At 60.8% G+C, this 230,686-nt stretch carries 166 protein-coding genes, 3 tRNA genes, 1 other RNA gene and 3 pseudogenes (2 of these 173 cut by a window edge); 50 read left to right on the top strand and 123 right to left on the bottom strand.

What is annotated here, in order from left to right; all coding sequences use genetic code 11:
• From BMOU_RS07905 to BMOU_RS07895, 3 genes are all read right to left on the bottom strand, one after another.
• Positions 1 to 929: the start of an ATP-dependent DNA helicase RecG gene (locus tag BMOU_RS07905; protein ID WP_459538840.1), read on the bottom strand. It extends 1,690 nt beyond the left edge of the window; 929 of the gene's 2,619 nt are visible here — the first part of the coding sequence; it begins with the start codon at positions 927 to 929; the stop codon falls past the left edge of the window.
• A gap of 128 nt (positions 930 to 1,057) precedes the next feature.
• The gene (rpmB, locus tag BMOU_RS07900) at positions 1,058 to 1,252 is read right to left on the bottom strand and encodes a 50S ribosomal protein L28 (protein WP_034876497.1); all 195 of its coding nucleotides are present in this window, start codon (positions 1,250 to 1,252) and stop codon (positions 1,058 to 1,060) included.
• A 145-nt stretch (positions 1,253 to 1,397) separates the two neighbouring features.
• On the bottom strand, positions 1,398 to 3,344 hold the full coding sequence (locus tag BMOU_RS07895) for a tetratricopeptide repeat protein (protein ID WP_034876495.1): 1,947 nt from the start codon (positions 3,342 to 3,344) through the stop codon (positions 1,398 to 1,400).
• 286 nt (positions 3,345 to 3,630) lie between these two features.
• On the opposite strand from BMOU_RS07895, the gene BMOU_RS07890 reads away from it, so the two are divergent.
• The 3 genes from BMOU_RS07890 (at position 3,631) to BMOU_RS07880 (ending at position 7,340) form a co-directional block, all read left to right on the top strand.
• On the top strand, positions 3,631 to 4,923 hold the full coding sequence (locus tag BMOU_RS07890) for an MFS transporter (RefSeq protein WP_034876493.1): 1,293 nt from the start codon (positions 3,631 to 3,633) through the stop codon (positions 4,921 to 4,923).
• Positions 4,924 to 5,063: 140 nt separating this feature from the next.
• A complete protein-coding gene (locus tag BMOU_RS07885) occupies positions 5,064 to 5,855 on the top strand; it encodes a DUF4037 domain-containing protein (RefSeq protein WP_034876491.1) in 792 nt (263 codons plus the stop codon).
• Between the two features lie 42 nt (positions 5,856 to 5,897).
• Positions 5,898 to 7,340, top strand: a complete 1,443-nt coding sequence (locus BMOU_RS07880; RefSeq protein ID WP_034876489.1) for an esterase/lipase family protein — start codon at positions 5,898 to 5,900, stop codon at positions 7,338 to 7,340.
• Positions 7,341 to 7,393: 53 nt separating this feature from the next.
• Here the strand turns inward: BMOU_RS07880 and BMOU_RS07875 are convergent, their stop codons facing one another.
• Complete coding sequence (locus tag BMOU_RS07875; RefSeq protein WP_034876487.1) at positions 7,394 to 8,119, bottom strand: FadR/GntR family transcriptional regulator; 726 nt, start codon at positions 8,117 to 8,119, stop codon at positions 7,394 to 7,396.
• Positions 8,120 to 8,395: 276 nt separating this feature from the next.
• On the opposite strand from BMOU_RS07875, the gene BMOU_RS07870 reads away from it, so the two are divergent.
• From BMOU_RS07870 to gnd, 3 genes are all read left to right on the top strand, one after another.
• Complete coding sequence (locus BMOU_RS07870) at positions 8,396 to 8,950, top strand: gluconokinase (RefSeq protein WP_034876485.1); 555 nt, start codon at positions 8,396 to 8,398, stop codon at positions 8,948 to 8,950.
• A gap of 69 nt (positions 8,951 to 9,019) precedes the next feature.
• Positions 9,020 to 10,348 (top strand): GntP family permease, encoded by a 1,329-nt coding sequence (locus BMOU_RS07865; RefSeq protein WP_034876483.1) that lies wholly within the window; start codon positions 9,020 to 9,022, stop codon positions 10,346 to 10,348.
• A gap of 172 nt (positions 10,349 to 10,520) precedes the next feature.
• Entirely contained in the window at positions 10,521 to 11,414 is an 894-nt protein-coding gene (gnd, locus tag BMOU_RS07860; protein ID WP_034876481.1) for a phosphogluconate dehydrogenase (NAD(+)-dependent, decarboxylating), read from the top strand.
• Positions 11,415 to 11,488: 74 nt separating this feature from the next.
• On the opposite strand, the gene BMOU_RS07855 is transcribed toward gnd, so the two are convergent.
• The 3 genes from BMOU_RS07855 to BMOU_RS07845 form a co-directional block, all read right to left on the bottom strand.
• A complete protein-coding gene (locus tag BMOU_RS07855) occupies positions 11,489 to 12,679 on the bottom strand; it encodes a pyridoxal phosphate-dependent aminotransferase (protein ID WP_034876479.1) in 1,191 nt (396 codons plus the stop codon).
• 102 nt (positions 12,680 to 12,781) lie between these two features.
• Complete coding sequence (locus BMOU_RS07850) at positions 12,782 to 13,435, bottom strand: TetR/AcrR family transcriptional regulator (RefSeq protein WP_034876477.1); 654 nt, start codon at positions 13,433 to 13,435, stop codon at positions 12,782 to 12,784.
• A 134-nt stretch (positions 13,436 to 13,569) separates the two neighbouring features.
• A complete protein-coding gene (locus tag BMOU_RS07845) occupies positions 13,570 to 14,775 on the bottom strand; it encodes a DUF2974 domain-containing protein (protein ID WP_034876475.1) in 1,206 nt (401 codons plus the stop codon).
• A gap of 258 nt (positions 14,776 to 15,033) precedes the next feature.
• On the opposite strand from BMOU_RS07845, the gene BMOU_RS07840 reads away from it, so the two are divergent.
• The gene (locus tag BMOU_RS07840) at positions 15,034 to 15,768 is read left to right on the top strand and encodes a putative ABC transporter permease (RefSeq protein WP_034876472.1); all 735 of its coding nucleotides are present in this window, start codon (positions 15,034 to 15,036) and stop codon (positions 15,766 to 15,768) included.
• Here BMOU_RS07840 and BMOU_RS07835 read toward each other — a convergent pair.
• The gene (locus BMOU_RS07835; protein WP_034876470.1) at positions 15,765 to 17,021 is read right to left on the bottom strand and encodes an Mbeg1-like protein; all 1,257 of its coding nucleotides are present in this window, start codon (positions 17,019 to 17,021) and stop codon (positions 15,765 to 15,767) included. The two genes, BMOU_RS07840 and BMOU_RS07835, sit on opposite strands and share 4 nt — an antisense overlap.
• 54 nt (positions 17,022 to 17,075) lie before the next feature.
• Here BMOU_RS07835 and BMOU_RS07830 point away from each other — a divergent pair, with 54 nt between their 5' ends.
• Complete coding sequence (locus tag BMOU_RS07830; RefSeq protein WP_034876468.1) at positions 17,076 to 17,861, top strand: mechanosensitive ion channel family protein; 786 nt, start codon at positions 17,076 to 17,078, stop codon at positions 17,859 to 17,861.
• A gap of 21 nt (positions 17,862 to 17,882) precedes the next feature.
• Here BMOU_RS07830 and BMOU_RS07825 read toward each other — a convergent pair whose 3' ends face one another.
• The 14 genes and pseudogenes from BMOU_RS07825 to BMOU_RS07765 form a co-directional block, all read right to left on the bottom strand.
• Entirely contained in the window at positions 17,883 to 19,001 is a 1,119-nt protein-coding gene (locus BMOU_RS07825) for a CPBP family intramembrane glutamic endopeptidase (protein ID WP_034877432.1), read from the bottom strand.
• Positions 19,002 to 19,136: 135 nt separating this feature from the next.
• Entirely contained in the window at positions 19,137 to 20,273 is a 1,137-nt protein-coding gene (locus BMOU_RS07820; RefSeq protein WP_034876465.1) for a D-alanine--D-alanine ligase family protein, read from the bottom strand.
• A 68-nt stretch (positions 20,274 to 20,341) separates the two neighbouring features.
• A complete protein-coding gene (locus BMOU_RS07815) occupies positions 20,342 to 21,340 on the bottom strand; it encodes an NAD(P)H-dependent glycerol-3-phosphate dehydrogenase (protein ID WP_034876463.1) in 999 nt (332 codons plus the stop codon).
• Between the two features lie 113 nt (positions 21,341 to 21,453).
• Positions 21,454 to 22,335 carry a lysophospholipid acyltransferase family protein gene (locus tag BMOU_RS07810; protein WP_034877430.1) on the bottom strand — a complete coding sequence of 294 codons (882 nt, stop codon included), beginning with the start codon at positions 22,333 to 22,335 and terminating at the stop codon, positions 21,454 to 21,456.
• A gap of 36 nt (positions 22,336 to 22,371) precedes the next feature.
• Positions 22,372 to 22,953 (bottom strand): HTH domain-containing protein, encoded by a 582-nt coding sequence (locus BMOU_RS07805; protein ID WP_235143752.1) that lies wholly within the window; start codon positions 22,951 to 22,953, stop codon positions 22,372 to 22,374.
• A gap of 487 nt (positions 22,954 to 23,440) precedes the next feature.
• Complete coding sequence (locus BMOU_RS07800; protein WP_235143751.1) at positions 23,441 to 24,439, bottom strand: Cna B-type domain-containing protein; 999 nt, start codon at positions 24,437 to 24,439, stop codon at positions 23,441 to 23,443.
• Positions 24,439 to 25,428, bottom strand: coding sequence for a class C sortase (locus BMOU_RS07795; RefSeq protein WP_171002082.1), 990 nt, complete (start codon positions 25,426 to 25,428; stop codon positions 24,439 to 24,441). The genes BMOU_RS07800 and BMOU_RS07795 overlap by 1 nt, the downstream gene beginning before the upstream one ends.
• 104 nt (positions 25,429 to 25,532) lie before the next feature.
• A complete protein-coding gene (locus BMOU_RS07790; RefSeq protein ID WP_034876461.1) occupies positions 25,533 to 27,020 on the bottom strand; it encodes an isopeptide-forming domain-containing fimbrial protein in 1,488 nt (495 codons plus the stop codon).
• Between the two features lie 166 nt (positions 27,021 to 27,186).
• Entirely contained in the window at positions 27,187 to 27,429 is a 243-nt protein-coding gene (locus BMOU_RS11240) for an LPXTG cell wall anchor domain-containing protein (protein ID WP_152535091.1), read from the bottom strand.
• A 49-nt stretch (positions 27,430 to 27,478) separates the two neighbouring features.
• A pseudogene (locus tag BMOU_RS11835) lies at positions 27,479 to 27,841 on the bottom strand (hypothetical protein); the annotation flags it as partial.
• A 1,312-nt stretch (positions 27,842 to 29,153) separates the two neighbouring features.
• Complete coding sequence (locus tag BMOU_RS07780) at positions 29,154 to 30,818, bottom strand: hypothetical protein (protein WP_034876458.1); 1,665 nt, start codon at positions 30,816 to 30,818, stop codon at positions 29,154 to 29,156.
• A gap of 1,013 nt (positions 30,819 to 31,831) precedes the next feature.
• Positions 31,832 to 33,157, bottom strand: coding sequence for a UDP-N-acetylglucosamine 1-carboxyvinyltransferase (gene murA, locus BMOU_RS07775; RefSeq protein ID WP_034876456.1), 1,326 nt, complete (start codon positions 33,155 to 33,157; stop codon positions 31,832 to 31,834).
• Between the two features lie 127 nt (positions 33,158 to 33,284).
• On the bottom strand, positions 33,285 to 34,397 hold the full coding sequence (locus BMOU_RS07770; protein WP_034876454.1) for a beta/alpha barrel domain-containing protein: 1,113 nt from the start codon (positions 34,395 to 34,397) through the stop codon (positions 33,285 to 33,287).
• A 155-nt stretch (positions 34,398 to 34,552) separates the two neighbouring features.
• Positions 34,553 to 35,809 carry a sensor histidine kinase gene (locus BMOU_RS07765; protein WP_081738527.1) on the bottom strand — a complete coding sequence of 419 codons (1,257 nt, stop codon included), beginning with the start codon at positions 35,807 to 35,809 and terminating at the stop codon, positions 34,553 to 34,555.
• Between the two features lie 154 nt (positions 35,810 to 35,963).
• Between BMOU_RS07765 and BMOU_RS07760 the strand changes: the two genes are divergently transcribed.
• Positions 35,964 to 36,905 carry a response regulator gene (locus BMOU_RS07760; protein WP_034877422.1) on the top strand — a complete coding sequence of 314 codons (942 nt, stop codon included), beginning with the start codon at positions 35,964 to 35,966 and terminating at the stop codon, positions 36,903 to 36,905.
• Between the two features lie 109 nt (positions 36,906 to 37,014).
• Here the strand turns inward: BMOU_RS07760 and leuD are convergent, their stop codons facing one another.
• Together leuD and leuC are read right to left on the bottom strand one after the other, a co-directional pair.
• Positions 37,015 to 37,704: a 3-isopropylmalate dehydratase small subunit gene (gene leuD / locus BMOU_RS07755; protein ID WP_034876450.1), complete on the bottom strand. Its 690-nt coding sequence runs from the start codon at positions 37,702 to 37,704 to the stop codon at positions 37,015 to 37,017.
• A 15-nt stretch (positions 37,705 to 37,719) separates the two neighbouring features.
• A complete protein-coding gene (gene leuC / locus BMOU_RS07750) occupies positions 37,720 to 39,123 on the bottom strand; it encodes a 3-isopropylmalate dehydratase large subunit (RefSeq protein ID WP_034876448.1) in 1,404 nt (467 codons plus the stop codon).
• 310 nt (positions 39,124 to 39,433) lie between these two features.
• Between leuC and BMOU_RS07745 the strand changes: the two genes are divergently transcribed.
• The gene (locus BMOU_RS07745; RefSeq protein ID WP_235143773.1) at positions 39,434 to 40,228 is read left to right on the top strand and encodes an IclR family transcriptional regulator; all 795 of its coding nucleotides are present in this window, start codon (positions 39,434 to 39,436) and stop codon (positions 40,226 to 40,228) included.
• Between the two features lie 33 nt (positions 40,229 to 40,261).
• Here BMOU_RS07745 and BMOU_RS07740 read toward each other — a convergent pair whose 3' ends face one another.
• The 4 genes from BMOU_RS07740 to gltX all read right to left on the bottom strand — a co-directional run bounded on the left by BMOU_RS07740 (position 40,262) and on the right by gltX (position 43,941).
• A complete protein-coding gene (locus BMOU_RS07740; protein WP_034876444.1) occupies positions 40,262 to 41,851 on the bottom strand; it encodes a metallophosphoesterase in 1,590 nt (529 codons plus the stop codon).
• Between the two features lie 115 nt (positions 41,852 to 41,966).
• Positions 41,967 to 42,041, bottom strand: a tRNA-Gln gene (locus BMOU_RS07735).
• Positions 42,042 to 42,080: 39 nt separating this feature from the next.
• A tRNA-Glu gene (locus BMOU_RS07730) sits at positions 42,081 to 42,153 on the bottom strand.
• Between the two features lie 267 nt (positions 42,154 to 42,420).
• On the bottom strand, positions 42,421 to 43,941 hold the full coding sequence (gltX, locus tag BMOU_RS07725; protein WP_034876442.1) for a glutamate--tRNA ligase: 1,521 nt from the start codon (positions 43,939 to 43,941) through the stop codon (positions 42,421 to 42,423).
• 200 nt (positions 43,942 to 44,141) lie between these two features.
• Here gltX and BMOU_RS07720 point away from each other — a divergent pair, with 200 nt between their 5' ends.
• Positions 44,142 to 45,170 (top strand): DUF805 domain-containing protein, encoded by a 1,029-nt coding sequence (locus BMOU_RS07720; RefSeq protein ID WP_034876440.1) that lies wholly within the window; start codon positions 44,142 to 44,144, stop codon positions 45,168 to 45,170.
• A gap of 164 nt (positions 45,171 to 45,334) precedes the next feature.
• On the opposite strand, the gene BMOU_RS07715 is transcribed toward BMOU_RS07720, so the two are convergent.
• Both BMOU_RS07715 and BMOU_RS07710 read right to left on the bottom strand, forming a co-directional pair.
• Positions 45,335 to 46,351 carry a hypothetical protein gene (locus BMOU_RS07715; protein WP_034876438.1) on the bottom strand — a complete coding sequence of 339 codons (1,017 nt, stop codon included), beginning with the start codon at positions 46,349 to 46,351 and terminating at the stop codon, positions 45,335 to 45,337.
• Between the two features lie 108 nt (positions 46,352 to 46,459).
• Positions 46,460 to 47,119 carry a histidine phosphatase family protein gene (locus tag BMOU_RS07710; protein WP_034876437.1) on the bottom strand — a complete coding sequence of 220 codons (660 nt, stop codon included), beginning with the start codon at positions 47,117 to 47,119 and terminating at the stop codon, positions 46,460 to 46,462.
• Between the two features lie 346 nt (positions 47,120 to 47,465).
• On the opposite strand from BMOU_RS07710, the gene BMOU_RS07705 reads away from it, so the two are divergent.
• The gene (locus BMOU_RS07705) at positions 47,466 to 48,890 is read left to right on the top strand and encodes an MFS transporter (RefSeq protein ID WP_034876435.1); all 1,425 of its coding nucleotides are present in this window, start codon (positions 47,466 to 47,468) and stop codon (positions 48,888 to 48,890) included.
• A gap of 4 nt (positions 48,891 to 48,894) precedes the next feature.
• Here the strand turns inward: BMOU_RS07705 and BMOU_RS07700 are convergent, their stop codons facing one another.
• The gene (locus tag BMOU_RS07700) at positions 48,895 to 49,431 is read right to left on the bottom strand and encodes a GtrA family protein (RefSeq protein WP_034876433.1); all 537 of its coding nucleotides are present in this window, start codon (positions 49,429 to 49,431) and stop codon (positions 48,895 to 48,897) included.
• A 143-nt stretch (positions 49,432 to 49,574) separates the two neighbouring features.
• On the opposite strand from BMOU_RS07700, the gene BMOU_RS07695 reads away from it, so the two are divergent.
• A complete protein-coding gene (locus BMOU_RS07695) occupies positions 49,575 to 49,922 on the top strand; it encodes a phenylpyruvate tautomerase MIF-related protein (protein WP_034876431.1) in 348 nt (115 codons plus the stop codon).
• A gap of 7 nt (positions 49,923 to 49,929) precedes the next feature.
• Here the strand turns inward: BMOU_RS07695 and BMOU_RS07690 are convergent, their stop codons facing one another.
• From BMOU_RS07690 to ptsP, 10 genes are all read right to left on the bottom strand, one after another.
• The gene (locus tag BMOU_RS07690; RefSeq protein ID WP_081738526.1) at positions 49,930 to 50,811 is read right to left on the bottom strand and encodes a class C sortase; all 882 of its coding nucleotides are present in this window, start codon (positions 50,809 to 50,811) and stop codon (positions 49,930 to 49,932) included.
• A gap of 164 nt (positions 50,812 to 50,975) precedes the next feature.
• Complete coding sequence (locus tag BMOU_RS07685; RefSeq protein ID WP_034876427.1) at positions 50,976 to 52,589, bottom strand: SpaH/EbpB family LPXTG-anchored major pilin; 1,614 nt, start codon at positions 52,587 to 52,589, stop codon at positions 50,976 to 50,978.
• A gap of 126 nt (positions 52,590 to 52,715) precedes the next feature.
• Positions 52,716 to 54,980, bottom strand: coding sequence for a prealbumin-like fold domain-containing protein (locus BMOU_RS07680; RefSeq protein WP_034876425.1), 2,265 nt, complete (start codon positions 54,978 to 54,980; stop codon positions 52,716 to 52,718).
• Between the two features lie 901 nt (positions 54,981 to 55,881).
• Complete coding sequence (locus tag BMOU_RS07675) at positions 55,882 to 56,826, bottom strand: class C sortase (protein ID WP_051428945.1); 945 nt, start codon at positions 56,824 to 56,826, stop codon at positions 55,882 to 55,884.
• A 14-nt stretch (positions 56,827 to 56,840) separates the two neighbouring features.
• On the bottom strand, positions 56,841 to 58,631 hold the full coding sequence (locus BMOU_RS07670; protein WP_034876422.1) for an isopeptide-forming domain-containing fimbrial protein: 1,791 nt from the start codon (positions 58,629 to 58,631) through the stop codon (positions 56,841 to 56,843).
• 141 nt (positions 58,632 to 58,772) lie between these two features.
• A complete protein-coding gene (locus BMOU_RS07665) occupies positions 58,773 to 63,551 on the bottom strand; it encodes a prealbumin-like fold domain-containing protein (protein WP_137648268.1) in 4,779 nt (1,592 codons plus the stop codon).
• Positions 63,552 to 64,020: 469 nt separating this feature from the next.
• On the bottom strand, positions 64,021 to 65,538 hold the full coding sequence (locus tag BMOU_RS07660; RefSeq protein WP_034876417.1) for a formate--tetrahydrofolate ligase: 1,518 nt from the start codon (positions 65,536 to 65,538) through the stop codon (positions 64,021 to 64,023).
• An 89-nt stretch (positions 65,539 to 65,627) separates the two neighbouring features.
• Positions 65,628 to 67,232 (bottom strand): C69 family dipeptidase, encoded by a 1,605-nt coding sequence (locus BMOU_RS07655; protein WP_034877418.1) that lies wholly within the window; start codon positions 67,230 to 67,232, stop codon positions 65,628 to 65,630.
• 53 nt (positions 67,233 to 67,285) lie between these two features.
• Positions 67,286 to 67,843: a YbhB/YbcL family Raf kinase inhibitor-like protein gene (locus tag BMOU_RS07650; protein ID WP_034876415.1), complete on the bottom strand. Its 558-nt coding sequence runs from the start codon at positions 67,841 to 67,843 to the stop codon at positions 67,286 to 67,288.
• A 235-nt stretch (positions 67,844 to 68,078) separates the two neighbouring features.
• On the bottom strand, positions 68,079 to 69,728 hold the full coding sequence (ptsP, locus tag BMOU_RS07645; RefSeq protein WP_034876412.1) for a phosphoenolpyruvate--protein phosphotransferase: 1,650 nt from the start codon (positions 69,726 to 69,728) through the stop codon (positions 68,079 to 68,081).
• Positions 69,729 to 70,012: 284 nt separating this feature from the next.
• On the opposite strand from ptsP, the gene BMOU_RS07640 reads away from it, so the two are divergent.
• Both BMOU_RS07640 and BMOU_RS07635 read left to right on the top strand, forming a co-directional pair.
• Positions 70,013 to 70,273, top strand: coding sequence for an HPr family phosphocarrier protein (locus BMOU_RS07640; protein ID WP_034876409.1), 261 nt, complete (start codon positions 70,013 to 70,015; stop codon positions 70,271 to 70,273).
• Between the two features lie 143 nt (positions 70,274 to 70,416).
• Positions 70,417 to 71,439 (top strand): LacI family DNA-binding transcriptional regulator, encoded by a 1,023-nt coding sequence (locus tag BMOU_RS07635; protein WP_034876407.1) that lies wholly within the window; start codon positions 70,417 to 70,419, stop codon positions 71,437 to 71,439.
• 35 nt (positions 71,440 to 71,474) lie between these two features.
• Here BMOU_RS07635 and BMOU_RS07630 read toward each other — a convergent pair whose 3' ends face one another.
• The 5 genes from BMOU_RS07630 to ffs form a co-directional block, all read right to left on the bottom strand.
• On the bottom strand, positions 71,475 to 72,626 hold the full coding sequence (locus tag BMOU_RS07630) for a DNA polymerase III subunit delta' (RefSeq protein ID WP_034876405.1): 1,152 nt from the start codon (positions 72,624 to 72,626) through the stop codon (positions 71,475 to 71,477).
• Positions 72,623 to 73,351 carry a dTMP kinase gene (tmk, locus tag BMOU_RS07625; RefSeq protein WP_034877416.1) on the bottom strand — a complete coding sequence of 243 codons (729 nt, stop codon included), beginning with the start codon at positions 73,349 to 73,351 and terminating at the stop codon, positions 72,623 to 72,625. Before tmk ends, BMOU_RS07630 begins: the two co-directional genes overlap by 4 nt.
• 58 nt (positions 73,352 to 73,409) lie before the next feature.
• Positions 73,410 to 76,409 carry a type I DNA topoisomerase gene (gene topA / locus BMOU_RS07620; protein ID WP_034876403.1) on the bottom strand — a complete coding sequence of 1,000 codons (3,000 nt, stop codon included), beginning with the start codon at positions 76,407 to 76,409 and terminating at the stop codon, positions 73,410 to 73,412.
• 99 nt (positions 76,410 to 76,508) lie between these two features.
• A complete protein-coding gene (locus tag BMOU_RS07615) occupies positions 76,509 to 77,594 on the bottom strand; it encodes a phosphatase PAP2 family protein (RefSeq protein ID WP_171002083.1) in 1,086 nt (361 codons plus the stop codon).
• 50 nt (positions 77,595 to 77,644) lie between these two features.
• Positions 77,645 to 77,735: signal recognition particle sRNA small type (gene ffs / locus BMOU_RS11045), an RNA gene on the bottom strand.
• 159 nt (positions 77,736 to 77,894) lie between these two features.
• Between ffs and glf the strand changes: the two genes are divergently transcribed.
• On the top strand, positions 77,895 to 79,073 hold the full coding sequence (glf, locus tag BMOU_RS07610) for a UDP-galactopyranose mutase (protein WP_034876396.1): 1,179 nt from the start codon (positions 77,895 to 77,897) through the stop codon (positions 79,071 to 79,073).
• A gap of 170 nt (positions 79,074 to 79,243) precedes the next feature.
• Here the strand turns inward: glf and BMOU_RS07605 are convergent, their stop codons facing one another.
• Positions 79,244 to 80,386, bottom strand: a complete 1,143-nt coding sequence (locus BMOU_RS07605; protein ID WP_034876393.1) for an inositol-3-phosphate synthase — start codon at positions 80,384 to 80,386, stop codon at positions 79,244 to 79,246.
• A 232-nt stretch (positions 80,387 to 80,618) separates the two neighbouring features.
• Here BMOU_RS07605 and BMOU_RS07600 point away from each other — a divergent pair, with 232 nt between their 5' ends.
• On the top strand, positions 80,619 to 82,877 hold the full coding sequence (locus tag BMOU_RS07600) for a transglycosylase domain-containing protein (RefSeq protein ID WP_034876390.1): 2,259 nt from the start codon (positions 80,619 to 80,621) through the stop codon (positions 82,875 to 82,877).
• Positions 82,878 to 82,982: 105 nt separating this feature from the next.
• On the opposite strand, the gene BMOU_RS07595 is transcribed toward BMOU_RS07600, so the two are convergent.
• The 7 genes and pseudogenes from BMOU_RS07595 to BMOU_RS07565 form a co-directional block, all read right to left on the bottom strand.
• Entirely contained in the window at positions 82,983 to 84,059 is a 1,077-nt protein-coding gene (locus BMOU_RS07595; RefSeq protein ID WP_034876388.1) for a glycoside hydrolase family 43 protein, read from the bottom strand.
• Between the two features lie 147 nt (positions 84,060 to 84,206).
• Positions 84,207 to 85,160 carry a carbohydrate ABC transporter permease gene (locus BMOU_RS07590; RefSeq protein ID WP_034876386.1) on the bottom strand — a complete coding sequence of 318 codons (954 nt, stop codon included), beginning with the start codon at positions 85,158 to 85,160 and terminating at the stop codon, positions 84,207 to 84,209.
• A gap of 27 nt (positions 85,161 to 85,187) precedes the next feature.
• Positions 85,188 to 86,171: an ABC transporter permease gene (locus BMOU_RS07585; protein ID WP_034876384.1), complete on the bottom strand. Its 984-nt coding sequence runs from the start codon at positions 86,169 to 86,171 to the stop codon at positions 85,188 to 85,190.
• 156 nt (positions 86,172 to 86,327) lie between these two features.
• On the bottom strand, positions 86,328 to 87,923 hold the full coding sequence (locus BMOU_RS07580) for a type 2 periplasmic-binding domain-containing protein (RefSeq protein WP_034876382.1): 1,596 nt from the start codon (positions 87,921 to 87,923) through the stop codon (positions 86,328 to 86,330).
• A gap of 275 nt (positions 87,924 to 88,198) precedes the next feature.
• Entirely contained in the window at positions 88,199 to 89,212 is a 1,014-nt protein-coding gene (locus BMOU_RS07575) for a glycoside hydrolase family 43 protein (RefSeq protein WP_034876380.1), read from the bottom strand.
• Positions 89,213 to 89,396: 184 nt separating this feature from the next.
• Positions 89,397 to 90,470 carry a LacI family DNA-binding transcriptional regulator gene (locus tag BMOU_RS07570; protein ID WP_034876378.1) on the bottom strand — a complete coding sequence of 358 codons (1,074 nt, stop codon included), beginning with the start codon at positions 90,468 to 90,470 and terminating at the stop codon, positions 89,397 to 89,399.
• A 94-nt stretch (positions 90,471 to 90,564) separates the two neighbouring features.
• Positions 90,565 to 92,680 (bottom strand): annotated as a pseudogene (locus BMOU_RS07565) (family 43 glycosylhydrolase).
• A 35-nt stretch (positions 92,681 to 92,715) separates the two neighbouring features.
• Here BMOU_RS07565 and BMOU_RS07560 point away from each other — a divergent pair.
• Entirely contained in the window at positions 92,716 to 94,341 is a 1,626-nt protein-coding gene (locus BMOU_RS07560) for a glycoside hydrolase family 43 protein (protein ID WP_034876376.1), read from the top strand.
• Between the two features lie 123 nt (positions 94,342 to 94,464).
• Here the strand turns inward: BMOU_RS07560 and leuA are convergent, their stop codons facing one another.
• Positions 94,465 to 96,375: a 2-isopropylmalate synthase gene (gene leuA / locus BMOU_RS07555; RefSeq protein WP_034876373.1), complete on the bottom strand. Its 1,911-nt coding sequence runs from the start codon at positions 96,373 to 96,375 to the stop codon at positions 94,465 to 94,467.
• A gap of 187 nt (positions 96,376 to 96,562) precedes the next feature.
• On the opposite strand from leuA, the gene BMOU_RS07550 reads away from it, so the two are divergent.
• The gene (locus BMOU_RS07550) at positions 96,563 to 98,077 is read left to right on the top strand and encodes a metallophosphoesterase family protein (protein WP_034876370.1); all 1,515 of its coding nucleotides are present in this window, start codon (positions 96,563 to 96,565) and stop codon (positions 98,075 to 98,077) included.
• Between the two features lie 102 nt (positions 98,078 to 98,179).
• Here the strand turns inward: BMOU_RS07550 and BMOU_RS07545 are convergent, their stop codons facing one another.
• Positions 98,180 to 98,800 (bottom strand): DUF5701 family protein, encoded by a 621-nt coding sequence (locus BMOU_RS07545; protein ID WP_034876367.1) that lies wholly within the window; start codon positions 98,798 to 98,800, stop codon positions 98,180 to 98,182.
• A gap of 197 nt (positions 98,801 to 98,997) precedes the next feature.
• Between BMOU_RS07545 and asd the strand changes: the two genes are divergently transcribed.
• On the top strand, positions 98,998 to 100,092 hold the full coding sequence (gene asd, locus BMOU_RS07540; RefSeq protein WP_034876365.1) for an aspartate-semialdehyde dehydrogenase: 1,095 nt from the start codon (positions 98,998 to 99,000) through the stop codon (positions 100,090 to 100,092).
• A gap of 399 nt (positions 100,093 to 100,491) precedes the next feature.
• Here asd and BMOU_RS07535 read toward each other — a convergent pair whose 3' ends face one another.
• From BMOU_RS07535 to dnaX, 4 genes are all read right to left on the bottom strand, one after another.
• The gene (locus BMOU_RS07535) at positions 100,492 to 101,055 is read right to left on the bottom strand and encodes an ACT domain-containing protein (protein WP_034876362.1); all 564 of its coding nucleotides are present in this window, start codon (positions 101,053 to 101,055) and stop codon (positions 100,492 to 100,494) included.
• A gap of 33 nt (positions 101,056 to 101,088) precedes the next feature.
• Positions 101,089 to 101,850, bottom strand: coding sequence for an aspartate kinase (locus BMOU_RS07530; protein ID WP_034876359.1), 762 nt, complete (start codon positions 101,848 to 101,850; stop codon positions 101,089 to 101,091).
• Between the two features lie 174 nt (positions 101,851 to 102,024).
• Positions 102,025 to 102,627: a recombination mediator RecR gene (gene recR / locus BMOU_RS07525; RefSeq protein ID WP_034876356.1), complete on the bottom strand. Its 603-nt coding sequence runs from the start codon at positions 102,625 to 102,627 to the stop codon at positions 102,025 to 102,027.
• 30 nt (positions 102,628 to 102,657) lie between these two features.
• Complete coding sequence (gene dnaX, locus BMOU_RS07520; protein WP_034876354.1) at positions 102,658 to 105,216, bottom strand: DNA polymerase III subunit gamma/tau; 2,559 nt, start codon at positions 105,214 to 105,216, stop codon at positions 102,658 to 102,660.
• A 182-nt stretch (positions 105,217 to 105,398) separates the two neighbouring features.
• Here dnaX and BMOU_RS07515 point away from each other — a divergent pair, with 182 nt between their 5' ends.
• The 4 genes from BMOU_RS07515 to BMOU_RS07500 all read left to right on the top strand — a co-directional run bounded on the left by BMOU_RS07515 (position 105,399) and on the right by BMOU_RS07500 (position 110,572).
• Positions 105,399 to 107,726, top strand: a complete 2,328-nt coding sequence (locus tag BMOU_RS07515; RefSeq protein WP_235143749.1) for an alpha-galactosidase — start codon at positions 105,399 to 105,401, stop codon at positions 107,724 to 107,726.
• A 126-nt stretch (positions 107,727 to 107,852) separates the two neighbouring features.
• Complete coding sequence (locus BMOU_RS07510) at positions 107,853 to 108,761, top strand: AraC family transcriptional regulator (RefSeq protein WP_051428944.1); 909 nt, start codon at positions 107,853 to 107,855, stop codon at positions 108,759 to 108,761.
• A gap of 171 nt (positions 108,762 to 108,932) precedes the next feature.
• Positions 108,933 to 109,532: a TetR/AcrR family transcriptional regulator gene (locus BMOU_RS07505; RefSeq protein ID WP_034876352.1), complete on the top strand. Its 600-nt coding sequence runs from the start codon at positions 108,933 to 108,935 to the stop codon at positions 109,530 to 109,532.
• 38 nt (positions 109,533 to 109,570) lie between these two features.
• Entirely contained in the window at positions 109,571 to 110,572 is a 1,002-nt protein-coding gene (locus tag BMOU_RS07500; protein ID WP_034876350.1) for a DUF5692 family protein, read from the top strand.
• Positions 110,573 to 110,667: 95 nt separating this feature from the next.
• Here BMOU_RS07500 and BMOU_RS07495 read toward each other — a convergent pair whose 3' ends face one another.
• The 5 genes from BMOU_RS07495 to BMOU_RS07475 all read right to left on the bottom strand — a co-directional run bounded on the left by BMOU_RS07495 (position 110,668) and on the right by BMOU_RS07475 (position 120,106).
• A complete protein-coding gene (locus tag BMOU_RS07495) occupies positions 110,668 to 111,996 on the bottom strand; it encodes an MFS transporter (protein ID WP_051428943.1) in 1,329 nt (442 codons plus the stop codon).
• A 102-nt stretch (positions 111,997 to 112,098) separates the two neighbouring features.
• Positions 112,099 to 112,551, bottom strand: a complete 453-nt coding sequence (locus tag BMOU_RS07490) for a hypothetical protein (protein WP_034876348.1) — start codon at positions 112,549 to 112,551, stop codon at positions 112,099 to 112,101.
• A gap of 27 nt (positions 112,552 to 112,578) precedes the next feature.
• Positions 112,579 to 115,617 carry a beta-glucosidase gene (locus BMOU_RS07485; RefSeq protein WP_200864832.1) on the bottom strand — a complete coding sequence of 1,013 codons (3,039 nt, stop codon included), beginning with the start codon at positions 115,615 to 115,617 and terminating at the stop codon, positions 112,579 to 112,581.
• A gap of 105 nt (positions 115,618 to 115,722) precedes the next feature.
• Entirely contained in the window at positions 115,723 to 117,450 is a 1,728-nt protein-coding gene (locus BMOU_RS07480; RefSeq protein WP_034876343.1) for an MFS transporter, read from the bottom strand.
• A 52-nt stretch (positions 117,451 to 117,502) separates the two neighbouring features.
• Positions 117,503 to 120,106 (bottom strand): family 78 glycoside hydrolase catalytic domain, encoded by a 2,604-nt coding sequence (locus tag BMOU_RS07475; RefSeq protein ID WP_034876341.1) that lies wholly within the window; start codon positions 120,104 to 120,106, stop codon positions 117,503 to 117,505.
• Between the two features lie 256 nt (positions 120,107 to 120,362).
• On the opposite strand from BMOU_RS07475, the gene BMOU_RS07470 reads away from it, so the two are divergent.
• Both BMOU_RS07470 and BMOU_RS07465 read left to right on the top strand, forming a co-directional pair.
• Positions 120,363 to 121,079 (top strand): LytR/AlgR family response regulator transcription factor, encoded by a 717-nt coding sequence (locus BMOU_RS07470; RefSeq protein WP_034877408.1) that lies wholly within the window; start codon positions 120,363 to 120,365, stop codon positions 121,077 to 121,079.
• Positions 121,069 to 122,367 carry an ATP-binding protein gene (locus BMOU_RS07465; protein WP_051428942.1) on the top strand — a complete coding sequence of 433 codons (1,299 nt, stop codon included), beginning with the start codon at positions 121,069 to 121,071 and terminating at the stop codon, positions 122,365 to 122,367. The genes BMOU_RS07470 and BMOU_RS07465 overlap by 11 nt, the downstream gene beginning before the upstream one ends.
• On the opposite strand, the gene BMOU_RS07460 is transcribed toward BMOU_RS07465, so the two are convergent.
• The 17 genes from BMOU_RS07460 to BMOU_RS07380 all read right to left on the bottom strand — a co-directional run bounded on the left by BMOU_RS07460 (position 122,361) and on the right by BMOU_RS07380 (position 144,678).
• Positions 122,361 to 124,826, bottom strand: a complete 2,466-nt coding sequence (locus BMOU_RS07460) for a glycoside hydrolase family 2 TIM barrel-domain containing protein (RefSeq protein WP_034876336.1) — start codon at positions 124,824 to 124,826, stop codon at positions 122,361 to 122,363. The genes BMOU_RS07465 and BMOU_RS07460 overlap by 7 nt on opposite strands.
• Positions 124,827 to 124,947: 121 nt before the next feature.
• Positions 124,948 to 125,406: a hypothetical protein gene (locus tag BMOU_RS07455; protein WP_034876334.1), complete on the bottom strand. Its 459-nt coding sequence runs from the start codon at positions 125,404 to 125,406 to the stop codon at positions 124,948 to 124,950.
• A gap of 11 nt (positions 125,407 to 125,417) precedes the next feature.
• Positions 125,418 to 128,555, bottom strand: a complete 3,138-nt coding sequence (locus BMOU_RS07450; RefSeq protein WP_034876331.1) for a glycoside hydrolase family 3 C-terminal domain-containing protein — start codon at positions 128,553 to 128,555, stop codon at positions 125,418 to 125,420.
• A gap of 165 nt (positions 128,556 to 128,720) precedes the next feature.
• On the bottom strand, positions 128,721 to 130,019 hold the full coding sequence (locus tag BMOU_RS07445) for an ATP-binding protein (protein ID WP_034876329.1): 1,299 nt from the start codon (positions 130,017 to 130,019) through the stop codon (positions 128,721 to 128,723).
• A gap of 38 nt (positions 130,020 to 130,057) precedes the next feature.
• Positions 130,058 to 130,774: a LytR/AlgR family response regulator transcription factor gene (locus BMOU_RS07440; RefSeq protein ID WP_034876327.1), complete on the bottom strand. Its 717-nt coding sequence runs from the start codon at positions 130,772 to 130,774 to the stop codon at positions 130,058 to 130,060.
• Positions 130,775 to 130,965: 191 nt separating this feature from the next.
• Complete coding sequence (locus tag BMOU_RS07435; protein ID WP_235143748.1) at positions 130,966 to 134,142, bottom strand: glycoside hydrolase family 3 N-terminal domain-containing protein; 3,177 nt, start codon at positions 134,140 to 134,142, stop codon at positions 130,966 to 130,968.
• Between the two features lie 117 nt (positions 134,143 to 134,259).
• Positions 134,260 to 135,483 (bottom strand): diacylglycerol/lipid kinase family protein, encoded by a 1,224-nt coding sequence (locus tag BMOU_RS07430; RefSeq protein ID WP_034877406.1) that lies wholly within the window; start codon positions 135,481 to 135,483, stop codon positions 134,260 to 134,262.
• Between the two features lie 116 nt (positions 135,484 to 135,599).
• Positions 135,600 to 136,025 (bottom strand): Rv3654c family TadE-like protein, encoded by a 426-nt coding sequence (locus BMOU_RS07425; RefSeq protein ID WP_081738522.1) that lies wholly within the window; start codon positions 136,023 to 136,025, stop codon positions 135,600 to 135,602.
• Between the two features lie 35 nt (positions 136,026 to 136,060).
• On the bottom strand, positions 136,061 to 136,420 hold the full coding sequence (locus BMOU_RS07420; RefSeq protein ID WP_034876324.1) for a TadE family type IV pilus minor pilin: 360 nt from the start codon (positions 136,418 to 136,420) through the stop codon (positions 136,061 to 136,063).
• Between the two features lie 6 nt (positions 136,421 to 136,426).
• The gene (locus BMOU_RS07415; RefSeq protein ID WP_371851385.1) at positions 136,427 to 136,672 is read right to left on the bottom strand and encodes a DUF4244 domain-containing protein; all 246 of its coding nucleotides are present in this window, start codon (positions 136,670 to 136,672) and stop codon (positions 136,427 to 136,429) included.
• Positions 136,673 to 136,865: 193 nt separating this feature from the next.
• Positions 136,866 to 137,381 (bottom strand): type II secretion system F family protein, encoded by a 516-nt coding sequence (locus tag BMOU_RS07410; protein ID WP_034876320.1) that lies wholly within the window; start codon positions 137,379 to 137,381, stop codon positions 136,866 to 136,868.
• Between the two features lie 50 nt (positions 137,382 to 137,431).
• On the bottom strand, positions 137,432 to 138,166 hold the full coding sequence (locus BMOU_RS07405) for a hypothetical protein (protein WP_034876319.1): 735 nt from the start codon (positions 138,164 to 138,166) through the stop codon (positions 137,432 to 137,434).
• Positions 138,167 to 138,227: 61 nt separating this feature from the next.
• Positions 138,228 to 139,217: a CpaF family protein gene (locus BMOU_RS07400; RefSeq protein ID WP_034877402.1), complete on the bottom strand. Its 990-nt coding sequence runs from the start codon at positions 139,215 to 139,217 to the stop codon at positions 138,228 to 138,230.
• A gap of 5 nt (positions 139,218 to 139,222) precedes the next feature.
• Entirely contained in the window at positions 139,223 to 140,188 is a 966-nt protein-coding gene (locus BMOU_RS07395; protein WP_235143747.1) for an AAA family ATPase, read from the bottom strand.
• A gap of 258 nt (positions 140,189 to 140,446) precedes the next feature.
• Positions 140,447 to 141,709 carry an MFS transporter gene (locus BMOU_RS07390; protein ID WP_034876315.1) on the bottom strand — a complete coding sequence of 421 codons (1,263 nt, stop codon included), beginning with the start codon at positions 141,707 to 141,709 and terminating at the stop codon, positions 140,447 to 140,449.
• Complete coding sequence (locus BMOU_RS07385) at positions 141,706 to 143,868, bottom strand: glycoside hydrolase family 3 protein (RefSeq protein ID WP_034876313.1); 2,163 nt, start codon at positions 143,866 to 143,868, stop codon at positions 141,706 to 141,708. Before BMOU_RS07385 ends, BMOU_RS07390 begins: the two co-directional genes overlap by 4 nt.
• Before the next feature lie 144 nt (positions 143,869 to 144,012).
• Positions 144,013 to 144,678, bottom strand: a complete 666-nt coding sequence (locus tag BMOU_RS07380; RefSeq protein WP_051428940.1) for a TetR/AcrR family transcriptional regulator — start codon at positions 144,676 to 144,678, stop codon at positions 144,013 to 144,015.
• A 631-nt stretch (positions 144,679 to 145,309) separates the two neighbouring features.
• On the opposite strand from BMOU_RS07380, the gene BMOU_RS07375 reads away from it, so the two are divergent.
• The 4 genes from BMOU_RS07375 to upp all read left to right on the top strand — a co-directional run bounded on the left by BMOU_RS07375 (position 145,310) and on the right by upp (position 150,348).
• Positions 145,310 to 147,544 carry an RNA degradosome polyphosphate kinase gene (locus BMOU_RS07375; RefSeq protein ID WP_034876311.1) on the top strand — a complete coding sequence of 745 codons (2,235 nt, stop codon included), beginning with the start codon at positions 145,310 to 145,312 and terminating at the stop codon, positions 147,542 to 147,544.
• Between the two features lie 106 nt (positions 147,545 to 147,650).
• Positions 147,651 to 148,748 (top strand): NUDIX hydrolase, encoded by a 1,098-nt coding sequence (locus BMOU_RS07370; RefSeq protein ID WP_034876309.1) that lies wholly within the window; start codon positions 147,651 to 147,653, stop codon positions 148,746 to 148,748.
• A 1-nt stretch (position 148,749) separates the two neighbouring features.
• Complete coding sequence (locus BMOU_RS07365) at positions 148,750 to 149,466, top strand: hypothetical protein (RefSeq protein ID WP_034876307.1); 717 nt, start codon at positions 148,750 to 148,752, stop codon at positions 149,464 to 149,466.
• Positions 149,467 to 149,706: 240 nt separating this feature from the next.
• Entirely contained in the window at positions 149,707 to 150,348 is a 642-nt protein-coding gene (gene upp, locus BMOU_RS07360) for a uracil phosphoribosyltransferase (RefSeq protein ID WP_034876305.1), read from the top strand.
• Between the two features lie 55 nt (positions 150,349 to 150,403).
• Here upp and BMOU_RS07355 read toward each other — a convergent pair whose 3' ends face one another.
• On the bottom strand, positions 150,404 to 151,468 hold the full coding sequence (locus tag BMOU_RS07355) for a glycerophosphodiester phosphodiesterase family protein (RefSeq protein ID WP_034876303.1): 1,065 nt from the start codon (positions 151,466 to 151,468) through the stop codon (positions 150,404 to 150,406).
• On the opposite strand from BMOU_RS07355, the gene BMOU_RS11405 reads away from it, so the two are divergent.
• The gene (locus BMOU_RS11405) at positions 151,449 to 151,877 is read left to right on the top strand and encodes a PIN domain-containing protein (protein ID WP_200864831.1); all 429 of its coding nucleotides are present in this window, start codon (positions 151,449 to 151,451) and stop codon (positions 151,875 to 151,877) included. The genes BMOU_RS07355 and BMOU_RS11405 overlap by 20 nt on opposite strands.
• 167 nt (positions 151,878 to 152,044) lie before the next feature.
• On the opposite strand, the gene BMOU_RS07345 is transcribed toward BMOU_RS11405, so the two are convergent.
• The 8 genes from BMOU_RS07345 to BMOU_RS07310 all read right to left on the bottom strand — a co-directional run bounded on the left by BMOU_RS07345 (position 152,045) and on the right by BMOU_RS07310 (position 162,160).
• Complete coding sequence (locus BMOU_RS07345; RefSeq protein ID WP_034876301.1) at positions 152,045 to 153,877, bottom strand: ABC1 kinase family protein; 1,833 nt, start codon at positions 153,875 to 153,877, stop codon at positions 152,045 to 152,047.
• 69 nt (positions 153,878 to 153,946) lie between these two features.
• Positions 153,947 to 154,183: a phasin family protein gene (locus BMOU_RS07340; RefSeq protein ID WP_034876299.1), complete on the bottom strand. Its 237-nt coding sequence runs from the start codon at positions 154,181 to 154,183 to the stop codon at positions 153,947 to 153,949.
• 104 nt (positions 154,184 to 154,287) lie between these two features.
• Entirely contained in the window at positions 154,288 to 155,046 is a 759-nt protein-coding gene (locus tag BMOU_RS07335; protein WP_034876297.1) for a type 1 glutamine amidotransferase, read from the bottom strand.
• A gap of 18 nt (positions 155,047 to 155,064) precedes the next feature.
• The gene (locus BMOU_RS07330; RefSeq protein ID WP_034876295.1) at positions 155,065 to 156,558 is read right to left on the bottom strand and encodes a Mur ligase family protein; all 1,494 of its coding nucleotides are present in this window, start codon (positions 156,556 to 156,558) and stop codon (positions 155,065 to 155,067) included.
• A gap of 1 nt (position 156,559) precedes the next feature.
• Positions 156,560 to 158,005: a replicative DNA helicase gene (dnaB, locus tag BMOU_RS07325; RefSeq protein ID WP_034876292.1), complete on the bottom strand. Its 1,446-nt coding sequence runs from the start codon at positions 158,003 to 158,005 to the stop codon at positions 156,560 to 156,562.
• 499 nt (positions 158,006 to 158,504) lie between these two features.
• Positions 158,505 to 160,331, bottom strand: coding sequence for a nucleotidyltransferase domain-containing protein (locus tag BMOU_RS07320; protein WP_034876290.1), 1,827 nt, complete (start codon positions 160,329 to 160,331; stop codon positions 158,505 to 158,507).
• A gap of 193 nt (positions 160,332 to 160,524) precedes the next feature.
• Positions 160,525 to 160,863 carry a P-II family nitrogen regulator gene (locus BMOU_RS07315; protein ID WP_003828096.1) on the bottom strand — a complete coding sequence of 113 codons (339 nt, stop codon included), beginning with the start codon at positions 160,861 to 160,863 and terminating at the stop codon, positions 160,525 to 160,527.
• 1 nt (position 160,864) lies between these two features.
• Complete coding sequence (locus tag BMOU_RS07310; RefSeq protein WP_034876286.1) at positions 160,865 to 162,160, bottom strand: ammonium transporter; 1,296 nt, start codon at positions 162,158 to 162,160, stop codon at positions 160,865 to 160,867.
• Positions 162,161 to 162,617: 457 nt separating this feature from the next.
• Between BMOU_RS07310 and BMOU_RS11615 the strand changes: the two are divergent.
• Together BMOU_RS11615 and BMOU_RS11610 are read left to right on the top strand one after the other, a co-directional pair.
• A pseudogene (locus BMOU_RS11615) lies at positions 162,618 to 163,385 on the top strand (cation:proton antiporter); the annotation flags it as partial.
• 103 nt (positions 163,386 to 163,488) lie between these two features.
• Positions 163,489 to 163,776: a cation:proton antiporter domain-containing protein gene (locus BMOU_RS11610; RefSeq protein ID WP_235143746.1), complete on the top strand. Its 288-nt coding sequence runs from the start codon at positions 163,489 to 163,491 to the stop codon at positions 163,774 to 163,776.
• Positions 163,777 to 163,864: 88 nt separating this feature from the next.
• Here the strand turns inward: BMOU_RS11610 and ftsY are convergent, their stop codons facing one another.
• The gene (gene ftsY / locus BMOU_RS07300; protein ID WP_034876284.1) at positions 163,865 to 165,052 is read right to left on the bottom strand and encodes a signal recognition particle-docking protein FtsY; all 1,188 of its coding nucleotides are present in this window, start codon (positions 165,050 to 165,052) and stop codon (positions 163,865 to 163,867) included.
• 111 nt (positions 165,053 to 165,163) lie between these two features.
• On the opposite strand from ftsY, the gene BMOU_RS07295 reads away from it, so the two are divergent.
• Positions 165,164 to 165,937 (top strand): TetR/AcrR family transcriptional regulator, encoded by a 774-nt coding sequence (locus tag BMOU_RS07295; protein WP_034876282.1) that lies wholly within the window; start codon positions 165,164 to 165,166, stop codon positions 165,935 to 165,937.
• Between the two features lie 192 nt (positions 165,938 to 166,129).
• On the top strand, positions 166,130 to 167,161 hold the full coding sequence (locus BMOU_RS07290; protein WP_034876280.1) for a glycosyltransferase family 2 protein: 1,032 nt from the start codon (positions 166,130 to 166,132) through the stop codon (positions 167,159 to 167,161).
• 32 nt (positions 167,162 to 167,193) lie between these two features.
• On the opposite strand, the gene BMOU_RS07285 is transcribed toward BMOU_RS07290, so the two are convergent.
• Positions 167,194 to 168,801, bottom strand: coding sequence for a C69 family dipeptidase (locus BMOU_RS07285; RefSeq protein WP_034876278.1), 1,608 nt, complete (start codon positions 168,799 to 168,801; stop codon positions 167,194 to 167,196).
• Positions 168,802 to 168,914: 113 nt separating this feature from the next.
• Here BMOU_RS07285 and BMOU_RS07280 point away from each other — a divergent pair.
• Together BMOU_RS07280 and BMOU_RS07275 are read left to right on the top strand one after the other, a co-directional pair.
• Positions 168,915 to 168,987, top strand: a tRNA-Lys gene (locus BMOU_RS07280).
• A 361-nt stretch (positions 168,988 to 169,348) separates the two neighbouring features.
• Complete coding sequence (locus BMOU_RS07275) at positions 169,349 to 169,585, top strand: glutaredoxin family protein (protein WP_034876276.1); 237 nt, start codon at positions 169,349 to 169,351, stop codon at positions 169,583 to 169,585.
• Between the two features lie 238 nt (positions 169,586 to 169,823).
• Here BMOU_RS07275 and BMOU_RS07270 read toward each other — a convergent pair whose 3' ends face one another.
• From BMOU_RS07270 to BMOU_RS07260, 3 genes are all read right to left on the bottom strand, one after another.
• Complete coding sequence (locus BMOU_RS07270) at positions 169,824 to 171,089, bottom strand: putative ABC transporter permease (protein ID WP_051428937.1); 1,266 nt, start codon at positions 171,087 to 171,089, stop codon at positions 169,824 to 169,826.
• A gap of 225 nt (positions 171,090 to 171,314) precedes the next feature.
• On the bottom strand, positions 171,315 to 171,992 hold the full coding sequence (locus BMOU_RS07265; protein ID WP_034876271.1) for a hypothetical protein: 678 nt from the start codon (positions 171,990 to 171,992) through the stop codon (positions 171,315 to 171,317).
• 47 nt (positions 171,993 to 172,039) lie between these two features.
• Complete coding sequence (locus tag BMOU_RS07260; protein ID WP_034876269.1) at positions 172,040 to 173,599, bottom strand: hypothetical protein; 1,560 nt, start codon at positions 173,597 to 173,599, stop codon at positions 172,040 to 172,042.
• 317 nt (positions 173,600 to 173,916) lie between these two features.
• Here BMOU_RS07260 and BMOU_RS07255 point away from each other — a divergent pair, with 317 nt between their 5' ends.
• The 3 genes from BMOU_RS07255 to BMOU_RS07245 are packed head-to-tail and all read left to right on the top strand — an operon-like array spanning position 173,917 to position 179,488.
• Positions 173,917 to 176,577 carry a YhgE/Pip domain-containing protein gene (locus BMOU_RS07255; protein WP_034876267.1) on the top strand — a complete coding sequence of 887 codons (2,661 nt, stop codon included), beginning with the start codon at positions 173,917 to 173,919 and terminating at the stop codon, positions 176,575 to 176,577.
• Positions 176,574 to 178,811, top strand: a complete 2,238-nt coding sequence (locus tag BMOU_RS07250; RefSeq protein ID WP_034876264.1) for a YhgE/Pip domain-containing protein — start codon at positions 176,574 to 176,576, stop codon at positions 178,809 to 178,811. Before BMOU_RS07255 ends, BMOU_RS07250 begins: the two co-directional genes overlap by 4 nt.
• Entirely contained in the window at positions 178,811 to 179,488 is a 678-nt protein-coding gene (locus BMOU_RS07245; protein ID WP_034876262.1) for a TetR/AcrR family transcriptional regulator, read from the top strand. Before BMOU_RS07250 ends, BMOU_RS07245 begins: the two co-directional genes overlap by 1 nt.
• A 21-nt stretch (positions 179,489 to 179,509) precedes the next feature.
• Here the strand turns inward: BMOU_RS07245 and BMOU_RS07240 are convergent, their stop codons facing one another.
• From BMOU_RS07240 to BMOU_RS07195, 10 genes are all read right to left on the bottom strand, one after another.
• Positions 179,510 to 180,067 carry an FMN-binding protein gene (locus BMOU_RS07240; RefSeq protein ID WP_034876260.1) on the bottom strand — a complete coding sequence of 186 codons (558 nt, stop codon included), beginning with the start codon at positions 180,065 to 180,067 and terminating at the stop codon, positions 179,510 to 179,512.
• Positions 180,068 to 180,166: 99 nt separating this feature from the next.
• Positions 180,167 to 180,979 (bottom strand): ABC transporter ATP-binding protein, encoded by an 813-nt coding sequence (locus BMOU_RS07235; protein WP_034876258.1) that lies wholly within the window; start codon positions 180,977 to 180,979, stop codon positions 180,167 to 180,169.
• Positions 180,980 to 180,981: 2 nt separating this feature from the next.
• A complete protein-coding gene (locus BMOU_RS07230; RefSeq protein ID WP_034877396.1) occupies positions 180,982 to 182,229 on the bottom strand; it encodes an ABC transporter permease in 1,248 nt (415 codons plus the stop codon).
• A 19-nt stretch (positions 182,230 to 182,248) separates the two neighbouring features.
• A complete protein-coding gene (locus BMOU_RS07225; RefSeq protein ID WP_034876257.1) occupies positions 182,249 to 183,589 on the bottom strand; it encodes an ABC transporter permease in 1,341 nt (446 codons plus the stop codon).
• Positions 183,590 to 183,610: 21 nt separating this feature from the next.
• Positions 183,611 to 184,882 carry a DUF2318 domain-containing protein gene (locus BMOU_RS07220; RefSeq protein WP_034876255.1) on the bottom strand — a complete coding sequence of 424 codons (1,272 nt, stop codon included), beginning with the start codon at positions 184,880 to 184,882 and terminating at the stop codon, positions 183,611 to 183,613.
• Positions 184,883 to 184,966: 84 nt separating this feature from the next.
• Entirely contained in the window at positions 184,967 to 185,629 is a 663-nt protein-coding gene (locus BMOU_RS07215) for an iron transporter (RefSeq protein ID WP_034876252.1), read from the bottom strand.
• Positions 185,630 to 185,659: 30 nt separating this feature from the next.
• A complete protein-coding gene (locus tag BMOU_RS07210) occupies positions 185,660 to 187,405 on the bottom strand; it encodes an FTR1 family iron permease (protein WP_034876250.1) in 1,746 nt (581 codons plus the stop codon).
• Positions 187,406 to 187,735: 330 nt separating this feature from the next.
• Entirely contained in the window at positions 187,736 to 189,052 is a 1,317-nt protein-coding gene (locus BMOU_RS07205; protein WP_034876248.1) for an MFS transporter, read from the bottom strand.
• 118 nt (positions 189,053 to 189,170) lie between these two features.
• A complete protein-coding gene (locus tag BMOU_RS07200; RefSeq protein WP_235143745.1) occupies positions 189,171 to 191,834 on the bottom strand; it encodes an alpha-L-rhamnosidase in 2,664 nt (887 codons plus the stop codon).
• Positions 191,835 to 191,903: 69 nt separating this feature from the next.
• Positions 191,904 to 193,214 (bottom strand): MFS transporter, encoded by a 1,311-nt coding sequence (locus tag BMOU_RS07195; RefSeq protein WP_034876244.1) that lies wholly within the window; start codon positions 193,212 to 193,214, stop codon positions 191,904 to 191,906.
• Between the two features lie 216 nt (positions 193,215 to 193,430).
• On the opposite strand from BMOU_RS07195, the gene BMOU_RS07190 reads away from it, so the two are divergent.
• On the top strand, positions 193,431 to 194,474 hold the full coding sequence (locus tag BMOU_RS07190) for a LacI family DNA-binding transcriptional regulator (RefSeq protein ID WP_034876243.1): 1,044 nt from the start codon (positions 193,431 to 193,433) through the stop codon (positions 194,472 to 194,474).
• A 3-nt stretch (positions 194,475 to 194,477) separates the two neighbouring features.
• Here the strand turns inward: BMOU_RS07190 and BMOU_RS07185 are convergent, their stop codons facing one another.
• Positions 194,478 to 195,884 carry an MFS transporter gene (locus BMOU_RS07185; RefSeq protein WP_034876241.1) on the bottom strand — a complete coding sequence of 469 codons (1,407 nt, stop codon included), beginning with the start codon at positions 195,882 to 195,884 and terminating at the stop codon, positions 194,478 to 194,480.
• Positions 195,885 to 196,032: 148 nt separating this feature from the next.
• Here BMOU_RS07185 and BMOU_RS07180 point away from each other — a divergent pair, with 148 nt between their 5' ends.
• Positions 196,033 to 197,004 carry an FAD:protein FMN transferase gene (locus BMOU_RS07180; RefSeq protein ID WP_034877394.1) on the top strand — a complete coding sequence of 324 codons (972 nt, stop codon included), beginning with the start codon at positions 196,033 to 196,035 and terminating at the stop codon, positions 197,002 to 197,004.
• Positions 197,005 to 197,190: 186 nt separating this feature from the next.
• On the top strand, positions 197,191 to 198,330 hold the full coding sequence (locus BMOU_RS07175) for an ATP-binding protein (RefSeq protein WP_034876239.1): 1,140 nt from the start codon (positions 197,191 to 197,193) through the stop codon (positions 198,328 to 198,330).
• Between the two features lie 45 nt (positions 198,331 to 198,375).
• On the opposite strand, the gene BMOU_RS07170 is transcribed toward BMOU_RS07175, so the two are convergent.
• From BMOU_RS07170 to BMOU_RS07155, 4 genes are all read right to left on the bottom strand, one after another.
• Positions 198,376 to 200,205 (bottom strand): ABC transporter ATP-binding protein, encoded by a 1,830-nt coding sequence (locus BMOU_RS07170; RefSeq protein WP_371851386.1) that lies wholly within the window; start codon positions 200,203 to 200,205, stop codon positions 198,376 to 198,378.
• Positions 200,206 to 200,218: 13 nt separating this feature from the next.
• Positions 200,219 to 201,976, bottom strand: a complete 1,758-nt coding sequence (locus tag BMOU_RS07165; RefSeq protein WP_034876236.1) for an ABC transporter ATP-binding protein — start codon at positions 201,974 to 201,976, stop codon at positions 200,219 to 200,221.
• A gap of 138 nt (positions 201,977 to 202,114) precedes the next feature.
• Positions 202,115 to 202,612, bottom strand: a complete 498-nt coding sequence (locus BMOU_RS07160; RefSeq protein WP_034876234.1) for a MarR family winged helix-turn-helix transcriptional regulator — start codon at positions 202,610 to 202,612, stop codon at positions 202,115 to 202,117.
• 166 nt (positions 202,613 to 202,778) lie between these two features.
• Positions 202,779 to 203,759: an aldo/keto reductase gene (locus BMOU_RS07155; RefSeq protein WP_371851379.1), complete on the bottom strand. Its 981-nt coding sequence runs from the start codon at positions 203,757 to 203,759 to the stop codon at positions 202,779 to 202,781.
• Positions 203,760 to 204,154: 395 nt separating this feature from the next.
• Between BMOU_RS07155 and thiS the strand changes: the two genes are divergently transcribed.
• The 3 genes from thiS to BMOU_RS07140 are packed head-to-tail and all read left to right on the top strand — an operon-like array spanning position 204,155 to position 206,038.
• Positions 204,155 to 204,349: a sulfur carrier protein ThiS gene (gene thiS / locus BMOU_RS07150; RefSeq protein ID WP_034876232.1), complete on the top strand. Its 195-nt coding sequence runs from the start codon at positions 204,155 to 204,157 to the stop codon at positions 204,347 to 204,349.
• 30 nt (positions 204,350 to 204,379) lie between these two features.
• Positions 204,380 to 205,093, top strand: a complete 714-nt coding sequence (thiF, locus tag BMOU_RS07145; RefSeq protein ID WP_034876230.1) for a sulfur carrier protein ThiS adenylyltransferase ThiF — start codon at positions 204,380 to 204,382, stop codon at positions 205,091 to 205,093.
• 30 nt (positions 205,094 to 205,123) lie between these two features.
• Positions 205,124 to 206,038, top strand: a complete 915-nt coding sequence (locus BMOU_RS07140) for a thiazole synthase (protein WP_081738518.1) — start codon at positions 205,124 to 205,126, stop codon at positions 206,036 to 206,038.
• A gap of 15 nt (positions 206,039 to 206,053) precedes the next feature.
• Here the strand turns inward: BMOU_RS07140 and BMOU_RS07135 are convergent, their stop codons facing one another.
• The 6 genes from BMOU_RS07135 to BMOU_RS07110 form a co-directional block, all read right to left on the bottom strand.
• Positions 206,054 to 207,556: an amino acid permease gene (locus BMOU_RS07135; RefSeq protein ID WP_171002091.1), complete on the bottom strand. Its 1,503-nt coding sequence runs from the start codon at positions 207,554 to 207,556 to the stop codon at positions 206,054 to 206,056.
• Positions 207,557 to 207,800: 244 nt separating this feature from the next.
• Positions 207,801 to 208,376, bottom strand: a complete 576-nt coding sequence (locus BMOU_RS07130) for a hypothetical protein (RefSeq protein WP_034877389.1) — start codon at positions 208,374 to 208,376, stop codon at positions 207,801 to 207,803.
• Positions 208,377 to 208,699: 323 nt separating this feature from the next.
• Complete coding sequence (locus BMOU_RS07125; protein ID WP_034876227.1) at positions 208,700 to 210,253, bottom strand: isopeptide-forming domain-containing fimbrial protein; 1,554 nt, start codon at positions 210,251 to 210,253, stop codon at positions 208,700 to 208,702.
• Positions 210,254 to 210,400: 147 nt separating this feature from the next.
• The gene (locus BMOU_RS10730; RefSeq protein WP_235143742.1) at positions 210,401 to 213,937 is read right to left on the bottom strand and encodes a DUF7604 domain-containing protein; all 3,537 of its coding nucleotides are present in this window, start codon (positions 213,935 to 213,937) and stop codon (positions 210,401 to 210,403) included.
• A 310-nt stretch (positions 213,938 to 214,247) separates the two neighbouring features.
• On the bottom strand, positions 214,248 to 215,255 hold the full coding sequence (locus tag BMOU_RS07115; RefSeq protein WP_051428935.1) for a class C sortase: 1,008 nt from the start codon (positions 215,253 to 215,255) through the stop codon (positions 214,248 to 214,250).
• A 106-nt stretch (positions 215,256 to 215,361) separates the two neighbouring features.
• Positions 215,362 to 215,847 carry an HTH domain-containing protein gene (locus tag BMOU_RS07110; RefSeq protein ID WP_034876223.1) on the bottom strand — a complete coding sequence of 162 codons (486 nt, stop codon included), beginning with the start codon at positions 215,845 to 215,847 and terminating at the stop codon, positions 215,362 to 215,364.
• 459 nt (positions 215,848 to 216,306) lie between these two features.
• Here BMOU_RS07110 and BMOU_RS07105 point away from each other — a divergent pair, with 459 nt between their 5' ends.
• Positions 216,307 to 217,755, top strand: coding sequence for a cation:proton antiporter (locus BMOU_RS07105; RefSeq protein WP_034876220.1), 1,449 nt, complete (start codon positions 216,307 to 216,309; stop codon positions 217,753 to 217,755).
• A gap of 95 nt (positions 217,756 to 217,850) precedes the next feature.
• Here BMOU_RS07105 and BMOU_RS07100 read toward each other — a convergent pair whose 3' ends face one another.
• Positions 217,851 to 220,829 (bottom strand): ABC transporter permease, encoded by a 2,979-nt coding sequence (locus tag BMOU_RS07100; RefSeq protein ID WP_034876218.1) that lies wholly within the window; start codon positions 220,827 to 220,829, stop codon positions 217,851 to 217,853.
• A gap of 223 nt (positions 220,830 to 221,052) precedes the next feature.
• On the opposite strand from BMOU_RS07100, the gene BMOU_RS07095 reads away from it, so the two are divergent.
• Entirely contained in the window at positions 221,053 to 222,555 is a 1,503-nt protein-coding gene (locus tag BMOU_RS07095) for an amino acid permease (protein WP_034876215.1), read from the top strand.
• Positions 222,556 to 222,698: 143 nt separating this feature from the next.
• Here the strand turns inward: BMOU_RS07095 and BMOU_RS07090 are convergent, their stop codons facing one another.
• Positions 222,699 to 224,891, bottom strand: a complete 2,193-nt coding sequence (locus BMOU_RS07090) for an alpha-galactosidase (protein ID WP_034876214.1) — start codon at positions 224,889 to 224,891, stop codon at positions 222,699 to 222,701.
• 190 nt (positions 224,892 to 225,081) lie between these two features.
• On the opposite strand from BMOU_RS07090, the gene BMOU_RS07085 reads away from it, so the two are divergent.
• Both BMOU_RS07085 and BMOU_RS07080 read left to right on the top strand, forming a co-directional pair.
• On the top strand, positions 225,082 to 225,807 hold the full coding sequence (locus BMOU_RS07085) for a hypothetical protein (RefSeq protein ID WP_034876212.1): 726 nt from the start codon (positions 225,082 to 225,084) through the stop codon (positions 225,805 to 225,807).
• An 86-nt stretch (positions 225,808 to 225,893) separates the two neighbouring features.
• A complete protein-coding gene (locus tag BMOU_RS07080; protein WP_034876209.1) occupies positions 225,894 to 226,517 on the top strand; it encodes a DUF624 domain-containing protein in 624 nt (207 codons plus the stop codon).
• Here BMOU_RS07080 and BMOU_RS07075 read toward each other — a convergent pair.
• The 4 genes from BMOU_RS07075 to BMOU_RS07060 all read right to left on the bottom strand — a co-directional run.
• Positions 226,504 to 227,520, bottom strand: coding sequence for a family 43 glycosylhydrolase (locus BMOU_RS07075; RefSeq protein WP_034876207.1), 1,017 nt, complete (start codon positions 227,518 to 227,520; stop codon positions 226,504 to 226,506). The two genes, BMOU_RS07080 and BMOU_RS07075, sit on opposite strands and share 14 nt — an antisense overlap.
• A gap of 113 nt (positions 227,521 to 227,633) precedes the next feature.
• Entirely contained in the window at positions 227,634 to 228,467 is an 834-nt protein-coding gene (locus BMOU_RS07070; RefSeq protein WP_034877385.1) for a carbohydrate ABC transporter permease, read from the bottom strand.
• A 44-nt stretch (positions 228,468 to 228,511) separates the two neighbouring features.
• A complete protein-coding gene (locus BMOU_RS07065) occupies positions 228,512 to 229,462 on the bottom strand; it encodes a carbohydrate ABC transporter permease (RefSeq protein WP_081738516.1) in 951 nt (316 codons plus the stop codon).
• Positions 229,463 to 229,578: 116 nt separating this feature from the next.
• Positions 229,579 to 230,686 carry the 3' portion of an ABC transporter substrate-binding protein gene (locus BMOU_RS07060; RefSeq protein ID WP_034876205.1) on the bottom strand. Its footprint extends 140 nt past the window's final position, so the window shows 1,108 of its 1,248 coding nt (coding positions 141-1,248); its start codon lies beyond the right edge, outside the window; it ends in the stop codon at positions 229,579 to 229,581.

Raw genomic sequence — 230,686 nt, 5'->3', positions numbered from 1 at the left:
AGCGTGTGCAACGCGGCGGCGAAATCCTTGGTGTTCACCGGATCGTGCATCGCCATGAACGCCTCCGCACGATGCATCAGGCCCTCGGCCGTGCGCAGATGTTCCGGAACGATGTCGGGAACGGCTGCAGCAAGCGCCTCCGCCTGCATGGCGCGGTCGACGTTCGGTAGGCCGAATTCCCCGGTTTGGCTGGAATCCACTGCGGTGGGCTGTTGTGCGGCCATGTACTCGTCGCCACGTAATGCGTCCATGTATTTCAGGATCGATTCGTGAATATGTTCGCTGGAGATGCGCGAATTTGCATGATATACCGGTCTCGGGCGGCAGACGCGGGTCAGTGCCTCCCGCACCGTCTCCGCGTCGAATCTGAGATTGGATGGCAACGGATCGCGCGTGGAGCCGCTGCCGAAGCCGTCATCCCATTCCCCGGATTCCGCCGATGGCTGCATATCTGATTGCATACCGAATTGCATATCCGCCGGATTGACGGTGAGCATGTCGGGATGGGTGAACTGCAGGCGATCGTTGTAGACGCTCGGCTCCCCGGCAATTACCAGCAGCGCACCCTGATGCAGCCGGCGCTGTACCCAGTCGACATAGGATTTGCGATACGAGAAGAACACCAGCGAGGCGAGCGAGCCGGCAACGCGGCGGGATCGGGCGAATTGCGCGTCGTCCACGGTGGCGATCAGGCGGAATCCACGGCGGGCCATCGGGAACACCCGCACTTCGCGTACGGACGCCGCGAATGCCATCTTCTCCCCGATTTTTGCCTCATGCAGGGCTCGCAGCGGCACCGGTTCGGTCACACGGAACGGATAATAGGTCAGCGCATCGCCTACCGACACCACGCCCAATGACTTCAACGCACCGACGCGACGGCGGTTCGTCTCAATCGAAGCAATCGGGGTTTCCAGTGTGGTGCTCATAACACTTCATTGTGTCACATACCCCATATTCGTCCCGAATCATGTAATCCTGCCGCGAGGGCGGACGGGCAAAGCAAAACCCCGGTGACCGTTGGGCCTACCGGGGTTTCAAGCTGTTATTTCGCGATTCACGCTTCTGCACGCTGAACCTTGCCAGCCTTCAAGCACTTGACGCAAACGCGAACGCGAACGTTCTCGCCGTCGATGGTGGTGCGAACCGGCTGCAGGTTCGGGCGGAAGGTGCGCTTGGTGCGAATATGTGAGTGCGAAACGGTGTAACCGGTCTGCGGTCCCTTGCCGCACACTGCGCAACGAGCTGCCATAATGGACTCCCTATGATTACTATTGACTTGCAAGTCTGCGCGTTCGACGCCCGCAACTGAATACGTGGCAGAACACACAACTTCTCAACTATACAACCAGCCCCGGCCAATCGCAAACCTCGCCAATGCGGACCGGCGACGCGACCTACGATTCCATCACGCCCATACGCAGACTGGCCGAAACGGCACCCATCACATCGCCTCCGATACGCGACCCCAACATCCAGACGGCATCCTGGGCAAACAAGGGGAACCCCGCATCGGTCAGTTCGATGGCCGCGCGGACCAACACGTCCAAGGCCTTATCGCTTGGTGCCACCGGCACGCCGCCGGCGCGCAACGTGGAGCAGGCATCGCCATACGACATTTCCGCGGAGGCCAATCCCATCTGCTGGCTCAGCTCATACGCCTCGTCGCGGGCGGCGCTACGGAATGGAGTACCGCCATTGACCACCATCGCATAGCAGGCGAGCGCCTCCGGCAGGCGTCCGATCTGCCATAGTGCGTATCCGAGCCGGTAGTAGAGCACTTCGCAATCCACAGGCGGCACGGCCAGCTTGAGCGCTTCGATGAGTACATCCACGGCCTTGCCGTATTCGTCGTTCTTGGCGTACACCTGCGAAAGCTCCTCGCGGAACCTCACGCAGGTCGGGCCGAGTTCGACGCATTTGAGCCCCTCGCTTTCGGCACGTTCCTTGCTGCCGTTGTCTTTGGCGAGCGTGCCGAGATTCTGGTGCACGTCCACCACCGCGTCCGGCAATTTCCAGTAGCGCGTATGCTCATCGCCTTCCAGCAGCGACACCAGAAGACGGCCGGATGGACGGCTGCAATACAGTGGGATTTCACCGTTCGCGCCGACCTTCGCCTCGCCGGTCTCGCCCAGCTGGGCCAGCACGACCTCAAGCTGCAGCTCCGCGACCATCGGGGAGTCCTCGTTCTCCTCGACGATCGCGTTCACGTCGTCGGTGGAGACCGGCGACTCGTCGTGCATGACGTCCAGCTCACAGGCGCGGTCGGCGCGCAGGAACCCGCGCAACGCTTCCGGAAGCTCGCGCTGATCCTGCCATTCCGGCACGCGCTTTTCCAGGAACACGGCCGGCATGGTCAGCGGTTCGATCGGCGTAAGCCCTCGATTCGCATCGAAATGACCGCGGTAGCGCACCGGCTTGAGCAGGTTGAGCAGGGCCAGCGGATCGACATCCAGCGGTTCCGCGTCGCATTGGCCGTTCTTCATGGCGGGAAGCGTGCCCATCATGAACGGTACGCGGTCGAATCCCATGGAGATCACGGGCGTGCCGTCCACGTCGCCGAGGCAACCGGTCAGATCGACCTGTGTGATGCGTACCCCCGACGAGAACGCGGCCCATGCCAGCAGACCGGCCAACCGTACGGCATAGGCGGAGGCGAAACCGTCCGCATACTGGCGTTCGACCGGCATGATCGCGGGCCTCGGAACGCTGAAGCGCACCACCATCACGCCGGTACGGGAGTCCTCGTCGAAACGGTAGCCCATGCGGAACGGCAGCGAAAGTCTCTCGCACACGTTGGCGAAGCGGGTGCTGATGTCCCAGTCGCCGCCACGCACGCCTTCGGTGCCGCGCATGGTGCGGAACTGGTTTTCGCCAGTCTGCAGCTCGTCGATGACGCCGGCCCTTCGCGACACATCGCGCAGAAACTCCTGCGATTTGCGCAGGTAGAAGCCCTCATCGATGCTGTCCACGGACATACCGCCCTGCACCGCCGCATGGGCTTCGTCATCGGCGTAGTCGATGCGGTTGAGGGCCGATTCGACCGCTTGCAGCAGGTCGCGTTGCTCCTGGTTCAGCTCGCCGGCGTCGAAGCGGAGCCAGAACCGTTTCGTGGTGCCCAGCCGAATGGCCTCGAGATCGGATTCCGCCGCGATGTCACGGATCCCCGCCGCGCCCGCCTCGACGAGCAGGCCGGCCGCGAACCGTTCGAAGGGACCGGCTTGCGCGGAATTCGTGGAGCCCCGCCAAATGATCATGTCGACGGCGTCCGGCAGCGGCTGGTTCACCAACGACTGCAGCATATCCTCATTCACATCCAAAACGTTCGGAACATCCGCGCCCATGTTCAGGCTCCTTGCAATCCGGCGGTCACAAGGCGATCGTCGCCGCATAACCGCAATCCGCATCGATTCCACCCGCCACCCGCCGAACGCATCGGCATGAAAACGGGTCCTGCACACATACTATCCGATGAAACGACCCTTTCGCCGATAATCTTCCACAGCGGCACCCCGTCATCGGCATGTACGTTCATCCGTTGTTCATCTCGCGCAGGCGGCGGCCGCTTCCGTCGGCCCTAAGATGAATAGGACACCATGGAACTGACATTCAGCCGAAAAGAGTCAGCGTATGACGCACAACACCACTGCCGACACCACCTCGGAACCGCCGGAGGCGAACGCGAAGATGACCACCCGCGAAAAGCAGTGGATCGTCTACGACGTCGGCAATTCCGCATTCGTCCTGCTTTCCACGGCCGTGGTGCCGATCTACGCGAATTCGTTGCTCAAGGCGGCGGGCGAGACGAACATCGTGTCGACATGGGGGTATGCGCAGACCATCGCATCGCTGGTCATCGCCGTGCTCATGCCGCTGCTCGGTTCCATCGCCGACGTCCAGGGGATGAAGATCAGGTTCTTCACCGGATTCTTCCTCACCGGCGTGGTCATGTGCTGCGCGATGGCGCTGCCGCTCGGCTGGCTCGCATTCCTCATCGTATGCGTGCTGGCCACCATCGGTCTCAACGGTTCGCTCACCTTCTACGACTCCATGCTGGTCGACACCACCACCAACGAGCGCATGGACCGTGTCTCCTCGCACGGCTACGCCTGGGGGTACATCGGCTCCACCGTGCCGTTCATCGTGTGCATCGCGCTCATCTTCGGCGGGCCGGGCCTGTTCGGCTGGACCACCGTGGCCTGCACCCGTGCCTCGTTCGTGATCACCGCCGCCTGGTGGGCGGCGTTCACCATTCCGCTGCTTGCCAGCTACAGGCAGGTACACTACCGCGCCACCGCCGACCGGGCCGGCGAGGCGATCCGCCACACCTTCTCCGAACTGGCCTCCACATTCCGCGCGATCCGCAGGAACAAGCCGCTGTGGATGTTCATGATCGCATTCTTCTTCTACATCGATGCCGTCAACACGGTGATCTCCATGAGCACCTCATACGGCACACAGCTCGGCATCGACTCCACGCAGTTGGTCATCGCACTGCTCGTCACGCAGTTCGTCGCTTTCCCGAGCGCCATCGTCTATGGCAGGCTGGCCGACCGCTTCGGCGCGAAAACCATGATCACCGCTGCCGTGATCGCCTACATGTGCATTGTGTTCTTCGCATCGTTCTTCCTGCGTTCCGCCACGGAATTCTGGATTCTCGCGATTCTCGTCGGCATGTTCCAAGGCGGCATCCAAGCCCTCTCCCGCTCGTATTACGGCAAGATCATCCCCAAACGGCATGCCAACGAGTACTACGGCTTCTACGATATCTTCGGCAAGACGGCCTCGATCATCGGCACCTTCCTGGTGGCCACCACCACGTCGGTCACCGGCAACGCCTCGCTCGGCGTGCTCTCCATCGCGATTCTGCTGGTCGTGGCCCTCGTGTTCCTGTTCCTGCAGAAGGATCCGACCCGCGCATAGCCGAGCCATCATGGGCCGCCGCATGCCGCCGCACATGGAACGGAAGGCCGCGCTCCCCGTTCCGTGTGCTAGGATGTCAAACGTTTGCAGCGATGGCGCGACGAGGCGTCACTCAATGAAGAGGCATAGAGAGGTAAACGATGTCATCCGTAGAGGAACTGTTCGAGGCAATGCATGATTGGCCCGAGGTCGAAGCGATCGCGTTGGGCGGTTCGCGTGCGACCGGCAACGCCGACGAGAGGTCGGATTACGACGTCTACCTGTATGTGACCGCGCCCGTGCCGACGAAGCGCCGCGAAAAGCTGTTGTCCGGCTACTGCAGCCATGCGGAGATCGACAATGGCTTCTGGGAGAACGAAGACGACTGCACGCTGAACGACGGCACCGACGTCGACATCCTGTACCGCGACCTCGATTCCTTCACGAACAGCGTCGCCGACGTGGTCGAACGCTTCCACGCCAGCAACGGCTATACGACATGCCTGTGGCACAACATGATCACCAGTATGAACGTCTTCGACAGAAACGGCCGGTTCTCGGCGGCCCAGAGGCGTTTCACCGTCCCGTTCCCGGAGCCGCTGCGGCGCAATATCATCGAACGCAATATGCGGCTGCTGCACGGCAATTTGCCATCATATGACGCACAGATCCGCAAGGCCGCGAGCCGTGGCGACGAAGTCGCCGTGAATCACCGTGTGGCCGCGTTCATGGAATCCTATTTCGATGTGATCTTCGCGTTGAACCGGCTCACGCACCCCGGCGAGAAACATCTTGAAAAGCTCGCCTCCCGCAATTGCGAAATCCTGCCGAAGGATTTCGAGGCCAATCTGGGCACGCTGTTCGGCGCCATGTTCACCGACGTCGACCTGCTCGGCGGCACGCTGCAGGCGATCGTCGACGACCTGCAACGGACCGTCGACACGAATCTGTAGAGCCGTACGCCCACGGCCAACGCCCTGCCGTAATCTGGATGCATGCAACGCAACACAACGACGGAGACACTGTGGCTGGCCATCGACATAGTCGTCGCCGCAGCGGTCGCGAACAGCGTGTTTCCGCTGGCGAGCGCCCATCTCGATGGCGCCGTGCTGGCGGTCGACATTGCGGGCGCGATCGCCGCGGCCGCTGCGGTGATTGCGATTCCCGGCAATCCGATGCATCCGAAAACGTTGCGGGCGCGCAACCTGAAAACCTGTTACCGCGGAACGGCGGCGTTGAAGGCGTTCTGGTGGTCGGCCGCGTTCTCGGTCGTCGCGCAGGCCGCACTTGCCTTTCGCCTGATCCCTTCGGATTGGGGACTGTGGCTCGGCGGTGCGATCGCCTGTTTTCTGGTGGAGAGCCTGCTGTTCTGGCGCGGCATGATCGCCGTTTACGTCAGTTCCGTGCAGCTCGGTCTTAGGATCCGCACCATCGGTCTGATCTGCGGCTGGATTCCGGTCGTCAATCTGGTCGCGCTCGTCAAGATCATTCGCACCACCGACGCGGAGGTCACGTTCGAGGAGGCGAAGGAACGGCTTGACGCCGATCGCAAGGCCGACCGGATCTGCGCCACGAAATACCCGATTCTGCTGGTGCACGGCGTGTTCTTCCGCGATTCGAACGTGCTCAATTACTGGGGGCGCATTCCCGACGAACTGCAGAGGAACGGCGCGACCATCCATTACGGCAACCATCAGTCGGCGGCGTCCGTGCGCGACAGTGCGCATGAGCTGACCGAACGCATTCGGCGCATCGTGGAGGAGACCGGTTGCGGCAAGGTGCATGTGATCGCGCATTCCAAGGGCGGAATCGATATGCGTTACGCGATTGCCTGCTGTGGGGCCGCACCTTTCGTCGCCTCGTTGACCACCATCAACACGCCGCATCGCGGCTGCGGTTTCGCCGACTATCTGTTGTCGAACATTCCCGAGGCCGTTCAGCATCAGGTGGAGGCCGCCTATAATGCCGCTGCCGTACGGCTTGGCGACACCCAACCGGATTTCATGGCCGCCGTGCGCGATCTCACGCAGGCCAGCTGTGCAAGGCTCAACGCCGAAATGCAGTCCGATTCCGCGATTCCGCCGCAGCGGTTCGACGCACAGGCCACTCGGCGGCCCATGGCGGAACCGCTGAACAACGGTCGGTTCGCGGGCATAGTGTGCCGTAGCGTCGGCTCGCGCCTGAAGCGGGCGACCACCGGCAAGTTTCCGTTGAATTTCACCTACCCGCTGGTCAAATGGTTCGACGGCCCGAACGACGGTTTGGTGGCCCAGCCTTCGTTCCCTTGGGGCGAGAGCTTCACATGGATTGAGCCGCAAGGCAATCGCGGCATCTCGCACGCCGACATGATCGACCTGAACCGCGAGAACATTCCCGGATTCGACGTGCGCGAGTTCTATGTGCAACTCGTCGCCGAGCTCAAACAACGGGGACTATAAGCCCATGACGAGGCGCCCCGCATGCGTACGGGCATGCCCGTGTTCGCGCGTTCCTAGAAGAATTTGAGCGCGCGGGCCACTTCATCGACGATGTCGAGCATGGCCGTGCGGGCACGCTCCGGTTCGCCTTTGGCGATGGCGTCGGCCACGGCGTCATGGGCGTCGAGCGCCGCCGGCTTCGGCTTCATCGGGTATTTGCCCAGTTCCACTCGTCCGCGCAGCACGGTGGCGATGGTGTCGGCGAGCGCCGCGAACAGTTCATTGCCGCTTTCGCGCAGAATCAGGCTGTGGAATTCCACATCCAGATCATGGAATCGCGCCAGCCCGTCCTCGCCCTCGTCATTGGCTTCCGCGACCTGTCGCATCTGCGCCGCGTAGACGGGGAATTTCGCCTTGACGTCGATTGGCGCAAGGCGTGCCGCCGAGGCGGCCGCGGCCGGTTCCACGGCCAGTCGCAGCTCGGTAAGCGAGTACAGCTGCTGCTCACGTTGCGTGGAGTGCAGTCTCCATTCGATGACCTGACGATTGAGCGCCTGCCACTCGTCGAACGGGCGCGCCACGAGACCGACGCGCCTGCGCACCCAGACGGCGCTGAGGGACTCGAGCGTCTTCGCGACTTCACGCGCCACGGTTCGGGAGATGCCGAAGCGGCTCTGCATGTCTTCCAACGTCAGACTGTCGCCGGCCGGCCACACGCCGTCGAGCATTTCGATGGCCAATGTTCGGCTTACCGAATCCTGCATCAGTTCGCCGCCTGCGTTTTCGACGATTTCAGCCATGTTCCCTCTCCTCCGCCTCCGACTTGTTCCGGCATGCATGCACGGGCATGCCGGAACGTCATGCATCATGGCGAAAACCGTGTACTTGCGCGGTTTGCTCCGCAGACCTTCCTTCGCATGATTTCCGCCATTTGTACTACCCGAATCATACCAAGTCACACGATTTTATAATTTCGTAGTACTTTTGATTTGACAAATACTACTTTTAAGATTTAAAGTATGCTCAATGCTGATGCGAAGCGGCAACGGCAGGCAAACACTTGAAGGAGAGCGACAATGAGCATTCACGTAGTGGTGATGGGCGTTGCCGGCTGCGGCAAATCCACCGTCGCGGAGGCGATTCACGAACGGCTCGGCTATGCGTACGCCGAGGGCGACGACTTCCACCCACAGGCCAATATCGATAAGATGTCCGCCGGCATTCCCCTGACCGACGAGGATCGCTGGCCCTGGCTGCAGGTCATCAACAAGTGGATGGTGGCACGCGAGGCGCTCGGCGAGAACACCGTGGTCTCCAGCTCCGCGCTGAAGCGCAGCTACCGCGAAGTACTGGCCGAAAACGTACCGACCTTCTTCATCCACCTCAACGGCACGCAGGAACTCATCCAGCAACGCCTGACCGAACGCAAGGGGCACTTCATGCCACCGGCGCTTCTACCGAGCCAGTTCGCCATCCTCGAACCGCTCTCCCCCGACGAGAACGGTGTGGAGGTCTCCATCGAAGGCAGCGTGGACGACATGGTGGAACGGGCGCTCGACGCCCTGAATGAGTACGTGCGATCCATCACCGCACGATCCGTCACCGCACAGCCCCGGCAGCAGGCCGCCTAGGCTCCGCGACAATCCCCGTACCAATCCCGTCTTTTCCAAGCAACGCAGCATGTGAATCGAGGAGGATTCATGAATCTCATAGCCGCGGCGATCATCGGCATCGCCATCATCGTCCTACTGATCGCGGTATGCAAGGTGCATCCGTTCCTTTCGCTCCTGGCCGGCTCGTTCGCCATGGCCGTATGCGCGGGGGTGGAGTACGACAAGGCGTTCGACAGCTTCACGTCCGGCGTCGGCTCGACGATCTCCAACGTGGGCCTGCTCATCGCATTCGGCTCGATCATCGGCACGATCCTGTTCAAATCGGGCGGCGCGGACACCATCGTCGACACCATCATGGATAAGACGCCACTGCGGCGCCTGCCGTGGGCCATGGCGCTGATCGCGTTCATCGTCGGCATCCCGATGTTCTTTGAAGTCGGCGTGGTCATTCTGATTCCGGTGGTGCTCTTCGCCGCCCGCCGTGCCAAGACCCCGGTGATTCTGCTGGGCATTCCGGCACTTGCCGGCCTGTCCACCCTGCACGCCTTCGTGCCGCCGCACCCCGGTCCACTCACCGCCATCGGCGCGCTGAACGCGAATCTCGGCATCACGCTGGCGCTTGGCTTGCTCGTGGCCATCCCGACCGTGATCATCGCCGGCCCGCTGTTCGGCAAGCTCGCCACCAGGTGGGTGCCGATCGCCGCCCCCGAGAACAAAGCCGAGGCCGAAGCTCCGAAATCCGCGGAAAACCGCCCGTCCTTCGCCGCGGCCATCACCGTGATCCTGCTGCCGGTCGTGCTCATGCTCGCCGCCAGCGTGGTCGATCTGACCGGCCAGAGCGAAACCGTGTGGGGCCGTGCGCTGGCATTCCTCGGCACGCCGCTTGTCGCACTGCTGATCACCACCATCTTTGCGATGGTCGTACTCGGCTACATGCAGAAATTCACCCGCGATGCGGTCAACGGCATGGTCGGGCAGTCGTTCAGTTCGGTCGCCGGCATCATCCTGATCGTCGCCGCAGGCGGTGGCTTCAAGCAGACCCTGGTCGATTCCGGCATCGGCGACGTGATCGCCAACTCGATCACCGAATCCGCCATGAACCCGCTGATCGCAGGCTGGTTGGTGGCCGTGCTCATCCGTCTCGCCACCGGTTCGGCGACCGTCGCCACCGTCACCGCATCCGGCATCATGGTGCCGCTCGCCACCGGCATGAGCCCGACGCATCTCGCACTGCTCGTGCTTGCCATCGGCGCCGGATCCGTATTCTTCTCGCACCTCAACGACGCCGGCTTCTGGCTGGTCAAGGAATATTTCGGCATGACCGTCGGCCAGACGCTGAAGACCTGGTCGCTGATGGAGACCGTGCTATCGGTCGTCGGACTTGGCGGAGTGATGGCGCTCTCGCTGATCCTATGACAATACTTGCCGTCCGTCCCGTCTTCCGCAGCCTTCTTTTCCTGCGTTGCGGAAGGCCAGGGAAGGCGAGGCGGGCGGCAACCTTCCATACATCACCTGCACGCCACCGACCGGATCCATATTTCACAACCCATACCCAAACCCCTATCCCAACAGTAGAAAGAAGAACATCATGCAGCTCGGAATGATTGGTCTCGGCCGAATGGGCGGCAATATGGCGAAGCGCATCGCCGAGGCAGGCATCGAAGTCGTCGGCTACGACCGTTCGCCCGCATCAGACCGCACCGTCGACAGCCTGGAAGCATTGGTCCGCGCGCTCGACGCTCCGCGCATCGTATGGGTCATGGTGCCGGCCGGCGAGGCGACCGACGTCACCGTGAACGCTTTGGCCGAGCTGCTTGAACCCGGCGATATGGTCATCGACGGCGGCAACTCGCGCTACACCGATGACGCCCGCCATGCGGCGCAGCTCGAAGGCAAGGGCATTCGATTCATGGACTGCGGCGTCTCCGGCGGCGTGTGGGGCATCGACCGTGGATACGCATTGATGGCAGGCGGCAGCAAGGAGGATTTCGCAACGACACGCCCGGTTTTCGAGGCGCTGAAGCCCGAAGGCGATTCCGGCCTGGTGCTGGCCGGACCGGTCGGCGGCGGACATTTCGCCAAAATGGTGCACAACGGCATCGAATACGGCATGATGCAGGCGTTCGGCGAGGGCTTCGCCACCATGGTGAGGTCCGAGCTGGTTGAGGACCCCGCGGCCGTGATGTCTTCCTGGCGCGACGGATCGGTGGTGCAATCGTGGCTGTTGGACCTGCTGGCGATCGCCTTCAGAACCGACCCGACGCTTGAATCCATGCCGCCGGTCGCCAATGAATCCGGTGAGGCGAAGTGGATGATCGAGGCGGCCCTCGAGCTGGGCGTGCCCACACCGGCGACCGCGGCCGCACTGTATTCCCGCCAGACCTCGCGCGGCGGCGCGGACGACATTCTGCGTGTGGTGTCCACCATGCGCGCCCAGTTCGGCGGCCATGTCACCAAGGTCGACGAAATCGCCACCCACTGAGCGGTGACATGCCGAAACACAACGGATAATGAATGAATGAATGCCCCCTCGTCAGAGGGGGGCATTCGCATCCGTCAACGGCCGTACACCTCGTGCACGAACCTCTCGAGCGCGGCGATGGAACGCTCCACCTTCTCTGTATCGATGCAGTAAGCCATACGGAAGTAGCCCGGCACGCCGAAACTATCGGACGGCACGAGAATCAGGTCGTAGTCCTTGGCCTTCATGCAGAAGGCGTTCGCATCATCCTCCAACGCCTTCGGGAAGATGTAGAACGTGCCGCCGGGGCGCACCACTTCGAAGCCGAGACGGGTGAGCGCATCGTACAGCAGGTTCATGTTCGTTTCATACACGGAAAGATCGCTGGTCTCATCGACCACCTTGGCCACACCCAGCTGGATGCTGGAGCTCGGGCAGTTATGCCCCGTTCCACGGCTGACCTGGCCGCACATCGGCACGATCAGCTCGGCATCGGTGGCGCGCGGGTTCACCGCCACATAGCCGATGCGTTCGCCCGGCAGGCTCAGCGACTTGGAATACGAATAGCACGAGAGCGTATTGTCGTAGAACCTGCTCGGATACGGCTGGCTGCCGCCATCGAATACGATTTCGCGATACGGCTCATCGGAGATCAGGAAGATGTCGTGGCCATACTCGGCCTGCTTCGCGCGCAGGAACTCGGCCAGGCGCGTCAACGTCTCGGCGCGGTACACGGCTCCCGACGGATTGTTCGGCGTATTGATGAGCACCGCGGCCACGGTCGGGTTCATCGCGGCCTCGAATGCCTCGAAATTGATCTGGAAGTTTTCCGTATCGGCCGGCACCACGGTCAGATGTGCGCCGGTGCCGTCCACGTACGGCTGGTATTCCGGGAAATACGGCGCGAAGGTGATCACCTCATCGCCCGGCTTGGTCACTACGCGCAGCGCATGCGCCAATGCGCCCGCCGCACCCGTGGTCGGGAAGATGTGATCGGCGGTATAGTCCATGCCGAAGCGACGGTTCAGGCTCTCGGCGATCGCCTCACGCACCGACGGAATGCCCAACGACGGCGAATAGCCGTGCAACGCCACCGGTTCGGCGGTGGCGTACAGGTCGGTCATCGCGTCGGTGAAGCGCTGCGGGCACGGCACGCTCGGATTGCCCAGCGAATAGTCGAGCACGTTCTCGTAGCCGATTTCGGCGCCACGTGCGGTCGCATACTCGCTGAGTTCGCGGATCACGGATTTTCCGCCGAGCATGGCCTTGTAGGCTTCGTTGATCATGGGCAACCTCCCTGTTGAGCTTTCTCGTAAACGAACGTAGACGTTTCTTTCGTTTCTACCACCGAAAGCCGCAACGGAACGTTACGGTGTCACCTGACAGAATCATTGCCGGGCACTCTGGCCCGGCACGAACCCGCTGCTGAAGACCCTGCGCCAATAGTCGAGCATGTTCGACCGGGACATCGACATGAACATGCCCGCTGCGAGCACGGCGAGGTCCTCGTTGAACACGGTGTCGATCGGCAGCTGCTCATGCAGTTGCGGCCAGCGTTGCAACACCGCGAGCATGCCACCCACGGTGAAGTCGAGCATCAGATCGGTTTTGAGATCCAGATGGTCGGCGTCAAGTCCGAGCACGCTGATCATGGTCAGTCGCCCGAAATCACGCAGCGATTCGATGAGTTCCGGCGAACTGTGCGGACCGGCGAGCAGGGCCAGTCGGTCCAGACGCTGCCGTTGATCGGGATCGCGCAGCAATGCGGTGATGTGCTTGCGCCATTCGTCATCGGGATTGAAGTTCACGCCCGGGCGACTGGGCATCGGCGTGTTCTCCACCGCGTGCAGGATGGCGGAATCGGCCAGTTCCGGCAGTCCGGAGAAGTGATAGTAGAAGGAATTGCGATTCACGTCCGCGGTGCGCACGATGTCGGTGACGGTGATCTTGTGGTAATTGCGTTCGGACAGCAGTTCCCAGAACGCGTTTTCGAGACGTTCCTTGGCCGGCAGTATTTCGGAATCCCGACGTGGACGTGGCATGATTCCCCCCAAAAAACTATCTAATTAGTCACGATGTCTATGCCTATTCTTTATTGTACAGACTGTCTACAACACTTCTCCGATGCGTGTCGCATTTTCCCAGCCCCCATCCGAAGGAGAGGGCATCCGTACCGCTACTTGCGCTGCACCTTGGGGTTGCGTGCCAGCGCGGCCTGCAGCAGAATCATCAGCGCCTGATTGACATTGCGCCTATCCTCTCCGCTGAGCCCCACATACGTTCCGAGCATTTCGGGAATCACCTTCGGTCCGGCCGCCATCATGCCGGAGATGTTGTCGGCCCCGGAGGCCGCCAGCACCGAGAACAGCGCGTCCACGGCATGCCTGCGCTGCTCTTCGGACAGACCCGAAAGCCAATCATTAAGCGATTTGTTGAATGTCACGGAACTGTTCGCCACATCCTCGACCTTCGTGAACTCACCGCCATGCATCTGCCATGAGAACGCGAAATGCTGCATGATGCCGTCCACATCGGATTTCACCACCACGCAACGTTCCGGCGTTTCAAGCACCATGCCCACCACCGAGGAGTCCGGCACGATCTTGGTGATCCGCTCATGCACACTCGCATACTCGAAGCTGCGCACCACCTCTTCGGGGAAACCGGGCCCGTCCAGCGAATAGATGCGCACGATGCGATCCTTCACCTCGTCCTGCGCGTTCATGGCGGCGTATACGGCAAGATTGCCGCCTTTGGAATGGCCCGTCAGCATGATCGGCCCCTGCCACAGCTGCGCCACCTTGCCCAGATAATCCGCCGCGGAGACCTGTGCCGGCACCGGGTACTGGAAGGCCATGTTGAAGTCCTCCTTCCACCCGACCAGCGAATCGTCGGTGCCGCGGAACGCCACGACCAACGTACCGTTCGGCAGTCGGTAGGTCACCGCCGCGAACTGCGTCTGCTCACCGCCATCGAACTGTTCGCAGAACGCGCTCATCTCCACATCCGCAAACCGCGGGTTGGCCGCCACCGCACGGTAGAAGTCATGCGTGACCTGCGGATCGACCAGCCCCACGCTTTCGACATCGTGGTCCGGCACGGCACGCTCGTGATGCAGCTCATCATCGGCATGCGCAATGGTCACCCCATGGAACGGCGCACGCCACAATGCCTTGAGCGATGAGATCGGCCTGCGGATCGAGAACGCCTGCAACCGGCTGGCGAACGTGCTGTATCTCGCATACAATTCGTCAAGCGTCGGCACGCATTCGGGCACGTCGTCATACGAGAGCTGCGCCAGCACGAGCGCGTCGGCCGCGCGAAACGGCAGCGTGTCGAAGCCGCGCGTTTCGGTACGTGCATAGTCGATGATGTTGCCCATTCCCGCTCCTTTCCGACATCCGAGGCATTACGAAATCAGGCCGGCCATTGCGATTAGGGATCTTTGCGATGGCCGCCCCGGTGGCTGCGCTTCCTTCATTATGCGTCGGTTTTCCCTCCGCCATCCGAAATTCAGCATTTTCCCAGCGACCTTCCGCACAAAACCGGACCACCGCTCGCCCACCGCATAGTTTTTCATCTTTCGGCGAGACGGCCGCCCCGTCCGACCAAACCGACGCGAAAGGTATAACCTGCGAATATGCGATTTGCGATTGAAAAGATTTTCCTGTGGTGGCTGTTCTACAGCATGGTCGGCTGGGTATGGGAGACCGGCCTGAACCTGGTCCTGCGCAGGAAATGGGTCGACCGGGGCATTCTGAACGGCCCGCTCTGCCCGATATACGGTTTCGGGGCGGCCTCGGTGATCTTCCTGCTGCATGACGTCGACAATCCGATCGCACTGTTCCTCAGTTCCGGCATGCTGGCCTGCACGCTGGAGTACTTCTCATCGTGGGCCGTCGAGAAGCTGTTCCATATGAGACTGTGGGACTACACCGGCAAGCCGTTCAACATCAACGGACGCATCTACCTGAACGGATTCCTGGCCTTCGGCATCGGCGCGGCCGTGGTCAAGGAATATGTGCAGCCGTGGGTTTCCGACGTACTTGATTCCTGGCAGCCGCTCACCTTGGATATTCTGACGATCATATTCACGCTTGTGCTCGTGACCGACGTCTCGTTCACGTTGGCCGGCCTGTTGAGCTTCGACAACCGCATCACCCGTCTGCAACGCGAGCTTGAAGAATATGAGGCCCGCGGTCGCGAACGGTTCGACGAGAGGTTCGCCGCCACCGAGGCGCACGCGCGTGAGGTGCTGAGCTGGCAGCAGCAGCGTCTGATCCAGGCGTTCCCGACCATGACGTCCGTGCGGGACTCCCGTATCGTACGGCACCTGCGCGAAGCCATGTCCCGCCATGATTCCCGCAAACGCTAACGTGGATCAAGGGCTTTGGCGGCGCTGGCCGGAACGGCTTTGAGTACGTCGAGAATGAACGTACGGGTTTCCCGGTCCGTGCTCTTGGCCGCGGCGAGGATCTTCGGCAGTGAATCCGTCCAATTCGCGGTCAGATCGGCGATGTTCGCATACCCGGTCGATGCGAAGATCTCATAGATCTGGTTGATCGCCCGCTCGCGCTGTTCCTGCCCTACCGTTTCCAGCCACGCGTCGATGGTCCTCTTCATGACCTGCGCGACGCCCGACAGCCCGTTTGCCCGTTCGAACGCGCCGCCGGTCACCCGCCAACTCGAGCCAAGATGCTGCATGATGCCGATGGCGTCGGCCTTCACCACGGTGTAGCGCGCGGATGTCTGCAACAGCATGCCCACAATCGACGATTCCGGTACCGTCTTATCGATTCGTCGGCCGATGGCTCGGTAGGCCTGACCGTCCACCATGGCCTGCGGCAGTCCGGGACCATCATGCGAATAGACCTTTCGTATTCTGCCGTTACGGCCTTCCACCGCACCGCCCAGCGCCGGCATCAGCCCCAGATTCCGGGCACGTTCGCAGGATCGTGCGATATCGTGCTGCGCGACCAGCATGGCCGCATACGTGGCCATATTGCCGCCTTTGGAATGCCCTCCGATCATGATGCCGGGAGCCGGGGAGGCGGAGAGGAAACCGGAGGAACGATCCATGACCGAATCCACATATCGGTATGCGGATTCCTGTGACGGTACCGGGCAACGCACCGCCATGTTGAAATCCTCCTTCCATCCGACAAGCGTGCCGTCCGTGCCTCGGAAGGCGACGTACAGCAACCCCGCCGCATCGGTCGGCGAATCGGCGGAATCGTCGCGGTCCTGCGCAGCCGCGACATGAGGGCAATCGCCCAGATCGAACGTCATTGCGGCGAACTGCTGTTCCCTGCGCTCATCGAGACGTTCGGCATACTCGCCGACGCGCAATCCGCGGAAGCGGGGCGATTCGCATACGGCCCGCAGCAATGAGAGCCGATAATCATTCATATCGTTGGAATTCGAAGCGAACATAACCGGATAGCCCTCGGCCCGCAGCAGCCGCGCAATCGGCACGGTCGCCACCGACTTGGCCGTCTCGAACGTAGGCACTAGGCCGGAAAGACGCATGTATGACAGTTCGGACAGCACCAGCGAATCGACATTGCTGAATGCCAGCTCGTCGAATGTGCGGAACTCCGAGCGCACATAATCCACAACATTGCCCATACCCCAACTCTAGCCCGTGTCCGCGCTTATGCCGGCTGAGTTAGACTAAGCCACATGGATCCGCTTGAAATCATTTGGAAATGGCTGCAAAACAACTACGGAAGACTGATATATCTCGCCATCGTCGCGCTTATAGCCTTCTTCTTCGACAAGGCGCTCACACGCGTGGTACGCAGGATTCTCGACCGTTCGCAGGTGCCGAACGCCTCGATCTTCGTGAATATCCTGCGCGTGGTCGTATGGGTGCTGGCGGCGGCGACCGTACTGCAACCGGTATTCGGCGTGAATCCGACCACCCTGTTCACCGCGCTCGGCATTGGAGGTCTCGCCGTCTCCCTAGGCCTGAAAGACACGATCGCCAATGTAATCGGCGGCTTCGGCCTGATGCTCGGCCGCGTGATCCAGCCCGGCGACTACGTGAGCGTCGCCGGCACGAAGGGCATCGTCAAAGACATCAACTGGCGCCAGACCGTTGTCAAGGAGCGCAACGGCAACGAAATGGTGATTCCGAATTCGATTCTGAACACCGCCTCGCTCGAAAAGCTCGACCCGTCCAACGAATGCTTGGTGCAGGTGCCGTTCACCGCGAAAGCCGGCACCGATATCAGTCGGATGGAGCAGGATATCGTCGCCGCCGTCACGAAGGAGACGGAAGGTCTTGCGAACACGCGGTATGCCCCGAAGGTGAAACTCACCGGATTCTCGCCGTATGGCATCGAAGGCACGGTCTACGCCTTTGCGAAAAGCGATCTGCTGCTGTCGACCATGGCCGATGCCGTGGCCCGGGCCATCGCCAACGCCGAGTATCTGGAGCATCGCGCCGTCGCCACCGACGCATAGCGGCGCATACCGCCACTTCAACTACAGCATTGAAGAGATGAGCGTTATGGCGGTCAACGCCACCGTCAGTATGATGAACACAATCGTGCCCGGATTGCCCAGCGCCGTATTGACCCGAACGCCACGCGGCAGTTCCTCCGGCGCGGTATGGAATTCCAGATACTTGGCTTCGCGTGCCAGCAGCACGATGCCGGCGATGATCAGCCCCAGCATGGCCATGCCGTACAGCGCTACGATGAGCACCCCGCCGGACATCTGCGCGTCGGCGCCGACGTTACCCGAGGACATCGCGCTCAGCGTCTTCGTGTCCACGAGCGAAAGCACCAGCGGCGAGATCACACCACCCATGAAATTGAACAGCATATGCATGGCCACGCTGTAGCGCAGCCGACTCGTGCGTGTGTACACATATCCGAGCATCAGGCCAAGTACGAACGCATAAAGCGCTTGATACAGATTCATGTGGAACAGTGCGAACGCGAGCGCCGAGAACACAATCGCGGTCTTCTCGCCGTACTTGCGCAGCCGGCTGATGAGCTGCTTGCGGAACAGCCATTCCTCGAAGATCGGTGCGGCGATCACCAGGAAGATCACATTCCAGATGTCGACCTGCGACACGAGATCGGTGATGCTGTTGCTTGACCTTCCGCCAGACAACAGCGTCGCGAGTATGTTGCTGACGATATTGGCCGCATAGATGAGCGGCAGCATCATGATGAACAGCTTGAAGAAACGCCCCGGTCCAAGCGTGAATTCACGCGTCGGCAACGCCGGCACATTGCGCATGAGCAGCCAGGCCAACGGCATTGCGATGCAATACAGCGGCAGGCTGGAAGACAGATAGACGGCCCAGTGCGGCATGCTGCCGGCATGTCGCAGTACGGTGCTGCTCAGAAGCGTCGAGACGATGATCGCGAGCGCCTCCCATGCGACGATTGTCACGCACAGGCCCCAGCTGATCAGCGAGAAGCTGCGCCTGGCACTCTCAAGCCACATATGGTAATTCCGGGGCGGTACCGGCTGCGGATACTGCGGCTGCACCGGTTGAGGCTGCTGATACTGCTGCGGCTGTTGATACTGCGGATACTGCGGCTGCTGGGACTGCTGCGGTGGGTATTGCGGTTGCTGCGGAAAGGTCATGGTCATCCTCGGCTTCATGGAAAAATAAAAATGCACCAACGCTTCAGGACTTTAATACAAAATCCTGAACATCGACACCGATCCCATCAGATTCCTCCTTTGACGGTAAACCCGCCCGCCCGGTCTCGAAGTCGACTATTCCAGAACGCCTTCGATGAGGGTGGTGATCAGGTCGGTGTAGTTCACGCCGGTGGCGTCCCATGCCTTGGGGTACATCGAGATGGGTGTGAAGCCAGGCATGGTATTGATCTCGTTGACCATCACCCTGCCGTCGGCCGTCACGAACGTGTCCACACGGCTCAGGCCCGCGCCGTCGACCGCCTTGAACGCCTTCTTCGCAGTCTCGCGTACCAGTTCGAGCGTCTCCTGGGGCAGGGCCGCGGGCACTTCCACATGGCTCGCCTCGGCGTCCATGTATTTGCTGTCGAAATCGTAGAACTGGTCGTCGCCCTCGGCGCGCTTGTCAAGCACGATCTCACCCGGCCAGCTGGCGCGCGGCTCGTCGCCGGCTTTCGGGCACAGCACCGCGCATTCGATCTCTCGTGCGTCGATGCCCTGCTCGACCAGCACACGCCAATCATGGTGGGACGCCTCGAACACGGCCGCGGCCAGCTCGGCGGCATCGCCTTCGTGCTCCACCTTGGTCACGCCGAAGCTGGAGCCGGCACGGGACGGCTTGACGAACAGCGGATACCGCAACCCCGCATCCCGTACCGCGGCCAGCATCGTTTCGCCGTTTGCGGCGAATGCGGAAGCGGCATCGTAATCGCGCGCATCCAACGTGATGCCGGGAGCGACCGGAATGCCTGCAGCGGCCAGCAGCACCTTCGTATAGTGCTTATCCATGCAGGCGGCGGAAGCGAACACACCGCAACCCACGTACGGCACGTTCATCATTTCGAACAGGCCCTGAATGGTGCCGTCCTCGCCGTACGGCCCGTGCAGCACCGGCAGCACCGCGTCCACATGGCCCAGGGAGGTCAGCGTGCCGTCGGCCTCGCGCGCGAAGAAGCCATCCCGGCCAAGCGCTACATCGAGCACCACGTCTTTGGCGGAATCGGTCTTCCTGACGGTGGGCATGCCTTCGCTCATATTCCAGCCGCGCGGATCCTCGCCGCCGACGATCCACTGGCCGGTTTTGGTGATGCCGATCGGAAGCGCCTCGAACTTCTCCGCATCCAGCGCACGCAACACACCCGCGGTGGAGATGCATGAAATCGAATGCTCGTCGGCCTTGCCGCCATACATCACCACTATGCGCTTGTTAGCCATGTTCCGCCCTTTGCATCAGCCTTTGCATTTACCACACCAGCATACTATTCGCCGCTTACTCCATTCCTCTACTCTTCGCTGATGCCTTCATCGAAGAGTTCGGAGAGCATCTGGGCGCAGGAGATGCCGTCGGAGAGCACGTGGCTCATGGCGGTGGCAAGCGGGGTGGCCACGCCGTACTGCTTGCCGAGGGCCACCACCGCGTCGGTGGTCGGCACGCCTTCGGCCACGCCGTTGCTCACCTTGGTCGCCTCCTCAACGCTCAATCCCTTGCCCAGATTGGAGCCGAACGTGTAGTTGCGGCTCAGTGGGGAGCCGCAGGTGGCGATCATGTCGCCCACGCCCGCGAGTCCGGCGAAGGTCTTCGGGTCGGCGCCGGCCGCGGCGCCCAGGGCAGTCAGCTCGGCCAGGCCGCGGGTCTCGATCATGGCGGCGGTGTTCTCGCCATAGCCGGCGCCGCGGGCCATGCCCACGGCCAGCGCCACCACATTCTTCAGTGATCCGCACATTTCCAAGCCGATTACGTCACGCGTCACAAATGCGCGGAAATAGTCGGTGGAGCAGGCGGCGGCGATTTTGCGGGCGTTGTCGAGGTCGGCGCAGGCCACTACGGTGGCGGCCGGCTCGCGGTCGGCGATCTGCCTGCTCAGATTCGGTCCGGAGATGGCCGCGAAGCGCTCCGCCGGCAGATCCAGGGTTTCGGTGACGACTTCGTCCATGCGCTTGCCCGTGGAACGTTCGATGCCCTTCATCAGCGATGCCACGAGCGCCGTCTGGGGAATAAGATCCTTGAATTCCTGCAATGCCACGCGGGCGAACTGCGCCGCGATGGCCACGATCACGATGTCGGCGTCGCGTACGGCTTCGGCGCGGTCGCCGGTCGCGGTCATGTTGGCGGGCAGTACCTCCACGCTGGGCAGGCGCACGCCGTTATGATGATGGTCGCGGATATCCTCCACGATTTCCGGCTCGATGGCCCACATGGTCACATCGTTGCCCGCGTCGGCCAGCACCTGGCCGAAGGTCGTTCCCCAAGCACCTGCGCCCAGTACCGTCACGTTCGTCATTGTTTCGCTCCTTGGATCGCTCCCGCGGATTACCGCCTTCAACGTTGCTTTCCCTATGCTACAGCCGGCTCGGTATGGGATCCGTCGTTTGCGCCGGCAAGGGTGAGCCCCGCTTACTCCTTCACGCGGCTCATGGTGCGGTAATCCCAGTAGCCGTCGGGCGCTTGTTCGCCGCGGATCTCGGCCATGATCTCGGTCATGCGCACACGGATGCGTCGGGTCAGCTCATCGGCAAGATCCTCCGGCGCGCTTTCGCCCCACTCGGAGGAACCGGCCAGCAAATCGGCGTAATCCAACGCCGTGTCATAGCACATCACCACGTTCTTGCGCGGCCACGGCCAGAAGTGGTTGATGCTTGCCGCACCCCACGTCACCGCGCAGAACAGCGGTATTTGGTAACCCAGCCTGCGCGAAGCCTCCAATGCGATCACGCCCACGCCGTTCTTCATGCTCATCGGCCATTTTTGCGGGTCGCGCGTCACGGTGCCCTCCGGCCACACGGTCAGGGGCCGCCCGGAAGTCAGAATTTCGATCGACGTCTCTTCAATGGCCTTCGCCTTGCCCGAGCGTCTCTGCACGGGCTGCATGCCGACCAGCTGGAACCATTTGCCGATCAACGGCCAGGTCGCCATTTCGGCCTTCGCCATGTAACGCGGGCGGCGCCCCTGATGGAACAGTCCGACCATCGGCACGAACACGTCGTACATGGTCACATGCGTCGCCGCGGTGATGAACGGTCCGGTTTCGGGCACATGCTCAAGCCCCCACGCGCGTACCTTGCTGTGATTGCGAAGCACCACGTCGCAGCCGGTCAGCAACCGGTGCGTGGCCTTGGGGTTCTGTGCTTCGATTTCCGCCGTATTGGCCGTTCGCGGTCCGGTCGGAAAGTCACGGGTTGGATCGACCAGATGATGCGCAGCTGCCAGTTTCGCCACCTGCGCGTCGCTTAAGGGCTTTACCGCCGACCTCGGTGAGGGTTTTCCTTGAGATGCCATACCCATCATTGTAGGCGGAGGCACCCGACCGCCCCGTCAATCCTTCCAGTCGGCCGTCAACGCGGTGTCATCGACGCCCAGCATGCCGGTCACATCGGCAGCGCCGCCCAGTTGTTCGATGCGACGTTGCAGCTCGGCCACCTTCTCCTGCAATGCGGCGATCTGCTGCACCTGCTGGTAGATGATCAGGTCGCGCACGTCGAATATTTCACGGCAGGACTTGCTGGTGCTGATTGCCGCGAACGCCGCATTGGCGATGTTGTAGCTGTCGAGCACGGACTTCGCGTCGATACACCCGTTTCGTTCGGACGAGGTGGCATCGGCACTGTTTTCGCCACCGTCGTTGGCATCGATCCGTGCGGCTTCATCGACAATGTATTTGGTGGTCTTCCAACGCGCGACGCAACGTTCGATGCGCTTGGCCCCGATGAGGGACGGGTCGAGCCCCGCATCACGGAAGATCTTGCGAGCCGACTCGCCTTTAAGGTAACGACGTACGCATTCGATCTTGAACTGGTCGGAATAGGTAATGCGCGTAGCGCTCACTTCTTTTACGGCCGGAAGGGACCGTAGGTACGCGGCCTCTTTGAGCGTAAACAATCCTTGACTGCCTGCCATAATAACCCCCTTGAAAACTGCCTAGGGTTATTTTTACGCCACAAAGCGTATCAAAACCGTACCTCATCGGGGATTTTGGACAGCCATTTTCCCCCGAAATCCCCTTCGATGCCGCACATTTCACCCTTTAACACCCGCAGAAATCCCTTAAAATAGGGGAAACGGGGGCGCTGTATCCCAAATGGCATCGTCCCCCGATTTCGGGGAAAAAATTTTTTAGTATTTTTAAGAGATGCGCCTAAATATGTTTTGGAATACGTGTCTCCACCAAACAGACATCACATGCACGCCGATTCCAAAGAGCCCCCTAGCCGCACCCGTTCACATCATCTTTCGCCCGTCTGGAACAGGATCCCTCGCATGCGGCGGTGACCGGCCATCGTAAGAAGGCGCCCGATCCGGATATACGGAAACCGGCCCGTCCCCCGCAAGACATGCAGGGAACGGGCCGGTTTCGCAATGGTCCGGATGGCGTAACAGCCGTACGTCAGGCCCGGTCGCGGCGTGCGCGCACTACGGCGAGCACCAGGAACGCCACCAATGCCACGGCGACCATGACCGCCGCCACGACCGTCACGTTCAAGCCGGTGCGCGCCTGCTCGGTCGCGGTGTTCGTAATCGTGACATCGGTCGAGTCACGCTCGACGGCCACCGCGTACCCCTTCGGCACGCTCTTCTCCCTGACGAGCCAGTCATGCGAGGCGTCCAGGCCGCCCCAGGAGTGCTTCCAATTGTTCCCCGCGTCCAACGTCGCGGTATCGTACACCTCGCCATCGCGGATCAGCTGCACCTTGATGGATTCGGGACGCGCCTGCTGCGTATCGCCCTTCCACACCTTGGTGACGTTCACCCGTGTGGTCCGCGGGCTCTCCGGCGTCGCCTCGCACGAGCTCTTGGAATACGCCTGCACATCCGACACGAGCGTGCCGTTCTCGTTGGCGGGCACGGACACCAGGCTCGCGGAGGAGCCGCAGGTCTTCTCGGCGTCCGTGAAACGGTCGTAGACCACCAGGTACAGGCCCTTGTCCACGCCGGAGAACGAGGCGCCCAGCCCGTAGATGGTGCCGGTCCGCGTCGGTTCGATGCCCTCGGCGCGCACGTACGCGTCCAGCGTGTTGGCGGCCGTCTGGAACTGTTCGGCGGTGGCCTTGCCGTCCTTCAGGTCGTCCATGAGGCCGTCCCAGCCGCGCGAGTCGGTGCCGAAACCGGCGTCGGCGTACTCGTCGCGCAGCGTGAACACGCCGCCGTCCCAGTCGGCCACACGGTACAGGCTCACGCCGTCACCCTCGAGCGACTCGCCCTGGTATTCGTATTTCAGTTCGATGGTGCCGGTCCCGCCGGCCTGCTCTGTCTCGTCCGCGTGCGCCACGACGGCGCCCGCACCCAGCGCGACCGCAAGGGCGCAGGACGCGGCGCACACGAACGCCACGATCATCGCGACCGCATGAAAGACGCCGTGCGCACGGCCGTTATCATGATTGTTCATTATCGCCATTCCTTTGCATGTCGGCGTTGGTTGTCGTTCAACAGGCCCGCGATGCCGGCCACGTCGTCCCATGGCTCCCCCAACGGCAATGTCAGCCGCATCGCCCTCTTCTCCGCGAGGTAGCGTCTCGTGGCCACGGTCAGCCATGCGAAGATGGCCGTGAGCGCGAGCAGTGTCGTCGTGATGATGATCGCGCTCATCAGCCGGATGCGCGCGTCATAGTCGGTTGTGTCGGCGGTATCCGGGTTCGCGATGCGGTGCCCGCGCACCAGCAGCCGGTGCGTGTTCACGCCGTACGGCGTGCAGGTCACCAAGGTCGCGTAGTCCCTGCCCGACTCGATGTTCAGTTTTGACAGGTCCTTCGGCAGGACCACGCTGATCTGGTCCACCTGGTACGTGTAGGTCCGGCCGAGCACATGGAAGGCGAACGTGTCGCCCTTCTTCAGCTTGTCCAGGCCGGTGAACAGCTTGGCGCTCGGCAGTCCGGTATGCCCGGACACCACCGCGTGCGTGGAGTCGCCGCCCACTGGCAGCGAACTGCCCGCGATGTGGCCGGTCGCGATCTGCAGGATGCCCTCGTCCGTGCCGTGATAGATCGGCAGGCGTACCTTGATGCTGGGGATGGTCACGTACCCCATCACCCCGGTGCCGGTGATGTCGAGCACGCTGTTGTAGTACTGCTTCTCGGCATCGGTCATGACCCACCGGTCGTTCTCGTTTTCGGTTTTGTTCAGCAAGGCCCGCTGCGACAGCTGCGCATTGTATTGCGCGGCCTGCGCGAGCATGACCTTGCGTTCCTGTTTGGAATAGTCCTTGGTCTGCGCGATATAGGCCGCGACGGCCCGCGACTGGTGCAACTGGTTCCACCAGTTCGCGACCGTGGGGTACGAGAGCAGGCAGACGCCAAGCGCCAGCACGACCGCGAAGAACGCGGACACGATCCGCGAACCCAGACTCGCCTTGGCTTTCCGTACCTTATGCCGTCCCATTACCTACCGCCGCCTCGAGCGAACGAGGCGAGCCGAGGAATCCCCCGTCAGGGGTCCGGTCCCTCGACCCACCTCATCCCAATCGCTGGGGATCACCTGCTATTTCAGCGGGCGTTCCTCTTCCTGAGCGCGAAGTACACGCCGGCCGCGATCACCAGGGCGGCACCGGCCACGTACAGCACGATGGTGCCCATGCCACCGGTCTCCGGCAGGGTGGAACCCGGCTTGTTGACGACGTTGGAGGTCAGGGAGCCGGCCGCCTTGTCAGCGGCCATGGTGAACTCGGCGGAACCGGACTTCTTATCACCGGACAGGCTGGTCAGCACGCTGGTGCGGCCCGTGCCGTCCCATTCGATCGAATGCTCGGCGTTCACGGTGAAGGTGATGTCGTCGATCTTGTTATAGCCGTCCGGATTCTTGGTCTCAGACAGGACGTAGTCGCCGTCATCCAGACCATTGAAGGTGAAGGTGGTGCCTTCATCGTTCTTCACGACGGCCACGGTCTTGGTGGAGCCGTCGGCAAACTTCTTGCTCAGGGTGAACTCGGCGCCCTTCAGCGGCTGGTTCTTGTCGTCGACCTTGTTGATGACGGTCTTGTAGGTGAACACGATGACGTTGTCCCACGGGGTCTCACCGGTCGGACCGGTTTCGCCGCCCTGCTCAGCGTTCGGATTGTTGGAATACTGCAGCTTGGCCTTGTTCACGTTGCCCTGCTCGCCGATCTTGGCGCTCTCGTTCAGCGTGGAGGTGTACTCGACGCTGATCTTGGAACCGGCCTTGACGGCATCGATGGTCTTGAGGTCAGCGAACTTCACCTCGAAGGTGCAGCCGTCGGTCAGGCCTTCGGTCACGACCGTATAGCCGCTGTCGATCACGGTACCGTCGACAGACACCTTGACGGAGTCCTTGTTGAAGGTCAGACCCTTCTCCTCGACATCATGGAAGGCGAAGTAGTAGGTCTTGTAGCTGTCGTAGTTGGAGGCCACGGTACCTTCGAGCTTGAACGGGACGGCATCGCCCATGTCGTAGTCGGCGGAATCCTGCCAGTCGGAAGTATCACCGGTGGTGTCGTTGGTGTCCTTGATCTTCTTCTCGAAGGACGGGACGCCGGACTTCGGGGTGGCGGTGACGTCCTGGTCCACGACCTTCACGATGTAGGTGGTGTACGAATCAAGCTTCGTGCCATCTGTCGGCTCCTGGTCCTTGACCAGGTAGTAGCCGGCCGGAACGGGTGCCGCGGTGCCGCCGGCGACGGTCGTGAACGCGTCGCCGGTAAGGTCCGCGTAACCCTTCAGGGCGTCGGCCTTCGCCTGGTCCGTGCCCGTGACGGCGGAGACTGCAGTCAGAGTGGCATCATCGACGGCCGTCCCGGCGGTGCCGGTGCCGTTCTTGCCCCACTTGACGTCGGTCAGCTTGTCGCCGGACGGGGTGCCGGTGAAGATCTGATAGATCTCATAGGTGTGTCCGGTGCCGTTGACCGTCAGATTATAGGTGGTTTCATCCGCGAACGCAGTGCCTGCGCCCATGAAACCGGCGACTGCCATGGCGACGGTGGCGAGCACCGCAACCAGAGCGTTGATTGCCTTCTTCATAATTAATCCCTTATCTACTTGGATAAACTTTGTCTTTCCGAATGGCCGCAGGGGCTGGCTCGCCCCGCGGCCGAAACCTTGATGCGAATTCGTTGATGCCTGGAGGTCCGCATGCCTTCAGGCGGGCTCTGTCAGGGTGTGCCCTTCCACAGCCTTACTAGTCGCTTCACTTTTGGGAAACCTTGCTACGTTTGGCGTTCTTGAGGGATTCGGCCAGCCCGAAGCTCGCCACCATCACTGTCAGCAGACCGCCGCCAATGAACCACCCGTCGCCCGTTCCGCCGGTTGATGGCAGCTCGACCGCAGTGGATTTTTTTGTTGGTGAAGTAGTCGTTATAGATACCAGTGATTTCGTATGTTGACTCGAAATCCTTAGGCTTCTTGACCGGCCATTTCGAGGTATCGTCATCCACTATCATGAAGTAGTACGGCTGATCGGTCTTCTCATAGCCTGAATGCGCCTCCACTTCAACCAACTTGTAGGCAACATTGCTGTTTATGCTTGCCGTATTCCCGGAGCAGGAATCTTCACTGCCTTCGCTTTGGCTTGCCTTAGCGGAAATGAGTAGCATTCCGTCTTTGTCCGTTTCCAGATATTGGTTTTCCCCATCGTCAGTCGTCGGACAAGCCGATTCATAATCGCCCTGACCATTATTGGCTTCCGGATTCCATGCATAGAGCGCGAACTTCACTCCGGAGAGCGTAATGCTGTAATCCTTCTCATCGACCTTATGGAAGCGCAACAGATTGTGTGTGGCACCTGCGCTAGTGTCATTAACGGCAACCTTTACGGAGGTCCCGGAGGACGAAACGCCTTCCATGGAAGCCTTGTTGGCAATGGTGTTTCCATTATGATTACCGAGTTTGCCGGCATAACGGTAGTTGTAGGTTACGACCAGCGGCGTTGCATCAGGAAGGGTGAACGTCAGTGTGTTCGTACGCTGCGTATCGCCGGAGTGTTCGTATTGATATGAATACTCTTCAAGCGGCACTTCCTCACCGATGCACTGGGAGTCCTTGCATGCGGTACCGTCATCGTTCTTCTTGTTCTTGTCGTACCGGTACACCTTCACGTCACGCAGGGAAACGGATAAATTGTTATCCGAATTATGCGTGTACGTCATGGTGTCTACCAAGGTGACCGTTTCCGACGACGGGTCCAAATCCTTCCCATACGGATTGACAACAACGGCGTATGGAATCACATTGCTCTCAATCTGTCCGTATGACTTACGGACGGCGTTCCAATCGTCATTCTTGGTGATGGTCTGAGTCTGGGTCGCGTCGGTACCCTTCTTGCTGCTTCCATCGTTCAGATTGACCGTGTTCTTGAACACCTGAGCATTCTTCCAGCTCTTGGTCAGATCCAACTTGGTTGAATCAAAACCGGCACGAACGGTCAGGCTGAAGGACAGGTTACCTTTGTTATACACGTACGTGTTCAAAGCTTTCAGCACTTCTTTAGACACTACGATGGAAAGCTGATTCCCATTACGCGAAACCTTGAAACTCAACGGAATGTCAGAATAGTAGATACCATTTTCCCAGAAATTGGGGTTCCATTGATACGTGGTGGTACTCGTCTGACCATCGTCAGGTATCGAAAGCGGAAATGCATCACCGATAGGCTGGTCATACAGATTTTTCATTTGCAGCAGCAATCCCGCATTATCGGTATTCGCGCCGTTGAGCAGACTGACATTCTCAGGCAACGTTTCCGTAATGGTCAGATCACTGGTGTAGTCATTCACAGAAGAGAAGTTCGCCTGCTGGACCTTGATGTTCCATTCCATATATGGGTCGTTGCAGACAGTATCCCCGATGTCGGTTGTCGTTTGCTGACCTGCCTGGCACTTCAGTTCATGGTAGGCATGTTCGGTACTGCTCTTGGAAGAGTCCAGGGCATCGGTCTTGGTGATGGACCAGTTTGGCTGCTTCGGAGTGTACGTTACTTGCGCAGTCTTCGTGGGGGAATCGTTAACCTGACCCTTGTTGTCATAATAATACTGGTTGCTAGTGCCGGTGACGATACCCGTGGTTTGGTAACTGAATACAATGCTCTTTTCAAGCTTTTCAGCCGATGTGACCGTAAAGCCGGTCACATACTCGCCGTCTGCCACCTTACCATTCTGGTCAGTGTTTTTTTTCAGTGATGGAACTCGTGGTGAATGTAATAGTCGGCGACTGCAAACCAGCCTTCGAAAATGCATCCTCGATGGCCTTCTTGACGGCAGTCTGCTGTTCAGCAGTCATATACTGCGTGAAATACTCCTTACTAGAGAACGTGTCGGTATACGTCCAGTTCGCAGGGATGGATGTCATCCCGGTGGGAGGAGCAATTGTTACGGTCCAGCTGTTATTCGTCCGGTTAGTGGATCCTTCCGCCAAAGTCGATGCATTACCTGCCTTAGTAACAGGATCGTAGGAAACGCTGATATCGCCGGAGTTCTTGTTCGTTTTTCCGTTGGTGGTGTTCGGGGGGACCAAGGTGGCCTTGTTCTTGACAGTCAGACTCCCCGTAGGGACAGTCGTGAAATAGGTAATGGTATAGGACTGCGCGCTTCCCTCGGGGAAGGTGTAAGGGAAACCTGTAATCTTCGTACTGCTACCCGTACCATCATTGGTAAGTGTGATGTCCTGGATGGTGACACCACCGGTTGGGATATCTTTAAGCGTCCAACCATCAAGCGAACCGGCAGTACTCACTTTCACCGTCCACTTGATACGACCATCAGCCTGCAATTCCCCGCTCTTTGAGGGATTGGGAGTCCTGTCCCAGGTGACCGTCTGCTCGGGTTCTTGATGAAGCTTGTTTCCTTCTTTGTCGGTCGTATCGACGGACGCCTTATTCTTACCTGTTGTATAACCGTCTGTAAGGCTGGGCGCCTTGCCCGTGTATGTCACCGTATACGTATCGCCCGCACCGAGCGCCGGGCAACTGATAGTGAAGGATGTCGCTCCGTCAACAGGAGCAGAACCGCATTGGGCCGTCACGTCGTTATTGTTCTTGTCGGTCACCTTGAAACCGTTGGCGGCCACGAAAGCGTTGCCGGTCATGGTATCGGTAATCGTCACCTTGTCGTCAGGATTCGTGCCCTTCTCGCTGCCAACCACAATCTTCCACTGCACGGTGCCATCGGTGTTGTTGGAAGAGACGACGCTCTTATTGGCCCACAAATCACCGGACTGGTTAAGATGAATGGTGATCTCGCTATCATCACCAAACTTCCAGCTGGAACCATCGCCATTCGTAAGACCCTGCACCGTGGAATTGAACTTCATGAAGCCATTGGTAATTGGAGCGCTCGCATTATTCTTAACGGTGTCATCGTTAAACGTCAGGGTAATGAGGCCACTCTTAGTAATGGTGTAGGTACCCATGGAAGTTCCATTGTTATCAATGGAGCCGCTAATGGTGTCACTACCTTCAGAGAAACCACTGATCTCAATGTCGCTGGGAACTTGGTACGTCAGAGGATTCTGCTTGGAAAGCGTTCCCGCGGGAAGTTCAAAACCCAACGCAAACTGCAACTGCAGGTTCTCGTCGCTCGGATCAAGTTTATCCGTAGCCGTCACTTCTTTCCAGTCTTCGTCATTGCCGGAACGTTGGGACAACTTTGCAGACGTCACGTACTGATACAAGGTTCCGCTAGCGGTTGCAGTATCCGCCCATGCAATCTGACGGGACGCCACACCGCTGACAATCACCATGGCGAGAAGGGTGGCGACGGCGACGAAGGCGGCTACCAACTTGCGCCAAGCCGCGCTACGCAAGGTCATGTTCGAATTGCCCTTCATGAAAGCCCCTATACACCTAAAGTCCTCTGAATCTTGGTCTGTCTTTCGACTTTAGTTAGGAATCGAGGTGTTCCCTCCCCCCTCAGCAATTCTTGTAGGCCCCGCCAAGATGGGAGTCCATTGAAATCACACCGAAAAAAATATCCCCCGTCGCAAGGGTATGGCCTGTCTGGGAATCCGATGGATGAACGCCCTTCACACGCATGACCGTGGCAACTCCGCCACTGCAGCAATGTTTAGAATAACACCCTATTTCATGGATTGCAATGAAAATCACCGGTGTTTTCAGAGAAATGGAAATGAGCCCCGACTGTCGATGATCCCATTCCACCAAGCGGCGAGCCGGTCCAAGCGGAGTGAAAAGCGAACACGGGTATATGTGCGCTCTTGGGTGCCCTATATGGAAAGCGGCATGTCAGAGATCACAGGTATAAGGTCGGTTCCCGCCAATGGGAGCTTCGCGGTCCGATTATCGCAAGGTCGGCATTGCTCCAAGTCGGCTCTTCATTAACGTGAGCCGCAGCGAGGCGTGACAATAGCGATTGCCCCGACATTCGTCGGACTATGCCGCGCACGATCCAGCGGAAAGGGATGATTCTTTAATCGTGCGCGATGGACCCGCGTCACCACGGAATCCAGCATGACCACCAGATCTTGGAAATGGCCATTTTCCAACGATTCAGATTCCTCAGATCCTCAATCGGCAGTCATGGAAGGCGCCGGTGAAAACACAATCCGTCCAAAAACACCAGAATCGAAATCGTGCACGCCAAAACGCAAATACGACCCGCTGCCGCAACCACTCCAATCCCGTATGCAGGTGACGGGTTCCGACATCGCGCCGCGGACCGTCACAAAAGCCCATCGGGCCCAAAACAAGGCGAGCATGCCACATCCAGCATGACCACAAAGACGGCACCCCCAAGGGAAAAAGATACCAAAAAAGGCCGGCGTCCCAAGGAAACCGGCCTTTGCGTAATCTTTGAAGAAGGAATCTACGGAACCAACGCAGGTTAGTCGAAATCGGCGCCCAGGGCTTCCAGCTTGCCGCGGAAGTCGGCGTAGCCACGGTCAATCAGCGAGATGCCCTGCACGTTGGAGGGGCCCTGAGCGGCCAGTGCCGCAATCAGATGGCTGAAGCCGCCACGCAGATCCGGCACGTCGATGTCACGGCCGGTCAGCGGGGTCGGTCCGAAAATCACCGCGGAATGCTTGTAGTTGCGCTGCTGGAAACGGCACGGCAGGGAGCCGAGGCATTCACGGTACAGCTGAATCGTGGCACCCATCTGCACAAGCGGTTTGGTGAAGCCGAAACGATTCTCATACACGGTCTCGTGCACGATACTCAGGCCTTTCGCCTGGGTGAGCGCCACGACCAGCGGCTGCTGCCAGTCGGTCATGAAGCCCGGGTGCACGTCGGTCTCGATGGCGACCGGCTTCAGATCCCCACCCGGGTGCCAGAATCGGATGCCCCTGTCGGTAATGTCGAACTCGCCGCCAATCTTACGGAACACGTTCAGGAACGTCATCATCTCCGGCTGGGTGGCACCCTTGACAAAAATGTCGCCATGCGTGGCCAGCGCGGCCGACGCCCAGGAGGCGGCCTCGATGCGGTCGGTCAGTGCGGTATGCGTATAGCCCTTGAGCTCCTTGACGCCTTCGATGCGGAAGGTGCGGTCGACGTCAACGGAAATGATGGCGCCCATCTTCTGCAGTACGCACACCAGATCCATGATCTCAGGTTCGGTGGCGGCACCGGAAAGTTCAGTCTTGCCTTCGGCGAGCACGGCGGCGAGCAGGGTCTGTTCGGTCGCGCCCACGGACGGGTACGGCAGGTGAATCTTCGCACCATGCAGACCATCCGGAGCGGTGATGTGAATGCCGTCCTTATGCTCCTTGTCCACGTTCGCGCCCAGCTTGCGCAGGGTCTCCAGATGGAAGTCGATCGGGCGGCCGCCGATGTTGCATCCGCCGAGCGCCGGAATGAACGCCTCGCCCAAACGGTGCAGCAGCGGGCCGGAGAACAGGATCGGAATGCGGGAGGACCCGGAAAGGGTGTCCACGTCGGCCACGTCGGCGAGCTGCACGTTGGTGGCATCGATGGTCACGATGCCCTTGGCGCCGTCCACGTCCACATCCACACCATGCAGGCGCAGCAGGTCGGAAACCACATGCACGTCGCGGATTTCCGGCACGTTCTTCAATACGGACTTGCCCGGGGCGAGCAGTGCGGCCACCATGGCCTTGCTCACGAAGTTCTTCGCGCCGCGCACCTTGATGGTGCCATTCAGCGGCTTGCCACCTTCGACGTGCAGAATGTCGTCCTTGTTCTCAGACACGTTCTACCTCTTTCGTTTCCCTTGATCTCCAAACTTGAAACACACTATCCCTCAGTTTGCCATATAGGTTGTAGCAAGGTCGTGAAATCACGCGTTCGGCGCAGGGTCTCCCCGTTTTGTTCGGTTTTCAGATGGTGCTTTTGATGTCCCGTGCCAGATTCGCGTTCCACATGGCACCGGTCGCGCTCATTACGGCATTCGCGCCGGTCTCACGGTATGCCCGGTAGTCTTCAGGGCGGATCACACCGCCCACGCCCACGATGGCGAAGTCGAGACCCAGCTTCTCGCGGATCGCGTTCAGACGGCCCACCATGTCGAGACCGGCTCCGCGGATGGCGTTGCCGCACACGCCGGAACGGTCGCGGCCGGCTCCCGGCAGCGCCTGATCGCCATTGGCATCGACCAATTTCGCGGAAATCGTGTTGATGGTGGAGAAGCCCTGCACGGTACCGTGCGCGGCGGTCTCCTTCACCATGATCTCCAGATCGGCGTCATTCGGAATGTAGGCGAGTTTGACGATCAGCGGTCGGTCGCCGATCTCGTTCTTCACGGCCTCCGTAATGCGTCCGACCAGATGCGGGTCGTGGCACAGCAGGCGATTATGTCCTTCGTTCGGGCAGCTCGTGTTCATCTCCATCAATCCCGCGCCGGTCTCGCAGACGAGACGTGCGGTGGTGACGTGATCGGCGATGTAGCCGTCCTGATCCATGCCGTCCACACGCGAACCTTGGAAGCTCGGCACCAGCAGCTGGCCGTCGCCGGCGGCTTCGATCGCTTTCCTCATATCCGGCTGCCATTCATCCGGATCGCGTGAGGGAACGCCGAAACTGTTGGATATCGAAATCGGCAGTTCATAACGGGTGTCGGCAAGCACGCCCTCGTCAAGCTCGGCACTGCCGGGAATCAGCGATCCGTCGGCATTCCTCGGATGCACGGCGAGCACGTTCGGAAAGGCGTTGCAGCTCCACGCACGCGAGCGCACGGTTTTGTAGACGGCCAGGTCGAAGCCCATGCGGAAGGCGGCGGTCGTGAACTTCTCATTGAGCAGCGGGCCGGCGGGAATGCCGAACGGCAGGTTCACACGGAAGCCGAGGAAGTCCTCGCCCCCGGCGGGTTGCGCGGCGGGTGCGGAGTCCTCGGCATTCCTCAACGCCTCGGCGAACGCGCCGAACGGGCCCTGCAGATAGTTGTCTTCATACGTACGATTGACATCGTAAAACGGCGCGAATCCCTGGCTCATATCTCTCCCCGAATGCTCTCATTGCGCTGCAGAATCGTAAGTCCCACCTTACCGCGCGGGACGGCCCGCACCAGGTCGGGTCTCATTCGCACGCCATTGCGCTGACCTTTCGCCAATCACCCCTTCGCGGCCGGTTCCCGTCGGCGGGGGCGGAATCAGCCTTCCTTGGGAATGGAGATGACGATCCTGGTACCTTTGCCGGGCTGGCTCGATACGGACAGCGTGCCATGCGACATCAGCCGCAGCCGTTCGCGGACGTTTGCAAGGCCCACATGGCTGCGACCGTCACCCTCGGGTTTGCCGGCATCGCCCATCGCCTCGGAGGTGTCGCCGGCGAGCCGGCGCAGCGCCTCCCCATTCATGCCGACGCCGTTATCCGCCACTTCGATGCGCACCGTATCCTGCATTTGCCTTGTGGACAACGTAACCGTGCCGCCATCCGGCTTGCTGCCGATGCCATACTTGATCGCGTTCTCTATGATCGGCTGCACGGTCAGCGCCGGCAGACGGAAATCCACGGTGCGGATGTCGTACGCCACGGCGAGCTTGTCGCCGAAACGCATCCGTTCCAGTGATATGTATCGTTTGACATGCTGCAGTTCCGCCGAGAATGGTATCGGTTCGGTGCGTGCCACTGCGTTTGTGTTGTCGCGCATGTATGCCGAGAAGATGCCGAGCGCCTCTTTGGCCTTATTTACGTCCGTATCGCACATCGCCTGGATGGTGGCGAGCACATTGCACACGAAGTGGGGGTTGATCTGACTGACCATGATCTGCACGCGCGCGGTATGCTGCAGGGCCTTCAACTCCTTGTCGTTCGCGAATAGCTGCCCGAAATGGCCGCGTGACTTGTGCCAGGAGATGCATAGTCCCAGAATCGCGGCGACGACCAGATCGCAGGCGTTTGGCACGAGTGCACGATTCCGCTCGAACACCATTACCGCTATAAGAATGCCGAGGCCGATGGTATGTGCGATCAGATTGTCGGCCGGACGGCTGTCGAACAGCGAGCCGACGCCCAACAGCGCTATGCACGTCATGACGGCGATTGTGCCGGGTTCGACGATGAAATCGTAGTAGGCGGCCAACGCCACCAACGTAACGGAGAACACGGCCGTCTGCATGTAGGAACGGTAGAGCGTGTGTTTCGGGTCGAGCGGGCGTAGGTTCATCACCAGAATCACGACGACGACCATGAAGGCCACGATGAACGGCCATACGTTGATCCACGCACACCCCAGCATGATGAGGCGGCCCGCACACATCATCACGATGAACGGCAGGCAGAATTTGCAGCAGCGCCGAACCATGTCAAGGTTGTCTTGCGCGAGACGCCGGCTGTAACGGGGGTAGTCGGCATTGGGGTAGCCGAGCGTATACCAGTGCGTTATCATACGACGAACGACATTCATGCATCTGCTCCAAGCTCGTTGCGGGAGACTTCCGGCCACCTCCCCATGAAAGTATGGCGCAATCCCCCGTCATTGGGGATGCCGACGAAGCTGCGTTACGCATGTTCCGAGGATGTTTCGGGCCCATCACCCTTCCGTACGTTAGAGTGTGAGCATGTATGTGATTGCGGCGGACGACGAGTCCCTGATTCTCGGCAGCATGGTGAAACTGCTGCAAGCGGTGTTTCCCGACGCCCAGATCAGGGGATTCGGCACCGCCAAGGAGGTCGAATCGTTCGTGCGCAGGGCGGCCGCCTCTTCCGCGAACATCGCCTATGCGTTTCTCGACCTGCGATTGCGCGGCGAGAACGGCCTGCAACTTGCGAAGGCGATCAAAGACCTGAGCCCGCATACGAAAATCGTGTTCTCAACGGCTTACGCCAACTATTCCTTCGGATTGCGGGGCGACGGCGACACCGGCTTCATCATGAAACCGGCCACGGAAGACGATGTACGCAATTGCGTGGCCACGCTCGATGACGTGCTGCGCCGCGAACCGTCCTACCGCAGTGAGTTTCCGACCGATGCGTCGAATGGCAGGCGTGAACAGCTGATGATTCGCACGTTCGGCGATTTCGAGGTGTTCCATCACGGACGGCCGATGTCATGGGATTCCCGGAATGCCAAGGATTTGCTGGCATTGCTGATTCACGCGCGATCCAAACCGCTTACCAATGCGCAGATTGCGGACGCACTGTGGCCGATTGATGGCCGTTCCACGGCTGCCCGCGATGCGGACGCCATTCGAACGGACCGGCAATCAGGTTGCGTAAGCCGCCCGAAGCACGCGTTCGCGTCGTCACTGCGGGTTCGTGGACTCGTCAAGTCGCTGCGGCACACATTGCGGACGGTACACCCACAGGCCGGTGGGCTGATCCGGCATTCGCGCAACGCCACCAGTTTTTCGATGGAGCCGATTGATGGCTTGGCCGTACATTGCGACCTGTTCGACATGATGCATGGCAGCGCCTATGCCGTCAACACCTACTACGGCGAATATCTGCCCTCGTATCCGTGGGCCAGTTTCCCCACCGCCGATCTCGATCCGGACCGATAGTCATGCGGCTTTGCCGGAAACGAACCGATACTTGCGACCGCGCTCGACTCCGCCTCGCGCAGACAGGGTCCTGCCGGCAGTGCGGCGCACTGCCGGCAGGCCATCACGGCTAGATGATGCCGCGATCAGCCAACGGCCCCTGCCAATCGGGGTATTCGCCTTCGCGGGCGGATTCGATGGTCTGTTCCGGCTCACGCCTGACCGGTAGGGTCTTCGGCTTGAACGGGAACTTCTCGGCACGCATCTTCTCGTAGGCGAGAATGTCATCCTCGTGCTGCAGCGTCAGATCGATATCGTCATAGCCGTTCATCAGGCGCCAACGGGTGTAATCGTTCACCTCGAACGGCAGGGTCACATCGCCGCAGGTCACGGTACGGTCCTCCAGGCTCACGGTCATATCGCGCCCCGGCTCCTCATCGAGCAGCTTCCACAGCAGCTCGACGGATTCCTGCGGCATGATCGCGGCGAGCACGCCGTTCTTGGCGGTGTTGCCGTAGAAGATGTCGGCGAAACGGGATGAGATGACCACGCGGAAACCATAGTCGTGCAGCGCCCACACGGCATGTTCGCGGGAGGAGCCGATACCGAAATCAGGACCGGCGACCAGAATCTTGCCCTGCTTGTATTCCGGCTGGTTGAGCACGAATTCCGGGTCGCGGCGCCATGCATAGAAGAGCGCGTCGTCGAAACCGGTCTTCTTGACGCGCTTGAGGAATACGGCCGGAATGATCTGGTCGGTGTCGACGTTGGAGCGACGCAGCGGCACGGCCACGCCGGTGAGGGTGGTGAGTTTTTCCATATCTAAAGTCCTTGTCTACAGGTCGGCCGGGGAACAGATGGTGCCGCGAATCGCAGTGGCGGCGGCCACGGCCGGCGACGCCAGATGCGTGCGCGAGCCCTTGCCCTGGCGGCCTTCGAAGTTGCGGTTCGACGTGGAGATGGAACGCTCGCGGGCCACCATCTTGTCCGGGTTCATGCCCAGGCACATGGAGCAGCCGGCGTTACGCCATTCGGCACCGAAGTCCTTGAAAATCTTGTCAAGCCCTTCCTTCTCCGCCTGCAGACGCACACGGGAGGAGGCCGGCACCACAAGCACGCGATGGATGTTCTCGGCCTTGTGATGCCCCTTCATGATGGCGGCGGCCACGCGTAGATCCTCAAGGCGGCCGTTGGTGCAGGAACCGATGAACACGGTGTCGACGGCAATGTCTTTGATCGGCATGCCCGGCTTCAATCCCATGTATTCGATGGCGCGTTCGGCGGCGATGCGTTCGGTCTCGTCGTTGAAGGATTCCGGTTCCGGCACATTGCCGGAGATCCTGATGCCCTGGCCCGGATTGGTGCCCCACGTCACGTATGGCTCGAGGTCCTCGGCCTTGATCGTCACCTCCTTGTCGAACACGGCGTCGTCATCGGTCTTGAGCGTCTTCCAATATTCGACCGCCCTGTCCCACATCTCACCTTCCGGCGCATGCGGACGGCCCTTCAGATATTCGAACGTCACCTCGTCCGGCGCAATCATGCCTGCACGGGCACCCGCCTCGATAGACATGTTGCAGATCGTCATGCGGGCATCCATCGACAGCTTTCTGATCGCCTCGCCGCGGTATTCGATGACATGGCCCTGGCCGCCGCCGGTGCCGATCTTCGCGATGATCGCAAGAATGATGTCTTTGGCCGTGACACCCGCCGGCAGTTCGCCTTCGATATTGACGGCCATGGTCTTGAACGGCTTCAGGCTCAGCGTCTGCGTGGCCATGACGTGTTCGACCTCTGAGGTGCCGATGCCGAGCGCCATCGCACCGAACGCGCCATGCGTGGAGGTGTGCGAGTCGCCGCAGACGATGGTCATGCCCGGCTGCGTAAGGCCCAGCACCGGGGCGAAGGCATGCACCACGCCTTGATCCGCGTCGCCGAGCGGGCACAGGCGAACGCCGAATTCCTTGCAGTTCTTCTCCAGCGTGCTCAACTGCAGCGCGGAGGTCTCGTCCGGATTCGGGCGATCGATGTCGACCGTAGGCGTGTTGTGGTCCTCCGTGGCGATGAGCTGGTCGATATGACGCGGCTTACGGCCAGCCAGACGTAGACCTTCGAACGCCTGCGGACTGGTGACTTCGTGCATGAGCATCAGATCGATGTACAGCAGATCGGGAGCCCCATCGCTACCTTTGCGTACCAGATGATCGGCCCAGACTTTCTCGGCCAATGTCGTTCCCATACGGGACCTCCTCGAATTTTTCCTCATGATTTTCCGCGCGGTTATTGCCTTCACGCGCTGTTCGTGCTATAAGCCTATGGTTTCGAGTTGGGTTGTAGCCGCAGTATGCCGGTATATGAGATACCTGCCGGATAATCCGCTATCGCCCTGCGCGCAATCCGCACCATTGCAACGATTCTTCACTTGTCTGATTACTAACTGAGGATTAAAATATACCGCTTTACCTCAGCACGACATCACGTACGTTTTGCATTTCAATATGTGAGATGGCATAATCCGACTTATGACTTCTTCGAACACGCGCACCACCATGCCCGAATCGCAGCTGGATGACGCTGCGACCACGGCGGAGACCTCCTATCAGACCACTGCGGAAAGCAATGAAATCCATTCCGGCGTGGGCGTGCTCGACAAGACAGTGAAGATCCTCGATGCACTTGAGTCCGGTCCGGCCACGCTCGGCCAGCTTGTCGCGGCCACCGGTCTGGCCCGCCCGACCGCACACCGTCTTGCGATTGCGCTGGAACGCCATCGTTTCGTACTGCGCGACCAGCATGGCCGTTTTGTATTGGGATCACGATTCGCCGAGTTGGCCGCAGCCGCCGGTGAGGATCGACTGCTGACCGCCGCCGGACCGATTCTGCAGACCCTGCTGGACCGCACCGGCGAATCGGCGCAGATTTACCGCCGTCAGGGCGACCAGCGTGTGTGCATCGCGGCCGTGGAGCGCGCCTCCGGTCTGCGCGATTCGATTCCGGTCGGCGCCATGCTGTCGATGGAGGCCGGTTCCGCCGCGCAGATCCTGCTGGCCTGGGAGGACTCCGAGCGTCTGCATCAGGGATTGCGCCATGCCAAGTTCACCGCGGCCAAGCTGTCCGCCGTGCGTAAGCGTGGCTGGGCCGAATCCGTCAATGAACGCGATGAGGGTGTATGCTCCATCTCCGCGCCGATCCGCAATGCTTCCGGCCAGGTGATCGCCGCCATCTCCATTTCCGGCCCCAACGGGCGGATGGGCGCCAATCCGGGTCGTCGTTACGCGCCGCTGGTCATGGCCGCCGGCAAATACCTCACCGAAGCTCTGATCAAGGCCTCCGCCGGCCGGTGAACCGTACCGATCAATCCGCCCGAAAGCCAGCGGTCATTTCTTGAACCGCGAGATGAGCTTGCTCCACCATGTGGGGCGATGCAGCAGATCCATACCTTCGCTGTCGGGCTTGGATTCGCTCGTCATACCGTATGCATAGGCCTTGCCCGCGCTCGGCTTGCCTACCAGTTCGCCATACTCGAGCAGCTGCGTGCGCGGCTCATACGGGTGGCGAATGTCGAATTCGAACAGTCGTGCGGCGCGCTTTTCCGGCACCGGACCGTATGAGCCGAATCCGCTGGTCGGCGAAGCGATCATCATCAGGCCGTGGGCCGTTTCGGTCGTGGTCCTGTTCCCGTTCTCACGTTTGTTCTCGTTCTCATGCTCGGTCACGGAACCGGTCTCGGCCCCGGTTACGGATTCGCCTGTGGTTCGGGCGTAGGTTTGGATATCGGGAATCGCAACCGTGCCGACAAAGGCATTGCGATGGTCGTGGCCTGCGGAAATCGCAAAATAACCGCCGTCGCGCAGCACCGCATATTCACCGCTGTCGGCGTCGGGGCAGCTGATGCCCTCCCCCAAGTAACTGCCGGGCTGTGTCTTGTTCTCATCCAACACATAGTGGTTGCCGGCGAAGGTACGGTAACCCTCAATCGCACGCGCCGCATTGGCCACAACCGGCTTGAGCAGGTCATAATACTGAGGAATCGCAAAATGCTGGAATACCATGCACGGCAACGTTTCCCGCGGAAGCGACACCTCCCGTGGCATTGCGGTTCCCTGGGGCTCCGCGGCCAGCGTATGAGGCACATCGGCAAGGAACCGCAACGCGGCCGCGGATGGGCTTCCGTAGCCGCCCGAACGTGCGTAGTCACCCGAATCGACCAGTACCAGCCCCAGTACATTGCGTGTGCGATTGACATTCATCACGGGCAAGGCAAAAGTGCCCGGCTCGCACCCATACACACGTTGCCCCGGCAGGATCCCCGCACCCGCACCGGAACCGGCGGCCGCATCATCCCCCTGACGAGCCGAGCCGTAAGTCGGACGGCCCGATGTGCTGCCCGCAGGCGAAGACTGGTCATTCCCACCGGCGCCAGCCCCGGCGGAAGCAGGGTTAAGGCAGCCGGGAAACTCCTGGCATATCCGCTCGAGTTCGGCATTATCCAAACCACACTGAAAATCGTGATTCCCGAAAGTCACAGCCCACGGAATGCCACGTTCGGCAAGTGGATGCACCAACTGTTCGACAGTGGAACGGACCAGCGTATGCGTCTGCTCCACAGCCTCCTCGTATCGCTTGGAGGAGACCTGTGCGGCGGCGCCCTGCGCTTTGTTCCAGCGGCGTTTGCGCATGGTCTGCGAGTACGCGGAATCATAGCCGGCGATTTGGTTGCCGGTGAAGATGACGACGTCGGGCCGCGTGGCATCGAGCGACGCTTCAATCAGTTTGATGGTGTCTGCGCTGACTTTCGGACCATCCTGGATATCGGCGAACTGCAGCACACGGAACTTGCCGGACTGATGGAACTGCAGACGGCCGAGGCGCGCCGATATGGATAGCGGACGACCATCCCCCTCTTCCGCAGGTTGGATGCGCGGACGCGTGGACGCGGCTTTGGCGGCGTGCTGCAATTCAGTCATAATCCCTAGGGTAGTGCAATTATGCGCGCAATTGAACGCACAAAACGGCACTGACGAATTCCAAACGTCATCATGGGTTGAAAAACAAAAAACCCTCGCATCTGCGAGGGCTCATTGGCTGGGATGCCTGGACTCGAACCAAGAATGGCTGAACCAGAATCAGCTGTGTTGCCAATTACACCACATCCCAATTTGGCTGGCGTGGCAACTTCGAGAAGTTGTCCGTCGTACCCCCCGACCGGATTTGAACCGGTGTTGGCGCCGTGAGAGGGCGTAGTCCTAGACCGCTAGACGACGGGGGCTTGAGTTATCGCTGTGATTCTCGGCTAGGCCGCGAACCGCAACGAGTGATTAATATACGCGAGTTAGTGGGTGAGTGCAAGTCACGGCGTGTCGCGCCATTTTGCAAGGATTCCGATATCCTCGGCCAACCCCTGGCATCCAGCCGATCCGTACCCCCTCACCCATCGGAGCATTGCCGCGCACGATGGTCGGCGGATACGCGCCTTGATAGCCAAGCCCCTTTGCGCCCCATCCATCGGAGGGAGCACAAAGGAGCCGGCCGGGGCTCACAGATGCTCGCGCAAGCCCTGGAGGCGGGCAAGGCTGATTTCCCTGCCGACGATCTCCATGGACTCGAACAGCGGCGGGGACACGCGGCGGCCGGACATGGCCACGCGCACCGGGCCGAACGCCAGGCGCGGCTTGTAACCACCGTCCTCCACGAGCGCCTTGTTAAGGGTCTCATGCAGGAAGTCGGTCTTCCAATCGTCATCGGCAACGGCGGACAGCGCGGCGATGGCCGCATCGAGCACCGCCGGGGCGGAATCCTTGAGCTGCTTGCGGGCATCGGCATCCGGCTCGATGTAGCCTTCGATGGACAGCAGGGAGCCGACCATGCCGGCCACCTCGCCGAGCAGCCGCACGCGCGGCTGCACCAGTTCCGCGGAGGCGGAAAGGATCTCACGTTCGCGGTCGGTCAACGCGTCCCAGGAATCGGCGGATACGACGCCGTCACGATGCAGGTACGGTACGGCACGGTTCAGGAAGTCCTGCGGTTCAAGCATACGGATGTGCTCGGCGTTGATGGAGATGGCCTTGTCGATGTCGAAACGGGCCGGATTGGCCTTGACGTCACGCACGTCGAACTTCTCGATCATCTCGTCCATGGAGAACACGTCACGGTCCGGGGCGATGGACCAACCCAACAGCGCCAGATAGTTCAGCAGGCCCTCACGGATGAAGCCGTTGTCGCGGTGCAGGAACAGGTTGGATTCCGGATCGCGCTTGGAAAGCTTCTTGTTGCCCTGTCCCATCACATATGGCATGTGACCGAACAGCGGCATCTCCTTGGCGATGCCCAGCTCCATCAGGTAACGGTACAGCACGATCTGACGCGGGGTGGAGCTCAGCAGATCCTCGCCGCGCAGCACCACGTTGATGTTCATCATGGCATCGTCGACCGGATTGGTCAGCGTATACAGCGGATCGCCGTTCGGACGCACGATCACGTAATCCGGTACGGAACCGGCCTTGAATTCGATGCGGCCGCGGATCAGATCGTCGAAGGCGACATCATCGTCAGGCATGCGGATACGCAGAGCCGGCTTACGGCCCTCCGCACGGAAAGCGGCCTTCTGCTCTTCGGTGAGATCGCGGTCGTAACCGTCGTAGCCGAAGGCCTTCGGGCGGCCGGCAGCCACGTTACGGGCCTCAATCTCTTCCGGGGTGGAGAAGGATTCATAGGCATAGCCGGCCTCGAACAGCTTGGCCGCCACGTCCTTGTAGATCTGGGTGCGCTCGGACTGACGGTACGGACCGTCGGGGCCACCCACGTTGATGCCTTCATCCCAGTCGATGCCCAGCCAATTCAGGGCTTCGATGATCTGGTTGTAGCTCTCCTCGGAGTCGCGCTGGGCATCCGTATCTTCAATGCGGAACACGAACGTGCCCTTGGTGTGACGGGCCTCGGCCCAGTTGAACAGTGCGGTACGGACCATGCCGACGTGCGGGATGCCGGTCGGGGACGGGCAGAAACGCACACGGACATGCTCGGGAAGTTCCGGTTTGGTGTTTTCAGCTTCAGTCATAGGCTCCATTGTGCCGCGTTAACCGGACGTGTGCACGAGGGCGGAAATCGTCTTTTCCCTTGCCGCGCTTCAGCCCCCTAGCCATCCGGCCCTCACGAAAAATAAGCGGAGGAATGAAAAATCAGTAGCACGCTACCGGTAGCATAGCTAACTAGACCCTATGCTCCGTGTTGTTTATTTATCTCTAGAAAGGGTAAACAATGACGGAACCCAACCAGTACGGCCCACAGGTCCCGCCGCAGTATGGACAGTCCATGCCGCAGCAGAATCAGTATGGCCAGTCCGGGCAAAGCCAGCAAGGCAATGCCTACGGCTCCTACCAGCAGCCCCAGCCAGGAGCCCCACAGTACGGCTCACCGCAGTATGGCGCGCCGCAAGGCCAGCCGGCTCCGCAAGGCTCGAATTTCTTTGCGCTGACCGCTCCGCTCGACCAGCCGGCCTATAACTGCACCATCGGCGAATCCTTCATTCGCTTCTGGAAGAAGTATGCCGTGTTCAAGGGCCGCGCCTCCCGCGGCGAATTCTGGTGGTGGGTGCTGTGCAATGTCATCATCGTATTCGCCATCGCCTTGGTGTTCGGCGTGCTCGGCATGATCGCCGGACAGTCCGCAAGCTTCGTCACACTCCGCATCTCGAGGGTCATCACGGGCCTCTGGTCTCTGGCGACGCTCGTTCCGAACCTCGCCCTGAGCGTGCGCCGAATGCACGACACCAATAGGTCGGGCTGGCCGATCGCCGTCTGCTATGGCGTCATGCTGGTCGGCTATGTCCTGACGTTCGTAGGCGCCACGATGACCGGCATCGGCACCATCGATGCGCTGTACGGCAGAAACACCACTACCGCGGCCACGGGTGCCATCCTGACGATTATCGGCTGTCTTGTGCTTCTCGCGGGATGCATCGTCTATATCGTGTTCATGGCGCGACGCAGCGATCCGGCCGGCGCGCGCTTCGACAATCCGTCCGGCGCGGGCTATGCCCCGGCGGCTCCGGCCATGCAGGACCCGTACGCGAGCTACGCGGCCCCAGCGCCCGGCATGAACGTTCCGGCCAGCCCGTCCTCACAGGCCAGCCCGACCCCGCAGTCCGACCCGTCCGCCTCGAACGCTCCGGCCACTCCGTTCACTCCGACGGTTCCCTCCATCCCGGATGTCCCGCTGCCCGCCGCACCGTCCGACCAGTCTGAGACCGGCCAGAACCCGTACGGCAACAACCCCAGCCAGCAGTAAGGCTGGATTGGCGGTCGGCACCGTGACCGGCACACAACGAGAGTCCCGGCATGCAATGCAATGTGCATGCCGGGACTTCGCTTTGCCGGCGCAACTCGCCGTCTCGTCACGGCAAGTCCGCTCCCCGCTCATTCCCGGATTTCAACGGGGAGCGGGAATCCGGCTCACAGATCGATCTGGGGCTTGTCCGGATCGTCTTTGACGTGCTTGAACTTTTCGGCGAGCGCCTCCTTGCTTTTGCGCTCATCCTCTTCCTTGGCCTTTCTTTTGGCCTCTTCCGGATCCCACAGAATCTCACGGCGGTGGTATGCCCACTCCTGGGCGGCCAGCATACCGACGAACTGCGCGGTGACGCCGAGCGTGCCCAGGCTGTTGCCGATGGCCGAAGCCGCGCCGGAATCATCGATCATATGCGCGGTCCTACGCAGGGAAAGCAGTTCCAGCAGCTGTGGGTGCGTCATGAAAATACGCGGAACGGAGAACTGCTCACGCAACTCGTTGACATACAGCAACACCGGCAGCACGCGAATGGCCTGGTCGTTCACGTCGTCGAAGTCCTCGCACATGATGTTCATCAGCTTGTCACAGATCACCAACGCCGAGGCGAACCGTACGGCGACCTCATCGGCGTTCGTGCTTGTCGACAGGCATGCTTCGGCGGCGGCGACCGCGTCGAAATCACTGCCGTTCGCGGCATCGTCGGAGGCCATGGCACCGGAGCCCCGCGCCTTCTTCGCGACTTCGGCGGCCACGGTGCCCAGCACCTCCTCCATCGCGGTCCTGGCCTTGTCTCCCAGCACGATGTTCAGATAATCGGCCGCCTTGAACACCAGATGAATGTCACCGGTCGCGGAATACTCGGACATGCAATCGTAGGCGTCATTGGCTTCAAGCAACGCGTTGACCACCCACAGCGGGCAGCCGGGAATCACCTCCATGCCGTCGTATACGGCTTCGGCGGCGGCCATGGTCACCTTGCTGGAATTGCGCAGCATGGCGCGGGCCATGAGCATCGAGAAGCGTACCTGCAGCCCTTCCGCATAGTCGGCGTCGTTCTCCAGCTGTTGGGCGTTTTGCAGCGGCCATAGCGAAATCAGCGAAACCCCGACCTTCGCCGCGTCCATGACAACCGGCAACGCGGAGACGCGGGCCACCAACGAATCGTCAATTTCAAAAGTCATATTGCTCCTTTGCAGTCCCGACTTTCGTCAAGCCAATCATCACATGAAAGCCCGTCTCGAACAAGCTCCCGCGAGCCCCTCTTTGCAGACCCTCTTCCATTGTGCCATCTACTGCACACCGGCGGCGGGGTCGACATACGTGATCGACATCACTTTGCGGGTGGCGCAGTCGTAGGTGATCGACGTGATCGAGGCGAGCGCGGTGTGGCGCAGCAGCATATTGTGTTCCGGATGGCCGGTTTCCAGCATGTGCCGGTAGCTCCAGATCGGCGATTCGTGGCTGACGACCACGATCTGCTCGCCGGGATGTTCGGACACCTTTTCCAGCGCGAAATCCTGCACGCGCTGTGCGATGGATCGGTAGCTCTCGCCCCAGCTCGGCCTCCACAGATTGCGCACGAGTCTGAGATTGCCGTTCCTCCACAGCGCGCCCTCGCCGTAGCCGATGCGCTTGCCCCGGAATTCGTTGCCGGCTTCGATGATGCGCTCGTCGGTGATGAGTTCCAGCGACCGTTCACCGCGCAGCCCGCGCACGGCGTTCAGGGATTCGAGGATTTCGCCGGCCGTCTCGCGCGTACGTTCCAATGGCGACGAATAGACGGCGGAGACGGTGTTCAGTTGCGGGCTGATGGCGATGTAATGCGCGGTGGCCTGCGCCATGCGCACGCCCACTTCGGACAAGTGGAATCCGGGGAGACGTTCGTAGAGCAGATGCTCCGGATTCTCGACTTTGCCATGGCGTACGAAATGGATGGTTGTTGCGGGCATAGGTGCCGCCTTTCTGCCGGGATGTCTCGGCAATAACGTCAATCGTTTGACAGTAGCATTGCCGGAACTAAAAAAATTTACTGACTATTTATTTTTCCTAGCCCTAATCTACCGCGTGTTGCGACGGTGCCTACGCATAGAGTTGCCTGTGGTCAACAAAGACCACGCCGCTCACTCAGCATCATCGCGGCGGCATAATGCAGACCACCCCTCTCAACGACACGCTACCGAACCTGACTTGCGTTCAAGCCGAGTTGAAGTGGGATACATGAGAAGAACGAATCAGCCCGTGGCGACGCAAAGCCGCGGGGAAACGCGAACCGTGAGCAGAAAGGAGCGGCAGAGCATGACCAATCAGGTTCTTGACGGCGTAAAAAGCGTCGGACATCGTCTTTTCGGAGGGTATGCGGAGCTTCTTCGCATACCACACACCGCCCGTTTTTCCGTCGGCTCGGTGATTGCATGCATGCCGTTCCCGATGGTCGGCATGACCATTACGATCGCCGTGCAGCACTACTACGGCAACTATTCGCTGGCAGGCGCGCTGACCGCGGTACAGGCGATCGCGCTGGCCGTGGCGAGCCCGGTGCTCGGCAAGTTGGTCGATAAATTCGGCCAGCGGCAGGTGTCCATTCCGACGATCATCGTGTGGATGGTCGCCGCGACCGCGTTGGTGTCGTGCATCACCGCCCGCGTGCCGTCGTGGATTCTGTTCTGCATCGTGCCGTTCATGGCCGCGATTCCGCCGTGGGGTGCGATGAGCCGCCAGCGCTGGACCACGCTGCTCAAAGGCGATTCGGAAAAGACGAACCGCGCGCTGTCGCTGTCGGGCGTGTTCGACGAATGCATGTGGGTGATCGGCAATCCACTCGCCTCCACACTGGCCGTGATCTCCGGCGTGCTGGCGTTCTCGTTCACCGGCATGTGCGTGGTGGTCGGTGCGCTGATGTTCCTGACGGAGCTGACCACCGAGCCGAAGTCTCAGACGCAGCTGGCCCGTGAGGCCGGCATGACCCGCAAGGAGTACCGCGAGCGTGAGGCCGCACGTTCCAAGGCGTTGCAGGCCGAAGCGGCCGTTGAGTATGCACGCGACCGTGCGCGCTCCGAAGGCAGGACCGCGGCCGAAGTGCAGGCCGCCATGGATCAGGCCGCGGCCGATGTGAAGGCGGGCCGTAAGGAGTCGATCTGGGGCCCGGGCCTGATTGCCGTATGCGTAACGTGGTTCGGCTTAGGCGCGTTCCAGTCGGCCGCCGGCATTTCGATTGTGGCGTTCGCCACGGAGGCCGATATGAAGCAGTACACGGGCTTCGTGTTCGCATGCTTCTCGTTCAGCTCGCTGATCGGCGCGCTCGTATACGGCGCGAAGAACTGGACCATTCCGCTGTGGAAGCGTTTCTACTTCTGCCTGGCGGTGGTGGATCTGGGCATTGGCTCGTTCATGTTCGCCAAGCACCTGTGGGTGATCATGATCATCTACCTGATCATCGGCGTGTGCCAGGCCCCCACCTGGGTGAACGGCAACCAGCTGATGCTGCATCTGGTGCCGCCCACGCGTTTCACCGAAGGCATGGCTTGGATGGGCGCAATGAATTCGATCGGCGGCTCGGTGGGTTCGGCCATTGCAGGCCAGTTCATCGATCGTCTGGGCTCGCATGGCGGCTTCCTCGTCGTGACCGTGCTGGCGTTGGCTTCGTTGGTGATCGCCCTGTTCGGCTTCAAGCAGATCAAGGATTCCACCGAGCAGCCGATGCTCACGTCCGTCAGCGTGTGAAAGGCTACTTCGGCCAGCCCTTGGGCGTGTGCTCCAGCGACCAGACGCCCAGTTTGTGCGAGAAGCTGTTCTGCCACTTGGCCTCCAGCTCCTCTTCGCTCAAGCGGTTCTCGGCCTTCTTCAAGCGGTTCATGGCGTTGGTGTGCGTATCGTCCAGCAACCACTTGCGGGTCAGGAAGTTCCACACCATCACCACCGCGGTGGCGACGAGCTTGCCCACGTTGGTGCGGATCAGGTATTCGGTATGCTGCGTAACGAACGCATCGTGATTCATGCCGTACGTGGAGATCCAGATGATGGCACCGTTCATGAGCAGGCCGATCACGGCTGCGACCACGAAGATGACGATCTCCATCCAGCGGGCCATGTCGTCACGGTGTTTGAATACCAGCTTCATGCTGGCCAGATAGTTGAAGATCAGGGAGACGATGAAGGAGATGGTGGCGGCGAGTACGTTGTGCATATGGAAAACGCCGACGAGAAGATTCAGGATGCCCCAGTCGATGATGAAGGCGATCACGCCCACGAGTCCGAATTTCATAAGCTGTTCAATCAGTTTTCTCACATCACCAATTAAACACACGCGTTCCGACCGGGCTTTGCGCGTTACGGAAGTCCACACATAACCGCCCAGACTTCCGCCTAGACTTGAAGTCGGACAGTAAGCCATTTCAAGGAGGCATCATGCCGGTTATCCACACCCACGTTTCCGTTTCCACCACTCCCGAGCAGCGCGAGGCCCTGAAGGCCGCATACGGCAAGGCCATCACCGCCGTTCCGGGCAAATCCGAGGGCTGGCTGATGTGCCCGTTCGAAGACAATATGCCGATTTATTTCGGCGGCGACGACTCCCAGCCGGCCGCTTACGTGGAAGTGAACGTGTTCGGTCGTTCCGTGCCGGGTTCCGCCTGGGAGAAGCTGACCGAGCAGATTATGGCCGCGCTGGGCAAGGAGCTCGGCATTCCGGCCGACCGTACCTACATCCGCTACACCGCCACCACCGATTGGGGCTGGAATGGCGGCAACTTCTAAGCAGCCGCTATGAGACCCGCTTCCGCCGCTTCCTCACGCAAATTACGGCGGTGATCGCAAACACCAGGACCACGGCCACGCCCAATCCCACGATGTACACATCCGGATACAGGCCGTGGTCCTGCTGTTGCTGCACGGATTTGAGCGGCACCCGATGCCCCCGCACCAGCAATCGTTGCGTGTTGATGCCGTATGGCGTGCAGGTGAGCAGCGTCACGTAATCCTTGTCCGGGTCGATGCCGAAATGACTCACATCGCTCGGATCGACCGTCCAGATCGCGTCCACTTGGTAGGCAAGCTTCTTGCCGGCCACCTTGATATAGAAGGTATCGCCCTTCTCCAACTCGTTGAGCCTGGTGAAGATCTCCGCATTCGGCAGTCCGCGGTGTCCCGCAAGCACGGCGTTCGTGCCCTTGCCGCCGATCGGCAGCGTGGTGCCGTATAGGTGCCCGACACCGTTGCCGAGCGCTTCGCTGGTGGTACCGTGCCGAATCGGCAGGTTTACGGATATCTTCGGAATCTCCACCGCACCCATCACGCCGTTGACATCCAACTGGTTCAGATACAGGCTGTCGCTTTTGTACAGGTCCTCCCCCAAGCCGGCGACCGGCGTCTGGCCGGTGCGGATCTTCTTGTTGTAACCGGCCGCATCGGAAAGCAGCTTGCTGCGTTGCGACTTCTTCAGGTCGGCCTGGGCCTTGTCATAGGTGGCGACGACGCGCACTTCCTGCCGTGAGTTGATTTTCTGCGCCACGAATGGGTAGAACAGCACCACCACGCCGAGCAGCATGACGAGTATGGATACGGCGGTGCGTAGTCTGCCCGCTTTCCTGCGTGGCTTGCCCGCCCGTGCTTCGGTCGGCGTTTCCGCTGGCGATGGCGCTGTCATGATTGTCACTTTCAACTTGCGTGGTCACGTTGTGCGACCGTCCGTATGCGCTCCGTGCACGGTCACACCGTATATATAGGTACCGTAATACCCCAAATGGGATGCGGCACCAGGCCGCATCCCATTGCAGGGTTTGGTTACAGGATGGAGAGAATCCGAATATCTCAGGCGCGGCGGCGCATGATGGAGAATGCGCCGGCTGCAATCAGGGCGATGCCCGCGGCCACCATGAAGGCGATGCCCATGCCACCGGTGGACGGCAGGGTGCCCTTGTGGTTGCCTACTGCCACGGTTGCGTAGGAGGTGTCGGGAATCGAGGTGTCGTTCACCTTGTAGGAGACGCTGGACTGGCCGTCGGTCGGCAGTTCTCCGTCTCTAGCGATGACCACCTTGGTAACGGTGTTGGACAGCATATAGCCGGACGGAGCCTTGGTTTCCTTCAGATAGTAGGTGCCTGCGTCAAGGCCGTGGATGGCGATGTGGCCTTCGGAGTCAGTGACCATGGCGGTGGCAGAGGCGGAGGCTTTCTGATAGACGGCCTTGTTGGTGTCAGGCTGAGTCAGCGAGACCTCCTGGGTGGCGGCCTCATCGGCATAGAGCTTGAACTCGGCGCCGGCCAAGGAGACACTCGTACCTTCTTCATCGGCGTCGTACTTGAGCACCTGGAACTTGTAGGTGTAGACACGCGGGGTGTCTACCGGGGTGTCTTCACCGTCGGCGATGGTGTACGGGCTGCGCTGATAGGTGACGTTGTAGGTGTTCGGGTTACCGGTGCCTGCGATCACGGCGTTCCCGTTCAGATGCGCATGATAGTACACGGTGACGGTCTTGCCGGCGAGCTTCAGGTTGGCCTTGTTGTTGGCGGCATCAGTGTCAGCGGTAGAACCGAATGCGATGGAGAGCTTGGCCTTTGCCACCGGCTCGTCGGTGGCGGCGGCACCATTCACGGTCAGCACCGAATCATATCCAGCGACATCCTTGAAGAGCTGGTCACCGACCTTGATGGAATCGAGCCTGTCGAAGGTCAGGCCATCGGAGAGCTGATCGTTCATGGTGAACCAGAAGCCGTTCTGCGCGTACTGGGTGCTCCAGTACTCCGGGATGGTGAAGTTCAGCTGGTATACGATGTCGTCGTTGATGTTGTAGTCATCGACCTTGCGCGGATTATCGCCGGTGCTGTCGTCGACGATGTTCTTCGCGCTGGTCGGAGAGCCGCCCTTGAGGTCGATGGTGACGTCACGGTTGGCGATGGTGGCCTTGACCAGCGAAACCGGAGCGTTATCTTTGGTGCCGGAGTTCGGAGTCTGGTCAGTGGTTTCATCGATGATATACCAGCCGAAGTCAACCGGCGTAGTGACGGATTTGGAATCCTCACCGCTAATGGTCACGTCGGCCGGCACGTTCTCCTCGACAATCTCGTCGCGCAAGGCTTCGGCAAAGGTGCGGACCTTGCTGTCGTTGTCGAGTCCATTAATGTACGTCAAGATGTCGGATTCGGTGGAACCTTTGGTGACCTTCTTCAGCGCAGTCTCGTATTTCGCATTGACCTTGGCCGCGACCTTGTTACCCGTGCCCGCCGAATCGATGGTCAGCACACGGTAGGCGGCGAAGGTACGACCAGCCAGGCTAGTGGTGTTGGCGTCGGAGGCCTGGATGGTTAGATTGGCCTTGGTGACCGCGTCATCCGCATTTGCCACGGCACCGCCGGAAACGGCCATGCCGATTGCGAGCACCCCGGCCGCGACTGCGGTGAGCGCTTTTTTCAGAGAACCCTTCATTGGTTCTGTTCCTTTCTTCTTGTTCCCCGCGTGTCGGGAAGTCTGAATGATGTTCGGTGGTAAGTGGTGGAGGCCGGGGCCAAAGGAGCGAACGCCCCGGCCAAGAGTGTGGTTCGTCGGTGCGGTTCACCACTCCTTTCTGATCCGCGTAGTCAGGCATGCGCCTATGAGAAGCGTTGCGAAGCCGGATGCGATATAGACGGGAATGCCGCCGATCCGACCCGTGCTTGGTACGGAGTAGGTCTTCTTGTCGTTGGTGATTTCGCCAAGGTCGACTTCCAGCGAGTTCTCGCCGATGGTGAACGTCCAGGTCTTGGTGGCGTCGAAGAGATAGCCTTCCGGCGCTTTCGTTTCGGTAAGCGTATACCCGCCCTGCTTGAGGTTCGCGATGGCGATCTCACCCGGATTGGCGTTGGTGTCGCACAGCAGCAGCGCGTCGTTTTCAGCGGCCGTCTGGCAGTTTGTGATGTCGCCATCGCTGGCCGCGTCCACCACCGTGTAGTCACTGGTCGGATTGCCGTCGGCCGCGGAGACGAAATGCAGCTTCCATTCGGAGCCCGACAGCTTGGTCCCGTTATCGGCCGAGTCGACCTTCGCCCATGTCACTTTGCCGAGCCGTTCTTCCTTCTTGCTTTTGACGTACGCGAAGGAGACCGCGGCACTGCTGACCTTTTCGACCTTGCGCGGTTTGGTGGGGATGTGCCCGTAGGAGTAGAAGTGAATTTCGTTGGCGACGGTGATATTGGCCGCAATGAGATTGCCTTCGCCTCCGTCTGCGGTAAGCGTGGCGTTCGGCGCGACCACATGGCCGACATATTCTTTTACGGAAACGCTTGTCGCATCCGGGAAATTCCATATGAGCTTGGTGCCGTTACCGTAGAACTGGCTGTCTTTGTTTCCCTTGTCGGTGACGTACCCCTTCAACTTGTCGCCAAGCTTGGTGCCGTTTTTTCCATCCTCCGTGTTGGCGCCCATAATGGCAACACCTGGGACGTCGCCATGTGCCACGCTGAAGTCCAGGTTGGCACGCGACCCCTCGATGCTGACTACGATCTTCTTGATCGTGCCTCCATCGACAAGTCCACTGGAGTCGAACAGACCGATAATCTCCTTTTCGGTCAAACTCCCCGACGTGAAACGGATGCCGTTACGATTGGCCCACAGGTCCTCAGGCACGAGGATGCGGATCTCCTCCACCTTGTTGCCTTTGGAGTCGGTGCCGGTCTGCACCGGGTGCTGGAGCGCCTCATCCAGGTCAACGTTCACGACATGGACGCCGTTGTCAGCATCATCGATGTAATCACTGGCGCTGACGACATAGGATTGATCCCCCGCAGCCATACTGCCGGAAGCCTCGGCAACGGTCTCGATGGCCTTGGCGAAGTTAATCGTGTTCTCGCTCGACACCTTCTCGTACTTCGACTTCTCGCCGTTCATGAAGTTTTCCGGCTGGAAACCGTCAGTGGCGTTCTCGTAATACACCGAAGTGAACGGGCAATCCCTGTAATCGGTGTATCCGCCCTCGATGACGAACGAGCAGTTGCCCCAGCCTCCCGTGATCACATCGCCTTGCAGATTCTTGACATACGATTTGGTCACGGATCCCTGACCGCCGTTGACTGTACCTTCGATATGCTCACCCACGGCGATGGCACCGACGATATGCGTGCCATTCGTCAGCACGCCTGGTGTGAAGAGCTGGAATTCGGAGAGAATGGCTTCCGGACTGTAGTCCTTGCCGACATAGACCGGATCGTATTCGGAGGATTCATCGGTGCCGTCGCCCGGGGTGACGGTGGATGAGCTGGAGGACAGCACCGTGGTCTGGGTCTTGACATCGTTCTCGTCAAAGCCCTCGGGGGTGGCGACTTCCTCGACGGTGTATTCGCCGGCCTCAAGCCCGCTGATCTCGATGACGCCGTTGGTGTCGGTCACGAACCGCTTCGCGTCGTCCATGCCGCTCACGTACTGCCAGGCTCCGTTGGAACCTTCGGCAAGATAGCCCTTATCCTTGAGACTCACCACATACGTGACGCCTTGCAACGACTGGCTTGCATTGTTCTTATCGGTACCGGTCGCCGAGATCTTCAGGGTGCCGAGAACCGTGGTGCCGTCGGAATCGATGGCGTCGGTTTCGTCGGAAGAGGGGTTCTCCTTTGCCGCGGTGTTGTCGGAGTTGGAGACTTCATCTGGGGAGGGGGTGTTTCCCGAAGTCGTGGTAAGGGATTCCGAGTGCTGCTTGGTTTCAGACTGAGCAGCGTCGCCTTCCTCGTCGGCGTAGGCAGAAACCGGCGAGAGAGCGGCAAAGGAGAAAATCACAGCGATGGCAATGACCGCACCCTGCAGCTTTGCCAGCATGCGTTTGGCGAAGCCGTGAGCTTTCACGCCCATTCGTTCACTCAAGTGCCTCACGGTCGAAAACCTCACTTCGCTTCGTTTCGGACGCACTTGCCCAAAGCTCCCTGATGGTTGCGCCAAGAAATCTTTGGAAGAATGCGTACATTGCATTGCTTAATCGCTTAATTAGAGTTCTACGTACTTAATTGCGTTAAGTCAAAATGTCAAGAAGCTTGCCATTGCAATGGTGCTCAAGAGTCAATGGTTCATTGCCGCACTTACCGAACGGTCAGCAAAGCCGTCACAATACTTAATCGGTTCACTTAAGCATTGACATAAAGTCAACAGCGAGAACGACTCTTCAATTACTTGCTTAAGTTAAGAAAAGGAACAATCAGCGATGTTCGATTGTCGATTCGCCTGCATGAGCGATACCCCCTTACCTAAATTCGACACACTCGTCTTTCGGCGTGTCGCAACTTAATTTTTAAAGTAAATAAGTATCCCCTTAAGCACCCCTTAAGCATTCCATCCATTCCACAACAAAGGGTTCTTTCACCATCCTATTCGTAGAACACCACTCTACAAGTCATGGAAAAACGCTGATATTCCAAGGAAAAGCCAGCAAAGATACACTTCGCTAGTCATACGATCAGCAATGCGTCAATCGTTGAACAACACCATCGGTCAACCCACCCGACCAAATGGATCGGCAATTCATCGCCTTTGACAAACAGACCGACACCGTACTCACATCCATCGTCATCCGTCGTAATGAAGCAATCAAAAAAACGACGTATTCCGAACATCGCATGTCATGCTCGTCCCCTCGGAAAGGGCCACATAAGCGACAGCCGTTCGTGCGGAATTGCGACTGAAAAATAACTTAAGCGAACTTAAGTAGCACACCTTCTGCGAACAACGGCACTCCCGCTCCCCGCATTGTCGTGTCACCCTACCGAGAATGTTTCGGTCGCGAAGAGCGGGCGGCCCTTCCTCGCCGCCCGGGCCCCGCGGCCCCACGTCTATGGCGCAGATACAGCACCACGAACAGAATCACCGCGACCCAGACCACAGCCACATACAGCATCATGTAGCTGGATGTCGAGTCTTTGGGCGCGTTTTCCGGAGTCGGCGCCGGATTGGGCATGGTGGTGCGCTCTCCCGTGACGAGCAGGCGCCGTGTGTTCACACCGTACGGGGTGCATGTCAGCAAGGTGACCTGGTCCTTGCCGGCTTCGATTTTCAAATCGTCGAATTGATCGGGATCCACCACTGTGATGCTGGTCACCTTGTAGGCGAGCGTTTTGCCGACTGCGGTGATGTAGAAGAAGTCGCCCACTTTGCCTTGGCGCATACTGAGCTTGTCGAACATTAGGCGGTCGGCGAGTCCGGTGTGCGCGGAGATGACAGCGTGCGTGTTCTCTCCACCGACCGGCAGGCTGGTGCCGTACATGTGGCCCGCTCCATCCGCGAGCGTGGTGGAACTGGTGCCGTGACGGATGGGAAGGGTTATGCCGAGCCGCGGGTATTTGAGGGTGGCCATGATGCCGTCCGCAGGCAGGTCGAGTTGCGACTGATAGTCCTTGTCGGATTCTGCGATGGACTGGCTGCCGTCGCCGGTGAAGGGGTCGACCGCCTCGCCCATGGTGGTTTGGCCGCTTAAGAACAATCTGTTGTTGTAGTCGCGCGCCCGGTCAAGCTCGTCCTCGCGCTGCTGCTTTGCGAGCGCGGCCGCCTGATCGTCGTGCGATTGCGTGATGGTGTTGGCTTCCTTGGAATTGCCGACCATGAGGACGAATGGGAGGGTGCAGAAGATCGCGCATAATGCGAGCAGCGCGAGACCGGCGATGGTACGGCCGGAAAGCCGCCCACGCGTGGTCTTGCGCCGCTTGCTCATGATGTTACCTGGCTTCAGGAGTTCTTCTTGGAGGAACGCAGGAGCAGGAACGCGCCGCCACCGCACAGCAGTGCCATGGCCGCGTAGATGCACAGCCAGGTCGCACCGGTTTTCGGCATCTCGGTGAAGTTGCGCACGTTGGTCACCACGATGTCGGTGTTTTTGGTGGTATCGGCCTTCACCAGCTGATTGGCATCGGCTTTGACCAGAGCGACATCCTGCGCACCAGCCGTCTGGTTCGCACCAGAGTCGTTCTTGCTATATACGGTGACCGTTGCCGTGAAGGACGGCAGGGCGGTCGCGCCCAGCGGGGACTTGGTCTCCTTGAAGTAGTACGTGCCCTTCAGACCATTGATGGCGAGAATGCCGGATGCCGGGGTCTCCAGCTCAGTCACGGTATTCTGGGTTGCGCTCTGATCGCTGGCTAGCGTGTAGGTGCCGTTGGAGCCGACGAACTTCAACGCATCACCGGACTCGGAGGATCGGATCTCGAACTTGGCTCCCTGAAGGTTGTTGTTTTTGACATCGACCTTGTGCAGGGCCAGCTTGCCGGTGTAGGTCTTGACCACGATATCGTCGGAATCGCCCTGTTCGCTGCCGTTCGGGTTACGGGAATAGGTCAGGTTCACCTTGTTCGGGTTGCCGTCACCGTTGACCACAGCGTTCCCGTTCAGGGTCGCGGTGTAACGAACGGTGATCTTCTTGCCGATCAGGAAAACATCCTTGAACTTCGGATCAGCGATGTTGAAGGTGACGCCATTGGCTTCAGTCTGGCCGAACTTGATGGAGAAGGAGCTGCCGCCCGCATACTCGCCGGTCGAATCAGGCACTGCGACGGGAGTGTCCGCATGCCATACATAGCCACCATCAAGAAGGTTGGCATCGTCTTTCGCATACTCGGTGTCGTTGCCATCGATCTTGACGGAAACGATCTTGCCGAAGGTGAGGCCCTTGGAGAGGGTATCGTTCAGCGCGAGGTAGTAGCCATTGTTGTAGCCGGTGTAATTCGGCACGGTGGTGGTCAGCTCGTAGGTGACGGTGTCTCCGATGGCGGCGGTATTGGCCTCGACCTTGGTTTCATTGCCCGTACCTGCGTTCTCGACGATCTTCTTGTCCACAGTCGGCTTGGTGACCTTGTACTGCACCGCACCCAACTGGTTGTTGGAGAAGTTCTTGCCATCGATGGTGGTTCCGTTCATCATCGGCATGGAGACCACGACGTCGCCGTTCGCCTCGGCCTTGTCGAGAATGACATAGATGCCGGCCGGCAGCTGCGCCGAAACCGAAGCGGTGTCTCCCGAAACCGTCGGATTCAACGTATCGATGGCTTTGTCCGTCGCGTTCTTGATGGACTCGTTCTGCGCAAGATTCGTCAGGAAATTACGCAGCTGGCCGGAGTGATTTCCGTCGCTGGAGTCCAGCAGGTTCTGGACGACCCATTGCATCGGATTGTCCGAAGTCAGATCGGTCTTGCTTCCATTGTTCTTGCTCGACGATACGTTGCTCGCATTCGCCGCATTGTAGATGGCGGTCTTAAGGCCCTCAACGGTGGCCACATCGTAGCCGGTGATATTGGTGCCGTCGGTCTGTGCGGCGGAATAATCAGCAAGCTTCACCGCAACAAGATTCTTTCCTTTCAGATCATCTACGGAACCGGCGCTGATCGTAAAGGGCTGGTCGGTTCCCAGCTTGCCGGTCTCGATGGCGCTGTCGGCGGCCATGGCGGAACCTGCCAAGGCCATGCCGGACAGCAATGTCGCCGCCGCGGCCACGCCTGCGACCAGACGCTTGGTAAGGGAATTCATGGTGAATCCTTTCTTCTTTTCTTACATGGTCGTTGGTTACGTATGTCCCCGCCGAACCGGTGGCAGTCGCGAACCGGGGTTTATGGTCCGCAGACATAGGGCCATCCCGGTCCGGCAGGGAAGTCTTTGCGAGGAGCGGGTTCATACCCGCGAATGGGACGCTTTGGGTCGTCGCTCCTTTCCTGTCGAGGTCATAAGGCCAAAACTCAATGCACCGGTCGCCAATCCGAGCAGCAGGTACAGCCCCACTCCCCCGGATCGTCCGGAGAGCGGCATGGTTCGCAGCAGCGGATTGTCGGTGATTACGTGGTATTCGGCATCAACCGCGGAACCGCCCGCCGAAACGCTGAACACATACAGACCGTGACGACGTCGGTAGTTCGTCGTATCAGCGGCCGAGCTCACAGGCTCACCCTTCACCGACCAACTCGCATTTCCCGACGCATCGACCGTGAACACATATGTTGCAGCACGTTTGGCGTATCCGTCCGGCGCCTGTTCCTCGGTGACGTAGTAGGTGACGCCATTGCCGAAACCGGTCACCTTGAACCGTCCGGAGACGGAATCCTGATCGGCGATCTGCGCCGGTGTATCCCCCTTCGCCGCAATCGCACCGCCGTTATCCTTCACCGTGAACACACACGGCAACGTGGCCTGCTTCGCCGCGTCGCCGCCCGTCGCCGCGGAACAGCCGGAATCGGCATTCGTGAACCGCCACACGGAGCCGGCGAGGAAATCGTCCACGTTCACGGAATCACCGGAGATCTGCAGCTTGCCCGAGTCGGCCTTCTGCCACGTCGCCGAGGCTTCGGCCGGCTCGTCATACACCGTCAGATCGCCGTCGGTCGCACCGGAGAAATACACGCTATTCGCGGAAGACCACCTGGCTATCTTCGTATATTGCGCACTGCAGGTAACGTCGCTGCAGCCCTGCGGCGCCACGGAGTCACCGGATGCGCCCCGCGAAGGCTGCGGCAACGAGAAGAACTGCGGAGCGGGATTCACCTGGTATCCCTTCGGGGCCTTCGTCTCGATCGCCGCATAGGCGACACCGTATCTCAGTCCGTTCGTCGTTTCGTCCAAGGTGACGGTGCCGCCGGGACCGGTCGTCACCGTCGAGACGGCATTGCAATTCGCCCAATCCTGTGTGGACGCCGACTTGGTCAGATCGACCGCGCAGATCTTGAACGTCGCGCCCGCAAGAAGCTCGTCATCATCGTTCTTCTTGCTCAGCACGGTCGCCTGATCGGCGCTGACGATGCCGGAATTGGTTTTCACCTCCGCTTCGATCGACTGGGTGGATACCCATGTGCTCGATCCCGCGAGCTTCACCTTGTTGGAGATGTGCACGCGCTGGCCCGCGATGCCTTTGGCCCGCACGCGATACAGCAGGCTCAGCTTCGTGGGATTGACCACCTCGCCGGTTTCCTGCGGATTCGCCCAATGGACGGGCGTGCCATTATCCCATACGTCGGCTCCGCTGTAACGGGTCCAGGTCAGCGTCTTGGGAATGGAGATGGTCATGGTCTGGCCAAGCGTGGTCGGATCCTGCTTGATCTTCACCTTGATCTGGCCGGCATCCGCCACCTTGTAGTCGTTTCCATCCAGTGTGGCGGCTATGAACGTGACGTCCTCGGATGTGCTGGACTGGTACAACGGCGAATACTGCGCGGTGTTGCTCAGCGAATCCACCAACTCGATGGTGTCTCCGCTGGAAAGCAGGTATTGGTCCGGGTTGTCGATGGTCACCTGATAGATGGCTTCGCCCTTGCCATAGCTGTCGCCGCCGCGCTTTGCCTTGCTCAGCACATTGGATGTGGATACCGTCACATTGCCGGCGGCCGCGGTGTCGACGAGGTTTCTGCCGTCGAACGCGATGTTCGCATGATTGGTGTACGTGCTGGTCTTGCCGATTTCGTAACCGTTCTCCGCAAGGGTCTCCGGAGTGATGTACGTGTCGTAGCTGAACACCACGATGGCGTTGCCCTGTACTTCGACCTGGCCTGCCGGATTGGCGGTATCAGGCTCATCGGTGCCATCGGTACGGTACGAGGTCAGCGTGCCGTCATTAGGCACGGTGAAGTCGGCGCTGCCGGATTTCACCGAATAGGTGGCGCACACCGGGTCGGCGGTCACCTCACCCTTGCCGCCGTCGGTATACGTATACGAGCCGCCTGTGCACTGGCTCTGATCGGCGACCAGGCGGAATGTCTCCCAATGCTCCGTCTTATTGTCGTTCTCATCTTCCTCAGTAAGGCTGTCGGAGACGAAACGTCCGTAAACCGGGCGGTCCTCGGCAATGGACCAGCCCAATGGCAACGTGTCGTGCAACGACACCGTCTTCACTTTCGACAGATTCCTGAAACCGCTGTAGCCGTCGATCCACCAGGATTTGGTGCCATTGCCCCACACGCGCCAGTGGGCCACCCAACGACCTTGCGGATACTTGGCCTTCGCCTGTGCGAGCGCATCCTCATCCGTCGAGGCGAGTCCACGCTGCCGGTATTCCTTCGCGATGCCCTCCACCGTCTGGAACGTGGCGTTGTCGGTGTAGTCGCTCGCGCCCTGCTTCTCGGCATCCATGGTTTTGCCCACGAAATTACCGGACGTATGGTCGAATCGCGCGCTCACCACGTCGTTCTTGTATGTGCCGGCCAGGTCATAGTCGATTTTGGCATAATTGACATACTGGTCGGGCGTGCCATCGAACAACGTGTTGTACGAAATGCGGAGCTTCTTCGTGTAGACGCCCGTGTAGTTGCCGTGGGCGTCCCTCAGCGTGTTCCTGTAGCCGTTGTCTTCCAACTTGAACGCGGGTACGCCGTCATGCAGGGCGTCGCCGTCGTATTCGCCGGCGTTGCGGTACCAGCCTTCGGGAAAATCGTAGTTTCCCGTGCGATCCGGCAGATCCGTTCTGCCATCCTTGTACTTGGCGCGGAACAGTTTGGTCACATCGGTCCAATTGCAGGTGCCGTTGGTCTCGGAGGAGCATTCCTCCACCTTGAGATTCAGCGTGCTGCCGGTGTACCACATATGCTGGGTGTTGCCGTCGCTGTTGCCGTTGACCCAATCCTCGTAGAGATTGAGATTCGTGAGCTGCTTCGTATTGCCACCGGCGTGCGGATCGACGGTGATGGTCCACGGCACCGAATACACCGTGGCGCCCAACGAATTCTTGCCGACTTCCTTCGTCTTGTTCGCATCAACGGTTTTGGTGATGAGCTCGGCACCGGCATCGCCGGTGTCCGGAGTCACCGATGCGCCGTTGTTCTCCCGTTCATGGCCTCTCTCGTCAACGCGGGCCAGGTTGCTGAACGAACCGGCCTTGTCGACGTCAAGCACCGTCTGGTAGACGAGGGTGACCTCTTCGGAACCGAACGTGGAGTCGTTGTCGAACGAGTAGAGGAAGCATTGCGTTCCGTTGCAGTTGCGGCCGTTGCCGTTCTCGTCCTTGGAAATCTGCTCGCCACGGCTCTTGATGAGGGCTTTGAACCCGTCTTCCGACAGGGTCTTGGCCGGCTCGCCGCTGACATTGCCGCCCCTGTAGATCTTCAGACCGTACGCGGTGTTGTAGGACTGGTTCGACTGCAACTCGTCACGGACGGCGAAACCCCGGGAAAGGTTGAACTTGTCGCTGCCGGTATTGAGATGGACCTGCCACGTGGCGATGTACTGACCGCTCGAGGTCTTCTCATAGCTGCCGGATTTGCGCACGTACGTATAGTTGTTACCCCCGCCGGAGCTGCCGCCAGAGTTGCCGGAATCGTCGAATCTCTGCGGGGTGAACGAGCTCTCATGCCAGGAATCAAGGCCCTTCGCATACCACTTCGCAGTGTTCTTGGCGTGCGTGCTGTTGTAGCCATTGTTGGCGGCGCCCTTCCTGACCTCGGTGGTATAGGAGATCTTGTACTGGCCCTTGGGAAGGTTCGAGTAGGTGAAGCTCATGTTCGAGCTTTTCTTCGTGAAGTTCCCGACGGTAAGCGTGTTCCAGTTGGAGGTATTCTCGAACTTCAGATCATCATGGACGATGAGGTCACTGCCCCATTCGTCATAGAACTGGAAGTCGGTCATGTCGCTTTCGGCGGTCAGCGTGACCTCGCACTTCATGCCATGGTTGCCTTTGGTCTGCACCGCTACGCTGCTGTCGGCCCAACAGTTCTTGTTGCCGGTGATGTCATAGCCGCTCAGGCTGATTTTGACGGGGGAACCGGCGCCCGCAAAACTCCAGTCGGCGCTGACGCCTGCGGGAATGTCCAGTTTGGAGCCGTCAACGGACAGCGGATAGTTGAACTGGAAGTTCCTGTCTTGGGAGGTGACCCAATCCTTGTTGAAGTCGATCTGCAGGAAGGCCACATCCTCGCCGTTCATCGCCTTATGCACGATGCTCAGTTTCGCCTTGGTGACGTTGCCGGCATGGTCGTACATGTCTTGCATGCCTTTGACCGAGTCGTAGTTCATCGGAAGCTGGTACTGCCAGCAAAGGTTGCCTTTGTTGATCCGGTTTTCCTTGAACTTGCCCCTGATGCCGATGCTGATAGTCGAGCCGGGCATGATGTTGTCGACATGGCTTGGATCAACGGCGCTGTAATCGACGGAACCGCCATTGCCTGAACGCTGGCTGACCTTGAAGTCAAGATGCACGGAATCGAGGCTGTTGTCGTCCATGACCTGGCAGTCACTGCTGGCTATGTGATCATCATCGTCGGCCTGGGCGCTCGGAAGGGCGATGATCACGGAGAAGACCATGACGAAGGCGAGGAAAGCGGCCTGAACCTTGCGGGAGAAACCACGGACATGGGCGCGTGCCTGGCCGAAGATACGCTTCGGCAACGCAAGCACCGCCATCACGAATCGTGATGCACGTGCCCGACGCGTTGCATGACGGGCCTTACGACCCGAATGCATACCCCTACGACGCATGCCACCTGCCTTATGGATACCAAATGCCGCACTCCGTCGAAGCGGTTTTTGCATTTGCAATCCCCCAGGCCGCCCCGACATGCCCCTTGCTTAGTTGATCGACCATCACTTTACCTTCTACAAGGGGGCTCGCAATACCACTTGAAGGGGCAACATGGTTGAAATCACTCGATTCTCCATGTGCAGCCAGGTGCATAACGCGATACAAAAAAAGGGGGATTACCCTCTTAGTCATTTCGGGAACATACCCTTGCGCCTGCTTCCGTATGGAAAACGAATTTGTTTCCCACATCAAGAAATCCCACCGAAATTTATACATGAATCAGTTCGAAACAACGGAAGAACCCCGCGAAAAAATTTGCCATTTCATCACTTCGGGCGTGTCGGCCATCCCGAAACGCAAAAGGCCGCCGACCCACGATGGATCGGCGGCCTCCAGGGCTCGCAGCACTGTCGAAGACGGCGAAAATCAGACGATCTTCGGCATGGGGGTGGTAAGGGACGTGGTCAGGTTCACGTGGACCAGTCCGGCACCGGAATGCACCTCGACCTTCTTCAGGGTCACGGTGCGTTCCTCTTCGGGAGCGGTATCGTTGTCGGTCATGGTGGCCGGAGACTTCACCGCCACCAGAGCCATATCGCCCAGATCCATACCCGCGCCGGCGCACAGATCCATGGCTTCGTTCAGGGATTCGGCGAAACCGTCCTTCAGGACCACACGCTCGGCAGGAACGCCATATGCACGCTCGGCCACCCAGCGCACGTTCTCCACGAGGGCCATGCCCCTGTGGCTGTGTGGCTCGGCCGGCATGGAACCGTTCACCACGGCATCCACAAAGGCGTCCAGCTGCGGCGCGAGCGCGTCGCCGCCGTCACGGTACAAGTTGCCGATGATCGGCTCGCGGAATTCCAGTTCCTTGGCGGTCTCCTTGAGGGCCGGAATCTGATCGTCCTCGCCCTCCCACAGGTTGATCAGCGGGAAGGTCGGAATATCAAGGCCTTCAAGACGCTGCACATGGAACGGGTAGCGCCAGGCGAGCGCCGGATCGTCACGCCAGGTGGAGGCACGGGTCACGACGATGGCGGCGGACGGCCACTGTGCGCCATACTCGCGACATGCGATGTCAAGCCACTTTTGGGCACCTGCGTCGGCGCCATAGCCAGCCTCGACGATCACCACATCGTGCAGGGCGCAGGCCATCTCCACGGAGACGAGCGTCGGAATGCCGATGGACACGTTCGCGAACGGGCCGCCATGCACATATACCGGGGAACCGTTCACGGTCTCGGTCTTGGCAGGCTTGACGGCGTCGGACAGAATGCCGGTGATGCGCCACAAATCGACGAATTCGCCGAAGGTGACGGCTTTGCCGTCCTTGGTGCCGGCAATCATCCTGGCCACACGGTCGGCGATCTCATCCATGGAACGAGACAGCACGACGATCTGCATCAGTTCGCAGGTCGGGGTGAGCACCATGCGTTCCGCAACGTTGCCCTTGCCCCGGTCCACGGCGATCTGACGCAGAGAGCGCGACGGCACCTCGGAGACGCGCGGCACCAGAATCTCATCGAGCCTGCCCTCGTCGATCGCCTTCTCAGCGAAGGAGACAAGCAGGTTCTGGGCGGCCTCGATGGCGCCCATCTCGCCGCACAGACCCCAGTCGATCAGCTCCGGATGGGTCAGGGAAGCCTTGCCGCCACCCGATGCGCCGCCTTTGGAACCGGCCGCGGTGATGCCCATGCTCGGCTGACGCAGCACGGCGGTCGCATCGATGCCACGTTCACGCAGGGCGTCGATCAGGGCGATCGTGGTGGTGGTCTTGCCTTCGCCGCGCGATGCCTTCAGCGGGGTATCGGCGGTGACGAGCACGATCTTGCCATGCTTGCGCGGGGCATCCGGATTGTTCTTCAGATAGTCGAGATACCCGAACGCGTCAATCTTCTGAACCAGGCCGTACTGGCTGGTGAAATCCTCAATGTCGGTCACTGGGGTTCCTTTCTGGGATTTAAGACGAAGGCTATTGTAGTGGTCGCACGTTACAGAGGGGGTTATGGTCTCCCCTATAACATCGCGGGTCAGAAGTCGGACATATGGAAGCCGTTCTTCATGTTCATGCTCGCTGTGTAGAGCACGGAATCGAGCAGCTTGTCGGTCTCCTCCTTGAGTTGGTCGGCCATGGTCCGGTTGGCTGCGGCGAGTATCTCACGAGCCTCCGCATTGCGGGTGGCCTTGATGATCTCATCCGGTTCCATCGGCTGCACATCATCGATTTCGCCATTCGCACCGGATTCGGTATCGAATTCGAAGGCGGAATCCTCGCACAGCCTGTCGATCTGCTCGTCGGCTGCGGCTACCATGCGGTGGCCCATCGCGCCGGTCTTCTCCTGATAGCGCTCCACCGCGTTGGCGGTGTCGGCGAAGGACGCGTCGCACAAGGCCGCGATGATGCGGTTCTCCCAGTAGAAGTTCTCGGAGGTAACGCGCGTAGTGGTGTCTTCCAGGTACTTCGGCGTGGCATTCACGTTCGGGAAGAACGGCACCAGCGTATTGAACGGATTGGAGCCGTAGGCCATCCACTGAACCGCACGGCTGACCTGCGGGCGGTACGGGCGGATCTGCATGACCGCGAGCTGGCTCTGGCGGTTGATGCCGATCGGTCGGAACATGTGGCGCGTGCGCTGATCGCCGAGCTTGCCGTACGGATCGTACGGAGTGCCCTGATAATGGGAGCTCAGCACGTACTTCACATCTTCGATGGTGATCTTACGCTCCGGCTGGCGGGCCCACGGAATGTCGTCGGAGGTCGGCTGATGAACGGCGTCGGGGCCGTCCCACTGCTCGTCGTACGGGTTGAGGAAGCGTTGCATGTACCAGGCGCGCGGGGTGTTGTACACATGGTCGGAATCGGAGTGGGAGCCGAAGGCGTCGCGCGGGTTGAACGGCGTGGCGTTTTCCACCGACAGGTCCAGATGGTTGCGCGCGATGAACTCCCCCAGGTCGGCGGAGCACATATGCTCCTCTTGATCGCCCAAGGCGTCCTCGAGATCGAATTCGTCGATGCCCAGCTGGTTCGGCATGGTCACGTAGGCCTCATCCGGCACGCGTTTGGCGATCCAATGATGGCCGCCGACCGTCTCCAGCCACCAGATCTCGTCGACGTCGGAGAAGGCGACGCCGTTCATCTCATAGGTGCCGAACTCCTCAAGCAGCGCGCCGAGACGTTCCACGCCCTCACGGGCGGTCCTGATATACGGCAGCACGAGGGTGAGGAAATCCTCCTCGCCAATGCCGCCGGGCACTTCCGGCTCGTAACCGTCCTCGCCTTCCCTGCCTTTGGCCGGAGCAAGCTCCACGAACGGATCCGCGCCGAGCACGCGCTCGTTGGTGGTGAGGGTTTCGGTGGCGCTCATGGCCACATTCGCCTCGTTGACGCCGGCTTCGCCCCAGATGCCCTCCTTCAGGTCGGCGTTCGGCACGGCCGTGTATTGCAACGGCTCCTCCGGCAGGTCGATCTGTACGTGGGAGAGCACGCTGCGGTACCTGCGCGGCTGCTCCTCCGGTTTGACTACGATAAAGCGCTTCGGGCAGAATTCGCCGTTTGCGCTGTCTTCATTGCGGGCGATGATGGTCGAGCCGTCATAGCTTGCGTTCTTACCGACCAGAATCGTGGTGCACGCCATGTTGTTGTTCATTCCTTTCGATGATGTTCCCTCCCTCTGCGAGGTGTGAGGGATCAGGCTTTGCCGGTGAGGAAGATGCCGCCTTGATCGACGAGGCCGTCGTCATTGCGCAGGGCGCGTTCCATTTCGTTCAGCCAGAAGCCCTGATTGAGACCGGCCAGAGGTGCCATGGTGCCCCATACGTGCAGGAAGTAGTCATGATCCCGATCCGGCGGGTACGGGCCGTTGTAGTGCATGGTGACTGCGGGATCGGTGCTGCGGCCGGTCAGCAGCGGCGAGGCGGCGGAGGTGCGGCCCTGCACCGTCTCGGGAATCATCGCGGAAACGGTACGGGAGAAGTCGGCCGGAATCGCCAGCGCATGGGAATCGTTGAAGTCGTACATCAGCGCATCGACCGGCAGATTCGCCAGCGACCAGTGGTTCCACTGGAAGCCGCAGACCGGAATCGAATCCGGATCGACGAATTCCCAATGCAGGAACCGTACCGACGGGTCGAGCTCGTCGATGTAGAAGGGGAAGGAGACGATCGGGGTGCCGTCAATGCAGTTCTCAGGCGGCGCCGCCTTGGCATACGCGTCGGGGATGACGGTGAAATCTGCGGAAATCTTCATGCTTCCAAGTATCGCGCATACGCGTGACGCATGACGACGCCGCATCATGCGTCGTGCGGGCCCGATCTGTGGGAATCAGCCCGTCGTCCAATGGCGGGAGCGCCTTACGACCGCAACCACCGCATAACCGGAACGACCCCGATTTCCGCGCAAGGCATACGGAATTCGGGGTCGTTCCGGGAAACAGGGCCTGTCGGATCCGTGGATCAGGCAGGCACGGCTGATGTCGGCCGGCTCACTCGGCCGGAGTGTAGAAGTCGCCGTTCAGCGCGGCGGCCGCCTTGGCCTTGGCCTCTTCGAAGGTGACCTCGGCGAGTGCGGCGCGTACGTCATCCAGGGCCACCGGGGTCATGGACAGGGAGTTGACGCCCAGACCGACGAGCACCACGGCCAGATCCGGATCGGCGGCGGCCTCGCCGCATACGCCCACCGGCATGCCGTTGGCGTTGCCTGCGTCGCAGATCATCTTGATGGCACGCAGCACGGCCGGATGCCATGCGGTCTGATAGTTGGCCACGGAACCGAGGGTGCGGTCGGCGGCCAGCGTGTACTGGGTCAGGTCGTTGGTGCCGATGGACACGAAGTCCGCCACCTTGGCCACCTTGTCGGCCATCAGGGCGATGGAGGGCACCTCCGCCATGGCGCCTACGAACTTCAGACCATAGCTCTTGCCGAGTTTGACGAAGTAGTCGGCTTCATGCTCGTCGGCCACCATCGGGGCCATGACCCACAGATTGGCGTCGGTTGCGGCGTCCGCGGCGGCAAGGGCCTTGAGCTGGCCCTCAAGCACATCCATATGGGCCTTCAGGGTGCGCAGGCCACGCAGACCGAGGGCGGGGTTCGGCTCGTCTTCCGGAGTCAGGAACGGCAGCGGCTTGTCGGCACCGGCGTCGAGCATGCGGATCACGACCTTCTTGCCGGGGAACTGGCTGAGCAGTTCGGCATAGGCCTTGGTCTGCTCTTCGACGCTCGGCGGTTCGGCGTTGCCGATGAATAGGAATTCGGTGCGGAACAGGCCCACGCCTTCGGCGCCATATTCCAGTGCTGTGGCGGCATCGGCCGGCTTGCCCACATTCGCCAACAGCGGAATGAGATGGCCGTCTTTGGTGGCGCCCGGGTTACCGCGCAACTCCTTGGCCGCCGCGGCGCGGGACTTGGCCGCTTCGGCCGCGGCGATCTCCTCTTCGGTCGGGTCGACGGTGATTTCGCCCTTGGCCGCGTTCACGATCACATTGGTGCCGTCGGTCAGATCGGCCGCCCCTGCGGCGGAGACTATAGCCACGATACCGCGGGCGCGGGCCAGGATGGCGGTGTGCGAGGTCGGACCGCCCTGCGAGGTCACGATGGCGAGGGTCTTGCTCATGTCGAGCGCGGCGGTATCGGCCGGGGACAGGTCTTCGGCGACGAGTACGAACGGGGTTTCGCTCACCGGCAGACCCGGGGCCGGAGCGCCCATCAGGTCGGCGATCACACGCTGACCGACATCATGCAGGTCGGCCGCACGTTCGGCCTGGTATCCGCCGATGGCGCGGAACATGTCTTCCACGGCCGCGAAGCCCTCCAACACGGCGCGTTCGGCGGTCTTACCCTGGTTGATCAGATCCTTGATGGACTGCGCAAGGGACGGATCGGAGGCGAACATGGCGATGGCCTGAAGAATCGGAGCGGCCTTTCGGGCGCCTTCGTCACCCTTGGCGGCCTCTTCGGCGCGACGGTTGAGATCGGCGTTCACCAGTGCCAGCGATTGTTCGGCGCGTGCGATTTCGGTTTCGGCGGCGACGCCTTCGGCGCGCGGGGCGTCCGACGGTTCAGGCAGTGGAGCGGCCATGCGAATAACCGGACCGACCGCGACGCCACGACCGATGCCAACACCTTTGATGTTCATGAGAACTCCTTTTCCTGTTTCCTTGGATTTTCCTGACGAACGCATACGGTGCGATCGCGAAGAAGAACTGGTCACTGCAACGATTCCCACCGTCATTGCCGGTAAATCATTTTCAGCCTGCCGCCAGTATACATAAATATCCAGCAATATGAAAATGGAAAACGTTTTCTGCGTTTCGTAAAAAAAGTGGTATGCTTTTCGCTAAGTGGCATCGTGCCGCCGCACTGTTCCTGCACAATTGAAGAACGCAACCAAGTAATACAACGACTCAAAGGAGTGTCACCATGGCAACCCGCAATCTCGTCATCAATGACCCCGTCGGCATCCACGCACGTCCGGCGGCACAGTTCGCACAGGCCGTCACCGCCTCCGCCTGCAACGTGACCATCGCCAAGGAGGGCGGCAACGCCGTTCCGGCAGGTTCCATCCTGTCCATCATGGGCCTGGGCATCAAGCAGGGCGACACCGTAGTCATCAACGTCGAGGGTGACGACGCCGATGCCTGCGCCGACAAGCTGATCGGCATCCTCGCCAACGCCGCGTGAGTCCGATCATCGTCGATTCCTTGCAGCCGCCCGCCATGTCCGACGGGCGGCTGTTCTATTCTTGGTAGGTCCCGTTATTCGCGCAGAGCGGACCAAGGCCCTGCGGCGGATCGCCATGACGGGACCGCGTGACGGAGGAGAACATGGCAGGCAGGAACGAGAGCAACCGTTCGATTACGAACGTGGCCGCATTGGCGAATGTGTCGATCGCAACCGTTTCCCGCGTATTGTCGGGCAAACGCACCAAAGACGACGACATCGCCCGTCGCGTACGCGCGGCCGCCGAGCAGCTCGACTATTCCGTCAACTATGCGGCAAGCGCACTGCGCAGCACCATCACCAACACCATCGGCCTGATCATTCCCAGCGCCACCGAAACGTTCAGCGCGCAACTGCTCGACGAAATCGAGCCGACCATCGACGTGGATTCGCAGCAGCTGCTGCTCGGCATCGGAGCGGACCAGGAGGCGCAGGGCGAGCGCATGGCGTCATTGGTCGCACGCCATGTGGACGGGCTCATTGTGGTGCCCGCGGCCGGGGCCGATCTCACCGAAGTCCTCGAACGGTACGCCGGCACCCTGCCGATCGTGCAGGTCGGAGGCCGGCAACGATCCTTCCATACGTCGATGGTCGGCCTCGACGAAAACGCCGCCATGGAGATGGTCATCGGGCATCTGGCCGATCAGGGCATCGAATCCGTGGCCTACATGGCAGGCAAGGAGATCTCCTTCGAATCGGCGGAGCTGTTCGCCATGTTCCATACGCAAGTGCGTGCGCACCATCTGAGGACGCAGCCCGACTGGAACCGGTTCGGCGAACGCAGCGTGCAACGCGGTTTCGACTGTGCGATGCGGCTGTTCTCCGAGCCGCTGGTGCAGCCGGAGGCCGTGGTCTGCGCGGACGACACCATCGCGTTCGGCATGATGGTGGCCCTGCACGCCTTGGGGCTCCGCGTGCCGCAGGATGTGCTGATTGTCGGCTATAACGATTCGCCGATCGCCTCGACCACCATGCCGACGCTCACCTCGGTGCGGCCACCATTCCAACAGATCGTATCGGAGGCATTGCGTCTGATCGCACTCGGCCCGGAACGCCCGGCGCACATCTCGTTGCCGCCGCGGCTCATCATCCGCGACTCCACCGTGGTTCCGAATGGCTCCCGGTAAGGATGCCGATCCCCAGTGCGGGGTGCGCTTCGGCCTTACGGGATCAGGGCGCAGAACAGGGCCTCGAACACCAGTGTGGGATTGCCGTTGCCGTTGAGGCGCCTGCGGGCCGTGGCGATGCATTCCAGCCGGCGTACGGCCGCAGCACGATTCAACCGTACCGACAGTTCGGCGATCGAGGAGCGGTTTTCGAGATTAATCAGACCGACGGAATCCTCGGCGTTGTTCTGCAGCACGGCCACATCACGGTAGATGCTCACCACCGAGTTGAGCGCGCGGTCAAGCACGTCACGTGTCAGACGCGTGGCCTGCCGCTTGAGCTCGTCCTTTTTGGCAATGGCGTTGTAGGCGCCGCGCAGTTTCGGCGGAATGCGATCCTTCGGGCCGAGTCCGTTGATCCTGCGGAAATCGGCTTCCGCGGCGGCGGCCCTGACCTCCACATCCGCCTCGGCCTGCGCCTTCGCATTGTCGATGAGATCGCCGGCCAGCAACACCGCATCGGACGCCTTCGTAAGATTGAGCACACCCACGACCAGTTCGTCACGATCCGACATGATCCGCTCATTGCAGGCATACAATCTGGCGATGCCGATATGTCCCTCGGCGAGACGGGCCGCACGGGCCGCGATTTTCGGCTCGACCTGCGAGGTCTCCTCGAGGAATTTCGCCACGGCCTGGTTCGAGGGCACGGCGAGGTTCACGATGCGGGTACGTGAGCGGATGGTCGGCAGCACATCCTGCGCGCTTGGGGCGCACAACAGCCAGATGGCGTGTTCGCTTGGCTCCTCGATCTCCTTCAGCAGCACATTCGTGGTGCGTTCGAGCATACGGTCCACGTCTTCGATGATGATGATCCGCCATGGTGCGGTGCTCGGCATCTGCTCGGAGGTGGTGATCAGATCGCGCACCTGGTCGATGCCGATGGTCACCTTGTTCGTGGCGAGTACGGTCACATCGGGATGCGTGCCGGCAAGCACCTGCCGGGTGACTTTGGTCGGGTCGCCGTCAAGACCGTGGTCGGGGCTTTCCAATGCGGCCGCGAAGGCGCGCGCCACGTTGGAGCGGCCGGATCCGGGAGGCCCGCAGATCAGCCAGGATTGCGCGATCGACTTCGGGTCGCCGCAGGAGATGGCCTTGAGCTGCTCCACCACCTGACGTTGCCCCACTATGGAATCCCATACGCTCATCGTGCGATTCCCTCCACGCTCTCGCCGGCGGGAGCCGTCAATTGCCAGTCCGGCCGGGAATGGTCGATTGCGACGAAATCTCCTTCGATCAGCCGCCAGACCTCTTCGATGGATCGGCTGGCATCGATGACGCGGAAGCGTTCCGGTTCGGCCTTGGCGAGTTCAAGGAAGGCGTCGCGCGTACGGTTCTGGAAATCATCGTCGGCGGACTCCATGCGATCCTCGCCGTGCTGCAGCCGTGCATGCGAGGCGGCCGGATCCATATCCAGCAGATATGTGCGTTCCGGCAACAATCCGTTGGTGGCCCACATGCTGAGATCCCGGATGTCCTTCAGCGTCAGTTCGCGTCCGCCCGCCTGGTAGGCCAGCGACGAGTCGAGATAGCGGTCGGTGATCACCACCGCGCCGCGCTCAAGTGCCGGGAGGATCACTTCGGCCACATGCTGCGCGCGGTCCGCCGCGAACAGGAGCGCCTCGGCACGCGGGGCGATGTCGGCAGGCTCCGATTGCCGGCCATCCCCCGTCTGTTCCGCCTGGGGGCGGGCATCGGAGGCAACGCCGTGAAGAAGCATTCTGCGGATGGCCACGCCCAATGCGGTGCCGCCCGGCTCACGCGTGACCACGCATTCGCGCCCCTGCGCCTCGACATGCGCACGCAACCGTTCGACCTGCGTGGTTTTGCCCACGCCGTCAACGCCTTCGAAAGAAACGAACATGCCCTGCATACCCATCACTGTACCGTGGTCTCCGACCGACCCGTTCCGGCCTCGATCCTGGCGGGGATCAACGGGCGGGAACCACTTCGGGACGGGAATATCCCTCATTGGCGGCGAGCCAGTCAACATCGGCCTTGACCGTGGCGGCGGTGGAACCGATCTCCTTCGCAATGCGCGTATTCGCCCAGCCTTGGTCGGCCAGTTCGCGCACCTTGGCGCGGCGATCCGCACGGGCCTTCTCGGTTGCGCTCACCTTGCCGGCCTTCGCGCTCTTGGCGGCCGTCTTTTTGGCGGAGGACTTGCGCCCACGACCGCGCTTCGACGGGCCTTGCGCGCGTTTTTCGGCCAGCAGCCTGAACGCTTCGGCCGGCTCGATCGACTCGGCCGCATACTGCTTCGGCAGTGTGCGGTTTGTCTCGCCGTCGGTGATGTACGCGCCGTAGAAGCCTTCCTTGATGGTCACATGCTTCTGCGTCTCCGGGTCGGTGCCCAGATCGCGCAGCGGCGGCTTGGCGGCGCCACGGCCGCGCCCGCGACCGTATTTCGGCTGCGCGAACAGTTCCTTGGCCTTGTCGAGATCGACCGTGAAGATTTCGTCCTCCGAAGCCAGCGAACGGGTGTCGGACTTGCCGTCGGCACCGGTCTTGGTCAGGTACGGGCCGTAACGGCCGTTGTTCGCCATCACCGTGACCTGCTGCAACTCGCCGGTTTCGGCGTTCGCCTCCTCGTATGTGCCGACTTCACGCGGCAGGCTTAGCAGTTTCAGCGCGTCTTCCAAGGTCAACGATTCGGGGCTCATCGTCTTGAACAGCGACGCCATCTTCGGCCGATCCGCCGCGGCCTTCTTGGAGCCACGCTTCGGCTTGGCCTCCGTGGCGGCATCGCCGGCGACCTCCGACTGCGGCATGATCAACGCGACGTACGGTCCGAAACGGCCGTTGCGCACTTCCACGGTCCCTCCGGAAACCGGATCCTTGCCGAGTTCGCGCGGACCGCCGGAATGATTCTCTATCAGATCATGGCCGACCTCCACCGTCAGCTCATCCGGGGCGAGGGTGTCGGGCAGCGACGCACGCTTCGGATTGCCTTCGGCATCCAGATTGTTCATGTCTTCCAGATATGGGCCGTAACGGCCGACGCGCACGTGCAGGCCGTCGCCGATCTCAATCGTGTTGATGGCGCGGGCATCGATCTCGCCAAGCTGCGCGACCTGCTGCTGCAGGCCGGCATGCGCCTCGTCCTGCGACTGCGCCGCGCCTTCGCCGGAACCGAAATAGAAGCTGGTCAGCCAATCCTTGCCGGTCTCCATGCCATGGGCGATCTGGTCCAGGCCGTTTTCCATGTCTGCGGTGAACTGGTAGTCCACGTATTTCGGGAACTTCGTCTCCAACAGCTTGACCACGGAGAAGGCCAGCCACGACGGAATCAGCGCGCGGCCGCGTTCGTATACGTACCCACGATCGATGATGGTGGAGATGATGCTCGCATACGTGGACGGGCGACCGATCTCCTTGGCCTCCAGCGTCTTGACGAGCGAGGCCTCGGTGTACCGCGCCGGAGGCTGGGTCTCGTGGCCGTCGGCGGCGACTTGCGTCGCGGCAAGCTCGTCGCCCGGCTTCATCGGCGGCAGGGAGGCGTTGTCGTCGTTCCTCTTGGCGGACTGTTCGGTGGTCTTGTCGGTGGAAGCGCGACGGCCCTCTCCCGTGGCCTTCATGAAGCCCGGGAATTCAATCACCGTGCCGGAGGCCTGGAACATGGCCTCACCCTGGTCACCGGCCGGTGCGGACAGGCGCACTGTGGCGGTGGAGCCGGTGGCGTCGGCCATCTGCGAGGCAAGCGTACGCTGCCAGATCAGCGCATACAGACGGGCCTGATCGGCAGGCACCTTCTTGGCGACCTCGCCCGGATCGCGGAACTGCGCGCCGGCCGGGCGAATGCATTCGTGGGCCTCCTGCGCGCCGGCGGTCTTGGTGGCGTACTGCTTCGGCGCATCCGACAGGAACGCGTCGCCGAAATGCGACTTCACCGCCGAACGGGCGGCCGCGATGGCCTCCTGCGACAGCGTCACCGAATCGGTACGCATGTATGTGATGTAGCCGTTCTCATACAATCCCTGGGCCGCACGCATCGTCTGCCGCGAGCTCATCGACAGGCGGTTGCCGGCGGTCTGCTGCAACGTCGACGTGGTGAACGGCGGAAGCGGGCGACGGCGGTACGGCTTCGATTCCATCGACGTGACGGTGAACGTCGCGAATTCCAACGACTGCGCAAGCGCACGGGCCTGCGTCTCGTCAAGCTGAACGACATGGTCCTTGGCACCGGCGGCGGTCAAGCGGCCATCCTCGCCGAAATCCTTGGAACCGGCCAAACGGCGGCCGTCAAGCGACACCATGCGCGAGTCGAAGGCCACATTGTCGCCTTCGGCGCCCATCGCCTCCAACGTGGCGGTGACGTCCCAGTACGGGGCACGGACGAACGCCATGCGTTCACGCTCGCGTTCGACGATCAGACGGGTGGCCACGGACTGCACGCGGCCTGCGGACAGGCCGGGACCGACCTTGCGCCACAGCACCGGAGACAACTCATAGCCGTACAGGCGGTCCAGGATTCGGCGGGTCTCCTGCGCGTCGACCATGGCGCCATCCACATCGCGGGTGTTGTTGAGCGATGCCTTGATCGCCTCCGGCGTAATCTCGTGGAACACCATGCGCTTAACCGGCACCTTCGGCTTGAGCGTCTGCACCAGATGCCATGCGATGGCCTCCCCCTCGCGATCCTCATCGGTTGCGAGGTAGAGGGTATCGGCCTTCTTCAGTGCGCTTTTCAGTTCGGAGACGGTTTTCTTCTTGTCGCCGTCCACGATGTAGTACGGCTTGAAGCCGTCTTCCACGTCGACGCCGAACTTGCCGTACCTGGCCTTGTCGTCGGACGGCACCTGACTGGGCTGCGCAAGGTCGCGGATGTGGCCCACCGATGCCATGACCGTATAGTCGGAACCGAGATATCCTCCGATTTTCCTGGCCTTGGTGGGAGACTCCACAATAACGAGCTTGCTGCCGGTAGCCATTGCCACTCCTTATTACTAGCGTTTGCAACGCAATAATACTCACGAACTATAGAGGATTGGCAAACTCCCGTGTGCCGGGGAGGCGTCGGCAGCCCGCCCCTACCGCTTAGGTGGGGCCGGCGGAGCGCCGACCAGTCCGAGCTTCGTCAGCGGCGAGGCGGTCAGTTGACGCATGGCCAACACCAGGCCGAACACCAATGCGGCGACCGATGCCGTGAGAATCGTGGTGGAGGCATGCGCGCCGGCATTCGTCCATTCCGCGCTCAGGGCAAGGCCAGGCTGGATCTGCCAGACGATGTAGGCGCCGTACAGGGTCCCGAGCACGCCGAACGTCAGCATCACACTGCCGACGATCTGCACCGACGGCGAGGACGCACGCCTGCCGGGCTCATCCATGCCATTGGCGAAACTCACGGCAAGCATCAGCAGCGCAAGACCTCCGACAATCAGCAACGCCATGATCACATCGACCGGCCGATGCCATTGATCGGCGATCACCGACAGTCCGACGAGCACGGCGTAGGCCCAGCCGATCACCGCCGTCAGGGCGCGTAGGGCGCGCGGCACCGCGCACAGCAGCATCACGCCGGCCGCGGTGGCGAGGATGGTGTGTCCGGAAGGCGCGGAATTGACGGGATTCGAATCGAGATTGATCAGATAGGGGCGTGGAAGCGTGCTCTTGAGCACCTTCGCCGCGGTAAAGCACAATCCGCCGAATACGGCCAGCTGCGCAATCAGCAGCCATCGCTTGCGCACGATCAGCACAATCAATGCGACGATCGCCATGGCGACGCTGATGCCCTGCACCAGCCGCGAGATCGTGAAGACATGCACCACCGGGCCGAACCATGCCGGCAGCGCATCGGAAAACTTCGACCAGACCATGTCCTCATAGCTCTGGCCGCTCAACGTGTATACGCCCAGCCACCACACACCGACGGAGGAGGCCAGCAGAATCAGCCCGAACACCACACACTGCACAATGCTGGAGATGCGGGGATGACGGGTCAGCGGATCGGCCTTGGCAAGGCCCCTGCGCACCTCATCCGCGGACAGCACATCGGCTATCGGATCGGCGGAGGCATCCGCCTCCGGAGACCCCAACGGTTCCGGGGAGTCGTTCTGCTGCAGCATATTCGCGGATTTCTGCGGATCTCGGATGATGGGCTTGAATTCGTCGGTCATACTCATCGAGAATACGCCAACCATGTCATTTCGAGGCAGGTCACGCCTATGAAAAACCTCCACGTACCCGGAAGAGGCCACTTACCCTTGCTGCATTCCTGCCCTGGGGGAGTTGGGTGACATACCGCCACGCGGAGGCAAGGACCAGTGTACACCATGCCCGGACCAGAGGCCATACATGCGAATTTTCCGTTGACGTAGCGCATCGGGATATGCGTAGAGCATAGGAATGGGTACTATGGGCTTGGAATCGCACACGTGTGATGTGTGTTTGCAAAACCAGTTTGGAAGGTTGTTCTTATGACTGAGAAGGTGGAGTATCCGGATCTGGTGGTCGTGGGCGCGGGCCTGTTCGGCCTGACCGTGGCCCAGCAGGCCGTCGAGCATCTCGGTGTGAGGGTGGAGATCATCGACGTGCGCGACCATATCGGCGGCAACGCGTACAGCTACATGGACGAGGAGACCGGCGCGGAAATCCACAAGTACGGTGCGCACCTGTTCCACACGTCCAACAAACGCGTATGGGACTACGTGAACAGGTTCACCTCCTTCACCGATTACGTGCACCGCGTGTACGCGACCCATGACGGCGAGGTGTACCCGCTGCCGATCAATCTGGGCACCGTCAACCAGTTCTTCCACGCGCACTACACGCCGTCCGAGGCCAAGGCCCTGATCGCCGAGCAGGCCGGCGAACTGGCCGGCACCGACCCGCAGAATCTCAACGACAAGGGCATTTCGCTGATTGGCCGGCCGTTGTACGAGGCGTTCATCAAGAACTACACGGGCAAGCAGTGGCAGACCGATCCGAAGGACCTGCCCGCGGGCATCATCAACCGTCTTCCGGTGCGCTTCAACTACGACAACCGCTATTTCAAGGACACGTGGGAGGGTCTGCCCACGGACGGCTACACTGCGTGGATGGAACGCATGATCGACGACCCGCGCATCCACGTGACCCTGAAGACCGACTTCTTCGACGGATCCCAGCCATACAACAAGGAGGCCCTGGCCGCCGCGGGCGTACCGGTGGTGTACACGGGCCCGGTCGACCGCTACTTCGACTACTCGCTCGGCGAGCTCAAGTGGCGCACGGTGGACTTCAAGGAGGTCCGCTACGACGAGGGCGACCATTTCGGCTGCCCGGTGATGAACTTCTCGGACGCGGACGTGCCGTACACGCGCGCTATCGAGTTCAAGAACTTCAATCCCGAGCGCGCCGACCGGCAGAACCCGGACAAGACGGTGGTGTGGGAGGAGTACTCCCGTTTCGCCGAGCGTGGCGACGAGCCGTACTATCCGATCAACACCTCGGACGACAAGGCGTTATACGCGCGATATGAGGAGCTTGCGAAGGCCGAGCCGAACACGGTGTTCGGCGGGCGCCTGGGCACGTACAAGTACTACGACATGCACAACGTGATCGACACGGCGCTGACCGCCTACGAGCAGCAGGTCGAACCCCTGCTCAGGAAGTAGTCCCCTCCGGCGCTCCCTCTCCCAATCTGCCGACGCTCACATCCCCTCACCGTCGGTGGATTGGAGGATGCCCAAACCACCGACGGTCAGACGCTGTCAGCGTCGGCGGATCGGGAATGCGAAAAGCCCACGGAACGATTCCGTGGGCTTTTCGTCAGTCAAACAGAGGCTCAGGCCCTCCAGACATCCTTTCCGGCGGCCTTAGCGGCGGCGACATCGGCATCGAGCTGTTCCTCGGTACCTTCGACGGCGCCCTTGATGAACTCCTCGACGAGGCGGCGGGCCTCGCCGTCCTCATGCTGCACGGCCGGGGACTTCATGAAGTAGGAGCTCGGAGCGAGCACCGGGCCGGCCAGATGACGGTCGAGAGCGATTTTGGCGGCACGCACGGCGTCGATGACGATGCCGGCGGAGTTCGGGGAATCCCACACCTGCAGCTTGTATTCAAGGCTCAGCGGAACATCACCGAACGTGGTGCCCTCAAGACGCACGAACGCGAACTTGCGATCGTCGAGCCAGGCCACGTAATCGGACGGGCCGATATGCACATTATGCGGATCCATGTCGTGAGGCACCACGGAAGTGACCGCGCGGGTCTTGGAGATCTTCTTGGATTCCAGACGGGAGCGCTGCAACATATTCATGAAGTCCATGTTGCCGCCGACATTGAGCTGATAGGTACGGTCCAGACGTACGCCGCGATCCTCGAACAGGCGGGCCAGCACACGGTGGGTGATGGTGGCGCCGACCTGGGACTTGATATCGTCGCCGACGATCGGCACACCGGCATCACGGAACTTCTGGGCCCATTCAGGATCGGAGGCGATGAACACCGGCAGGCAGTTCACGAACGCACAGCCGGCATCCATCGCGGCCTGTGCATAGGCCTTGTCGGCCAGCTCGGAACCGACCGGCAGGTAGGAGACCAGCACGTCGACCTTCTTGTCGCGCAGCACCTGGGCCACATCGACCGGCTCGGCCGTGGACTCCTCGATCATCTGACGGTAATACTCACCCAGACCGTCCTCGGTCGGGCCACGAAGCACCTCGACACCGAGATTCGGCACGTCGGCGAACTTGATGGTGTTGTTCTGCGAAGCCTCGATGGCCTCGGACAGATCCTTGCCGACCTTCAGCGCGTCAACATCAAACGCGGTGACGAATTCGATATCGCGCACGCGGTACCCGCCGAAATTGTTGTGCATCAATCCCGGAATCTTATCTTCGTCCTTGGTGTCCTTATAATACTCAACGCCTTGAACCAGCGACGAAGCGCAATTGCCCACACCGGCGATAGCCACGCGAATGCTCATCTGAAACGACTCCTCATATGTATGCGTTGCAGGTATACAACCTTTAAGCATACCTTCGAATCAATAAGAGTCCACCTATACCAGCAAGAAAAACCTTGAATAATCAATGCTATTGCGACAACCGACGAAATTCTGTCGATTTGTAAAAAGAACCGGGGATAAATCGTTGAACTTTTGCAACGCATCACCCCTTTGGGACTGTTTTTCAGGACTGGCAGCTACGGTAGAAAGCATGGTTTCACAGACTCGAAGCGTAAGCTCGCGCTCCTACGACCCGCAGGCAGGCGGCACCCGTAGCACTCGCGGCAACACGCACAACGTGCAGCGCAACAACCACGGCTCGCACCGCGCCAATGGACCGAAGAAGAACCGTACCAAAAAACGCAAGCACCTCGTGCTCAAATGGGTGCTCGGAATCTTCGCGGCGCTTATCGTGGCGGGCATCGGCCTGTTCGCCTACATGTACGTCACCACGGAAGTCCCGGAACCGGAGGCGTTCGCGCTCGCGGAGAAGACGACCGTCTACTATTCCGACGGCACCACCGAAATCGGCAGCTACGCCGAACAGAATCGTGAGATCATCGACTGCTCCGTACTGCCGGACTACGTCGGCAACGCCATCGTATCTTCCGAGGACCGTTCCTTCTACACCAACAAAGGCATCGACCTGGTGGGCATCGCACGCGCGTTGTACAACAACCTGACCACCGGAAGCCGGCAGGGCGGCTCGACCATCACCCAGCAGTACGCGGAGCGCTACTATCTGGGCGAAACCACGTCGTATTCCGGCAAGCTCCGGGAAGCGTTCCTGGCCATCAAAATCGCGCAGCAGCAAGATAAAAGCCAGGTGCTGTGCAACTATATGAACACGATCTACCTGGGTCGCGGCGCGTACGGCATCCAGGCGGCGGCCAAGGCGTACTTCAACAAGGACGCCAAAGACATGACGCTCTCCGAGGCGGCCATGCTGGCCGGCATCATCCCCGCGCCAAGCGCATGGGATCCGGCGGTGAACGAGGCACAGGCCCAGAAGCGCTACAATCGTGTGCTCAGCATCATGGAGGAGGACGGCTACATCACCGCCAAACAGCAGTCGGAGGCGCAGTTCCCCCAGGTCATCGAATACCAGCAAAGCAACCAGCTGGAGGGTCAGAACGGATACCTGCTGACCATGGTGCAGAACGAGCTTATCGACACGAAGGCCTTCAGCAAGCAGGACCTCGAAACAGGCGGCTACAAGATCGTGACCACCATCGACAAATCCAAGCAGGACCTGATGTATTCGGTGGTCAGCCCTTCACAGAACGGCATGCAGGGCGTGATTCCGGACGGCATGCAGTTCGGCGCGCTGTCGGTCAATCCGAAGGATGGTTCGATCATCGCGCTGTATGCGGGCGACGATTACCTGACCAAGCAGCTCAACAACGTCACGCAGGCCACCTACGAGGTCGGCTCCACCATGAAACCGTTCGCCTTGCTGGCAGCCGTGAACGAGGGAGTAAGCCTGAACACGACGTTCAACGGCAATTCGTACCGCACCTTCCCCGGCATCACCGACACCGTGAGCAACTACGGCAACGTGAATCTGGGATATGTGAATCTGTACACCGCCACCGAGCAGTCGTCGAACACCGTGTACATGGATCTGCAAACCAAGCTGGGCACCAAGAAGATCGCCGACACCGCTCGTGAGGCGGGCGTGGAGAACACGTCGCTGGACGGCTCCGAACCGTTCACCGTGCTCGGCAACAACGGCCTGAGCGTTGAGGATATGACGCGCGCGTACGCCACGCTGGCCAATCAGGGCAACAAGCCGACGCTGCATATCGTGGCCTCCGTGAAGACGCCGAGCGGCTCCGACCTGTACAACGCGCCGACCACGGCCGAGCAGGTGTTCGAAGCCAATTCCGTGAATCTGGTGACCAAGGCGCTGACCGGCGTGGTGCAGCGCGGTACCGCCACCGAGGCACGCGCCACCGGACACACCATCGCCGGCAAGTCCGGTACCGCAAATGATTCCAGAGCGGCCAGCTTCATCGGCTACACCCCTTCGGTGGTGACGGCGGTGGCCATGTGGTACCCGGATGACAACGGCAGTCCGCAGGAGATTCCGGCCTTCGGCAGCTGGACCGGCGGCAGCGACTACCCGGTGCACCTGTTCACCGAATATATGACGCAGGCGCTTGCCGACACCCAGAACGAAACGTTCCCGACCGCAACCGACAGCGGTAAGATCGGCGGCTCGGACGGCACGTGGGGCACGGGCGCACAGAAGTCCTACACGCCTTCGGCCACGCCGAAGACCGAGGAGAACACGCAGACGACCACACCGACCCCGACCGAGACCACGCCGGAGAGCGGTTCCGGCGACGGAGGCAACGGCGACGGCGGTGACGCGGGTTCCGGCGAAAACAGCGACAACGGAGATGCCAATAGCGACCAGAACGACAGTCAGCAGCACAGCGACTCATCGCAATCGCAACAGCAGTAGTAGTGGTGTGTAATCGGCCGTCATTCAGGCAACCACCATATAACCGAGAAAGGTGAGGGCCGCCCATAAAAACGTGGGAGGCCCTCACCTTATGCGAGACGCTATTCAGCTACGCGGGACGGCCAGCGCGGCCAGTGGACGCAGGCGGTCGTATTCGGCGCGTGTCAGCGAGGCTACGCCACCGTGCTTCGTATGCTCAGTCAGGAAATAGTCCTGACTTTCCAGCTTGACCCAGCCTTTATCAAGATCACGGCTGATCATTGGCTGGTAGCCGATCGACGGAATCACGTCTACGAACAGGTACCACTCGTCATCAGCGCCGCCATTGTTGTGGTGGTTGGCGAACACGGCTGGCCCCTCCACTCCGCCGGGATTGCCGTCCGGCACATATTCGGCGCCAATTCCGCTCTGCACGGTGTCCCACCGCACGTCTGCCTCCCACCAGCATTTCGCATCAGTGAAGTCCATCCAGATGCCGTTACCATGCGCGTTGTCCTTGGTGATGCGGTATGTGCGCGTACCGCCGTCGGGCAACGGACGTTGAACCATGGTGGTGTCGATGGCGTCACCGCCTGTGTTGATGAATACGCCGCCATATTCGAAGGTGCTCTGTGTGAAATCGGTGGTGGCACCCCACAGCACGGTACAGTGGACGTTCTCGTCAGCATGCTGCTTGTCGGCGTCATCGAAGACAGTACTGGACCAGTACATTACGAATGCTCCGCGGCCACCTTCATGGCCTTCCGGATAGTAGTACGGCACCCATAGGCATTCGCACGCCCACGCCATGCCAAGCTCAAGATGGGAACCGTCCGGCTTGCGTGACACGTCGAGCATACGAGGCTTGCTCCAATGTAGCAGGTCATCAGATTCCCAGATAATCAGATTCGTACTGGCATGGCGCGTCCATTCGAACCAACCGGCATCGTCTCCTCCGAACACACGCAAATCAGTAGCAATGACATACCATTTACCGGTTTGGGGATTACGGATGATGTGCGGGTCACGCACACCCGTAGTACCGATGCTGGAGATCAACACCGGCTTTCCATCGTTGATAGGTAGCCATCGACGAGGATTATCACCGTCGGATACATCCATGTAGATCTTCTCGGCATAGCCATCCGGATCCTCGATGAAGTGGACGAGCAGGTAGCCATACATATCGGTCGCTTCGGTCATGAATTCACCTTACTGCTTGGTTGTGTTATGCGATGTCTTGCGATTCCTTGCATACGAAAAAGCCACCGCCACGGTGGGCGACAGCTTTTTCGGGGAGAGGGAATGATGAGATTCCGTGTTTGCGATTACGGATTGCCCGTTTGCGCATCAGCCTTTGACGGCCCCAATCATGACGCCCTTGTTGAAGTACTTCTGCAGGAATGGGTAGATGACCAGCAGAGGCAGAGTGGACACGATGATGATGCCATATTTGATCTGGTCCGCGGCCTGTTGGCGTTCCAGCATGGAACGACCATCGGAGCCGCCACCGGAAGTGGTCATCTGGTTGGCTAGCAGAATGTTCTGCAGCACGTTCTGCAATGGCTGCTTCTCCTGATTGCGGATATAGATGAGGCCGGTGAAGAAGTCGTTCCAGTGCCCCACGAAATAGTACAGCGCAATCACTGCGATGATGGCCGAACTCAGCGGCAACACAATCTTCATAAAATAACGGAAGTAGCCAAGGCCGTCCACCTGGGCCGCATCGTGCAGTTCCTCCGGAATGGAAGTCTCGAAGAACGAACGTGCGATGATTACGTTGTACACATTCACAGCGCCCGGCAGGATGAACACCCACATGGAGTTGAGGATGCCCAGATCCTTGAAGAGCAGGTAGCTTGGAATCAGACCGCCGGCAAAGAACATGGTGAAAGTGAACAAGAACAGGATGATACGGCGAGCCTTGAACTCACGCCGGGACAGGGAGAACGCCACAGGCAGAGTGACCAGCATGTTGACCGCGGTGCCAACCACGGAGTAGATGATGGTGTTCTTGTAGCCAGTCCAGATTCGTGTGTCCTCAAGAATCTTGGTGTAGCCGGAGAAGTTGATGTCCTTGGGAAAGATGGTCACCTCACCTTGAGAGACCAGGGCCGAATTGGAAAAACTGGCGATCACGATGAACCATAGTGGATACACGACCACTACGACCACCGCCACGACCAGTAGTCCGATCAGGAAATCGACCACATAATCGCTCGGTTGCTTCTTCTGCCGGACTTTCGGATTCCACGGAATCTCATCATTTGCCGTCTTGATGGCGGGTGCAACGGAATTACTCATTTGGATGTCCTTTCCTTGTACCGACCGTTAGAAGATGCTGGTGTCGGACACACGCTTGGAAATCGCGTTGGCCATAACGAGGAACACAAAGTTAATCAACGTATTGAACAGGCCGATTGCCGTCGAATAGCTGTATTGGTTACTGACAAAGCCCATCTTGTACACGAATGTCGAAATGACTTCGGAAGAGCTCAGGTTCAGCGAATTCTGCATCAGATAGACCTTCTCGAATCCAACGTTCAGCACGGAACCCATGTTAAGAATGAGCAGTACGCCGCAAGTAGGCAGGATGGCCGGGATGTCAACGTAACGAATCAGCTGCAGGCGGCTCGCACCGTCCATCTTGGCGGCTTCATACAGAGCGGTATCGACGCCGGCCAGTGCGGCCAGATAAATGATGGAATTCCAGCCGCAATGCTGCCAAACCTCGGTGATCCAGTAAATCGGAGTGAACAAATTCGGATCCCCTAGGATGCTCTTGCCATCCTCGTTGAGGAAGCGACCGATGAAGCCGGAAGTCGGGTTCAGGAAAATACTGATCATCGAAACGATGACCACGGTGGAGATGAAGTGGGGCATGTAGGTGATGGTCTGCACGAAACCCTTGATCCTTTTGGAGCCTATCTGGTTGATAAGCAGGGCTAAGATAATCGGGCAGATGAAGCCCATCACGAGAGTCCACAGGCTGATGCTGATGGTATTCCGCATCAGATTGACGAACTGCGGTGACTGGAAGAACTTGGTAAAGTATTTCAAACCGACGAAGGTACCGCCGGTCAGGCCTTTACGCGGAACGAACTCACGGAAGGCCAACTGGATGCCGTACATAGGAATGTAGGCGAAGACGAACACGAAGATCATTGCCGGCAGGGCCATGAGCCACAACTGCCAGTAACGCCGTAGATGAGTGCCGATGCGAACCGGCAAAGACTTGTGCCTGGCGATGTAGTCGTTGTCCGGGACGTCTGCGCTCGACGCGGATGCTGTGATTTGCGAAACAGCCATATCCATCCCTCTCTTAGGTTGTCCGGACAATCTCCGGAAATGAAGTTTAGGAGTGTGATTAAACGTAGAAAGTGTATGGCCCTCCCCCGTTGGCGTGCGGGTCAATGCTCACCGCAAGGGAGGGCCGTCTGTGGTTATATGGGGATTGGAGGAAAGCCTGGCTTACTCTTCAGCCATGGTCTTGTCGTACCACTTTTGCCAGAGCTTGACATTCTCGTCGACGCCCTGCTTCTTCATGGTGTCAACATACTCGTTCCACTTCGCATCGGTCAGTCCGCCATCCTGGATCCAGGTGGAGATCAACGGCATGGCATAGTTGAAGATGTTGGAGTTGTTGTTGGACACGGTAGTGTTGTCTTCGGCGGACAGACGGACGTAAGCAGGGATGAGGTCCTTGTCGCCGATGTGGGACTGCTGGGTCTCATAGGTCTTGCCATCCTTCTCGGCGAGGACCTTGTCCTCGTCACCGCTGACTGACATGTCATCGGAAACATAGGTCAGACCGCGATCAGCCAGCCCGTAGGTGGACAGATCCTTCTGGAACTCGATGACCTTGTACTTGCCGTCGCCCTCATTGGAGATGTACTTGTCGAGATCACCATAATAGGATTCCATGGAGGTGTCCGGTTCGATCCACTTGTCGATGATCTTCAGCGCGGCGGCCTTATGCTCGTCATCCAAACCAGCCTTGACGCAGGCGCCGTTGTAGATATCTTCGAACTGCGGCTCCCAAGTGGTTTCCTCATAGGAGACACCCGGAGCGGCCGGAACCTCAATGGACTCGTACTGGTCCTTCAGATCACCGAAGTTACCGGTGTTCCAGCCGAAGATCATGCCGACCTTGGCGGTTTTGCCGTCGTTAGAGATGTCGGCGCTGTTCTGGGAGCTATCACGGGTCAGGATGTCCTTCGGCATGAGACCCTGCTCAATCAGGGAGTGGTAGTACTCAATGACCTGGCGGAAGTTGTCGGTGATCATGAAGTTGCCGATTTTACCATCCTTGATGTAGATGCCCTGATTGCCGTTGGCAATCATCTGGGTATTCAGGCCGGTGCCGTTCAGCAGCAGGAATGGATCCCACCAGTTGAAGCCAGATGTGCCGAGCTGGTTGATCAGCATCGGGATTTCGTCAGCTTCGCCGTTACCGTTCGGATCGTCGTTCTTGAAGGCAGTGAGGACCTTGGTCAGTTCGTCCCAGGTCTTCGGAACCTCAAGTCCGAGTTTCTCGAGCCAGGTCTTGTTGATCATGAGGTTCTGGCCAGAAGACCACTTGGCGCCAGAGGCGTTACCGTAGTCTGACGGAACCTGCCATACGTGACCGTCAATGTCAGAGCCGAACTTCTCGGCGTTCGGAACTTCCTTGAAGTACTTCTTGACGTTCGGCATTTGGTCAAGATCATCGCTCAAATCCTCCCAGTAGTCGTATTGGGCGAAATTGGAAGCGTTGTAACCCCACACGGTGATATCGGCAACGTCGCCGGAGGCCAACACGGTAGAGGACTGCTGCGACCACTGGGTGTCGAGGATCTCGTCCCATTTGATAGTGCAATCACAGGCAGCCTCGAGATCCTTCTGAAGCTTCATATCCTTGGCCTCGATCTGGGTGCTGCGCTTGATCAGCGCGACACGGATGATCGGCTTGCCGTTGGCGTCGGTCTCACCACCGTCGGAGCTACCGCAAGCAGACAGGCCGACGGTGGACAGCATTGCCAGGGAGGCCACTGCCGCAAGAGCCTTGGTGCTCTTTTTGATCTTCATGGATTTCTCCTTATCTCTTGGTCTCCCAAGATTCCTTATCCTCAAACATTGCAATGGCGGGCGGACCCGACTTCGTTGTTCATTGTCCTCGTCCGTATACCGCGTTCAGCCGTGATGCCGCGTTTGCAACGTTGTAATTTTGATTATACAGCTTTTTCCATCGTTGTACAAATCAGTGACACTCCGAAGGAAAGGCCGTTTCATCTTTAGATATTCAGTTATATGCCCCCCTTGCATTTCCGCCGCTTACAACGGCGAACATAACGTTTTCGGCGTTATTCGGCGGGGGTTCCGGCGAGCGGGCCGCCGTCGGCCGGCAGCACGTCGGTGGCGGTCGGGGTCCACAGGTCGTCGGCTTGCGGAACGCCGAAATCAGGACCGTCTTCCGTCCACCTCACCACACCCACACGGGCGTGACGGTTCGGGTCGAACAACGGATCACCCTTGATCTCGGTATAGTTGCGGCAGTGGTAGACCATCAGGTCCTCGGCGCCGTCCTCCGACTTGGTAAAGGAGTTATGCCCCGGACCATACTGGCCGTTCTCGGCGCAGGTCTTGAACACCGGCACCGGGCTCTTCGCCCAGGAAGCCCTATCCAGCAGATCGGCCCCTCGCTCCGCGGTCAACAGACCCACGGCATACGGAACGCCGGTGCCGGAAGCGGAATAGGTGAGATAGATCTTGTTCCCATGAAACAGGAAGGCCGGCCCCTCGTTGACGAGGAAATCGACGCATTCCCAGTCGTATTCCGGCTTGGTGAGCATGACCGGCTCGGTCTCGAGCGTCCACGGATTGGACATCTTGGCGATATACAGATTGGAGTTGCCCTCGATCTCCGGATCCTTCTGAGCCCACACCAAATACTGCACGCCGTCGATCACCGCGGTGGTGGCGTCAAGGGAAAAGGAGTCGATCGGGGTGACGATCCGGCCCTTTTCCACCCAGTTGTCGGAAGTGGGGTCGTCATCGGTGTTCTCCAGCACGAACATGCGGTGCGTCGGCAGACCAGAAGCCTCGAAATCCGTTGCGGCGCCGGCGAAGTAGATGTACCATGCGCCGTTGATGCGATGCAGTTCCGGAGCCCAGATGTAGATGCTCGCCGGACCGGATTCATGCTTGCGCCACACCACGGTCTCAGGAGCTTTCTGCAGGTCGTTGATGTTCGATGCGTGACGGATGGCGATGCAGTTGTACTCAGGATCGGAGCCGGTGAAGTAGTATTCGCCGTCGACCTTGAGCACCCAGGGATCTGCACGCTGAAGCACGATCGGATTGTTATAAACAGCCATGTTTAGTCCTTTTCAATCCGCTGTTCCAGTATTTACAACGTTGAATATACCATTCTTACAACGTTGTACAAAATTGAGGTGCACAGGACGGAGTGTTGCGGAAGGAGGCCAGCGGATAACGAAAATTACAAATGCGGCAAAGGCCGATTGCCGACATGGCAACCGGCCTCATCGCACAAAACACTCAGACGACCAGGGATTCCTGAGGAAGTTTGGTGGATTGGCGCACCACGAGTGATGAAGCGACCTTACGGAACACCTTCTGGCCCGGACGGTCCGGATTCGGATCACGGCCATCGATACGCTCCTTCAATACCTTGACTGACAGCCGGGCAACCGCCTCAAGTCCTGGTGCGATCGACGTCAGCGCCGGTGAGAGATACTGGGAGTCATCGGAATTATCGAAGCCGACCACGGAGATGTCGTCCGGAATACGCAGACCACGCATCTGAATCGTATGCATCGCGCCAGAGGCCAGCATGTCGTTCAGCGCAACAACGCCATCCACCTCAACGCCGGAATCCAATAATTGGGTCATTGCCTCGACACCGTTGCTACGATGCCAAAAACCGGCGGGAGACTCGAGATGCGGATCAAACTCAAGACCAGCCTCCTCCAACGCCTCCTTGTAGCCACGTAGGCGCAAAGCTGCGGAGCCAATCTCCTCGCCGGGATGCGTACCGAGCACGGCCACCTTGCGGCAGCCTGTCTTAAGCAGGTACTGCGTGGCACGTTTCGCGCCCTCGACGTTCTCGGTGGCGATATGGTCGAAACGATCCGTAAACACTCGTTCGCCGACAAGCACCATCGGATAGTCGAGCTTCAAGTCCTTGATATCATCCAAACCAAGCTGCAGCGGGCTGTAGATCAGCCCATCCATCATGGATTGCTGGGAACCGAGCAAGGCATCGAATTCGCCCTCACGCGAATACTGCGTCGGCTCAACGATCACACGCAGTCCATTCTTCTTGGCCTCCTCGATGACCAACGACGACAGTTGCGCGAAATACGGCATCTGCAGATCCGGAATCGCCAAACCTATGATGCCCGTCTGTCCCCTGCGCAGATTACGCGCGGACACGTTGACGGTGTAGCCCAACTCCTCAATGGCCTTGTTCACTTTGTCGCGCGTGACCTGCGACACGAATTCATAGTCGTTGACCACATTCGACACGGTCTTAATCGACACACCAGCCACTTTGGCCACTTCACGCATGGTTACGACATGTTCGCCATTAACGCCCTTTTGTTTTGGCATGGGCCTCCCCTTTCAAACGTTTTCACGGGCAATCATCACCAGATACGCTCCGCCACTTCACCTGCCGAATGATGCGCCTTTGCAGCAGGCAGAATCAGTCAGCGTTGGAGACGTTGATTTGCATCGTTATACAAGCATAGTCCGGATTGAGCTCTTCCGCAGTCTGCATATCCAGAATCGGCATACCTTCAACGGACCAGTGCACACGGCGCACCTGGGCGTCTCGCCCACCGTACCGGCCGTTCTCATACTCTGCGCTATGGAACACGTAGATGAGGTTGCCATCCTCGTCGTGAGACCACATGCCGTGGCCTGTACCGAGCTGCCACTGACCGTTATACAGACCGGATTTCTGCAAAGGATAGTCAAGCTTTGTCCAGTTGGCAGGGTCGGTCAGGTCGACGCCTTGACCCGCCGGAGCCGTTACCAAGCCGGTCGTGTAGTCGATGCCGACCAGTGATCCTGAGTAAATCAGGTAGATTTTGCCGTCACGTATGAAAGCGTTCGGGCCTTCGGCAATCATGTTGTCCCAAGCGAACTCCGGCACGATTATCTGCGCTGGCGTACTGGTGAGCCTGGCCGGATTCGCCGGATCGAAGCTTGCGATCCAGATGCTGCCGACCTGTTGCCATGCGTAGTACCAGCGCCCAGAATCGACAACGACGGTCATATCGAGCGAAATACGCTGAATCGGGTTGAGCATTCCGCCGTCCGAGTTCAAAATCGGCTGAGGAATAGTCCAGTTCTCCGGCTCGCGTGGGTCGAAATCCGTGCCATCGGAATGCTGCCTGAGCTGCATGATGTGGCAGCTACCCGTCCACATGTCCGGCTTGTCGGCGCGATTGTTCGGTGCGCCATCCAGATTAGTGGCCTCCCCATCGAAACATGGCATGAACAGAATCGAAAGCCTGCCACCGATGACATGTAATTCCGGCGCCCAGAAGCAGCCGGTCATCTCGCGGCCTTCGGAATTCAGGTCGCCGCATTTGAGCAGGTCAATCTCCCTGTCTCGCCCGCCCTCTGCGTCGGAGAGCTCCTCGATGGAATCGGCAACGCGCAGTGGCATATGGGTGGCGCCATTATTCGGATCGATGCAATTGCCATCGGTATCATCGGTGGCGATGAACATGAACATTGGCCTGCCATTGAAATTCCATGCGAATATTGACGGGTCAGCACGCTCCACGGCGAAAGGCACCGGGTAGACGGCCTGACGGATCCTGCCTTCAACCGTGCGGGATTCGCCGGCGTGCAGTCTGCCTTTCGAGGCTTCCTCCGCAATGGACTCAAACTGTTCTTGGTTCCAGTCCACAACGCGAGTAGCGGTGGAACCGTCACTGTAGGCAAGCTCGGCACGAGTACGAGTCAATGCCATGACAGCGCTTCTGGCGTCTTCGCCACGTGTTCGGGCATTAATTTTTTTGCGGCGCCACAGTGGCTGCAACATTATATACACGGCCAAAGCGCGCAATCAGGCGCTTGGCTTCAGTCTCAGTGATCGAGATGACATTGCCCGGAACGGCATTCGGAATGCCGCAATCGTAGGGAGAGCGACTCTCTGTCACTTGCACGTCCTCCATAATGTCCAACGGCTCACCGGAACGCACGGCCGCGATGATATCCTCCGTCACCGCGGAATACGAACGGCCATCATCGCCCGTAAAAGAGATTACATAGCGCGCGGTAACCGCGTCGAACGTGACGGACGGGCGATTGACGCCCTTCCTCGTATGCAATGTCACCAGCCCCAACTGAATGAAAGAGGTCAGGTCGCGGCTGACGGCCAATAGAAATGCCGACCTTTCCGACCCGTCCGGCCCTCCTCCGCGGGCGATGCGAGTTGCGGCAATCGCAAAACTCCCATCTTTCAAACGGAACAGGAATGGATTGCGCAGTGACTTCAACGTGATATCAAGACCCGGCATCACCGCACCATGGGCCACAGCATCAGAGGCGGAACATGATTCGTCAAACAGGTCCACGCCGAAGTTCGAAGCCGCGCTGCAAGCACGACGGGATTTTGCCGTCGCACAGGAAACCGGCATGCCTGCGGCGAAGAAAATGCCATAATTCTCGTTCAGCGGCTCCCACTGGCCGGTGATGTGGGACCGCAGCGCAAGGTGCATGCTGTAGGCGATATCTTCGTTATTCGCCTCTTCACGACCGGTAGCTTCACGCGTGTAGCACAGCAGGGAATAGTTGGCCGACATGGGATGCCCCTTCAGTAGACAATTCATTTACAACGATGTACTATAACGCATGTTACAACGTTGTACAAATCGACATCATTGTCAAGCCGGGAAGGGAAAAGTCCAAAATGATCCTCAGAATCCGCAGAATCGCAGCGGCGATCATTGCTTCAGCAATGCTGTTGGGCACCGCAGCGGGCTGCTCAGGAACCAACTCTGGAGAGAAGCCAATCGTGAATAAGGTATCCGATATCAAACGCGGCTCGTCGCATGACCCATCCATCGTCGAAGCGGACGGCAAATATTACATCTTCGGCTCACATCGTGCCTGGTTGAAAAGCAGTGATCTAGTAAACTGGGAATCGTTCACCAACAATCTGAGCAGCGATTACAAGAAGATCCTCGGAGATTTCTGGGAGGAATGGCCCAAGCAACCGGCTAACTCCGACCTGACCGGTAACATGTGGGCACCGGACGTCATCTACAACAAAGCCATGAAGAAATGGTGCATGTACATGTCGGTCAACGGCATCAATTACAAATCCGCGATCGTGCTGCTCACCGCCGACACGATTGAGGGGGATTGGACACTCGTCGGACCAGTGGTCTATTCCGGTTTTCGAGACGACACCGTAACCAAAACCGATGTACCGAAGGTGCTCGGCAGTAGCGAAGTGCCGACACGCTACCTCTCCCCCGGGGATACGGAGATCAACGCCATCGACCCAAGTGTCAAATATGACGACGACGGCAGTCTCTGGATGACTTTCGGCTCCTGGTTCGGCGGACTGTGGGCGCTGAAACTCGACGTATCGACCGGCCTTCGCGACTACACCACCACCTACGAAACCGTCAAAGACGAAACCGATCAATACTACGGCATCAAAATCGCAGGCGGGCACGGCAATTCCGGCGAAGGTTCCTACATCATAAAGCGGGGCGACTACTGGTACCTGTTCGTCTCCTACGGCGCACTACAACAGCAGGGCGGATATCAGATCCGCGAATTCCGCTCAAAAAACATCACCGGCCCATACGTGGACGAAGACGGCAACAATGCGGTCTCCACCGAAACCATCGGCAGCAACTGGACCCTCAAGACCGGAATCAGGCTCATGGGTTCAGTGGAATGGAGCGGCACCGACAACGCCAACATCGAAGTGGCACAGGGGCACAACTCTGCGTTCGTGGACGAAGACGGTACCGCGTACGTGGTGTACCACACCCGCTTCTCCAACCGCAATGAGGAGCATGAGGTACGCGTACGCGAACTGCTTACCACCGCTGACGGCTGGCTCGTGGCCGCACCATATGAATACACCGGAGTGAAAGCCGACGCCAAGGGCTATCAGGAAAGCCAGCTAACCGGTGAATACGAATTCGTGGTACACGATCCGACCACATTCTTCCAAGGCGTCAACGGCACCGCGAAAGACAGTAAGTATCCGTACAAAGGCGTCGACGAGCCCATCACCATCAAGCTGGAAAGCGGCGGCAAGGTGAGCGGCGACAAAACCGGCACCTGGAGCTTCAGCAAGGACTCCAACCAGATGATCATCACCGTCGACGGCACCGAATACCAAGGTAACTTCGCCCAGCTACCTCGCGAAACCGACCTCAAATCGGTCATGACGTTCACCGCAATCGGCGGCAACACATGCGTATGGGGCTCACAGGTCTGATCCCCTGAACCAAACCGGCCACAATCAAAGCCAGCCAACAACAGCGGGGCTTCCGGAGCGTTTCCGGAAGCCCCGCCTACATTACGAGCTTTAAGCCCCGCCTGGCCTTATACCCACCAGAGTTCAGCGCTCGGAACGGTTGATGGCCGAGATGATGGCCTTCAGCGAGCTGGTCACGATGGAGGTGTCGATGCCGACACCCCACACGATCTGCGTGTCATCCTCCTCGCCGATCTGGCATTCCACGTAGGAGGCGGCCATGGCGTCGGTGCCGACGGACATGGTGTGCTCCACGTAATCCATGATGGAGGCGGTGATGCCAAAGTTGCTGATGGCGTTGAGGAACGCGGCGATCGGGCCGTTGCCCATGCCGGAGACCTCACGCTCGATCGGCTCGTCTACGCCGACGTTCACGCCACGGTCGAGAATCCTGGCCTTGAGCACGGTGTCGGAGCCATCCTCACCGGAAGAGACGGACACCTTGAGCAGCTTCAGGCGGCCCCACTGCTCGAGGGACTCGTCCTTGCTGTCACCGACCACAACACCCGCGGCGGTGGCGCCGGACTCCTCAACCGGCAGGTACTCGTCCTTGAACAGACGCCAGATATCCTCGTCCTTGACTTCCTTCTTGGTCTCATCGGCATAGGCCTGCACGACCCTGTCGAACTCGACCTGCAGACGCTTCGGCAGATCAAGGTTGTGATTGGCCTTGAGCAGGTAGGCCATGCCGCCCTTGCCGGACTGGGAGTTCACTCGGATGATGGCCTCGTAGGTGCGGCCGATGTCCTTCGGATCGATCGGCAGGTACGGCACGAGCCACACGAAGCTGTCCAGATCGGCGCCGGCACGGTCGGCGGCCACCTGACGGGCCTCAAGACCCTTCTTGATGGCGTCCTGATGCGAGCCGGAGAACGCGGTGAACACGAAGTTGCCGGCGTACGGGTGACGCTCGGAGACCTTGAGCTGGTTGCAGTATTCGACCGTCTTGCGGATTTCCGGCACGTTGGAGTAGTCGATCTGCGGATCGATGCCCTGGGTCAGGAAGTTCAGGCCCAAAGTGACCAGATCGACGTTGCCGGTACGCTCGCCGTTGCCGAGCAGGCAGCCCTCCACGCGATCAGCGCCGGCCAGCACGGCCAGCTCGGTGGCGGCCACGCCCATGCCCCCGTCGTTATGCGGATGCAGGGAAAGCACCACTGCGTCGCGCGGCACGAGATTGTTGGATACGTACTCCACCTCGTCGGCGAATACGTTCGGCGTGGTCATCTCCACCGTTGCCGGCAGGTTGATGATCATCGGATGCTCCGGCGTCGGCTTGATCACGTCGATCACCGCATTGCACACCTCGACGGCGTACTCCGGCTCGGTGCCGGTGAAGGATTCCGGGGAATACTCGTAGTACAGGTCGATGCCCTCGGCCTCGCCTTCAAGCTCCTTGCACAGGGCCGCCGCATCAGTGGCGAGCTTCTTGATGCCGGCCTTGTCCTTGCGGAACACGACCTCGCGCTGCAGCACGGATACGGAATTGTAGAAGTGCACGACGGCGCGCTTGGCGCCCTTGAGGCATTCGTAAGTCTTGCGAATCAGATGTTCGCGGGCCTGGGTGAGCACGACGATGGTCACATCGTCCGGAATGAGCTCACGCTCGATGAGCATGCGGATGAAGTCATAATCGGTTTCGGAAGCCGACGGGAAGCCGACCTCGATCTCTTTGAAGCCCATCGACACGAGCAGATTCCAGAAACGCAGCTTACGTTCGGAATCCATCGGGTTGACGAGGGCCTGGTTGCCGTCACGAAGATCGACGGAGCACCAACGCGGTGCACGCTGCAGTCGCTTGCCCGGCCACGTACGCTCCGGGAAATCAAACGGCACCTGCTTATCGTATGCGACGTACTTGTTGTACGGCATCCTGCTGGGCTTTTGCGGAGCTCCAATGAAACGCGCCGGAGGCAGCAGCGGGTCATTGTTCCCTCCGTTGGACGCCGCGGCGATTGCCGCGAGATCAAATACTGAAGATTGACCCTGACCCATCACTCCTCCTTATCTTTGATGTCGCCGGCCCCTTGCCGGCTCGATTGTTACGTGCGTGTAACTTTTTCGCACTGCGGTTAATCCTAGCGGCAATGGACCCCATAAATCATCGATATTTCGGGATATGACAGCGATTTTGAAACCACTTTCACCCCATATCCAGATTTGCCGCATTACAGTAAACATCATGACACTGCGTTTCAACAGCGACGGCAGCTTCCGTGTGCTGCAGCTGGCCGATATCCAGGATGGTCCGAGCGTGCACAAAGACACGATTCGACTCATCGAAGCCGCCATTCGCGAAGCGCATCCCGACCTGATCGTGCTCACCGGCGACCAGATCCGCGGATATGATCCGGCATATATCGACACGTTCCTGCGTCGTCGCGGCGAACAGCCGGGAACGCACGTACGTGCGGTGACCGAACTCGAGGCGAAGCTGCGAGGCGTCAAACGACATCCGCTGTCAAAGGCACTGCTGAACACGCAACCGGTCGACGACAACTGGACCATCGACGGCATCGGCACGGACTCGCCGAAGCTCGTGAGACGCAGCGGCAACGGCACGAAATCAAAACTGGAATCGTGGGCGCAATCCATCAACAGCGCCACCATGGGCACACTGTTCGAAGAGGCCCGGCAGAAAGTACGTGACACCTTCGCCGCCTTCCTGGGACCCGCATTGGAAGAGCGAATCCCGTTCGCGGCGACCTACGGCAATCATGATTTCCAATGCGGCGTACTCGCCGACGATCAGGATGACATCTATCGCGAATTTTCCGGATGCTTGAATCCTTTGGCCGGATCCTCCCCACTGGCATTGGAGCCGGGCACGTTCGCGCTGCCCATCGAAGCCTCCGACGGATCGGGACGCATCGCGATGAGCGTGATGATGGTCAATTCCGGGGATTACGCGGAGCACCCCTCCGACGCCGAAAGCATCGGCCACGAATCAATCGCCTCATACGCGAGATACGCCTCAAACTCCCGGGGCTGGGATCTGGCCGATTCCGACGGCTACGGCACGCCATCGCCGGAGGCGATCGAATGGCTGCGAACCGTGCAGCACGAGCTCGGGGTCCGCAACGGCGACGGTCGCGCAGTGCCGGCTATCGCATTCCAGCACATTCCGCCGCAGGAGTTCTACGACTGCCTGAAAGAGGTGCCGGCATACACGCCGAACGCCGTGGAGGGCGCGCGCGAGTTTGCGGGGCACTGCTATGTACTGAATCATGACGTATGCCGACCAGGTTCACGTCTCGGCGAGGCGATCGGCTGTGCGGATGAGAACGTGGGCGAAGTGCAGGCCTTGCGCGAGGCCGGCGGCTATTTCGCGCTGTTCTGCGGGCATGATCACAAGAACGCATTCGTCGGGCATGTGCACGACATCGACCTGGGCTATGCGCCGACCTGCGGATTCGAGTCCTACGGCCCGAAGTCAAGGCTGCGCGGCATCCGCCTGTTCGAATTCAATGAACGCAATCCCCAGGGCTATGTGACACGTATGCTCACATGGGGCGATCTGGTCGGCCGCTACTCTAGCAACGAGGTACGCGTGTTCTTCGAGGACCACTGCGTAACCGATCTCATCGGCATCCGCAACGAGCTACGCCGCCCGCAGGTGCTGGCCACCCTGATCGGCGTGGGCTCGATGGGCCTCGCCGCGCTGGCCCATGCCGCGTTCAAGCTGTTTCGGCGGTAGCGGACCGTTCATCCCCCATGCGCAATGACCCTGGCATGCTATCTGGCCGCGGTGTGAACGTTCATGAGGATGCCCTCGCTCCTGTTGAACGGCTTGGAGCCATCAGCGGAACAGACTCACGCCTCGACGGGCCACGCAGTAGGCGTTGCCTAGCCAGGTATGGCGGGAGTTCGGCCAGACCGCGCCCAATCGCGGGGCGTTCTGGCTCATCCAGATGCTGGGTACGCGGCCGTCGGCGCTACGCGAGCCGAGCAGATTGAAGCCGTTCTTCTCCAACAGCCATTCCGGGTGCTGGGTGGCGATTGCAAGGCCTTCCTCCAACGTGAGGGGCAGGCGTTCATCGGAATCGATGAGCTTGCGCGCCACGTCCGGCTCACGATTGATATAGCAGGTGCCGGTATGCGGCTCAAGCACCAGATAGAACGGCCCCTCCGGCGGCTCGAAACCGTCCTGGGGCAGGAAGCTGGCGATGTCTCGCGGAGGCATGGTGGTGAAACCGGCCATACGGTTGATCGATGTACGGGCGATCAACGATTCGGGTGAAACCAGCTCGCGCGTAGGAATCAGCAGAATGTCGGCGCCCAGATCGGAATCCTCCAGCGCACGGATGAGCGGGCGCGCCAGCGCACGGAACGCGCCCGCGGACATGTCGGCCACGTCCGGGTAGCCCAATGCCACGATTCGATCCAGCTGCTTCTGCGCTTCTTCTGATGCTTTCGACATGCTTTCCAGTGTACGCAGGGCACGCGAGCGGGCAAACCGAACGCCGGACCAGCATGCGGAAGGCAAAAGGGTGTTGTTCCGGTGATTTCGTAAGATTGAACAACGCGTGTGGCCGCCCACGGGGTCGATTGGGCCGAATGGCCGGCCCGGGCGTACATCAATACGAAAAACCATCCAGCAATAAGCGAGAGGTTGTTATGTCCGAAAAGATTAAGGTCGGCATTCTCGGCGCTACGGGCATGGTCGGACAGCGCTTCGTTACGCTGCTCGAGAACCATCCGTGGTTCGAATTGGTCACCCTTGCCGCATCTGCGCACAGCGCCGGCAAGACCTACGAGGAGGCCATCGGCGGTCGCTGGAAGATGGAAACCCCGATGCCCGAGTTCGTCAGGAACATGGTCGTCAGGAACGTGGCCGACGTCGAGAATGTGGTCAAGGACGTCGATTTCGTGTTCTCCGCGGTGAACATGCCGAAGGACGAGATCCGCGCGATCGAAGAGGAGTACGCGAAGACCGAGACTCCGGTCGTGTCCAACAACAGCGCCCACCGCTGGACCCCTGACGTGCCGATGGTCGTGCCGGAAATCAATCCGGAGCATTACGAGGTGATCGAACACCAGCGCAGGCGTCTGGGCACCAAGCATGGCTTCATCGCGGTCAAGCCGAACTGCTCCATCCAGGCCTACACGCCGGCGCTCGCCGCGTGGCAGGAGTTCGAGCCGCACGAGGTCATCGTGAGCACCTATCAGGCCATCTCCGGCGCGGGCAAGACGTTTAATGACTGGCCGGAAATGCTGGGCAACATCATTCCGTTCATCTCCGGAGAAGAGGCGAAATCCGAGAAGGAGCCGCTCAAGGTCTTCGGTCATGTGGACGATGAAAAGGGCGAGATCGTGCCGTTCGACGGTCCGCTGCGCATCACCTCGCAGTGCATCCGCGTGCCTGTGCTCAACGGCCACACCGCCACCGTGTTCATCAACTTCGGCAAGAATCCGACCAAGGAAGAGCTTATCGACCGCTTGGTGAACTACACCAGCAAGGCCGCCGAGCTTGGCCTGCCGCATGCCCCGAAGCAGTTCATCCAGTACCTGACCGAGGACGATCGCCCGCAGGTCAGGAAGGATGTGGACTACGAAGGTGGCATGGGTATCTCCATTGGTCGTCTGCGCGAGGATTCCATCTTCGATTGGAAGTTCGTGGGACTGGCGCACAACACCTTGCGCGGCGCAGCCGGAGGCGCGTTGGAAAGCGCCGAGATGCTCAAGGCGCTCGGCTACATCACCAAGAAGTGATTCCACGGCCTCGCCCCTGCCGATGAGTGGCCGGCGGCAATGACGACTGGGGGTTCCTATCGGACGCATCCGGTAGGAACCCCCCAGTCGCATGTTCGGACGATGCCTTGGCGTATGCGTGCGATACATGATTCGCGAGATGAGTTTTTCTGGAGAATCGTGTGTGATCGGCATGATGGTCCGAGACCGATTCGCCCAATCTTCATACCCCCTAAAATTGCAATGCCCCTCCAGGATGGCCATCCGGAAGGGTCAAGGGGGTATTTGTGGCGGAACTCCAAAACACGATTCGCAAATAAGGCGGGTTTTCGTACATCGTGCACGAAAACCCGCCTTATCACGAGGCTTGGAAGACCAAGGAAGCCGCCGTACCCGCAAAGGTCGCGGGATCCACCCGGCTCAGCGGCCGGTGCCGCCGTAGACCACGGCCTCCACCTGATCGGAATCCAGACCGTAGGCGGTATGCAGTGCCTTGACGGCGTCATTGAGCTGCTCGAGCGGCACGAGCGCCGCGATGCGGATTTCGGATGTGGAGATCATCAGCACGTTCACGCCCTTGTCGCTCAGTGCATTGAAGAACTTGGCGGCCAGGCCGGAATGGGTCTTCATGCCCACGCCCACCACGGCGACCTTGCCCACATTGGCGTCGATGTCGAAGGACTGGTAGCCCAACTCGTCCTGCTTCTCCTGCAGCACCTCCTGTACCTTGGCCGCAGCGGTGCCCGGCACGGTGAAGGAGATATCGGCGGTGCCGGTGGAGGCGGAGGCCTGCACGATCATGTCGACGTTCACACCGGCCTCGGCCAGCATGGTGAACACCTTGGCGGCCATGCCCGGCTCGTTCGGCACGCGACGCACGGTGGCCAGCGACTCGGTGCTGTCATGCGCGACACCGGAGATGATCGGCACTTCCGGCCCCAGGTCGGGGAACAGGTCGCCCAAGGACTTGTTGTTTTCGCTCATTGTTCTTACCTTTGACTCAGATGATTTCGATGTTCAGATGTTCGGCAGGTTGCGCGGATCGACGCCTTCCGGCACGATCAGCGTGCCACGACGGTGCGAGAAGGAGCTGCGCACGTGCAACGGCATGTTGAAGCGCTGTGCGTATTCCACGCAGCGCAGGGCAAGCACCTTGGAACCGCAGGACGACATCTCCAGCATCGACTCGTAGTCGATGACCGGAATGCGGCGGGCGGTCGGAACGATGCGCGGGTCGGCGGTGAAGACGCCGTCGACATCGGTGTAGATCTCGCACACGTCGGCCTCCAGCGCCACCGCCAGCGCCACCGCGGACGTATCGGAACCGCCACGGCCGAGCGTGGTGGCGTCGCCGCCCTCGTTCACGCCCTGGAAGCCGGCCACGATGGCCACGGAGCCGAGGCCGAGCGCACGGCGCACACGATCGGGTTTCACGGCCTTGATGTGTGCGGTGCCGAATTGGGCATCGGTCATGAAACCGGCCTGGGAACCGGTGAAGGAATATGCATGTGAGCCGGCCGCATGAATCGCCATCGCGAGCAAACTCATCGAAATACGCTCGCCTGCGGTCATCAGCATATCCATCTCGCGCGCCGGCGGGTTGGAGTCGATGCTGAGCGCCTGGTCGATCAGGTCGTCGGTGGTGTCGCCCATGGCGGAGACCACGACGGCCACATCGTTACCGGCGTTCTTCGTTTCGATGATGCGTCGGGCTACGCGCTTGATCGATTCCGGGTCGGCCACGGAGGAACCGCCATACTTCTGCACGATAAGAGCCACAACTATCCAATCTTCTCAGTGTGTTGCCTGCTTGTGATTCTAGGCAAGTGGCACGATTATATGAGAATTCCGATTTGTCAAGCCCCTCCACGCCCAGCATGCGGAATTCCGGGGGCTCCCTGAACGGTCCCCTTCCGGTCCGTATTTCGCCTTCACCAAGGGTGACGCGCGGTATCAGACGTTACGGCGGCCCGCAAGGGCGCGCCCCAGGGTGATTTCGTCGGCGTACTCGAGATCGCCGCCCACCGGCAGGCCGCTGGCCAGACGCGTCACCTTGATGTCGGTCTGCGAAAGCAGCTGCGCAAGGAAGCTGGTGGTGGCCTCGCCCTCCACATTCGGATTGAGCGCGAGGATCACCTCCTTGACTTCGCTGTCCTTCAACCGTTCGATGAGCTTGGCGATGTTCAGGTCGCCCGGCTGCACGTTCGCCATCGGATTGATCGCCCCGCCGAGCACATGGTACAGTCCGCGGTATTCGCGCGTGCGTTCGACGCTCATCACGTCCTTCGGCTCCTCCACCACACAGATCACACCGTGGTCGCGACGAGGATCCACACACACCGGGCAGGGGCTGGTTTCGCACACGTTGCCGCAGATCTCGCAGAACCGCACCTTCTCCTTGACTTCGGTGATGGCGTCGATCAGACCCTGCGATTCCTCGTCGGAGGCGTTGAGCATGTAGAAGGCGATGCGCTGCGCGCCTTTCGGCCCGATGCCGGGCAGATGCGCGAACGCGTCGATGAGGCGCTGGATGGCGCCGTCATAGGCCAATGCCATGAAAATCGTTACCTTTCAGTGGTTGTGTGACTAGTCGTCAAGGCTTTTCTTCGTCTGCATGTTACGTGGGTTCTTCGGATCGTCCGCCGTGAAGTCCTCGATCTTCTTGACTTCGAAGATACGGCTCAGCTCGTCCACGCTCAGTGCGGTCGCAGTGCCCAATGACTCGTCGTTCATCGAATATTCGTCATCTTCCGCGGCGACCTGCGGCTTCACCGGTTCCGGAGTGGCGAACCGCTGATTCCACGGATCGTCGGCGGACGGTGCGGCTTGCGCGGCCGCTTCATGGCGTGGATCGCGATGCTGTCGCGCCGGCTGCGGTCGGGATGGCTGGGATTGAGATTGCTGCGACGATTCGGCCGCACCCCACGGATCCTCCTGCGCCGGCTGCGGCAACGGCTGGTTCCACGGATCATCGTCATCCCGTGACTGCGGCGCAGGTGCCGGCGAGGCCCATGGATCCACGTCGTCGCTGATATCCGGCACGGCGACATGCTTCCGGTGCTGTTCCGGAGCCTTCACATCGTTGACGTTCGCCGCTGCCGCAGGCTGCGCGGGCGTACCCCACGGATCGGCGTCGGCCGCTGTGTCGGACTGCGCCGGAATGCCCCATGGATCGGCGTCCGCCGAAGCGCCGGCGGAATCGCCTCGGTGAGTCTCTCCGTCCGCGGGATCCGCGGCGGGTTCGGTCTTTTCGCCGCCTTCCGGCTCCTTGCCGGAGGCGGGATCGGATCCCAGATTCTGCGTCAGCAGGGTCGCGGTCTTGAGCTGTTCCTGCACGAGCTGCGCATTGATCTTGCGCTGCTCTTCGGGGCTGAGCCTGCTCCACGGCACGGCCACTTCCCCGTCGGCCAGCTTCTTGGCCGGCGCAAGCGTGACGTTGGGTCCGAACACCTTGCGCACTTCGGCGCGCACGATGCCCACCACGTTGTTGGTGCCGTCCACCGATTCGGAGGCGACGGCCTTGGCGAAGGCGTACTTGCTCAGGGACCTGTCGAATTTGATCCACAGTTTGGGGCCGCCTTGGGCCTGCTCTTCGAGCATGATGCGCGGCACCTTCTCACGATTGATGTACCGCCGCACATCATCCGGCAGGCCTGCCACCAGGGCGTCCCACTTCTGATCGGGCGTGCGATCGTCGGCTGCCTGTCGGGGCGCAGCCGTTTGCGATTGCGCCACGCCTTCCTGCGATCCCCCGTCTGCCAGCGGCGCGTTCATGGCCTGCTCGAAGGCGGCCATGGTGGACGCCATGTCGGAAGTCACGGCATCCGCAGGGCTCTTCGGTGCCGTGGAAGCCTGCACGGCTTGCTGGGGCGCACTTTGCGCAGGCTGGGATGGTTGTGAGGATGGTGCCGGACGATGGCGCGATCCGGCCATACCGCGCCGTGCGGAGCCGCCGGACGGCTGCGCCGTGTCGGAGGATTCGGCGATCGGCATGCCCGCATTGGCTGCGGAATCATCGCCCGGACCGGCCATACCGTTGCGTTCACGCCCGGCCAGCAGACGCGCGGCCAACAGTTCCAGACGCATACGCGGCGAAATGGCCCCGGTCATGCCGCCCAATGTGGCGTTGATGGTGTCGGCCATCGTCGTCAGCGCGGCCAGGCCCAACGCGGAGGCCTGACGGCGCAGATCGCCCATGTCTTCGGCTGCGGAGTCGTCGGAGAGCACGCTTTCCGCACGCTCCCCGCCCAACGTGAGCACCAGCAGGTCACGTACACGGGCGAGTAGATCCTCAACGAAACGACGGGGATCGAATCCTCCGACCACGACCTTCTGCACCACGCCATACAATGCTTCGCCGTTCCTGTCGATCACGGCGTCAACCGCCTCGCCGATCAGCGCCTCCGGCGTGAAGCCGAGCAGCGCCACGGCGGAATCGTAGGGAATCACACCATCCACGGAGCCGACCATGAGCTGGTCGAGCACGGACAGCGTATCGCGTACGGAGCCGCCGCCGGCACGCATGGCCAATCGCAGCACGCCCGGTTCGGCCTCGATATGCTCGTCGCCGCAGATTCGCTCCAGATAGGGACCCATGACCTCCTGCGGCACCAGGCGGAACGGATAGTGGTGGGTGCGCGAGCGGATGGTGCCGATCACCTTATCGGGCTCGGTGGTGGCGAAGATGAACATGACGTGCTCCGGCGGCTCCTCCACGATTTTGAGCAGCGCGTTGAAGCCTTGCGGCGTGACCATGTGGGCCTCGTCGAGGATGAAGATCTTGTATCGGTCGCGGGCCGGGGCGAAGCCGGCGCGCTCGCGCAGTTCGCGGGCGTCGTCCACGCCGTTGTGCGAGGCCGCGTCGATTTCGACCACGTCGATGGAACCGGGGCCGCCGGTGGCCAGATCGCGGCAGCTCTCGCATTCGCCGCACGGATGCGAGGTCGGTCCCTTGGCGCAGTTCACGCAGCGGGCCAGGATACGCGCGGATGAGGTCTTGCCGCAGCCGCGCGGTCCGGAGAAAAGGTAGGCGTGCGTCAGCTTGCCTTCGTCAAGCGCGCGCATAAGCGGAACGGTGACCTGATCCTGCCCGATCACCCCGTCGAACGTATCGGGGCGATATCTTCTGTACAGTGCCAATGCCATAGCAACATCCTTCCGCGTAATGCCACTAGGCTACCGATTTCTTACGACACGATACGCCCCGGGCACAGTCCGTTTTCCAACCGTCACGCTCGACTCGCGGGACGCCCGGCACCAACGTGACGCACCCCGCCACAAATCGTCATGGACAGCGCACAAACCGCCGGTTTTCGGCACGGCATCGCATGCGCGAACCGCCTACACTTGGCCTCCGACCGACCATCAGCAACCAGACCAGCGAGGCCATCATGACCGACGACACCGCCGCCATCATCGTGCACGAGAGCAGCCGGCAGTTCCACCTGACCAACGGGCGGATCAGCTACATCTTCCACGCCGACGGGCAGGGCAAACTCATCAACCTGCATTTCGGCGCGGCCGTACCGGATCGCGAGGATTTCAGCTATCTGACGGAGGTGACGCATTCGCCCACCACCACATGCCGCATTCCCGGGAACCTCACCTACACGCTGGAAAGGATGCGTCAGGAATTCCCCGAATACGGCGGCGGCGACTATCGGCGGCCGGCGCTGGAGGTCCGGCAGGGCAACGGATCGACCCTCACCGACCTGACGTACGGGGGCGGCTATCGCATCATCGCCGGCAAACCGCGTCTTACGGGACTGCCGGCGACGTACGTGGAGCATAACGACGAGGCGGCCACGCTGGAAATCGACCTCATCGACCGACCGACGGGCCTTACGGTGACCCTGCAGTACGCGGTCTTCCGCAATCAGCCGGTCATCGCACGCAGCGTGCGTGTGACGAACGGCGGAAGCGAGCCGGTCAGTCTCGAACGCGTGATGAGCCTCAACCTCGACCTGCCCGACCGCGACTACACGATGACCGAATTCGCCGGCGCGTGGGCCCGCGAGCGCCATCCGCACACGCAGCCGTTGCACTACGGCGTGCAGCAGATCGAATCATTGCGTAATGCGAGCGGGCATTTTCTCAACCCGTGCGCGGTGTTCGCGCGCCCGGCCACCACGGAGGCGCAGGGCGAGGCGATCGGCGTGGCCTTCGAATATTCGGGAAATTTCGACCTGCACGCCGAGGTGGATACGTTCGATGTGACGCGTGTGCAGGTGGGCATCAACGATTTCGGCTTCGCCTGGCGGCTTGCGCCGGGTGAGACGTTCCAGTCGCCGGAGGCGCTGCTCGCGTTCTCATCGGAAGGCCTGACCGGCCTGAGCCACGCCTTTCACCGCATGGTGTCGGAGCATATCGTGCGCGGGCCCTGGAAGCGACGCGAGCGGCCGATACTCATCAACAATTGGGAGGCGACGTATTTCGATTTCGACGAGGACAGGCTGGTCGGCATCGCACGGACCGCACGGGATGCCGGCATCGAACTGTTCGTGTTGGATGACGGCTGGTTCGGCGCACGCAACGACGACACCGCAGGGCTTGGCGATTGGCGGCCGAACCCGCGGCGTCTGCCGAACGGACTGGCCTCGCTGGCCCGCCGCGTCAACGATCTGGGCATGCGCTTCGGTCTGTGGTTCGAGCCGGAGGCGGTGAACGCGGATTCCGACCTGTACCGTGCGCACCCGGATTGGGCGATTCGCACCCCCGGCCGCACGCCCAGCCATGGCCGTAACGAGTATCTGCTGAATTTTGCGGATCGTGCGGTGGTCGACAATATCTTCGAGCAGATGAGCGCATTGCTGCATTCCGCGAACATCTCATACATCAAGTGGGATATGAACCGTTTCGTATCGGAGGGCTACGACCTGTCCCGCGGCGCGGAGCATCAGGGCGAGGCGTGTCATCGCTACATTCTGGGCGTCTACGACCTGCTGGAGCGGCTGCTCGCCGCCTTCCCGGAGCTCATCATCGAAGGCTGCGCGTCGGGTGGCGGACGGTTCGACATGGGCATGCTGTTCTATACGCCGCAAATCTGGTGCTCGGACGATTCGGACGCCATCGAACGGCTGAAGATCCAGTACGGTACGAGCATGTTCTACCCGCTGGGCACGATGGGCGCGCATGTGTCGATCACGCCGAACCATCAGACGCTGCGTTCGGCGCCGCTTGCCACGCGCGCGAACGTCGCCGCATTCGGCACGTTCGGTTATGAGCTTGATCTGGGGCGGCTGTCGGCCGCCGAACTGTATGAGGTGCGCAGGCAGGTCGCATGGTTCAAGCGGTACCGCGACCTCTTGCATACCGGCGATTTCTACCGATTGGTCGCGCCATACGGCAACGAGAGGGCCGCCTGGATGGTGGTTTCCCGCGACCGCCATACCGCAATCGTCGGCGATTACCGTCTGCTGATCACGCCGAACGGTGCGTTCACAAGGCTTGCGTTGCGCGGACTGGACGCGGCACTGACGTACAGGGTGGATTGCACCGGCGCCTCCGGCATCGCCGGCAGGTCGTTCACCGGCGCCGAGCTCATGCGCATCGGCATGGTCGATTCCGATGCCTCCTGCGGGCAGATGGACGACGTGAACCCGCTGGGCGTCACCACCGATTTTTCGTCACGGCTGTTCGTGCTGACCGCCGATTGAACATTGCGTCGTCCGCCGGCCGGCGGACGGCCGTACGGTCCCATACGCCCGGCCCCATACACGCCTATACTGTCTTCAAACAGCCGGGAATCCGGCGGACGGCGAATCGAGACGCGGGGAGGCGACATGGAGCACGCACGGGTCTACACGCTGCCATCCGTCTCCCCGTTCGCCTCGGGCCGTACGGAACCTCCCACGCCGGCGAACGGCGTATCGTTCGCGTTCTGCGGCATCTCGCAGACGGAGCCGGGCCACGACGTGGGCCCGGCGATGCGCAACCGCACCATCATCCATCTGGTGGTGTCCGGCGGCGGCGAACTGCACAGCCAAGGCGCGGTGTTCCGCCTGAAAGCCAACGACGGGTTCATCATCCGACCGGATTCGCCGGTCACCTATCAGGCGTGCGCGACCGATCCCTGGACCTACCTGTGGCTGGGGCTGGGCGGCACCGACGTGCAGCGGTGCCTGGCGGGAATCGGCCTGCCCTACGACCGCAACGCGTTCCACATAGGCGACGTCTCGGCGTTCCTTGCGCTGATCCGATCCTGCTTCGCCTACACGTCCGGCAGCTTCGCCGACGGCATCAAGCTCAACGCCATCGCCCTGGACTTCCTGCATCGTCTGGCGCTCGCCGTCGCGGCGGCGGATGGCGCCGCGGCCCACGCACGATTCGATGGCACTGGTGCCGGCGATGCGCTTGCCGGCGCGGCCGCGCGATACATCACCGAGCATTATGCCGAGCCCATCAACGTAGGCCGCGTGGCCGAGGCACTGCACACCGACCGCAGCCATCTGTCCCGCCGTTTCAAGGCGGCGACCGGCCTGACGTTGAAGGACTACCTCGACGACATCCGCATCGCCAGGGCCTGCGACCTGCTGGGCATGACCGATATGGAGGTGGCGCAGGTGGCGCGCGCCTGCGGCTTTTCCAGTCTCGAGGTCTTCTCACGCAAGTTCAAGATGGTGAGGTCGGTTTCGCCGGCCCGTTTCAGAAGCGGGCAAGACACGCCGATGGATGCCGCAAGGCCTTGGTAACCGACGGTTGCGTAACCTGTTGTCTATCGATAACCGCCATATGATCGGCACCGACCCACCTCGGTTTGACACTGTGTCAACATCGGGATTAGACTTGGTCCCGTCAAAAAAATTGACAGAGTGTCAACGTGTCGCATCGGCGAGACCGCCACTCAACGTGAGGAGAGCGCAATGAACGGACAGAATCCGGCTTCCGTTGCAACGACAGGAGACGCACGCCGCGCGCAGATCGTGCATGCGGCACGCGAAATCTGCCTGGAGAAAGGCTTCTCGAAGATCACCGTCAGCGACATCGCCGGTCGCGTCGGCATGACCAGATCGCTCTTCTATCACTATTTCCAAGACAAGGACCAAGTCGCCGACGCCGTACTGGACGACGTCATCGACGAGGTCATCACCATTTTGGAAGAGTGGAATCGCAACCGCGAAGTAGGCAACATCTCGAAAGCACTCGACGACGTGGTGCGCCTGACGCGTGGCCTCATCAACGATGAGGGACCGTTCAGCCAGCGCATGATCGCGGACGGCAACGCGGAACTGTACATCAAGTTCATCGACCGCGCCGCCGACCGCATCGCCGAATACATCTGCGCCTCAACCGTCCGTGATTTCGAACGGCTGCACGGCATGCCGATCCGCAATGAGCATGAGACCTTCTACACGCTGATCGTCGGCCTGATCTCACTGATCAGGCTGCATCCCGACACCGATGACACCGTAGTCAGACAGGTTGCGGCGCAGACGCTGCACCTGGACCCGTACATTGAGTGAGCGGGGCTCACGCATGTACCCGAGTGAAAGGAAGAGCGATGTTGTTCCAAGTCTATGGCGACACCGCCGTATATCAGTGGATCGGCTGGATCCTTGTCTTCTGCTGCCTGATCGGAGCCAATGAACTGGCCCGCCGCACCAAAACCGGCGGCATTGTGGCATTCCTGGTCGTTCCCGCGATCCTGACCGTCTATTTCATCACCATCTACGTGGCCGCGGCGGCCGGTGCCGAATGGGCGCTGACCAACCCGACCTACGTGCATATGACCAGCTGGTTCCATTATGCGAAACTGTATGCGGCGACCGCGGGATGCATCGGCTTCATGGCCCTCAAGTACAAGTGGGGCGCAATCGGCAAGTCCGAATGGTTCAAGTGCTTCCCGTTCGTAATCGTGGCCATCAACATCCTGATCGCCGTGGTTTCCGACTTCGAATCCGCGATTCGCGCATGGGGCACCACCTGGGTCTCCACCGAAGGCGTGACGCTCATGGGCGGCTGGCACAACGTGTTCAACGGCGTGGCGGGTCTGATCAACATCGCCTGCATGACCGGCTGGTTCGGCATCTACGTGTCGAAGAAGAGGCAGGACATGCTCTGGCCCGACATGACGTGGGTGTTCATCGTGGCCTACGACCTGTGGAACTTCTGCTACACCTACAACTGCCTGCCCACCCACGCATGGTACTGCGGCCTGGCGCTGCTGCTCGCCCCGACCGTGGCGAACTTCTTCTGGAACAAGGGCGGCTGGATTCAGAACCGCGCCAATACGCTGGCCATCTGGTGCATGTTCGCGCAGGTGTTCCCCGCCTTCCAGGATGAGTCCAGGTTCGCCGTGCAGTCGGTGAACAACCCGAACGTGAACCTGACCGTGTCGGTCATCGCGCTTGCGGCGAACGTGCTCGCCTTCGGCTACATCATGTACCGCGCGAAGAAGCAGCATGTGAACCCGTGGCTGCAGGAGGTGTTCACGGGCACCAAGGACTTCGAGCAGGCCATGGCCCGTCGCGAGGATCTGACGCGTGAGGATCTGGCGGCCTAGGCGCACGCGGTCCCATCGCATCTGCACGATTCCATTCCCGATGATTGACGGGGGTCGGTACGCGGCGAACATCGCGTACCGGCCCTCACGATATGTCAGCCCTCCAGACCGTCCATGCGGCCGCGCCGCCATGCAGCCATGCCGTCACGCAGCGGGCGCACCGCGCAAGACTCCCCTTTGGAGCGAAGCCGGAGGAACAGACATCCCGCAGCGACGAACACAACGGTCACGCCAACAAAGCACCACAGGGTCACGCCAATGACCCCGGGCACCATCAATGCGGGCGCCACGAAGGCGAACAGGCCGCACAGGAATCGCGAGAATCCCAGAATGCAACCCTGCGCCGAGGCACGGGACCGCTCCGGAAAGGTCTCCTGCACCCACACCTTGCACATGGCCTCGCCAGCCAGCGGAAGACCCACATACATGATGGCCGTCGCCACGACGATAACCCACAGCGAGCCACCGCCGGCGGCCATCAACATCATGGCCGCGATGGCGACCGCCCCTCCGATCACGAACAACGGACTGCGCCATTTCGTGTTGATCGTTGCGGATACCAGCAGATTAGCCAGGAACATCACCACATAAAGCACGATTCCCAGACCGGTGGCCAGACTCTGCGAGGCATTCGCATTGACCAGCATGAACGTCTGGAACTGCCCCCAGGTGTTGGCCACGAGGTTCCAGAATACGTAGAACACCAGCAATACGGCGAACGGATGCCTCAGGAACCTGTCCTGCATGATGCCCGGCAGCCCGCCGTCGGCACGATCGTCTCGGGCCTGTCCGGCATCCGCGCCTTCGGCATCTCCCAACGATTCCGAAACGGCATGCAGGCAGGCGAATTCCTTGGAATTCATGCGCCACAGCAGCAGGCCAAACGCAACCAGCGCAAGTATGAGGAACAGCACACGACCGCCGAAAGCGCCCTCGAAGCCGGAGACCGCGAACGCGATCAGCGCCGACCCAAGCATGCCCAGCTGCCAGCCAAGCTGCGTGACCGTCACCAATTTCGACCCTGATTCGCGATCCTGAGCGTCACGCGACATCACCGACAACGACACCGGCAGATCCACACCGGTACCGAATCCCGCCAACAGCACGCCAACGAGCAGCATCCAAAAATCGAAGGCGAACGCGCACAGCAAGAATCCGCAGGCCGTGGCCGCGCCGATCCGATTGAACACCCTCGTCATGCCGAACCTGCCGCACATCGCACCGGTGGCGACGGAGCCGATTGCAATCGCAAAGTTCAGCACCGCGCTCAACGCACCAACTTGCGTGTTGGACAGGCCGAAGCCCACCTGCCACATCGTGATGGTGGTGGACAATCCAACGATCGCGGATGAGCCGAGGAACGATCCCAGACCGCCGCACAGTCCCAGATTCCCCAATGCCCGTCGTGTACGCATATCAGCCATCACACCTCTCCTCTCACAGCAAACGTCGCCATGCCTAAGGAGGTCAGGCATGGCCGACGGCATTTCGCGGGAGCGGGAAGGGGCATCCCCGCGCCCGCCCGATCAGGCCTTCCGCTTCCGGCACATGCCGAAATACGAGGCGATGATGCTCAGCACCGTTGCGGTGGCCATGGCGGCCACGCCAACGATGACGCTTTGCAGATCAGCCGTCGACTGCGCGTTCTGCGCAAAACTGATCACACTGGCCACCGTGTTCACCCGATCGCAGATGAACACCGCGGTGGAGCACATCAGCAGCACTGACGTGATCACGCAGCAGATGTCGGCAACGGTCGACGACACCGGATTGGTCAACTTGGGCTGTTCCAACGCCACACGTACGACCATCAGCGCGATCGCCACGACCGAGCCGGCGATGGTGAGCCGGTTCAGCGCGATATTGCCGAAAGTCGCGGTATGGCTGTTGATGAAGTAGAAGACCAGCCCGACGATCGCCGCGACGGCGGCCAGTATTGTGACGTAGAAGCCAAACGCTTGTCTTTTCATGAAGCTCATTGCGGTTCTCCTTAGCTAGCTTCGATCTCACTGACGTTCGGAACGCCCGCGACGCGATACCACGTACATGACGGCGCCCAGGAGGGTCAGCAATCCTGTCACCACGCTGACCCCGGTCAGCGCGTTGTCATACCACGTGCGCACATGTTCGATGCGTGTGGTGGAGTTCAGGCCGTCCACGGCATTGGAATTGGCGTACGCGTAGTTCTGCCACTTCATGTTCTGATGCAGGGCCTTCATCAGCTTGGTGTCCTGCCGAACGTTGTCGACGGTCCAGTAGGGCCACAGCTTGGCCACCGCATCCATGCTGTCGTCTCCGGTGGAGGTGAGCATGGTGACGCCGTTATAGGCCGCCGCACGCAGGTTCTGGTATTCGTTGTCCATGATGAAGTCTTCGGACAGGATGCCCTTGAAGCCCCATTCGTTGCGCAGGATGCCGAGCATGAGACCGGTGGACGCGTTGGTGCTGGTCACGCCGATGCGGTTGTAGCCGCTCATCATGCCCAGGGTTCCGGCGTCCTCGACCGGGCTCTGGTGGGCGCGGAGCTCTCCCTCACGGGCCTTCTGCTCGGTCATGAATGTGGCCACGCCGGTCCGGTTGATTTCCGTATCGTTGAAGGCGTAGTGCTTCGGAGCCAGAATGCAGCCGTACGCCTTGGCGCCCGAAATCGAGGCGGCCGCCTGGAAACCGGTGAGGACCGGGTCCTCGGAATAGTATTCGTGGTTACGGGCGTTGTACGCGGTGCGGTGCAGGTTGGTGCCCACGCCCCACAGAATCGTGGTGTTCGCCCAAATCGAATAGTTTCCGATGGCCTTGCCCCACTCTTCGGCAAGATCCTTGCTGAAGGTCTGCCCGAGCACGGTCTCGCTGGCCATCACACCCATCGAGTAGCTCAGGTTCTTGTCGTCGGCATCAACGGCATACGGGTCGCCGGAGGACTTGTCGGTGTTGGCGTACTGGCCGAGCGTGTAGGAGGCGAATCCGTTGGGGCCATCGTTCTGGATGACTTCGGGAGAGGTGATCGATTCGATGGCCTTGGTGGACGTGCCGCCGAACGCGGTGCGGATCAGGGCCTCCGAAAGATCCATCTGGTTGATGAGGTCGTCCCAGCGCGAGTCGTCGATATCGACGCCCTTCAGCGTGGCGAGGTTCAGATCGCCGTCGGCTCCCCACGTAACGGAGGAGGTGTCGCCGTTGGACGTGATCTCATAGGTGTCGTTGGTGAGCCCGCCCTTGAGCATCTCGTCGGTGGCGGTCAGATCCTTATAGGTCTTCGGCCAGGTCCCCTGCCAGTCGGAACGGCTCAGATAGGTCACGGTGTCCGGCATCCACGTGTTCAAATCGGCGTCCTGAAGCTGGTTCTCCACCTTGGTGCCGTTCTTGGTGACGGCGAATGTGGTGGAGTCAAGCCCGTCCAGGGTCCAGGAGGCCGTGTTGTCGGCATTGCCGTCCGTGGATGCGCCCTGCCTGGCAAGCACGTTGTTCGCGGCATCATGCGCGTTGTCGGCGATGGTGAAGACATACTCGCCGGCATCGAGAATGTAGGTGCCTTTGGTGCCCTTGGAGTTCTCGGCGGTGGAGTCCCAGCTCGCCATGTACTGCGCGTCCGCGGTGATGGTCAGGGTCTGCGATTCGCCGGGCTTGAGTTCCTTGGTCTTGGCATAGTCAAGCAGCTGCACCGCGGGCTTCTCCACATCGTGGCTCTTGTCGTAATCGGTGTACGGCACGTTGTCGTACAGCTGCACGACGCTCTTGCCCGAGACGTCGCCCGTATTGGTGACCGTCACCTTCGCCGTGACGGTCTTGGCGGCCAGGTCGACATCCACCGAATCGAGTTTCTGGCTGAACGTGGTGTAGCTCAGACCGTAGCCGAACGGATAGGTCACCTCATTGCCGTAGTTCCACGAGCCGCCATCGGTGCTTCCCACGGTGGAGGAGGCGTTGCCCTGGCCGAGCCGCTCATCGAAGTATCGGGTCTCGTAATACTTGTAGCCGGTGTAGATGCCTTCCGCCTGAACGATCTCAGAGTTTATCGTATGCGCGGTGTCCGCATTGGTCCACTCATAGTCGCCGTAGTTGTTGACGGCCGGAGAGCTGGCGTTGTTCGACACCCAGGTGTCGGACAGATGGCCGGACGGATTGGCGTCTCCGGAAAGCAGGTCCGCCACACCGTAGAAACCGTATGCTCCAGGCAGGCCGATCTGCATGATGGCGTCGACGCCGGCATTGTCGGCGACTTCCTGGATCTGCATGGTGTTGGCGCTGTTGATCAGCACGATCACCTTGCCTCCGTTGGACTTCTTGGCCTGCACCGCGGCATCGATCAGAGCGCGCTCGTTATCGGTAAGGCCCAGCGGATCGCTTTGCCCGTCCTGGCCGTCGACCCCGTCCTGGCCCGGCATATAGGCGCGGTTCTCGCCGGATGCGCGGGCGATGGTCACGATCATCACGTTGTTGTCGTTCAGGCTGCTCTTCCAATCCGAGCTCGCCTTGTTCATCTGATCCTGGGACGGCTCTTTTCCGGAGAACTTCTCGCCGATCATCGGGGCGGTGATGCGGTTGACCGTGGTCTTTTGGCCGAAGTTGTTGATTTCCGTGGAGAAATCGTCCTTCATCGACTCATACAGGCTCTGCAGGGTCTCGTTGATGGAGAAGCCCTTCTCCTTGAACGCGGTGACCATATCCACGGTATCGGCGTCGGTTCCCTCGTTCTGGCTGACGACGGAACCCATGTCGCCTCCCTGCACCGGGTAGTAGCTGGAGAAGCCGAGCAGGCTGACCCTCTTGGTCTCATCCCCGCCCAGTGGAAGGGCGCCGTCGTTCTTCAACAGCACGGAGCCCTCCTCGCTGACCCGCTCGCCCAAATCGCGGATCGACTGCACCAGTTCCGTGGTGTTGGAATAATCGGACTTGTAGGTGTACGTCTCGCCGGCGTCCACGCCTTCATCCGACACGAACCTGGTGCTGGTGGTACCTAGGAACTTGTTGATGTCGGTGCGGAAACCCTGCACGGCGCTCGTTGCCGTCAGCGACAGTGCCAACAGCGCGGCGAATGTGGTCGTCACACCTCGCCATACCCGAGAACTCGGATTTCTTTTCATTGGATTCCTCCTGGTTGTTAGGGTCTTCCGGTCCCGCCGTGGCAGCGGTGGGACCGGCAAACGCACAATTCACTGCGGTCGGCCGCCGCTTCTGCGGACCTTCCTCGCCTCGGCCCTGCGCGCCTTTTGCGCAAGCCTGGACTGGTATTTCGCTTCCTCCGCCTCGTAATCAAGGCCTTTCTTGACGCAACGGGCCTTCAGTTCATCCTTGCGGGCCTGTTCGGCGACAAGGTCGGCCTGCTCCTGTTCCCGGCGCAGACGTTCCGCCGGTTCGATCCATTCGCCTCCGGCCGCCAGCACGGCGGCCTTCTGATGTTCGAGAATGGTCGCCTGATCGTCTTTGACGTGCTTCTCCACATTGAGGAAGACCATGAGCACGGCGATGACGGCATAGCAGATCAGTTCCGCACCGATGTAGCACAGCACCAGCACCGTCTGGACGGCGCCGTTTTGCGCCGTGGCCGAAGGATCGTAACCGGCGGAGGTGAGCAGGGCGTTGATCAGGCCGTTGCCCAGACCGGTCATGCCGACCATGATCGCGCCGTACACCGACATGGTGAAGCCGTCGGAACGGAAGCCGTTCTTCGCCTCGAGATGGTCAAGCACGTCGGAAAGCAGCGCCAGCGTGACGTACATCGCCGGAATCGAACCAATGCCCTTGAGCACCACGCCGATGCACACCATGACAAGGCTGTGCACGTCGATAAGGCTCACCGCGCCGCCGAGGACCGCGAAGACCATGCCGACCATGACGGCATTGCGCTTGCCGAATCTGTTGGCGATCGGCCAGGCCAGCAGCATACCGACGGCGGTGGGGATGCCGCCGATCAGGCCGAGCGTCGACATGGCCGCACCCGCTGAGGCCTCGGTGGAGATGCCGTCGAACATCCAACGCGTGTAATAGCTCATGGAGCCGTTCTTGATCATGCCGGAAAGCTGGAACAGCAGGAAGTACAGGATGATGATCCACCAGTATCCGTTGCCCATGCATGCCTTGACCTGCTGCGCCATGGGCAGCTTTTCCTCGACGATGTTGAGCTTGATGTTCTCTTCGGTGATGCGTTCGCGGGTGAAGTAGTATTCGCACAGAATGCCCGCGGCCGTCAGCACGCACAGCACGATCATCACCACGCGCCAGTGCGCGTAGCTCGCCGCGGTGTCGATGGTGCCGTCATTGTTGACGAACAGGTAGCTCTGCAGCAGAATCGGCACGAGAATGCTGGCTCCGATGCCGATCGCGGCCACGCCGGAAGCGTTCGAAAGGGTGGCGAGCAGACCGCGCTGATTGCTGTTTCGGGTGGACAGGCCGACCATGGAACTGTGCGCGGTATAGAACAACGGGTACGCGATGGCGTAGTACAGGTTGTATGAGATCGCGATCCACAGCATCTGCAGACCGGACCCGACTCCGGTCGGGGTCATGAACAGCAGCGCGATGGCCACCACCACGAACGGCACGGACATCAGCATGTACGGACGGGCCTTGCCCTGCGAGGTGCGGGTGTTGTCTATGAAACGCCCGATGACAAGGTTGCCCAGGACCACAAGAATCACCGACGCCATCGGCAGGATGGTGGAGAACATGCCGAATCTGGCGGTGTTCGTCCATCCCAGCACATCGGAATAGTAGCGATTGAGGTATGAGCCGAAGATCGCATTGGAGATGAATGCGCAGAACGGTCCGACAAAATATCCAAGAAGCATCTCCGGCGGCTTCACGTTGGCCGAGGTGATGCGTGTGCGCACCAGCGGATTGTTGAAGAACCCGCTGGCGTTCGATGCGGTCGAAGTGGTCATCTTCGCCTTCCTCCCTTATGGTTTGCGATTTTTCACGATTGTGGCTGCGCCGTCACATCTCACAGGTGGCCGTATGCACGCCGTTGGACAGTTGCATGGTCGTACCGTCCGGCAGCGCCAGTTCGCATGTCGTGCCGACGGGCACCTCCACGGTGATCGAGAAGCGGCCACCGTCAAGGGACCAGGCCGATCCGACACGGCCATATGGGGTATCGACATGCGCCTTCGCCCACGTCAGCCCCCCGCCAAGCACGGGCCTGACCCGGAAGCTCCGGTATGCGGCCCCGATGGCTTCGATGCCGGCCACCCGCTGGTACAGGAACGCCCCCACCGCGCCCGAAGCGTAGTGGTTGTAGGAGATCATCAGATCGGTGCCGTCGTCGCCGATGGGGCACTCACCGTTCTCGTCGAGGCCGTCCCAACGTTCCCAGATGGTGGTGGCGCCCATGCCGACCTCGTACAGCCAGCTCGGGCATGCGGTGTTGAGCAGCATGCGGTATGCCACATCCTCACGCCCGTTATCCGCGAGCGCGAAGAGAATGTATGGGGTTCCGGGAAAGCCCGTGCCGATGCAATAGTCATTGTCTTCGATAAGCTTCACCAGATGATCCACGGCATTGCCGCGAACGGTTTCCGGGAACATGTTCAGGTACAGCGGCAGCACGTAGCCCGTCTGGAACTCGTTGTCGAGTCTGCCATTGCCGTCGGTGAGCACGCTGCAGTAGGCGTCGGCCACCTTGTCGGCAAGTTCGTCGTAGGCCCGCGCATCCTCGTCGTACCCCAGGACCTCGGCCACGCGGGCCAAGGTGCGGCTGGTGTTGTTCAGGCTTGCCGTGGCCGTCCACTTCGCACGCTTCTGCCATTGGCTCATCTTCGGCACGTCGGGTGCGACCCAGTCTCCGAAATGCAGCATCGAAGGGGTGTTCCAGATGTAGCGGCTCTTGCCGAATCCGATGAGTCCGGCCCAGAACCGGCAGGCCTTCACGTAACGCTTCATCGTGTCGTACATGTCATGCAGCACGGTGGCGTCGCCGCTGGAACGGTACACCGCCCAGGGCACGAGCACACAGGCGTCGCCCCACCAGTCGATGGCCATTTCCGGCATGGTGGCGGGGAAACCGTACCCCTGCACCGGAACGGTGTTGGGAATGCCGCCGGTCTTGAGCTGTTCGGCCTTGACGTCCCTGAGCCACTTTTCCAAGAAACGGCTCATGTCGAAATTCAGGCAGGCCGTCGGGGCGAAGACCGCGATGTCGCCGGTCCAGCCCATGCGCTCGTCCCTTTGGGGGCAGTCCGTCGGAATGTCCATGAGATTCGACTTGGCTCCCCACACGATATTGTGCTGCAGTTGGTTGAGGCGTTCGTCCGAGCATGCGAAATCCCCGATGGGGCGCAGATCGGAATGCAGCACGACCGCTTCGATCCGCAGATCGTCCTCGGCCACTCCCCGCACGCTCACATAGCGGAATCCCATGTAGGTGAACCGCGGACCGTACTCCTGCACGCCTTCCGGGAAACCATCGGCATCGGCGCATCGGTAGGTGGCCGTCGCCTTCGCCGTGCGCAGGAACGCGGTATTCAGGCTCCCGTCGGGATTGAGTATCTCCGCATGGCGGACCACCACGGTCTGCCCGGCCCGTCCGTTGGCGATGCGCATCCGGACCACGCCGGCGAGGTTCTGGCCGAAATCATAGACGAGTTCGCCTCCGGCACGGCGGGCCACGCTCACCGGGGAGAGGGTCTCGTGGGCCACGACCCCGGCACCGTAGTCCGCCTCGATATGCCTCGGCCGGGAACGGGGATTCTCCAGTGAGGCATGCCGCCAATCCTTGCAGCGCGAACCGTCGGCGCCGGGATCCATCATGGCGTCGTACGTCTCGCCATCGTACAGGTCGGCCATACGCACCGGGCCGGATTCGCTGACCTCCCAGCTGGCATCCGTGCCAATCACCTCGACGCTGCCGTCCGTGTATTCGATGCGCAGTTCGGCGAGCAACGCCTGACGGTCGGCGCTCACACGGTTCTTGCGGGTGAACACGAAGGATCCCACGGCCCAGCCGCCGGCAACGGTGGCCAGCAACGTGTGGACGGCACCGGCGCCCACCATGTCGGTCACATCATAGGTCTGGTATTGCAGATTGGTCTTGTATGACGTGAAACCGGGAGCGAAATACCTATCGCCGATCCTCTTGCCGTCGCAGGCGAAGTCGTACACTCCCATCGCGGTGGCATACAGACGCGCCTTGCGTACGCTTTTCGTCGGATCGCAGGTGAACGGCTTGCGGAACATCATCGGGACCGGCGAAACCTTCTTCTCGACGAAATCGTAGCCGGCATCGGAAATCCAACGACCTTGCCAGCCCTGACCCAAACGGCCCGTCTCGAACGTCGTCTCGGCATGCGCGTGCTCCCCGTCGGCCGTACTCACGTCAAGCGTCACATGATATTCGGTGAATGGCTCCAACGGCTTTCCGTCATACGCGACGGCGGTCTGATCGCCCGCTTCGCAGGTCCAGTCACCGACGGCTAGCCGCGCACCGTCCACCACGACGTCGGATCTGTCGGAACGCACCGCATACGAGAAACGAGGATGCGGGTTATCGGTGACGCAGCCGCGCTCCGAATGCTCGACGCCCAGCCCGATGATCGTGATCATGAAAGCCCTTCCTTTCAGGACGCGTCCGTTCGGAGCCCCGTTGTCTCCAAGTCCGCGTGTCTCTCTCGTTCTCGTTGTTGAGAACCTTCTGGTATCGAGTCTGCCCTGCGGACGGAACCCGAACAAACCCGCTTTCATAAAATGCGTTTCAGGGCTCACGAAATGCATTCCGACACCGAGTTTCCCTTCGCTCCCCGCCGGGCGAACTGTGTATGGTTGTTGTACGCGAAGAAGCCGAATCATGAGGGAGCAGGAATTGTTCACAGTCGCAATACTCGAAGACGAACAACCAGCCGCGGATAGGCTGCGGTCCTGTTTGGCCCGCTTCACCGCAGACCATCCGGAAGCGCGCTTCGACGTGACGTCGTTCGCCGAACCGACGGCTTTTCTTGAGGGATACAAGCCACAGTGGGACATCGTGTTCATGGACATCGAGATGCCGAACATGGACGGCATGGCCGCCGCACGCAGACTTCGCGCCCTTGACGAACAGGTCGTCCTGATTTTCGTGACGAACATGGCGCAGTTCGCCTCGAAAGGGTATGAGGTGGACGCGCTCGACTACATCATCAAGCCATTCCTCTATGCCGATTTCGAGCGCAAGGTCGCGCGCGCGGTCAAACTGTGCTCGGCGGAGGCGGAATCCATCATCATCCAGCAGCGGGGCAATTCCCAACGTCTGCTGTTGCGGGAGATCAGCTATATCGAGGTACGCGGCCACAATCTTGAATTCCATACCGAGCGCGGCAGCGTCCGCGGCACGGGAAGCCTGCAGGACGTGGAAAGCGCGCTGGGCCGGCACGGCTTTCTTCGCTGCGGCAAACCGTATCTCGTCAATCCCCGGCATCTGTCGGGAATCCGCGGGCAATCGGCCATCCTGTCGGACGGCACGGAACTGCCCATAGGCAGGGCGTTCCGCAAATCCTTCATGCAGGGTCTGGCATACAGTCTGGGAGACGATTGTGTATTCTGACATCGTCTGGTTCTTCAACGCCGCGGGCTTCTCCCTCGAATTGACCGCGGCCATGGCGATGTTCACGTGGTGGGTCAAACGACGGGATGGTTTCGCCGTACGCCTTGCCTGCTTCATGGGCGTCATCATCGCGTTCTCCCTGGCCTGGCAAATGCTTGTTCCGTACATCGTCTGGTCGCTCATCCTGCGCTGTCTGGCGTTCTACCTGCTCTGCCTATGGGGGCTTCACCTTTGCCTGAACCTCGATTGGGGGCAGTCACTGTTCTACGCGGTGGCGGGCATCGCATTGCAGCACACCGTGTATTGCACGGCACGCATGATCGCCATGCAGTTCGCCAAATGGGACGGGTCGTTCCATCCCGACGTGCTCGATATCGCATATCCCGCGGCGTTGGTGCCGGTCGGACTGCTGGCCTACCTGCTGTTCGCAAGGCCTCTGAAGGAACGCACGCCCTACGTGGCGGGATCGCGTTTCCTGTTCCTCACCGTGGGAATCCTGCTCTGCGTCAACGTCTTCTCATGCCTGTTCGACTGGTATATGGCGGACGTGACCTTTCCCGACGCCGCATACGCCCTGTTCATGATGATGCGCATCGTCGTATGCGTATTCCTGCTGCTCATGTTGCGCGAAATCGTCGACCGGGAAACGGCGGAGCGCAACGGCGAGATCCTGCAGCAACTGCTCCACCAGCAGAAGTCGCAGCTGTCCAGCGACAAGGAGACCATCAACCTGATCAATGTGAAGACGCACGATCTCAAAAAGCAGCTGACCATGCTGGGAGGGCGGATCCCGCAGGAGGAGATCGACGATCTCAAACGGCTCGTGGACATCTACGACTCCTCCGTGAGAACCGGCAACGAGACGCTTGACATACTGCTCGCCAACAAATCGCCGCTCTGCGAGCAGAAAGGCATCCGGTTCGATCGGATGATCGACGGATCGCAGCTGTCCTTCATGAAGCCCACCGACATCTACGCGCTTTTCGGCAACGCCATCGACAATGCCATCGAGGCGGTCCTGAACATCGACGAGCCTTCCCAGCGGTTCATCCGCATGAAGGTGAGAACCGGTCACGGCATGCTGGTCGTGCACGTGAGCAACCCGTTCATGGGCGAGCTGCGCTTCCATGACGGGCTGCCGCAGACCACGAAGGCCGACCGGCGATACCACGGCTTCGGCATGCGGTCCATCCGCATGATCGCCGAACAGTACGGCGGCACCGTGAACGTGCACACGGACGGTCAGGATTTCATGCTGAACGTCGTAATCCCGCTGCCACGTCAGTGACGGTCGCGGACGATGCCCACCTGCGTCGACAACCTGCCGTCGCTGACCTGCAGCACGGCGACGCCTTCACGCGATCGCGGCATCCTCACCACGGCGAGCGCCTCGCCATAGTAGGTGTCGGTTTCGCCGGTGACGAAGCTTCCCTTGTTGCAGGGCGCGGCGCAGCCGAAGCCGATCAGCTTCGCCCCGTCGGCGGTCTCACCGCCCTTGCCGTCGGGATCGGTCAGCGCCGCACGCAACGTGCCGCGTTCGAGCGGTTTGGTCACGCCGCCGCCATCGGTGTACCGCACGCGCACATACGCGAGTTCGCGGCCCAGGTATTCCACGGATGCGGTCAGTCGCGTCTCATCGCAAGCACTGACCAACCGGTTGCGGCCGATTTCGCGGCCGGTCTCGTCGTATGCCACGGCTTCCAGCGTTCCCGGCTCGTATATGCACGAAAAGCGGGCGATGCAATCGTCGTGCATTGCCCTGCGGCCGACCTCGCGGCCGTTGAGCACCAGCGCCACGGAGGCGGCGCGCGCATAGACCTCAACGTTCGCTTTGCGTCCTTCGCAGCCGTTCCAGCTCCATGAGTCGATGGCGTTGCTCATCTTCCATGCGCTTGGCGAATGCTTGTCTCCCGTATGGTTCACCGGGCAGACGGCCAGGAACGGGCCGGGGGACTCCTCCAACGCCACGCGCGTGTAGCATGCCTCTCCCCATGCGCGGCCGGTCAGGTCCACCCGTCCCGAACCGGCAGTCAGCCAGCCGTATTCGATGTTCAGGGTCGCGTAGTCCTCATACTCCCAGGCGCCCACGCCGGTTTCACCGATGTAGTCCATGCCGGCCCATACGAAGTCGCCGATCAGCCGCGGCTCCCGTTTGGCGAGTTCGCGGAAGCGATACGCATCGTTGCAGAAGGTTTCGGATCCGAGAATCAGCCGCTTCGGATACTTCTTCAGATCGTGGACATATCGTTTGATGCCATAGTTGTAGCCGGCCACGTCCATCGCGGCGAACGCGTCGCGCGTCACCCAATCGCAGAATGGCAGCGCGGCCCCCGTTTTCATGAAATCGGCGCCCAGTACGCCGGCCATGTTGTTGAAGAACTCGCTGCCGACGGCCTTATGCCTGTCGGCGGACTGCCCGGCGGCGCGGCGTCTTTCGGCGGCTTCGGCCTCCTTCGCGGCCTTCTTGTCGGAATACTGGCCGAAACCGATCGACGAGAGAAAATTGAAGAAGATGTTCACGCCGCAGGTGACGGGGCGGGAGCCATCCAGCGCATGCAGATGCTCCGTCATCGCACGGGTGAGCGCAATGCCGCGCTTCTGTGCCGTTTCCGACACCTCATTGCCGGTGGAATACAGGACCACGCTCGGATGGTTGCGGTCCTTCATCACCATGTCGGCGAGGTCCCGACGCCACCATTCGCCGAAATGGTCGACGTAATCATGCTGCGTCTTGTGGATGTACCAATGGTCGATGTACTCATCCATCACCAGCACGCCAAGCCGGTCGCACGCCTCCAGCAGCGCCTTCGAACACGGATTGTGCGCGGAACGGATGGCATTGTAGCCGTTGGCCTTCATCAGGCGGATCTTACGCTCCTCGGCATCGGCGTATGCGCATGCGCCGAGCACGCCGTTGTCATGGTGGATGCACGCACCCTGGATGATCACGCGCTCGCCGTTGATGAGCAGTCCCTCGCTTCCCCATTCGAGCGTGCGGATGCCGAACGTGGTCGTCGCCTCGTCGGAATCCCCGTGTTGCGCGGTGTAACGCGCTGTGCACACATACAGTTCCGGATGGTCCACGGACCACGGTTTCGCGTCGGCGATGCCGATCTCATACCTGTTTACGCCGGCCTCGCATGGTTGCGTGGCGCTGGCTGCGATCCCGCCTGTCATGTCGGCGATTTCGATGTTCACGCTGCCCGTCGCAGTCGTTTCGATTTCGACGCAGATGCGTGCGGTGTCGCTCGCCGGATCCGCCGCGACGGTACGCACGTAGAGGCCGTCGACGGCGATATGCTCGGCAGGGGCCGTCCATAGCGTGACGGGACGGTAGATGCCGGCACCGGAATACCAGCGGGAGTTCGGCTGGTCGGCATTGCGCGCGATCACACGAATCTCGTTCTCTTCGCCGAGCGTCACACGGTCGGTCAGATCAACGTGGAAATTGGTGTATCCGTACGGGCGGAACGCCGCCCGTTCACCGTTCACCCACACTTCGGCGTTGTGGTAGACGCCTTCGAATTCAAGCAGCATCCGTCTGCCCGCCATCCGCCGGTCCGGCGTGAAACGCTTGACGTATTCGTAGTCGCGGCCTTCGAACCAGCCTGAATTCAATCCACTCGCCGCGAGTGCGTGGCGGGGTTCGCCCAGCATCGCATCGTGTGGAATCGTGACGGCGGTCCATTCCTCATCCGTGTCAAGATGGCGATAAGCCCAGCCTGTGTTGAAATCCGTTGCTTGCATTGATCCCTGAAACTCCCCTGAAATTACATCGTATGATATGGCCGCCGGCGGCGAGGCGCACATCGCAATCGACGCCTCGCCGCCGGATGGCGGTGCCGTTCATGTGAACGGCATGCGGCCGTTATCCGACCGCCGGTTCCGGCATGATTGCCGTATGTTGCGCGTCCTTGGCGGTGAACGCCTTGACGACGAGCAGTATGATGGCCGCGAAGTAGCACACCACGCCGATCAGCGCGACGTTGAGCGAGATCTGCTCCGAGGCCGGATAGTTGACCGGGATGAAGTAGATGTCGGCGGCGAGGCGCACGCGTTCAAGCACGAACTGCGTGAAGCCCACCAGCAACAGCACTTCGGATCCGACCAGCAGCGCATCGTCCAGCACCGCCGGCAGACGATCGCCGACGAACGTACGGGCGGCAAGCGTCACGATCGCCGCCACGCTCGACACGATGACCGGCACGCTCATTCCCTGCCCGGCCATGTAGCCGGTCGTCGAATTGACGAGGTAGACCACCAGTCCGATGAGCGTTGCGGCTACGGCCGCAAGCTCGGAAACATGGGTTTTGATTGTCGTTGCCATGATCCTTCCTTTCACTTCGAGGCCGCCGCCGGGCCATTGGCCGCACTGCGGGCGGAACGGACACGGGTCGTCGTATAGCCGGCCAGGCCAGCCAAGGCGACCGCGCCGGATGCTGCGATCACGCCGAGGTAGACCGCCCGCCACCACGTCATGACGTTCTCGGTATGGGTGCCGGAGTTCACGCCGTTCATCGCGTTGGAGTTGGCGATGGCCCACAGCGAGTAATGCATGTTCCGTTTGATGGCCAGAAGCATGTCGCGGTCCTTGCCCAGCGTGTCGGCATCCCAATATTTCACGCCCTGGTTGCCGAAGCCGCAGAAGGCGGAAGTGCCTGCCAGCACGGATTCCTTCGGTGCCGCGTGCGGCGAGACCGAGGTGAAGTCGGTGACGTTATAGCCGGTGAAGCCCCACTCGTCGCGCAGGATGTTGACCATGACCGCGGCGTTGGCGCTGGAGGCGACCGCGCCGATACGGTTATAGGAGGTCATTACGCCGAGCGCGCCCTGGGTGTAGGTGTTCTTCTTGGAATCGTCGGATTCGAAGGAGGCCGGCTTGCCGTTGGCCTCGAAGGCCTGCTGGAAGTTGCGCAGCTCCATTTCGCGGGCCTTTTGCTCGTTCATGAACGTGGCCACGCCGGAACGGTTGATTTCCTGATCGTTGAACGCAAGATGCTTCACGTTCACCAGCACGCCCTTGGACTGCGCGCCCTGCACCACTGCGGAGCCGATGTACCCGGAAAGGATCGGATCTTCCGAATAGTATTCGACGCCGCGGGAGTTGTAGGCATGACGATGCAGGTTCATGGCCGGCGCGATCATGATCGGCAGGTTGAATACAAGGCTGCTCTCGCCAAGGATCACTTCGCCGTTGCGGTAGGCGAGCTCCTTGTTCCAGCTGTAGGCTAGGTTGGTGGGCGAGGGAGCCACCCGGGAGCTCTTGTCGGCGTAATCGTCGGCATCCGCATAAGCCTTGCCCTGATACTGGCCTTCGTTGAGGTAATGGGAGTCGGATCCGCCGGGACCGTCGTCCGTGGTCATTTCCTGCAGGCCGACGGAGTCGATTGCGCCGATGGCATGGAACGCGGTCTCCGCAAAATGCATGAACTCCTTGACGGAGACCTTGCCGGTCAGCTCGTCCCAACGCTCGTCATCATAGGAGGCGCCCTTCATGTCGTTGAGGGTCAGATCGCTGGAGGTGTCGCCGACCTTGACGTCGGAGGTGTCACCGTCCGACTTCAGATCGATGAAATCGTTGTTCAGCAGCTTGGAGACCTCCCTGTTGGCGCTGATGCCGGAGTAGGTCTTCGGGAAGGTGCCGTTCCAGTCGGAGCGGGTCAGGTACGTGACCGTGCCTTCGTCAAAGGCGTTGTAGTCGGTGGCGTACCGGCCGTCGGAGAGCTGGTTGGTGATCTTCGTTCCGGTACCGGAGGTGGCGAAGGTGTCGGCGTCGACGTCGCCGCTCCAAGACCACTTGTAGGTCTTGGCCTCGTCTCCGGCGGCGGTCATGCCGTCGGAGACGGAGTGCCCCTGTGCGGCAAGTACGTTGTTCAGCGCGTCATGCACGTCGTCGCCGATGGAGAAGTAGTAGTCGCCGGGGTCGACGATATAGGTCTTGGCCTTGTTCGAGTCATAGCTGGCTAGATTCGACAGGTCCACCGTCATGGTGATGGTCTGCGAGTCGCCCGGCTTGAGGGAGTCGGTCTTCTCGAAGTCCATGAGCTGAATCGCGGACTTCTCCACACCGTTCTTCCTGTCGTAGTCGGTGTATGGCGCGGAAGCGTACAGCTGGACCACGGACTTGCCTTCCACGGAACCGGTGTTCTTCACGGTGACCGTGACGACGGCGGTTTTCTTGTCGCCCTTGATCTCAACGCCGTCGAGCTTCTGCTCGAACGTGGTGTAGCTCAGGCCGTAGCCGAACGGATACACCACTTCGTTGGCGTAATCCCACGTGCCATCCGCGGTCGCGACCATGCCGTCGGAAGCGGCGTAGGTTCCGGCCGAAGCCGTATCCCCGCCATTGCCCATGACGATGTCGGCGTAACGGGTTTCGTAGTAACGGTAACCGGTGTAGATGCCTTCGGCCTCGATCAGATAGGAGTTGACGGCCGCATCTTCGGAGAAGTCGGAGGCGTTCTTCCAAGCCACATTGCCGTAATTGCTCATGGCCGGTGCGACGGCGCTGTTCCTGGCCATCACGTCGCCCAGATGGGCCGAGGGGGAAACGGTGCCGTTGAGCACATCGGCCACGCCATGGAAGCCGTAGGCACCCGGATAGCCTATCCACAGAATGGCGTCGATGTCCGGATCGTCCTGCAGGTTGGCTATTTCCATCGGATTGGTGGAATTGACGAGTACGATCACCTTGCTGAAATTGGCCTTGGCCTCGTTGACCAGGGCCATCTCCTCATCACTCAGGGAGAGGATGTTGCCGGTCACGGTGTTCACGCCGTCGGCCAGGCCATCCTTGCCCGGATAGTAGCCGTCGCCGTTCTCGCCGCCGGGACGGCCGACGACCACGATTGCGGCGTCCTGGTATTCGCCGTATTGCGACCGGTATTCGGGGTTGAGCCTGGCCAGTTCGTCAAGGCTCAGCTCGCATGGATCGTTGTATTTGGTGATGTCCTCATATTCGGGAAGGATGCCGCCTCCGAACTGCGGGGTGGTCCACTTCTTGTCTTTGAAATAGTTCTGATAGGCCTTGAGCATGGAAGGATTGATCTGGAAGCCTTCCTCCTCGAACGCCTTGGTGATTTCGACGGTGGAATTGCCGTCGGTCACGGAGCCGCCGGAGCTGCCGTACACCGGGGCGTAGCTGCGCACACCGAACATGGTGATTTTCGCGCTTTTGGAGATCGGCAGGGCGTTGTCGCTGTTCTTCAGCAGCGCATAGGTCTCCTGCGCCTCGTCCATGGCCGTCTTCCTGAAGCCTTCGTATGCCTCCTTAGCGGTTTTGTATTCGGATTTGTACGTCCAGCTATCGCCGCTGTCGGCGGACTGGTCCGTCACGGTTCTCTGGCTTCTGGTGCCGACGAACGCGTCAAGGGACGTACGGTACGTCTCCATGATCGTTCCCGCCATGATGGCGACGGCGAGAAGCAGTGCGCCCACGGCGGTGATACCGCGCCACAGGCCTGTACGCTTATGCATCTCATGCTCCTTGAATCTCAAACATCTCCGCAGGAATCCTCGGCGGTGAAGACTCCACGCTTCCAGTGTGGTCGGAGATTCGGCAATGCATAAGCGTCGCTTCGTGAACGGTCATCGAAATGCGGCGAACGGCATCGTCGGCTGTGCATGGCCCGCATACGGCCGTTATCGCAGCGGCAGTATCACCGTCAGCCTGAAGATGCCGTCGCGTGCGGAAATCGACATGTATCCATGGTATTGCCGGGCGATCATGCGGATCGAGCGTGTGCCGAAGCCGTGATATTGCACGTCGCCTTTGGTGGTGACCGGCAGACCGTCGGAAAACGCGAGTTCCCCGGCAAACGGGTTCTCGACGCGAATCATCGCCATCCCCTTGCTCTCGCATATCCGCACGGCAATGTATTTCTCCGCATCGTCCGGCAATGCCGATACCGCCTCCATCGCATTGTCGAGCGCATTGCCGACCAGCGAGTAGATGTCGGCGGGCTTCATGAAGTCGAGCAGTTTGCCGTCGACCATGCGGTCGAACGATATGCCACGCTGTTCGCAGAGCAGCGACTTGCTCGCCAGCAGCACATCCAACGTCTCATTGCCGGTGCGCACGGAGGAATCGTAGATCTCGACAAGCTGCTGCAATTCGCCCGCCTGCTCCTGTGAGATGGCGGGACCGAGCTGCACGATCTGTTTTTTCAGATCATGCGTCTTCACATTGATCAGATCGATGGTTTCCTTCGTGCTTTCCATCTGCTGCTTCTGTTGGCGCAGCAGTTGCCGCAGCACCTCCCCTTCCGCATGGGCACGCTGTTTGGAGACGAGTTCGATGGCGAGTTCGAGCATGAACACGCAGGTGACGAAATCGAACAGGCCGAACACGGTGAACGCCGCCGCGCCGGACGTGGGCGAGGCGAGGAAGTTGAACATGTTGGTGAATACGCTGACGCACAGCATCATGCCGACCATCATGGCGAACACCGATCGGCCGCCCACCATCGAAATGTCCTTTTTTGCCATAGGCCGGGCGAATACGGCATAGGCAAGGCAGTAGAGCGGAACCTGCACGAACGAGTACGCATAGGTGTCGATCCATGCGCCATCCGGCCAGAAATGGTGCAGGCCCACCGACAGCAGGCGTGCGCCACGGTAGACGAGGTGCTGCATGGCGCCGGACATGACGAAGTAGAACAGCGCCTGGCGGATGCTGACCTTCCAGCATCCGCCGATCCATGCGATCAGCAATGCGAATACGATGATGTTCTGCGCGGTGACGGTCCAGAAGTTCTCCGGCACGCAGCCATGCCACAGCGTCGATTCGACGAGCATCACGGCGGCACCGGCCAGCGCACGCCACCAGAACATGCCACGGCGTTCCAGCCACCAGGTGAACAGCAATGTGGAGACCAGCAGTTCCACGACCATGCCGTTGTCGGTGAAGAAAGCCAATATCGCGTCAATCGTCTGCGCCATCGTCCATCCGTTCCGTCGGTCCGTGCCATATCGCGGCGCTACATCACATTGCCGTCGCCCATGCTTGCGGCGAGCGCCATCATGAAGGACTTCCTGTATGTGCGGCCGATGGTCACGCTCTCGCCGCTGGAAAGCGTCAGCTCGTTGCCCTTGACGGCGGCGACATGGCGGCTGTTGACCACGAATGCCTTGCTGCAGCGCAGGAAGCCGCGGTCGCCGAGCCTGCCCTCCACATCCTGCAAGGTGCCGGTGCCGGTCAGGATGCCGCGTTCGGTATGGTAGAGCAGGTTGTGCTCCCTGACTTCGATGTATTCGATATCACGCAGGAGCACACGTTGCGTTCCGGCCCGCTGCACGATCATGACGGATGCCGATTCCTCGCCGCGGATGGCCACGGCACGGCGGATCTTGCGTTCGAAGTCGTTGTAGGAGAACGGCTTGATGATGTAATCCAACGCATCCACCTCATACCCCTTGGCCGCGAACTGCGCCATGTTCGTCACGAACACCAGCAGCACCCGTCCATCAAGCGCACGCAGACGGCGGGCCGCGCTCATGCCGTCCATGTTCGGCATCTCGATGTCCATGAACACGATGTCCCACATCGGACGATACCCTTCAAGCAGACGCGTCGGATCCGAAAACACCGTCACATCGAACCGCACGCCCGGGTTCCTGCGCGAGAACTCGCCAAGACATGCCCCGAGCCTCCGCGCGGCCTCCGGCTCGTCCTCAACGACCGCCACCGTGAACATCAACGCACACTCCCTTGTTCGCCCGTCGTTCCTTTCCGGAATACAATACCGCATCCGAATATGGCCGCGAGCCGCCCTTCACCCCCTGCCCCGTGCGGCAGACATGGGAGATGAACAACGGTGGGCGACCATAGGGGCAGGGTCGTCCACCGTTGCTTTTATCAAGGAGGAGGCTTAAGGCCGACCTGACGTCAGCCCTTCGCCGCCTTTCGGGCGGCCTTTTTGGCCGCACGTGCTTCCTTACGAGCCGTCACGCGCCTGATCGTGCCCGGCAGCCAGCGCCACACGGAGAAGAAGGCGAGCAGCGCCAGAATCACGCCGCATGTCACGTTGAACGCGAGCTGCAGGATTTTCATCTGATTATAGAACCTGAAGCCCGCACCCGGCAGCGCGCCGTTCATGCAGTTCGAGTTCGCGACCGTATACAGCAGGCGGTGCATGGCCTGTCTTGCGTAGTGGTAGGTCGCCGCGTCATTGAAATCGAGCTGTTCGCCGGTCGGGTCCTCGCTGACGTTCAGCAGCTTGATGTCCGCTCCCGCCTCCAGCATCTGATATGGGCTCATGAACTTGCCGGTGTTGGCGTTGTCGGTGATGATCAGGCCGTTGAAGCCCCATTCGTCGCGCAGCAACTGCTGGATCAGCGCATAATTGCCGCCGGTCCATGTGGCGCCGAGACGGTTGAAGGAGGTCATCACGCCTTTGGCGATCGGCGTCTTGACGGTTGTGTTCTCGTAGGTTCCGTCGGACTTCTTCGTCACCGCTTTCATGTCCATGTCGCCCAGATGCATGCACATGTCGAACGGTTTCAGATAGGTTTCACGGATGGCCTGCTCGTTGGACCAGGTCGCCACGGAGAAGTTGCCGGGGCGGTCGCCGCGGTGGTTCTCCTGATCGTTGAGCGCGAAATGCTTGATATAGCTGTACACACCCTTGGTGGCGGCGCCTTTGACTTCCAGCGAGGCCATGGAGCCGGACATGAAACCGTCTTCGGAATAGTATTCGCCGTTACGGCCGGAGAACGGGGTGCGGTGGATGTTCATGGCCGGCGCATACCAGCCGTTCGCGCCGCCGAGCAGCGCCTCATTGCCCATCATCACGCCGAGGTCCTCGGCCAGCGAGGCGTTCCAGGTCTGCGTGAGCATCATGATGCTTGGGAATGCCTTGCCGGTACCGCCGTAGAACCAGCCGGTCGCCGCGTCGGCATCGGTTTGGAACGGCTTCTCCACGGATTTGATGTAGTCCACGCCATAGCCGGAGAAGTATACGAGCTGGTTGTAGTCGTCCTCGGTGAGCTGGTCGAGGATCTTGTTCCACTGCTCGTCGTCGTAATCCAATCCGCGCATGTCGGAGACCTTCAAACCGTTGTTTCTGCCGAATGTGGGGGTGTCGGTGATGGTGGACCTATCCACGGTGGAGCCGGAATCGTTGCCGTCAAGCTGCTTGATGAGCTCGTCCGAAGCGGTTTTCATCCATGTGCAGGATGCGTTGTTGCCGTCGGAGTCCTTGCAGTTGATTTCATTGCCCCAGGTGTTGATTTCGCTGGAGGATTCGCCGTAATGCTTCGGGAAGGTGCCGGTCCAGTCGGAGCGGGTCAGATAGGTCACTTCCGGATCGGAGGCGGCATCGAACAGATTGGCGATCGCCTTGCCGGTGGCGGCATCGGTTGCGAACGTGGTGGTGTCCACGTCGGTGTTTTCCGGAGTCCAGCTGGATACCATCGCCTTGTCGCCTTCGGCGGTCATGCCGTCGGCTACGCCTTTGCCCTTGTCGGCAAGAATGTTGTTGATGGCCTGATTGGCGTCGGTCGCCGCGGTGAAACGATATTGGCCGGCATCGAGAATGTAGGTCCTTGCGCCCTTGTAATCGTACGATTTGAGCTGATCCCTGCCGAAGGTGATCTTCACGGTTTCGGAGGCGCCCGGTTCGAGTTCGGCGGTCTTGCCGTAGCCGACCAGGTTCACGGCGGCCTTTTCCACGGCGTTCCGCCTGTCGTAGTCGGTATACGGCGTCTGCGCGTACAGTTCCACGACGTCCTTGCCGGCCGTATCGCCCGTGTTCCTCACGGTCACGGTCGCGACGAAATCGTCGCCGTCCGCGGTCACGGAGAAATCGGACCACTCGAAATCGGTGTAGCTCAGACCGTAGCCGAATGGGTACACGACTTCCTTGGTGTAATCGTAATCGCCGGCACTGCCTTGGCCGAGCACCTTGTCTTCGTAACGGGTTTCGTAATATTTGTAGCCGACGTAGATGCCTTCGGCATAGTCCACGTAGTTGTACTTGGTGGCATTGCCGCTCTCGTCGTAATACTGGTAGCTGCCGAAGTTCTGTGCGGCCGGGGACGCGAGCGCGTCGGCGGCGAACGTATCGACCGTCTTGCCGGAGGGGTTCACCTCGCCGGAGAACACCTTGGCGAGTGCGTTGGTGACGTTCTGCGAATAGACGACGGCCTTGATGTTCGGATATTCCTTAAGCCAGTCAAGTTCCATGGCCGCGCTGGACTTGACGAGCAGAACCACGTCCTTGTAGCTGTCGTTGAGGTATTTGATGAGTTCGGTTTCGGTGGAGTCGAGTTCGATATAGCTCTTCTCCTTGTCTTCCTGCTTATCGGCATGGTTGTACATGGAACGTGGCATGTCACGGCCTTCGCCGACCACACGGTTGAGTACGTAGACCGGCGTGGTGCCCTTCACCGAATCCAGCAGGCCCGATTCCTTCCGCAGCGCGGAAAGCGGGGCCTCGTTGATGCGGAAGTCCTCGCCGTCGCCGTAGTTCACGGAGCCGGTGGCCAGGCCGTAATCCTTGCTTGCGCCGGATTCGTAGTAGTTCCACAGGGTCTCGTTGACCTTGAAGCCGGCCGCGGTGAACGCGCTTTTGAGGGTCACGGTCTCCGGGGTGCCTAGATAGCCTTGGGTCAATGAGCTGCCATCCACGCTGTTGGCGCTGAAGAAGCTGAACGTGGTGCCCTTTTGGGCCGGCAGTTCGTTGTCGTCGTTCTTGAGCAGCACGGTGCCTTCGGAGGCGATCTGGTCGTACAGTTTGTCTTCGGCCTTACGGATGTTCTCCTTGGTGTAGTCGGCCGTGTAGTAGTTCGTGTCGGCACCGCCGGCGTCCCCGCCGCCGTTGTCGACGCTTTGATGGTTGTACCCCATGAGGTTGGAGATGATTTTATTGGTGCTCAGCTGCGGGTTGACCAGCACCATCGCGACCACGATCACCGCGGCCAACACCACGGCGATCACCGTTTTCACGATACGTACGGTCAGGGCCCTCTTCTTCGATTGGTCCATCATGTCCTTCTTCTGACTGCTTCGTCTCCTCGATGAGACGAATACCTTCAGCATCTGCGAATGGAACCGGTCGTTCAAGCCAAAACGGATAAACTGTACGTTTTGCGTAACAGATTGCACGGCAGCCGCCGTCTCGCACGCATCGGCGACGCCATCAGGCCCGTTCCGGCGGATGCGGCACCACGTCGAATACGCCTAGTCGAAGAAGCCACCGGTGAGGGGGTCACGGCGGTCACGCGCGATGGCCTCGAGCGCCTGCTCCTCGCCGTCATGGGCCTGTGCCTCGGCGACCGCCGGCGGCACGAGCACGCGCAATGCCCGGCTCTGCGCGGTGACTTTGACCGGCAGATGGCCGACATATTCACCGTCGGCCATGAACACCGGAGGTTCGTCACCGTCAGCGGCACGACTGATCTCGATTTCGCGGATGCGTTGCCAACCGAACACCTTGCTGGCAAGAAGCCTGCCATCGTACGCATGCGAGACGGCCTTCACGCATTCGGCGAAGTTCGGCACGTGATCCATCCACACCAAATCGAGCAGTCCGTCCGAGAATCGCGAATATGGCGATACTTCGATGCCTCCGCCGATATGCCGCGAATTGGCGACGGTGAGCAGCGGGGAGATGATGTCACGTTCCTCTACCGAACCGTCGGCGAGCGTTGCCTTGACATGGTAGCCGTATCGCTTCATGTGGCTCAGCTCCACCAGCACGGCCGCAAAATACCGCAGGGTGCCGTTCGGCAGGTGCGAATGGTTGGCACGGTCGTTGATGCTGGCATCCAGACCGCATGACAGCATGCCCGCATAGTAACGGTCGATATCGAGGCTGTTCGGTTCACCCAGATACTCGTCGGTGAAATCCAATCCCATGTTCGACTGCAACGAATCGACGGCCAGCAGACCCTTCACGGTGTGTGCGGTAACGGATGCCTTCTGCGCCCTGGGCAGTTCGCCTCCGGTGCTGGAGTCGACCGCATAGCCGCCCGGCAACGATGTGACCAGACCCATGTCCACGTCGATATGCGAGCCCCGCATTATGGCGCCGACGATGCCGTCGACGGCGGTTTCCACACGATTGACCGGCAGTTCAAGCCCACGTGCGAAATCGTTGCCGGAACCGGTGGCCACAATGCCGAGCGGCTTGCCGCTGCAGCCGACCGCATTCGTGCCAAGTGCGATCATGCCGTCGCCGCCGACCACCACCAGATAGTCATATTCGGCCCGACGGCTCTTCGCCTTGTCCAAGGAGTCCTCGAAGCTCGTGCCCGTCACATCGATGACTTCGAAGCCATGCCTGTCTCCGGCGGATTGCAGCAGGCTGATCACCTGATCGCTGGTCTTCGCTCCGCGGCCTTTGTTCGATGTCGGGTTCCCCACCACGGCAACGGTCATATTCGAACGTGACGATTCACTCATACCGTTACGATAACCGCGTTTGGCCACCACACGCTATCAGCGATATCCATTCGGCGCAATCATCATGATTCCATCATGCCTCTGCACCCCGGGAGGCGCACGGGGCCGATGCGCCCTTACTCGCATGCGACCGGTCCGGCGCGGGAGGATTTACTCACCTGAGACGCAAACGGCACCTTCGTGCCCACCCCGACCGTGACCTGCACATCCTCGCCGAGGATTGCACAGGATTGCAACTCACCGTCATTGCCGTGCGTCGTTCGCGAAGCCGCTTCGCATGGCGTTGCGGAGCCTTCGCGCAATGCCGTCGCCGCCGCCACCGCAGCCAGATCGGCGACATACTGCGCCCGATGCAGACAGATCAGCAGATTGCCGGCGGCCGCGACGACGCCAAGCATCACGGCCGCCACCGTAATCAAGGCTATGCCGGATACGGTGCCGGAACCTTCGTCCGACTTCGCGAACAGCCGTACAAGACGGCCGCACGCAGCCGGCAACCATCGTTTCACAAACCGTTTCACAAATTGTTTCACAGTGTCCATCTCCTTGCACGCGCAATACTCACGTCACGGGAATCCTAGAAATATCTGGTCGCCTTGCCGGTCACGCGCGTCGGCAGAACACCGGTCGGATCCGGAATCACCGGGCACTGCACGGTAACCGTGACGCTGTCGGCGGTACGGGAAAACGACACCCGCGCATCATTACCGGCAGCCGCCGAGGCCGCAGCCCTTGCACGGGATTCACCATCATGACCGGTGATCGTCATCGCATGCGCCGCAACGGCGGCCGCATCCTGGCAATCCATGGACACCACCACGGCCCGCCCGAGGCACAACACCAATATCGCCACTGCGGCAACGGAGGGAAGCACCACCGCGAATTCCGCGGTGGCGGATCCCTCATCCGCATGGCGTCTCCACCATGAGGCCGTCATGGATCGTCACCCTATGTTGAGCGCTTTCTTGACGATGTTGGTCAGCATCGTCTTGATGGCATCGGATTTCATGATGCCGACCAGTACCGCGGCAAACCCAGTCGCGGCCACCAGTACCACCGCGTATTCGGCGGTCGCCGCACCCTCTTCGGGCTCGGCCGTCAGCGTACGGACACGGGCGTCAAGCAGGCATACCATGCGGTTGGCTTTCTCCCGTAGTGCAAGCAGTCTGCATCCCGCCCGTCCCAGCATGTCAGGGCCGCCATCGACATTGATTGACATTTCGGCGTTCATCGCGTTCCTTTCATTTGAACCACCCCGGTCTCATGACCAGGTGGTTTCAGTGTCATGGAACCGGGATGCCCGTGTCGCGAAATCCGGGGGTTGTGGTCGGAGGATGGGTGGTTATCCACACCCTCGGCGTGTCATCCACACCCATCCACAATCATCCCAGGAAGGAGGCGATTGCCGGAATGACGCCGACGGCAACGAACGCCGGCAGAAAACACAACCCCGTCGGCAGCAGCAGTCGAATCGACAACGCTGCGGCGCTTTGCTCAATCCGCGAACGCTCATCCCAATCCAACTGTTCGACGGCGGCATCCAACCGGTTCAACGGCGAGGCCCCACTTGACCATGACGAAGCGAATGCGTCACGCACCAATGCGAGATCATCGCCCGCCGGCCATGCCTGGCTCCAATCAGCACCCTGATTCAGCGCATTCCCGGCGGATGCGAGGCCTGCGCCGAAATCACCGCCGACAATCCGTCCCACGGCGGTCAGGGCATGTGGAATCGAGGCTCCCTGTCGAATGGCGACGGCCAACATTTCCAATATCAGCGGTATTGGAGGATCGGAAACGGCCTCGTCATCCGAAGACAGCCTCGCGGGGTTCCAGCGCCACAGCCAGACGGCACCGGCCGTACAACATGCGGCGGCGATCATCCAAAATTCCAGCATGGGCGTTCCTTTCCTTCCGACCATGGCTCATCGGGGATTCCCGCGCTCCGTCACGGACGGTCCTTCCGCAGCAATATGCGGATCCACAACAAGCCGATCGCATAGCATCCCGAAGCGAATCCCAGGCACAGCAGTCCTTTGGCGTCACCGCACAGAAAGGCCAGGGGGCGGGCACCCATGCCTTCGCCCAGCAACACCGTAAGGAACGGCAATGCCATCAGCAGTCTGACCGTGGCCCGAGGCATGGCGAAGGCGTTTCTGCGCAGGTCATCCAGAAGTCGCCGCCTTTTCAAGGAGGCCGAGACGGCAGCCAGGCAACGTGACGTTTCACAGCCCAGCACCGTGCTGAGTTGGCAGGCCGCGTAAAGCTCCGCGCTCAATCGGCGCGTCGGCTCACCCTGCTCTCCCGGCGGGCAGCGGCATCGCAACGCCATTTCGATGCGCAGGCGAGTGAGATCGGGGGTGGCGAACGCATGGCCTCCCAGTTCTTCAAAAGCCTGCACCAGTGTGGCGCCACTGCGCACGGAGGCCTGCAGGGCCGCCACGCATGCCACGCTTCCTATACGGGGCGGCCCCTCGCCCGCCGTCTCGTTTTCGACGGATTCACAAGAAGCGGCATCGGACCGATCATCGGCTTGTGACGCCTGGCCCTCCGGCATCGCATCGTCGCCCTCGCATCCGCACATGCCGACCAGTCGGGATCGCCCAAACGGATCATTGCGATGCAACCACAGCCACACGGCGATCGCCGTGGCCATCGCCGTGCACCACGTCAGCCATTCCATCACAGGCTCCTTGCGTTTTCCGAATTCCGCCGTGGCGAGCCGCTGTCATGCCGGCGCATGCTCACATGTTCCATCGCCGTGTGAAATCCGCCCATTGTTCGCCCACCCGCACCCGCGTGCCGTTCCAAAACGCCAGTGGCTGGCCTTGCAGCCTTCCGTTCCGTACGACAAGCCGGCCTATTTGTGAGATTCTGCGATGTCCTTGCGCCCGTTCCACATGCAGCACCACGTCAAAGGCGTCTTCCGAAAGCATGGCGGTGGCGCGCGGGTCCAAACCGGCGAGCAGGCCGAGCGCTATCAACCGTGAAGGCACGGCCTCCACATCGTTCGCATGCAGGGTGGTCATGCCGCCACGATGCCCGGAATTGAGCGCCCGCAATAGGTCGGCGATTTCCGCGCCCCGACATTCGCCCACCACCACGCGGTCCGGCCGCATACGCAGGGTCGCCGCAATCAATTGCGGCAGATCTATGGCTCCGGCACCTTCCACATTGGCTTCCCTGGTGACCAATGACACATGATTGGCATGCCGGAACATGCCCAGTTCGCGCACCTCCTCGACGGTGACGATGCGCTCCGACGCCTGGCACTGCGTAAGCAACGCCTTCAGCAGGGTGGTTTTGCCGGCTCCCGTGCCGCCCGTGATCAGAATCGTCGCCTTGTGGCGTACCAGTCCGTGCAATAGCGGCAGCCAGTCCGGCGGAAACATGCCATGATGCGCCAAGGATTCCAGCCGAGGTGCGCCGGCATCGGGCAGACGGATGCTGATGGCCGCGCCTTGCGGAACCAACGGTGCGATGACGGCATGCACGCGCACGCCGTCGACGGTGGAGGCATCGGCGATCGGGCAGGCATCATCGAGGCGACGGCCGAGCTGGGAGCACAACCGTACCGCAAAATTCCGAATGGCCTGCGCCGAGTCGAACGGCACACGCAATCGGCGCAGCTGCATGCCTTTGCCGCTATCCACCCATACGGAACCGTCACAGGTCACGGCGATATCGGTGGCTCCCGGCTCGCGGGCCACTTCGCTAAGGGGACCAAGCTCCATGACCATCACGCTTTCCGGACCTTTCCCCGCACACAATCAGCCAATCGTTCCAAGGCTTTGCGTGTAGCCGTGTTCGGCTTGCGCAATCCCAGTCCCTCCAGAAGCGCACTGCACAATCTGCCATCCGGTCGTATGACGATGTCGATTTCCCGTCCCAGATACTCTTCCGCCTCGGCAACGTCAGTGGTCCCACGATTTCGTATGGTGCCGCGAGGACCGATGCCGACCAGAATCGGCGAGGGGCCGTCATCCCCGTCGAACGTTCCGGATGACTTCAGCAAGGCCTTGGCGCGGGCCAGACCGAGCACCGTCATCTCCACCACGACGATGTGCCGGGCCCCGATGTAATCCCCCAGACCGTCAAGACCGATGTGGCTTGCCGCGTCGACGATCACCATCCTGCGTGTCTGTGCGAGCGAGCGAATGCACGCCTGGATCTCCCACCATTGCGGATTCTCGACCTTCCACGGATCGCAGGAGAGCACCGGCACTCCATCCCAGACCGGCAGCTCGCGCAACAGTGCCTTCCCGTCGACTTTGCCCAGCGGTGCGTTGATGTCGCCGAATCGGGAACCGTCCTCATTCTCGATGCCGAGCAGCACATCCAATCCTCCGCCTTGCAGGTCGGCATCCACCAGCACGCACTTGACGCCACGCTGCGCCAGCGTGCGTGCGAGCATGGCGGCCAGCGTACTGACGCCCACGCCCGCGACGGCGGAACTCAGCATCACCACGCTGCCCATATCGGCGTTCGCCGTCATCGGACGTGTCGCATTCGAGCGTGCCGCAGTGCCGCAAGCGGACCCTTGCGGGCTCGGATCGGCCTCAAAACGTATCGGGATGGTGCCATCGCATCCGTCACCGACCGCTCCGGGCGGAGTGTAGAAGCATTGCGGCGATACGGGCCGCCGCAACGGTGACGCCTGTGGCGGTAACGGCACTTCGGTGGGAACAGGTATTGCGGTGTTCATAACGCCGATTGAAAACCATGCGGAAACGGGCCCGCAAGTCGAATCGGCCCTTGTGGTCGGAGGATGCCGGATTATCCACACCCCCGGCGTGTCATCCACCGCCGTCCACAGGCCGTCTCCCGCCGCTCCGCCCACGTAACGAATCAGGGTGCGGGCGGTGGGAAATGGCCCACGGTATCCGGAAGGCCATTCTCACCGCCCGCACCCTAAGCAATCGAGGAATTGGTCAAGATGCCTGTATGGCTGGCTCAGGCTGGCTTATTTCACCGATTTGATGAAGACGATCAGCAGCGCGCCGAGCAGCGAGCAGACCGCGGCCAACGGGAAGAGCGCGTGATAGCCGAACATGTTGATCAGCGTGGCGGCAAGCACCGGGCCAAGCACCTGGCCACCGGTGTTGGCAAGGTTCAGAATGCCCAGATCCTTCGCGGCGGTGTCCTTGGATGGCAATACCTCCACGTTCAGGGCTTGGTCCACCGCGTTATAGGCACCCATGCCCGTACCCGCAACCAGCGCGTATACGATCATCATCTTCGGATCATTGGAGAAGAACGGAACGATGGAGCCGACGGCGACCAGCAGGGAGCATGCGATCACCGGAATCTTGCGGCTGCCGATCCTGTCGGAGATCGGGCCTGCGATCACCGTCATGGCGATGGCCGTCACCATCATGCACATGGAGATCACCGAAACGTAGTGCTTGGCCCCATCGGCGCTTTGCATCATGTAATCCGTGAGGATGTACAGCTGGAAACCGGAGATGGAGAACTTGGCCGCGACGATCAGGAACTTGCCGAACAATGCGAGGTAGTAGTCACGGCAGTGCCTGGTCGGGAAGGAGAAATGCTCCCAGAACATCCGTGCGGTAAAGCTTTTCTTCGGCATGGCCAGGCTGGAGCCTTCACGCATGATCAGGGCGGCGAGAGGGCCGCCGATCAGCGTGAGCACGGCGAGTACGGTAAAGCCCACGGATTGGTCCGTCAGGAATCGGGCGCCGATCATCTGGCCGCCATAGATGCCGACCGAGTAGCCGAGCGCGTACATGGCGCTGATGGTACCGCGGAACTTCGGCGCGGTCCGATCGGTGATCACGGCAATCAGCGGCGCGACGATGGCGTTCAGGAAGCACTGATACACGCACCATCCCACAATGAGCAACGGTACGGTCGGCGCCCAGCTCACAAACATCATGGCCGCCGCGGCAAGAATCGAGCCACCGACGATCCAAGGGGATCGGCGTCCGAAACGGGAGCGGGTCAGATCGGAAAGCGCTCCGAAAATGATATTGGCGATGGCCGCGACGATCATGGCGCTGGTGGACAGCACCGCGACGACACTCGCCTTGGCGTCTCCCGCCAATAATGCCGTCTTTGCGGGAAGCAGCACCACGTTTACGCCCATGTACGGCCCCATCCACAGGAACACGCCCAAGACGAGCGCCACACCGACGACCCATGGCACCTTTGCCTGTTGTTCGTCGCTTACCGTCCCCGTCCACACTGCCGGTTCCGCTGTACTCATAGTTCGACCTCCATTGTCGAAGCATCGGGGTCGCCCCAGAACGAAGACGCCTCAATGCGTATTTTTCCTGTTTCGAGCGCAACCTTGCGCTCCTGTGCATTCCAACGGCCCAATGCCGAGAAATCCAGCGATATCGCAACGTCCACGGTCTCCTGTGCGGGAATGGACGCCGATGCGAAACCGAGTAGCTCACGTTCGCCCGCACGTTCGCCTTCCTGCAGGCTGCCGTATATCTGAACGACATGGCGGCCGGCGTGATCGCCTTCGTTGGTGACCGGAACGTGCAGGATCGCCGTCCGACGCCCCACGTCGAGATCCGCGATCGCGGGTTCCCCGATCGCGTATGACTGGTATGACAGGCCATACCCCAAGGGGAACAATGCCTGGGATCCGCGATGTTGGATCAATCGTTGGCCGTACCAACGCGTGTACCGCACACTGGTCGCATCGCGATCGAATGGGGGCAGGTCGCTTTCCGACCGTGCGATCGCGTACGGCAATCGCCCGGACGGGTCGACCTTGCCGGCGATGATGTCGGCGAGCGCGTGCCCGCCTTCCATACCGGAATACCAGCCCATCACCACGGCGGCGGGCTCGTCCGCCCATTCGCCCATCAGCACGGCACCGGCGGCGACTACGACGACGACCGTGCGTGGGTTGGCTTGGGCTACGGCATGGATGAGATCCACATCTTCCGAACTCAGATGCAGGCTCGCGCGATCGCCTCCTTCCGCATCGCCACCGAACGTGCTTACGCCTTCCTTCATATAGGCCTGGCAGGCCTGTTTCGCTGCACGTTGTTCCTGAGTCGCCGGTTCCGGTAGCAGCGGCAGCATATCCGGGGAGACCACGCTCTTGAGATACTCACCCTCGTCGTTTGCCGTATAGCCGACGACCACGATCGCCGCATCGGCATGGCGGGCATGCCGCGCGGCCTCCTCCCGGTCGCGTCCTTCCACGTAATCCACCGCATCGTCGCCATACGCCGCACGTAACCCCTCCAGTGGCGTTACCGTGTATGGCGCCCTTACATTCGAGGAGCCTTGGTCGCCGGTGTTCGCCATGTTCGCCAGTCTGCCGGTCACGACGATATGCGAGATGGCGGCGGGGTCGAGAGGCAGTGTTCGCGCGTCGTTCTTCAGCAACACCATGGATTGTTCCGCCACTTCGCGGGCGAGCGCCACATGCTTCGCATCGGCCATGGTTCCGGCGGGTTTCCGCGCATCCCGTTGTGCGTAGAATCTCAGTTGCGTGCCGAGGATGCGTTCGCCAAGCTCACGAATGTCCTCCCAGGTCACATCGCCGCGATCGAGGGCCGCGCGCAGCTTGGTGTACCGCTGTTGATGGAACGGCTCCTCGATGTTGAGCCCCGCCTTCACGGATTTCGCCACGTCACGCAGCCCCCACACGAAATCGGACGCGACGATACCGGAGAAGCCCCAGTCCTTTCGTAGGGTCTGCTGAATGAGCCATGCGTTCTGACCGCAATATTCGCCGTTCACGGCGTTGTATGCGGTCATGACCGCGTCCGCGCCGGCATCGATCACCGTTTTGAAATGCGGCCCGTACACTTCATGGAAAGTGGCTTCATCAACATTCACATCGACCTTGAAGCGTGCGTTTTCCATCGAGTTGCAGGCAAAGTGCTTGACACAGGCCATGGCATGCCGGCGTACGCCCCGTGTCAGCGCCGCGCCCAACGAGCCCAACAGCATCGGCTGGTCGGAGTAGGTCTCCTGAATGCGGCCCCAAGCGGGATGGCGTGGCAGGTTGATGCACACGCCGCCGAAAAGGTTGCCTCCCTGCTCGCGCACCTCCTCTCCGATGGCTTCGCCTACGCGTTCCTCCAGAGTCTCGTTCCATGTCGCGCCGCGTGCCATGGATACCGGGAATGCCGTGCCGTGCCCGCTGACGCACCCGCGAGGACCGTCCACGAATCGTATGCCCGGAATGCCAAGACGATTCACGGCACCCATAACGTATGGCGTGACATTGTAGCCATGCCGCACAATGTCCAACCGTCCTTGCCAGTAATAGATATCGCCATCCAGCAGATTCAGACGCTCGTCATCGGTGAGTTCGTCATAGAGTTGCGTGGCAAGAGCTTCGTCATCGGATCCCTGCCGGATGGCCTCGACCGCCTGGTCAAACATCGTCATCGGTTTTTCCCTTTCTCATCTTCGAGCCAAGGTTGCCATTAATTAACTACGTAGTTAATTATGTAGACATTACTATAGCAGATAATTAACCAGGCAGTTAATTATCCACCCGCATCATGCCCCTAACGGACGAGCGGAAAAGCGTCACCGATCGCCATCCTCAACGCGACACGCCGAGGATGCGTCACGCCAGCGAGCATCGGCATACGCATGCCACAGCGACATCAGGTCCACACCCTCGGGATCACGAAGCCACCGCAACTGGATGCCGTCCATCACGGAGAGCGCCATGCGCGCCTCTTGCCGCGGCCGTTCCAGACCGTCGTATTCGGCAGCACGCGTCAACATCGAAATCACACGGCGCTCGCGTTTTTGGTAGTACTCATACGCCGGATGATGATCGCTGAGGGACTCCCCCTGCAAAATGGTGTACAGCCTCACGATCTCCGGCTGCTTGGCATTGCGCGCCATCAGCACATCGCAGATGCTCCGAATGCCGAACCGCACATCGCCATTCCAGATCTCTTCAGGCTCCACCCCGAGGGAGTGCGAATATTGTGCCATATCTTCGCGGTCCCGGCGCTCCAGCACCGCGATCAGCAGCCCCACCTTATTCTTGAAATGGTAGATGACCGCAGGCTCGGTCAGGTCGCATTGCGCGGCCACCTGACGCACCGAAAAACCCCAGAACCCATTGCGGGAGATGAGCTGCGAGGCGGCATCGATGATTTGTTCGCGTCGTTCCGCAGGCCCCAATCGGGAATGGGTCTGAGACCCTTCCGGCTCCTTCTCGCTCTTCGCAGCCACCATAGCCCTCGTCACTTTCCGTAATTCGCATCCATCGATTTCGGCATAGCAATCATATCGAAGGGGCAACAAAAAAAGAAGACCCGCCGGGGCGGGCCTTCTCTACAAGAAGCTTCAGAGCAGAATCGCTGCACAACTTCCTCGTTGTAACGGTAAGTCTATCCAATGCCCGTTCAACGTAACAACCTATCTTGGTCATACACTTTTTGTGGGCTCTGCTCTGTTAAGTTGTTCTTGTACTTCGTAATTATGCTCAGCATCGGCGGCTATGCAAACCGAAACGGGCCTATGTTGCGTTATTTGCCAAACTGTTCCCTTCCGATCGCCATAATCGTGGATTTGCATCATCCTGTGCGTTTCTTCCCTGAGGTTTGTGCGATTACGTGCGATTCATCCCTCACTCCGGCGTGTCGTACGCATCCCCACCATATGCGATGCCGAGATGCCGGAACGCCAACCATCAGGCGAGCGGAGCCGGAATCCACGCAACATGCTTCGACAACCCCCTTCCCCGCCGAGAACCGAACATCCATCGATGCACTCTTCGCAAATTCATCAAACTAATGTAAACTTCGGCTAAATTATGCGCCGTTTTGTGGAATGTCCCGGCGAATACCGCTTAAAGTAGTGTGCTATGGCACAGATTTTTGACGCACCCTCAAAGGCGATTCTGCGCAGCCAGATTGCTGAACACATCGCCGAGACCGATAAGAACGACAGGCGGGAGCTGCAGGCCGGCGAGGAGCCGTTGCCGAACGACCGCTTCTTCGACCGCGAGTTGAGCTGGCTGAAGTTCAACAAGCGAGTCCTCGAGCTTGCTCAGGACGAGGATCTGCCGATCATCGAGCGCGCCAGCTTCGCCGCGATCTTCGCGAACAACCTCGACGAGTTCTTCATGGTTCGCGTCGCAGGCCTGAAGCGCCGCATCGATACCGGCATCGCCGTCACGGCCGCCTCCGGCCTGAGCCCCCGACAGCAGCTGCGCGCCATCAGCGAGCAGGCCCACCGCCTGCAGGATGAGCATGCGCACTACATGATCGATCACATCCTGCCCGACCTGGCCAAGGAGAAGATCGTGCTGCTGGGCTGGGACAAGCTCACCGCCGCCGAGCAGGAGCGACTTTCGCGCTACTACCGCCAGCAGGTCTTCCCCGTGCTGACGCCGCTCGCCGTGGATCCGGCCCACCCGTTCCCGTACATTTCCGGCGGTTCCATCAACCTCGCCGTGCTTGTGGAGAACCCCGCCTCCGGCAAGTCCCACTTCGCACGCGTGAAGATCCCCGGAAATCTGAACCGTCTCGTACCGGTCGACGATCTGACCGACGACGAGGCCACCGATGTTCGCTACGGCTTCATCACCATGGAGAACCTGATCATCGCCCATCTGGAATCCCTGTTCCCGGGCATGATCATCAAGGAGGCCCGTTCCTTCCGCGTGACCCGTAACGAGGATATCGACGTGGAAGAGGACGATGCCGAGAACCTGCTCAACGCCATGGAGAAGGAGCTGCTGCGCCGTCGTTTCGGACCGCCTATCCGTCTGGAGATCTCCGACGAGACCAGCCCGTTCCTCTCCCAGCTGCTTGCCGACCAGTTGCGCGTAAGCGCCGACGAGGTGTACCGCCTGCCGGCGCCGCTCGACGCGACCGTACTGTTCGAGCTCGGCGGCATCGACCGCCCGGATCTGAAGTACCGTTCCTTCGTGCCGACCACGAACCGTCAGATCGCCGAGGTGGAGTCGTCCCGCGCGCAAGACATCTTTGCAGCGATTCGCGAACGCGATATCCTCCTGCATCACCCGTATGATTCGTTCTCTACCTCCGTTCAGGCGTTCCTAGCGCAGGCGGCCGCCGACCCGAAGGTGCTTGCCATCAAGCAGACGCTGTACCGTACGTCCAGCAATTCGCCGATCATCGACGCCCTGATCGACGCCGCGCATGCCGGCAAGCAGGTGCTGGCGCTGGTCGAGATCAAGGCCCGCTTCGACGAGGACGCCAACATCGCGTGGGCCCGCAAGCTCGAACGCGCAGGCGTGCACGTGGTGTACGGCATCGTGGGCCTGAAGACCCACTGCAAGCTGAGCCTTGTGGTGCGCCAGGAGGCCGACGGACTGCGCCGCTACTGCCATGTGGGCACCGGCAACTACAACCCGAAGACCGCGCGAATCTACACCGATCTGGGCCTGCTGACCTGCGATCCGGTGGTCGGCCAGGATATGACCCGCCTGTTCAACCAGCTGTCCGGCTACGCTCCGAAGTCGAGCTTCCACCGCCTGCTGGTGGCCCCGCGCACCGTACGTTCCGGCCTGATCCAGCGCATCCGTCGCGAGGAGGAGGCCGCACGCGCCGGCAAGGAGGCGTGGATCAAGATCAAGGTCAACTCCATCGTCGACGAGAAGACCATCGATGCGCTGTACCGTGCAAGTCAGGCCGGTGTGAAGATCGACATCGTCGAGCGTGGCATCTGCGCGCTGAAGCCAGGCGTACCGGGCCTTTCCGAAAACATCCGCGTACGTTCCATCCTTGGCCGCTTCCTCGAGCACAGCCGCATCTACGCGTTCGCCAACTCCGACGGCCCGCAGATCGGCGAGGGGCCGGCGGCCGGACCGGAGGTGTGGATCGGTTCCGCCGATCTGATGCACCGCAATCTCGACCGTCGAGTCGAGGCGCTGGTCCGCATCACCGCCCCGGAGCAGATCGACGAGCTGATCAAGTACGTCGACCTGCAGATGGCCGATTCCACCGCCTCCTGGCACATGGAGGCCGATGGCACGTATGTCCGTCATTCGAAGGACGCCGAGGGACGCCCGCTGGTCGACTGCCAGGAGTACCTGATCAAGCGCCATACGCGCCGTCCGGCAACGCACTGAGCCGCGCGGGTTCCGTTGAGGGAACCGTCAAGACAATCGCGCGCCGCATTTCCGAAGATGGCCGATTCTGCATACCGCAGGGTCGGCCACTTTCGTCGCGCTTACAATGAAAGGCATGAGCGAGAAGATGAGACGTATCGTGGAAGCCGCCGGGGGTATCGTCTACCGCTGGAAGATCGGCGGGCAAATCGCCGATAATCCTCAGATCGCAACACAGAAATCGGCCAAGGAGCTACTCGACGACATCGAAGTCTGCATCGTGCACCGGCCGAAATATGATGACTGGAGCTGGCCGAAAGGCAAACTGGAGCAGGGCGAATCGCACCGTCATGCGGCGGTCCGCGAAATCGGCGAGGAGACGGGCGTAAGCATCGCGCTTGGCCCGTATTTGGGCGAGGTCGAATATCCGCTGTCCGAAGAGGGCAAGAAGACCCGCCATTCGCACGACCGCACCGTCGACACCAAACACACGCTGTACTGGATGGCACGGCCCATCAGCGGCGAGGAGGCCGAGCATCTCATCGACGCGTTCGGCCCGGTGCACCGCGCGGATGTCGGTGAGATCAACGATATCGTGTGGGTGTCGATACGTGAGGCGCGCAAGATCCTGACGCATTCCACCGATAAGGACATTCTCGCGGCCTTCGTCGACCGTGTGCAGGAGGGGGCCGCGACCGCGCAGAATCTGCTGATCGTACGCCATGCGAAGGCCGAACCGCGCAAATCCTGGAAGGGCACGGACGCGAACCGTCCGATCACGCCGAAAGGCGCGGCCGCCGCGTTCGCGCTCAATCGCGAGCTCGCCTGCTTCAATCCGACCCGGCTGGCCACGTCGCCGTGGATGCGCTGCCAGGAGACGCTGCAGGTCCTGAGCTGGCAGACCGACCGGCCGATGGAGCATATCGACGCGTTGACGGAAGACGCGTTCGCCGACCATCCGACCATGGCCTGGCTTGCGTTCCTGGAACAGATCAGACGGGCGCTGAGCACACGCCAGACCACGGCGATCTGCATGCATCGGCCGGTGATCGGCGGCATGTTCGACCATCTGCGCGGCATGTGCGCGCGCAAGCAGCTCGCCAAGCAGCTCATCGCCAAATCGCCCTATATGCCTACCGGTACGGCCGTTGCGATGTTTATAATCGATACACCGCAAGGTCCCAGCATCATCGATATTCAAAAGGTCACGCCACTTGTCTACTAACATGCATTACGGTTCCGGTTCCGTGATTCCCAGCCGTACCGCCGGTTTCACGAATACCGGTTCGCCACGCCCCGCGCGCCCGGGCCAGCTCGACCAGATGATGGCCGACAACATCGCGGGCGGCGCGGATCCGGCGCAGATCAACGAGATGAGCCACGCTTCGGCGGCGGCGCTGCTTGACCGTGTGCACCACACGCAGGATGCGGCGCTGGTGGAACGCGTGCTCACGTTGGTCGACCGTGAGGGCGTTGACGTGATTGCGGAACTGTGGAGCCATGCCGAGCCGGACTCATTGCCAGGCATTCTGTGGCGTCTCTACCTGCTGCGTACGTGGATGAGGAAGAACCGGGATTCGATCGCACGGCTGTGGCGCGTGGGCGAGCCGGTTGCGACGGCCGCTTCCGCGATTGCCGGAGTCGATCAGGCCCCCACGGAAGAGGATATCGCGCGTACCGCGGATTCCATTCTGGCAGGTGCCTTCACGGGTGATTTCGCCGTGGCGTTGGAACGTGCCGCCGCCTTTACCGACGTGGTTGCGTTGGGATTGCGGATCGAGGCGAAGAAGCTGACTTCGCGCGGAGCGCAATCCTCCGGCGATGCCGAAAAGACCGCCCGTGCAAAGGCCTCACGGTTGCTGCACACCGCCGGCAACCTGTTTGCCACGGCCAAGGATTTCCGCCACGGCGCAAGCCTTTGGAAGCGCGGACGGCTGGATTAGGGTCCCCGTTTCCCGCCGTCATGCCAAGTGGAAATCGCGGATCGAAACTGCGGAATCCGGCACCCGTGGATGCCACGACACGTGTTTTCGCCTCACCCCATACGCCTGTACAATGGGATTCGCGCCGGGCCATGCATAGCCCCGGGCTCCATTTTTTGCCGCTGCGAGCGGCCTTTGCGCCGACAGGCGCTTTCGTGGTTCGGCGCATTTCTTCTGTGTTATGCACTAATCTTGGAAACCATGGATATTCATGTTTTGAACCACCCTCTGGTGGACCACAAACTCACCGTTCTTCGTGACAAGAACACCGCCTCCTCCACTTTCCGCGAACTCGTTTCCGAACTCGTGATGCTCGAGGCCTATGAGGCCACCCGCGACGTCGAAGTCGTCGACAAGCCGATTGAGACCCCGGTCGCCCCGATGATCGGCAAGCATATCGCTTCCCCGGCTCCGATCATCGTGCCCGTGCTGCGCGCGGGCCTGGGCATGCTCGACGGCATGACCAAGATGATTCCGTCCGCCGAAGTCGGCTTCCTCGGCATGAAGCGCGACGAAGAGAATCCGACCCAGCAGATCACCTATGCGAACCGCCTGCCGGAGGATCTGACCGGCCGTCAGTGCTTCCTGATCGATCCGATGCTCGCCACCGGCGGTACGCTGGTCGCAGCCACGCACTATCTGGCCGAACGCGGCGCCAAAGACATCACCGCCGTGTGCATCCTGGGCGCTCCGGAAGGCCTGAAGTTCGTCGAAGAGAACCTCGATCCGTCCATCAAGTTCAAGCTGGTGCTGTGCGCCGTTGACGAGAAGCTCAACGACAAGTGCTATATCGTGCCGGGCCTGGGCGACGCCGGCGATCGCCTCTACGGCGTGATCGACTGATCGTCAGCCGGTCGATCCGGCCGAATCGACCGATCCGGCCGGATCGGACCCTATATCAACGCTCGTCGGGAACGAACGCCTCGAAGATGTGGTGGTCGAACCAGTCATCGCACTGCGCGAGCTCGTCGCGGCTGCGCACGGTCCACGAGACCGGCACCGCGCCCATGAAACGCGCCAGACGCATCTGCGGGCTGTTGCCACCCTTCCAATCGTAGGCGATGAAGTCAGGGCGGGATATCCAGTCGAAGACCAGCGCTCCGGCCGCATATTCCTTGGCCAATGCCACCGGGTCAGCCGACGCGTCCCCGCCTTCCGGCCACCAGGACAGCTGGCCGCGGCATACTTCCGGACGGTTCTCCTTGTACCAGTTCACGGCAGCGGGGTTGAACGATTCGACCACATACTCGCCGGAGTAGGCCTGCAGCAGCGCATCGCCCTTTTCCATGAGCTCCACGTCACGCGGATCCCACTTGGAATTGTCATCGAACTTGTATTCCACGATCAGCGGCACGCGGCCGGCAACCACCTTGAGCACATCGGCGAACAACGGCACATGCTGGTAGTAACCTTCCGGCGCATGGTCCGGCGTGGTGACCAGCGGCGGCTTCTCGAGCGACCCCGGCAGCGGCGCGGCCTTGGATGCGCCCGGGGCGTCGGTCGGGAACAGCGGAATGCGCGTCAGCTCGTCATAGGTGAGGTCTTCGATGCGGCGCGGATCGCCGGCAACGCGCATCAAGTCGTCATCGTGCACCACCACTACCGCGCCGTCGGCGGCCAGCTGCAGGTCGAGTTCGATGCCATAACCGGCCTCGCAGGCGGCCGCGAAGGCGGCCAGGGAATTCTCCGGGGCGATGGCGCCAAGCACATTCGGATTGCCGTAGCCGGCCTTCATGGCCATGCGGCGGGCGAGCGCCACATACTCGCCGCTTTCGGAGGCATATTGCGCGGTCAGGCCGGAACCGGCGTCGTGCAGACCGCGATGGGCGTACCATACGTCCGGAATGGCCGGCACGTAGTTGCGGCGCTTGTCGGAGAAGGTGCGCGGTGCGATGGCCCACACCGCCGCGCCTGCGGCCACTGCGCCGCCGATCAACGCCTTCTTGAAGAACGAACTGGACATGGGCATGCTCCTTCACGATTGGCCCGACAACATTCCCGTGCGTGAGCTCGTCCGGCCCCGCGCATGGGCATCCTCTACGAGAGTATCCCAGATTCGCGCGTTCCGCCCAATTTTCACTCGAAATTCAGCAGATCGAGAGACGCCGGTAAGTGACATCATAAGGCAGTTGGAAACGTCTTTCGGGAAGGCGCTCGACGCGTTTGGCAGTCGGATTCTGCCATTCGATCTACCGGCAAGCCTGCATTGCGCCGCAATGCTGGCGATGCGCGAGCGGTCTGGCAGACCGACCGGTTTCGCCGACGCACAGATAGCGGCGACGGCAAAGACCAACGCATGCATTGTGGCGACCCGAAATATCAAGGATTTCGAAGGAATGGGCGTATCCCTCATCAACCCCTGGAACGCCTGACCAATCTGGAATGCCCAACCTAGGGGCCGACTCAAATCCGGCTTGTGCACGAAACGGGAGGTCGGCGATCGTAGCCAAGCTCACCGGCGGAAAAATCGATTTCCATGGTGTCCGCACCGTTCGCGTCATTCCGCTTGGGGTAGGAGCGGCAAGGCGTGAGGCGCCACTTACCGTCTCCTGGAGTTGCGGCCCTTGAAGTAGATGTCGAACACGATCCAGGCGGAAAGGATGAAGGCGATCACGTATCCGAGGAAGCCCACGATCGGAATGCCGAAGATCACCGGCTTGATGCCTGCGTAATACACAATCGACGAACCGATGAACAGGCCGACCACGATCAGGGCCATCGTCAGCCGGTTCACCATATTGGCGAGCAGATGGATCGGCTCCTGCGAACCGACCATCTCCATATTCACGCGCAACTGGCCGCGCGTAAGCATGCGCGAGGCGACCTTGAGCTCGTTGGCGGCGGCGAGCAGGCTGTGCAATGCCTGATGCCCCTCGATCGCCAGCGATTTCGTCTCCTCCTTGATGAAATCCTTCTTCGACGTGCTCGACGCGATATGGTCGGAAATGATCTGGATCATGTTCACGTCGGGAATGAACTCATCCAGCAGCCCTTCCAACGTGACCAATGCACGGCCGACCGTGGTGACCGTGCTCGGCACCTCGATGCCGTGACGCTGCGCCATCTGCGTCAGCGCGGTCAGCATCGCGGCGATGTCAAGCTCCGCCAAATCGACGGTGCCGAACTCCTTGACGATCACATCCAAATCGGCAAGCAGCGCCGGATAATCCTCCGGATCGGCCTCCGCGCCGGCGAACCGCAGCAAACCATCGGCGAGCGCCGGCGAATCCTGCTCGGCCACGGCGAAGATCATGTCCCTCAGCACGGAGCGGGTCTTCGCGTTGAGCCGGCCGGTCATGCCAAGGTCGAGCAGCACGATCTGCCCGCCGCTCACCATGATGTTGCCGGGATGCGGGTCCGCGTGGAAGAAGCCTTCGTCAAGCACCTGCGTGGCGTAGTTGTCGACCAGTTTGGTGCCGATCTCCTTCAGGTCGTAGCCGGCTTCGACCAGCTGGTCGGGATGCGAGACGGAGATGCCTTCCACGTAATCCATCACGACCACATGTTCGGTGCACAGGTCGATGTACGGCTTGGGACAATCCATGTACCTGTACCGTTTGCAGAAACGGTTGAATTCGCTCAGATTCCTCGCTTCCACCAGGAAGTCGGTTTCGGATTCGAACGTATCCCACAGCTCTTCGACCACGCCGGACAGGTCCACCACCTGCGCGCTGTGCATGGTCCTCGTAGCCACCTTGGCGATGGAACGCATGATGGACACATCCTGCGCCATGGTCTCGCGCACGCCCGGACGCTGCACTTTGATGGCCACGTCCTCACCGGAAATCAGCTTCGCACGATGCACCTGCGCAAGGCTCGCCGAACCAAGCGGCGTGGCATCGATATGGCCGAAGATCTCGTCGGCCGGCCGGCCGTACTCGTCCTCAAGCACCTGCAACACCGTGCTGTACGGCATCGGATCGGCGTCGGCGCGCAGTTTGGCGAGCTCATCGCAGAACGGTTGCGGCAGAATCTCGGAACGCATCGACAGGATCTGGCCGACCTTCACGAACGTCGGTCCGAGCGCCTCCAGCATAAGCCGCATTTTGACCGGCGTCAGGCCACGCAGGACATCAAAATGGTTGGCGATCTGCGCAATCTGCTTCAGGCGCTTCAGCTTGCCGCGCCGCGTGAGATGGTAGCGCGTGGAGAACGTGTCCTTGCGCGAGCCGAACAGTCCGATCGTTTCGATGGGCGCCTGCGATTGGGGGGATTGCGGAATTCCCGACCTCGCGGCGGCCGTCGCGGCCGCATCCGGCGACGGGTCGGCGGCGGGATTGATCACCGCGTTGACTCGGTCGGACAACGTGACCGGCTCCACGCTTTCCGGGCGCGCGCCATCCGGCCTATCTGACTGGGTATTCAAAGGCATATCACCACTCATAACACGACTTCGCCGTCCGGGCGCCCATTGCGCGGCAGACGGCGAATCGGACGAATGCTACTCGGCTTCAGGAGCCGCCTCGGACTCGGGCTTGGTCTCCTCCGAAGCCTCCTTGACTTCCTGGACCTTATGCTTGAGCTCGGCGTTGAGGGCCTTGCCCTGCTCCACGGTCAGCTCGCCCTTCTTGACGAGATCGTCGACGATCTCCTGGCTCTTCTCAACGGTGGTCGCCAGAGCGCCGACGCCGGCGAGAAACACCTTGCGCAGGCCGTCACCAAAATCAAAATCAGCCATGATTACCTCCCTTGGGTGATGGTGGTACCACTCTATCGCACTTTCTTCACCCATGCATTGAACAAAACCCGCCGATTCCGGCATATATGGCCCGTTCCCCGCAATCACCGCGGGCGGGACATGGCCACGCGGCGCGCACGTTCCGCGATTTCGTTGATGCGGTTCAGTTCGGCCTTCTGCACGGCGGTCTGTCCGGCTGTGACCGGATCGAACGTGCCATAGCGGCGTTCGACCGCGGTGCGGATCAGAAAGTCCGCAATGGCCGGATTCTTCGGCAGCAGCGAGCCGTGCATGTATGTGCCGATCACATTGTTCACCCGTGCGCCCTCGGTATGGTCCTCGCCGTTGTTGCCGGTGCCGTCCGCCTCGACATGACCGAGCGGCCGCACCCCCTCACGCAGGAACGTCTGACCGGAATGGTTTTCATAGCCGATGATCCTGCCGAAGTCGTCGGACGTCTCGGTCAGATTGCCGATCATGCGCACTTCCTGGCCGACCGTGTACGCGCCGATTACGCCGATGCCGTCAAGCCGGGAGCCGTCGACCGTTTCGAAATACTCGCCGAACAGCTGGTACAGGCCGCAGATCATCAGCATCGGCATGCCGCCCGCCGCAAGCGAACGTAGCAGATCGGCGCGCATGAAGAAATCGTCGATGATCTTCTTCTGGCCGGTGTCCTGACCGCCGCCGCCGAGAATCATGTCGACGTGTTCCGGCCACTCGTCACCCTGGTTGTAGGCGTGCACGTGCGGCTCGTAGCCGTACAGTGCGAGGCGGCGCCGGATGGTGAGCACGTTGCCGGAGTCGCCGTAGATGTTCATGTCCTTCGGGTACAGCGACACGATGTCGATTGCCTGACTCATATTCCTCGCCCTCCCTGTTTACCTGCCCACGCCCGCGTCGGAGACGTCGGCGATCCTGCCCAGGGTGGCGCGCACCTTGAGCATGGCGGTGTATGTGCAGTAGATGTGCTTGCGCGTGCCGGGATTCGCATTCACGAACTTCGTGACGGACTCCTCGAGTTCGGTGCTGACGGCCTTGAGGGGTACCTGGTCGTATTCGAGACGCAGGGCCATGTCCCACGCGCGCACGCCGGAGACCATTTCCACGCCGGTTGCGCGCAGGGAGGTGAAGTCCACGTCCCATAGCCAGCTCATGTCGCGGCCATCGGCGTATTCGTCGTTGATGCAGATCATGGTGTCGCAGCCTTCCGGCCTGAAGGAGGCGAGCGACAGGCGGAATCCCATCGGATTCTTGACGAGCAGCAGTTCCACGGGCGAGCCGTTCACATCGATGACCTCGCCGCGGCCGAATGCCGGCGTGACCTGCGCTGCCGCATCGATCATGGACTGCGTGGTGGACTGCGCGAAGCCCACGATGCGCGGCGAGATGCCGAGCCTGCGCAGGGTCCCGGCGTCATCCCCGGCGCCCGAGCCGAGGAACGGCAGGAACATGGCGTTCGCATCGGCCGCAACGGCGCGTACGGCGGCGAGCGCGGCCGCCGCGTTGTACAGGTTGTAGACGCCTTCCAGTTTGACGTCGGTTTCGTAGGTCTCACCGTCGATGCCGAAGCTGGCATGATGGTCGCCGACGGCGAGTAGCGTCACGTCCGCCGGCGATTCGCCGGAACCTGCGGCTTCGGGCGACTCGGCGGACGGCGCCATCGGCCTATCCACATCCTGCGGTGGATTGGTGTGGGTCATGGTTGCCGTGGATTCCCCGGTTTCCGCGTCGACGGTCGTGCTCATGTCGTCATCGGACGGGAAGAAGCCGCGCAGCGCCGCGTCAAGGCCGAAATAGCGCACGTCCACACCATCCTCGGCATGGACGACGTTCGCAAGCCGTGCGATGCGCGGATCCTCGCGATTGAGCACGACGGTTCCGGTGGTCGCCTCCGCGGCCTTGCTCAGCAATCGTGCGGTGTTGTCGATTTCGCCGAAACGGTCGAGCTGGTCGCGCATCACATTGAGTAGCAGGCAGTAGTCGGGCCGTACCTGCCTGACGAAATGCACGGCATAGGCCTCGTCGAGTTCCAGAACCGCGATGTCCGCGTCCAGCTTGCCGGAAAGCGAGACCTCGCTCAGCAGCGACGAGACCACGCCTCGCGTGAAGTTCGAACCGGTCGGGTTCGTGAATACCTTCAATCCCAACGATTCCAGCATGCTCGCCACCATGCGGGTGGTGGTCGTCTTGCCGTTCGTGCCGGAGACCAGCACCACGCCGAGCGGCAGGCGGGCCAGCGTACGTGCCAGAAAGCCGGGATCGATCCGCTCCACGATCCTGCCCGGGAACGCGCTGCCGCCACCGTGTGCAAGGCGGGAGGCCGCGCGAACGGCCTTGCCGATCAATGGCGTCGCAAAGGAGTTCCAAGCCATATCACACCTCCTGCTGATAGTCCTGCGGCATGTCCTTGAACCTCGAATATGCGCCAAGGAACGCCAGGTGGAACGTGTCGGTCGGGCCGTTACGGTGCTTCGCCATGATGATGTCGGCCTCGCCCGGGCGGTCCTCCTTGTCGTAGAAGTCCGGCCGGTGCACCAGGAACACCACGTCGGCATCCTGTTCGATGGAGCCGGATTCGCGCAGGTCGGACAGCTGCGGTTTCTTGTCGTTGCGCATTTCCGGGCCACGGTTCAGCTGGCTGAGCGCCACCACCGGCACTTCGAGCTCCTTGGCGAGCAGCTTCAACGCACGGGAGAAGTCCGACACCTCCTGCTGTCGGCTTTCCACGGCCTTGCCGGAGGTCATGAGCTGCAGGTAGTCGATCACGACGAGCTTCAGATCGTTCGTCTGCTTGAGGCGGCGGCATTTCGCGCGGATCTCCATCAGGCTCATGTTCGGGCTGTCGTCGATGAACAGCGGCGCGTTCTGCAGGGCGTCCTGCAGATTGTTGAGCATGTTCCACCGTTCCGGCGTGATGTCGTCGGCGCGGCGCATGGCGGCCAGCGGGATGTTCGCTTCGGCGGCGATGATGCGTTGCGCCAGTTCGGTCTTGCTCATTTCCAAGCTGAAGATGACGGTGGTCATGCCGTGGTGCAGTGCCGCCGCGCGCGCAAAGTCGACGCCGAGCGTGGACTTGCCCATGGCCGGACGGCCCGCCACGACGATCATCTGGCCCGGCTGCAGGCCCTGCGTCACGTCATCGATGTCGCGGAAGCCCGTCGGCACGCCGCGCGAGACCTCACCGTTCTGCAGACGTTCGATCTGGTCGAGGGTATCGCCGATCACCGGGCCGATGGCCGCGTAATCCTGCCTCACCTTGCCCGTGGACATCTCATAGACTTCGGCTTGCGCCAGATTGACGACGTCTTCCGCCTGCGACCCCTCCGCGGTATAGCCGAGCTGCGCGATCTTAGTACCGGCCGCGATCACATTGCGCAGGATGGCGCGCTGGTGGATGATGTCGGCATAGAACGTCGCGTTCGCGGCGGTCGGCACGGAGGCGACGAGGCTGTGCAGGTAGTCGCTTCCCCCCACTTTTTCGAGGTCGCCGTCCTTGAGCAGCTGGTTGGCTACGAGCACGGCATCGACGGGCTGCGAGGCGGCGAACAGTTTGATGATCGCCTCGTAGACGGTCTGGTTGCGCGGCTGGTAGAAATCGGTGACGTCGATGGTCTGCGACACTTCGCCGATGGCGTCCTTGCTCATGAGCATGCCGCCGAGCACGGCCATCTCCGCGTCATCGTCGTGCGGCGGTATGCGGTCGAAGATCATGTCGCGTACGGCATTGCCGCCGTTGAAGCCATTGCCCCTGTTCGGCGTGAATCCGCCGTTTCGCCGGCCCTGTGCAGGGGCGCCGCTCCAAGTAGTCTCTTCTGCCATACTCACCAACCGCAATTATCCATATGTTCTTCGACATCGTTTCGATGCCGAAGAACACCATAATACTTGTGTATGGTCACGAACAATGGTGTGGATGGATTGCGTCCGAATCTCCCCATGTTCGATTGCGTGCGGACGGCATCTGCTTTCGTGTTCCTTGCCACCCTGCCTGCCGGGTCCGCGACACGCTAGGTAAGGGGTGTTGTGGATAACGAATGCGAAAAACATCGAGTTATGCACATTTTGGGGATAACTATGTGGACAAGCAATATGATTTTCCACAACATGGGGATAACTGGGTGGACAACTTGGGGACAATCCACTGGATTTAGGTAGGGTGTCCGGTGGCCGATTTGCCGAAGTGAACGGAAGGTGCTATGTTCCCCACATTGTGGTGAATCGGCGGTGAAACCGCACACCGTTCGTGTGAGGTATGGGGCATGAGGCGCGAGGCCTGGAACATAGGGACTCGAGGCGCAGGGCACGAGGGGATGCCGGCTCACATGTGGTAGCGGGTGGCGTTGTACATGTTGCGCACGAGGGATTCGCGCCACTTGCTCCAGCCATACTGCTTGGAAATGGTCTCGCCCGAAGTGGCGCCCAGCGAAGAGCCGTCGGCGCGGGTCAGATCGAACAGCATGTCAAGCAGCATCGGGTCATGGTCCATGCGTGCGGCCAGCTCGTCACCGACCGTCGGATCGTTGGGATTCTGCCCGGTCGCGAATTCGGAGAGCGTCAGATGCTCGCGCACCAGCAACGTGACCCACCAGATGATGTCACGGTCGAAGCCCATGCGCCTGAGCACCGTGGAGGCATGGCGCGCCCCTTCGGCCGCATGGTTCGTGACACCCGGGCGTTTGCCGATGTCATGCAGGATGCCGGCCAGCAGCAGAGCCGTGTAGTGCCTGTCGTCATACCGGTTGCCGCCCGGGGTTTCGCGGCCAAGGCGCGTGGTCACCTCGACCATATGGCGGTCGATGGTGTACCGGTGCGCGGCCGAGGCGCTCGGGCGGTTGCGCACGCCCAGCCATTCGGGAATCCAACGGCCCGGAATGTCCACGAAGTCGATCTCCTCCCACACGTTAAGCAGTTCCGGGCCTGCGGCGAGCAGGCGTACGAACAGCTTGCGGGATTCCTCATCCCAATCGCGGTCGCGGATGGGGCAGTTCCTGAGATTCTGCAACGTGCCCGGAGCGATCGGCAGACCGAACTCGGCGGATGCGACGGCCACGCGCAACGCAAGCTTCGCGTCGGTTCCCGGATCGGCGCCGGGGGCCAGCACGATCTCCTCCTCATGTTTGGCCACGCCGGGGGCGATCACATCGAAGGTCGGCGCCTGGCGCCTGCCGCCGCTGCGCGGCTGGAACACTTGGAAAAAGGCGAATCTCGGCTTTTCGTGGGTAAGTGAATGCTCGGCTCGCGAAGCGGTGGAATCCAGGGAGAACGCGATCTGCCGGCCGACCCGGGCAAGCAGCGTCTGCAAATCGTCGATCGATGTGGCCTCACGTTCGCCGTCCGGCAGCGTCGGATCGGCAAGGCCAAGCATTGCGGAGACCTTGGCCTGATAGGGCGAGAGCAGCATGTTCGTATCTTTGTTGGCGACCAGATGAATGCAGTCCCGTACGTCGAGCAGGCGTTCGACGGCATCATCGTAGCGTCCGTGCGGGCGATCGGCCAGCCAGGAGGCGGCAAGCGCGGCGACCAGCACCGAATCGCGCAGGCCGCCGCGGGCCTCCTTGATGTCGGGCTGGTTGATGTAGGCCATGCGGCCGAATCCGTCAAGGCGCGACTTGGCGGAACCGAGCAGTTCCGGCAGGCGTTTGCGGGCGGCCTTACGCCACCGCTCGAGAATGGAGGTGGCCGTGGTTTCGATAAGCTGCGTGTCTCCTGCGATCGGCACCACGTCAAGCCATCCCATGGCCGCAGGAAGGTCATGGTCGGTGACGGCCTCGCACTGGGAGCGGGTGCGAACGGACTGATCAAGGTCGAGTCCGGAATCCCAAATCGGGTACCACAGTTTGTTGGCGAGCTCGTTGAGCTGCTGGTCGGTCAGGGCATGCGGCTCATAGATGACCACCAGATCGAGGTCCGAGCTCGGGCCGACCTGACCACGGGCCAGCGAGCCGACCGCACCGAGGCCGATGCCGGTGGAGGGCACTTCGAAGGAGACCGCGTCGAGGGCCTCCTGCCAGAGCTGTTTGAGGCAGGTCATGGCCAGATCGGTGCGGGCCTTGCGTTTCGCCGCACCATTGCGGTATACGCCGTCGACATCCGGCTGGCTCATGGTCATGAAGCGCTGCTTGAGACCATCGACTGCAGAAGTCATCGTGGGATCCTTTGATGCGCTCCCTCCGTCTCGCCTCATGCGGCATCCCGCCATCGGAAGGAAGGATGGAAGAGAGGGGTGGGAGGAATGAGAATCCCCGCACGGCATGGAGCACGTACGGGGATCTGTCTTATTGATAACCCGAGAACGTAACCCGGGGGTCTTTAATACGGCCTATCCGAACCGATACGGGTCAGATGGCGGCCGAGCCAGTCTCGCCGGTGCGCACGCGGGTCACCGAGTCGAGCGGTGCCACCCACACCTTGCCGTCACCGATGGTGCCGGAGCCGGCGGACTTGACGATCACGCCGACCAGCGTCTCGGCGTCGGCGTCATCGGCCAGCACTTCGATGCGGATCTTCGGAATCAGGTCCACGGTGTATTCGGCGCCGCGGTAGACCTCGGTGTGGCCACGCTGACGGCCGTAGCCGTTGGCTTCGGACACGGTCAGGCCGTGCACGCCTGCGGCAGCGAGGGCTTCCTTGACATCGTCAAGCTTATGCGGCTGGATGATAGCGGTAATGAGCTTCATCTCACTTCACCTCCTTGAGAACAGAGCTTGCGGTACCAGCAAAATCGTAGGCACGTTCGCCCTGGTCGGCAAGGTCGATGCCGCCGACTTCCTGGGCTTCGGTGACGCGCCAGCCGACGGTCTTCTCGAGGGCGAAGGCGATGATGCCGGTGATGACCGCGGACCAGATGATGGCCACGATTGCGACGATGAGCTGTACGACCAGCTGACGCCAATCGCCACCCGCGAACAGGCCGGTGCCCTCACCGAAGAAGCCGATGAGCACGGTGCCGGTGAAACCGCCGACGCCATGGACGCCGACAACGTCGAGCGAATCGTCATAGCCGAGCTTGAACTTCAGGCTGCAGGCGAGGCAGGTGAGCACGCCTGCGATGCCGCCCAGCACGATGGACCACAGCGGGGAGACCACATCGGCGGCCGGGGTGATGGCGACCAGACCGGCGACGATACCGGAAGCGGCGCCCATGGCGGTGTAGTGGCCGGTACGGATCTTCTCGGTGAAGCCCCAGGTAAGCATTGCGGAGGCGGTTGCGATGGAAGTGGAGACCCAGGCGTAGCCGGCGGTGCCGTTGGCGGCGAATGCGGAGCCCGCGTTGAAGCCAAACCAGCCGAACCACAGCAGGAAGGCGCCGAGCATGACAAACGGAACGTTGTGCGGACGGAACGGCTGGGTGCCGAAGCCCTTGCGCTTGCCGATGATCAGTACGATGACCAAGGCGGCGACTGCGGCGTTGATGTGCACGACCGTACCACCTGCGAAGTCGTGGGCGGCGGCGCCGATGGCCTGGGAGATGGCGCCGTCGGCGGACAGCAAGCCACCGTTCCACACCATGTGGGCGAGCGGAGCGTAATCGAACGTGATCCACAGTGCGACGAAGATCATCCAGGTGCTGTACTTGACGCGTTCGGCGATGGCGCCGCAGATCAGGGCGACGGTGATCATGGCAAATGCTGATTGGAACGCCACATCCACGCTGACCGGATAGTTGTTGGAGTTCAGTGCGGCCGATCCGAAGACGCCGTTATCGGCGACCATCGTGTCCTTCAGCAGGAAGCCGGTTGCCGGATCGCCGAAGATGCCGCCGACCGAGGAGCCCGCGTAGGCGATGGACCAGCCCCACAGCACCCACATGATCATGGTGACGGACAGCGCGGCCGCCTCCATGATCATCATATTCAACACGGCCTTTGCGCGAACCATGCCACCATAGAAGAACGCCACACCAGGCGTCATGAGGAACACCAGGGACGCGGAAGTCAGAATCCACGCAGCATTTCCAGAATCAAGCTGGCCCATGTCACCCTCCCTCTCTTTTCTTTCCTAGTTCGAAAATTTCCGACCCCATCGTGTGGGGTTGACAAAACGGTATGGAACGCCGCCCTCGTTTTGAAAACGTTACGAAGTGTTACGGAGACGTAACGTCATATACGGCAATCTAGCAGATTGCGGTTGAAGCACCCCCTGCGGAACATACCGTGGAAAAGGCGGGAAACCAACCCTGAACAACCCTTCAGGATCATGGTGGCAACGAATGTTTCATCCGTTTTTCGTACCGGCAATCGCACGAAACCAGAACTCTTCTACAATGTGACCTGGATTGGGGGCACGAGCATGCATGAATCCCGAAGCATCGTGACAGACCCCCGTTTTACAGCATGACCGACGTGCGTTGCGGAAATATAGACGCCGACGGAGCACCCGCAAGCGGCATTGCGCAAGACAATGCCGTACCGTAAGGAAGAACGGAGAAAGTATGGCGACGTTCATCATCTCGTTATGCGCCATGTTGGCATTGACCACCTGTTCAGGGCTGATCTGCAGAAAGTTGCAGTTGCCGGAGGTGATCGGCCAGATTCTTGTCGGCATCATCTGCGGACCGGCGCTGCTGAACGTGCTGCATTCAAGCGACTACATTTCGCTGTTCAGCGATCTCGGCATCATCATCCTGATGTTTCTTGGCGGTGTCGGCTGCGATCTGCAACTGCTCAAGAAGTATTCGAAGGCGGCAATCATCATCGCATGCATGGGCGTGGTGTTCCCGGTGGTCGTGATGGGCGGGGTGAGCCTTGCGTTCGGATTCGAGCCGATTCCGGCGGCGTTCATCGGCGTGGTGTTCTCCGCGACATCCGTATCGATTTCGGTGGCGGTGCTGAAGGAGGCGGGACTGCTCGATTCGAAGGAGGGCGTGTCGATTCTCGGCGCAGCCGTGGCCGACGATGTGATCGGCGTGATCCTGCTGTCCGTCATGTGCACGCTGGTGAACACCGGCAGCGTGAATGTGGCCGATCTGGGACTCATCATCATCAAGCAGGTGGCGTTCTTCGTGGGCGCCGTGGTGGTGATCGTATGGGTCGCGCCGGCGCTGATGACGCTTGCGGGAGTGCTGAAGGCGCCGTCCGGCATCGCGGTGATGGCGGTGATCATCTGCCTTGCGATGGCGTGGGCCTCCGATCTCGCCGGACTGAGCTACGCGGTCGGCGCGTTCTTCGCCGGCATCGCGGTGAGCAACAGCGACTATGCCGAAGAGACGGACCGTTATATAGAGCCGGTCGGCGACACATTGTTCGTGCCGGTCTTTTTTTGTGGGCATCGGCCTGAATACGACCGCCGTCGACGATTCACGCATGATCGTGTTCATTGTGATCATGACGATTCTCGGCGTGCTGACGAAGATCGTCGGCTGCGGCCTGGGCGGACGCATGGCCGGTTTCGGCGCGGCATCGACGGTGATGATCGGCGCCGGCATGGTGCCGCGCGGCGAGATGGCGCTGATCACGGCGCAAATCGGCTTCAACGAGCATGTGCTCGGCAATGAGTACTACTCGACGATCATCTTCATCATTTCACTGGTCACGCTGGTCGCCCCGCTGCTGCTCAAGCTCACCATCAGGCGCGTGCCGGCGAAGGCATAGCAACCCGGGTGGGATACGAAACCCGGTAGGATGCAAAACGGCCGGCCATGCCTCACGCACGGCCGGCCGCATTCGATCCGCGGATCCGTCAGGCGAGGATGCCGTCGACGAAGCCTTCCGGATCGAATGGAGCGAGGTCATCCGGACCTTCGCCCAGGCCGACGAGCTTGACGGGAACACCGAGCTCCTTCTGCACGGAAATCACGATGCCGCCCTTGGCGGAACCGTCAAGCTTGGACAGCACCACGCCGGTGATGCCGATCGCCTCCGCGAACACCTTCGCCTGGGCCATGCCGTTCTGGCCGGTGGTGGCGTCGAGCACGAGCAGCACCTCGTCGACAGGCAGGTTCTTTTCGGTCACGCGGCGGATCTTGCCAAGCTCGTCCATGAGGTTCGCCTTGTTCTGCAGACGGCCGGCGGTGTCGATGATGAGCACGTCGGCATGCGCCTCCTTGGCTTGTTCACTGGCTTCGAACGCGACGGACGCCGGGTCTGCGCCGTCCTTGTCGGAACGTACGACCGGTACGCCCACCTTTGCGCCCCAGGTTTCGAGCTGGTCGGCGGCGGCCGCACGGAACGTATCGGCGGCACCCATCATGACCCGCTTGCCGTCGGCCACGAACAGGCGGGACAGCTTGCCTGCGGTGGTGGTCTTGCCGGTGCCGTTCACGCCGACCATGATGATGACGCTCGGCTTGTTCGCGCCTTCCTTATTGGCGTTAAGACGGCGGTCCGTATCGGTGCCGACCAGTTTGAGCAGCTTGTCCCTCAGGGCCTTGCGCACTTCGGCGGGATCGGACTGGCCGCTGATGCGGGCATCGTTGCGCAGTTCCTCGACCAGCTGTTCGCTGGCTTCGGCACCGACGTCGGCGAGCAGCAGGGTGTCTTCGACATCCTCCCAATCGGATTCGGAAAGATGGTCTTTGGCGAGGATGTTGAACAGCACCTTGCCGAAAGGGTTGCCCGACTTGGCCAGCTTGGCCTTGAGACGCTGGATGCGCGAGCCTGCGGACTCCGGGACTTCCACCGCCGGCGCGGGTGCCGGTTCCTGCACCGGAGCCGCCGGGGGAACCTCGGCCTCGGTCTTCGTCTGCTCGCCGGAGGGAGCATTGGCCGCCTCCTCCTGGGCGAGACGCTCATCGGCCTTGGCCTTGGCGGCCTCAGTGGACTTGGTTACGGCATCCTTGCGCGATTTGCCGAACCACCAGCCGCCGATCAGCAACAGCGCTGCAATCACAACTATGGCGACAATCGCAATCATCACATTGGTATCCATAGTCCCAGCCTAAAAACCGCAACGGACACGTCACCCTCCATCCCCACATGTCCGATTCTCCGGAATCGGACACTCCGAAGCTCATCCACGGGGCGTGAAAAACTGGACGGCATGGCCAGTACATCCAGGATGACGTCGTATCAGAGGCGTGAGCAGCTCATCGAAATCGGTCGATCGCTGTTTGCATCGAAGGGATTCGAGGCGGTGAGCGTGGAAGAGATCGCCGCCACCGCGAAAGTGTCGAAACCCATCGTCTACGAGCATTTCGGCGGCAAGGAAGGCCTGTACGCCGTGGTGGTGGACCGTGAGATGCGTGCGCTCACCGATACGCTCGTCAACGCACTGTCCGACCAGCAGGCGCACCCCCGTCAGATCGTGGAACGCGCCGCGCTGGCCCTGCTCACCTACGTGGAGGAGAACGCCGAAGGGTTTCGCGTGCTTACCAGGGATTCGCCGAAAACCGATCCGGCCGGATCGTTCAGTTCGCTGCTCGGCGACATCAGCGTCCGCGTGGAGGACCTGCTCACCGAATCGTTCAAACGTCAGCATCTGCCGGCCAAGGGCGTGCCATATTATGCGCAGATGCTCATCGGCATGACCGTATATACCTGCCAGTATTGGGCCGACCAGCGCAAACTCAGCAAAGAGCAGCTGGCCGCGCACATCGTGAATCTCGCCTGGTACGGCCTGAGCCGCATGGAGGCCAAGCCGGAGTTGCGTTTTGAGGGGGACAAGGCGCAACGTGAGGCGGAAAAACGCATGGAGCGGGAAGAGAAGAGGGCCGCAAAAGGGCAGAAATCCGAGGATTCCCTCCCGCAGGCGGCTTCGCCGTCGTTCCCTCCGCCGGAAGAAGCGGCGACGGCCGACGCAGTCGCAAAGGATTGACGCCAGGTGAACAAACGTCAACGAATGTGCCCCTAGGGGGAATTTCAGGTGCAGATTGCGGCTTTCGGGGTACCGATTGTGTGTAACGGGTACCCTGAAAGCGCACAAGGTGCTACGTTGGTTTCTCGACATGCGGCGATCAGACCCACCCATCGCCGCAACCGACGCCTTCGGCTTTACCCAAGGAAGAATATGCAGAAGAAGAAGACGCTCACCTTCGTGGTGCCAGCGTACAACATGGAGACGTATCTGGGACGGTGCGTCGAATCGTTGACCGCCACGAAACGCAACGATGACATCGAAGTGCTGATCGTCGATGACGGTTCGTCCGACAGCACGCTCGCCCTGGCGAAGTCCTATGAACAGCGGCATCCCGGCGTGGTGCGCGCGATCCATCAGAACAACAAGGGCCATGGCGGCGCGGTGAACACCGGCATCGCGGAGGCGAGCGGCATGTACGTGAAAGTCGTGGACGCGGACGATTGGGTGGGCGTCGAATCGCTTGAACTCGTCATGGCCACGCTGCGCGAAGAGGCCGAACGCACCGATCCGATCGACATGCTGGTGACCAACTACCTGTATGACAAGGTCGGCAAGATCATGAAGCACGTGGTGAATTTCCGCCGTGCCATGACGCCCGACGTGCGACTGACCTGGAACGACCTGGGGCACTTCGGATTGGCGGAATACATTCTTATGCACGCGCTGACCTTCCGTACCGAGGTGGTGCGCGCATCCGGCATGCAGTTGCCCGAGCACACCTTCTATGTGGATTTCATCTACGCCTACCAGCCATTCCCGTGGGTGAAGACGATCAAGTACCTGGACACGCCGCTCTACCACTACTTCATCGGCCGCGACGGCCAGAGCGTGCAGACCGACGTGATGATCCGCCGCGTGGACCAGTTGCGCCTGGTGAACCAGTACATGGTACGGGCGACTCCGGAACGGGGGACCGTACCGGAGGGCCTGTACCGCTATATGATCCACTTCCTGGCGATCGAGAGCTCCGTGGCGAGCGTGTTCATGATCCTGTCCCGCGAACCGGAGAACTACGCGAAGAAGAAGGAGATGTGGGCGGACATCAAAGCCTACTCGCCTTCCATCTATGCGGACGTGCGTAGGAAGGCCATGTCGCGCGCGCTGAATCTGCGCGGATCGATCGGCCGGTTCGTGATTCGCAACGGATATTTCGTAGCCGAACACGTCGTCGGCTTCAACTGAGCCGGCGGAGCCGGAGCCACCGACCGTCGGGCTCAGTTCCAGCGGTCGGACATCGCGAAGCTGTTGTGCATGAGATTGCTGGACGTGTACAGCACGTCGTTGAGCAGTTCCGTGGTATGCGTGCGCAGGTATTCCGCCATCTCGTCATTGGCCGCCTGCAGCCTTTCGGCGATCGGCTCCCGCACGGCCCCCTGCAGGAGATCGCCGGCGGTCTCCTCGACGTTCCCCTGCAGGGCGACGTCGGTACGTTCGACCAGGCGATGGCCGTATGCGCGGGCGGCCTCCGCGAAGGCCTCGACCGCATTGCTCGTCTCGTGGAAATGCGCGTCGGCGAGCGCCGCAATCAGCCGGTTCGTCCAATACAGGTTGCCGGTCGAGACCTCCGGTGTGGTGTCGCGCAGGTAGGCGGGCGTATCGTCGACGTTCGCATAGAACGGCGCGGCCGCGGTGAACGGGCCGGAGCCGTATGAAATCCACATGATCGAACGGCTTGCCTCCGGCGCGTACGGGCGGATCTGCATGGCCACCATATGCCCGGTGCGGTTGATGCCGATCGGACGGTAGCGGTGGCGGCTTTCCGGCGTGCCCAACGTGCCGTACGGGTCATATGGCGTGCCCTCGAAATGCGCACCCATCAGGAAATCGACGTCTTCGATGGTGACGGCGTTCTCGGGCACGCGGCACCACGGGATGTCGTCCGAACCCGGGGTGTAGCGGGCTGCCGGCGAATCCCAATCCTCGCTGGGGTTGAGGTGGCGCTGCATGTACCAGGCGCGCGGAGTGTTGTAGATGTGGTCCTTTGCGGTGGCCGTGCCGAATGCGGCGCGCGGATTGAGGTGATTGCGTTTCAGGGCCACGCTGCCGCCGATCACGCCGTTGGGCGTTCCGGCCGGCTGGAAGCCGAAGCCGTTGGACGGGGTCGCGCTGATCGTGCGGTCGAGATGGTGCGCGGTCATGAATTCGCGTAGGTCGACGCTGCACATGAATTCACGTTGGTCGCTGAAGGCGTCGTCGAAGTCGAAGTCGTCGATGCCGAGTTGGTTGGGGATGGTGACGTAGCAGTCGTCCGGCACGCGGCGGGCGATCCAATGATGGCCGCCAATCGTTTCGACGTACCAGATTTCGTTCACGTCGGAGATGATGACACCGTTCGATTCGTAGGTGCCGTAGGTCACGAGTAGTTCCGCAAGCCGTGCGACGCCTTCTCTCGCGGTGGTCACGTACGGCAGGACGAGGGTGATGATGTCTTCCTCGCCGATGCCGCCGGGGATCTCGGGCGTTCCGGCCTGCGCGTCGGCCGGCTGCAGCTCGACCAGTGGGTCGGCCGCAAGCACGCGTTCGTTGACGGCGATGGTTTCGGTGGCGCTCATCGCCACATTGCGTTCGTTGACACCCGCCTCGGCAAGGATGCCACGGTTCGGCAGCACATTCGGCACGATGCTGTACCGGCAGGGGTCGTCGGGCAGATCGATTTCGACATGGCTCAGCACGCTGCGATAATGCCGTGGCTGATCCTTCGGCGCGACGGCGATGAATTTCTTCGGATCGTAACGGCCGGAGCCGGAATCGTCGTCTCGGGCGATGATGGTCGAACCGTCGTAACTGGCTTTCCTGCCTACAAGAATCGTGGTGCATGACATATGCCCCACTCTAGGCCGATTCGGTACGGTACGCCGGGATTGGCGATAATTCGCCGCATATCGTCAATCCGTGTGGCGTTTGGTCCTAATATGCTGTATACTGTTTCACTGTTGCCCCTCTAGCTCAACGGTTAGAGCAGCGTCCTTTTAAGTCGTGGGTTGTGGGTTCGAATCCCACGGGGGGCACATCTACGACACCTCGAAAGCCAATGATTCCAAGGGTTTTCGAGGTGTTCGCATATCCGTGCCATATGTGCCGGGAATGCGTAACCCAGCATTTACCCAGCACATTTACTTGCAAAATCACACCCACTCGGCGGCTCTGGCCGACGACATGCGCGATGGGTCGCATTCCATGCCTCGGGCTAGACTGGCAGTATTCGAACAAACGTTCGCCTTTGCTGACAATTTGGGGAATTCCCCACTATATGCAGTGGTGAAATGCACGACACACCACTACAGGTAGTGTGTATCCTAGATAGTGGTTTGCGGACGAACGCACATAACCGAAGACCGTGGCCAGTACAGCTTGCATAGGGAGGAATCGATGACCGTAACCGTTTTCACCAATCCGAGCAATCCGCAGTGCGAAGCCACCGAACAGGAGCTTTCGAAGCTGGGCGTACGCTATGTGGCCATCGATCTGACGCAGAACCCCTCAACGTTCGAACAGATCAAAGACGCCGGGTTCAAGCAGATTCCGGTGGTGATTTCGCCGAACTCATCCTGGAGCGGGCATAGGCCGGATCTGATCCGACAGTTGGCACGGAGTTTCGCGGCCTAACGCAGGCAGCGCTCGCAGGCGGATCCGGCAAGCAGTCTTGGCAAAGCAAGCATGACGAAGCCAGGCACCGTCACAACAGGCACCGCTAAAACAGGTCCCCATCAAGACGAGGCGGGCACTGTCAAGACGAGTCGGACTCCGTCAAGAAGTTCGGACTCGTCAAGATGGGACCCGCACAATCCCCTCCTTCATCACGCGTCGCGGCGCGACACCTCTCGTCAGGGAGGGAAACGACAGACTACATACGGCCGGCGGAGGACGGGTCGATGGACATGGTCTGGAAACGGTTGGTCATGAACGCATTATCGAAATAGGTGGCGAAGAACTGCGAGACCGGCGAGTTCTGGGCGATGCCGGCCATACGCGAATACCAGGCGTCCAACGCCATCAACGTCATCACACCGTCGAAGAGCAGCAGCACGAAACACACGGCCGTCAACGCATAGCGAGCCTTCCACGGAATACGCTGAATCAGGGCAAGCAGTCGCGGCAGAATCAGCTTGACCCACACCAGGCCGAGCAATCCCCAGAAGAACATGTACTTGCCGGAGGTGCGTCCGTCGATCGACAGCCATTGACCGGTATAGTTCCATGCCGTGATGCCGAAGGCCGTCTCCATGAACCAACTGGTGAAGTACTCGAAGGCGCCGCCGATCACCGCACTGGCGCAGAAGATCAGCAGCCAGTTGGACCGCCACAGGTGATTCAGCAGTACGGTCAGGATCACCGCGCCAAAGCCGTAGATCGGAGAGAACGGCCCCCACAGGAAGCCGGCGCGGTCCTGGTAGTCGCCGAACAGGATGAAATGGTAGATGGTCTCGATCACCAGGCCGAACACGCAGCCGACCACAAAAAGCCAGAACAGGTTGAAGAAGTCCAGCGAGATGTAACCCTTGCCGGTCAGGTCACGGCCGGCCATGCCCACGGCCGCGGCATCCTCGTATTCGCTGCGCGCATCCATGCGGCGCAGGGCGAGCTGCAGCCGACGTTCCTCGCGCAGCGACGGATCGGCGGTGATATGCAGGGCGATCAGCACGACCAGCTGCACGGCCGGAGCGATCAGATTGACGCCAAAGCCCCGCAAGGCCAAGGACAGCAGGCCTTCCGCAAGGGTGAGCGGAATCATCACGTATGTCCACTGTGCCACGTGGCGGCGTTTGTTAAGCATCAGCAGCACACCGAACACCGCCAGGCAAGCCGTGGTGATCAGCAGCACAACCGCATGGATGATCGACAGAATAGTGGTGAGGTTGATGGTGCCGACCGCCATGCGGCCTTCGATCACGGCGTGCACCGCATCCAGGGATGTGAACACGATGATCGGCAAGGTGACCACGCCCACGATCAGCATGGCGACGCCATAGATGCGGAAAATCAATGGCAGACGGCGATCGGCGGGATTGTCGGGTTCATCGGCCGACGCGTCTTCGGCGGATTGTGCGCTTTCAATGGCGCTGATGACGGTTTCATCGGCGATGGCCGCGCTTGTTTCGTGCTCGTTCATATGCATCCTCCTGGCCCAACGCTACCAAAAACGCACAATATCTCGCAGGGGAAAATTCCAAGCAATCGGGGACGCAGAGTCTCATACCCCCTTGATTCCGTATCGGGCCGTCATGCGGAAGGAAAACGCAATATGCCCCGATGCCGGTCTCCGCGAACCGCTTTTTTGCGGGTTACGGGAGCCGATATCGGGGCATACGGGATACACGCTCACACGGCGGTACCGTCAGCTGGCAATGGTGTCCGAATCGTCGGAGCCGGAATAGCCGCTGCTGGAGTTCGAGCTTCCGGACTTGCCGGAGCCGGAGCCGTCGGACTGGCTACCGGAATTGCCGTCGGAATCAGCATTGCCGTTGGAATCGGACTGGCCGTTGGAATCGGACTGGCCGTTGGAACCCTGCCCGGACTGACCGCCCTGACCGCCTTGGCCGCTCGGCGGCTCACCCATCTGGCCGTTACCGTTCTGGGAGTCGCCGTTGCCGGACTGTCCGCCCATCTGCCCGGGTCCGCCTTGGCCTGGGCCACCCTGCTGGCTCATCTGCGGTTCATTGGATCCGGACAGTGCGTTCACGGCGAAGGCGCCGCCGACACCGCCGACCAGACCGCACAGAAGGCTTATGCCCGCCACAATGCCGATGACCTTGCCGCCAAGCTTGGTATTGGACTTCGCCGCGACCGGGCCGTTGAACGAGTCCGGAACGGGTTGCGACGGCTGCACGGGCTGGGCAGGCTGCGCGTAGTAGGGCTGCTGCGGGAATTGCGAAGCCTGCTGAGCCCGTGCGCCCTCGGGCATGGTCTGGGTCGGCTGGCCGTCGGCATTCTGCAGGCCATCCTGGATGTTCTGGCTGCCTTGGGTGCTCTGGGTGTCCTGGGCATTCCTGGCATCGAAATCGAAGTCGGTCATGATGTGCTCCTTAAGTGATATGGGTATTGGATTTGCCGTGAAGGGAATCAGAAGGACCAGGCGGTGCTGGTGCCGAACTGCTTGTCGAATGCCGTACGGTCGGTCACGTCCGAGCTGAGCTCGGTGTCGGAACCCGCCTCGACGGTGGTGCCGTAGGAGCCGGTGACCGTGACGGTCAGGTCGCTATCGCCGGAGACCACGGTCTTGCCGCTGGCCTTGATGGTCACGGTCTTACCGTCGGAGTCCACCACCTTGCCGCCATCGGCCACGTTCAGGGCGGAGACGGTCGTGTCGGCCGTGACCACCCATGTCGAGGTGCCGTCGACGTTTACGGTGATCGGGGCGTCCGAGGTCGAACCGGCGGAGTTCTCGGTGATTTCGGCGGAGCCCGTCCACGTGGAGTTTTCCAGCAGGTTGAGCGTCACGCTCGAGATGGTGTCGGCACTCACCTTGCCCTTCAGCGTCTGCGAGCGCCCGGTGAAGTTCACCGTCGCGCCGTTCGAGCCGGCGGTGCCCCAGTTGTTCGCATCGTTGCCGGCTGCCAGAATCAGGTTCGCCGCCTCCGAATCGAAGTCCAGATCGGTGTTCGAAAGCACCACGTCGGCCGTGGTGTTGGTGAAGTAGAACATCGATCCGCTGGTGATCGCCGACTTCAGCGTGGAGTCCTTCGCCTGGAAGGTGGCGTGCTGACCGGTCGAGGTCTCCGCGTCTCCGGAGGTCGACTGGTAGATGATCACGCCGTTCGCCACCGGATCCGAACCGGTGGTGCCGGTATTCGTGCTTTCCAGCGTCGAATTGTTGATGAGGATGGTGTTCAGCCCCTCCATGCCGGCGAGCTGCGAACCGCTCGCCGTGCCGGTCACACCCGAAACCTCGATATCGCCGGTCGAATACAGCAACGGGGAGCCGCTGCCGGCCGTGCTCAACGTGGAGTCGGTCACGGAAACCGATCCGCCGCCTCGGTCGGTGGCGAGCGATGCGCTGTGGTCGCCCTTGGTCGAGATCGTCATCCTGTTGGCGACGATCGAGCCGCCATAGGTGGCGTCAAGACCGCGCGAATTGGCCGCGGACGTGGTGATGTCGACATTGTTGGCCAGCACGGATGCGGAGTCGGTGGAGAAGATGGCGTTCGATCCGGAGCTCGTCGCGTCGATGGACGAATCGGAAATGACGGCCTTCGACTTCTCCCCCACCGCCAGCAACGCGGAGTTGGTGCCGTAGAAGTTGCAGTTGTCGGCGTTGTCGCTGTCGCCGGATTTGGTCAGTTTGCCGTTGGCGATGGTCAGCGTTCCGCTGTTCTGCGCAAGGGCCGCATTCTGGTCGGAGCTGGTTGCGGAAATCGTTTCGCCGCTCGATTCCACCGACTCGCCGTCGGCGGTGAGGGCCCCGGAATAACTGCCGGTGTAATCGTAGTTCATGGTGTTGGCGCCACCCGACTGCCCCACCAGGGACATGACGGACTTCTGACTGGCTGCGCTCGCTTTCACGATGGCGGCCACGCCTGCGCCCGCACCGAAACCGGAGACCAGCGACACCGCCGCCGCGATGGCGATGATCTTGCCGACCGGTCGATGCGTTTGCCGTGGATGGTGGGCTGCATAAACCATGATCGTTCCTTTCACGAGAAGGTGGATGTTCCTGGGTTATGCGACGTCGTTAGTTGTATTGAACAACGGCCGATTGGTTGATTTCTGAAAACCGCCGAGAATATTTCTGTAAGGTTTTCGAACGTTTACTGGGAATCACGACCCCCTCTTTTCGCCATGGACCGCGCGTTGCCTCCTCATCGGAGCAGGGGAAACGGGTTTGTCCGGGAGATGGTATTACGCTACTTGAAGCGTAGCGCTACGGATTGCGTATCGTTATGCGACAGTTGTGAACACCGCCACCACCGGAGCGATCCGGCAAAAGGGAGCGCCTTCCTATGAGCAATGTGCTGAGGATCCTGCGCCGTGACATCATGCGCATCCTTCGCGTACCCGCGGCATGGGTCATCATGACCGGCCTGACCGTCATCCCACCGATGTATGCATGGTTCAATATCTACGGATTCTGGGACCCATACGGCAACACCAACAACATCAGGGTCGCGGTGGCGAACGTCGACGAAGGCACCGACAACGCCATGCTGGGCCAGATGAATCTCGGCGACCAGATCGAAAGCACGCTCAGGAAGAACGATCAGCTCGGCTGGCAGTTCATGAGCAAGGCCAAGGCCATGGAGGCCGTGCAGTCGGGCGATTGCTATGCGGCCATCATCATCCCCAAGGATTTCAGCGAGGACCTTGCGGGCGTAATCACCGGCAATGCCGAGCGCCCGACCCTCGAATACTACGTGAACGAGAAGGTCAGCGCCTTCGTGCCGAAGGTCACCGACTCGGGCACCACCACCGTGGACCGCACCGTGAACAGCACCTTCGTCTCCACCGTAAGCGAGGTGCTCTCCAAAGCCGTGAACTCGGTAAGCGACACCATCACCACCCAGACCGACAATATCACCGGCGAAGCCGTCGCCGAACTCAACAAGACGCAGCAGAACGTGGCGAAGATCCGCGCCACCGTCAATGACCTCAACAACAATCTGGCCAACACCCCCAATCAGATCCAGGCCGCCCGCACCGCGCTGAACGATGTGCAGACCGCCGCCGCGAGCGCCGGCAAGGGGCTGACCGGCACTTCCAATCTGATCACCGACGTCCAGACCCGCATCACCACCTTCTCGTCGACCGCATCCGCATCGCTCGACCAGGGCTCGGCGCTGCTCTCGCAGCTGTCCACGCAGACGAACGCCAGCGTCAACACGATGACCGGCGGTCTGGCGGCGGCCAACGGCTATGCCAGCAGCGCCATCGGCACCATGCAGAAGGTCAACAGCGACAACGCGAAGGCGCTCGACAGCCTGCAGCAGATCGACATCTCCAGCGTCAGCCCCGAACTGAACAAGCAGTATCAGCAGATCATCAGCGACCTGCAATCACGCAACCAACAGTCGGCGAACACGCTCAACGATCTCAATCGGCTCAGTACCGACACCAAGAACACGGTGGCCAGCACCACAAAGCTGTCGAACCAGTTCAACACCTCCACGCAGTCCACATTGAACTCCGCCACGACCGCGCGCAAAGCCATCAATTCAGGCGCACTGCCACAGCTCAACAGCGGTCTGAGTTCGCTCGCCACGACCGCCGGCACCCTGTCCGGCACCGTGACCAGCCAGAATTTCCTGGCGCAACAGACCTCTTCCGTACTCGACCAGCTTGAAAAGGTGTCCGCCGACACACGTTCCATGCTGAAGGACACCGATGAGCAGCTGCAGACCATCGAAAACAAGCTGAGCCAGCTGTCCACCGATCTGAGCGCGCTGTCGGGCGCGAGCCTGCTGAACGGACTCCTCGGCGAAGACGGTCTGGACGTTACGAAAATCGCCGACTTCATGCAGTCCCCCACCGTGATCAAGACGAAGAACATCTACCCGGTGAACACCTACGGCTCCGGCATGGCGCCGATGTTCAACACCCTCTCGCTATGGGTGGGCGCGTTCGCGTACATGGTGATCATGAAGCTCGAGGTGGATGACGACGACCTTGAGGAACTCGACCTGACCACCACCGAAAAGTATCTTGGCCGATTCCTGCTGCTTGCCATCCCCGCCGCCATCCAGGGCGCGCTGTGCGCGATCGGCGACCTGATCATCGGCGTGCAGGCGGTCAACCCGTTCATGTTCGTTCTGACCGGCACGTTGACGTCGCTCACGTTCCTGAGCATCACCTACGCGTTGTCGACCACCTTCATGCATGTCGGCAAGGGCATGTGCATTCTGCTCGCGATTCTGCTGATTCCGGGCGGTTCCGGCCTGTACCCGATCGATATGATGCCGAAATTCTTCCGCGTGGTATATCCGTTCATTCCGTTCCGCTACACCATCGACGCCTTCCGTGAGACCATCGCCGGCTTCTATGACGGGCATTGGCTGAAGATGGTCGGCGTGATGCTGCTGTTCGCGGCGATCGCCTTCCTCATCGGCATCGTGGTCCGCCCGCTGCTGACCAATCTGAACCGCCTGTTCGCCCGCGAGATCGAGGAAAGCGACATGATCATCGGCGAACGGCCGATGGTGGAGGTCCGCAACTACAACGTGTCGCAGATCATCCACGTGCTGGCCGACAAGGGCGGCTACCGCAAGGCCATCGAGTATCGCGCAAGCAGGTTCACCGAACTGTACCCGAAGCTCAAGCGCGGCGCCCTGATCGCCGGCTTCGTCGTGCCGGCCATCCTGGCCACCGTGTTCTCGTTGACCAACGGCACGAAACTGGTCGCGTTGGCCACATGGATCATCTGGGTGCTGCTCATCATCGGCTTCCTGATGGTCATCGAATACATGCGCGACAGCATGCGCCGCCAGGTGGAGCTCGGCTCCCTGAGCGACGACGCCATCCAAGGCATGCTCATGGAACGCCAGGAGGCCCGCATCCGCCGCAAGAAGCGCACTCTGGAGGAGCGCAAGGCCAGGTTGGCGCACAAGGCCAAACCGACGCGCAAGGCCGCCAGGCACCACCGCACGAAGAACGAAAAGGACAACGCATGAAGGCAATCTGGAAGCTGTTCGCAGGCGACGTCAAACGACTTACCAGCAACGTCGTGTCCGTAATCATCGTCGTCGGCCTGACCGTGCTGCCCGCGCTGTTCACCTGGTTCAACGTGGCCGCCAGCTGGGACCCGTTCTCCAACACCGGCAACCTGAAATTCGCCGTCGCGAACGTGGACGCCGGGTACAAAAGCGATCTGATCCCCGTCAGGATCAACGTCGGCGATCAGGTGGTCAACACCCTGCGCGCCAACAGCCAGCTCGACTGGACCTTCACCACCAAGGAGGAGGCCATCGACGGCACGAAATCCGGCAAATACTATGCCGCCGTCATCATTCCGAAGAATTTCAGCAAACGCATGATGACCTTCTTCTCGAAGGATTCCAAACATGCGGAACTCACCTACTACAACAACGAGAAGAAGAACGCGCTCGCGCCGAAGGTGACCGGCCAGGGCGCGGACACCGTATCGGCGGAGATCAACGAGATGTTCTCGAAGACGCTCACCGAAACGGCACTGGACCTCGCCACGCAGCTGTCCGATCAGCTCGACAAGCCCGAGGCGAAGAACCAGCTGCAGCAGTTCAGCTCGAACATCAGCGATTTCGCGGCCGGACTCACACAGACCGCTTCCTCGCTCGCCACCTTCAGCTCGCTGACCGGCAGCGCACAGACCCTGCTCGACAGCTCCGGCAGCCTGATCCGGCAGGCCACGTCCAGCGCGAAAACCGCCGGCAAGCAGCTGAAATCGGCCGCCGGCAGCATTGCCGACCTGTCCGACGCGCTGGACACCTCCACCGAAGCGCTCGGCACCGCCATCAAACAGTCCGGCGACAGTTTCGCGGCGGTGGGAGACTCGGTCGACTCGCTGCTCACCGATGTGAGCACGCAGGCGGGCGACACCGCGACCGCATTGCGCAATCAGGCGACCAACGTGACCAGCCAGGCCGCGCAGTATCAGCAGATCGTCGACAGTCTGCAGAACACCCACGACGACCTGCAGAACAAACTCGACACCGATACGTCGCTGACCGACCTGGAAAAGAAGACACTGACGGCGGCCATCGGCAAATTCGAAGCGGCCATCAGCAAGCTGAGCAATGCCATCGATACGCAGAAGACGCTCGCGACCACGCTCACCGACGCGGCACAGCATATCGATGACGGCGTCAGCGATTCCAAGGAAAGCCGGACCGCGATCAAGGATCTCGCCACGCAGGCGAAGGCCGCGATCGATGCCGTGCACACCGATTTCGACACGAATCTCAAGCCGCAGCTCAACGAGATCGGCAGCTCCGTAAGCACCGCCTCGAACGCGCTGAACGCGAGCGCCGCCAACCTCAAGAACGCTCTCGGCGACCTCAACAAGACCACGTCAAGCGCGGACAAGCAGCTGACCACCATTCGCGAGGTGCTGGATTCCACCGCGAACAGCCTCACCACGGCCGGCAACAAGCTTTCCGCGTTCAACGCCACGCTGTCCGATGCGCTGAACAGCGGCGACATGAGCATGGTCAAGGATGTGCTGGGCAAGAACACCGACTCGCTGGCCACCACGCTTGCGGCGCCGGTCAAGGTGAAGCGTACCGCCGTGTTCCCGGTGAAGAATTTCGGCTCGCAACTTGCCCCGTTGTACACGTTCGTGACGCTGTGGGTGGGCGCGCTGCTCATGTCCGTGACCCTGAAGACCTCCGTGTCGCGCAAGACCCGCATGGCATTGGGCGATCCGAAACCGCACCAGCTGTTCTTCGGCCACTATCTCGTGTTCGCGGTGATCGCGCTCATGCAGGCCACGTTCTCGCTTGGCGGCAGCCTGCTGTTCATGCATGTGCAGGCTGTGCATCCGCTGCTGTTCATGGTCTCCGGCTGGATCTCCGCGCTGGTCTACTCGTTCTTCACGTACACGATGGTGTCGAGCTTCGGCAACGTGGGCAAGGCCATCGGCGTGCTGTTCCTCATCATGCAGATCTCCGGTTCGAACGGCGCGTATCCCCTGGCCGTGATGCCGCGCATCATCTCCGCCATCAGCCCGTTCCTGCCGGTCACGCATTCGATCACGGCCATGCGTGCGGCCATCGCCGGCGTCTACGACAATGATTTCTGGACGTCGATCGGCGCACTGGCGCTGTTCATCCCGCCGCTGCTGCTCATCGGCCTGCTGCTGCGCATTCCGATGATGAAGTTCAACAAGTGGTACATCGCAAAGGTGGAAAGCACGAAGGTGATCATGTGATGAACGGATCGATGAACGCCGATATGCCGCCGGCCACCTCCCCCGCCATTCCCCCGGCCGTTTCGCCGGCAAGCGTGGTCGAGACGGCGGTGCAGGGAGCCGTGCAGAAGATTCAGGGTCGCCGTGAGCAGCTGCGCGAGCAGACCGACCGCAAGATCATGCGGGCCACGTTGGAGATCGTGATCTCCAAAGGCGTCGCGGCCGTGACAATCGAGGAGGTCGCCCGTCGCTCAGGCGTAGCCAAAACAACGATCTACCGGCGTTACAGGAACGCCGACGACCTGTTGCACCGCATTCAGCTGCAGGTCGCCGGATTGCCGGATTTCGGCGACCTGCAGCCGTCCCGCTCCGGTCTGCAGACCATGCTGGAACGCATCCAGAGCTGCTTCGACAGCGAAATCGGCCTGAAGGCCGTCGGCGTGGTGCTCTCAACCGACAACGATTCCCTGAAGACGATCGCCGATCAGATGGTCTCGCCCGCGGAGCAACGCTTTGCGGCGTTCATCGAACGCGGAGTGACGAGTGAGATCTTCCGGCATGGATTGGATGTGAAGTTCCTGTTCAGCACCATACTGGGCTCCATGCTCACCAGCAAGGCATTGCGCAAGGATTCCGACTCCGATATTCCCTGGTCGGAGCGCATGACCGCGCTCATCTGGCCGTTCATGGCCGCCTGAGCGCGGCGCCACGGTCGCCGGCTACTGGATGGAGGCCTCCTGGCGAGCCACCTCCAAAGCCTTGTTGAAGGCCTCGGTGGTCCAGCTGGCACCGGCGAGCTTGTCGATTTTGAGGTCTTTCAGGGGTTTGCCCACCACGGCATCCGGAACGGCCTTGGCGAAGGCGTCCTGATGCTTCTTGGAGATCGACGTGAACGGGTGGCCGACGATGCTCACGTCGGTCACGTTCTGGTCCTTGATGGTCAGATGCACGTCGATGGTGTCCTCGCCGACCGGGCCGTACTGGCCATTGATCGAGTACGTGCCGTCGGCGTAATCGCCGGTGTCCTTCTTGTCGGACTTCGTGGAGTCCGAGTCGTCGGCATGGTTCTTGACGGAATCGTCGCCGCTGGCGGAGTTATCGGTCGCCTTGCCATCGGTTTTGGACTTGTCTTCCTGCGATTCGACGCTTTCGCCGGAATTGCCGGCGTATTCATCGTCCATCGGCGTCGCCTTCGGTTCGCCGCATGCCGACAGCAGCGCAAGGCTGGCCGCGGTCAGAGCGATGACCTTCACCGCTGTCGATTTCTCGTCACTCATGATCACTCCATAACGATGATGCAAAAAGGGGGCATGCGTTTCGTATAGAGGTTGCGCATGCACGTCCCGTCTATTTCCGTCTATTCTCGTCTATTCCTTCTATTCTTCCCCGCCGGTTTTCGCCGCCTTCGTGGGATCGGCGAATTCGATGGCGGTTTCGCCGGTCTGCGCGCCCTCGGCGGTCGATCCGGTGAAGGCGGGCTTGCCGCCGGCCGCCTCATACGCCTGCCTTGCTGCCCCATCATTCCATTTTTCGCCGATAAGCACACCATGGTTGAGCATGATTTCTCGCTGCGCGCAGGAGGCGACGAGCGCGTCATGCGTCACGACGATGATCGTGGTGCCCTGCTCGTGCAGCTGGCGGAACAGGTCCAGCACGATCTTCTCGTTCCTCTCATCCAGATTGCCGGTCGGCTCATCGGCGAGAATCAGCTTGGGGCAGTTGATAAGCGCACGGGCGATGCACACGCGCTGCTGTTCGCCGCCGGAAAGCTGGCCCGGCAGATGGTGCGCGCGATCCTTCAATCCCACGCGTTCCAACGCCTCCAAGGCCTGTTTCTCATCGACCACGGAATGGTAGTACTGCGCGACCATCACGTTCTCCACGGCCGTCAGATGCGGTACGAGATAGAACTTCTGGAACACGAGGCCGATCATGTTCTTGCGCACGTCGGCGAGCTGCCTGGCATTCAGATCCTCAAGCTTGCGGCCTTCGAGCATCACGGAACCCTTGGACGGCGTATCCATGCAGCCGATCATGTTCATCAGCGTGGTCTTGCCGGAACCGGACGAACCGACAATCGCCAGCCATTCGCCTTCCGGCACGGTCAGGCTCAGGTCGTCGACGGCGTGCAGGTCGCCGTAGATCTTGGAGATGTGGTCAAGCTCAAGCAGGGTGTGTTCGGAGCCCATGATTATTCCTCCCTCAAAACGATGGCGGGGTCGATGCGGGTCGCGCGGCGGACCGGCGGAATGGATGCGATGACGGCGATGAGCATGCTCAATACAAGCGATGCGAGACCCAGCGGCCAGTTGAAGCCGATGGCGCGTTCGAATACGGTGACGCACAGCACACGGGCCAGCGCATAGCCGATGGCCGTACCGAACAGGCCGCCGATAAGGCCGTATATGGCGGATTCCACGTAGAATTCGGTGCCGATCGCCTGCGACGGGGCGCCCAAGGCCTTGCGTAGGCCGATTTCGTTACGTCGCTGGCTCACGATGGAGCTGATGGTGGTGCCCACGCCGACCAACGTCAGCACCAGCACGACAAGCGAGACGATCCAGAACAGCGTCTGCAGCATGGTGATGATGCGGGTGTCGGACGAGGTGATCTTGGTGACGGTCTGCGCCTTCACGCCGGTGTTCGGGTTGGCGTTGAGGCTTGTGACGATGGCGTTCAGGTCATCGCCCATCGCGTTCACGGAGTATTCGACCACGTCGGCGCCGCGCTTGGAGCCGGCCAGTTTGGCCACGTCCGCGGTGGTGGCGTACACGATGGAATCCTCGTTACCACCGGTGTCGACGATGCCGGCCACGCGGAATTCGGTGCCTTCGTTGTTCATGATGTCGGAGGAGATGCGGCCGTTCTCCGTGGTCTGCGAACCCTGCGAACCATGTTGCGTGTCCGATTCATCGGAATCGGACGTCTGCGAGCCGTCGGCGTTGTCGGAGGCGCGGTACCCGATGGTGATGCGCGAGCCGATGTGCACGCCGAGCGCGTCGGCCACGTCGCGGCCGACCATCACATTGCCTTCGCTCGGCCAGTCACCGGTCACGTTCCAGTGGCGGTTGAGCGCCCGCACGGCCTTGGGGTTGATGCCGGCCAGCGTATACGGCGCGGAGTTGATGCGCACGCTTTCGTAGCGGTAGGCGGCGGATTTCGCGCTGTGTTCGGCCGTTACGAGGGCGGTCACGTCGCTGATGGTGGCGTTGTCGATGCCTTTGGATTTCGAGGTCGCATCGGAGGGGGTGACGATGAGGTTCGCGCCGTATGCGCGCATCTCCTCGTTCATCTGCTGCGGCACGGCGATGCACACGGAGGCCAGGCAGAACAACGTGGCCGCGCCGACCAGCGACGCGATCACGGCCATCACCGCACGTGAGCGGCGGCGGAACACCGCGCCCCACAGCATGGTGAAGAACATCTTGCGATTGGTCATTTCATGCCTCTTGCGTTCATCAGCGGCCATGGAGCACCTCCGCAGGCTTCAGGTTCAGAATCGAACGGATCGACGAGAACGAGGCGATGAGCACGGTGACGGCAAGCAGTACGAACACCAGCACAAACACCATCGGACGCATCGTGATGCCGGAGCCGAACACCACATGCCCCACGATCTGGGCCACGCCGGAGCCCAGCAGCGCGCCGACCAGCGCACCGACCAGCGAGATCACGGCGGTTTCGGCGAGCATCAGGCGGGAGACCGCGCCATCCGTCGCGCCGATCGCCTTCATCAGGGCAAGCTCGGACCCGCGTTCGCCGATCGAGGCGGCCATCAGGTTCGCCACGGCGATCGCGGCCGCGACCAGCGAAAGCACGGTCATCAGCACCATCACCGCCTGCGTCTTCTGCAGCACATCGCCCTGCAATGCGGCGACCTGGCGCACCTGCTTGGCCACGGACCCCGGAATCACCTCTTCGATCTGGTAGGCGATGGATGACGGGTATGCGGTGCAGTACCACGTCTCCCATTCGTCCTGCGTCAGCGCGTTCGGATTCTTCGACGCCTTGCGCGCCAGGTCGTTGTCGGGTGTGGTCAGCGCCTTGACTTCGATCTTGTCGATCGCATCGGGCAGGTTCGCCAGCGTCTGCGCCACGATGGACGGAACGTACATGCCGTTGTTGTCGGAATCGCCCGAATCGTAGATGCCGGTGATCTTCACCTTCACCTGATTGCGTTCGCCGGTGGAGATGGTTTTGCCGAGCGTGACGGTGTCGCCGATCTTCACGCCGAGCTTCGACGCCAGCGTGGTGCCGATCAGGCCCTGTTCGGTGTCGTCCTTCGGCCAAGAGCCGTCGAGCTTCCACCAGGAACGCATGCCGTTCATGCCCGCCACGGTGGATTCGCCGGAATCCATGTGCAGGGTTTTGGCGAACCATGTGCCCACGATCGGAACGTTGGTGGCCTTGCATGAATCGGCGGATGCCGATCCCGAGCATCCGGCGTCCACGTGGATGTTGAGTTCCGGCGCGAAGTTGGTGATGTTGAACGCCCAGAAGATCGTCTTGATCTTCGGCGCGTCCGATTCCTTCAGGAACGCGGTCGGGTCGGCGTCGGAGGCCGAGCCGGAAGATCCCGAGGTGTTGTACAGATCGCTCACCACCGCGTCGGCCTTCGGCTGCACGGTGATGTTCGAACCGTAGGTCGACAGCTCGGCGTTGAGCTTGTCGCCGACGTCGAACACCACGCCGAGCATGGCCACGCTCACGGTGGCCGACAGGCACACGGTGACGGCGATCAGCAGACGGCGTTTGAACTGGCGGCTGAACGAGCGGAAGATCATGCGGAGAAAGAACATCGGTCGATCACTCCTTTCCGCTCACTGGAAGTGGCTCGACAGCGCGTCGAGCACGGAGGTCTGGATGACGATTTTGCCCAGTTTGACCTGGTAGTCGAACGGCACCGGATTGCAGCCGCCCTTGAAGCCGATGGTCGCAAGGTTGATGGCCACATCGCACTTCTTGCAGATGATCTTGCCGTCCTTTTCGTAGTAGCCGGCGTCGCCGCAGTTGTCGCAGGCGTCGAGACCGACGCCGTACGCGCCGCCGTTCTTCTTGATGATGATGAAGCGCATGACGGTGCCATCCTTCGCCTTGTACTGGAAGCGGTGCAGATGGCCGTCGGAGACCTGGTCGAACGTGATGGTGGCCACGCCGTCCTTGAGCGAGTACTCCTCGGGCGGTGAAAGGGTGACGACCTTCTGCGTCTGCGCCACGCCGTAGGTCAGCGCCACGGTGATGCCGATCATGGCGACGAGGCTCCATGCGCCGGCGGCCTTCGCACGGCGGCGGAACGCCACATGGGAGCGTGCGATCGCCTCGTTGGGGCCGGTCGGCTTGACCTTGAAGCCCATGACGATGCTGGCGGCAGCCGGGATGACGAATACGAGCGCCATGGCGATGGCCATTTCGCGCTGATGATTGATGCCCCATACGAGCGCCAGGAACGCGGCGGTCGGGAAGCTGACGATGCGCTTGGACTGCAGCAGTTGCGCCAGATCGGTGAAATGCGAGGTGAACAGCAGCACGATGAGCAGCAGCACGGCCGTGGTGAACGACCAGCGCACGGCCGTGGAACGCATCGTACGGAAGATGCAGGCCGCGATGATCGCGGTGGCGGCGCCGAGCGCAAAGCCGAGCGCGCGGAGCAGCATGTCGGAGGTGAAGACCGGATCGCCCGGCTCCACGAAGATCGTAAGGCGCAGGATCACGTCGGGCAGCGCACGGAAGGTGGTGGCGGCGATCGCCAACGCGGCGATGAGATTGGCCGCATCCAGCGCAAACCGATGGTCATGCCAGTGGGTGGTGATGCGTCGCGCGCATATCACGATCGCGAATGTCGCGATATCGAAGATCACGCAGCACCATAGCGTCGGATAGTTGACGAAGGTGCGCTGCGTGATTACGGCCGTGGCGCGCAGGGCGGCGAATACGACGGCACCCGCGAAACCGACGAGGAAGCCGGCCAGCCGCCAATACGCGCTCAGCGGCTTGTCGCGCCCCTCGCCGACGGTGAGCATCACGTTCAGCGCCATGACCAGCAAAGCCGGTGCCAGCAATCCCTGCAACACCGTCACATACTGCAGCAGCATCTTTCCCCTTACCATTACGCATGAAGTCGGAACCCGCTGCCGCGGGCTCCGACTCAACTGGATCTATAGTCTAGACGGCGAGACTCACCACTCCTGCGGAGTGTAGTTCCAATCCGGGAAGGTGACCTCGAGTGGTTCGGTCCAGAAGCGGCCCTTGACGCCGGTTTCCGGATCGACGTGCAGCATCCAGCCCTTCTTCTCCGGGGATTCGATCTTCAGCACGAGCTTGTAGGAGCCGGCCTTGTCGAGCTTGATGTTGGCGCCATAGTGCGGGCCGTCGGAGGCGTTCATCTGCATGAAGGTGCCGGAGCCGACGGACTCGTTGGAGGTCTTGTCGATGATGTCGTAGTTCACGGTCAGGTCCGGAACGAAGTCACCCTTGCCGTAGCCGAGTTCGGTGCCCTTCTGGTTGGCGTGGATGTCGGCTTCGAGGTGGAAGCTGGCGTCGGCGGCCTTCAGGCCCATGCCGGACGGCTCCATATCGATCGGCTGGAAGTACACGGCGTTGACGGTCAGCGGGCCGACCTCCTGATCGGAGTGATTCTCGTCGACCTGGATCTCCTCGAAGCCGGCGGAGTCGTCGGAGCTGGAGTCGTCCTTGCTGGAATCGTCGGAGGCCGTGGACGAGGAGCTGCTGCTCTTGTCGTTGGAGGCGGAGCTGTTGCCGTTGCCGCAGCCGGACAGCGAGAAGGCCATGGAGCCGGCCAGCAGGATGCCGAGCAGTGCGGCGATCTTCTTGTTCTTCATTATCTCTTCCTTTGTTTCTTTGGGTTCCGTTTAGGAGATATCGGAAATCTTGAGTTTGCGTTTCCTGACGAAGCCGACCACGAACAGTGCGATCACGGCGATGGCGGCCAGCGCCTGCGCCACAAGGCATTCGACGTACGGATACAGGCCGATCCAGTCGTTGGTCGGCACGTTGCTCAGGTAGGTGCCTTCGATCAGGTCGCCTTCGATCAGCGCATGGATGCCGCCGCCGGCGAAGATGACGACCAACACGGCCATCAGAATCGAGGTGACGAGGAAGAACGGGCCGATCGGAATCTTCACGGAGGTGAAGCGCAGCACGAAGAAGATGATCAGCAGCACGACCGCGGCTGCGATGCCGCCAATCCACATGCCGCGTGAATCCTGGCTCATCGAATAGATGGACTCGTAGAAGATCACCGTTTCGGCGCCTTCGCGGAACACCGCGAGGAAGCTCAGCATGGCGAGCGAGACGACCATGCCGAAGCTTACGCCCTCGCCGGCCTCCATCTTGCTTTGCGCACTGGCCACGGCGGCCTCGGTCTTGTTGCGGATGTAGCGGTTCCACGCCTCCACGGAGCTCTTGTTGAGCATCCAGTTGCTGGTCCACAGCAGCATGGCCATGGCGATGAGCGCGCACACGCCTTCGGAAATCTCCTGAATCGGGCCGGATCCGCCGAACAGGAAGGTGAAGAGCACCGCGATCAGGCCGGAGCCCGCCAGGCCGGCGAGCACGCCGAGGTAGATGAACTTGGTGAAGCGCTTGTTGCCCGACTTCACCAGGTAGGCGATCACCGCGGCCACCACCAGCAGCGCTTCGAGGCCCTCACGGATCAGAATGAGGAACGCCTGCCCGACGGAGCTGGTGATGAACCTGGTGAAGCTGTTGACATTGCCGGTCGCGCCGCCGTCGAGCGTGGCCGCATCCTCCACGAGCCAGCTCTTCAAGTCGTCGACCAGTTGCTTGATCTCCTTCTGGGAGCCGCCGTCGCGCATGGTCTTGCGGGTCATCTTGAACTGGTATTCGACCTGCGAGACGCGGTCGCCGGAGATCGCGTTCATGACGTTCTTTTCGAAGCCGAGCTTCTCGTAGTACTGGTAGTACGCGGTGTTGACGAGGCTGGAGCCTTCCGAGCCCTTGCCGGAAACGGCGGCCTTGTATGCCTTGTCGAGGATGACGTTCATCTCGCTGGCCACGTCGCTCCAGGTGCGGTCGCCCTTGCCCTTGGAGGAGTTCTTCTTGGCCGCGTCGAGCTTCTTGCGCTCCTTGGCGGTCTCTTCCGCGCGCTGTTTCGCGTATTCCTTGGGATTGGCGAGGCTGGTGTCGGCGTCAAGCGTCTGTGCGGTCGCGTTGAGGTCAGCGGTCAGCGCGTCGACCTTGGAGGCGATGGCGTCGCCCTGGCCCTGCTGATAGGCCAGGCCCTCGAGGTCGGTGAATTCCTGCAGCAGTGCCTTCTGCTTGTCGGCGCCGATGGTGTCGTTGACGACCTTGGAGAAGTTGGATGCGTCGTAGCCGACCCAGTGCGCGTTCTGGAAGTCGGTGCCGGCCTGATAGTAGTTGCCGTCGCCGTAGTCCTGTTCGGCGGTCTCAAGCTGCCGTTCGATGTTGGCCGCGACCTCGGCCCAGGAGTCGAAGTTCGTCTGGGAGTCATCGGCGGCAAGCGCCTGCTGCGGCATCGACATACAGGCGAACATCGTGGCAAGCATGATCATCATCGCCGCGATGATGGCGGTGATGCGTCCAAGGCCCTGCGAGCGCTCGTCGCGCAATGACATGAGACCGGTTCCTCTCTCTCAGCCCGTTGCAAAAGTCTGATTGATGCGCCCCCGTTGCCGTACGCAACATGCGCACCGTGACCACAACATAGAACGGAAGATTCCGGAAGAACAGTCTTGATTTTTGGAAGTTTTTGTTGTAGGCGAAATCAGAATGGCGCAATTCCGCCATTCTCCATTTTTCCGCCTACAGCGTTTCGTCTCACATAGTGATTATGCCGACGTCCGTCGGGCAGGGCAATGCATATGCGGACCATGCATCGTTTCCGGTTTCGGCAGCCGGAACGAAACGCATGGTCCGCATGTGTGGGAAAAGAGGAAGGTGGGGCGCTAGGCGACCTTCTTGATGAGCATGATCACCACGGCGCCGACGAGCACGGAGACGATGGCGACCGGGAAGATCTGCGCATAGCTGCCGGTGGCCACCACGATCGCACCGGTCACGACCGGGGCGAGCACCTGGCCGACGGTGTTGGCGAGGTTGAGGATGCCCAGATCCTTGCCGGCCTCGTCGGCGCTTGGCAGCACGTCCACGTTCAGCGCCTGGTCCACGGCGATGTAGATGCCGTAGCCCACGCCGCCGATGCCCGCGTAGAGCATCATGCCCAATGCGGTCGGCATGAAGAACGGGATGGCCACGCCCACGGCGATGATCACGGAGCCGGTGGCCACGATGATCTTGCGCTTGTGCAGCTTGTCGGAGATCGGCCCGGAGACGATCGAGCAGATCATGAGCACGACCATCGAGATCAGCGACATGGTGGCGAGCGTCGAGGCGGCATCGTCGACGCTGAGCCCGCAATATTTCTTGAGGATGTACAGCTGGTAGCCGGAGATCATGGACCATCCGAAGATCAGCAGCAGTCGGCCGACGAGTGCGAGGTAGAAGTCACGGCAGTTCCTGGTCGGCGGGATGAAGGACTTCGCGATGGCCGCCGGGCTGAGCTTCACGTTCGCCTTGGTGTCGTCCGCTGCGCTGCCGACCTTCGACGAGCGTTCGGCAGGCCAGATGATGATCGTCAGGATGCCGGTGATGCCGAACAGCACCGCGCCGATCACGAAACCGACGCCCATGCTGTCGATGAACTTCGAGCCCAGGAACGTGCCTGCGGACTGGCCGACGATCATCGCGCCACCGTAGAACGACGAGAAGGTGCCGCGCACGTTTTCCGGAATGCGGTCGGACAGGACCGCCACGGCCGGGGCGATCATCATGTTGACGCCGATCTGCACGATGGACCAGCCCGCCACGATGCCCGCAAGCGAGGCCGACGAGAACGCCAGCACATAACCGGCCGCGGTGACGAAGCCACCGGCCACGATCCACGGCGTGCGCTTGCCGAAGCGCGAACGCGTGATGTCGGACAGCGCGCCGAAGATGATGTTCGCGAACAGTGCGAAGATGCAGCCGACGGAGTTCATCGCGCCCAGGATCACTTCCGGGGTGCCGATGTTGAGTTCGTCGAAACGTTGCGGCAGCAGCACGCCGGAGCCGGAGGTGCCGGCGGTCATCCACAGCAGCGAGAACAGTGCGAAGCCGATGCCGAAGCGGAGTTTCTCGGCCGTGGTGAGGCGTCGGCCGGTATCCGGTGCGATCTCCTCCGGTGCAATGGTGGTGTCGACCGCCGACTCGTCATTGAGTGACATGGTTATCCTTTCTCTCTGATAATTTACCCCCTCCGGCGGGCTGAGCCGTCAAGCTGACGCCCGGTGGAGCGGACCGTGGGCGGGGATTTCGCGCTCTCGGCGCCGGAGGGGATCGAAGTTACAGCGCCACGACCAAGTGGTGCGTTCCGCCGGCCAGCTCGGTCGGCTCATGGTCGGGCAGCTCCACCACGGCGGTGGCGCCGATCGGTACGGTCACATCGAGTTCCACGCCCTCTGCGGAGGTCTTCCATGCCACGGAGGCCTTGCCGTACGGGGTGACGTGCGAGGTGGAGGCGTGGTCGAGGCCGCCGCCGATCACCGGCGCCACACGGAATCGCTTCCAGCCGGCCTCGATGGCCTCGAGGCCGCCGATGTGCGCATGCATCCATTCGGCCACGGAGCCGAGTGCGTAATGGTTGAACGAGGTCATGCCGCCGGGGTTGAGCGAGCCGTCCGGGCGCATGGAATCCCAACGCTCCCACGTGGTGGTGGCGCCCATCTTCACCTGGTACAGCCAGCTCGGGCACTCCTCGGAGAGCAGCAGTCCGTAGGCCTCCTCGTTGTGCCCGGTCATGGTCAGGGCCGGCAGTACGAATGGCGTGCCCGCGAAGCCGGTGCTCACCTTGCCGCCGGACTCGCGCACGAGCTTGGCCAGGCGGTTGCCCGCCTTGACGCGGCGCACCGGCTCGCCGTCGAGCAGACCGAACGCGATTGCCAGCGCATACGCGCATTGCGTGTCGGATGTCATCGTGCCATCCAGGTTCGTGAAGCGCGCCAGGAATCCGGAGGTGACGTGCCTGCGCAGGTCGCCGAATCGTACGGCGTCCTCGTTGTTGCCGAGAATCCGCGCGATTTGCTCGGCCTGCGCGCAGGAACGGGCGAAGAAGGCGGTCGCGACGAGCTCCTTCTCGGTCATCGCCTGCGTCGGATCATCCGGCGGAGCGGTCGGATCAAGCCAATCGCCGAGCTGGCCGAGCACGTAATCCGGTCGGCGATCCCACACGCCGTCCGGCGAGAGATAGCCGGCCACCTCGTCGATCCAATCACGGCTCAGATCGTAGGAATCGGCGAGGATCTGCGGGTCGCCGGACTCCATGTAGAGCACCCACGGCACCTCGACCGCGGAATCGCCCCATGTGGAGATGGCCTGCGGGTGCGCCCAGCCGCCGAGCGGAATGAACGGCACGTAGAACGGCACCGTGCCCCATTTGACCTGGTCGGCGCGAACGTCCTTGAGCCAGCTCTTGAGGAAGCCGTACACGTCGTACAGGTAGGCGGCGGTCGGCGCGAACAGGCAGATGTCGCCCGTCCAGCCCATGCGCTCGTCGCGCTGCGGGCAGTCCTGCGGAACGGATACGAAGTTGGAACGCATCGACCACAACGCATTGGCATGCAGGCGGTTCAGCAGCGGATTGGAGGTTTCCAGTTCGCCGGCGCGATCCATCACGGAGTGGTAGACGTGGCATTCGATGTCGGCGGCGGTCAGTTCGCCCGCAACGCCCTCGATCTGCGCATAGCGGAAGCCGTGCATCGCGAAGCGCGGCTCCCACCAGGCGTCCGTGCCATTGGAGGTGTAGATGTCATGCTGCTGGCCGCGGCGCAGGGTGCGTGTGGCGATTTCGCCGTTCGGTTCGAGCACCTCCACATGGTGCAGTTCCACGCTCTGCCCGGCCTCAAGGCCCTTGACGTGCAGATGGATGCGCTGCGTGCAGTTCTGGCCGAAGTCGACCAGCCAGATGCCGCGGCCGTCGGGGGTGTCGCCGGTGCGTGTGATGGATACCGGTTCGTTGATTTCCTGCGCGCGCACCGGTGAGGTATCGGGATTCTCGATTTTCGCGGGATCGTAGAAGATTTCGGCGACCGGCTTCCAGCTCGAATCGTCGAAGCCCGGCTCGGACCAGCCCGGCTGTTCGAGGCGCGCATCGTACCGCTCGCCCTCGCACAGGTCGGAGCAGACGATCGGGCCGAGCGAGGCCTTCCATTGGCGGTCCCAGGCATTGGAGTAGACGTGCTCGATGCCGCCGTCCTCATACTCGACTTCAAGCTGCGCGAACACGCCGAGGCGATCGCCGTAGTAGTTCACATAACCGCCGTCGAAGCCGAGACGGCCGCGATACCAGCCGTCGCCGAGCCAGAAGCCCATGGCGTTGGCGCCCTCGTTGAGCTCGCCGGTGACGTCGTAGGTCCAGCACTGCACGCGCTGTTCGTAGTTGGTCCAGCCGGGAATCAGTGCGTCGTTGCCGATTTTCACACCGTTGATTTCCGCCTCGACCAGGCCGAGGGCGCTCAGGTACAGGCGTGCGCGCTTCGGCTTGGCCTTGATCGCGATTTCCGTACGTATCAGCGGCAGGTGGCGGTGGTCGGTTTCCGGTTCCGCCCAGGAGGGGCCGACGAAGTCGGCGACGTGCTCGTATTCCTGCATGAGGCCGGCCTCGAAGTGCAGGGTGGCGCTGGGATCGCTCAATGGCTTGTGTGCGGCGGAAACGAGCTGCACGGTGGCGAAGACCTCTTCGCGCGAGGCGAGCGGGGTGAACTGCCAAGGCACGAGCACGTTGTCTTCCGGAGGGAGGTAGGTGCACTCCTCCTTCGCCGGGGAGCCCGGCACGCGGCGGCTGATCTTCAGCAGGATCTGAGAACCGTCCGGAACGGCACGGGAGTAGGTCCAGTTCATACGCGGGGTCGCGGTCGGAATGCCGAGCGCATCCCCCGGAAAGTGTTCGATGGTGAAGCGCGTGATCTGCAGGTCCCCCACTGCGATCGGCTTGATGACTTGCGTTTCCATGATTCTCATAACTCCTTTGTTATTGGCGGGCAGGGCGCCCCCTCGATCAAGGGGCGCCCTGCATCGGATTCACGCTTCGGCGGCGACTTTGAGCTGACGCTCCTCGTCGGTGCCGTACTTGTTCTGCTTGGCGATCATGACCGAGCCGGCGACCAGTTCGAGCACGACCACGCCCACGAAGCACCACATGGTGGTCTTGATGGTGGAGGGCAGCACGAGGGCCGGGGTGACCAGGGCGAACAGGCCGCACAGCAGGCGGGAGAAGCCGTTGATGAAGCCCTGGATGGAGGCGCGGATCTCAATCGGGAAGGACTCCTGGGTCCACACCTTGTACATGGCCTCGCCGGCGAACGGACCGCCGAGGTTCATCAGTGCGGTGGCACCGAAGATGACCCACATGTTGGTGCCGCCCAGAGCCAGGCAGACCATGGCCACGATGGAGATGCCCATGCCCACGAAGAACAGCTTGTTGCGGTACTTGCCGCCCGCGATGGAGGCGAAGGCGATGTTCAGGGCGAGGGTGATGAAGTTCAGGATGATGCCGAGGCCGGTGGCCAGGGACTGGGAGGCGTTGGCCTGTACCAGCATGTAGGTCTGGAACTGGCCCCAGGTGTTGGCCAGCAGGTTCCAGCCGCAGTAGAAGATGGTGATGGCCAGGAAGAATCCGAGCAGCATCTTGCTGTTCTCGGTGCCGGCGAACAGCATCTTGATGACGGAGACCTTCTCGGTGGCGGCGGCGGTGCGGCCCGCGGCGGCGTCACGGGCGTCGGCCTCCTCGTGGAAGCGGCGGAAGGTCGGGGAGGTCAGACGCCACAGCCAGGCCACGACGGCGAACACGGCGAGGATGGCGAAGACCACGCGGCCGCCCATCGCGCCTTCCATGGTGGAGACGAGGAACGCGCAGATGAAGGAGATGAACACGCCCACCTGCCAGAACACCTGGGTGGTGGAGACGAGCTGCGCGGCGACCTTGTCGTTCGGGGCGTCATGGGAGACGATGGTCATGGAGATCGGCAGGTCGGCGCCCGAGGCGACGCCGGCGATGATCAGGCCGATGAGCAGTACGGTGAAATTCGGTGCGAACACGCAGATCGCGGCGCCGATGGCGTACAGCAGGTTGATCCAGTTGAACACCAGCACGCGGCCGATCTTGTCGGCCAGACGGCCGCCGAACAGCGATCCGAACGCGATGGCGAAGGTCAGGATGCCGGAAAGCAGGCCGACCTGGGTGGTGTCGAGGCCGAGACCGCTCTGCCAGACGGTGATGGTGGCGGACAGGCCGACGATGATGCCGGAGCCCAGCATGGAGCCGATACCTGCGGCGACGGCGAGCGGCATGTATCCGCCGACTCCCTCGTTCTTCTTAGCTGCAGCGTTCATTTCTCTGTATCCTTCTTTTGAAATATTCAACGAGATTCGAGAGTGTTCAAGAACCTCGCTGTTCCTTGATATTTCTTCCTTGACGAAAGTCATTGTAGAACCCTGTTTTGAAATTTTCAATCCTGTTTTTCGTCGGCGTGTTGAAAGTTTCAAAGCGGGAATCGCAATCTTCATCTAATATTTCATTGAAAGCACCAACGCAAGTGAGGGGGCCCTATGCCGAACAGCAAGAAGGTCGGCGTTTCCGACATCGCCAAGCATGCGGGCGTCTCCATCGGCACCGTCTCGAATTACCTGAACTATCCGGAACGCGTCTCCGCAACGTTGAAGACGAGGATCAGCCGCGCCATCGCGGATCTCGGCTATGTGCCGAAGCACAGCGGCGGGCAGATTCCGGCGTCGAACACCACGCCGGTGATCGGCTTCGTGATGACCGACATCGAGCATTCGCTGTTCACATCGATCTTCGAAGGCGTGCAGGAGGTGTGCGAGGACCACGGCATGCAGGTCGTGGGGCTCAACGCGCTGTCCGACAAACAGCGGCAGAGCGACATGGTGCGGCTGCTCATCGGCATGAACGTGACGGGAATCCTGCTGAGCACCGTGGAGGATTCGCCGGAGGACGTGGCCGCCGCACGCGCGGCGGGCATCCCGATCATCCTGATCGACCACACGAATCCGCGCGACGCCGACCCGGTCTGCTCCGTAATGAGCGACAATGTGTCGGCCGGGCAGATGGCCGCCGAGGAGCTTATCCGCACCGGCTGCACCAGGCTCGCCTTCTTGGCGCACTCGTTCGACTATGAATCCGTGCAGGACCGGCAGCTCGGCGTGCAGAAGGCCGTGATGCTGGCCGGCCGCAATGGCGGGGATGCGCGGATCTCCTCGGGAGTGATCGATTCCGGCGGCCTGTATGTCGAAGACGGCTACGAATCCGGCCTGGCCATCGCCGCGATGCCGGAAGGCGAACGCCCCGATGGCATCGTCACCGTGGATACGCCGTTGGGCGTGGGCGTCATCAACGCACTGCTCGAGCAGGGCGTGCGCATTCCCGAAGACATCAGCGTGATCGCCTGCGAGGAGGCGCAGGTCAAGCCGCTCGGCTCGTTGCCGTTGACCAGCGTGGCCGCCAACGCCACCGACATCGGCCGCAAGGCCATGACCCAGATGCTCGACCATATGGATGACGCCGACGCGCATGTGCACGTCACCGCCCTGATCAAGCCCACGCTGATCCGCCGCGCCTCCACACGCCGGTGAGGCTCAGGATCCGAGCACGTCAAGCACCTTGCGCTCGTTGTAGAACGCGAAGACGATGCCGCCGACGCCGCACAGCACGGCCGCGCAGATGGCGGCGATACGGTAGCCGGCGCCCGATGCCATGCCGATCGTGCTCACGCCGGTGAACAGCAGCATCGCCACGGACTGGCCCATCTTCATGGCGAACGTGCGGGCCGCGTAGAACATGCCCTGACGGTCCTGGCCGGTCGTCTTCGAGCTCGCGTCGGCGATGTTCGCCACGATCGCCTGCGGCAGGATGCCGAATGCGGCCATCGGGATCGCGCCGACGATCGAAAGAATCAGGCCCTGCGCCATCGGCGGAACCGCGGCGAGCACACCGGAGCCGAGCATGCCGGCGAAGGCGAACGCGCAGGTGAAGACCACGAAGGCGGCGAGCAGGATCCGCTTCTTGCCGACGCGGTTCGCCAACAGGTTCACCGGCAGGTAGAACAGCACTGACACCGCGGTCATGAGCACGAAGTAGATCGTCGTGGTGGTTTCGGGCAGCTTCAGCAGGCTCGTCACGAAGAACGGCAGGCCGGTCTGGAACGTGGTGATGGCCACCCAGTAGACCACGTCGGAGCATACGAACTTGCGGAATTCGCCATCGCCGAAGGTCTGCTTCAACGATTCGACGGTGGATTCGCTGGTCGGCTGCGAGTTGACGTAGTCACGCTCCCTGATGGCCAGTGGCGGCACGAGCATGCAGACGAGCGCGATGGCCGCCATGATCGAGAACGTCAGGCGGATGGCGTTCACGCGGCCGAGCCCCGGAACGAAGCCGGCCCAGATCACCGGCGCAACATATGCGATGGCGGTGCCGGCCACCCATGTGAACGAGATGGCGGTGGAGATCGTGAGCTGCTGCCTGGAATCGTGCCCGAGTTCGGCGATGAGCGCGTTGTACGGCGTGCAGTAGAACGTGAGTGCGATGTAGTAGCCGATCACGGTGACGAACAGGAATGCGCCGTTGATCCAGCTGGTGCCGTTGATCGGACTCCAGAACACCAGCACGGTGACGAGGGCGAGCGGCAACGCGGCGAACTTCAGGAACGGCATGCGACGGCCGGCCGCCGACTTGCATCGGTCGGACAGACTTGCCACGGCCGGGTCCACGAAGGCGTCGAAGAAGCGCGCGAACGCGGTGATGCCACCGACCACCGTCACGATGCCAAGTACCACAAGGCCTTGCGGTACGAACACCGTCTGGCCTTGTGCGATGGTCTCGTTGTCGGGCTGGTAGAAGTACACCAGCCAGTTCGAGATGATGCCCGACAGCAGCGCCCAGCCGAACTGTCCCACCGCGAATGCCCATACCTTGGGCATCGGCAGATCCGACACCTTCCGGGCCTGCCCCGACTGAACCGCCTGCGCCGCTGCGTCATTCATCGCAACCTCCTTGTTGACACTATGTCAATCACTCTAGCATCGTTTCCGCGCCCAACTGTACGCGCAATCCGCCCGATATGCGGCGAAACGGCGAATGCGGGAGGCCCTGCACATGGCCCGCCCCGCTTGCTTCGCTACCATCATGGGTATGGATTCCCTCGCGCAGCGCATGCCTTACGTTACGGCCTTTCCCCGTGCACTCGGCACAGGCATGGTGATTTCGACGCCACGGCCCGTGAACACGGAGGCACGCGACCGGATGGCGACGTTCATCGCAACGTATGAACGGACGCTGTCACGGTTCCGCACCGATTCGCTCGTCGCGGAAATCGGACGCGCCGAACATGGCGGCGGCTTTGATTTTCCGGATTGGGCCGAACCGCTGTTCGGCCTGTATGACGCGCTGTTCGAAGCCACCTCCGGCGCGATCGACCCATGCATCGGCGAGGATCTGATTCGTCTCGGCTATGACGCCTCCTTGAGCTTCACGGTCGACCCCGGTTCCGCCGAGCATCTGGGCGCACTGCGGGGGCGGCCCACATGGGGCGGCGACGTGGAACGCCACGGCACCACGCTCATCACCCGCCGCCCGATCAATCTGGACTTCGGAGCCTGCGGCAAAGGCCATCTCGTCGACCTGCTCGCCGCGCCCCTTGCCGCCGACTCCGCGGAGTTCGTGATCGACGCGGGCGGGGACCTGCTGATCCGCTCCGCCGAGCCGATAGCCATCGCGCTCGAGGACCCGGATGACGCCACCCGCGCCGTCGGCGTGGCGCACATCGCCGGCGGCGCGTTCTGTGCGAGCGCGCCCAGCCGCCGCCATTGGGAGGTGGCGGTCAATGAGCGGACCCACCTGAAGATCCACCATCTGCTCAACGCCATCGACGGCCTGCCCGTCCAGCAGACCGAGGCCACATGGGTCTACGTGCCCGGCCCGCCGGACGGGCAGGCCGTCGGGACCCCTGCCGGCCACCCCACCGCGCTGGCCGACGGCCTGGCCACCGCATTGTTCACCACGGGCCCGGAGGCGTTGAGCCGCACGTTCCCTTTCGCATGCGCGACCTTGGACGCCGGTCGTCACGCCACCATCAGCAGCGGCTTTCCCGGGCGGTTCCTCTGAAGGGCCCGGATTGCCGACGAAAGTCGGCCGGATGCCCTACCGCGTACGGACGTCCCCGTGCGGTGCCATGCATCACCGTACATAGTCGTACATTTTCGTGTACATTCGTGTACTTTGGTATACTTTCGTATACATTCATGCATTTCCCATATCCCGATTCGACAAGATCCACGAAGAAGGTGCTTCATGGCAATGAATCCATTCAAACCGACCGCCGGCAAGATGCCGCCGATACTCATCGGCCGTGAGACCGCCATCAAGGAATTCACGGAGGGGCTGGACAACGGCGCCGGCGCCCCCGGACGCATCATGCTGGTCACCGGGCAGCGCGGCTTCGGCAAAACCGTGCTCCTTACCGAATTTCGCCGCATCGCCGCCGAACGCGGGTGGGAGACCATCTCCGAAACCGCCTCGCCCGACGTCGCGCAACGCCTCATCGAGGCGCTTACGCCCGGCGGCCTTCACGTCAATCAGGCAAGCGTAAGCCCTTCGGTCAGCATCCCGGGAATCGCCAGCGCAAGCCTCGGCCGCATCGATCTTTCCGCAACCGCCACGCCGCTCACGCTGCGCAACGCAATCGCCAAACGTTTGGAAAGCGGGAAAATCGGCAAGGGAAAGGGCATTCTCATCACCATCGACGAGACGCAGGCCGCCTCGCTTGACGATCTTGTCGCCATCGCCACAGCCGTGCAGCACGTCACTACGTCCATCGACGAGACCGATGTGCCCGACGCCGAAAAGAAGGGTATCGCCATCGTATTCGCGGGACTGCCGTCAACGGTCAACGACCTGATCAACGACGCTGTCATCACGTTCCTGCGCAGGGCCCTGCGTTGCGAGCTTGACGACGTTCCTCTGCTGGATGTCAAGAACGCGTTCCTGGCATCCGTCGCCGATTCCGGCAAGACGATCGGCAACGACGAGGCCTGGCAGGCGGCGCGGGCGACCAACGGATACCCATACATGGTGCAACTTGTCGGATACTACATGTGGCAGTCCGCACAGCGCCGCCACGCAACGGAGATCACCGCCGACGACGTCGCGACCGGCATTGCGGATGCGCAGATCGCCTTCGACGATGCCGTATGCGCACCCGCACTGGACGGATTGAAGCCCGCGGAACTCGAGTTTTTGCACGCCATGGCCCGTGACGTACCGTCCGCAACCGTGGTCGGCGAGATCGAGACCCGCACCGGCCGCAGCCGAAGCTGGGTGAACAAGTACCGGGCCGCATTGATCAAAGACAGGATCATTCAGCCGTCCGGCCACGGGTCCCTCGAATTCGCGGTCCCCCATCTGGGCGCCTACCTCAGGAAGCGCCTTTAGACGCCCATACGGCTCCCGCCATTGCCGGGATCGGCCGGCCGATATTCAGCCGGCCAACGTGAACTGGCTGTTGTAGATGTCGGCGTAGAAACCGCCCTTCGCAAGCAGTTCCTCATGCGTGCCGCGTTCCACGATGTCGCCGCCGTCCATCACCAGAATCATGTCGGCGTCACGGATCGTCGACAGGCGGTGCGCGATCACGAAGCTCGTGCGCCCCACCGTCAACGCGTCCATCGCCTTCTGGATCAGCTCTTCGGTACGCGTATCGACGGAAGAGGTCGCCTCATCCAGAATCAGGATCGGCGCGTCCTCCACCATCGCGCGTGCAATCGTCAGCAGCTGCTTCTGCCCCTGCGAAAGCGACGCCTTGTCGTCAAGCACCGTGTCGTAGCCGTCCGGCAGCGACATGATGTAGTGGTGCAGTCCGACGGCCTTGCATGCGGCGACGACCTGCTCGTCGGTCACGCCCTTCTTGGAATACACGATGTTTTCACGCACGGTTCCACGGAACACCCACGTATCTTGCAGCACCATCGAGAACTGGTCGTGCACGTTCCAGCGAGGCACCGACTTGGTGTCGACGCCGTCGATCGAAATCGTGCCGCCGGAAATCTCATAGAAGCGCATGAGCAGGTTCACCATCGTGGTCTTGCCGGCGCCGGTCGGGCCGACGATGGCGACCTTCTGACCGGCCTTCACCGAAGCGGAGAAGTCATGGATGATCGTCTTTCCGGGCTCGTAGCCGAAGTGCACATGGCTGAATTCCACGTCGCCGCGCACCGGCTGCGGCTTGCCGTCCGCGCCGATGCCGAGTAGCGGCCGCTTGTCGGTCTCGTCGGCCAGCTCCGGCTCCTCAAGGAAGCCGAACACGCGCTCGGAGGCGGCGGCGCAGCGCTGCAGGTTCTGGAAGGCCTGCGCGAACTGCGACAACGGCTGCGTGAACAGGCGGATGTACATCATGAACGCCACGATCACGCCGAATTCGATTTTGCCGTCCATCGCAAGCACCGCGCCGACCACGCATACGACCACATAGCCGAAGTTGCCGATGAAGTTCATCAGCGGCATCATCAGGCCGGACAGGAACTGGCTTTTCCAGCCGGACACGTACAGGTCCTTGTTGTAACGTTCGAAACGGCTGATGGAATCGGCCTCGCCGCAATACGCCTTGACCACGGCGTGGCCGGTGTACATCTCCTCGACATGGCCGTTCACGTCGCCGAGGGCCGCCTGCTGGCGCGCGAAGTACTTCTGCGAGGCCACCATGATGACGCCCATCACGATCAGGCCGAGCAGCGCGGAGCCGATGGCGCACAGCGTCAGGATCACGTTGTTGTAGAACATCATGACGAGCGCGCCGAAGAACAGCGTGACCGACGTGATCAGCGAGCCCAGCGACTGGCCGAGCGTCTGCCCGATCGCGTCCACGTCGTTGGTGATGCGGCTCAGCACGTCGCCGTAGCTGACCTTGTCGAAGTACTTGAGCGGTAGGCGGTTGATCTTCTTGCTGATCGCCTCGCGCAACTGCTGCGCGGTGCGCTGCGTCACGTTCGCCATCAGCCAGCTCTGCAGGTAGCACAGCACCGCATAGCCGACGTACAACGCCACCAGCAGCCATGCGATACGGCCGACGGCGGTGAGGTCGATCGAGTTCACCACCGGCTTGCCATGCACGACGGCCGGCAGTCCCTTGGTGATCTCATTGGTCATGTCCTTGAGCTTGTCGGGGCCGATGATCTGGCATACGGTTCCGGCCGCGCCAAGCACCAGCGCAATGACGATCACGGGAATGTAGCGACGGCAGAAATGTATGAGCTTCCTCATCACGCCGCCGAAATCCTGCGGTTTTTCCGCGGGCCCGCGCCCGCGTCCCATAGGTCCTGGCATGTCAGCGGTCCCCTTTCAGTTCATCCTCGCTCAGCTGCGACTGCGCGATCTGCCGATATACGTCGCAGGTTTCGAGCAGTTCATGATGCGTGCCCTGCCCGGCCACCCTGCCTTCGTCGAGCACGACGATGCGGTCGGCATTCATGATGGTGCCGATGCGCTGCGCGACGATCAGTTTCGTGGAATCCTTGGCCTCCTTCGCAAGCGCGTCGCGCACGGCACGGTCCGTTTTGAAGTCGAGCGCGGAGAAGGAGTCGTCGAAGATGAGGATTTCCGGATGCCGGTACACGGCCCTTGCGATCGACAGGCGCTGCTTCTGCCCGCCGGAAACGTTGGCGCCGCCCTGCGAGATGTCGGATTTGTAGCCGTGTTCCTTCTTGTCGATGAATTCCGTGGCCTGCGCGACCTCGCATGCGTTCCGTACGTCCCGTTCGCGCAGTTCGGTGTCGCCATACGCCACGTTGCCGGCGATGGTGCCCTTGAACAGGAATGCCTGCTGCGGCACGTAGCCGATCTTGTCGCGCAGCGACTTCAGGGTGTAGTCGCGCACGTTCACGCCGTCGACGAGCACTTCGCCCTGGGTGGCGTCGTAGAAGCGCGGCACCAGGTTGATCAGCGACGATTTGCCGGAGCCGGTCGAGCCGATGAACGCGACCGTCTCGCCCTTGCGCGCCTTGAAGCTGATGCCTTCGAGCATGGCCTCGCGCGAATCCGGGTAGGTGAAGCTTACGTTGCGGAATTCGATTTCGCCTTCCTCGCCGGGCTTGCCCGCGGTCCGGGTGCCGTCGGCGATCATCGGCTCGGTGTCGATCACCTCGAGCACGCGCTGTGCGGACACGTCGGCGCGCGGCCACAGCACGAACACCATGCTCATTAGCAGGAAGCTCATGATCACCTGCACGGAATAGCTGGAGAACACCACCATGTTCGCGAAGGTGGTGAGCTTGTCGGTGGCTTCGGCGGCTTCGATCAGGTATGCGCCGATCCAGTAGACGGCGAGCATCAGGCCGTTGAGGATCGTGTTCATCAGCGGCATCATGATTGCCATGGCGCGGTTGGTGAACAGCTGGGTTTCGGTCAGTTCCTTGTTGGCCTGCGTGAACTTCGACTCCTGGTAGTCTTCGGCATTGTAGGCGCGCACCACGCGCAGGCCGGTCAGGTTCTCGCGTGCCACGAGGTTGATGTTGTCGGTCAGGCGCTGCATGGACCGGAACTTCGGCATGACCAGCGCCATCAGAACGCCGATCGTGACCAGCAGCACCGCCACGGCCACGCCGGTGGCGAGCGTCCATTCGAAGCCGTCGCCTGCGATCTTGCATACGGCCCACACGGCCATGATCGGCGACTTGACGATCATCATCAGGCCCATGGTGATGAACATCTGGATCTGCGTGATGTCGTTCGTGGAGCGGGTGATGAGCGACGCGGTGGAGAAGCGGTTCATCTCCGCCGGCCCGAAGCTTTCGACCTTATTGAACTCCAGCGAGCGTAGCCTCTGGCTGAACGAGGCGCCCACGCGCGCGGCGATGTAGCCGGTCACGACGGCGCAGGCCGCGGAGCCGAGCGAGATGGCAAGCATCTTGCCGCCGGCCACCCAGATGTCGGCCATTTTGCTGCCCGGGGTTTCCACAAGTTCGGTGATGTTGGACATATAGTCCGGCAAGGTCAGATCAAGCCAGACCTGGCCGACGATGCTGACCAGCGCTATGAGCATCTGGCCTATCTCCGCTTTGGAGAGGTATCGCATGATGCGAAGCATGCCTGGCACCTTTCTCTAGGGTGATTACTTTACGATGTCAATTACTTACAGTGTAAGATATTACACCTGTTGCTGTGTATTCCCTGAGAGCGATTTACGATTGCATGATTGGCGCCGGGGACGGACCCGCATATTTCGTCAGTCCGCGCCGGCGGAGCCGCCGTTCGCACGGAAGGCCTCCCTGACCTGTTCCGGCGTGGGGCGGGTCTTGCCGGGCACGCACAGGGACATGTAGGTGGTGAATTCGACGACGAGATCCACGAATTCGCGGGTGCGGCGCTCCCCCATCTGCGAAAAGATCCAGCAGATCGCCTCGCGCATGTCCTCGCGTTGCTTTTTGGCGCGCGCCTGGCCTTCCTCCGTCAGACTCACATGTACGATCCGACGGTCGTTCGGATCGACCTCGCGCGTGACCTGGCCTTTCCTCCCCAGTGCGGACAGCAGCGTGGAGACCCTGCCGGTGGTGGCGCGCATGGCCGCGGCAAGCTGCGTCGGCGTCTGCGGGCCCTTCAGCGAAAGCTCCTGCACGATGAACGGCTCGCCCTTCGCCCCCTTCGACATCTCCTCCTGCATCTGCGATTTGCGTCCCCAGATGTTCGACATCAGCTCGTGGAATGCTTCCTGCTCAAACCCCAACGCACAACCTCCTTCGGCATGTTCGAACATATTTTATCTTACAGTGCAAATAATCTCATCCGCAAAACCGCTCCCGATATCAGCCCGACGCCAAATGCGACGCCGCCGTGCCACCGCGGCCATTGCATGCAGACGGCCATCCATGCGATGGCGCGGCATCCTGGGTTCAGCCCCGGCGCCGGTTCACGGCATGGTTCAGCATGGCAATCTCATCAGGGTCAAGCGTAAGATCGACGGCCGCGAAGGAATCGTTGATCTCCTGCGGATTGCGGGCGCTCGGGATGGTGAAGAGCCGGCCGTAGCGGCCCAATTCCCAAGCCAGCACCACACGCTGATAGGAGCATCCATGCCTGGCCGCGACCATGCGGAACGGGTCGTACGCATGTCGGTCGAACGCATCCAGGAATCCTCCGAGCGGAGACCAGCATACGAACGCAAGCCCCAGCTCCTCGCAGTGCTCCATCGTATGCTCCGGATCGGGATGCGATGGGGAGAACTGGTTCTGCACGGCAACCAGCCCATCCCCCAGAATCTCACGGGCGATGTCGATCTGCCCGTCGTTCACGCGCGAAATGCCGGCGTGCCTGATCACGCCATCGTCAAGCAGCTGCCTCAGCGCGCCGATTTGGTCTTCGTACGGCACCGCCGGGTCCGGTCCGTGCGAATACAGCAGGTCCAACGCCTCCACGCCAAGGTGTGCGGCCGATTCCTTCGCATCGCGGATCATCGTCTCCGGCCGCGAATCGGCCATCCAGCCATACCGGCTGCCTTCGGCCTGCAGATGCTGGCGTTCCGTCTGCACGGGAGCCTCCATCGTGCGGCGGTATCCGGTCTTCGTGGCCACGAGCACCTCATCGCGCGGGCCTTCCCACGTTGCAAGGGCGTCACGCACCAGCCGTTCGCCGTACCCCAGATCCTCCGGGGAACCGGTACCGGGGCGGCTGGGCAGGTAATACGACCAGGCGGTATCCAGATAGCGCACGCCCGCGTCCAGACCGGCATGGATCGTGGCGATGGCCGTCTCACGATTCGGCCGGCCCTCAATCGCCAGCGCCATCGTGCCCATGCCAAGTCTCGGAATCGCGAATCCCGCCAGATCGCCATGCACCGTTACGCCCGCAGATTCACTGCCCGTTGCCATCGCCATTGGACCTTCCATCACCGGTTCCCTCCCTTTCGTCAACCGCCTTCATTCTCACATATCCACGGACCAGCCTGTGCGCCGGTATGGTGCGGCGAAGACGGTGATGTCGGGTGGCTGAGGGAAGATGGGGGCACAACCGAACGGGAGCCGAAAGGCTGAGAGGGAGTCGCAGGACTTCGACCGAGGACTTGATGCGGGTAATGCCGCCGTAAGGAGACGGGTTGTTCGCGCCGCATGGCGCATCTCAATCTTCCGTTCGCGATAACCGAATATCGCGTGAATCAGGGTCACGGAGGGGCGCACCACCTCATAGGGTACGGTTCCTTCGGCGACCCTTTTTTCGTACTGAAGCGGCTCGAACGCCAACGGCTCCGAACCGCGCCACAGAAGGGATCCGAATGATCATCAACGGCAAGGAAGAGCACATCGCCACGCCGATCACCGTGGCCGAACTGGTCGAGCTGCGCGGACTGCGCGCCGATCGCGTGGCCATCGAACTCAACGGTGAAATCGTACCGCGCTCCAAGCGCGCCGAAACCCAGCTCAAGGGCACCGACACCCTGGAAATCGTCACTTTCGTTCAGGGCGGCTGAACCACAGGAAGGAACGGACGGAAAGCAACCATGACTTTTGCACCATCGGCAACCCAGGAGCAGATCGACGCCCGGCGGCAGGCGTTCGACAACCTTCCCGACCCGACCACGCTGGTCAGCCGCGAAGAGATCCGTGCGGCCCTGCTCGACCGCCATACCGCGGCCATTCAGGGCAAGCTGGACGCCGCACGCGTGGCCATCTGCGGCTGCGGCGGCCTCGGTTCGACGATCGCCGTGGCCCTCACCCGCATCGGCGTCGGCCATCTGCATCTGATCGACTTCGACCGCGTAGACATGACGAACCTCAATCGCCAGCAGTATTTCCTCAAGGATCTCGGCCAGTACAAGACGGAGGCGCTGCGCAGCAACCTACGCCAGATCAATCCGTTCATCGACATCACCATCGACACCGTCAGGGTGACCGATGAGAACGTGCCGACGCTCTTCGGGAACGAAGACATCATCTGCGAGGCGTTCGACGTGCCGGAAAACAAGACCATGCTGGTCAACGCGGTGCTGGAGAGCCTGCCGGGCAAGAAGCTCGTGAGCGCATCCGGCATGGCCGGGTTCCGCAGTTCCAATCTGGTGGGCACGCGGCGCGTCTCGAAGAACTTCTACTTCTGCGGCGACGGCGAAACCGCTCCGGTGCCGGGCGCCGGCCTGATGGCACCGCGCGTGGGCGTGGTCGCCTGCCATGAAGCGAACATGATCACCCGTCTGATCCTCGGCGAAGAAGACGCCTGAGCAGATCCAACCAACCGAAAGGACCCAACGATGAGCACCGAACACACCGTGACCACGGCCGAAAGGGATGTTGCGGCCGCACCGAATGCCACGCTCGACGAGCTGGTCGGCACCACCACGAACACCGCGATCCTGCCCGAGCCGGACGCGCACGCATACGACGAGATCGCCACCGGCGACGCGGATCCGCTGGTGCTCGGCGGCCACGCGTTCACCAGCCGCTTCATTCTCGGCTCCGGCCGTTACGATCTGAACCTCATCAAGGCCACGATCGAGAACGCCGGCACGCAGATCGTCACCATGGCGCTGCGCCGCTGCCGCACCACCGAGAACAACCTGCTCGACTACATTCCCAAGGGCATCACCATGCTGCCGAACACGTCGGGCGCGCGCAATGCCGAGGAGGCCGTGCGCATCGCCCGTCTCGCGCGCGAAGTGTGCCAGACGGACTTCGTGAAGGTCGAGATTGAGCATGAGGCGAAGTATCTGCTGCCCGACAATGAGGAGACCATCAAGGCCACGGCGATGCTCGCCAAGGAGGGTTTTGTGGTCATGCCGTACATGTTCCCCGATCCGATCGCGGCCAAGCGCCTTGAAGACGCGGGCGCGGCCTGCGTGATGCCGCTCGGCGCGATGATCGGCTCGAACAAGGGCCTGCGCGCACGTGACTTCATCGAGGTGATCATCAGGAACGCCGGCGTTCCGGTGATCATCGACGCCGGCATCGGCCGCCCGAGCCAGGCCGCGGAAGCCATGGAAATGGGCGCGGACGCGGTGATGGCGTACACGGCGATCGCCTCCGCCGGCAACATTCCGCTGATGGCCCGCGCCTTCAAGAAGGCGATCGAAGCCGGCCGCGAGGCGTATCTGTCCGGCTTGGGCAAGGTCACGGAAGACCATGCCGTGCCGTCCAGCCCGACGAACGAGGCCGACTATATCGGCTGACACACCTGATGCACCCTACCTATGCAGGGAATTCTTCAGATCGCGGTTCTGGTAGCGTTCGTGCAGCAGGCAGTACCCGCCGAAGACCACCAGCCAGACTATGCCGGCGATGGCGGGGCCGATGGTTTCCGACGAGAGGAACAACGTGCCGTACACGAACACGAAGAACGCAATTGCGATCCAGTCCGTCACCTTCCAGGCCGGCATCAGGAAGCCGTCGGCGAGGAAGTCGGCGCTCTTCCGGTAGCCGCGGTGCGCGAACATCGTCAGCACGTAGATGAAGATCACCACGGCGCTGGCGGCCGACGAGAACAGCACGAACGCGCTGGAGATGCCGGGCAGCGCATTGATGATCGGCGACAGCAGAATCATGCAGCCGGACACCACGATCGCCTTCGCCGGCACCTTGCGGCTCGACACTTCGGCCAGACGCGACATCACCGGCGAATCGGAATCCTGCGCCAGCTGGTACAGGTGGCGTCCGGCCGAATACAGCAGTGAGTTGAGCGACGAGGCGGCCGCGGTGATCACCACGAAGAACACGAGCGCGGCGGCCCAGTCGAGGCCCGCATATTTGAACACCATGATGAACGGCGAACCGAACGATCCGTCGGCGTTCTGGTGGAAATTGCGCCACGGCACGATGCACATGATGGCCACCAGCGCGCCCACGTAGAAGATCAGGATGCGCATGATGATCTCGTTCACGGCTTTCGGCAGCACCTTGCGCGGATTCTGCGTCTCCGACACCGTAACGCCCACGAATTCGATGAGCAGGTAGGCGAAGAACACCATCTGGAAGCTCTTGAAGAAGCTCATCCAACCGTTTGGCGCGATCTGGAAGCCGTCGACCAGGTTGCGCAGGCTTACCGTCGCACCCGCGATGGTGCCGTCGACGCCCTCGATGTGCGAGGCCGGGTAGTGGAAGCCGATGACGAGCATCACCACGGCGGTGGCGATCAGGCCCACGATCAGCGTGATTTTGATCATGGAGAACCAGAATTCCGCCTCGCCGAACACCTTCACGGCAATCAGGTTGATGCAGGTGAGCGCCACGAGGAAGCACAGTTCGATCAGCCATTTCCACGCTTTGAGATTGATGTCGAACATGCCGAAGAACGTGACGAAATAGGTGCTGACTGCGGTGATCTCGGTCATGCCGGTCAGGATGAGCACGATCCAGTACGTCCATACGGCGAATTTGCCCCATCCGCGGCCGAGATAGCGGGTGATGAAGTTGATGAAGGTGTGCTGGCTGGGGTCCCGATACATCATTTCGCCGATGGCGCGCATCAGCAGGAACATGATCAGGCCGACGCCGATATACACGAAGATGATGCTTGGCCCGGTCAATGCGATCGACTTGCCGGAACCGAGGAACAGTCCGGTGCCGATGGTGCCGCCGATGGCGATGAACTGCACATGGCGATTGTTGAGGCCGCGGGCCATCTCGTTGCCTTGGTCGAGCGATTCGACGGATTCGTCGTTCGCCGACGTTGCGGTCCGGGCGGTTCGCATGTCGGGTTGCGGGGTTTCGGATTGCACGCCGCCTTGGCCGGCGGAGCCTGGATTCTCATAAGTCATAATGCTTTCCACCCTACCCCGCACGTCGCACATCCGTAGCACAATTAGGCGACCTGCCAAATTCCGCCCATTGCTTTTACCCGGCTACCGTGCATGACCGATTCGCCGAAAGAGCGATATTCATGCGTTCCGAGAGGATCGCACCGCATACTCCCGCTGGAATGCTTGCGCCACCAGCTCAGTCGGAGCCGGCGATCTGCCTGCGGAGCGCCTCGTTGGCCTTTTCGAGCTCGTCGATGCGTCTGGCCTGCTGTTTGATGATGATGCAGGCCGTCTTGGCGTCAATCACATCCGCCGCCTCTGCGTCGTCGTCTTGGATGCTTAATGTCTGCTCGGTTTTCAAGGGGGGTTCGGCTCCGTCGGCGACCGTGTTTGCGTCGATGTTCGTTCCGATGATGTTCTCTGCGACGCTATCAAGGTTCTGCCGCGTCACCAGCGTGCATTTGTACCGTTCAACAAGCTGTGCGATGACTTCACTGTCGCTCATGTTGCCGTTGCCGTTCACGGATCTGATGGCGGCCGCCTTCCAGCGTGCCACGCTGCGTTCGATGCGCTTGTAGCCGATGAGGTCCGGCGGCAGCCCCGCTTCGCGGAAGATTTTGGTCGGTGATTCGCCCGCAAGATAGCGGATGGTGCATACCTGTTTGAAGGTGTCGGAGTAGGTGATGCGGTCCTGTGTGACGTTGGAGACCGCCGCCAACCCTCGTAACAGCTGGATTTCCTCGCTACTGAACGATCCGCCGCCCCGCACCATCGTCATTCCTGCCTTCCGTATAACGCCCCGTCCACCCTTACGCCGTGGATTGCCTGCGATTCTACGTCCTGTTCCCCACGCAATACCCCCCGCTTTTCTCCCCTCCACACCAACCCCCCGTGGAGTCTCCTTTCCGCATATTCTCGCCATTTCGCCGGTTCACACCCCCGTGAATCGAACTCTATTCCCCCAAAAAACATAGTGTGATGGGAAATCGTATACCGCAAATACCTTGCTGATCCCAATACACGAAGGGCGGTTGCGAGAGTATTCTCGCAACCGCCCTTCGGGGGTTTCAGCCTATTGATTCAGTCTGATGGGAATCAGGCCATGGCGTTCTTGGAACGGGCCTTGAGCACCACGGTCGCGCCGGCACCGGCTAGCAGCAGCGCCACGACAGCGAACAGTGCGGTGCCCGCGGCACCGGTGAGCGGCAGCTGGGTGACGGACTTCACGTTCAAGACGGTCTTGTCGGTGGTATTGACCAGGTCATATGGATCTGAAGCCTTGGTCTTCGCAAGGACAGCCTGACCATCTGCAAACGTGACGGTGAAGCTCGGCTTGAAGTCGAGGAACAGTCTGGTGGCAACCTTGGTTTCCTTCACGGTGTAGGTCTTCGTTGCGTCAAGGCCAGTGACCTTCACGGTGCCGTCAGCGGCAGATATGAGGGTGTTGGTGGCCTTGGCGGTGATATTGGAAGCGGCCTTCTTGTAGGAACCGTCCTCCTGCTTGACGAAGTACAGCGTGGTGTTTCCGTCCAGAACCTGGAATTCGGCACCTTCGATGCCCTGGTCATCCGCATCGATCTTCATGAAGTCAAAGCCGACAAACTTGGTCGTAACCTGAACAGGGGTGCCGTAGTTGTCGAGTTCGTTGACAACACCGTCTTCAACGTCGGCATCGTCGTTCACCACAGCATTGAAGGTGACCTTGATGGTCTTGCCGGCATACTTGGCCGGATCTTTCACAACCACGTCGAAGGTGGCAGTACCGTTACCGGTCACGTCGGCAGACGGAACAGTGAAGTCAGCCGCGGAGACTGCAGTTCCATCGGCGAAGAACTTGAAGGTACCGGCCTTGATGGTCAGACCAGTGCCCGGCGTATCGGTGAACTTGAACGCGGACGGAGCCGGGTTCGCAATCTTACCCGTCAGAGTGTAGGTCAGAGTGTCGCCGATGGCGGCAGAAATCTTGTCGACTGTCTTGGTCTTGTCTTCACTCTTGCTGTTCTTCATGTTCACGGTATTGTCGCCAATTACCGGATCGGTCAGCTGCTTCTTCTCTGCATCGACGGTACCGGAAGCCACGATCATCGGAACGGCCTTGGTCACAGTACCGGTCTCTGTCTCTTCAGCTTTATCGATGAACACGTAGATGCCCGGCTCAAGGTCCACAGTGGCGGACCAACCGCTCTGGTCAGAACCAGTCGGTTCGGTTAGCGTGACCGTCTCGCCGCCCGTCAGCTTGCCTTCGGACGCAAGCGCCTCGGCGAAGTTACGGGTAACGTTGCCACTTGTCGCATTCGTGGCCCACGGACGGGTGGCGGAAATATCCAGATAACCTTCGTTCAAGGCGGCAGCCAGGTTATCCTGAGTCGTCGTGGTATATCCGGCCGTCTTCAAAGCGGAATCCACCGCTACCTTGTTAGCGGTGTTCGTGGCAACGCTATAGACGACATCCGTACCAGAGCCGTGGGTAACGTAATCACCGATCTTGTACGCGGTCAGGTTAGCGTTGGTCAGCTGATCCTTAGTTTCAGCCGTGAAGGTGAATGTTGCCGTCGCGGTGTCGGCCTGAGCACTGGTTGCACCCAGGGCCATGCCACCCAGCAAGGTCGCAGCTGCGGCGATGCCGGCGAAAAGTTTCCTCATCTTCATGAGAATCCCCTCTTCCTATTGTTGTTGTTACTTGTCTCTGCAATCGCGGGAGGCGGGAACCCAACTTGCTCCCACGATCCGCAAATCTTGATTTGGTGACTGCCGGGCCGCCCTAGATGTTGGCGAGCGGCCCAGCCGCACAGCGACTCAGACGAGACGCTTCTTACCGCGCCAGATTCCAGCCGCGCCGATCATCAGCGCCGCCATTCCGGCGATTCCGCCGCCGACCAGCAGCCACTGGCGGTCCGTCGTGCCGCCGGTAAACGGCAACACGGACACTTGGATGTAGTGGTTGGTGAAGGTGACAGGATCAGAGACGTCCTGCTTCTCGGAAGCCGAGTTACCGTTATCGTCAAGCACCTTGGTCACGGATGACACGGAAGCGTTCCACTCGCCATCAGTGCTCTTTGCAACGGTCACCACGACTTCATACTTCGCCTTCGAATAGTGCATTGCGGAGGCGGAGCCCTTGTTTTCCGTCACATTGTACGTGTACTCGGCTTCGCCTGCGTCGTAGGTGATGTTGCCGAACGCCGCAGCGTAGCTAGCGGAATCGGATTTCACCGACACCTCACATGATTGCTGGTTTTGGCAGACTTCCGGCAAAGGCGCCCCGTCCGTTGCTTCCAACGTGAAGTCGAACTTGTCGGTTGCCGTCCATGCGCGACCAGCCAGATTCTTCTTCACTGAAACGAGGTTCTCCAACGTGACTTGCTTCAACGTGTTGGTGACGGTCGCATTCAGCGTTCCCGCATCATCGCTGGAGGACCACACCATCTGCTCGGTCAAATCCTGGCCGTCGCTATAAGTGACGTCATAGCGATCGTTGCCCGAAGTCTCCACCACGGAATACGTGTAGCCCGGTTGCAGGTTGTCAACCTCAGCGGTCCACTTATTTTCCGCGTTGAGAGTCAATTCGTTTCCAACGGACTCAGCCGTTGCACCTTCAACACCGGTTGCCGTACGTTGAAGCTGAACCGTCACAGAATCATTAGCATGCTTGCCGTTACCGTCCGACCACTGCTTGGTGATTGTGATCTTGCCAAGCTTGACATTTACGACTGGCTTGCCATAGTCAACGGTCTTTTCCGTACAAGCAGATTCCTGATTCCCAACTGTAGTGACGATGCAATAGGTCAGCTTTGCTGCTGTATTGGAATAGTAACCAATATGTTTGCCTTCGTCGTTGGTGACAGTCTCCGACTTATCACTGGTGCCATCATCAGCGACATCCGGATATGTTTGTCCATTCGTCGCATAATCCGCATACGCTTGTGCGCTCGGCTTGACTTTGAATGACACCCCGTACGTATCAGCCGCTCCGGCTTCAACACCGTCAGTGAATTTTACCGTCAAGGTCCTGGTTGATTCAACATACGTAGCTGTATAGCTAGGTGTGGCCTTACCTTGAGGTGCAGTCACCGTCACCTTGTCAGTGACATCTCCATCAGTTAAATCAACCGGATCGACCCATTGCGTCAATGTATCCGTGATGGAGTAGACCTTGACCTTTGATGTTGAGGTGATGCTGGAGTAAATCTGCTCGAATGCGTTTGTCAGATTTGTGGCAGTGGTGCCATCAAGCTCCTTACCTGTGACGGCCTTGGCGTCAGACGCAAGATTAGTCATCTTATTAGCGTCGTTCGAGGTCTTCACCACATATAGTGCCGCTTTGCCGCGATTGTTTGCCTCAGCTAAAGCAGCCGCATAGTTAAATCCGTATTCATCCGAATCACCATGACCATGTACGCCGTCAGAACGTTTATCATCCGGATTTGTCTTCCAGCTATAGGTATCCCGCCGCGATGAGGCAGCCTCACACGCTTCTTGCGTTGTATATTTTGAATCATACTGATTATGATGGAAGCATCCTCCATACGAAGTTACGCGAAAGGTCGGGTTACCATCAGACAGGAAGATGATGTACTTCTTCACTCCTGCACGACCGGAAGAAAGACCATTGGCTTTCTTTAGGGCGTCCTCCCAGTTGGTGCCACCATTAGGGGTATCTGTGATGGCGGACGCAATGGCATCAGCTGAAGTAGTAAACTTCCCGTCTAGTTTTACTGTAGCCTTGTCGCTGAAGGTGACCACGGCCATCTGAGCCTGCAGACTCGGATCAAGCGAAGAATTCGCCGTAGTCAGCAACTTTTTAGCAAGTGCATTTGCGGCAGTCTGCGAATTTGTATCCCGACTACCCTCCATACTGCCGGATTTATCCATTACCAGAATGACATCAGCCGGTGTAGCGGAAGCGATTGAGGTTTCGGAGTTGTTCCCGGTCACGTTGAGGTTCAACGTGTATTGATCACCGTCGCCCTCGGAAGAGGCGTCTTTGACTATCCACTTCGTGTGATCGGGGGCCGCAAGTGGCTTAATCGTGGGAACCGTTGCCGAATCCTTCGCGGTCAGTGTGGAGCCACTGGCGACACCACTTGCAGAAGCTTCGTTCGTGAACGAACCTTGAGCAGCCTCTGCTTCCGTCAATGTATGGGTCGCAGTGCATTGAATGGTCGCTGTAGGCGCCAAAGTCGCTGCCGGCAAAGAAGGCGTACAGGTCAGGGAGCCCTCATCGGCATTGGTATCCGTCAAAGTCACAGTGCTCAGATTCTGCGTACCGCTATTCGTAATGAGGAAGGAGTACGGGACTTTGTCGCCCTCGGCATATGCGACCTTGTACTGCTTGCTCTTCGTGTCGTGGTATTTGCTGAGCATGATGCCGTTGCTTGCTTCCACGGTCTTTACTTGAACACCACGAATATAGTGTGGTTGCTTAGAACCACCAGTGGATGCAGAGAAGCCCATCTTGACAGTGGCTGGCAGAGCATAGTTCAACTCAACATTGTTATAAATCGTTGTATCGCCGACGATGACGGTAACCTTGGAGTATTCCGTCACGGTACCGTCAGCACTCGTTTTCTGAGGAGAGATGATGATCCGAACTTTAACGCCATCAGCCCCGTCCGTATAGCTACTGCCGACCAGCGGCGCCTTGCTCGTCGTAAGTCCGGTATACGTTTTCGCATCCGTCACCTTGCAGTAGCCCGTAGAGCCGTTACCTGCACCACGCAGAACGACACTATTCGAAATTTGACCAGATCGATATTGCGTGCAATCCGTTCCACCTACCCAATCCGTATCATTTGCGAAATTACCGTAAACATCCAATCCAAGACCGAGTACGCCCTCAGAGAGGCCATCGGAGGGTGCACTGCCTCCACGGGTATTGGCGTATCCCAGACCTGCACCACTAGCGCCGGTTGTCGTCAGCTCCTGATTGCCGTCGGCCAAGAAGAAGCCTATGCCATCAGCTCCCGAGGAGCGTGCAGTCTGATATTGGTAGAAGGTGACGTCCAAGCCGAGAGAAGTATCAAGCTGGTGGTTAAACACCGCACCGCCGGTGGCATCGTTCACATCTCCTGTCAGCTGGAGCAAACCATTCGATTGGTTGTAGATTCCGCTATCACCATTGGCTTTCCTTTTGGCCGTACATCCTTGAGTTCCGCCAGCTGTCAAGCACGCATCATTGAGAAGGATCCATTCACGTCCAACGGTGGTACCCATAAACGACTCCGTCGCCAAGGTGCCGGCTTCCTCCTCCGCCACGGCAGTGGTGGCGGTGGCGTAGCCGACGCCGCCGAGCATGGCGACTGCGGCGATTGCGGCGATGATTCGTTTGGCCAAGTTCCCCTTTGGCCTCACCTGGTGTTCGCGTATGTCTTTCATATGCTTCGTCCCCTTACGTAGCGCCCCTCTCTTGTGGCGCTAGGCCTTTTCTCCCGTGTTTGCACCGCGTACAAGGCATACGCGACACGACACTGTTTCAAGTCTGGAAGTTAGATGAAAAGGAGGTAATTTTCATACACCCTAAACGTGGGAAAGTCGGGTGGTGTCATGACATAAAAACCGCTCCAAATCAACGAATATTCACTATATTCAGTACCCTAATCTTCGACAAGGAATACCCTATTTGTTTACTTTCCGGTGACATGCGTCATCCACGCTTCGGCCACCGGGCCGCATGCCTGCGGATATGCCACGGCCGACGGCGCAGCCACAGCAGCACCAACCCCAACAGCAACGTCACCACCGCAGCGGCGATCGCTATCGATCGCGCATCCTTCGCCGCGTCCGATTCGGCGGGAATCACGTCAGGAATCGACGAACGCACGGCGGAGACCAACAGACGTTGCGTATTCACGCCGTACGGCGTACACGTCATCAACGTCACGCGATCCTCACCGGGCACGATCTTCAGCTTTGACGTATCGTTCGGCTCGATCACGGAAATGCGGTCCACCTGGTAGCCGAGCGTATGGCCCATCACGTCGAGATAGAAATAGTCGCCGACGCGCATCTCGTCGAGCCGCGTGAACATGGCGGCGTTCACCAGCCCGCGATGCCCGGTGATCACGGCATGCGTGCTCGTTCCCCCCACCGGCAGGCTACTGCCATACAGATGACCCGCACCGGAGGCCAGCGCGGACTGCGACGTACCATGGTAGATCGGCAGCTTCACCGAAATCTTCGGAATGCGAATGGTGCCCATCACTCCGCCGCCGGAATCCAGCAATCCCTGATATTCCTCGTCTTCGGAACTCGCGCTACTGTCATCGTCATCCGTCTCGCTGGCCTGCGAGCCACCCTGAATCGCAGCGAACGGATCCTTCGCCTCACCCAGAACGGGCTGCCCCGAGGTCGCAAGCCGTTCGTTATATTCCTCCGCCGCGGCGAACGCATCATCCGCCTGCGGATACGGCCAATTCGCAACCGTCCGTGCGGATTGCGACGACGTACGCGACAACTCCATCGCGGAACGGTACTGCAATGCCGCCGGAAAACCGCCAATGCAGATTGCGGCGACGATCAGCAACGCGCCAACCGCATACATCATGTGTATGCTGCGACTATTCCTGCGGCGCATGCGCATCTCATCGGAAACGTCGATCACCTCATCGAATGCGGGCTGGCGCCAGCCCGTTCCCGCCGTTTCCGTTTCCATCACATCCTCAATATGCAATGTCTCATATCGTGACTTCCGCATCAGCGACTCTCCGATCTCACCAAATCCAGTCCGAGGCAGCTGCCTGACACCCTTCGGCAACCCGTTATTTTATGACGAGCTGCCGCAATACACGCTCCAGCTCGTCAATACGCAACGCCTGCCGCGCAATCAGTAGATCACGTTCGTTGATGGCCAGCTGAGCCTTCGCCATCTGCGACAGGCCATCCTCGGGATCGTCCGCATTCGATGCCCCCCATTCTGGCTGCGTAAGGTCCTTATGCTCCAATACCTGCAAACCATCGGCGTCGAAGGCGTACGAATCGGTTTGCTTGCCGGATTTCGCCTTCTTGGCCTGCCGGCGCTTCCATCTGGAAATGCAACGTTCCACACGCTTGTATCCGATGAGCTTCGGGTCGAGGCCGGCCTCACGGAAAATGGACGTGGGCGACTCCCCCGCGTCGTAACGGCACATGCATTCGACCCGAAATTGGTCGGTGTAGCGAATATGGGAGGCGCTGACGCTTTTGACCGCGGGCAGACTGGCCAGATAGGCGCGCTCCTTGGCAGTGAACTTACCGTCGATCATCATTGCCGCTTCTGCTCGAGCGCCACAGCAAGACCCGTAAGGCCGCCCGCGAACCGCATATGTCTACGAAAAGCCCCCCAAGAAGATATTCTCATACAACGACCCCCTTATGTGGTTGTAATACGCCGAATTGTATCGGGGGGATTCTTCCGGACACCCTCTTTATAGCCCCCACGCAATATTCTGGCCGCCTCCGCCGCCTACATGGCCGCGCCTTTCTTACAGCGAAACGAATCAAGGCGGGCAAGGGCAAGACAAAGGGACGGAATAGCAGATTCGAGCCGCGAATCGGGCACACCTGCCAACGGCCCGGCAAACCGCAAGACACCACGCCAAGCATATATTCCTATACCCCCATATTTCCGAATATCTCGTAATCCATTCGTATGTATCCTACGCGGAAAGGGGAAAAAGCGGAGGGTGTACTCCCCTCGGTCGCACACGAAAATTAGGCTGAGGGGCATGACGCAAGAGCTTGTTTCCCTGACCATCATCATGGCGGTCGCCGCACTCAGCCCAATCGTGGTGCAGCTGGTTCCCGGAAAATTCATTCCGCAGACCGTGCTGCTGCTGGCCGCCGGCGCCGCGCTCGGCCCGTACGGTTTCGGCGTGATCACGGTGAATGATGCCGTGAAGCTCCTGAGTGAGCTCGGCCTGGCATTCCTGTTCCTGCTGGCCGGCTACGAAATCAATCCAAAACGCCTCGCCGGGCATCAGGGCAAAATGGGACTGGTCACATGGCTCGTCACCCTGGCGATCGCATGGGCCGTCATCACGCTCGTGCCGTTCTTCTCAAAACAGGGCATGAACGGATTCGCCGCCATAATCACCCTGACCACCACCGCGCTCGGCACGCTGATGCCGATCCTCAAAGAACGCAATCTTGAAGGCACGCCGGTCGGCGACGCCATCATCTCGTACGGCACGTGGGGCGAGCTCGGACCGGTGCTGGCGATGGCGGTGCTGCTGTCCACACGCACCGGCTGGCAGACGCTGCTGATTCTCGGCGCGTTCCTGGCCATCTGCATCATCTGCGCCGCGGTACCGGCGAAAGCGCGCAAAACCGGCCATATCGCATACCGCTTCCTCACGGAGAACGCAAACACGTCGTCGCAGACCATGATGCGCATGACCGTTTTTCTGCTGATCTTTCTCGTCACCATCTCCGCACTGTTCGACCTCGACGCGGTGCTCGGCGCATTCGCGGCCGGATTCATTCTGCGCTACATCATTCCCGACGGCATGCAGTCGCTGGAGACGAAGCTGGAAGGCATCGGCTACGGCTTTCTGATCCCCGTCTTCTTCGTGGTGTCCGGAGCCGCGATCAACGTGCAGGCCGTGGTCGGGCAGCCGGCGCTGCTCATCACCTTCATTGCGATGCTGATGCTGATCCGCGCCGTTCCCGTCTATCTTGCGATGTCGCTCGACAAGAAGGAGAATCCGATGTCGACGCACCATCGCGTGACCGTTGCGCTGTATTGCACGACCGCACTGCCGGTGATCGTGGCCGTGACGTCGCTGGCCGTCAAGGTCGGTACGATGCAGCAGACGACGGCGTCGACGCTGGTCGCGGCCGGCGCGGTCACCGTATTCCTGATGCCGTTGCTGGGATCCCTGACGTACCGCATCGCCGACTCCCATCCGGTGACCGCGTTGCGGGAGATCGCACGCACACCCGCCGACTGGCATCGGATCATGCATGACCATGCGCAGGTGCGCGCACTGCTTCGGCATCAGGACATGCTCGACAGCATGACCACCGATCTCAAGGCGAATGGCCATCGTGACGACCATCGTTTCATCCTGGCCAAACGCGCCCGTCGTGAAATCAGCCGTCGCTTGGAAGAGCTGGGTCTCGACCCCAACAAGACCGACCGGCTCCCCCGCAACTACCGGTACCCCAAGAACTGACGCTCTAAGGACCGACGCCCTAGGAACGCCCCAGGAACCTTCGATCGGGCGACTCCCCCTTTTTTTGGGTGGGTCATATTGCCCTCACGTTGCCCTCACTCCACCGATTTCAGCGAACTGACCGGCTCGATCCGATCAAGCACCGGATTCACGAACAGTTGCACCAGCAACGCGAACGCCATGGTCGCAGCCGCCGCAATCACGTAACTGATCGGCTTGACCTCCACCTCGAAATACAATGCGGGCATGTTCAGCGCAGCCGTGAGCAGACCACCGATCCAGCGGCCCAACGGCAAGCCGATCACCACACCCATGGCCGTCAGAATCATCATCTCCCGGTTCACATACCGGTGCACTTCACGGTCGAAGAATCCCAGCACCTTCAACGTGGCCATCTCGCGCACGCGCTCCGACACGTTCGTATTGGCGAGCGTGAACAGCACCACAAGCGCCAGTCCGCCGGCGAGCGCGACGATCAGGGCGACCACCGCGCCCATGAGATCGAATTTGAAGCTGGCGGCCATATCCGCGCAGCTCATCGTCTTCGTCACCGAATCATCCTTTTCGAGGGCGTCGGCGTACTTGATCTGCGCGTCATCGGAGCCGGTGAGCTTGGCGTATACGGCGTTCCAGATCAGGGAGCCGCCGGAATTCGAGCCGTCCGATTCTCCGGAATCGGACGTTCCGGACCCCGAACCGAACAGTTTGCCATAATATGACTCGCTCACGTAGATGTCGGAACCGATGAGGTTACGCGTCACCGTGCTTACCTTGGCTTTGACCTGCATTCCATCGCCGTTGGTGAGGTTCACCGTGTCGCCGGCCTTAACGCCCAGCGCATTGGCCGCCGACTGCGAGACGATCACCCCACCATCGCCCAGCACGGTTTCTGAATCGTTCTGTTTGTCCGATTCACCAGAATCGGACATTCCGAAGAGCTTGCGCACGCCATCCCACCCGGACGTGACCGGCTTCAGCGTAATCATCTCGTTCAAGTCATCCACATGCCCCTCGGGCACCACCACAAGCTGGATGCCCTCGCTGCCCTCACCGTTCGCCAGATCGCCGGACTCGATGCGCACGTTCATGGTCGCACTCATACGTCCATCCGCCTGCAGCTTCGCGCGCATCGCATCCGCGTCCGCATCGTTCGCGACGACCATCAGATCGTACCGGTAAATGTCGCGATACTGTTTGACGCCAAGTTCCGCCACGGTGTCGTTAATCGCGAGACCGCATACGATCAGCGCAGTGCATCCGGCCACGCCACCGACCGTCATGATCAGACGTGATTTGAAACGGAAGATGTTGCGTGCGGTGACCTTGCTCAGGAATCCCAGGCGGTTCCAAATCGGCGTGACTCGTTCCAGCAGAATACGCGATCCCGCGCGTGGGGCCTTCGGACGCATCAGATCGGCGGGCGTCTGCCGCATCTCTTCAGCGCATGCGTAGATCGTTGCGCCGAGCACACCGACCACGAACAGTGCGATGCCGAGCGACCCGTACAGCCAGTCGTACTCGAGCCGCACCCCCGGCAGCACATACATGCCTTGCACTACCACCAGCAGGAACGCCGGGATGCCAAGGAATCCCAGCAATAGTCCGAGACCGCCGCCAATCAGGCAGGCGAGCAACGCGAACAGCATGTAGCGTGCGGCGACTTTCAGCCGCCCATAGCCGAGGCCGGTATAGGTGCCGACAAGGCCACGGTCCTCTTCGACCATGCGTGCCATGGCGGTCAGGCTCATCATCACCGCGACCAGCAGGAACACGACCGGAAACGCGTTGCCGATGGATTGGATCGAACTCAGGTCGGATTCAAGCGCGCTGTACCCGCCGAGGGACGAGCGGCCCTGCACATACCAGCGTACGTTCGGCACACTGCTTTCGAGCTCGTTTTCCTTATCCTGGAAGGTTTGCTCGGCGCTCTTCTTCCGCTCGTCCAACTGCGATTGCGCGGCATCGAGTTGCGCCTTGGCCTCCCGAAGCTGCGGGCTGCTGGAAATTACCGTTTCACGCATGGTTTCACGAGCGGATTCGTCCGTGGCCGAACCCGCGCCCGCGCCCAGCATTGCGTTTTGCTGCGATACGATCTGATCGATCTGTTGATTGAATTGATTGCGATTCTCGTCTATCTGCTTCTGCGCATCCGCGAATTGCCGATTGGCTTCGTCTCGCGCCTCGTCGATCTTCTTCTGCCCCGCATCGAGGAGCTCCTGCCGACGCGCTTTCTGTCGGTCGGTTTTCGTGGTGCCCTTGATGCGGTTCATGACCTTGTTGACAATGTCTTCATAGGATTCGTCAAACGTGCTTTCGTCGGCCGCGCCTTTGACCAGTAGCGTGACCGACGTGTAGATGGTGCCGGTCACGCCGTCGGATGGTGCGAAGAACGTGTAGTCGCTCGTCGCGGTCGAACGGAATGAGGTCATGGCCGAATACCCGTCCGGATTGCTCAGATTCTGCGGATCGAGCACCACGCCTACGATTTTCAGTTCCGTCGGGAATTCCGGCGACTGCTCATCCGTCGCCTCCGATGTGTCCGATTCTGGCGAATCGGACATCTGGGTATCGGTTTTGCCTGCCTGTTTGTCCGATTCGCCAGAATCGGACACTTCGGATGCATCGGGGGTGACGGTGATGCGGTCGCCGATGCCATGGCCGGAATCCTTGATGAATTGCTTGGTGACTGCGATCTCACCGGATTTGGTCGGCATGCGACCTTCCTGCAGGTATGGCTGGTCGATGCCGTTCGTTCCGATTTCCTGCATGGTAACGGATTTGTCGCCATCCACATCGATGGTCACGCTTTGCGAGCGCTCGGCCTGCACCTTCCGCACGCCGGCGACACGTCGCAATGCGGCGACGTCGGCGTCGGTCAGTCCGGCCGTCGACAACACCTGGATATCATGCATGCCCTGATTGTCGAAGAATCGGTCCGACGCGAGGAACGCATCGCGGCAACCCGCATAGATACCGGTGAGCACGGCCACGCCGAGCAGGGTGATCATGGCGATCGAAACGAACCGTTTCCACGATCGCAGCCACATACGAATCATGTCTTTGACGAACGCCATCGTGTTCCTCCAGACGTGTGCCCCTTAAGAAAACCCATCTCTTATTGAACACTACGAAGCTGGGGGACATGCACCTGTGACACACGTCATTCCCCTCGCACAGGAGATACCTTTATATGGCCTGCCATCGGGAACCCCTCCCATCATGAACGGCACCTCACGGATATGAGTGCACTTGGCTACAATCAGTGGTGTTCCAAAGCCAAGAGAAGAAGGGCAATTCATGAGCGTCGTCAATGCCGTGAAGAAGCCACGCGAAACCGACGACGTGCCGGTTCCGCCGACGCTGCGCAAATCATTGAAAAATCGCCATATCCAGTTGATCGCACTGGGTGGGGCAATCGGCACCGGCCTGTTCTACGGTTCCAGCGAATCCATCGGCCTCGCCGGCCCATCCATTCTGCTCGCCTACCTGATCGGCGGCCTCGCGATCTTCATGATCGTGCGTGCGCTGAGCGAGATGGCGGTGGAGGACCCGAAAGCGGGCGCGTTCAGCTACTACGCCACCCGCTACTGGTCGAAGCGCGCCGGATTCATCTCCGGTTGGAACTACTGGTTCAACTACGTGCTCGTGGCCATGGTGGAGCTTTCCGTGGTCGGTTCGTTCGTGAACTACTGGTTCCCGAATATTCCGAAGTGGGTGTCGGCGGTCGTGTTCCTCGTGGCCATCGCCGCGCTGAATCTCATGGGCGTGAACAAGTTCGGCGAATTCGAGTTCTGGTTCGCCATCATCAAGATCGTGGCCGTGATCGCCATGATTCTCGGCGGGCTGTACGTCATCATCGCGAACGTGCCCACCGCGTCGGGCATCCGTGCATCGTTCGCCAACTGGTTCACCATCGACGGCGGCTTCTTCCCGCACGGCCTGATGAGCCGCAATGCGGACGGCACCTGGACGGGCCTTATGATGGCGCTGGTCGTGGTGATGTTCAGCTTCGGCGGCACCGAACTGATCGGCATCACCGCGGGTGAGACCGAGAATCCGCGCACCACCATCCCGAAGGCCACGAACGGCATCATCTGGCGAATCCTCGTGTTCTACATCGTGGCGCTTGGCGTGATCATGGCCGTGGTGCCGTGGAGCAGGATCGACGGCAATTCCAGCCCGTTCGTGCAGATTTTCGATTCCGTGGGCGTGCACGCGGCCGCCGGAATCCTCAACTTCGTATGCCTGACCGCCGTGATGAGCGTGTACAACTCGGGTCTGTACGCCAACTCCCGCATGCTCTACTCGCTGGCGAAGCAGGGCAATGCACCGGCGTATCTCGGCAAGCTCAGCAAGCGCGGCGTGCCGGTCGGCGGCGTGGTCACCTCCGCCATCATCATCGCCATCGCCGTGGTGGTGGTGTTCGTGTGGCCGGAGTTCGCATTCAACTATCTGATGTCCATCGCCACCATTGCGGCCGCCATCAACTGGACGATGATCATGGTCACCGAGCTGAAGTTCCGCCGCGTAGTGGCCGCAGGCGACGGTCCGGCCGAACTCAAGGGGCTGAAAGGCAGGGAGGCGCTTGACAGAATCGCCTTCAAACTGCCGTTCGCCCGCGTGACGCCGTACGTGGTGATCGCATTCATGGCGCTGGTCGTGGTGCTGATGTGCTTCTCCGCAAGCTACCGCATCGCCGTATACGCCGGCATCATCTGGCTGATCGTGCTGTTCGCCGCCTACCAGCTCACGCAGGTGCGGGGTGGCGCGAAGCAAGCCGAAACGCAGAAGGCCGAGTGAAGCCGAACCCATCCCTCCGGTCGGGTCCGTGGTGCGAAACCCATGGATCCGACTTTCTTTTTGCATCATAAAGCGGAACCCATGGGACATGCTCGGATCGCAAGCAGTCCCATGGGTTCCGCACCATGAATCAGTCCAATCGGCTACAGCGCCTCCACCTCGAGCACAATCGCCTCGAGCGGCCACAGCGGCGGCAGCTGCAGGCCGACCTGTTCAAGCAGCCTGCCCGAAACCTTGAAACCGTCCAGCTGCGCCGCAGTGACCCACTTCGGGGTGTTCCAGCCCCAGCGCACTTCGCCGACCTCGTCGTGCAGGCGTACGCTGTACGTACGCTTCGGGTCGAGGCCCTTCATGCGCAGTCGCTCGGTGAGCACGTCACGCAGATTGGTGACGGTGGCGACCACCCACACGGCATGCGTGCCGTCATCCGAGACCACGCCACGGCCGCGCAGCGCCGGATCCTTGAAATCGGCATGCATCACGGTGCCGTGATGCAGCACGCCGCGCAGTTCCTTATACAGATTCACAAACGCCTTGAGCTGTTCGATCTCGTCATCGGAGCATTCGAGAATGTTCCATTCGAAACCGGAGCAGCCCTCAAGCGAGATGGCCGCACGGTAGCTCAGTTCGGTGGCGCGCCAGGTGGAATGCGCCGGCGACGGGCCCACATGCGCGCCAATCATTTCCGGAGGCACCACGAGTTCGGTGTAGCGTTGGATGTCCACGCGGTCGCGCGGATCGTTGGAATCGGAGCCCCAGATGCGGTCGGCATGCTGCAGAATGCCCGCGTCGGTACGCGCACCGCCGGAGGAGCAGCTTTCGATCTCCAGCTTCGGGAATTCCTTCTTGAGATCGTCGAACAGCCGGTAGCAGGCAAGGGTCTGCTCATGCAGACCGTAGCGGCCGTCATGCACCGGCTCGGTGACATCACGATTGTGATCCCACTTGATGTAGTCGATGCCAAGCTGCTCGACAAGCGCGGCCATCTGGTCGTGCACATGCCGATAGGCGGCCGGATTGGCCAGATCGAGCACGTACTGGGTGCGGTAGGAGACGTCTTCGCGGTACGGCACGGCCTCCGGGGCGGCGAGAATCCAATCCGGGTGCTCGCGGGCGCAATCGGAGTCGAGGTTCACCATTTCCGGTTCGAACCACAGGCCGAACTGCATGCCGAGATCATGCACATGCCTGGCGATGCCGTCGAGACCGTTCGGCCAGACCTCCGGGTCGACCACCCAGTCGCCCAGGCCCTTGGTATCGTCACGGCGCTCGTGGAACCAGCCGTCGTCGAGCACGAACCGCTCCACGCCCACGGCCGCGGCGCGGTTGGCAAGTTCCTTCAGCGTGGCTTCGTCATGGTTGAAGTACACGGCCTCCCAGGTGTTGAGGGTGAACGGCCGCGGGCTCGACACGTGCTTCGGCAGGGAACGCAGCCATGTATGGAAACGGGCGGCCATGCCGTCAAGGCCGGTTGCGGAGTAGGAGAAGCACACTTGCGGAGCCGTGTAGGATTCGCCTGCGGCCAACTGGATCTCACCGGGGCCGAGCAGTTCGCCCGCACCGATGAGCGGCTCATGCGGCGGCATGTTGTCGATGCGGTAGGTCTGATTGCCGCTCCATGCGAGATGGCAGGCCCAGATTTCGCCCTCCGACCACTTCGGTTCACCGTCTGAAACGATGAACATCCACGGACTTTCATGACCGGTCTTGCCGTGGCGGCATTCACGGGTCACGGAGCCGGACGGCATCGCGGCGGTGCGAGGCTGCTTCTCAAGCGGCCAGCGGCCGGTGAACTGGGTGAGCGTATCGGCGCGGCGCGGCATCGGCAGCGTGGACTCCAACCAGTTGACGGTCAGCGCGGCGGCATCCGGATCGTTGGTTGCGTCGATGTTGGTGACGGTCTGCTCGACCAGCACCAGACCGCCCTTCTTGATGGAGAGCTTCAGTTCCAGCTTGACGGCGTTGACGGCGTCTTCGGCCACGATGTTCAGCACATTGGCTTCGGTCTCGCCACCGGCGGCGGCCGGAGAGGCGCTGACGGAGGTCCAACGCACGAATACCGGCCTGCCGCCGCGATGGGCCTCCAAGCCCGGGCGGCCGGCGAAGGCTTCGGCACCCTGCGGCAACAATGACGGACGAAGCGCGGCATCCGGCTTCTCCTGCGGCGGAGTGACCTTCAACGTCATCGCATCAAGCTGGTTCAGCACGGATTCATCGGCCGTGATGCCGAAATCCTCCCCCCAATACTCAACCTGCGGCATTTCGCCTTCCGGGGTCTTCAGCACGAGGCATACGCCGTCACGACGCAGCACAACATGAGGTCCCTGATCAAACATCGTTGTCTCCTTGGGCTTTTTGCGTGGGTTATACGGCAAGGACGTCAACCCATGCGATGAGCGTAATTGACTTTTATGAAAAACAAGTATATATTAAGCGCTTAAGTAGAGCAAATGACGGCATGGCGTTCTCCATATGACGCATTGCACGCAACACACGATAGCATTGGCGCTAAAAGGGGTGATTGACATGGCATTGGACACGCATCTTACCGAGGAACAACGGGAGGCCATCAACACATTGGCCTCGACCCCGGCATACGCCAACGAATCCAAGCTCTCCATCTTCCGCCAGTTACCTTGGAACAAGAAACTGGAATACTTCCGCGAACATTTTCTGGTACCCGTCACAGCCGCGGCAATCATCATCGCGTTGACTACATTCCTTGTGGTGCGCTTCGTCTCCCCCGACACCCGCCCCGCACTGTATGCAGCAGTCGTCGACGACGCATTGACCACCACCGGAGCCACGAATCTGCAAAACGAACTGGAAGAAAAATTCGGCGTCAACGTGATCATCGACGACTATTTCGATATGAACAAAGATGGCCTGACCAAGTTGCAGACCATGCTCTCCAACAAGCAGATCGACGTGATCATCGCCCCGCATAAGGTTTTCAAACAACTAGCCGGCTACGGATACCTCACCAATCTCGAATCGACCGTCAGCAAGTCCGACAATACCAAGCTCGACAGCGCAACCGTGCAACTTAAAGGCTTCAGCGATGCGGATGACGACGGTCTCGATTCATCCGGCACCGGCAAAGGCGCCGCGAAATCCTACGGATTGAAACTTTCCGATGCGGCGGGCTGGACAAGCATCGCGGACAGTGACCACGATGCGCTCATCGGCATCGCAACCGGCACCAAAAACACCAGTACCGCGCAGCGGTTCATCGACTGGCTGTACCGATAGGCAGTTGTGACCGCATCACAATCGCATGACGCCGTACATAACGCAACAGCAGCGCATAACGCAATAGCAGCAACCGAAGGACTGACATGGCATCGAATTTCTTTCGCGAAGACAACCCGTACAACGTGGTGATGAGCACCATCGGCGATCTGGCGATGCTGTCGGTCGCCTGGTTCGTCGGATCGATTCCGATCGTCACCATCGGCATCTCCACCTCCGCCGCATGCGAGGTGACGCGCACCATGCAGGAGGCACGCGATCACGGCATCTTTCGCGGCTATATCGCCGCGTTCAGACGACGCATCGGCACGAATTTCGCACTATCGCTGATCATCGCCGCAGTATGGGCGCTGGCCGCCTTCGACTTGAGGTTCCTGTCGATGCAACGCGGCGGTGACACCATCTCGCTCGTCTACGGCGTCACCGTCGCGGTGTTTGCGATTCTCGGCGTGATGCTGGCGTTCGTACTGCCGCTTTCCGGTCGCAGCAAGCTAAGCGTGACCGAACAGATCAGACAATCGTTCAAACTGGCCGTGCTCAAGCCGCTCGTCGCCATCGCCGTGTTCGCGCTTGACATTCTGCCAATCGTACTGCTGGCCACCGTGCCGGGCGCCATCATATGGGTGCCGCTGCTGTGGATTATCGTGGCGAGCGGCGGCTCATTCTGGCTACAGATACTGATGATTCGCAAGGCCTTCAAGCTGGAATAGCCGGAACCGAGCCGGCGGGCCGAATGCCCAACGGACGCACATAGGAACCGACCTGAGGGCGCACCTGCTCAAGCGAGCCGTCGGGCAGATGATTGAGCGGGGCGAACACCGTCTCACGATGGCATCCATCTCCGCCGGCCCATCGACCGGACGGATGGTAGGCGAAACGATGATAGGCGATAATCCATTCGTCAGTGCCGGGAATGTTCACGATGTTATGGTGGCCGGTGCCGTATAAGTGAAGCCTGGGATTCTGCTCGACCAGCACGCGGGGTTCGCTCCACGGCCCCGCCAACGATTCGGCTACCGCGTACTTCACGCAGTATGCCGGGTCCCTGGTGTCGTTTTCCGACCAGCTCGCGTAATACAGACCGTCATGCCTGTGTACCCAGATCGCCTCTCGAAAGTCACCCGGAATCCAGCCGATCGCCTTGGATTCGTCGAAGCTCAGGCAGTCGTCGGAAAACGGCGCGATCCACGCCTTGCCATTGCCCCACAAAAAATAGCGGGTGCCGTCATCGTCGATGAATACGCCCGGATCGATGGTATGGCAGCTGAAGGTCCCCCTACGCACAATCGGTTCGACAGTAGGGATGAAAGGCCCATATGGAGTGTTGGCCACGGCGGTGCCGATCTGCGAATCAGCCACGAACAACAACACATATCGTCCGTCGGCGTTACGCGCTATAGACGGCGCCCACGCGCCATCCGAACCCGTCCACCATGGTACGTCGCGCAGGTCGAGCGCCGGGTAACGCTCCCAATCCATCAGATTGTCGGAAACGTACACGCTGAACGCAGTGGAACCCCAGTCATCGACGCCGTCGTCGGTGCAGTACAGAAAGTATCGGCCGTCGAAAATTGCCAGATTCGGGTCGGCGCAATAGCGATGCAGTGGATTGGTGGCAAGTGCGACGTTGTTCACGCGATACGGCAGATCATGCCGATCGATGGTTCGAGCGGACGTTTCCACAGCACAAACGGGGGCATCGATTTCAGTCATTGCAACCTCTTCTTTCAAACTATTCGCGTCAATTCACACCGATACGTCAGTCAGGAGCGGCCGGGTCGAGACGGGACGGACAATCCCGCACCGTCTCGACCCCCCAAACCCGATCAACCTTTGACGGAACCGGCGACCAAGCCGGAAACAATCCACTTCTGGCAGAAGATGAAGAAGATAAACACCGGCAGCAACGCCAGTACGGTGATGGTCATAAAGCTCGGCCAGTCGGTCGAGAACTGACCGACCGCGTTGTAGACCTGCAGCACAATGGTACGCAGTTCAGAGGAGCTAATGAACACGTTGGCGTTCATGAAGTCGTTCCACGTACCCATGGTCTGGAATACGATGACGGTGGTAAGGATCGGCTTGATCAGCGGCATCACGATATTCCAGAAGATACGCAACGGACCGGCGCCGTCGATGCGGGCGGCCTCGATCAGCTCAAACGGCAACGAGCGCATGTAGCCGACGATCAGGAAGTAACAGAACACGGCACCGCCGAGATAGATGAGCACCAAGCCCGCAAGCGTATTGACGAGATGTACGCCGGCCTCCATGCGATACAACGGAATCAGCGTGGACTGCGCGGGCACAACGAAAGCGACCATGAGCACGGCCCCGACGGCCGAGGTAAAACGGGACTTGCGCAGGATCATGCCGTAGGCGGCGAGCGCGCCGACGATCACTTGAATGGCCACGCCGAAGAAGGTAACGATGACTGTGTTCCACAGCGAGCGCAGAATCGGCACGGTTTTGAAGGCGTTGATGTAGTTGTCGAAGGTCCAATCGTTCGGTAGGCCGAGTGGATTGACGTTCATGTCAGCGATGGTCTTGAACGTGTTGATGACGATGTACCACAATGGCATGGCGCAAACGAGTGAGATGGCGATCATGACGATGCTGGTCACGGCGGATCCGATGCGCTTGCGGGCGGTGAAGGTCATGCCCTTGGCCTTAACCGAGGTCTTATCGACGGTTGCGTTGCCCATTATTGGAACCTCCTCGAAATCAAGTTAGAAATGCCCATCTGCAAGAAGACGACGACACCGGTGGCGACGAAGAAAAGCACTGCTAGGGCGGATCCGATGCCATATTGGGACTGACCGATGCCCTGTTGGATGATGGATTGCGTAACGGTATAGGTGGAGTAACCCGGTCCGCCCTTGGTCATGGTGTAAGGCAGGTCGTACACTTTCAGGCCGCCCGACATGAGCAGAAAGGTGGAGGTGACGATGCCCGGCATGAGCTGCGGCAGGGTGATATGGAGGAACTGCTGCCACTTGTTGGCGCCGTCTACGGTGGCCTGCTCGTACAGGTCGGCAGGAATCGCCTGCAGAAATGCCAGATACAGAGTGGCATGCCAGCCGATCTGCGCCCAGATGGCGATGAAGATTACGCAGAATTTGGCAAGAGCGTTGTTGCTCAACCACGGAATCGGATCGATGCCAAAGATGGAGAGCACGGAGTTGACGACGCCCGTCTTCATTGGAGAGAAGATATATTTCCAGACCATGCCCATGATGGCAAGCGATGGTACGGAAAAGAAGAAGAACAAGGAGCGCACGAAGTTGCAGCCAATGAACTTCTTGTTGAGTACCACTGCCAGCGGAATCGCCAGACAGGTGACACCGACCATCACGATGACGGCGTACAGGATGGTGAAACCGAGTCCCTGCAAGGTTGATGAATCGGAGAATACTTTTTTGTAGTTGTCGAGACCGACCAGATGCATGTTCATGCTATAGCCGTTGAAGTCGGTGAACGAGTAGTACAGGGTCTGTGCCAGCGGCACCAGGAACAGCACCACGAAGAGCGCGAGGATCGGCAGCAGAAACCAGAACGAGGTCAGGTCGTCATGGAACGCACGAGCCTTACGGCGCTTGCGGTTCAGTGCTTCATTGATTGGCGGCAACGTGCGTGCCGCAGTCGCATTGCTCATGTTTGCTTCTTTCGATTGGCCCTTCGATTGATAGGGAGGGAGAGATTCCGGCCGGAGGTCAGAAGAGAGGCCGGCCGGAATGTCGGCCCGGAAGGTTTCGCTGAAGATTCCTCGGATTACTGGGCCGCAGCCATCTTGGCGTCGATGTTCTTGGCCCATTGGTCGACGGTGATGGTTCCCTGCACAAGTTGCTGAATCTCAGCGGTGTTGGTGGAGTTCAGCACGTCGGGATTGGCATAAAAATTGGTGATAAGGAAATATTTGCCGGTCTTTACGTTGTTCTCGTACACGTCCTTATACTGCTCGGCCACATCGGAGGTAAAACCTTCGACGGTGATGGCGTCGCCATTCTTGCTACGCTGCTTCAGGGACCAGTCGGAGACCATGAAGTCAAGGAACTTCTCGGCGGCCTTGAGCTTATCACCGGAAAGCTTGGAGTAAATGGCCAAGCCGGGGGACGGCGAACCCTGCGCATACTGCTCGTGATTCTTGTCCATCGCCGGAATCTGGGCGAAGCCCCAGTCGAAGCTCACCTGTTCGAAGGTGGAGAAGTCCCATGCGCCAGTGGTGTACATGGCCACCTGACCGTTGGTGAACTGGGTTTTGGCATCGTCGCCGCTTACGCCAACGTTGTCTCGGGAGGCATAGCCCTGCTCGTAGACCTTCATCCACGCCTTGACGGCTTCCTTCTCGTGTTCGCCCGGGGTCTGTGGATCCTCGGAGGCGAGCGTGGTCACGTCAATGCCTTGTTTGGCGAGAATCGCACCGGTGAAGGAATCCGGAATACGGTCCGCGCCATCTCCGATCGCCTCGATATACGGGCTGATGCCCGCATCCTTGAGTGTCTTGCACAAGGTGAGGAACTCGTCCCACGTGGATGGCACGGCATCATAGCCAACCTGCTTGAGCAGTTCCTTGTTGTAGGCGATGCCTGCGGCCCAAGACGAGATGGACTGACCGTAGAGCTTACCGTCCCGGGAGACGAAGTCCTTGTTGGCCTGCGAGAGTTTTTCGGTGTAGGATTTGCCGGTCATGTCCATGACGTAGCCGTTGTCGATGAGATCGTTCTTGTTCTCGGAAGTGATGATGAACACATCCGGGGCTTGGTTGCCGACCAGTCGTGTCTGCAGGGTCTGGATGTATTCAGCGGTCGGCGGAGCGTAGCTGAAGTCGATTGCGACATCCGGATTTTCCTTCTCGAATTCCTCGATGAATGGCTTCATC

It is taken from the genome of Bifidobacterium moukalabense DSM 27321, from assembly GCF_000522505.1.
GTDB classification, from domain to species: domain Bacteria; phylum Actinomycetota; class Actinomycetes; order Actinomycetales; family Bifidobacteriaceae; genus Bifidobacterium; species Bifidobacterium moukalabense.
This window is presented reverse-complemented; position numbering and strand designations above follow the sequence as displayed.

What these genes read in the sequence shown, in the direction of transcription:
- rpmB (WP_034876497.1), bottom strand. Translation starts at nt 1,252, where the DNA reads ATGGCAGCTCGTTGCGCAGTGTGCGGCAAGGGACCGCAGACCGGTTAC.
- BMOU_RS07895 (WP_034876495.1), bottom strand. Translation starts at nt 3,344, where the DNA reads ATGGGCGCGGATGTTCCGAACGTTTTGGATGTGAATGAGGATATGCTG.
- BMOU_RS07890 (WP_034876493.1), top strand. Translation starts at nt 3,631, where the DNA reads ATGACGCACAACACCACTGCCGACACCACCTCGGAACCGCCGGAGGCG.
- BMOU_RS07885 (WP_034876491.1), top strand. Translation starts at nt 5,064, where the DNA reads ATGTCATCCGTAGAGGAACTGTTCGAGGCAATGCATGATTGGCCCGAG.
- BMOU_RS07880 (WP_034876489.1), top strand. Translation starts at nt 5,898, where the DNA reads ATGCAACGCAACACAACGACGGAGACACTGTGGCTGGCCATCGACATA.
- BMOU_RS07875 (WP_034876487.1), bottom strand. Translation starts at nt 8,119, where the DNA reads ATGGCTGAAATCGTCGAAAACGCAGGCGGCGAACTGATGCAGGATTCG.
- BMOU_RS07870 (WP_034876485.1), top strand. Translation starts at nt 8,396, where the DNA reads ATGAGCATTCACGTAGTGGTGATGGGCGTTGCCGGCTGCGGCAAATCC.
- BMOU_RS07865 (WP_034876483.1), top strand. Translation starts at nt 9,020, where the DNA reads ATGAATCTCATAGCCGCGGCGATCATCGGCATCGCCATCATCGTCCTA.
- gnd (WP_034876481.1), top strand. Translation starts at nt 10,521, where the DNA reads ATGCAGCTCGGAATGATTGGTCTCGGCCGAATGGGCGGCAATATGGCG.
- BMOU_RS07855 (WP_034876479.1), bottom strand. Translation starts at nt 12,679, where the DNA reads ATGATCAACGAAGCCTACAAGGCCATGCTCGGCGGAAAATCCGTGATC.
- BMOU_RS07850 (WP_034876477.1), bottom strand. Translation starts at nt 13,435, where the DNA reads ATGCCACGTCCACGTCGGGATTCCGAAATACTGCCGGCCAAGGAACGT.
- BMOU_RS07845 (WP_034876475.1), bottom strand. Translation starts at nt 14,775, where the DNA reads ATGGGCAACATCATCGACTATGCACGTACCGAAACGCGCGGCTTCGAC.
- BMOU_RS07840 (WP_034876472.1), top strand. Translation starts at nt 15,034, where the DNA reads ATGCGATTTGCGATTGAAAAGATTTTCCTGTGGTGGCTGTTCTACAGC.
- BMOU_RS07835 (WP_034876470.1), bottom strand. Translation starts at nt 17,021, where the DNA reads ATGGGCAATGTTGTGGATTATGTGCGCTCGGAGTTCCGCACATTCGAC.
- BMOU_RS07830 (WP_034876468.1), top strand. Translation starts at nt 17,076, where the DNA reads ATGGATCCGCTTGAAATCATTTGGAAATGGCTGCAAAACAACTACGGA.
- BMOU_RS07825 (WP_034877432.1), bottom strand. Translation starts at nt 19,001, where the DNA reads ATGACCTTTCCGCAGCAACCGCAATACCCACCGCAGCAGTCCCAGCAG.
- BMOU_RS07820 (WP_034876465.1), bottom strand. Translation starts at nt 20,273, where the DNA reads ATGGCTAACAAGCGCATAGTGGTGATGTATGGCGGCAAGGCCGACGAG.
- BMOU_RS07815 (WP_034876463.1), bottom strand. Translation starts at nt 21,340, where the DNA reads ATGACGAACGTGACGGTACTGGGCGCAGGTGCTTGGGGAACGACCTTC.
- BMOU_RS07810 (WP_034877430.1), bottom strand. Translation starts at nt 22,335, where the DNA reads ATGGCATCTCAAGGAAAACCCTCACCGAGGTCGGCGGTAAAGCCCTTA.
- BMOU_RS07805 (WP_235143752.1), bottom strand. Translation starts at nt 22,953, where the DNA reads ATGGCAGGCAGTCAAGGATTGTTTACGCTCAAAGAGGCCGCGTACCTA.
- BMOU_RS07800 (WP_235143751.1), bottom strand. Translation starts at nt 24,439, where the DNA reads ATGAACAATCATGATAACGGCCGTGCGCACGGCGTCTTTCATGCGGTC.
- BMOU_RS07795 (WP_171002082.1), bottom strand. Translation starts at nt 25,428, where the DNA reads ATGGGACGGCATAAGGTACGGAAAGCCAAGGCGAGTCTGGGTTCGCGG.
- BMOU_RS07790 (WP_034876461.1), bottom strand. Translation starts at nt 27,020, where the DNA reads ATGAAGAAGGCAATCAACGCTCTGGTTGCGGTGCTCGCCACCGTCGCC.
- BMOU_RS11240 (WP_152535091.1), bottom strand. Translation starts at nt 27,429, where the DNA reads ATGACGATACCTCGAAATGGCCGGTCAAGAAGCCTAAGGATTTCGAGT.
- BMOU_RS07780 (WP_034876458.1), bottom strand. Translation starts at nt 30,818, where the DNA reads ATGAAGGGCAATTCGAACATGACCTTGCGTAGCGCGGCTTGGCGCAAG.
- BMOU_RS07770 (WP_034876454.1), bottom strand. Translation starts at nt 34,397, where the DNA reads ATGAGCCAGGGATTCGCGCCGTTTTACGATGTCAATCGTACGTATGAA.
- BMOU_RS07765 (WP_081738527.1), bottom strand. Translation starts at nt 35,809, where the DNA reads ATGAATGTCGTTCGTCGTATGATAACGCACTGGTATACGCTCGGCTAC.
- BMOU_RS07760 (WP_034877422.1), top strand. Translation starts at nt 35,964, where the DNA reads ATGTATGTGATTGCGGCGGACGACGAGTCCCTGATTCTCGGCAGCATG.
- leuD (WP_034876450.1), bottom strand. Translation starts at nt 37,704, where the DNA reads ATGGAAAAACTCACCACCCTCACCGGCGTGGCCGTGCCGCTGCGTCGC.
- leuC (WP_034876448.1), bottom strand. Translation starts at nt 39,123, where the DNA reads ATGGGAACGACATTGGCCGAGAAAGTCTGGGCCGATCATCTGGTACGC.
- BMOU_RS07745 (WP_235143773.1), top strand. Translation starts at nt 39,434, where the DNA reads ATGCCCGAATCGCAGCTGGATGACGCTGCGACCACGGCGGAGACCTCC.
- BMOU_RS07740 (WP_034876444.1), bottom strand. Translation starts at nt 41,851, where the DNA reads ATGACTGAATTGCAGCACGCCGCCAAAGCCGCGTCCACGCGTCCGCGC.
- gltX (WP_034876442.1), bottom strand. Translation starts at nt 43,941, where the DNA reads ATGACTGAAGCTGAAAACACCAAACCGGAACTTCCCGAGCATGTCCGT.
- BMOU_RS07720 (WP_034876440.1), top strand. Translation starts at nt 44,142, where the DNA reads ATGACGGAACCCAACCAGTACGGCCCACAGGTCCCGCCGCAGTATGGA.
- BMOU_RS07715 (WP_034876438.1), bottom strand. Translation starts at nt 46,351, where the DNA reads ATGACTTTTGAAATTGACGATTCGTTGGTGGCCCGCGTCTCCGCGTTG.
- BMOU_RS07710 (WP_034876437.1), bottom strand. Translation starts at nt 47,119, where the DNA reads ATGCCCGCAACAACCATCCATTTCGTACGCCATGGCAAAGTCGAGAAT.
- BMOU_RS07705 (WP_034876435.1), top strand. Translation starts at nt 47,466, where the DNA reads ATGACCAATCAGGTTCTTGACGGCGTAAAAAGCGTCGGACATCGTCTT.
- BMOU_RS07700 (WP_034876433.1), bottom strand. Translation starts at nt 49,431, where the DNA reads ATGAAATTCGGACTCGTGGGCGTGATCGCCTTCATCATCGACTGGGGC.
- BMOU_RS07695 (WP_034876431.1), top strand. Translation starts at nt 49,575, where the DNA reads ATGCCGGTTATCCACACCCACGTTTCCGTTTCCACCACTCCCGAGCAG.
- BMOU_RS07690 (WP_081738526.1), bottom strand. Translation starts at nt 50,811, where the DNA reads ATGACAGCGCCATCGCCAGCGGAAACGCCGACCGAAGCACGGGCGGGC.
- BMOU_RS07685 (WP_034876427.1), bottom strand. Translation starts at nt 52,589, where the DNA reads ATGAAGGGTTCTCTGAAAAAAGCGCTCACCGCAGTCGCGGCCGGGGTG.
- BMOU_RS07680 (WP_034876425.1), bottom strand. Translation starts at nt 54,980, where the DNA reads ATGGGCGTGAAAGCTCACGGCTTCGCCAAACGCATGCTGGCAAAGCTG.
- BMOU_RS07675 (WP_051428945.1), bottom strand. Translation starts at nt 56,826, where the DNA reads ATGAGCAAGCGGCGCAAGACCACGCGTGGGCGGCTTTCCGGCCGTACC.
- BMOU_RS07670 (WP_034876422.1), bottom strand. Translation starts at nt 58,631, where the DNA reads ATGAATTCCCTTACCAAGCGTCTGGTCGCAGGCGTGGCCGCGGCGGCG.
- BMOU_RS07665 (WP_137648268.1), bottom strand. Translation starts at nt 63,551, where the DNA reads ATGCGTCGTAGGGGTATGCATTCGGGTCGTAAGGCCCGTCATGCAACG.
- BMOU_RS07655 (WP_034877418.1), bottom strand. Translation starts at nt 67,232, where the DNA reads ATGGCGTGCACCACGATTCTGGTCGGTAAGAACGCAAGCTATGACGGC.
- BMOU_RS07650 (WP_034876415.1), bottom strand. Translation starts at nt 67,843, where the DNA reads ATGAAGATTTCCGCAGATTTCACCGTCATCCCCGACGCGTATGCCAAG.
- ptsP (WP_034876412.1), bottom strand. Translation starts at nt 69,728, where the DNA reads ATGAACATCAAAGGTGTTGGCATCGGTCGTGGCGTCGCGGTCGGTCCG.
- BMOU_RS07640 (WP_034876409.1), top strand. Translation starts at nt 70,013, where the DNA reads ATGGCAACCCGCAATCTCGTCATCAATGACCCCGTCGGCATCCACGCA.
- BMOU_RS07635 (WP_034876407.1), top strand. Translation starts at nt 70,417, where the DNA reads ATGGCAGGCAGGAACGAGAGCAACCGTTCGATTACGAACGTGGCCGCA.
- BMOU_RS07630 (WP_034876405.1), bottom strand. Translation starts at nt 72,626, where the DNA reads ATGAGCGTATGGGATTCCATAGTGGGGCAACGTCAGGTGGTGGAGCAG.
- tmk (WP_034877416.1), bottom strand. Translation starts at nt 73,351, where the DNA reads ATGCAGGGCATGTTCGTTTCTTTCGAAGGCGTTGACGGCGTGGGCAAA.
- topA (WP_034876403.1), bottom strand. Translation starts at nt 76,409, where the DNA reads ATGGCTACCGGCAGCAAGCTCGTTATTGTGGAGTCTCCCACCAAGGCC.
- BMOU_RS07615 (WP_171002083.1), bottom strand. Translation starts at nt 77,594, where the DNA reads ATGACCGACGAATTCAAGCCCATCATCCGAGATCCGCAGAAATCCGCG.
- glf (WP_034876396.1), top strand. Translation starts at nt 77,895, where the DNA reads ATGACTGAGAAGGTGGAGTATCCGGATCTGGTGGTCGTGGGCGCGGGC.
- BMOU_RS07605 (WP_034876393.1), bottom strand. Translation starts at nt 80,386, where the DNA reads ATGAGCATTCGCGTGGCTATCGCCGGTGTGGGCAATTGCGCTTCGTCG.
- BMOU_RS07600 (WP_034876390.1), top strand. Translation starts at nt 80,619, where the DNA reads ATGGTTTCACAGACTCGAAGCGTAAGCTCGCGCTCCTACGACCCGCAG.
- BMOU_RS07595 (WP_034876388.1), bottom strand. Translation starts at nt 84,059, where the DNA reads ATGACCGAAGCGACCGATATGTATGGCTACCTGCTCGTCCACTTCATC.
- BMOU_RS07590 (WP_034876386.1), bottom strand. Translation starts at nt 85,160, where the DNA reads ATGAGTAATTCCGTTGCACCCGCCATCAAGACGGCAAATGATGAGATT.
- BMOU_RS07585 (WP_034876384.1), bottom strand. Translation starts at nt 86,171, where the DNA reads ATGGATATGGCTGTTTCGCAAATCACAGCATCCGCGTCGAGCGCAGAC.
- BMOU_RS07580 (WP_034876382.1), bottom strand. Translation starts at nt 87,923, where the DNA reads ATGAAGATCAAAAAGAGCACCAAGGCTCTTGCGGCAGTGGCCTCCCTG.
- BMOU_RS07575 (WP_034876380.1), bottom strand. Translation starts at nt 89,212, where the DNA reads ATGGCTGTTTATAACAATCCGATCGTGCTTCAGCGTGCAGATCCCTGG.
- BMOU_RS07570 (WP_034876378.1), bottom strand. Translation starts at nt 90,470, where the DNA reads ATGCCAAAACAAAAGGGCGTTAATGGCGAACATGTCGTAACCATGCGT.
- BMOU_RS07560 (WP_034876376.1), top strand. Translation starts at nt 92,716, where the DNA reads ATGTACTATAACGCATGTTACAACGTTGTACAAATCGACATCATTGTC.
- leuA (WP_034876373.1), bottom strand. Translation starts at nt 96,375, where the DNA reads ATGGGTCAGGGTCAATCTTCAGTATTTGATCTCGCGGCAATCGCCGCG.
- BMOU_RS07550 (WP_034876370.1), top strand. Translation starts at nt 96,563, where the DNA reads ATGACACTGCGTTTCAACAGCGACGGCAGCTTCCGTGTGCTGCAGCTG.
- BMOU_RS07545 (WP_034876367.1), bottom strand. Translation starts at nt 98,800, where the DNA reads ATGTCGAAAGCATCAGAAGAAGCGCAGAAGCAGCTGGATCGAATCGTG.
- asd (WP_034876365.1), top strand. Translation starts at nt 98,998, where the DNA reads ATGTCCGAAAAGATTAAGGTCGGCATTCTCGGCGCTACGGGCATGGTC.
- BMOU_RS07535 (WP_034876362.1), bottom strand. Translation starts at nt 101,055, where the DNA reads ATGAGCGAAAACAACAAGTCCTTGGGCGACCTGTTCCCCGACCTGGGG.
- recR (WP_034876356.1), bottom strand. Translation starts at nt 102,627, where the DNA reads ATGGCATTGGCCTATGACGGCGCCATCCAGCGCCTCATCGACGCGTTC.
- dnaX (WP_034876354.1), bottom strand. Translation starts at nt 105,216, where the DNA reads ATGGCATTGGCACTGTACAGAAGATATCGCCCCGATACGTTCGACGGG.
- BMOU_RS07515 (WP_235143749.1), top strand. Translation starts at nt 105,399, where the DNA reads ATGCGCGAACCGCCTACACTTGGCCTCCGACCGACCATCAGCAACCAG.
- BMOU_RS07510 (WP_051428944.1), top strand. Translation starts at nt 107,853, where the DNA reads ATGGAGCACGCACGGGTCTACACGCTGCCATCCGTCTCCCCGTTCGCC.
- BMOU_RS07505 (WP_034876352.1), top strand. Translation starts at nt 108,933, where the DNA reads ATGAACGGACAGAATCCGGCTTCCGTTGCAACGACAGGAGACGCACGC.
- BMOU_RS07500 (WP_034876350.1), top strand. Translation starts at nt 109,571, where the DNA reads ATGTTGTTCCAAGTCTATGGCGACACCGCCGTATATCAGTGGATCGGC.
- BMOU_RS07495 (WP_051428943.1), bottom strand. Translation starts at nt 111,996, where the DNA reads ATGGCTGATATGCGTACACGACGGGCATTGGGGAATCTGGGACTGTGC.
- BMOU_RS07490 (WP_034876348.1), bottom strand. Translation starts at nt 112,551, where the DNA reads ATGAGCTTCATGAAAAGACAAGCGTTTGGCTTCTACGTCACAATACTG.
- BMOU_RS07480 (WP_034876343.1), bottom strand. Translation starts at nt 117,450, where the DNA reads ATGACCACTTCGACCGCATCGAACGCCAGCGGGTTCTTCAACAATCCG.
- BMOU_RS07475 (WP_034876341.1), bottom strand. Translation starts at nt 120,106, where the DNA reads ATGATCACGATCATCGGGCTGGGCGTCGAGCATTCGGAGCGCGGCTGC.
- BMOU_RS07460 (WP_034876336.1), bottom strand. Translation starts at nt 124,826, where the DNA reads ATGCAAGCAACGGATTTCAACACAGGCTGGGCTTATCGCCATCTTGAC.
- BMOU_RS07455 (WP_034876334.1), bottom strand. Translation starts at nt 125,406, where the DNA reads ATGGCAACGACAATCAAAACCCATGTTTCCGAGCTTGCGGCCGTAGCC.
- BMOU_RS07450 (WP_034876331.1), bottom strand. Translation starts at nt 128,555, where the DNA reads ATGCATAAGCGTACAGGCCTGTGGCGCGGTATCACCGCCGTGGGCGCA.
- BMOU_RS07445 (WP_034876329.1), bottom strand. Translation starts at nt 130,019, where the DNA reads ATGGCGCAGACGATTGACGCGATATTGGCTTTCTTCACCGACAACGGC.
- BMOU_RS07440 (WP_034876327.1), bottom strand. Translation starts at nt 130,774, where the DNA reads ATGTTCACGGTGGCGGTCGTTGAGGACGAGCCGGAGGCCGCGCGGAGG.
- BMOU_RS07430 (WP_034877406.1), bottom strand. Translation starts at nt 135,483, where the DNA reads ATGAGTGAATCGTCACGTTCGAATATGACCGTTGCCGTGGTGGGGAAC.
- BMOU_RS07425 (WP_081738522.1), bottom strand. Translation starts at nt 136,025, where the DNA reads ATGGACACTGTGAAACAATTTGTGAAACGGTTTGTGAAACGATGGTTG.
- BMOU_RS07420 (WP_034876324.1), bottom strand. Translation starts at nt 136,420, where the DNA reads ATGACGGCCTCATGGTGGAGACGCCATGCGGATGAGGGATCCGCCACC.
- BMOU_RS07415 (WP_371851385.1), bottom strand. Translation starts at nt 136,672, where the DNA reads ATGCTGGGACGGGCGGGATGCAGACTGCTTGCACTACGGGAGAAAGCC.
- BMOU_RS07410 (WP_034876320.1), bottom strand. Translation starts at nt 137,381, where the DNA reads ATGCTGGAATTTTGGATGATCGCCGCCGCATGTTGTACGGCCGGTGCC.
- BMOU_RS07405 (WP_034876319.1), bottom strand. Translation starts at nt 138,166, where the DNA reads ATGGAATGGCTGACGTGGTGCACGGCGATGGCCACGGCGATCGCCGTG.
- BMOU_RS07400 (WP_034877402.1), bottom strand. Translation starts at nt 139,217, where the DNA reads ATGGAGCTTGGTCCCCTTAGCGAAGTGGCCCGCGAGCCGGGAGCCACC.
- BMOU_RS07395 (WP_235143747.1), bottom strand. Translation starts at nt 140,188, where the DNA reads ATGAACACCGCAATACCTGTTCCCACCGAAGTGCCGTTACCGCCACAG.
- BMOU_RS07390 (WP_034876315.1), bottom strand. Translation starts at nt 141,709, where the DNA reads ATGAGTACAGCGGAACCGGCAGTGTGGACGGGGACGGTAAGCGACGAA.
- BMOU_RS07385 (WP_034876313.1), bottom strand. Translation starts at nt 143,868, where the DNA reads ATGACGATGTTTGACCAGGCGGTCGAGGCCATCCGGCAGGGATCCGAT.
- BMOU_RS07380 (WP_051428940.1), bottom strand. Translation starts at nt 144,678, where the DNA reads ATGGTGGCTGCGAAGAGCGAGAAGGAGCCGGAAGGGTCTCAGACCCAT.
- BMOU_RS07375 (WP_034876311.1), top strand. Translation starts at nt 145,310, where the DNA reads ATGGCACAGATTTTTGACGCACCCTCAAAGGCGATTCTGCGCAGCCAG.
- BMOU_RS07370 (WP_034876309.1), top strand. Translation starts at nt 147,651, where the DNA reads ATGAAAGGCATGAGCGAGAAGATGAGACGTATCGTGGAAGCCGCCGGG.
- BMOU_RS07365 (WP_034876307.1), top strand. Translation starts at nt 148,750, where the DNA reads ATGCATTACGGTTCCGGTTCCGTGATTCCCAGCCGTACCGCCGGTTTC.
- upp (WP_034876305.1), top strand. Translation starts at nt 149,707, where the DNA reads ATGGATATTCATGTTTTGAACCACCCTCTGGTGGACCACAAACTCACC.
- BMOU_RS07355 (WP_034876303.1), bottom strand. Translation starts at nt 151,468, where the DNA reads ATGTCCAGTTCGTTCTTCAAGAAGGCGTTGATCGGCGGCGCAGTGGCC.
- BMOU_RS07345 (WP_034876301.1), bottom strand. Translation starts at nt 153,877, where the DNA reads ATGCCTTTGAATACCCAGTCAGATAGGCCGGATGGCGCGCGCCCGGAA.
- BMOU_RS07340 (WP_034876299.1), bottom strand. Translation starts at nt 154,183, where the DNA reads ATGGCTGATTTTGATTTTGGTGACGGCCTGCGCAAGGTGTTTCTCGCC.
- BMOU_RS07335 (WP_034876297.1), bottom strand. Translation starts at nt 155,046, where the DNA reads ATGAGTCAGGCAATCGACATCGTGTCGCTGTACCCGAAGGACATGAAC.
- BMOU_RS07330 (WP_034876295.1), bottom strand. Translation starts at nt 156,558, where the DNA reads ATGGCTTGGAACTCCTTTGCGACGCCATTGATCGGCAAGGCCGTTCGC.
- dnaB (WP_034876292.1), bottom strand. Translation starts at nt 158,005, where the DNA reads ATGGCAGAAGAGACTACTTGGAGCGGCGCCCCTGCACAGGGCCGGCGA.
- BMOU_RS07320 (WP_034876290.1), bottom strand. Translation starts at nt 160,331, where the DNA reads ATGACTTCTGCAGTCGATGGTCTCAAGCAGCGCTTCATGACCATGAGC.
- BMOU_RS07315 (WP_003828096.1), bottom strand. Translation starts at nt 160,863, where the DNA reads ATGAAGCTCATTACCGCTATCATCCAGCCGCATAAGCTTGACGATGTC.
- BMOU_RS07310 (WP_034876286.1), bottom strand. Translation starts at nt 162,160, where the DNA reads ATGGGCCAGCTTGATTCTGGAAATGCTGCGTGGATTCTGACTTCCGCG.
- BMOU_RS11610 (WP_235143746.1), top strand. Translation starts at nt 163,489, where the DNA reads ATGATCGTGTTCATTGTGATCATGACGATTCTCGGCGTGCTGACGAAG.
- ftsY (WP_034876284.1), bottom strand. Translation starts at nt 165,052, where the DNA reads ATGGATACCAATGTGATGATTGCGATTGTCGCCATAGTTGTGATTGCA.
- BMOU_RS07295 (WP_034876282.1), top strand. Translation starts at nt 165,164, where the DNA reads ATGGCCAGTACATCCAGGATGACGTCGTATCAGAGGCGTGAGCAGCTC.
- BMOU_RS07290 (WP_034876280.1), top strand. Translation starts at nt 166,130, where the DNA reads ATGCAGAAGAAGAAGACGCTCACCTTCGTGGTGCCAGCGTACAACATG.
- BMOU_RS07285 (WP_034876278.1), bottom strand. Translation starts at nt 168,801, where the DNA reads ATGTCATGCACCACGATTCTTGTAGGCAGGAAAGCCAGTTACGACGGT.
- BMOU_RS07275 (WP_034876276.1), top strand. Translation starts at nt 169,349, where the DNA reads ATGACCGTAACCGTTTTCACCAATCCGAGCAATCCGCAGTGCGAAGCC.
- BMOU_RS07270 (WP_051428937.1), bottom strand. Translation starts at nt 171,089, where the DNA reads ATGAACGAGCACGAAACAAGCGCGGCCATCGCCGATGAAACCGTCATC.
- BMOU_RS07265 (WP_034876271.1), bottom strand. Translation starts at nt 171,992, where the DNA reads ATGACCGACTTCGATTTCGATGCCAGGAATGCCCAGGACACCCAGAGC.
- BMOU_RS07260 (WP_034876269.1), bottom strand. Translation starts at nt 173,599, where the DNA reads ATGGTTTATGCAGCCCACCATCCACGGCAAACGCATCGACCGGTCGGC.
- BMOU_RS07255 (WP_034876267.1), top strand. Translation starts at nt 173,917, where the DNA reads ATGAGCAATGTGCTGAGGATCCTGCGCCGTGACATCATGCGCATCCTT.
- BMOU_RS07250 (WP_034876264.1), top strand. Translation starts at nt 176,574, where the DNA reads ATGAAGGCAATCTGGAAGCTGTTCGCAGGCGACGTCAAACGACTTACC.
- BMOU_RS07245 (WP_034876262.1), top strand. Translation starts at nt 178,811, where the DNA reads ATGAACGGATCGATGAACGCCGATATGCCGCCGGCCACCTCCCCCGCC.
- BMOU_RS07240 (WP_034876260.1), bottom strand. Translation starts at nt 180,067, where the DNA reads ATGAGTGACGAGAAATCGACAGCGGTGAAGGTCATCGCTCTGACCGCG.
- BMOU_RS07235 (WP_034876258.1), bottom strand. Translation starts at nt 180,979, where the DNA reads ATGGGCTCCGAACACACCCTGCTTGAGCTTGACCACATCTCCAAGATC.
- BMOU_RS07230 (WP_034877396.1), bottom strand. Translation starts at nt 182,229, where the DNA reads ATGACCAATCGCAAGATGTTCTTCACCATGCTGTGGGGCGCGGTGTTC.
- BMOU_RS07225 (WP_034876257.1), bottom strand. Translation starts at nt 183,589, where the DNA reads ATGTTCTTTCTCCGCATGATCTTCCGCTCGTTCAGCCGCCAGTTCAAA.
- BMOU_RS07220 (WP_034876255.1), bottom strand. Translation starts at nt 184,882, where the DNA reads ATGCTGCTGCAGTATGTGACGGTGTTGCAGGGATTGCTGGCACCGGCT.
- BMOU_RS07215 (WP_034876252.1), bottom strand. Translation starts at nt 185,629, where the DNA reads ATGAAGAACAAGAAGATCGCCGCACTGCTCGGCATCCTGCTGGCCGGC.
- BMOU_RS07210 (WP_034876250.1), bottom strand. Translation starts at nt 187,405, where the DNA reads ATGTCATTGCGCGACGAGCGCTCGCAGGGCCTTGGACGCATCACCGCC.
- BMOU_RS07205 (WP_034876248.1), bottom strand. Translation starts at nt 189,052, where the DNA reads ATGTCACTCAATGACGAGTCGGCGGTCGACACCACCATTGCACCGGAG.
- BMOU_RS07200 (WP_235143745.1), bottom strand. Translation starts at nt 191,834, where the DNA reads ATGGAAACGCAAGTCATCAAGCCGATCGCAGTGGGGGACCTGCAGATC.
- BMOU_RS07195 (WP_034876244.1), bottom strand. Translation starts at nt 193,214, where the DNA reads ATGAACGCTGCAGCTAAGAAGAACGAGGGAGTCGGCGGATACATGCCG.
- BMOU_RS07190 (WP_034876243.1), top strand. Translation starts at nt 193,431, where the DNA reads ATGCCGAACAGCAAGAAGGTCGGCGTTTCCGACATCGCCAAGCATGCG.
- BMOU_RS07185 (WP_034876241.1), bottom strand. Translation starts at nt 195,884, where the DNA reads ATGAATGACGCAGCGGCGCAGGCGGTTCAGTCGGGGCAGGCCCGGAAG.
- BMOU_RS07180 (WP_034877394.1), top strand. Translation starts at nt 196,033, where the DNA reads ATGGATTCCCTCGCGCAGCGCATGCCTTACGTTACGGCCTTTCCCCGT.
- BMOU_RS07175 (WP_034876239.1), top strand. Translation starts at nt 197,191, where the DNA reads ATGGCAATGAATCCATTCAAACCGACCGCCGGCAAGATGCCGCCGATA.
- BMOU_RS07170 (WP_371851386.1), bottom strand. Translation starts at nt 200,205, where the DNA reads ATGGGACGCGGGCGCGGGCCCGCGGAAAAACCGCAGGATTTCGGCGGC.
- BMOU_RS07165 (WP_034876236.1), bottom strand. Translation starts at nt 201,976, where the DNA reads ATGCTTCGCATCATGCGATACCTCTCCAAAGCGGAGATAGGCCAGATG.
- BMOU_RS07155 (WP_371851379.1), bottom strand. Translation starts at nt 203,759, where the DNA reads ATGGCGATGGCAACGGGCAGTGAATCTGCGGGCGTAACGGTGCATGGC.
- thiS (WP_034876232.1), top strand. Translation starts at nt 204,155, where the DNA reads ATGATCATCAACGGCAAGGAAGAGCACATCGCCACGCCGATCACCGTG.
- thiF (WP_034876230.1), top strand. Translation starts at nt 204,380, where the DNA reads ATGACTTTTGCACCATCGGCAACCCAGGAGCAGATCGACGCCCGGCGG.
- BMOU_RS07140 (WP_081738518.1), top strand. Translation starts at nt 205,124, where the DNA reads ATGAGCACCGAACACACCGTGACCACGGCCGAAAGGGATGTTGCGGCC.
- BMOU_RS07135 (WP_171002091.1), bottom strand. Translation starts at nt 207,556, where the DNA reads ATGCGAACCGCCCGGACCGCAACGTCGGCGAACGACGAATCCGTCGAA.
- BMOU_RS07130 (WP_034877389.1), bottom strand. Translation starts at nt 208,376, where the DNA reads ATGGTGCGGGGCGGCGGATCGTTCAGTAGCGAGGAAATCCAGCTGTTA.
- BMOU_RS07125 (WP_034876227.1), bottom strand. Translation starts at nt 210,253, where the DNA reads ATGAAGATGAGGAAACTTTTCGCCGGCATCGCCGCAGCTGCGACCTTG.
- BMOU_RS07115 (WP_051428935.1), bottom strand. Translation starts at nt 215,255, where the DNA reads ATGGAAACGGAAACGGCGGGAACGGGCTGGCGCCAGCCCGCATTCGAT.
- BMOU_RS07110 (WP_034876223.1), bottom strand. Translation starts at nt 215,847, where the DNA reads ATGATGATCGACGGTAAGTTCACTGCCAAGGAGCGCGCCTATCTGGCC.
- BMOU_RS07105 (WP_034876220.1), top strand. Translation starts at nt 216,307, where the DNA reads ATGACGCAAGAGCTTGTTTCCCTGACCATCATCATGGCGGTCGCCGCA.
- BMOU_RS07100 (WP_034876218.1), bottom strand. Translation starts at nt 220,829, where the DNA reads ATGGCGTTCGTCAAAGACATGATTCGTATGTGGCTGCGATCGTGGAAA.
- BMOU_RS07095 (WP_034876215.1), top strand. Translation starts at nt 221,053, where the DNA reads ATGAGCGTCGTCAATGCCGTGAAGAAGCCACGCGAAACCGACGACGTG.
- BMOU_RS07090 (WP_034876214.1), bottom strand. Translation starts at nt 224,891, where the DNA reads ATGTTTGATCAGGGACCTCATGTTGTGCTGCGTCGTGACGGCGTATGC.
- BMOU_RS07085 (WP_034876212.1), top strand. Translation starts at nt 225,082, where the DNA reads ATGGCATTGGACACGCATCTTACCGAGGAACAACGGGAGGCCATCAAC.
- BMOU_RS07080 (WP_034876209.1), top strand. Translation starts at nt 225,894, where the DNA reads ATGGCATCGAATTTCTTTCGCGAAGACAACCCGTACAACGTGGTGATG.
- BMOU_RS07075 (WP_034876207.1), bottom strand. Translation starts at nt 227,520, where the DNA reads ATGACTGAAATCGATGCCCCCGTTTGTGCTGTGGAAACGTCCGCTCGA.
- BMOU_RS07070 (WP_034877385.1), bottom strand. Translation starts at nt 228,467, where the DNA reads ATGACCTTCACCGCCCGCAAGCGCATCGGATCCGCCGTGACCAGCATC.
- BMOU_RS07065 (WP_081738516.1), bottom strand. Translation starts at nt 229,462, where the DNA reads ATGAGCAATGCGACTGCGGCACGCACGTTGCCGCCAATCAATGAAGCA.